The 225,094-nt window shown below is 68.3% G+C and carries 214 protein-coding genes, 3 tRNA genes and 1 pseudogene (2 of these 218 only partly in view); 144 read left to right on the plus strand and 74 right to left on the minus strand.

Annotated elements, in window-relative coordinates:
- From AC04ME_RS04635 to AC04ME_RS04645, 3 genes are all read left to right on the plus strand, one after another.
- A protein-coding gene (locus AC04ME_RS04635; protein WP_475433778.1) for a family 78 glycoside hydrolase catalytic domain crosses the window boundary here: on the plus strand, positions 1 to 1,908 show its 3' portion. The gene continues 717 nt to the left of window position 1, outside the view; the window shows 1,908 of its 2,625 coding nt (coding positions 718–2,625); the start codon falls outside the window, past its left edge; the stop codon is at positions 1,906 to 1,908.
- A complete protein-coding gene (locus AC04ME_RS04640) occupies positions 1,905 to 2,951 on the plus strand; it encodes a family 43 glycosylhydrolase (protein ID WP_475433780.1) in 1,047 nt (348 codons plus the stop codon). The genes AC04ME_RS04635 and AC04ME_RS04640 overlap by 4 nt, the downstream gene beginning before the upstream one ends.
- An 81-nt stretch (positions 2,952 to 3,032) precedes the next feature.
- Complete coding sequence (locus AC04ME_RS04645) at positions 3,033 to 3,317, plus strand: hypothetical protein (protein ID WP_475433782.1); 285 nt, start codon at positions 3,033 to 3,035, stop codon at positions 3,315 to 3,317.
- Positions 3,318 to 3,323: 6 nt separating this feature from the next.
- Here the strand turns inward: AC04ME_RS04645 and AC04ME_RS04650 are convergent, their stop codons facing one another.
- Positions 3,324 to 4,256, minus strand: coding sequence for a LysR family transcriptional regulator (locus AC04ME_RS04650; protein ID WP_309686033.1), 933 nt, complete (start codon positions 4,254 to 4,256; stop codon positions 3,324 to 3,326).
- Positions 4,257 to 4,327: 71 nt separating this feature from the next.
- Between AC04ME_RS04650 and AC04ME_RS04655 the strand changes: the two genes are divergently transcribed.
- Positions 4,328 to 6,058: an L-aspartate oxidase gene (locus tag AC04ME_RS04655; protein ID WP_042537125.1), complete on the plus strand. Its 1,731-nt coding sequence runs from the start codon at positions 4,328 to 4,330 to the stop codon at positions 6,056 to 6,058.
- Between the two features lie 75 nt (positions 6,059 to 6,133).
- Here AC04ME_RS04655 and AC04ME_RS04660 read toward each other — a convergent pair whose 3' ends face one another.
- Positions 6,134 to 6,604 carry a prolipoprotein diacylglyceryl transferase gene (locus AC04ME_RS04660; protein WP_228385652.1) on the minus strand — a complete coding sequence of 157 codons (471 nt, stop codon included), beginning with the start codon at positions 6,602 to 6,604 and terminating at the stop codon, positions 6,134 to 6,136.
- Between AC04ME_RS04660 and AC04ME_RS04665 the strand changes: the two genes are divergently transcribed.
- The 5 genes from AC04ME_RS04665 (at position 6,567) to AC04ME_RS04685 (ending at position 11,098) form a co-directional block, all read left to right on the plus strand.
- Positions 6,567 to 8,060 (plus strand): L-serine ammonia-lyase, iron-sulfur-dependent, subunit alpha, encoded by a 1,494-nt coding sequence (locus AC04ME_RS04665; RefSeq protein ID WP_455904297.1) that lies wholly within the window; start codon positions 6,567 to 6,569, stop codon positions 8,058 to 8,060. The two genes, AC04ME_RS04660 and AC04ME_RS04665, sit on opposite strands and share 38 nt — an antisense overlap.
- 59 nt (positions 8,061 to 8,119) lie before the next feature.
- On the plus strand, positions 8,120 to 8,872 hold the full coding sequence (locus AC04ME_RS04670) for an AAA family ATPase (protein WP_475433785.1): 753 nt from the start codon (positions 8,120 to 8,122) through the stop codon (positions 8,870 to 8,872).
- Positions 8,873 to 8,915: 43 nt separating this feature from the next.
- On the plus strand, positions 8,916 to 9,512 hold the full coding sequence (locus AC04ME_RS04675; protein ID WP_079112267.1) for a TetR/AcrR family transcriptional regulator: 597 nt from the start codon (positions 8,916 to 8,918) through the stop codon (positions 9,510 to 9,512).
- Between the two features lie 78 nt (positions 9,513 to 9,590).
- A complete protein-coding gene (locus AC04ME_RS04680; RefSeq protein ID WP_475433787.1) occupies positions 9,591 to 10,367 on the plus strand; it encodes an ABC transporter ATP-binding protein in 777 nt (258 codons plus the stop codon).
- A complete protein-coding gene (locus AC04ME_RS04685; RefSeq protein ID WP_056375633.1) occupies positions 10,364 to 11,098 on the plus strand; it encodes an ABC transporter permease in 735 nt (244 codons plus the stop codon). Before AC04ME_RS04680 ends, AC04ME_RS04685 begins: the two co-directional genes overlap by 4 nt.
- Before the next feature lie 21 nt (positions 11,099 to 11,119).
- On the opposite strand, the gene hrpB is transcribed toward AC04ME_RS04685, so the two are convergent.
- From hrpB to AC04ME_RS04700, 3 genes are all read right to left on the minus strand, one after another.
- On the minus strand, positions 11,120 to 13,672 hold the full coding sequence (gene hrpB / locus AC04ME_RS04690) for an ATP-dependent helicase HrpB (protein WP_475433790.1): 2,553 nt from the start codon (positions 13,670 to 13,672) through the stop codon (positions 11,120 to 11,122).
- A 192-nt stretch (positions 13,673 to 13,864) separates the two neighbouring features.
- A complete protein-coding gene (locus AC04ME_RS04695) occupies positions 13,865 to 15,469 on the minus strand; it encodes an SPFH domain-containing protein (protein WP_042537139.1) in 1,605 nt (534 codons plus the stop codon).
- A gap of 314 nt (positions 15,470 to 15,783) precedes the next feature.
- Entirely contained in the window at positions 15,784 to 16,212 is a 429-nt protein-coding gene (locus AC04ME_RS04700) for a MarR family winged helix-turn-helix transcriptional regulator (protein WP_475433792.1), read from the minus strand.
- A gap of 185 nt (positions 16,213 to 16,397) precedes the next feature.
- On the opposite strand from AC04ME_RS04700, the gene AC04ME_RS04705 reads away from it, so the two are divergent.
- The 6 genes from AC04ME_RS04705 to AC04ME_RS04730 all read left to right on the plus strand — a co-directional run bounded on the left by AC04ME_RS04705 (position 16,398) and on the right by AC04ME_RS04730 (position 21,601).
- Positions 16,398 to 16,652 (plus strand): hypothetical protein, encoded by a 255-nt coding sequence (locus AC04ME_RS04705; RefSeq protein ID WP_475433794.1) that lies wholly within the window; start codon positions 16,398 to 16,400, stop codon positions 16,650 to 16,652.
- A gap of 165 nt (positions 16,653 to 16,817) precedes the next feature.
- Complete coding sequence (locus AC04ME_RS04710; protein WP_079112272.1) at positions 16,818 to 17,549, plus strand: ABC transporter ATP-binding protein; 732 nt, start codon at positions 16,818 to 16,820, stop codon at positions 17,547 to 17,549.
- Positions 17,549 to 18,373: a hypothetical protein gene (locus tag AC04ME_RS04715; protein ID WP_042537147.1), complete on the plus strand. Its 825-nt coding sequence runs from the start codon at positions 17,549 to 17,551 to the stop codon at positions 18,371 to 18,373. The genes AC04ME_RS04710 and AC04ME_RS04715 overlap by 1 nt, the downstream gene beginning before the upstream one ends.
- A gap of 41 nt (positions 18,374 to 18,414) precedes the next feature.
- The gene (locus tag AC04ME_RS04720) at positions 18,415 to 19,641 is read left to right on the plus strand and encodes a serine hydrolase domain-containing protein (RefSeq protein WP_475433797.1); all 1,227 of its coding nucleotides are present in this window, start codon (positions 18,415 to 18,417) and stop codon (positions 19,639 to 19,641) included.
- A 68-nt stretch (positions 19,642 to 19,709) separates the two neighbouring features.
- Entirely contained in the window at positions 19,710 to 20,945 is a 1,236-nt protein-coding gene (locus AC04ME_RS04725) for a sensor histidine kinase (protein WP_475433799.1), read from the plus strand.
- The gene (locus tag AC04ME_RS04730; RefSeq protein WP_042537151.1) at positions 20,942 to 21,601 is read left to right on the plus strand and encodes a response regulator; all 660 of its coding nucleotides are present in this window, start codon (positions 20,942 to 20,944) and stop codon (positions 21,599 to 21,601) included. Before AC04ME_RS04725 ends, AC04ME_RS04730 begins: the two co-directional genes overlap by 4 nt.
- A 70-nt stretch (positions 21,602 to 21,671) precedes the next feature.
- Here the strand turns inward: AC04ME_RS04730 and AC04ME_RS04735 are convergent, their stop codons facing one another.
- From AC04ME_RS04735 to AC04ME_RS04745, 3 genes are all read right to left on the minus strand, one after another.
- A complete protein-coding gene (locus AC04ME_RS04735; RefSeq protein ID WP_042537206.1) occupies positions 21,672 to 22,112 on the minus strand; it encodes a GNAT family N-acetyltransferase in 441 nt (146 codons plus the stop codon).
- Positions 22,113 to 22,306: 194 nt separating this feature from the next.
- On the minus strand, positions 22,307 to 22,984 hold the full coding sequence (locus AC04ME_RS04740) for a LuxR C-terminal-related transcriptional regulator (protein WP_197065942.1): 678 nt from the start codon (positions 22,982 to 22,984) through the stop codon (positions 22,307 to 22,309).
- Entirely contained in the window at positions 22,959 to 24,251 is a 1,293-nt protein-coding gene (locus tag AC04ME_RS04745; protein WP_082041009.1) for an ATP-binding protein, read from the minus strand. The genes AC04ME_RS04740 and AC04ME_RS04745 overlap by 26 nt, the downstream gene beginning before the upstream one ends.
- Positions 24,252 to 24,365: 114 nt before the next feature.
- Here AC04ME_RS04745 and AC04ME_RS04750 point away from each other — a divergent pair, with 114 nt between their 5' ends.
- Positions 24,366 to 25,910 carry a PspC domain-containing protein gene (locus tag AC04ME_RS04750; RefSeq protein WP_475123464.1) on the plus strand — a complete coding sequence of 515 codons (1,545 nt, stop codon included), beginning with the start codon at positions 24,366 to 24,368 and terminating at the stop codon, positions 25,908 to 25,910.
- On the plus strand, positions 25,907 to 26,272 hold the full coding sequence (locus AC04ME_RS04755) for a hypothetical protein (protein WP_475123465.1): 366 nt from the start codon (positions 25,907 to 25,909) through the stop codon (positions 26,270 to 26,272). The genes AC04ME_RS04750 and AC04ME_RS04755 overlap by 4 nt, the downstream gene beginning before the upstream one ends.
- Positions 26,273 to 26,388: 116 nt before the next feature.
- On the opposite strand, the gene AC04ME_RS04760 is transcribed toward AC04ME_RS04755, so the two are convergent.
- From AC04ME_RS04760 to AC04ME_RS04770, 3 genes are read right to left on the minus strand one after another with little or no spacing between them, the layout of a single operon-like run.
- Positions 26,389 to 27,609, minus strand: coding sequence for an acyl-CoA dehydrogenase family protein (locus tag AC04ME_RS04760; RefSeq protein WP_042537155.1), 1,221 nt, complete (start codon positions 27,607 to 27,609; stop codon positions 26,389 to 26,391).
- Positions 27,609 to 28,835 (minus strand): acyl-CoA dehydrogenase family protein, encoded by a 1,227-nt coding sequence (locus tag AC04ME_RS04765; protein WP_475433804.1) that lies wholly within the window; start codon positions 28,833 to 28,835, stop codon positions 27,609 to 27,611. Before AC04ME_RS04765 ends, AC04ME_RS04760 begins: the two co-directional genes overlap by 1 nt.
- On the minus strand, positions 28,832 to 30,322 hold the full coding sequence (locus AC04ME_RS04770) for an LLM class flavin-dependent oxidoreductase (protein ID WP_475433806.1): 1,491 nt from the start codon (positions 30,320 to 30,322) through the stop codon (positions 28,832 to 28,834). The genes AC04ME_RS04765 and AC04ME_RS04770 overlap by 4 nt, the downstream gene beginning before the upstream one ends.
- A gap of 181 nt (positions 30,323 to 30,503) precedes the next feature.
- Between AC04ME_RS04770 and AC04ME_RS04775 the strand changes: the two genes are divergently transcribed.
- The 4 genes from AC04ME_RS04775 to AC04ME_RS04790 all read left to right on the plus strand — a co-directional run bounded on the left by AC04ME_RS04775 (position 30,504) and on the right by AC04ME_RS04790 (position 35,346).
- Entirely contained in the window at positions 30,504 to 31,844 is a 1,341-nt protein-coding gene (locus AC04ME_RS04775; RefSeq protein ID WP_475433808.1) for an ABC transporter substrate-binding protein, read from the plus strand.
- Positions 31,837 to 32,763 carry a carbohydrate ABC transporter permease gene (locus AC04ME_RS04780; RefSeq protein ID WP_309686106.1) on the plus strand — a complete coding sequence of 309 codons (927 nt, stop codon included), beginning with the start codon at positions 31,837 to 31,839 and terminating at the stop codon, positions 32,761 to 32,763. The genes AC04ME_RS04775 and AC04ME_RS04780 overlap by 8 nt, the downstream gene beginning before the upstream one ends.
- A complete protein-coding gene (locus tag AC04ME_RS04785) occupies positions 32,756 to 33,574 on the plus strand; it encodes a carbohydrate ABC transporter permease (RefSeq protein WP_475433810.1) in 819 nt (272 codons plus the stop codon). The genes AC04ME_RS04780 and AC04ME_RS04785 overlap by 8 nt, the downstream gene beginning before the upstream one ends.
- Positions 33,575 to 33,711: 137 nt before the next feature.
- Positions 33,712 to 35,346, plus strand: a complete 1,635-nt coding sequence (locus tag AC04ME_RS04790) for an Ig-like domain-containing protein (RefSeq protein ID WP_475433811.1) — start codon at positions 33,712 to 33,714, stop codon at positions 35,344 to 35,346.
- A gap of 72 nt (positions 35,347 to 35,418) precedes the next feature.
- Here AC04ME_RS04790 and AC04ME_RS04795 read toward each other — a convergent pair whose 3' ends face one another.
- Positions 35,419 to 35,961 (minus strand): small multidrug efflux protein, encoded by a 543-nt coding sequence (locus tag AC04ME_RS04795; RefSeq protein WP_475433812.1) that lies wholly within the window; start codon positions 35,959 to 35,961, stop codon positions 35,419 to 35,421.
- Positions 35,962 to 36,116: 155 nt separating this feature from the next.
- Here AC04ME_RS04795 and AC04ME_RS04800 point away from each other — a divergent pair, with 155 nt between their 5' ends.
- A complete protein-coding gene (locus AC04ME_RS04800) occupies positions 36,117 to 37,340 on the plus strand; it encodes a sensor histidine kinase (protein ID WP_475433813.1) in 1,224 nt (407 codons plus the stop codon).
- Positions 37,337 to 37,939 carry a response regulator transcription factor gene (locus AC04ME_RS04805; RefSeq protein ID WP_042538906.1) on the plus strand — a complete coding sequence of 201 codons (603 nt, stop codon included), beginning with the start codon at positions 37,337 to 37,339 and terminating at the stop codon, positions 37,937 to 37,939. Before AC04ME_RS04800 ends, AC04ME_RS04805 begins: the two co-directional genes overlap by 4 nt.
- 207 nt (positions 37,940 to 38,146) lie before the next feature.
- On the opposite strand, the gene AC04ME_RS04810 is transcribed toward AC04ME_RS04805, so the two are convergent.
- Positions 38,147 to 38,830 carry a cation efflux transmembrane domain-containing protein gene (locus tag AC04ME_RS04810; RefSeq protein ID WP_079113910.1) on the minus strand — a complete coding sequence of 228 codons (684 nt, stop codon included), beginning with the start codon at positions 38,828 to 38,830 and terminating at the stop codon, positions 38,147 to 38,149.
- Positions 38,830 to 39,162 carry an ArsR/SmtB family transcription factor gene (locus AC04ME_RS04815; protein ID WP_153302134.1) on the minus strand — a complete coding sequence of 111 codons (333 nt, stop codon included), beginning with the start codon at positions 39,160 to 39,162 and terminating at the stop codon, positions 38,830 to 38,832. The genes AC04ME_RS04810 and AC04ME_RS04815 overlap by 1 nt, the downstream gene beginning before the upstream one ends.
- A gap of 119 nt (positions 39,163 to 39,281) precedes the next feature.
- Here AC04ME_RS04815 and AC04ME_RS04820 point away from each other — a divergent pair, with 119 nt between their 5' ends.
- Positions 39,282 to 39,758, plus strand: a complete 477-nt coding sequence (locus AC04ME_RS04820; RefSeq protein WP_079112286.1) for a GNAT family N-acetyltransferase — start codon at positions 39,282 to 39,284, stop codon at positions 39,756 to 39,758.
- A gap of 6 nt (positions 39,759 to 39,764) precedes the next feature.
- Here the strand turns inward: AC04ME_RS04820 and treZ are convergent, their stop codons facing one another.
- Genes treZ through AC04ME_RS04840 form a run of 4 tightly spaced genes read right to left on the minus strand, consistent with a single transcriptional unit; the run spans position 39,765 to position 46,355 of the window.
- Complete coding sequence (gene treZ, locus AC04ME_RS04825) at positions 39,765 to 41,522, minus strand: malto-oligosyltrehalose trehalohydrolase (protein WP_475433814.1); 1,758 nt, start codon at positions 41,520 to 41,522, stop codon at positions 39,765 to 39,767.
- On the minus strand, positions 41,519 to 43,867 hold the full coding sequence (gene treY, locus AC04ME_RS04830; protein WP_475433815.1) for a malto-oligosyltrehalose synthase: 2,349 nt from the start codon (positions 43,865 to 43,867) through the stop codon (positions 41,519 to 41,521). Before treY ends, treZ begins: the two co-directional genes overlap by 4 nt.
- A complete protein-coding gene (gene glgX / locus AC04ME_RS04835; protein WP_042538916.1) occupies positions 43,864 to 46,074 on the minus strand; it encodes a glycogen debranching protein GlgX in 2,211 nt (736 codons plus the stop codon). Before glgX ends, treY begins: the two co-directional genes overlap by 4 nt.
- Positions 46,071 to 46,355, minus strand: coding sequence for a hypothetical protein (locus AC04ME_RS04840; RefSeq protein ID WP_042538918.1), 285 nt, complete (start codon positions 46,353 to 46,355; stop codon positions 46,071 to 46,073). Before AC04ME_RS04840 ends, glgX begins: the two co-directional genes overlap by 4 nt.
- Before the next feature lie 177 nt (positions 46,356 to 46,532).
- Between AC04ME_RS04840 and thrC the strand changes: the two genes are divergently transcribed.
- Positions 46,533 to 47,936 carry a threonine synthase gene (thrC, locus tag AC04ME_RS04845; RefSeq protein ID WP_475433816.1) on the plus strand — a complete coding sequence of 468 codons (1,404 nt, stop codon included), beginning with the start codon at positions 46,533 to 46,535 and terminating at the stop codon, positions 47,934 to 47,936.
- A 112-nt stretch (positions 47,937 to 48,048) separates the two neighbouring features.
- Here the strand turns inward: thrC and AC04ME_RS04850 are convergent, their stop codons facing one another.
- The 4 genes from AC04ME_RS04850 to AC04ME_RS04865 form a co-directional block, all read right to left on the minus strand.
- Positions 48,049 to 48,459: a VOC family protein gene (locus tag AC04ME_RS04850; RefSeq protein ID WP_455904318.1), complete on the minus strand. Its 411-nt coding sequence runs from the start codon at positions 48,457 to 48,459 to the stop codon at positions 48,049 to 48,051.
- Between the two features lie 95 nt (positions 48,460 to 48,554).
- Positions 48,555 to 48,821 carry a thioredoxin domain-containing protein gene (locus AC04ME_RS04855; protein WP_042538922.1) on the minus strand — a complete coding sequence of 89 codons (267 nt, stop codon included), beginning with the start codon at positions 48,819 to 48,821 and terminating at the stop codon, positions 48,555 to 48,557.
- A gap of 62 nt (positions 48,822 to 48,883) precedes the next feature.
- Positions 48,884 to 49,282, minus strand: coding sequence for a DUF1801 domain-containing protein (locus tag AC04ME_RS04860; RefSeq protein WP_475433817.1), 399 nt, complete (start codon positions 49,280 to 49,282; stop codon positions 48,884 to 48,886).
- A gap of 38 nt (positions 49,283 to 49,320) precedes the next feature.
- Entirely contained in the window at positions 49,321 to 50,331 is a 1,011-nt protein-coding gene (locus AC04ME_RS04865; RefSeq protein WP_475433819.1) for an FUSC family protein, read from the minus strand.
- 98 nt (positions 50,332 to 50,429) lie between these two features.
- Between AC04ME_RS04865 and AC04ME_RS04870 the strand changes: the two genes are divergently transcribed.
- Positions 50,430 to 51,773, plus strand: coding sequence for a M20/M25/M40 family metallo-hydrolase (locus AC04ME_RS04870; RefSeq protein ID WP_309686151.1), 1,344 nt, complete (start codon positions 50,430 to 50,432; stop codon positions 51,771 to 51,773).
- 58 nt (positions 51,774 to 51,831) lie between these two features.
- A complete protein-coding gene (locus AC04ME_RS04875) occupies positions 51,832 to 53,286 on the plus strand; it encodes an MFS transporter (protein WP_042538930.1) in 1,455 nt (484 codons plus the stop codon).
- Between the two features lie 2 nt (positions 53,287 to 53,288).
- Here the strand turns inward: AC04ME_RS04875 and AC04ME_RS04880 are convergent, their stop codons facing one another.
- From AC04ME_RS04880 to AC04ME_RS04900, 5 genes are all read right to left on the minus strand, one after another.
- Positions 53,289 to 54,104, minus strand: coding sequence for an acyl-CoA thioester hydrolase/BAAT C-terminal domain-containing protein (locus AC04ME_RS04880; protein ID WP_455904321.1), 816 nt, complete (start codon positions 54,102 to 54,104; stop codon positions 53,289 to 53,291).
- A gap of 17 nt (positions 54,105 to 54,121) precedes the next feature.
- Positions 54,122 to 54,412: a hypothetical protein gene (locus tag AC04ME_RS04885; RefSeq protein WP_079113911.1), complete on the minus strand. Its 291-nt coding sequence runs from the start codon at positions 54,410 to 54,412 to the stop codon at positions 54,122 to 54,124.
- A gap of 157 nt (positions 54,413 to 54,569) precedes the next feature.
- Positions 54,570 to 55,739: an RtcB family protein gene (locus tag AC04ME_RS04890; RefSeq protein WP_079112295.1), complete on the minus strand. Its 1,170-nt coding sequence runs from the start codon at positions 55,737 to 55,739 to the stop codon at positions 54,570 to 54,572.
- Positions 55,740 to 56,015: 276 nt separating this feature from the next.
- Entirely contained in the window at positions 56,016 to 56,420 is a 405-nt protein-coding gene (locus tag AC04ME_RS04895; protein ID WP_042538932.1) for a VOC family protein, read from the minus strand.
- Positions 56,421 to 56,453: 33 nt separating this feature from the next.
- Positions 56,454 to 57,221, minus strand: a complete 768-nt coding sequence (locus AC04ME_RS04900) for a siderophore-interacting protein (RefSeq protein WP_079112296.1) — start codon at positions 57,219 to 57,221, stop codon at positions 56,454 to 56,456.
- Between the two features lie 102 nt (positions 57,222 to 57,323).
- Between AC04ME_RS04900 and AC04ME_RS04905 the strand changes: the two genes are divergently transcribed.
- From AC04ME_RS04905 to AC04ME_RS04920, 4 genes are read left to right on the plus strand one after another with little or no spacing between them, the layout of a single operon-like run.
- Positions 57,324 to 58,316 carry a siderophore ABC transporter substrate-binding protein gene (locus tag AC04ME_RS04905; protein ID WP_079112297.1) on the plus strand — a complete coding sequence of 331 codons (993 nt, stop codon included), beginning with the start codon at positions 57,324 to 57,326 and terminating at the stop codon, positions 58,314 to 58,316.
- Positions 58,317 to 58,368: 52 nt separating this feature from the next.
- Positions 58,369 to 59,358, plus strand: coding sequence for an iron chelate uptake ABC transporter family permease subunit (locus tag AC04ME_RS04910; protein ID WP_042538938.1), 990 nt, complete (start codon positions 58,369 to 58,371; stop codon positions 59,356 to 59,358).
- Complete coding sequence (locus AC04ME_RS04915; RefSeq protein ID WP_042538940.1) at positions 59,351 to 60,376, plus strand: iron chelate uptake ABC transporter family permease subunit; 1,026 nt, start codon at positions 59,351 to 59,353, stop codon at positions 60,374 to 60,376. The genes AC04ME_RS04910 and AC04ME_RS04915 overlap by 8 nt, the downstream gene beginning before the upstream one ends.
- Positions 60,373 to 61,128 carry an iron ABC transporter ATP-binding protein gene (locus tag AC04ME_RS04920; protein WP_042538942.1) on the plus strand — a complete coding sequence of 252 codons (756 nt, stop codon included), beginning with the start codon at positions 60,373 to 60,375 and terminating at the stop codon, positions 61,126 to 61,128. The genes AC04ME_RS04915 and AC04ME_RS04920 overlap by 4 nt, the downstream gene beginning before the upstream one ends.
- Before the next feature lie 3 nt (positions 61,129 to 61,131).
- On the opposite strand, the gene AC04ME_RS04925 is transcribed toward AC04ME_RS04920, so the two are convergent.
- The 3 genes from AC04ME_RS04925 to AC04ME_RS04935 are packed head-to-tail and all read right to left on the minus strand — an operon-like array spanning position 61,132 to position 63,063.
- On the minus strand, positions 61,132 to 61,329 hold the full coding sequence (locus tag AC04ME_RS04925) for a hypothetical protein (RefSeq protein WP_042538943.1): 198 nt from the start codon (positions 61,327 to 61,329) through the stop codon (positions 61,132 to 61,134).
- A gap of 37 nt (positions 61,330 to 61,366) precedes the next feature.
- Entirely contained in the window at positions 61,367 to 62,326 is a 960-nt protein-coding gene (locus AC04ME_RS04930; protein WP_042538944.1) for a DNA-3-methyladenine glycosylase family protein, read from the minus strand.
- Positions 62,327 to 62,361: 35 nt separating this feature from the next.
- Complete coding sequence (locus AC04ME_RS04935; RefSeq protein ID WP_475433826.1) at positions 62,362 to 63,063, minus strand: winged helix-turn-helix domain-containing protein; 702 nt, start codon at positions 63,061 to 63,063, stop codon at positions 62,362 to 62,364.
- A gap of 329 nt (positions 63,064 to 63,392) precedes the next feature.
- On the opposite strand from AC04ME_RS04935, the gene AC04ME_RS04940 reads away from it, so the two are divergent.
- From AC04ME_RS04940 to AC04ME_RS04960, 5 genes are all read left to right on the plus strand, one after another.
- On the plus strand, positions 63,393 to 63,701 hold the full coding sequence (locus AC04ME_RS04940) for a GNAT family N-acetyltransferase (protein ID WP_042538946.1): 309 nt from the start codon (positions 63,393 to 63,395) through the stop codon (positions 63,699 to 63,701).
- Positions 63,702 to 63,753: 52 nt separating this feature from the next.
- Positions 63,754 to 64,221: a DIP1984 family protein gene (locus AC04ME_RS04945; RefSeq protein ID WP_042538948.1), complete on the plus strand. Its 468-nt coding sequence runs from the start codon at positions 63,754 to 63,756 to the stop codon at positions 64,219 to 64,221.
- A 329-nt stretch (positions 64,222 to 64,550) separates the two neighbouring features.
- Positions 64,551 to 65,996, plus strand: coding sequence for an MFS transporter (locus AC04ME_RS04950; protein ID WP_475433828.1), 1,446 nt, complete (start codon positions 64,551 to 64,553; stop codon positions 65,994 to 65,996).
- Positions 65,997 to 66,105: 109 nt separating this feature from the next.
- Positions 66,106 to 67,260, plus strand: a complete 1,155-nt coding sequence (locus tag AC04ME_RS04955; protein WP_042538950.1) for an exonuclease SbcCD subunit D — start codon at positions 66,106 to 66,108, stop codon at positions 67,258 to 67,260.
- Positions 67,261 to 67,332: 72 nt separating this feature from the next.
- Positions 67,333 to 70,329: an AAA family ATPase gene (locus AC04ME_RS04960; protein ID WP_475433831.1), complete on the plus strand. Its 2,997-nt coding sequence runs from the start codon at positions 67,333 to 67,335 to the stop codon at positions 70,327 to 70,329.
- Between the two features lie 50 nt (positions 70,330 to 70,379).
- On the opposite strand, the gene AC04ME_RS04965 is transcribed toward AC04ME_RS04960, so the two are convergent.
- Positions 70,380 to 70,937, minus strand: coding sequence for a phosphorylase family protein (locus AC04ME_RS04965; RefSeq protein WP_042539416.1), 558 nt, complete (start codon positions 70,935 to 70,937; stop codon positions 70,380 to 70,382).
- A gap of 112 nt (positions 70,938 to 71,049) precedes the next feature.
- On the opposite strand from AC04ME_RS04965, the gene nadE reads away from it, so the two are divergent.
- The 3 genes from nadE to AC04ME_RS04980 all read left to right on the plus strand — a co-directional run bounded on the left by nadE (position 71,050) and on the right by AC04ME_RS04980 (position 76,212).
- Entirely contained in the window at positions 71,050 to 71,868 is an 819-nt protein-coding gene (gene nadE / locus AC04ME_RS04970; RefSeq protein ID WP_042538954.1) for an ammonia-dependent NAD(+) synthetase, read from the plus strand.
- 71 nt (positions 71,869 to 71,939) lie between these two features.
- Complete coding sequence (locus AC04ME_RS04975) at positions 71,940 to 75,410, plus strand: TM0106 family RecB-like putative nuclease (protein ID WP_475433834.1); 3,471 nt, start codon at positions 71,940 to 71,942, stop codon at positions 75,408 to 75,410.
- A gap of 34 nt (positions 75,411 to 75,444) precedes the next feature.
- Positions 75,445 to 76,212 (plus strand): hypothetical protein, encoded by a 768-nt coding sequence (locus tag AC04ME_RS04980; RefSeq protein ID WP_042538956.1) that lies wholly within the window; start codon positions 75,445 to 75,447, stop codon positions 76,210 to 76,212.
- 64 nt (positions 76,213 to 76,276) lie between these two features.
- Here AC04ME_RS04980 and AC04ME_RS04985 read toward each other — a convergent pair whose 3' ends face one another.
- Positions 76,277 to 77,305 carry a methionine synthase gene (locus tag AC04ME_RS04985; protein WP_042539420.1) on the minus strand — a complete coding sequence of 343 codons (1,029 nt, stop codon included), beginning with the start codon at positions 77,303 to 77,305 and terminating at the stop codon, positions 76,277 to 76,279.
- A gap of 20 nt (positions 77,306 to 77,325) precedes the next feature.
- Positions 77,326 to 78,330 carry a putative oxygenase MesX gene (locus AC04ME_RS04990; RefSeq protein WP_042538958.1) on the minus strand — a complete coding sequence of 335 codons (1,005 nt, stop codon included), beginning with the start codon at positions 78,328 to 78,330 and terminating at the stop codon, positions 77,326 to 77,328.
- A 119-nt stretch (positions 78,331 to 78,449) separates the two neighbouring features.
- Between AC04ME_RS04990 and AC04ME_RS04995 the strand changes: the two genes are divergently transcribed.
- Positions 78,450 to 79,391 (plus strand): LysR family transcriptional regulator, encoded by a 942-nt coding sequence (locus tag AC04ME_RS04995; RefSeq protein ID WP_042538960.1) that lies wholly within the window; start codon positions 78,450 to 78,452, stop codon positions 79,389 to 79,391.
- A 17-nt stretch (positions 79,392 to 79,408) separates the two neighbouring features.
- Here the strand turns inward: AC04ME_RS04995 and upp are convergent, their stop codons facing one another.
- Positions 79,409 to 80,041: a uracil phosphoribosyltransferase gene (upp, locus tag AC04ME_RS05000; protein WP_042538962.1), complete on the minus strand. Its 633-nt coding sequence runs from the start codon at positions 80,039 to 80,041 to the stop codon at positions 79,409 to 79,411.
- Positions 80,042 to 80,123: 82 nt separating this feature from the next.
- Here upp and AC04ME_RS05005 point away from each other — a divergent pair, with 82 nt between their 5' ends.
- Positions 80,124 to 80,579, plus strand: coding sequence for a nucleoside deaminase (locus AC04ME_RS05005; protein WP_042538964.1), 456 nt, complete (start codon positions 80,124 to 80,126; stop codon positions 80,577 to 80,579).
- A 21-nt stretch (positions 80,580 to 80,600) separates the two neighbouring features.
- Here the strand turns inward: AC04ME_RS05005 and AC04ME_RS05010 are convergent, their stop codons facing one another.
- Positions 80,601 to 81,572 carry a cation diffusion facilitator family transporter gene (locus AC04ME_RS05010; RefSeq protein WP_042538967.1) on the minus strand — a complete coding sequence of 324 codons (972 nt, stop codon included), beginning with the start codon at positions 81,570 to 81,572 and terminating at the stop codon, positions 80,601 to 80,603.
- A 60-nt stretch (positions 81,573 to 81,632) separates the two neighbouring features.
- On the opposite strand from AC04ME_RS05010, the gene proC reads away from it, so the two are divergent.
- Positions 81,633 to 82,472: a pyrroline-5-carboxylate reductase gene (proC, locus tag AC04ME_RS05015; RefSeq protein WP_079112304.1), complete on the plus strand. Its 840-nt coding sequence runs from the start codon at positions 81,633 to 81,635 to the stop codon at positions 82,470 to 82,472.
- Position 82,473: 1 nt separating this feature from the next.
- Complete coding sequence (locus AC04ME_RS05020) at positions 82,474 to 82,761, plus strand: DUF1905 domain-containing protein (RefSeq protein WP_079112305.1); 288 nt, start codon at positions 82,474 to 82,476, stop codon at positions 82,759 to 82,761.
- 17 nt (positions 82,762 to 82,778) lie between these two features.
- On the opposite strand, the gene AC04ME_RS05025 is transcribed toward AC04ME_RS05020, so the two are convergent.
- Entirely contained in the window at positions 82,779 to 83,450 is a 672-nt protein-coding gene (locus tag AC04ME_RS05025; RefSeq protein WP_042538973.1) for a potassium channel family protein, read from the minus strand.
- A complete protein-coding gene (locus tag AC04ME_RS05030; protein ID WP_042539422.1) occupies positions 83,443 to 84,873 on the minus strand; it encodes a TrkH family potassium uptake protein in 1,431 nt (476 codons plus the stop codon). The genes AC04ME_RS05025 and AC04ME_RS05030 overlap by 8 nt, the downstream gene beginning before the upstream one ends.
- Before the next feature lie 103 nt (positions 84,874 to 84,976).
- Here AC04ME_RS05030 and AC04ME_RS05035 point away from each other — a divergent pair, with 103 nt between their 5' ends.
- The 8 genes from AC04ME_RS05035 (at position 84,977) to AC04ME_RS05070 (ending at position 88,727) form a co-directional block, all read left to right on the plus strand.
- On the plus strand, positions 84,977 to 85,393 hold the full coding sequence (locus tag AC04ME_RS05035) for an ArsR/SmtB family transcription factor (RefSeq protein WP_042539424.1): 417 nt from the start codon (positions 84,977 to 84,979) through the stop codon (positions 85,391 to 85,393).
- Between the two features lie 267 nt (positions 85,394 to 85,660).
- Positions 85,661 to 86,587 carry a cyclase family protein gene (locus AC04ME_RS05040; RefSeq protein WP_475433839.1) on the plus strand — a complete coding sequence of 309 codons (927 nt, stop codon included), beginning with the start codon at positions 85,661 to 85,663 and terminating at the stop codon, positions 86,585 to 86,587.
- A gap of 77 nt (positions 86,588 to 86,664) precedes the next feature.
- Complete coding sequence (locus AC04ME_RS05045) at positions 86,665 to 86,856, plus strand: helix-turn-helix domain-containing protein (RefSeq protein WP_042538977.1); 192 nt, start codon at positions 86,665 to 86,667, stop codon at positions 86,854 to 86,856.
- A 136-nt stretch (positions 86,857 to 86,992) separates the two neighbouring features.
- On the plus strand, positions 86,993 to 87,091 hold the full coding sequence (locus AC04ME_RS05050) for a 30S ribosomal protein bS22 (protein WP_003792170.1): 99 nt from the start codon (positions 86,993 to 86,995) through the stop codon (positions 87,089 to 87,091).
- Between the two features lie 82 nt (positions 87,092 to 87,173).
- Positions 87,174 to 87,476 (plus strand): rhodanese-like domain-containing protein, encoded by a 303-nt coding sequence (locus tag AC04ME_RS05055; RefSeq protein ID WP_042538979.1) that lies wholly within the window; start codon positions 87,174 to 87,176, stop codon positions 87,474 to 87,476.
- Positions 87,473 to 87,763, plus strand: a complete 291-nt coding sequence (locus AC04ME_RS05060; RefSeq protein ID WP_042538981.1) for a glutaredoxin family protein — start codon at positions 87,473 to 87,475, stop codon at positions 87,761 to 87,763. Before AC04ME_RS05055 ends, AC04ME_RS05060 begins: the two co-directional genes overlap by 4 nt.
- On the plus strand, positions 87,760 to 88,059 hold the full coding sequence (locus tag AC04ME_RS05065) for a Dabb family protein (RefSeq protein WP_042538983.1): 300 nt from the start codon (positions 87,760 to 87,762) through the stop codon (positions 88,057 to 88,059). The genes AC04ME_RS05060 and AC04ME_RS05065 overlap by 4 nt, the downstream gene beginning before the upstream one ends.
- Positions 88,060 to 88,103: 44 nt before the next feature.
- Positions 88,104 to 88,727: a 4'-phosphopantetheinyl transferase family protein gene (locus tag AC04ME_RS05070; protein ID WP_475433843.1), complete on the plus strand. Its 624-nt coding sequence runs from the start codon at positions 88,104 to 88,106 to the stop codon at positions 88,725 to 88,727.
- Between the two features lie 44 nt (positions 88,728 to 88,771).
- On the opposite strand, the gene AC04ME_RS05075 is transcribed toward AC04ME_RS05070, so the two are convergent.
- From AC04ME_RS05075 to AC04ME_RS05085, 3 genes are read right to left on the minus strand one after another with little or no spacing between them, the layout of a single operon-like run.
- Entirely contained in the window at positions 88,772 to 90,079 is a 1,308-nt protein-coding gene (locus tag AC04ME_RS05075) for a M1 family metallopeptidase (protein ID WP_079112309.1), read from the minus strand.
- Entirely contained in the window at positions 90,076 to 94,005 is a 3,930-nt protein-coding gene (locus AC04ME_RS05080; protein WP_475433846.1) for a Pls/PosA family non-ribosomal peptide synthetase, read from the minus strand. The genes AC04ME_RS05075 and AC04ME_RS05080 overlap by 4 nt, the downstream gene beginning before the upstream one ends.
- Entirely contained in the window at positions 93,995 to 94,795 is an 801-nt protein-coding gene (locus AC04ME_RS05085) for a hypothetical protein (protein ID WP_475433848.1), read from the minus strand. Before AC04ME_RS05085 ends, AC04ME_RS05080 begins: the two co-directional genes overlap by 11 nt.
- Positions 94,796 to 95,031: 236 nt before the next feature.
- Between AC04ME_RS05085 and AC04ME_RS05090 the strand changes: the two genes are divergently transcribed.
- From AC04ME_RS05090 to AC04ME_RS05100, 3 genes are read left to right on the plus strand one after another with little or no spacing between them, the layout of a single operon-like run.
- Positions 95,032 to 95,847 carry a basic amino acid ABC transporter substrate-binding protein gene (locus tag AC04ME_RS05090; RefSeq protein WP_042538989.1) on the plus strand — a complete coding sequence of 272 codons (816 nt, stop codon included), beginning with the start codon at positions 95,032 to 95,034 and terminating at the stop codon, positions 95,845 to 95,847.
- Positions 95,848 to 95,881: 34 nt separating this feature from the next.
- On the plus strand, positions 95,882 to 96,679 hold the full coding sequence (locus AC04ME_RS05095; RefSeq protein ID WP_079112312.1) for an amino acid ABC transporter permease: 798 nt from the start codon (positions 95,882 to 95,884) through the stop codon (positions 96,677 to 96,679).
- Positions 96,676 to 97,431, plus strand: coding sequence for an amino acid ABC transporter ATP-binding protein (locus tag AC04ME_RS05100; protein ID WP_042538994.1), 756 nt, complete (start codon positions 96,676 to 96,678; stop codon positions 97,429 to 97,431). The genes AC04ME_RS05095 and AC04ME_RS05100 overlap by 4 nt, the downstream gene beginning before the upstream one ends.
- A gap of 83 nt (positions 97,432 to 97,514) precedes the next feature.
- On the opposite strand, the gene AC04ME_RS05105 is transcribed toward AC04ME_RS05100, so the two are convergent.
- The 5 genes from AC04ME_RS05105 to AC04ME_RS05125 all read right to left on the minus strand — a co-directional run bounded on the left by AC04ME_RS05105 (position 97,515) and on the right by AC04ME_RS05125 (position 101,732).
- Complete coding sequence (locus AC04ME_RS05105; protein WP_475433851.1) at positions 97,515 to 97,694, minus strand: YegP family protein; 180 nt, start codon at positions 97,692 to 97,694, stop codon at positions 97,515 to 97,517.
- 87 nt (positions 97,695 to 97,781) lie between these two features.
- Positions 97,782 to 98,861, minus strand: a complete 1,080-nt coding sequence (locus AC04ME_RS05110) for an ABC transporter ATP-binding protein (RefSeq protein ID WP_475433853.1) — start codon at positions 98,859 to 98,861, stop codon at positions 97,782 to 97,784.
- Entirely contained in the window at positions 98,858 to 99,652 is a 795-nt protein-coding gene (locus tag AC04ME_RS05115) for an ABC transporter permease (protein WP_042539000.1), read from the minus strand. Before AC04ME_RS05115 ends, AC04ME_RS05110 begins: the two co-directional genes overlap by 4 nt.
- Positions 99,649 to 100,596: an ABC transporter permease gene (locus AC04ME_RS05120; RefSeq protein ID WP_311879753.1), complete on the minus strand. Its 948-nt coding sequence runs from the start codon at positions 100,594 to 100,596 to the stop codon at positions 99,649 to 99,651. Before AC04ME_RS05120 ends, AC04ME_RS05115 begins: the two co-directional genes overlap by 4 nt.
- Complete coding sequence (locus AC04ME_RS05125) at positions 100,593 to 101,732, minus strand: ABC transporter substrate-binding protein (protein WP_079112313.1); 1,140 nt, start codon at positions 101,730 to 101,732, stop codon at positions 100,593 to 100,595. Before AC04ME_RS05125 ends, AC04ME_RS05120 begins: the two co-directional genes overlap by 4 nt.
- A 169-nt stretch (positions 101,733 to 101,901) precedes the next feature.
- Between AC04ME_RS05125 and AC04ME_RS05130 the strand changes: the two genes are divergently transcribed.
- Positions 101,902 to 102,732, plus strand: coding sequence for a sulfite exporter TauE/SafE family protein (locus AC04ME_RS05130; RefSeq protein WP_042539007.1), 831 nt, complete (start codon positions 101,902 to 101,904; stop codon positions 102,730 to 102,732).
- 232 nt (positions 102,733 to 102,964) lie between these two features.
- On the opposite strand, the gene aspS is transcribed toward AC04ME_RS05130, so the two are convergent.
- On the minus strand, positions 102,965 to 104,746 hold the full coding sequence (gene aspS / locus AC04ME_RS05135; protein WP_475433856.1) for an aspartate--tRNA ligase: 1,782 nt from the start codon (positions 104,744 to 104,746) through the stop codon (positions 102,965 to 102,967).
- 129 nt (positions 104,747 to 104,875) lie between these two features.
- Here aspS and AC04ME_RS05140 point away from each other — a divergent pair, with 129 nt between their 5' ends.
- Both AC04ME_RS05140 and AC04ME_RS05145 read left to right on the plus strand, forming a co-directional pair.
- A complete protein-coding gene (locus AC04ME_RS05140) occupies positions 104,876 to 105,250 on the plus strand; it encodes a DUF5684 domain-containing protein (RefSeq protein ID WP_042539011.1) in 375 nt (124 codons plus the stop codon).
- Position 105,251: 1 nt separating this feature from the next.
- The gene (locus AC04ME_RS05145) at positions 105,252 to 105,881 is read left to right on the plus strand and encodes a histidine phosphatase family protein (RefSeq protein WP_042539013.1); all 630 of its coding nucleotides are present in this window, start codon (positions 105,252 to 105,254) and stop codon (positions 105,879 to 105,881) included.
- Positions 105,882 to 105,969: 88 nt separating this feature from the next.
- On the opposite strand, the gene AC04ME_RS05150 is transcribed toward AC04ME_RS05145, so the two are convergent.
- A complete protein-coding gene (locus AC04ME_RS05150) occupies positions 105,970 to 106,923 on the minus strand; it encodes an NAD(P)/FAD-dependent oxidoreductase (RefSeq protein ID WP_475433858.1) in 954 nt (317 codons plus the stop codon).
- A 6-nt stretch (positions 106,924 to 106,929) separates the two neighbouring features.
- On the opposite strand from AC04ME_RS05150, the gene AC04ME_RS05155 reads away from it, so the two are divergent.
- The 5 genes from AC04ME_RS05155 (at position 106,930) to ccsB (ending at position 111,640) form a co-directional block, all read left to right on the plus strand.
- Positions 106,930 to 107,334 carry a MerR family transcriptional regulator gene (locus AC04ME_RS05155; protein WP_079112316.1) on the plus strand — a complete coding sequence of 135 codons (405 nt, stop codon included), beginning with the start codon at positions 106,930 to 106,932 and terminating at the stop codon, positions 107,332 to 107,334.
- Positions 107,335 to 107,398: 64 nt separating this feature from the next.
- The gene (locus tag AC04ME_RS05160) at positions 107,399 to 108,052 is read left to right on the plus strand and encodes a TlpA family protein disulfide reductase (RefSeq protein ID WP_079112317.1); all 654 of its coding nucleotides are present in this window, start codon (positions 107,399 to 107,401) and stop codon (positions 108,050 to 108,052) included.
- 16 nt (positions 108,053 to 108,068) lie between these two features.
- The gene (locus AC04ME_RS05165) at positions 108,069 to 108,845 is read left to right on the plus strand and encodes a cytochrome c biogenesis CcdA family protein (RefSeq protein ID WP_079112318.1); all 777 of its coding nucleotides are present in this window, start codon (positions 108,069 to 108,071) and stop codon (positions 108,843 to 108,845) included.
- Between the two features lie 28 nt (positions 108,846 to 108,873).
- Positions 108,874 to 110,658 carry a cytochrome c biogenesis protein ResB gene (gene resB, locus AC04ME_RS05170; protein WP_153302135.1) on the plus strand — a complete coding sequence of 595 codons (1,785 nt, stop codon included), beginning with the start codon at positions 108,874 to 108,876 and terminating at the stop codon, positions 110,656 to 110,658.
- Positions 110,659 to 110,662: 4 nt separating this feature from the next.
- The gene (gene ccsB / locus AC04ME_RS05175) at positions 110,663 to 111,640 is read left to right on the plus strand and encodes a c-type cytochrome biogenesis protein CcsB (protein WP_475433862.1); all 978 of its coding nucleotides are present in this window, start codon (positions 110,663 to 110,665) and stop codon (positions 111,638 to 111,640) included.
- Between the two features lie 15 nt (positions 111,641 to 111,655).
- Here ccsB and AC04ME_RS05180 read toward each other — a convergent pair whose 3' ends face one another.
- From AC04ME_RS05180 to AC04ME_RS05190, 3 genes are all read right to left on the minus strand, one after another.
- The gene (locus tag AC04ME_RS05180; RefSeq protein WP_228385655.1) at positions 111,656 to 112,252 is read right to left on the minus strand and encodes a 2'-5' RNA ligase family protein; all 597 of its coding nucleotides are present in this window, start codon (positions 112,250 to 112,252) and stop codon (positions 111,656 to 111,658) included.
- A gap of 163 nt (positions 112,253 to 112,415) precedes the next feature.
- Positions 112,416 to 114,380, minus strand: coding sequence for a YhgE/Pip domain-containing protein (locus AC04ME_RS05185; RefSeq protein WP_475433864.1), 1,965 nt, complete (start codon positions 114,378 to 114,380; stop codon positions 112,416 to 112,418).
- Entirely contained in the window at positions 114,377 to 117,178 is a 2,802-nt protein-coding gene (locus AC04ME_RS05190) for an MMPL family transporter (RefSeq protein ID WP_475123466.1), read from the minus strand. Before AC04ME_RS05190 ends, AC04ME_RS05185 begins: the two co-directional genes overlap by 4 nt.
- 121 nt (positions 117,179 to 117,299) lie before the next feature.
- On the opposite strand from AC04ME_RS05190, the gene AC04ME_RS05195 reads away from it, so the two are divergent.
- Entirely contained in the window at positions 117,300 to 117,923 is a 624-nt protein-coding gene (locus AC04ME_RS05195) for a TetR/AcrR family transcriptional regulator (RefSeq protein WP_042539029.1), read from the plus strand.
- 9 nt (positions 117,924 to 117,932) lie between these two features.
- On the opposite strand, the gene AC04ME_RS05200 is transcribed toward AC04ME_RS05195, so the two are convergent.
- Both AC04ME_RS05200 and AC04ME_RS05205 read right to left on the minus strand, forming a co-directional pair.
- Positions 117,933 to 118,910, minus strand: coding sequence for an o-succinylbenzoate synthase (locus AC04ME_RS05200; RefSeq protein ID WP_079112323.1), 978 nt, complete (start codon positions 118,908 to 118,910; stop codon positions 117,933 to 117,935).
- Positions 118,911 to 118,968: 58 nt separating this feature from the next.
- Positions 118,969 to 119,988: a GNAT family N-acetyltransferase gene (locus tag AC04ME_RS05205; protein WP_475433867.1), complete on the minus strand. Its 1,020-nt coding sequence runs from the start codon at positions 119,986 to 119,988 to the stop codon at positions 118,969 to 118,971.
- A gap of 113 nt (positions 119,989 to 120,101) precedes the next feature.
- Here AC04ME_RS05205 and AC04ME_RS05210 point away from each other — a divergent pair, with 113 nt between their 5' ends.
- The 11 genes from AC04ME_RS05210 (at position 120,102) to AC04ME_RS05260 (ending at position 129,925) form a co-directional block, all read left to right on the plus strand.
- A complete protein-coding gene (locus AC04ME_RS05210; protein WP_042539035.1) occupies positions 120,102 to 120,434 on the plus strand; it encodes a PadR family transcriptional regulator in 333 nt (110 codons plus the stop codon).
- 110 nt (positions 120,435 to 120,544) lie between these two features.
- The gene (locus tag AC04ME_RS05215) at positions 120,545 to 121,315 is read left to right on the plus strand and encodes a permease prefix domain 1-containing protein (protein WP_475433869.1); all 771 of its coding nucleotides are present in this window, start codon (positions 120,545 to 120,547) and stop codon (positions 121,313 to 121,315) included.
- A gap of 79 nt (positions 121,316 to 121,394) precedes the next feature.
- Positions 121,395 to 122,306 (plus strand): 1,4-dihydroxy-2-naphthoyl-CoA synthase, encoded by a 912-nt coding sequence (locus tag AC04ME_RS05220; protein WP_367822814.1) that lies wholly within the window; start codon positions 121,395 to 121,397, stop codon positions 122,304 to 122,306.
- A 16-nt stretch (positions 122,307 to 122,322) separates the two neighbouring features.
- Positions 122,323 to 123,480, plus strand: coding sequence for an AMP-binding protein (locus AC04ME_RS05225; RefSeq protein WP_475433872.1), 1,158 nt, complete (start codon positions 122,323 to 122,325; stop codon positions 123,478 to 123,480).
- A gap of 42 nt (positions 123,481 to 123,522) precedes the next feature.
- Entirely contained in the window at positions 123,523 to 124,314 is a 792-nt protein-coding gene (locus tag AC04ME_RS05230) for a class I SAM-dependent methyltransferase (protein WP_475433874.1), read from the plus strand.
- Positions 124,315 to 124,394: 80 nt separating this feature from the next.
- Positions 124,395 to 125,570, plus strand: coding sequence for a sensor histidine kinase (locus AC04ME_RS05235; protein WP_042539045.1), 1,176 nt, complete (start codon positions 124,395 to 124,397; stop codon positions 125,568 to 125,570).
- On the plus strand, positions 125,567 to 126,202 hold the full coding sequence (locus AC04ME_RS05240) for a response regulator (RefSeq protein ID WP_042539046.1): 636 nt from the start codon (positions 125,567 to 125,569) through the stop codon (positions 126,200 to 126,202). The genes AC04ME_RS05235 and AC04ME_RS05240 overlap by 4 nt, the downstream gene beginning before the upstream one ends.
- Before the next feature lie 94 nt (positions 126,203 to 126,296).
- On the plus strand, positions 126,297 to 127,058 hold the full coding sequence (locus AC04ME_RS05245; protein WP_042539048.1) for an ABC transporter ATP-binding protein: 762 nt from the start codon (positions 126,297 to 126,299) through the stop codon (positions 127,056 to 127,058).
- The gene (locus tag AC04ME_RS05250) at positions 127,055 to 128,527 is read left to right on the plus strand and encodes an ABC transporter permease (RefSeq protein ID WP_475433877.1); all 1,473 of its coding nucleotides are present in this window, start codon (positions 127,055 to 127,057) and stop codon (positions 128,525 to 128,527) included. The genes AC04ME_RS05245 and AC04ME_RS05250 overlap by 4 nt, the downstream gene beginning before the upstream one ends.
- Positions 128,528 to 128,609: 82 nt before the next feature.
- Positions 128,610 to 129,266, plus strand: a complete 657-nt coding sequence (locus tag AC04ME_RS05255) for a 2-phosphosulfolactate phosphatase (RefSeq protein WP_475433879.1) — start codon at positions 128,610 to 128,612, stop codon at positions 129,264 to 129,266.
- Positions 129,267 to 129,403: 137 nt separating this feature from the next.
- Positions 129,404 to 129,925 carry a DUF3054 domain-containing protein gene (locus AC04ME_RS05260; RefSeq protein ID WP_475433881.1) on the plus strand — a complete coding sequence of 174 codons (522 nt, stop codon included), beginning with the start codon at positions 129,404 to 129,406 and terminating at the stop codon, positions 129,923 to 129,925.
- 95 nt (positions 129,926 to 130,020) lie between these two features.
- On the opposite strand, the gene AC04ME_RS05265 is transcribed toward AC04ME_RS05260, so the two are convergent.
- From AC04ME_RS05265 to AC04ME_RS05280, 4 genes are all read right to left on the minus strand, one after another.
- Positions 130,021 to 130,509 (minus strand): SprT-like domain-containing protein, encoded by a 489-nt coding sequence (locus tag AC04ME_RS05265; protein WP_042539053.1) that lies wholly within the window; start codon positions 130,507 to 130,509, stop codon positions 130,021 to 130,023.
- A 116-nt stretch (positions 130,510 to 130,625) separates the two neighbouring features.
- Complete coding sequence (locus tag AC04ME_RS05270) at positions 130,626 to 131,153, minus strand: hypothetical protein (RefSeq protein WP_042539055.1); 528 nt, start codon at positions 131,151 to 131,153, stop codon at positions 130,626 to 130,628.
- Positions 131,154 to 131,254: 101 nt separating this feature from the next.
- Positions 131,255 to 132,115 carry a spermidine synthase gene (locus AC04ME_RS05275; protein WP_309686331.1) on the minus strand — a complete coding sequence of 287 codons (861 nt, stop codon included), beginning with the start codon at positions 132,113 to 132,115 and terminating at the stop codon, positions 131,255 to 131,257.
- 17 nt (positions 132,116 to 132,132) lie between these two features.
- Positions 132,133 to 133,383, minus strand: coding sequence for an LCP family protein (locus tag AC04ME_RS05280; protein WP_475433884.1), 1,251 nt, complete (start codon positions 133,381 to 133,383; stop codon positions 132,133 to 132,135).
- Between the two features lie 143 nt (positions 133,384 to 133,526).
- On the opposite strand from AC04ME_RS05280, the gene AC04ME_RS05285 reads away from it, so the two are divergent.
- From AC04ME_RS05285 to AC04ME_RS05305, 5 genes are read left to right on the plus strand one after another with little or no spacing between them, the layout of a single operon-like run.
- Complete coding sequence (locus AC04ME_RS05285) at positions 133,527 to 134,819, plus strand: sugar ABC transporter substrate-binding protein (RefSeq protein WP_475433886.1); 1,293 nt, start codon at positions 133,527 to 133,529, stop codon at positions 134,817 to 134,819.
- Positions 134,820 to 134,833: 14 nt separating this feature from the next.
- Positions 134,834 to 135,811: a carbohydrate ABC transporter permease gene (locus AC04ME_RS05290; RefSeq protein WP_367822833.1), complete on the plus strand. Its 978-nt coding sequence runs from the start codon at positions 134,834 to 134,836 to the stop codon at positions 135,809 to 135,811.
- Positions 135,808 to 136,641, plus strand: a complete 834-nt coding sequence (locus tag AC04ME_RS05295) for a carbohydrate ABC transporter permease (protein WP_042539066.1) — start codon at positions 135,808 to 135,810, stop codon at positions 136,639 to 136,641. Before AC04ME_RS05290 ends, AC04ME_RS05295 begins: the two co-directional genes overlap by 4 nt.
- Complete coding sequence (locus AC04ME_RS05300) at positions 136,638 to 138,149, plus strand: glycoside hydrolase family 3 protein (RefSeq protein WP_475433888.1); 1,512 nt, start codon at positions 136,638 to 136,640, stop codon at positions 138,147 to 138,149. Before AC04ME_RS05295 ends, AC04ME_RS05300 begins: the two co-directional genes overlap by 4 nt.
- Before the next feature lie 14 nt (positions 138,150 to 138,163).
- On the plus strand, positions 138,164 to 139,030 hold the full coding sequence (locus AC04ME_RS05305; RefSeq protein WP_042539070.1) for a MurR/RpiR family transcriptional regulator: 867 nt from the start codon (positions 138,164 to 138,166) through the stop codon (positions 139,028 to 139,030).
- 7 nt (positions 139,031 to 139,037) lie between these two features.
- Here the strand turns inward: AC04ME_RS05305 and AC04ME_RS05310 are convergent, their stop codons facing one another.
- Complete coding sequence (locus tag AC04ME_RS05310) at positions 139,038 to 139,958, minus strand: sugar kinase (protein ID WP_042539072.1); 921 nt, start codon at positions 139,956 to 139,958, stop codon at positions 139,038 to 139,040.
- A 167-nt stretch (positions 139,959 to 140,125) separates the two neighbouring features.
- Here AC04ME_RS05310 and AC04ME_RS05315 point away from each other — a divergent pair, with 167 nt between their 5' ends.
- The 7 genes from AC04ME_RS05315 to rpoC all read left to right on the plus strand — a co-directional run bounded on the left by AC04ME_RS05315 (position 140,126) and on the right by rpoC (position 153,938).
- On the plus strand, positions 140,126 to 141,799 hold the full coding sequence (locus AC04ME_RS05315; protein ID WP_042539074.1) for an ABC transporter substrate-binding protein: 1,674 nt from the start codon (positions 140,126 to 140,128) through the stop codon (positions 141,797 to 141,799).
- An 86-nt stretch (positions 141,800 to 141,885) separates the two neighbouring features.
- Entirely contained in the window at positions 141,886 to 142,890 is a 1,005-nt protein-coding gene (locus tag AC04ME_RS05320; protein ID WP_309686350.1) for an ABC transporter permease, read from the plus strand.
- A gap of 34 nt (positions 142,891 to 142,924) precedes the next feature.
- Complete coding sequence (locus tag AC04ME_RS05325) at positions 142,925 to 143,890, plus strand: ABC transporter permease (protein ID WP_056375728.1); 966 nt, start codon at positions 142,925 to 142,927, stop codon at positions 143,888 to 143,890.
- Positions 143,887 to 145,593 carry an ABC transporter ATP-binding protein gene (locus AC04ME_RS05330; RefSeq protein WP_079112338.1) on the plus strand — a complete coding sequence of 569 codons (1,707 nt, stop codon included), beginning with the start codon at positions 143,887 to 143,889 and terminating at the stop codon, positions 145,591 to 145,593. The genes AC04ME_RS05325 and AC04ME_RS05330 overlap by 4 nt, the downstream gene beginning before the upstream one ends.
- A gap of 44 nt (positions 145,594 to 145,637) precedes the next feature.
- Positions 145,638 to 146,252, plus strand: coding sequence for a hypothetical protein (locus AC04ME_RS05335; protein ID WP_475433892.1), 615 nt, complete (start codon positions 145,638 to 145,640; stop codon positions 146,250 to 146,252).
- A gap of 221 nt (positions 146,253 to 146,473) precedes the next feature.
- Complete coding sequence (gene rpoB / locus AC04ME_RS05340; RefSeq protein ID WP_042539084.1) at positions 146,474 to 149,977, plus strand: DNA-directed RNA polymerase subunit beta; 3,504 nt, start codon at positions 146,474 to 146,476, stop codon at positions 149,975 to 149,977.
- Between the two features lie 85 nt (positions 149,978 to 150,062).
- Positions 150,063 to 153,938, plus strand: a complete 3,876-nt coding sequence (gene rpoC, locus AC04ME_RS05345) for a DNA-directed RNA polymerase subunit beta' (RefSeq protein ID WP_042539086.1) — start codon at positions 150,063 to 150,065, stop codon at positions 153,936 to 153,938.
- A 124-nt stretch (positions 153,939 to 154,062) separates the two neighbouring features.
- Here rpoC and AC04ME_RS05350 read toward each other — a convergent pair whose 3' ends face one another.
- Positions 154,063 to 154,653: a hypothetical protein gene (locus tag AC04ME_RS05350; RefSeq protein ID WP_367822844.1), complete on the minus strand. Its 591-nt coding sequence runs from the start codon at positions 154,651 to 154,653 to the stop codon at positions 154,063 to 154,065.
- A gap of 85 nt (positions 154,654 to 154,738) precedes the next feature.
- Between AC04ME_RS05350 and AC04ME_RS05355 the strand changes: the two genes are divergently transcribed.
- Both AC04ME_RS05355 and AC04ME_RS05360 read left to right on the plus strand, forming a co-directional pair.
- Entirely contained in the window at positions 154,739 to 155,668 is a 930-nt protein-coding gene (locus AC04ME_RS05355) for a PfkB family carbohydrate kinase (protein WP_475433895.1), read from the plus strand.
- 86 nt (positions 155,669 to 155,754) lie between these two features.
- Positions 155,755 to 155,839, plus strand: a tRNA-Tyr gene (locus tag AC04ME_RS05360).
- A 141-nt stretch (positions 155,840 to 155,980) separates the two neighbouring features.
- On the opposite strand, the gene AC04ME_RS05365 is transcribed toward AC04ME_RS05360, so the two are convergent.
- On the minus strand, positions 155,981 to 158,098 hold the full coding sequence (locus tag AC04ME_RS05365) for an MMPL family transporter (RefSeq protein WP_475433898.1): 2,118 nt from the start codon (positions 158,096 to 158,098) through the stop codon (positions 155,981 to 155,983).
- 79 nt (positions 158,099 to 158,177) lie between these two features.
- On the opposite strand from AC04ME_RS05365, the gene AC04ME_RS05370 reads away from it, so the two are divergent.
- The 4 genes from AC04ME_RS05370 (at position 158,178) to AC04ME_RS05385 (ending at position 160,515) form a co-directional block, all read left to right on the plus strand.
- Positions 158,178 to 158,675, plus strand: coding sequence for a MarR family winged helix-turn-helix transcriptional regulator (locus tag AC04ME_RS05370; protein WP_311879723.1), 498 nt, complete (start codon positions 158,178 to 158,180; stop codon positions 158,673 to 158,675).
- 94 nt (positions 158,676 to 158,769) lie between these two features.
- A complete protein-coding gene (locus AC04ME_RS05375) occupies positions 158,770 to 159,036 on the plus strand; it encodes a hypothetical protein (protein ID WP_042539097.1) in 267 nt (88 codons plus the stop codon).
- A gap of 15 nt (positions 159,037 to 159,051) precedes the next feature.
- Complete coding sequence (locus AC04ME_RS05380) at positions 159,052 to 159,915, plus strand: FHA domain-containing protein (RefSeq protein ID WP_311879721.1); 864 nt, start codon at positions 159,052 to 159,054, stop codon at positions 159,913 to 159,915.
- A 126-nt stretch (positions 159,916 to 160,041) separates the two neighbouring features.
- The gene (locus AC04ME_RS05385) at positions 160,042 to 160,515 is read left to right on the plus strand and encodes a heme-binding protein (protein ID WP_475433900.1); all 474 of its coding nucleotides are present in this window, start codon (positions 160,042 to 160,044) and stop codon (positions 160,513 to 160,515) included.
- A gap of 102 nt (positions 160,516 to 160,617) precedes the next feature.
- Here AC04ME_RS05385 and AC04ME_RS05390 read toward each other — a convergent pair whose 3' ends face one another.
- The 3 genes from AC04ME_RS05390 to AC04ME_RS05400 form a co-directional block, all read right to left on the minus strand.
- Positions 160,618 to 160,914 (minus strand): hypothetical protein, encoded by a 297-nt coding sequence (locus tag AC04ME_RS05390; protein ID WP_455904354.1) that lies wholly within the window; start codon positions 160,912 to 160,914, stop codon positions 160,618 to 160,620.
- 223 nt (positions 160,915 to 161,137) lie between these two features.
- The gene (locus tag AC04ME_RS05395) at positions 161,138 to 161,656 is read right to left on the minus strand and encodes a gluconokinase (protein ID WP_311879718.1); all 519 of its coding nucleotides are present in this window, start codon (positions 161,654 to 161,656) and stop codon (positions 161,138 to 161,140) included.
- Between the two features lie 7 nt (positions 161,657 to 161,663).
- The gene (locus AC04ME_RS05400; protein ID WP_475433903.1) at positions 161,664 to 163,073 is read right to left on the minus strand and encodes a GntP family permease; all 1,410 of its coding nucleotides are present in this window, start codon (positions 163,071 to 163,073) and stop codon (positions 161,664 to 161,666) included.
- Positions 163,074 to 163,210: 137 nt separating this feature from the next.
- On the opposite strand from AC04ME_RS05400, the gene AC04ME_RS05405 reads away from it, so the two are divergent.
- The 8 genes from AC04ME_RS05405 to AC04ME_RS05440 all read left to right on the plus strand — a co-directional run bounded on the left by AC04ME_RS05405 (position 163,211) and on the right by AC04ME_RS05440 (position 168,941).
- A complete protein-coding gene (locus AC04ME_RS05405) occupies positions 163,211 to 163,918 on the plus strand; it encodes a FadR/GntR family transcriptional regulator (RefSeq protein WP_042539105.1) in 708 nt (235 codons plus the stop codon).
- Positions 163,919 to 164,095: 177 nt separating this feature from the next.
- Positions 164,096 to 164,587 (plus strand): FBP domain-containing protein, encoded by a 492-nt coding sequence (locus AC04ME_RS05410; RefSeq protein ID WP_079112358.1) that lies wholly within the window; start codon positions 164,096 to 164,098, stop codon positions 164,585 to 164,587.
- A 46-nt stretch (positions 164,588 to 164,633) separates the two neighbouring features.
- Complete coding sequence (locus AC04ME_RS05415) at positions 164,634 to 165,428, plus strand: enoyl-CoA hydratase/isomerase family protein (protein WP_475433906.1); 795 nt, start codon at positions 164,634 to 164,636, stop codon at positions 165,426 to 165,428.
- A 167-nt stretch (positions 165,429 to 165,595) separates the two neighbouring features.
- A complete protein-coding gene (locus tag AC04ME_RS05420) occupies positions 165,596 to 166,495 on the plus strand; it encodes a hypothetical protein (protein ID WP_475433908.1) in 900 nt (299 codons plus the stop codon).
- Entirely contained in the window at positions 166,492 to 167,286 is a 795-nt protein-coding gene (locus tag AC04ME_RS05425) for an inositol monophosphatase family protein (protein ID WP_079112360.1), read from the plus strand. The genes AC04ME_RS05420 and AC04ME_RS05425 overlap by 4 nt, the downstream gene beginning before the upstream one ends.
- 124 nt (positions 167,287 to 167,410) lie before the next feature.
- Entirely contained in the window at positions 167,411 to 168,694 is a 1,284-nt protein-coding gene (locus AC04ME_RS05430) for a M23 family metallopeptidase (RefSeq protein WP_475433910.1), read from the plus strand.
- A gap of 67 nt (positions 168,695 to 168,761) precedes the next feature.
- Positions 168,762 to 168,833: transfer RNA gene (locus tag AC04ME_RS05435), tRNA-Thr, on the plus strand.
- 34 nt (positions 168,834 to 168,867) lie between these two features.
- Positions 168,868 to 168,941: transfer RNA gene (locus AC04ME_RS05440), tRNA-Met, on the plus strand.
- 45 nt (positions 168,942 to 168,986) lie between these two features.
- Here the strand turns inward: AC04ME_RS05440 and AC04ME_RS05445 are convergent.
- Positions 168,987 to 169,550, minus strand: coding sequence for a GNAT family N-acetyltransferase (locus AC04ME_RS05445; RefSeq protein ID WP_475433913.1), 564 nt, complete (start codon positions 169,548 to 169,550; stop codon positions 168,987 to 168,989).
- A 125-nt stretch (positions 169,551 to 169,675) separates the two neighbouring features.
- On the opposite strand from AC04ME_RS05445, the gene AC04ME_RS05450 reads away from it, so the two are divergent.
- Positions 169,676 to 169,858 (plus strand): hypothetical protein, encoded by a 183-nt coding sequence (locus AC04ME_RS05450; RefSeq protein WP_056375780.1) that lies wholly within the window; start codon positions 169,676 to 169,678, stop codon positions 169,856 to 169,858.
- Positions 169,859 to 169,926: 68 nt separating this feature from the next.
- Here the strand turns inward: AC04ME_RS05450 and AC04ME_RS05455 are convergent, their stop codons facing one another.
- The gene (locus AC04ME_RS05455) at positions 169,927 to 171,603 is read right to left on the minus strand and encodes an MDR family MFS transporter (RefSeq protein ID WP_475433915.1); all 1,677 of its coding nucleotides are present in this window, start codon (positions 171,601 to 171,603) and stop codon (positions 169,927 to 169,929) included.
- Positions 171,604 to 172,218, minus strand: a complete 615-nt coding sequence (locus AC04ME_RS05460) for a TetR/AcrR family transcriptional regulator (RefSeq protein WP_455904359.1) — start codon at positions 172,216 to 172,218, stop codon at positions 171,604 to 171,606.
- Between the two features lie 105 nt (positions 172,219 to 172,323).
- Between AC04ME_RS05460 and AC04ME_RS05465 the strand changes: the two genes are divergently transcribed.
- The 7 genes from AC04ME_RS05465 to AC04ME_RS05495 all read left to right on the plus strand — a co-directional run bounded on the left by AC04ME_RS05465 (position 172,324) and on the right by AC04ME_RS05495 (position 177,849).
- On the plus strand, positions 172,324 to 172,932 hold the full coding sequence (locus AC04ME_RS05465; protein WP_475433918.1) for a TetR/AcrR family transcriptional regulator: 609 nt from the start codon (positions 172,324 to 172,326) through the stop codon (positions 172,930 to 172,932).
- Positions 172,929 to 174,365: an MFS transporter gene (locus tag AC04ME_RS05470; RefSeq protein ID WP_042539129.1), complete on the plus strand. Its 1,437-nt coding sequence runs from the start codon at positions 172,929 to 172,931 to the stop codon at positions 174,363 to 174,365. Before AC04ME_RS05465 ends, AC04ME_RS05470 begins: the two co-directional genes overlap by 4 nt.
- 3 nt (positions 174,366 to 174,368) lie before the next feature.
- Positions 174,369 to 175,562, plus strand: coding sequence for a M20 metallopeptidase family protein (locus AC04ME_RS05475; protein WP_475433921.1), 1,194 nt, complete (start codon positions 174,369 to 174,371; stop codon positions 175,560 to 175,562).
- Positions 175,563 to 175,721: 159 nt separating this feature from the next.
- Positions 175,722 to 176,189 carry an Asp23/Gls24 family envelope stress response protein gene (locus tag AC04ME_RS05480; RefSeq protein WP_079113914.1) on the plus strand — a complete coding sequence of 156 codons (468 nt, stop codon included), beginning with the start codon at positions 175,722 to 175,724 and terminating at the stop codon, positions 176,187 to 176,189.
- A gap of 123 nt (positions 176,190 to 176,312) precedes the next feature.
- Positions 176,313 to 176,879 carry an RNA polymerase sigma factor gene (locus AC04ME_RS05485; RefSeq protein WP_042539135.1) on the plus strand — a complete coding sequence of 189 codons (567 nt, stop codon included), beginning with the start codon at positions 176,313 to 176,315 and terminating at the stop codon, positions 176,877 to 176,879.
- On the plus strand, positions 176,876 to 177,499 hold the full coding sequence (locus AC04ME_RS05490; protein WP_042539137.1) for an Asp23/Gls24 family envelope stress response protein: 624 nt from the start codon (positions 176,876 to 176,878) through the stop codon (positions 177,497 to 177,499). Before AC04ME_RS05485 ends, AC04ME_RS05490 begins: the two co-directional genes overlap by 4 nt.
- Positions 177,496 to 177,849: a hypothetical protein gene (locus AC04ME_RS05495; protein ID WP_056375788.1), complete on the plus strand. Its 354-nt coding sequence runs from the start codon at positions 177,496 to 177,498 to the stop codon at positions 177,847 to 177,849. Before AC04ME_RS05490 ends, AC04ME_RS05495 begins: the two co-directional genes overlap by 4 nt.
- Before the next feature lie 103 nt (positions 177,850 to 177,952).
- On the opposite strand, the gene AC04ME_RS05500 is transcribed toward AC04ME_RS05495, so the two are convergent.
- Positions 177,953 to 178,798, minus strand: a complete 846-nt coding sequence (locus AC04ME_RS05500) for an SDR family oxidoreductase (RefSeq protein ID WP_475433924.1) — start codon at positions 178,796 to 178,798, stop codon at positions 177,953 to 177,955.
- 94 nt (positions 178,799 to 178,892) lie between these two features.
- On the opposite strand from AC04ME_RS05500, the gene AC04ME_RS05505 reads away from it, so the two are divergent.
- The 9 genes from AC04ME_RS05505 to glmM all read left to right on the plus strand — a co-directional run bounded on the left by AC04ME_RS05505 (position 178,893) and on the right by glmM (position 187,405).
- Positions 178,893 to 179,258, plus strand: a complete 366-nt coding sequence (locus AC04ME_RS05505) for a winged helix-turn-helix transcriptional regulator (protein ID WP_042539143.1) — start codon at positions 178,893 to 178,895, stop codon at positions 179,256 to 179,258.
- Positions 179,259 to 179,357: 99 nt separating this feature from the next.
- On the plus strand, positions 179,358 to 180,899 hold the full coding sequence (locus tag AC04ME_RS05510) for an APC family permease (protein ID WP_042539145.1): 1,542 nt from the start codon (positions 179,358 to 179,360) through the stop codon (positions 180,897 to 180,899).
- A 41-nt stretch (positions 180,900 to 180,940) separates the two neighbouring features.
- Positions 180,941 to 181,789: a tRNA pseudouridine(38-40) synthase TruA gene (truA, locus tag AC04ME_RS05515; protein ID WP_042539147.1), complete on the plus strand. Its 849-nt coding sequence runs from the start codon at positions 180,941 to 180,943 to the stop codon at positions 181,787 to 181,789.
- Positions 181,786 to 183,081, plus strand: a complete 1,296-nt coding sequence (locus AC04ME_RS05520; RefSeq protein WP_475433927.1) for a hypothetical protein — start codon at positions 181,786 to 181,788, stop codon at positions 183,079 to 183,081. The genes truA and AC04ME_RS05520 overlap by 4 nt, the downstream gene beginning before the upstream one ends.
- A gap of 173 nt (positions 183,082 to 183,254) precedes the next feature.
- Complete coding sequence (locus AC04ME_RS05525; RefSeq protein WP_475433929.1) at positions 183,255 to 184,148, plus strand: hypothetical protein; 894 nt, start codon at positions 183,255 to 183,257, stop codon at positions 184,146 to 184,148.
- A 77-nt stretch (positions 184,149 to 184,225) separates the two neighbouring features.
- Entirely contained in the window at positions 184,226 to 184,894 is a 669-nt protein-coding gene (locus AC04ME_RS05530; protein ID WP_042539154.1) for an endonuclease/exonuclease/phosphatase family protein, read from the plus strand.
- 178 nt (positions 184,895 to 185,072) lie between these two features.
- The gene (rplM, locus tag AC04ME_RS05535; RefSeq protein ID WP_042539156.1) at positions 185,073 to 185,519 is read left to right on the plus strand and encodes a 50S ribosomal protein L13; all 447 of its coding nucleotides are present in this window, start codon (positions 185,073 to 185,075) and stop codon (positions 185,517 to 185,519) included.
- A 27-nt stretch (positions 185,520 to 185,546) separates the two neighbouring features.
- On the plus strand, positions 185,547 to 186,032 hold the full coding sequence (gene rpsI, locus AC04ME_RS05540) for a 30S ribosomal protein S9 (RefSeq protein ID WP_042539158.1): 486 nt from the start codon (positions 185,547 to 185,549) through the stop codon (positions 186,030 to 186,032).
- Between the two features lie 14 nt (positions 186,033 to 186,046).
- A complete protein-coding gene (glmM, locus tag AC04ME_RS05545; protein WP_056375796.1) occupies positions 186,047 to 187,405 on the plus strand; it encodes a phosphoglucosamine mutase in 1,359 nt (452 codons plus the stop codon).
- A 34-nt stretch (positions 187,406 to 187,439) separates the two neighbouring features.
- Here glmM and AC04ME_RS05550 read toward each other — a convergent pair whose 3' ends face one another.
- Entirely contained in the window at positions 187,440 to 188,210 is a 771-nt protein-coding gene (locus AC04ME_RS05550) for a Ppx/GppA phosphatase family protein (protein WP_475433933.1), read from the minus strand.
- A 36-nt stretch (positions 188,211 to 188,246) separates the two neighbouring features.
- Between AC04ME_RS05550 and coaA the strand changes: the two genes are divergently transcribed.
- The 11 genes from coaA (at position 188,247) to AC04ME_RS05605 (ending at position 198,118) form a co-directional block, all read left to right on the plus strand.
- Entirely contained in the window at positions 188,247 to 189,191 is a 945-nt protein-coding gene (coaA, locus tag AC04ME_RS05555; protein WP_042539164.1) for a type I pantothenate kinase, read from the plus strand.
- A gap of 57 nt (positions 189,192 to 189,248) precedes the next feature.
- Positions 189,249 to 191,096: a glutamine--fructose-6-phosphate transaminase (isomerizing) gene (gene glmS / locus AC04ME_RS05560; protein ID WP_042539166.1), complete on the plus strand. Its 1,848-nt coding sequence runs from the start codon at positions 189,249 to 189,251 to the stop codon at positions 191,094 to 191,096.
- Positions 191,097 to 191,163: 67 nt separating this feature from the next.
- Positions 191,164 to 191,523, plus strand: coding sequence for a holo-ACP synthase (locus AC04ME_RS05565; RefSeq protein WP_042539168.1), 360 nt, complete (start codon positions 191,164 to 191,166; stop codon positions 191,521 to 191,523).
- A complete protein-coding gene (gene alr / locus AC04ME_RS05570; protein WP_042539170.1) occupies positions 191,520 to 192,626 on the plus strand; it encodes an alanine racemase in 1,107 nt (368 codons plus the stop codon). The genes AC04ME_RS05565 and alr overlap by 4 nt, the downstream gene beginning before the upstream one ends.
- Positions 192,623 to 193,120 (plus strand): tRNA (adenosine(37)-N6)-threonylcarbamoyltransferase complex ATPase subunit type 1 TsaE, encoded by a 498-nt coding sequence (gene tsaE / locus AC04ME_RS05575; protein WP_042539172.1) that lies wholly within the window; start codon positions 192,623 to 192,625, stop codon positions 193,118 to 193,120. The genes alr and tsaE overlap by 4 nt, the downstream gene beginning before the upstream one ends.
- Before the next feature lie 20 nt (positions 193,121 to 193,140).
- Positions 193,141 to 193,764 (plus strand): tRNA (adenosine(37)-N6)-threonylcarbamoyltransferase complex dimerization subunit type 1 TsaB, encoded by a 624-nt coding sequence (gene tsaB, locus AC04ME_RS05580; RefSeq protein WP_042539174.1) that lies wholly within the window; start codon positions 193,141 to 193,143, stop codon positions 193,762 to 193,764.
- Positions 193,761 to 194,267, plus strand: a complete 507-nt coding sequence (gene rimI, locus AC04ME_RS05585; protein ID WP_042539176.1) for a ribosomal protein S18-alanine N-acetyltransferase — start codon at positions 193,761 to 193,763, stop codon at positions 194,265 to 194,267. Before tsaB ends, rimI begins: the two co-directional genes overlap by 4 nt.
- Positions 194,264 to 195,334, plus strand: a complete 1,071-nt coding sequence (tsaD, locus tag AC04ME_RS05590; RefSeq protein ID WP_309686483.1) for a tRNA (adenosine(37)-N6)-threonylcarbamoyltransferase complex transferase subunit TsaD — start codon at positions 194,264 to 194,266, stop codon at positions 195,332 to 195,334. The genes rimI and tsaD overlap by 4 nt, the downstream gene beginning before the upstream one ends.
- The gene (locus AC04ME_RS05595) at positions 195,334 to 195,840 is read left to right on the plus strand and encodes a hypothetical protein (protein ID WP_052492897.1); all 507 of its coding nucleotides are present in this window, start codon (positions 195,334 to 195,336) and stop codon (positions 195,838 to 195,840) included. The genes tsaD and AC04ME_RS05595 overlap by 1 nt, the downstream gene beginning before the upstream one ends.
- Before the next feature lie 3 nt (positions 195,841 to 195,843).
- Positions 195,844 to 196,926 carry a hypothetical protein gene (locus tag AC04ME_RS05600; protein ID WP_475433938.1) on the plus strand — a complete coding sequence of 361 codons (1,083 nt, stop codon included), beginning with the start codon at positions 195,844 to 195,846 and terminating at the stop codon, positions 196,924 to 196,926.
- On the plus strand, positions 196,910 to 198,118 hold the full coding sequence (locus AC04ME_RS05605) for a hypothetical protein (protein WP_042539181.1): 1,209 nt from the start codon (positions 196,910 to 196,912) through the stop codon (positions 198,116 to 198,118). Before AC04ME_RS05600 ends, AC04ME_RS05605 begins: the two co-directional genes overlap by 17 nt.
- A gap of 17 nt (positions 198,119 to 198,135) precedes the next feature.
- Here the strand turns inward: AC04ME_RS05605 and AC04ME_RS05610 are convergent, their stop codons facing one another.
- Positions 198,136 to 199,344 carry a class I SAM-dependent methyltransferase gene (locus tag AC04ME_RS05610; RefSeq protein ID WP_475433941.1) on the minus strand — a complete coding sequence of 403 codons (1,209 nt, stop codon included), beginning with the start codon at positions 199,342 to 199,344 and terminating at the stop codon, positions 198,136 to 198,138.
- A gap of 143 nt (positions 199,345 to 199,487) precedes the next feature.
- On the opposite strand from AC04ME_RS05610, the gene groES reads away from it, so the two are divergent.
- Positions 199,488 to 199,784 carry a co-chaperone GroES gene (gene groES, locus AC04ME_RS05615; RefSeq protein ID WP_039394204.1) on the plus strand — a complete coding sequence of 99 codons (297 nt, stop codon included), beginning with the start codon at positions 199,488 to 199,490 and terminating at the stop codon, positions 199,782 to 199,784.
- Positions 199,785 to 199,868: 84 nt separating this feature from the next.
- On the opposite strand, the gene AC04ME_RS05620 is transcribed toward groES, so the two are convergent.
- Positions 199,869 to 200,744: a helix-turn-helix transcriptional regulator gene (locus AC04ME_RS05620; protein WP_475433943.1), complete on the minus strand. Its 876-nt coding sequence runs from the start codon at positions 200,742 to 200,744 to the stop codon at positions 199,869 to 199,871.
- Positions 200,745 to 200,846: 102 nt separating this feature from the next.
- Here AC04ME_RS05620 and AC04ME_RS05625 point away from each other — a divergent pair, with 102 nt between their 5' ends.
- The 3 genes from AC04ME_RS05625 to AC04ME_RS05635 all read left to right on the plus strand — a co-directional run bounded on the left by AC04ME_RS05625 (position 200,847) and on the right by AC04ME_RS05635 (position 204,719).
- Positions 200,847 to 202,262, plus strand: a complete 1,416-nt coding sequence (locus tag AC04ME_RS05625; RefSeq protein ID WP_475433945.1) for an MFS transporter — start codon at positions 200,847 to 200,849, stop codon at positions 202,260 to 202,262.
- 100 nt (positions 202,263 to 202,362) lie between these two features.
- Positions 202,363 to 203,301, plus strand: coding sequence for an EamA family transporter RarD (rarD, locus tag AC04ME_RS05630; RefSeq protein ID WP_475433947.1), 939 nt, complete (start codon positions 202,363 to 202,365; stop codon positions 203,299 to 203,301).
- Between the two features lie 143 nt (positions 203,302 to 203,444).
- Positions 203,445 to 204,719 carry an ABC transporter substrate-binding protein gene (locus tag AC04ME_RS05635; protein WP_042539188.1) on the plus strand — a complete coding sequence of 425 codons (1,275 nt, stop codon included), beginning with the start codon at positions 203,445 to 203,447 and terminating at the stop codon, positions 204,717 to 204,719.
- Between the two features lie 166 nt (positions 204,720 to 204,885).
- On the opposite strand, the pseudogene AC04ME_RS05640 reads toward AC04ME_RS05635, so the two are convergent.
- The 4 genes and pseudogenes from AC04ME_RS05640 to AC04ME_RS05655 form a co-directional block, all read right to left on the minus strand.
- Positions 204,886 to 205,611, minus strand: a pseudogene (locus AC04ME_RS05640) (ABC transporter ATP-binding protein); the annotation flags it as partial.
- Positions 205,608 to 206,573 (minus strand): ABC transporter ATP-binding protein, encoded by a 966-nt coding sequence (locus AC04ME_RS05645; protein WP_042539447.1) that lies wholly within the window; start codon positions 206,571 to 206,573, stop codon positions 205,608 to 205,610. The gene AC04ME_RS05645 and the pseudogene AC04ME_RS05640, both read right to left, overlap by 4 nt.
- A gap of 46 nt (positions 206,574 to 206,619) precedes the next feature.
- Entirely contained in the window at positions 206,620 to 207,597 is a 978-nt protein-coding gene (locus AC04ME_RS05650; RefSeq protein ID WP_042539192.1) for a branched-chain amino acid ABC transporter permease, read from the minus strand.
- A 5-nt stretch (positions 207,598 to 207,602) separates the two neighbouring features.
- Positions 207,603 to 208,919 carry a branched-chain amino acid ABC transporter permease gene (locus tag AC04ME_RS05655; RefSeq protein ID WP_042539449.1) on the minus strand — a complete coding sequence of 439 codons (1,317 nt, stop codon included), beginning with the start codon at positions 208,917 to 208,919 and terminating at the stop codon, positions 207,603 to 207,605.
- Positions 208,920 to 209,218: 299 nt separating this feature from the next.
- On the opposite strand from AC04ME_RS05655, the gene guaB reads away from it, so the two are divergent.
- The 9 genes from guaB (at position 209,219) to AC04ME_RS05700 (ending at position 219,167) form a co-directional block, all read left to right on the plus strand.
- Positions 209,219 to 210,721, plus strand: a complete 1,503-nt coding sequence (guaB, locus tag AC04ME_RS05660) for an IMP dehydrogenase (protein WP_056375811.1) — start codon at positions 209,219 to 209,221, stop codon at positions 210,719 to 210,721.
- A gap of 178 nt (positions 210,722 to 210,899) precedes the next feature.
- Positions 210,900 to 211,958: a response regulator gene (locus tag AC04ME_RS05665; protein ID WP_228385657.1), complete on the plus strand. Its 1,059-nt coding sequence runs from the start codon at positions 210,900 to 210,902 to the stop codon at positions 211,956 to 211,958.
- A complete protein-coding gene (locus AC04ME_RS05670) occupies positions 211,958 to 212,947 on the plus strand; it encodes an ATP-grasp domain-containing protein (RefSeq protein ID WP_475433950.1) in 990 nt (329 codons plus the stop codon). The genes AC04ME_RS05665 and AC04ME_RS05670 overlap by 1 nt, the downstream gene beginning before the upstream one ends.
- Complete coding sequence (locus AC04ME_RS05675; protein ID WP_042539200.1) at positions 212,944 to 213,657, plus strand: PHP domain-containing protein; 714 nt, start codon at positions 212,944 to 212,946, stop codon at positions 213,655 to 213,657. The genes AC04ME_RS05670 and AC04ME_RS05675 overlap by 4 nt, the downstream gene beginning before the upstream one ends.
- On the plus strand, positions 213,642 to 215,144 hold the full coding sequence (locus AC04ME_RS05680; RefSeq protein ID WP_228385658.1) for a glycosyltransferase family 2 protein: 1,503 nt from the start codon (positions 213,642 to 213,644) through the stop codon (positions 215,142 to 215,144). Before AC04ME_RS05675 ends, AC04ME_RS05680 begins: the two co-directional genes overlap by 16 nt.
- Complete coding sequence (locus tag AC04ME_RS05685) at positions 215,141 to 215,284, plus strand: hypothetical protein (protein WP_475433952.1); 144 nt, start codon at positions 215,141 to 215,143, stop codon at positions 215,282 to 215,284. The genes AC04ME_RS05680 and AC04ME_RS05685 overlap by 4 nt, the downstream gene beginning before the upstream one ends.
- Positions 215,281 to 215,628, plus strand: coding sequence for a response regulator (locus AC04ME_RS05690; RefSeq protein ID WP_042539202.1), 348 nt, complete (start codon positions 215,281 to 215,283; stop codon positions 215,626 to 215,628). The genes AC04ME_RS05685 and AC04ME_RS05690 overlap by 4 nt, the downstream gene beginning before the upstream one ends.
- Positions 215,625 to 217,409: a sensor histidine kinase gene (locus AC04ME_RS05695; RefSeq protein ID WP_475433954.1), complete on the plus strand. Its 1,785-nt coding sequence runs from the start codon at positions 215,625 to 215,627 to the stop codon at positions 217,407 to 217,409. Before AC04ME_RS05690 ends, AC04ME_RS05695 begins: the two co-directional genes overlap by 4 nt.
- Positions 217,410 to 217,478: 69 nt before the next feature.
- A complete protein-coding gene (locus AC04ME_RS05700) occupies positions 217,479 to 219,167 on the plus strand; it encodes an ABC-F family ATP-binding cassette domain-containing protein (protein WP_475433956.1) in 1,689 nt (562 codons plus the stop codon).
- Position 219,168: 1 nt separating this feature from the next.
- On the opposite strand, the gene AC04ME_RS05705 is transcribed toward AC04ME_RS05700, so the two are convergent.
- On the minus strand, positions 219,169 to 220,248 hold the full coding sequence (locus tag AC04ME_RS05705) for an FAD-dependent oxidoreductase (protein ID WP_475433958.1): 1,080 nt from the start codon (positions 220,246 to 220,248) through the stop codon (positions 219,169 to 219,171).
- A gap of 76 nt (positions 220,249 to 220,324) precedes the next feature.
- Between AC04ME_RS05705 and AC04ME_RS05710 the strand changes: the two genes are divergently transcribed.
- The 3 genes from AC04ME_RS05710 to AC04ME_RS05720 form a co-directional block, all read left to right on the plus strand.
- Positions 220,325 to 221,440 (plus strand): GuaB3 family IMP dehydrogenase-related protein, encoded by a 1,116-nt coding sequence (locus AC04ME_RS05710; protein WP_042539210.1) that lies wholly within the window; start codon positions 220,325 to 220,327, stop codon positions 221,438 to 221,440.
- Positions 221,441 to 221,497: 57 nt separating this feature from the next.
- Positions 221,498 to 222,256: an SURF1 family protein gene (locus AC04ME_RS05715; RefSeq protein ID WP_311879921.1), complete on the plus strand. Its 759-nt coding sequence runs from the start codon at positions 221,498 to 221,500 to the stop codon at positions 222,254 to 222,256.
- A 236-nt stretch (positions 222,257 to 222,492) separates the two neighbouring features.
- On the plus strand, positions 222,493 to 225,094 hold the 5' portion of the coding sequence (locus tag AC04ME_RS05720; protein ID WP_311879666.1) for an ExeM/NucH family extracellular endonuclease. Its footprint extends 2,027 nt past the window's final position; the window shows 2,602 of its 4,629 coding nt (coding positions 1–2,602); the start codon lies at positions 222,493 to 222,495; its stop codon lies beyond the right edge, outside the window.

Here is a 225,094-nt window from a genome sequence, read left to right on the forward strand (position 1 = left end):
AGCACGTCTGTGTCGCCGATCACCTCGGTCGGTCTCTATGAGGGCGAGACCTTCGATGCGCGGCTCACGGACGACGGATGGTCGACCCCCGGTCACGACGCCTCCGGCTGGTCTCCGGCGGCCGTGCTCGCCCGGTCCGACTTCCCCGCGGCGATAGAGCCGCCGACGGCCCTGCCGGTGCAGGAGACTGAGACGCTGCGACCCGTCTCGATCACGCGCCAGCAGAGCGGACGCATCCGACTCGACTTCGGACAGAACATCTCGGGTGTGCTGCGCATCAAGGTGCGGGCGGAGGCGGGTCACACCGTGCGGCTGCACCACGCAGAGGTCATCGAGAACGGTGAGCTCGGCACCCGTCCGCTGCGCGCAGCGACGTCGGTCGACACCTACATCACCTCGGGGCGCGGTGAGGAGACCTACACGCCGAGGTTCACGATCCACGGCTTCCAGTACGCCGAGCTCGAGAACTGGCCCGGCGAGTTCCATGAGGGCGACGTCGAGGCCGTCGTGATCCACACCGGCATGCGTCGCACCGGCTGGTTCGAGTCCTCGAACGACGGACTCGACAAGCTGCACTCGAACGTCGTGTGGAGCATGCGCGACAACTTCGTCGACCTGCCGACCGACTGCCCGCAACGTGACGAGCGGGTGGGGTGGACCGGTGACATCCAGGTCTTCGCCCCGACCGCGCTGCGGCTGTTCGCGGCCCACGGCACCCTCACCGGCTGGCTGCGCGACCTCGCGTTCGAACAGCACCATCAGGGACACGTGCCCAACTTCGTTCCGTGGGTCGAGTGCGGCTTCCCGAACTTCCCCACGGCTGCCTGGGGTGACGCGGCCGTGATCGTCCCATGGGAGTTGTACCGCAACGACGGCGACCTGCGCATCCTCGCCGACCAGTATGCGAGCATGCGCGCCTGGGTCGACCTCGTCGACGACCTCACCGGGCACTCGGGGCTGTGGAACACCGGCTTCCAGCTGGGCGACTGGCTCGACCCGACGGCGCCGCCCGAGGACCCCGGCAAGTCGCACACCGACAAGTACCTGGTGGCGACGGCCTATCACGTGCGCACGGCTCGGATCCTGGCCGATACGGCGACGCTGCTCGGCGAGGAATCGGATGCCGCGCACTACCGCACAGTCGCCGAGCGTGCCGCGCGCGCCTTTCAGAACGAGTTCCTCAGCGACACCGGTCGAGTGGTCAGTGACACCCCGACCTCGATCGCCGTCGCGCTCGTGTTCGAGCTCTTCGAGCACGAGGAACAGGTGCGGCGAGCCGGCGCTCGACTGCAGGAGCTGGTGGGAGCCGGCGGGTTCCACATCTCGACGGGTTTCGTCGGGACCCCGATCATCTGCGATGCACTGGTGCGCGCCGGCAGCATGGACTACGCGTACCACCTGCTGCTGCAGGACGAGCTTCCGTCGTGGCTGTATCCGGTCAGCATGGGTGCGACGACGATCTGGGAGCGGTGGGACAGCATGCTGCCCGACGGATCGATCAACCCCGGCGACATGACATCGTTCAATCACTACGCGCTGGGAGCCGTCGCAGACTTCCTGCATCGCGCGGTCGCCGGTCTCGCCGCTGACGCACCCGGGTGGGAGCGCATCCGCTTCGAGCCGCGGCCGGGCGGTGGGCTCGAGCATGCGGGTGCGCGGTACGACAGTGTGCGAGGCACGGCGGCGATCTCCTGGCGACGAGACGGCGAGAGCCTGTCGATCGAGGTCGAGGTGCCCGCGGCATCCGCAGGCGTTCTGGTGCTGCCCGGATCCGCGGAGGAGATCCCCGTCGGACCGGGTCGTCATTCGTTCACCACGACCTTCCGAGCGGTGGCCGACGACCCCGAGCGTCCGTTCTTCGGGTGGCGCAGGCCGGAGCCCGTTCTCGAGACCGAGGGAGCATCATGACGCAGCAGCACATCCGGCCTGGGCAGGTGTGGCTCGACACGAAGGGCGAGCGGATCCACGCCCACGGCGGCTCTGTCCTCACGGTCGACGGCGTGCATTACTGGTACGGAGAGAACAAGGAGTTCTCGACTCCCGGCAGCGGGATCTGGCACTGGGGCGTGCGCTGCTACTCGTCGACTGATCTCGTCAACTGGGATGACCGTGGCGTGATCATCCCACCCGACGAGGACGACGAGTCCTCGCCGCTGCATCCGTCGCAGGGCCTCGATCGTCCGCACATCATCTTCAATGCGCAGACGGGCAAATTCGTGTGCTGGGTCAAGGTGATGACCAAGGGATCGGTGCAGCGCTCGACGGTGCTCACCGCCGACAGCATCCTGGGCCCGTACGAGATCCAGCGCACCTGGCTGCGCCCGCTCGACATGAGCGCAGGGGACTTCGATCTGGTCGTCGACCCGCACGACGGCAAGGGCTATTACTACTTCGAGCGCGTGCACTCCGAGATGATCTGCGCCGATCTGACCAGTGACTACACCGACGTCACGGGGTACTACTCGACGCATTTCCCGCAGCCGCAGCCCCCGTTCGTGCGGGAGGCGCCGGCGCACTTCCAACGCGGCGGGCTGCACTATCTGCTGACCTCCGGGACGACCGGGTACTACCCCAACCCCTCGGAGTCAGCCGTGGCGCGCAGCTATCACGGCCCGTTCGAAGTGCTCGGCGACCTGCATCCGAGCGATGAGTCCCGCACATCGTTCCATTCGCAGATCTCGTCGGTGTTCCGGCACCCGGGCAAGAAGGATCTCTACATCGCGATCGCCGATCGCTGGCTTCCGCGTTACCTCGACCATGGCGACCGAGCTCGTCAGGCCTTCATCGAGCATTTCGCACCGGGCAGAGACGGCGACGAGCCGATGGAGGAGTTCGCCTACGTCGACACCTCGATCGCCGACTACGTCTGGCTGCCGATCCGATTCGACGGCGACCGACCGGTCATCGAGTGGCGCGAGGAGTGGTCGCCCGACGAGTACGAGGACGCCTGACCGGATCCTTCGCGCAGGCCTGTGATCGCCGAGTTCCGACGGGTGCCTCCGCGGCCGACCCCACTCGATAGGCTCGTGCCCATGACGCTTCCCGAGCAGGCCCAGAACAACCGCGTGTGGCATGTCGCGGGCCTTGTATGCGGCGTGCTGGCGATCTTGTCGTCGTTCGTGGTGCCGAGCGGCGTCGTGGGCTACCTCGTCGCGATCGCGATCGCCGCGACCGCTGTGCTGATCGGACACGCATCGGTTCGGCGGCGCGGTGCGTTCCGCGCTGCGGCCATCACGGGTCTCGTGCTCGCCTACCTGGGGCTGATCGTGTCGGTCGGTCTGCTGGTGGTCCGGCTCACCCGCCTGTTCACCGCCTGAGCGACCTCAGTCGAGCAGGCTCGTGATGGCCGGGTCGCGGCGGGCGACCTCTGCCGCTGTGCCGACGATGACGTGGCGCATCGCGGCGACCGCGACGGCCGGTGTGACGTCGGCGCGGTGGGCCAGGCTCACGGTGCGCCTCATCATCGGATGCGAGATCCTGACCGAGCGCAGCGCCGGCTGATCGAGCAGCACCATCGCCGGAACCACGGCCACGCCGACGCCGCGTTCGACGAAGCGGAGCAGCGCGTCCATCTCTGCGCCCTCGAGGACGACCGTCGGAGTCAGTCCCGCCGAGCGGAAGGCCGCGTCGGTGGTCGCCCGCAGCTCATAGGTCTCGTCGAGGGCGATCAGCGGCAGCGTGGCGAGATGGTGGAGGCTCATGATCGACGACGTCGACACCGGAGGCTCGGACGCCGCAGACACGACGACGAGCTCCTCGGTCAGCAGCGGCATGCGAGTCAGACTGAATCCCGAGGGCGGGGGCCCCTCCGACTCCGTGATGAGCGCGATGTCGACGGCCCCGACGGCCAGCTGGTCGACGAGCAGCCTCGACCCGCTCTCGGTCAGGTGCAGGTCGACGCCGGGGTGCGCGGCATGGAAGGTGCTGATCGCCTCGGCGACGAGGCTGATGCAGAGAGTGGGTGGTGCTCCGAGACGCACGCGTCCGCGGCGGAGCCCGGCGAGCTCGGCCATCTCCTCGCGAATCGCGTCTGACTCTGCGAGCATCCGCTGAGCGCGGGGGAGCAGAGCCTCTCCGGCCGCGGTGAGGCCGATGTGGCCGCGTGCGCGGTGGAACAGCTCGGCGCCGAGTTCGCGCTCGAGGGTCGAGATCTGTCGGCTCAGCGACGGCTGTGCGAGGTGCAGGTGCTCGGAGGCGCGGGTGAAGTGGCCGAGGCGGGCGACCTCGACGAACCCGCGGAGCTGCTCGAGGTTCATGTGTTCACTGTATCGATACCAGTAGAACAATGCATTGGAGTTATCAGGGCACCCTACCTAGCGTGGAAGGCATGAGTACTCGCGAACGTCAGATCTCCACCACGGTCCTCGTCATCGGCACCGGCGGATCCGGGCTGCGGGCGGCGATCGAGGTCGCCGAGCACGGCATCGACGTCCTCGCCGTCGGCAAGCGCCCCCGACAGGATGCCCACACCTCCCTCGCCGCCGGCGGCATCAACGCCGCGCTCGGCACCATGGACGAGGGAGACAGCTGGCAGCAGCACGCGGCCGACACCATCAAGGAGAGCTATCTGCTCGCCAATCCCCACACGGTGGAGATTGTGACGCAGGGCGCCGAGCGCGGCATCCGCGACCTCGAGCGCTGGGGCATGGATTTCGCCCGCGAAGACGACGGACGCATCTCGCAGCGGTTCTTCGGAGCTCACACGTTCCGTCGCACCGCATTCGCCGGCGACTACACCGGTCTCGAGATCCAGCGCACCCTGGTCGCGAAGGCCGAGCAGCTCGAGGTGCCGATCCTCGACCACGTGTACATCACGCGCCTGCTCGTGCGAGACAACGTCGTGTTCGGTGCCTACGGCTTCGACCAGTCAGACGGCACGCGCTATCTGATCCACGCGGATGCCGTGATCCTCGCCGCCGGCGGCCATAACCGCATCTGGCGCCGCACCTCCTCGCGTCGCGACGAGAACACCGGCGACTCGTTCCGGCTCGCGGTCGAGGCGGGCGCCCGGCTGCGCGACCCCGAGCTCGTGCAGTTCCACCCGTCCGGAATCATCGAGCCCGAGAACGCTGCAGGCACGCTGATCTCCGAGGCCGCACGTGGTGAAGGCGGCATCCTGCGCAACGCGCTCGGCGAGCGATTCATGTCGAAGTACGACCCCGAGCGCATGGAGCTCTCGACCCGGGATCGCGTCGCGCTCGCGGCGTACACCGAGATCGCCGAGGGCCGCGGAACGGAGAACGGCGGCGTCTGGCTCGACGTCTCGCACCTGCCTCGCGAGACGATCATGACCCGTCTGCCGCGCGTCTACCAGACGATGATGGAGCTGCAGATGCTCGACATCACCACCGACCCGATCGAGATCGCTCCCACGGCGCACTACTCGATGGGCGGCGTGTGGGTGCGCCCTGACGACCACCAGACCGACGTCGACGGACTCTATGCGATCGGCGAGGCGTCGAGCGGACTGCACGGGGCCAACCGCCTCGGCGGCAACTCGCTCATCGAGCTGCTGGTCTACGGCCGCATCGTCGGTCAGGCGGCCATGGCGCATGCGGCGGGGCTCGACGCCCAGCGTCGGTCGGCCGATGCCGTGGCGCAGGCCCGAGCAGAGATCGACGACCTTCTCGTCGCCGACGGCCGCGAGAACGTGCGGGCGCTGCAGCGCGCCATCCGCAACACCATGACCCAGCACGCGGGTGTCGTCCGCTCGGAGGAGGGACTGCGGGCAGGTCTCGCCGAACTCGACATGATCGAGGGACGCATGGAGGACATCGGCATCCACCCCGACATCGCCGGCTTCCAAGACCTCGCGCACGCGTTCGACCTGAAGGCGTCTGCTCTCGCCGCACGGGCCACGCTCGAGGCGGCGCTGGAGCGTCGGGAGACGCGTGGATGCCACAACCGCAGCGACTACCCCGACACCGACCCGACGCTACAGGTGAATCTCGTCTGGTCGCCGACCGGCGGCGTGACGCACGAGTCGATCCCCGAGATCCCCGCGGAGATCGCCGAGCTCATGCGCGAGGTCGACACCGAGGGCAAGCTCGTCGAGTAGCCCTCCCCGAACTCGCTCCCGTCGCAGGGTGCATCGCGACGGGAGCGGCCGGGTGGCGAGCGAGGTAGGAGTCGCTCAGTCGCCCTCTTCGGTCTCCGGACCGTCGATGACCCCGATCCCGACCGCTTCATGGTCGGGCTCGGGGTCGTTGCGCGTCGGGGCCTTGGGCTCTTCCGACGGCTCCTTCTCAGTGCTCGGCTCTTCGAGTTCGTCGTTGCTCGGAACCTCGGAGGGGTCCGCGTCTTCAGGAGAGTCGGCCTCGGCCGGCTTCTCGGCGGTGCTGCCCGTGTCCTTGAACTCGCCGGCATCGCCCGACGACGGTGTCGGGGTCGGCGTCTGGGCCTCGGGGTCGAGGCCGGAGGTCGGGTCCTGCTCAGGAGTGCTGTTCGTCATGGTCGTCCCTTTCGCATCGGATGCATGACCAGGATCGATCTCCGATTCCGCGGCGAGAAGGGCCTTGACGGCGATGCCCCGACCCGTCATCTCGGCCACGACGTAGGCTGAGGAGGTGACAGCGTACGTCTCGGCCTTCGATCTCTTCTCCATCGGAGTGGGCCCCTCGAGTTCCCACACGGTCGGGCCGATGCGGGCGGCGCTCGAGTTCGCGCACCGGCTCCGCGCGACAGGAGCGCTCGATCGCGTCGCGCGCATCGGATGCACCCTCTACGGCTCGCTCGGTGCCACCGGAATCGGACACGGCACACCCGATGCGGTCGTCGCCGGGCTGCGCGGTCTGGCGCCGGAGACCTGCGATCCGGCTGACGTGCGGTCAGCGTGGACCGACCTTCGCGACGGGGCGACGCTGCGAATCGACGGGTCTCACGAGATCCCGTTCTCGAAGACCGACATCGTGTTCGAGCCGCGCACCCGTCTGCCCGGTCATCCGAACGCCATGACGCTCACCGCGTGGGACGCCGCTGCGGGTGTCGTCTCCGAGGAGACCTACTACTCCGTCGGCGGCGGGTTCATCCGGCGGGATGGAGAAGCCGCGAAGCTCGCTTCGGCGCCGCTGCCCTATTCGTATGCCGACGCCGCGTCTCTGCTCGCGCTGTGCGACGATCACGGGCTGTCCATCGCCGAGGTCGCGCGACTCAACGAGACCGCCGAGCGCCCGGAAGAAGAGGTCGCAGCCGGACTCGACGCGATCTGGGATGCCATGGCCGCGTGCGTCGAGAACGGACTGCACTCCGACGGTGTGCTCCCCGGCATGCTCAAGGTCAAGAGACGCGCGAGCATGATCCGCGCCCAGCTCGAGGAGGCAGAGGCCGACGGTCATCGCGAGCTGCCGGGGGAGTGGCTCGGCGCCTTCGCGCTCGCGGTGAATGAGGAGAACGCCGCGGGCGGTCGGGTCGTCACCGCTCCGACGAACGGTGCCGCCGGCATCCTCCCCGCCGTCGCGATGTACTGGTGGCGGTTCCTCGCAGACTCGGGCCTCGGCGCCGGCAATGCCGTGACGCCGTACGGAGAGCTGGTGGGCAGCGCGCTGCTCGGCTTCGACGGCACACGGGCGATCGACGCCGGCGGGGCCGATGACGATGAGGCTGTCGCCGATGCGAACCGTCGCCGCGGCATCAGGCGATTCCTGCTCACCGCCACGGCACTGGGCTCGCTGTTCAAGGCGAACGCCTCGATCTCGGGTGCCGAGGGAGGATGCCAGGCCGAGGTCGGCTCCGCCTGCGCGATGGCCGCCGGAGGGCTGACGGCCGTCATGGGCGGCACCAACCGGCAGATCGAGAACGCCGCCGAGATCGCGATGGAGCACCACCTCGGGCTCACATGCGACCCCATCGGCGGCCTCGTGCAGATCCCCTGCATCGAGCGCAACGCCATCGCGGCGTCGACCGCGGTCACGGCCGCCCGTCTCGCGCTGCGCGGCGACGGCAGCCACTACGTCTCGCTCGATGCGGTCGTCGAGACGATGCGCCAGACCGGCATCGACATGTCGACGAAGTACAAGGAGACCAGCGAGGGCGGCCTCGCTGTCAACGTGATCGAGTGCTGATCCGACCTCCCGACGGTCGCGTCGGTGGCTGCGGCTAGCCTCCTTCGGAGGAGGAACGCATGGAATCGATCTGGACCCCCGGCAGCCGTCGTCGACGAGAGCAGCCGGTCGTCGCCGTGCGAGCGAGCGACGACGCGCCGGAAGTCGGGCGGGTCTGGCCGATGAGCATCCCCGCGGTGGCCCAGGTGCTGGAGGAGGGGATCGACCTCTCGCCCGGGGTGACGTTCCTCGTCGGCGAGAACGGCAGCGGCAAGTCCACGATCGTCGAGGGGATCGCGATCGCATACGGACTCTCGCCCGAGGGGGGGTCGAAGTTCGCCAGACACAGCACGCGACCGACGGAATCACCGCTGTCGGAATGGCTGCAGCTGCAGCGAGGTGTCGGAGCGAACCGCTGGGGATTCTTCCTGCGGGCCGAGACGATGCATTCCTTCTACACGTACCTCGAAGAGAACCCCTCGCCGCGGGGAGACCTGCCGTTCCACGAGATGAGTCACGGCGAGTCGTTCCTCGCCCTCCTCGAGAGCCGATTCGACGAGCCGGGCTTCTACTGTCTCGACGAGCCCGAAGCAGCGCTGTCGTTCCAGTCGACGCTCACCCTCATCGCCGTCCTGCAGCGCATCGTCGACGACGGCGGTCAGGTGCTGTGCGCCACGCATTCGCCGGTGCTCGCTGCGCTGCCGGGCGCAAGGATCCTCGAGGTGGGTGACTGGGGCATCCGTCCTGCCGAGTGGAACGACCTCGAGCTCGTGAACCACTGGCGCTCGTTCCTGCAGGACCCGCCGCGGTATCTGCGGCACCTGCTCGACTAGGGTCGCGTCCCGGCACCCCGGTCGCGGGTCGTAGGCTGACGCCATGACCGAGCAGCGTGCGCCGAGGAAGCGCGGTCGTCCGAGGGGTGGCTCGGACTCGCGCGAGCGCATCATCGGTGCCGCCGTCGACGAGTTCGGCGAGCAGGGGTATGACGGGTCGACGGTGCGCTCGATCGCCAGCAGGGCCGGCGTGGATTCCGCGCTCGTGCACCACTACTTCGGCACCAAGGCCGATCTGTTCGCGGAGGCGGTCGGCATCCCGCTCCGACCTGACATCGATGTGCCCGGAATCGTCGCCGGCCCCCGAGGGGAAGTCGGCGAACGGCTCGTCCGCTATGTTCTCGAGGCGTTCGAGCAGCCCGACATCCGCCGACGCGGGGTGATGCTCATGCGCACCGCGATCGGCAGCCGGCTCACGACGCCGCTGCTGGCCGGGTTCCTCGCGCGCGAGCTCATCGGCAAGATCGCGAAGACGCTCGGCGTCGCGGATGCGGAGTTGCGGGCGGCCCTCGTCGCGTCGCAGATCGCGGGGCTGCTGCTCACGCGGTATGTGCTGAAGCTCGCACCGATGGCCTCCGCATCCGTCGACGACATCGTCGCGCGCGTCGGTCCCACCGTGCAGCGGTATCTCTTCGAGTAGTTCGGGGCCGACCCGACTCCACACCCACCACCACGGAACCCGTTGACCTCGCCCGTCGGCGAGCGCATAATTCATCACATGATGAATAAAGCGGCGGTCGAGGTCGCAGGGCTGCACGTGCGCCGGGGGAAGACCGTCGTCTTCGACGGGACCGACCTGACGATCCCGCAGGGCGAGATCACCGGTCTGCTCGGGCCCTCCGGATGCGGCAAGACCACCCTGATGCGTGCGATCGTCGGCGTGCAGAGGGTCGCCGCAGGCACGGTGACGGTGCTCGGCGAACCGGCCGGATCGGCGCAGCTGCGCCATCGCGTGGCCTACGGCACTCAGGGCGCTGCCGTGTACGGCGACCTCACCGTGCGTCAGAACCTCTCGTACCTCGCGGCAGTGCTGAAGGCGCCGAAGGGCGATGTCGATCGGGTGATCGCGGAGGTCGGTCTCGGAGCGCAGGCGGGTCAGCTCGTCGAGTCGCTCAGCGGCGGCCAGACCACACGGATCTCGCTGGCCATGGCGCTCATCGGGTCTCCCGAGCTCATCGTCCTCGACGAGCCGACCGTCGGCCTCGACCCGGTGCTCCGCGTCGAGCTGTGGAATCTGTTCCGCGGGCTCGCTCAACGCGGAGTGACGATGATCGTCTCCAGCCACGTGATGGACGAGGCGCTGAGGTGCGACCGGCTCGTGCTGATGCGCAGCGGGCGGATCATCGCCGACACGACCCCGAAGGCCCTCCTCGCAGAGACCGGCACCGGCGACCCCGATGCGGCATTCCTCGCTCTGATCGAACGCGACAGTCGGATGCAGGACCGCCAGCCTCCCGGCACCACGAGGCGCGAGCGTCGGGAGGCGGCGGAATGAACGGCCGTCGGATCCTCGCCACAGCGGGCCGGGTGCTCGGTCAGCTGCGCCATGACCCGCGGTCGATCGCACTCATGCTCGTCGCGCCGAGCCTGCTGGTCGGTCTGTTCGCGTGGCTGTTCAGCGACCAGGACGGTGTGTTCGATCAGTTCGGCGGTGCGATCCTCGCGCTGTTCCCGTTCATCGTGATGTTCCTCATCACGTCGATCACGACCCTGCGCGAGCGCCGCTCCGGAACCCTCGAGCGTCTCATGACGACTCCGCTCGGCAAGGCGGACTTCATCCTCGGATACGCCCTGGCCTTCGGAGTCATGGCGCTGCTGCAGGCGGTCATCACCGTGTCGTTCGCGGTCGGTGTCTGCGGCCTCGATGTCGACGGCGAGCTGTGGCAGCTCGGACTCGTCGCCGTGGTCGACGCGCTGCTGGGAACAGCGCTCGGACTGCTCGCGAGCGCGTTCGCCCAGACCGAGTTCCAGGCGGTGCAGTTCATGCCGCTGCTCGTCTTCCCGCAGATCATCCTCGGCGGGCTGTTCATGCCGCGGGATCAGATGCCCGATGTGCTGTACGCGATCTCCGACTGGCTGCCGCTGAGCTATGCGATCGACACGATCAACGCCGTGACCGCCGGGGACGAGGGGTGGGACGTCTATGCCCCGTTGCTCGTGGTCGTCGCCTTCGGCATCGGAGCCCTCGTGCTCGCGTCGCTGACCCTGCGGCGCCGCACGCCCTGACGCATCAGCGCCGGCCGCTGCTCAGCGCGCCGAGCGGTTCTTGGTGTGCTTCGTGGGCACGGCGGCCCAGGGATCCTCAGGCCACGGATGCCGCGGGTAGCGCCCCCGCATCTCGGCGCGCACCTGGCCATATGGACCGGACCAGAACGAGGCGAGATCATCGGTGACCGCGAGGGGACGACCCGCGGGCGACAGCAGATGGAACAGCACAGGCACTCGCCCGTCGACCAGCCGAGGGGTCTCCGCCCAGCCGAAGCACTCCTGCAGCTTCACGGCCACGACAGGGCGCGCCGTGGCGTCGGCGGGGTCGGGGTAGTCGATGCGGATGCGCGAGCCGGTGGGCACCTCGAGGCGTTCCGGAGCCAGCTCGTCGAGTCGCGCGGCGTCGGGCCACGGCAGCAGGCGCCGCAGCGCTGACGTCAGAGAGATCCGCCCCGCAGGCGTGCCGCCGGCCAGCACGTCGAGCTCGGGAGCCAGCCATTCGTCGAGAGCGTCGAGCAGCCCGGCATCCGACACATCGGGCCAGGGGGCGCCCAGCTCTCGTCGCAGCAGCCCCAGTCGGCAGCGCAGCGCGGCGGCCGAGTCAGACCAGGTGAACATGTCGAGCCCCTCACGCCTGATCGCGCGGCGCACGGCGTCGCGCCCCTCCTGGGCCGATGCCCGGACAGGCGAAGACGAACGCAGGATCGCGCCGACGCGCCGCTCCCGCCGCGCCTGGACACGGCCGGCCGTGAACTCCGCCTCGACGCGGTCGGTCATCAGGTGATTCGCGGCGCGCTCCATCTGCGCTTCGGTGAGCACGGCCGCCGATCGGATGATCGCGCCTGAGCCGGCAGTCGCCCGTGCCGAAGCGCGCGCGACGTCAGCGACCGCGAGCCACTCGACGGCACCGAGCGGGCCGCGCACCCCGGCCCGGGTTCCGGATGCCAGCAGAAACGTCGCCCCTTCGGCGGTGCGCTCGACGCGATGGGCGATCCGCTCGGGGAACGCCAGGGCGATGACGAAGCCTACGCCGTCGAGGCCCGAGCGTGCGTCCGGTGTCGGACGGACCATGCGCTCGAGGCGATTCGCATCGTCGCGCCATCGTCGCGCGTCCGGTGTGCGTCCGCCTCGCAGGGTGATGAGTGCGTGAGCGACGTCGGCCTCGGCGATACGCAGGTCGCCGCCGAGCACCGCGACGACCTCGGCCGCGAGGCGGCTGCCGACCACGGGGCTCCCGTCGCGGAGCGCGCGGGCAAGGCGGGGGTCAGCAGGAACTCGTGCGAGGGCACGGCCTTCGGCGGTCGCGCGACCCTCGTGGTCGATCGCGCCGAGACTGCGAAGCACCGAGACGGCATCAGCCAGGTTGTCTGCGGGCAGCGGATCGATCATGCGCAGACCTGCGCCACCCGGAGCGCCCCAGCAGGCGAGCAGCAGAGCGGCATCCGCGAGGTCGGTCACCGCGATCTCCGGAGCCGGGCGTGCAGGGGCTGCCGCGGAGGAGCGCTCGTCGACGCAGCGGATGACGACGCCGGGGCCCTGGCGTGTGGCTCGGCCGGCGCGCTGCACGCACGATGAGCGTGACGCGGCGGTCGTGACCAGACCCGTCATGCCGCGGGTCGCGTCGCGCTGAGGATGCCGCGAGAGACAGCTGTCGACCACCAGACGCACACCGGGCACCGTGAGCGAGGACTCGGCCAGCGATGTCGTGACGATGATGCGCGGGCGGTCGTTCGAGGAGCGGCCGCGGATCACGGCATCCTGTTCCGCCGCGGGGATCTGGCCGTGCAGCTCCCGCACGTCGAACGCATCGCTCGTGTCGCGGATGCGACGGGCGATCTCCGACACCTCGCGTGCGCCCGGTGCGAAGACCAGCACGTCGGCGTCGGGGTTCTCGCGTCGCAGATCGAGGGCCGCTGACGTGGTGGTGCGGGCGACGTGGTCGAGGAACCCTCTGGTGACTCCGCGCTCGTCGAGGCGCGGTGTCGCGCTCGGCGCCCAGCGCTCGATGAGCGGGAAAGCGGGGACGTCGTGGTCGACGACCGGAGCCGGATGGTCATCCGCGCCGAGGACTGCGGCGATGCGCGCGGCGTCGAGCGTGGCCGACATCGCGACGACGACGAGGTCGTCCCGCAGCTCGCGCACCTCCGAGAGCAGGCCGATCAGCAGATCGGTCTCGAGTGCGCGCTCGTGCACCTCGTCGATGATGACGGCATCCACGCCGTCGAGGCCCGGGTCGTCGATCATGCGCCGCAGCAGCACTCCTGCGGTGACGAATTCGACCCGGGTCTGCGGTCCCGCCGAGCGCTCACCGCGCACCGTGAAGCCGACGCGGGTGCCCAGCGGCGAGCCGTCGAGCTGCGCGAGGCGCCGCGCAGCTGCCCGGGCGGCGACGCGACGAGGCTGGGTGACGATCACTCGTCCGGTCGATCGCGATGCGAGGAGCGGCGGCACGAGGGTGGTCTTGCCCGTGCCGGGCGGTGCGCTCACGACCACCGACCCGCTTTCGTCCAGGGCAGTCGAGAGCTCGTCGAGAGCGGCCGCGAACGAGAGGCCCGCGCCGATGGCGGCGAGGTCGAAGGCGGCGGGCGTCATCACTCCAGTCTGCCCCGCCGGAGAACGGCGTTCACAATTCAGCATGAAGATGCTCGACCTGTCCCAGAAAGCGATCCCCGGCCCCCGACGCCCCGATTCATGCTGAACAGTAAACGGTGCTCTCCCCGAGACGACGGATGCCGCGACCGATCCGGCCGCGGCATCCGCTGTGTGCTGTGTGCTGTGTGCTGACTACTCCGCTGCCGGAGCCGGCGGTGCGGGCGGCGGCGGGGTGGTCGGGGTCGACGTGCGCGTCGCGGGAGCAGACGGCGCGGATGCCGCAGCCACCCCCTCGCCGATTCCGCGGCCGACGGCCTGACCCTGGATGATCGACGCGAGGTCGAGTCCGGTGGCCGAGCTGACGCTGTCGAACACGGACTTCAGCGCCTTCGCGCTGTCGGCGCCGACGAGGTTCGACGCGCCGTCCTCGCCCGAGCTGCCGATGATCGACACGTTGCCGATCGCGGCGTAGCCCTTCGAGAACTCCGCCATGATCGACGGCAGCACGTCGAGCACGCGCTGCGACAGGAACGCGTCCTGGTTCGACGCGATGGCCTTCGCCTCGGCCTCGACGGCGGCGGCTCGCGCCTCACCCTCGGCACGGATGGCGTCTGCCTCGGCGTTCGCACGCAGGCGGCGGGCCTCGGACTCGGCCTCGGCCTGCGCGCGAAGGGCGTCTGCCTCACCGGTCGCACGCGCGATCGCGGCTGCGGCCTCACCGTCGGCCTTGGCCTTGTCGGCCTGTGCCTGCTGCTCGGCGATGCGGGTGCGGGCCTCGGCCTGCTTGACCTGCTCGATCGCGCCGGCCTCGGCTGCACGCTCACGCGTGTAGAGCTCGGCCTGTGCGCGGGTCTCGGCCTCGTATCGCTGAGCGTCGGCGACGCGCTTGACATCGGCGTCGAGCTGAGCCTGACGGTTCTCGGCCTGCTGCTGCAGAACGGCCTGCTGAGCCTGCTCGCGGGCGAGGTTCTCGGCCTGCTCGGCCTCGGCGCGCGCACGGCCGATGCCGGCGTTGGCGTTGGCGGTGTTCGTGTCGAGGGCGGTCTGCTCGACCAGGTTGGCTTCCTGGTTGGCGATGTTCTTCTGGTTGATCGCACGGTCGGCGTTGGTCTGCGAGATCTCCGCCGACTGACGCTTCGCCTGGATCTCGGGAGCACCGAGCGACTGGATGTAGCCGACCTTGTCGGTGATGCCCTTGATCTGGAACGAGTCCAGGATCAGACCCTGCTCGGCGAGCTCCTGCGAGACGTCGGCGGCGATCTGGTCGGAGAACTTCTTGCGCTCGCGCATGAGCTCGACGACCGACAGGGTCGCGACGATGCCACGGAGCGCACCTTCGAGCTGCTCGGTGGTGAACTGCTCGATGGCCTTGTCCTGCGAGGCGAAGCGCTCGGCGGCGCGACGCACGAGGATGGGGTCGGAGCCGATCTTCACGATCGCGACACCGTCGACGTTGAGCGTGACGCTGTCGAGCGACTGGGCCTCGGCATTGAGCGAGACCTGACGCGAGCGCAGCGAGATGATCTCGTGGCGCTGCGTGATGGGGTTCACCAGCGACTTGCCGTTCACGATGACCGTGACGGGCGACTCCGACATCTCGTCTCTGGTCGAGCCGTCTGCGCCGATGACGGCGCGCGCCACCTTCTGTTTGCGTCCCGAGATGACGAGCGCCTCATCGGCGCGCGCCACCTTGATCCAGCTGCGTGCGAACAGCAGCAGGATGAGCAGGACGACGATAGCGATGGCTATGCCGATGCCGACGATGATGAGGATGCCTACGACTCCGGCGATCTCCATGGATGACCTCCCTGGTTCCCCCCGAGGGGGCGGTCTCGGATGCCGGCGCGGCCGCGCGGGCGTTCACGCTCCACCCTGCCAGAGATCGGGGTATGCCGTCGAAGGAGTCGACGACTCGGGATGCGCCTCGGGAGGAGAAATGCGCTTGGGGAGGAGGTCTCAGCCCGAGATCTCCTCCCGTGACGCAGATCTCCTCCCGTGGGGCAGGCTTCTCCCGTGACGCAGATCTCCTCCCGTGGGGCAGGCTTCTCCCGTGACGCAGATATCCTCCCGTGCGGCAGGCTTCTACCGTCAGGCCGAGGCCCGCGCGCCGCTCAGTGGCTGCGGAGCTTCTCCGCCAGGTCGCGCAGCGTCCTCAGCTCGGCGTCGTCGAGTCGCGACATCCGCTCGGCGATCGAACGGCCATGCACCGTGGCGACGCTGCGGAACTCTCGGACACCGGCATCCGTGGCCCTGATCAGCGCGCCGCGCCCGTCATCGGGGTCGGGGCACTTCGCGACGAGTCCGCGGGCGACCATGCGGTCGACGAGACGAGAGACGCTCGGCTGGCTGATCAGCATGTTCGCGGTGACATCGCGCAGGCGAGCTGACATGCCGGGGGAGCGGGTCACGGTGAGCAGGACGTCGTACTCGGCCTGCCCGAGATCGGTGTGATCGAAGTCGGTGTTCATCTCGGTGAACAGCTCGTGCTGTGCGCGGAACAGGCTCTCCCAGGCCTCGAGGGCGAGCTTGCGATCGGTCATGGAGAACAGCGTACTGGCAACAGTAAAGGGCCGGTCGGAGAGGCTCCCGACCGGCCCTTGTCCCTTGCACCAAGAGTGTCCTGCAATCACATGCGGTGTATGCCACAGCAAACATTCACCGTGCGATCACTCTATAACGGCGAGATAACGAATGCAACGGTTTGGTCACGGAATCTTCGGCATTCGTGCCCTTCGTCGACTTCGGGCTCGAGGACGCGCTCATCCACGCCGCGGTGTTCGTCCCGCTCGGTGTGCTCGTCCCCCTGCTCACCGCTCGGCGGCGCCGGTGGAAGGCAGTGGCGATCGTCCTCGCGACGCGCTCGAAGGCCGTCGCGGGATTCGTCGAGCGATTCCGGTGGCCGGCGCGCGAGCGTCCCCGCAGCCAGCCAGCCGGGATCCCGAAGCCGGGTCGCGGGCATGTCAACCAGGGCGAGGCCTGATGCGTCGCTGATGCAGGGGGAGGTCCGGAGCGGGACGACGGCCCTCGCGAGGCCTCCGCTGTTCCGTTCCCGGGATCCGGATCCGACCACGACTGTCCTTTCGGACAGGGCGATCCCGTGCGGCCGGCGGGGGTGCTCGAGAGCCGCGCTGGCGAGGCTGGAGACATGAACATCTCCACATCTCCGCCGCTCCAGGCGCGCGGACTGCACAAGTCCTTCCATGGACGCTCTCGCGTCGACGGAGTCGGTTTCACGATCGCGTCAGGGAGAGTCGTCGGCCTGCTCGGGCCCAACGGCGCCGGCAAGACCACCACGATCCGCCTGCTGCTCGGACTCATCGCCGCGGACCAGGGCGAGGCCCTGGTCTTCGGGCGCCCCTACCGCGACCTCGAGCGGCCGGCCACGATGGTCGGCGCCGTTCTCGACGCCGGCGGTCTGCACCCCGCCCGCACCGGACGTGAGCACCTGCGCATCGCCGCGGCCCGCGCCGACGTCGCCCCCCAGCGCGTCGATGGGGTCCTCGCCGAGGTGGGCATGACCGCCGACGCCGACCGCAGATCCGGCGGATACTCGCTCGGCATGAAGCAGCGCATCGCGGTCGCGGCAGCGCTGCTCGGAGAGCCGAAGCTGCTCGTGCTCGATGAGCCCTCCAACGGCCTCGACCCCGCCGGCATGCGCTGGCTGCGTGATCGCCTGCGGGCCTTCGCAGATGCCGGAGGGACGGTGCTGCTCTCCTCACACCTGCTCTCCGACGTGCAGGACATCGCCGACGACATCGTCGTGATCGCCGAGGGGCGGGTCGTCGCCGACGTGACGTTGGCGGATGCCGTCGCCACAGCGAGCGGAGACCTCGAGGGCTACTACCTCCAGGTCACCGGAATCGCGGGGGTGCGCTGATGTTCCGCGCAGAACTCCTCGGACTGACCACGACCACAGCGACGAAGGTCAGTGCGCTCGTCGCCGTGATCGGACTCATCCTGACGCAGCTGATGTTCGTGACCGTGCTCCCGGCGCTGGCTCGCGGCGACATCGGTCCCGGCGCAGAGGCGCTCGGTGCCGACCTCCCCGTGCTCGACCTGACATCTCCGGCGGCGCAGCTCGACGCGATCAATCCGCTCGGCGCGTCGATGGGAGGCGGGTCGATCGGCATCGCGCTCCTCGCCATCGTCCTGCTCGGCACCCTCGCCGGCACCAGTGACGACCGGTACGGCGGCATGGTCGGCGCAGCCCTCGCGTCGCCCCGTCGTGGTCGCATCGTCGCGGGCAAGGCCATGGCCGTCGCAGTCGTCGGTGTCGTCATCGGCGCCCTCATGGCGGTTGTCAGTCTCGCCGCCCTGCTCGTCGCGCTCGCGACGACCGCAACGCCTTTCACCGCGGGCGTCGGTGACGTCGTCGCCACCCTGGGGCGGGGCGTCGTCGCAGTCGCGGGCCTCGCACTGATCGGCCTCGCGGTCGGCATCCTCGTGCGGACGCAGCTCGCCGGCATCCTCACCATGCTCGCGGTGCTCTTCGCCGAACCGCTCGTCACCGCCATGACCTCGCTGATCGGCGGCGGCTCCGCGCCCGTCTGGACGCAGTTCCTGCCGGTCGCGCTCGCGCAGAACGTCATTCACGGCGGGTCGGCCGGGGTGCCTGTCGGAGTGGCGCTGGCGGCCCTCGCCGCCCTCTCCGCGGCGGCGCTCGCCGCGGCATCCGTCGCTCTGTCCCGGCGCGACCTCTGATGCCCGACGCATCCGACACGACTCACGGGAAAGGACACGACATGAACGACATCCCCACACCCCAGAACCATCCCGCCCCCAGACGCAGGATGCGGACGGTGATCGCGATCGCGGCCGCCGCCGTGCTCGTCGCGGGAGCGATCACAGCGGGCGCGCTCTTCCGGGCGTCCGATCGACCGGCCTCGTCCGCGGATGCGGAGGCGACCAGCGCGCTCGAGACGAGATTGCAGTCTCTCGTCGACGCCGGCTACCCGGCGGCCCTCGCATCGGTGACCTCGCCGGATGGTGAGGTCGAGAACGCGGTCGCCGGCGAGGGCGACATCGAGACCGGCCAGGCGCCTCCACCCGACGCAGAAGTGCGGATCGCCAGCAACACCAAGATGTTCGTCGCGACGATCGTGCTTCAGCTGGTCGACGAGGGCCTCGTCGACCTGGACGCTCCGATCGACACGTATCTTCCCGGGCTGATCAGGGGAGCGGGGATCGACGGCGCCGGCATCACCGTGCACCAGCTGCTGCAGCAGACGAGCGGTCTGCCGGAATACGCCGACCGGATCGCGGCCGATGCCTTCGGCGCGCAGGAGAAGTACATCTCTCCGCGGGACATGCTCGACATCGCCCTCACTCGCCCTGCGAGCTTCGCGCCGGGGGAGAGATGGGAGTACAGCAACACGAACTACCTGGTGCTCGGGCTGCTCATCGAGGCGGTGACCGACCGCGCGATCGCCCAGCAGATCGATGAGCGCATCGTGACGCCGCTGGGACTCGAACACACGTACTTCCCCGCCCCCGGTGAGCTCCCGCTCCGCGGTGAGCACCCCACCGGTTACCACGCCGACGTTCCGGGGGAGCTGCGTGACATCTCCGCCATGGACACGTCATTCGCCTGGTCGGCCGGAGCCATGGTGTCCACTCCGGCAGAGCTCAACACCTTCATGCGCGCTCTACTGAACGGCGAGCTGCTGAGCGGTGCCGGGCTCGAGACGATGAAGACCACCGTGCCGGCGGGCGATGAGCTCTGGCCCGAGGCGGAGTACGGACTCGGTCTGCAGCGGTACCCGCTCAGCTGCGGAGGATTCGCCTGGGGGCACGGAGGCGACATCCCCGGTACCCAGACGCGCAACGCCGTCGCACCGGACGGCACCGCCGTCACGATCGCAGTGACCGCGCTTCCCTGGGCGGTGGTCTCCCCGGATGACGACGAGGTGCTGCTCGAGCAGTATCGGATCGTCGTCGAGGCGCTCGATGAGACACTGTGCGATCGGTGATCACACCTCGCTCCACTCCGGGTCCTGCCTCCCGACGGGGGTGGGGCCCGGCGTGGTTGACTGAGTCCATGTCCCCTGCGGAGCCGCCCTCCCGGCGCGCCGAACGCGTGCGCCGCGCGATCCCGCCGATTCTCGTGCTCGCTGCGGCCGTCGGCTACCTCGGCGCCGATCTGTGGCTCGACGAGCTCCCCGCGACAGTGCCGGGCGATGTGTCGCCGATCGTGCACGCCGCTCTGGTCGCCCTGCAGGCCGTCCTACTCGTCTTCCGCCAGCGCGCACCGATCATCGTCTTCGCCGGCGCCGTGCTCCTCGACGCCGTGATCCTGGCGACCTCGGCGGGGGAGCTGGGGGTCGGCTCGCTGGGCGTGATCCTCGCCGCCTATGCGATGGCTCGGCGCAGCCCGCGCAACCCGGCGCTGACGGCGCTCGCCCTCGGCGCGCTCGTGACCACCGGCGTCGGCGCGAGTGCGCTGCTCCTGGGGTCACGCGAATCGGCGCTCGTCCTGATCCTCACCGTGATCGCACGCATCGCCCTGCAGTACGCGGCACCGGCGGCCGTCGCCGAGTACGTGCGCGGGCGCGAGCGTCTCGCGGATGCGCTGCAGGAGCAGGCGAGGATGGCCGAGCGGGAGCGGCACGAGCGCGCCGAGCGCGAGGTGCGTGCCGAGCGCGAGGCCCTCGCGCGGGAACTGCACGACATCGCCGGGCATCACCTCTCGGGGATCATCGTGAGCGCCCAGGCCGCCAACGCTCTCACCCGCAGCGATCTCGACCGGGCGCGGGAGATGATGCAGACGGTCCAGGACGATGCCCGCATCGCGCTCGCCGACCTCCGACGGACGGTCGGGCTCCTGCGCAGCGATGACGACGCACCCTCAGGTGCCCCGAGCCCGGTGCCGACCATCGCCGGCATCCCTGCGCTCGTGGATATCGCGCGCGAACGGGGCCAGCGCGTCGCACTCGCCTCCGTCGGGGATGCGCGTCCGGTGGGTGCGCTCGCCGAGACCACCGCGTACCGGATGGTGCAGGAGTCGCTGGCGAACGTCGCGAGACATGCGCCCGGCGCGGCGGGAGCCGTGACCGTGCGGTTCGGAGCGGATGCCGTGGAGATCACGGTCGCCAACGAGCCCTCCGCCGAAGTCCGGACGCGGGAGACGACCGACAGCTCGGGCGCCGGCTACGGGCTCTCCGGCATGGCGGAGCGGGCCGAACTCATCAGGGCGCACCTGTCAACAGGGCCCGACGACGACGGCGGATGGACCAATCGCCTGAGCATCCCCTACGACGGACGGAGCACCCCATGATCCGTGTTCTCATCGCCGACGACCAGGCCGTCGTGCGCGCCGGGCTCGCCGTCATCCTCGGAGCCGAGGCCGACATCGAGGTGATCGGCGAAGCGGTCGACGGCGCCGACGCCGTGAGTCTCGCCCGCAGCCTCCGCCCCGACGTCGTCTGCATGGACATCCGGATGCCGGGAACAGACGGCATCGCAGCCACACGCGAGATCGTCGGAGACGCAGCCCTGGCGACCGACGTGCTCATCCTCACCACCTTCGATGTCGACGCCGATGTCTTCGCCGCTCTCGAGGCAGGCGCCGCCGGGTTCCTCCTCAAGGGCGCCGACGAGCACACGCTGCTCGCCGCGGTCCGCTCGGTGGCCGCCGGCGACGGAACACTCGACCAACGCCTGACCCGCCGCATCCTGCACGAGTTCGCCGACCGCCGTCGAGCGAGCAGCGCGCAGGTTCCGGCCGAGGGGCCTCCGCTCACCGAGAGGGAACTGGATGTGCTCCGACTCCTCGCCGAGGGGCTGTCGAATGCCGAGATCGCCGACCGTCTCTTCGTGGAACTGACGACCGTCAAGTACCACCTCGCCGGCATCCTCCAGAAGACCGGAGCCCGCGACCGCCTGCAGGCCGTGCTCTGGGGGATCAGGGCCGGGGTCGTCGAGGCGGGATGACTGGGGCCGCACCGTGGCCCTCAGATGAACGTGCTCAGCGCGTGCCGGTCGCTGTCCTGTCGTCCCGCGTCTATCCGTTCTGCCCATCGTCCCGCGGCGCTGGCTCGATGAGCCTGAACAGCCCGGTCATGTCGCCGGGGCCGAAACCGCGAGAGGTGTAGAGGTCGGTGCCCGCGGCGGTCGAGAACAGTCCGACGAAGGCCGTTGCCGGGGAGACCATGGCGATTCGCTCCGTCAGGCGATCCAGCATGCGCGCCCCCAGGCCGGTCCCCTGAAAGGCCGGGAGGACGGCCAGGTCCTGCACGTAGAAGTACTTCACGCCGTCTCCGACGACGCGCCCCATGCCTACAGCCGCGTCTCCGGCATACGCGACCACGCCGAACGTCGAGCCGGCCAGGGAATCTGCGATCGTCGCCCAGTCGAAGGCGTCGTGCCAGCCCACCGATTCCGCGATCGATCGATGCTCGGCAGCCGTCGCCACCCGGTCGAGGATTGTTGTCGCTTCAGCCATCTCGGTCCGTTCGCGTGTCTGGGGGCGTGACGATGTCGCACTCGGATCGCCGTGATCGAGCATCGCCGAGCATTCTGCCACGGCCAGCGCTGCACGACCTCAGCGAGCTCGAGCGTCTGCTCGGAAAGCTCACGGCCGACCCCGGCATACGCTGAGTCGCACGCTGCCCGAGGCATCCCGAGGAACAGCCCCCGCTAGAGCAGTCGACGCTGCGAGGCCCACACCGTGAGTTCGTGGCGCGACGACAGCTGCAGCTTCCTCAGCACCGATGAGACGTGCGTCTCGACCGTCTTGATCGAGATGAACAGCGCTGCGGCCACCTCCTTGTAGGCGTATCCGCGGGCTATCAGCCGCATCACCTCCTGCTCGCGTGCCGACAGTCGATCGAGTTCGTCGGTCGTCGTGGCGATCTCGCCGGCGACCGCGCCGAAAGCGTCGAGCACGAACCCGGCGAGCCGCGGCGAGAACACCGCATCCCCGTCGGCGACGGCGTGCACGGCGCGGCTGACCTCCCCGCCGGATGAGCCCTTGGTGATGTAGCCGCGCGCACCGGCGCGGATCACCCGCACGACGTCGGCTGCGGCATCCGACACGCTCAGCGCCAGGAACCGGGCCGTCGTGGGCAGCGAGCCGCGGATCACCGACTCGCCGCCGGTGGAGTCGTCGCCGCTGCCACCCGGAAGGTGCACGTCGAGCAGCACCACATCGGGCACGGTCTCGCGGATCATCGCAATGGCGGACGGCACGTCGGCTGCCTCCCCGATCACCTCGACGCTCGCATCGAGATCGGCGCGGAGTCCCGAGCGGAAGATCGAATGGTCGTCGACGATCACGATGCGGATGCTGTCAGCCACGAGCGTCCTCGCCTTCATCCGTGTTCGCCGGCGCGTTCGGCGCCTGCGCGTTCGTCGCGCCCCGCGGCACGGTCGACAGTCGCAGATGCACCTCGGTGCCGCTCTCATCGCTGCGCACGGTGCCCGAGCCCCCGGCTCGACGCATCCGACCGATGATCGACTCCCGCACGCCCAGGCGGTCGCCCGGCACGTCGTCCAGTCGGAAGCCCGGACCCCGATCACGCACGAAGACGTCGACGTCGGTCGCATTGCCCTCGATGTAGACAGAGACCTCCCCCGTCGCGTGCCGTGCGGCATTCAGCATCGCCTCTCGCGCCGCCGCGGCGAGTTCCCCGCTCGCACGCTCGGTGGAGAGGCCCGCCGAGACCACCTCGATCCGCACCGGGTAGTCGAGTTCCAGGCCCCCGGCATAGTCGCGCAGGTCGGTCGCCAGATCGCTGTCGGCCGGGGCATCGCCGTCGTACAGCCAGGCTCGCAGCTCGCGCTCCTGCGCCCGTGCGAGCCGAGCCGCCTCGCTCGATGCGCCCGCCCTGTTCTGGATCAGCGCGAGGGTCTGCAGCACGGAGTCGTGCAGGTGCGCGGCCATCTCGCTGCGCTGCTCCTCACGGATGCGCCGCACGCGTTCGCCCGCCAGGTCGCGCCACCGCGGAATCAGGGTCGACAGCAGCACGGCGAGGATGCCGGCGAGCGGGACCAGCACGAGTGCGACACCGGTGCTGCCGACAGGCCGGGTCAGGAGCAGGCCGAACAGCATCGCGAGGAGCGCGATCGAGAGGATCCTGACCAGCATCGTGTGTCGAGGTCCCCGGGCGGTGTCGGTGCGATCGATCAGGGTCGCCCACAGCCCGGCCCCGGTCGCCGCCCCCACGGTGCCGAACACGACCACGGCCGCCGCATCAGGCGGAATCGTTCCCGAGAGCCAGTCGCTGCCGCCGCGCCAGAAGAGCACGATGAGCATGCCGACGCTCGCAGGGACGAGCAGCATCCAGGCCACGGGCACCCGTCGCGACGGGGTGCCGTCGCCGTCGGCCCAGGGCGTGAACGCCCAGCACCAGGCGTAGAGCAGGATGCCGGCCCCGCCGCACATCGTGAGAGCGATGAAGAGCGCACGGACCATCCACACCCGCACGCCCAGGTGACGGGCGAGACCCGCGCTGACGCCTGCGACCAGGCAGTCGCGGTCGCGTGTCAGGGCCTGACGCGGCTCGGGCTGGAGGTCTCCTCCCGCTCGCGACGACACGGCGGAGCGAGAGGGTCGCGCAGACGCGGTCGCGGAAGAGGACATGTCGACATCCAATCATCCGGCGCGCGGATCCGTGACCTCCCCTGGAGAGAATCAGGGGTCGCTCAGGGGTTCACCCCATGGCAGGGATCCGACCGGGGGAGACAGGATTGACACATGACGATTCCGACCGCGCCACCGCCTCCCGCCGACCAGGCCAGCCCGCCGAGGACGGCCGTTCCGCACGGCGCCGAGCGATTCCTCCTGTGGGTCGCCGGTCTCGGAGTGGTCCGCTCCGACGGATGGCTCGGTGGGGTCGCCGCCGGCATCGCCGCCCGGTTGCGGATCGACCCGCTGATCGTGCGCGGCGTCCTCGTGGTCGCAGCGCTCTTCGGCCTGCCGGTGATCTTCCTCTACGCCCTCGCCTGGGCGCTGCTGCCGGATCTCGACGGCCGGGTCCACGTCCGCGACCTGCTGCGGCGGGACTACCAGCCCGTCCAGCTCGGTCTTCTGGGCATGGCCGTCGTCGGGCTGATCCCGACGGCTCCGCTCACCGGACGCCTGTTCGGGTTCGGATACGAGAGCTGGTCGGCGCTGGCGGTCTTCAGCTGGATCGTCGGGCTGGTCATCGTTGGAGGCCTGCTCTTCCTGATCGTGCGTGCTGCAAGCCGCACCCCGGGTGCTTCCGCGCCTGATCTGCCGGTGGCTTCCGCAGATCCGGCGGCCCCGGAGGCATCCGTCCCCCTCGGCGGTTCGGGTACCGCCGAGGGGGCGGATGCCACATCCGCCGCCTCGTCCGAGGTGTACGCCGCACCGGCCGCGTTCATCGACGACGCACCGCCCGCACCACCCGCGCCGCTTCCCTCCGGGGTGCAGGACCCGGCCGAGGTCGCCGCGTGGCGGATCCAGCACCGGGCGTGGAAGGAGCAGGACCAGGCGTGGCGCCGGCGGCAGCAGGATGCCGAACGCATGGCGCGCGATCAGGTCAGACGCGAGCGTCAGGCGGAGGCCGCCGTGTTCGCCGCCGAGGCCGCGGAGCGCCGCCGCATTCGTCGCGCCTCCCGCCCACGCGCGGGTCTCGCGATCGTCGCCTCGGTCATCGGCCTCGCCATCGTCGTCGGCGCTCTGGTCGGGCTCGGCACCGGCGACGCCGCAGTCGGCGGTGCCCTCGGCCTGCTGTCGGCCGCACTGGTGCTCGCGATCGGGATGATCGTCGCCGGTGCCCTCCGACGGCGCAGCGGCTTCCTCGCCTTCGCGACCGTGCTGACGCTCGTCGCCGGATTGGTGGCCGGCGGGTCCTCCGCCTTCCAGGGCGTGAGCATCGGCTGGGCATCGATCTCGAACAATGAGGCCGCGCACGTGCGCCAGCCGTTCGGTGACCTCTCCATCTCGCTCAACCGGCATGACGACGCTCCGCGGCCGATCGTCGTGGAGAAGGGTGCCGGCAGCACCTGGATCTCCGTCGACCCCGGTGTGCAGCTGCAGCTGCGGGCGACCGTCGGAACCGCCGACGTGAGCTGGACGCGGGTCGAGGCAGGCACCGGCGCGATCATCGACAGCGGCACATGGACGGCGACGGAACGCGACGGCGAATCGGTCGTGGCCGAGACGATCTCGGCCGAGAACGCACCGACGACGACCGTGCAGCGTGTGACCATCGCGCAGACCAGCGGCGAGATAGACATCACCCTCATCGAGGCTGAGGAAGAGGACGAGCGATGAGCACTCAGACGACCACCGAGGCGGGCGCAGCAGGGGCGACCGCTGCATCCGCACCCCACGCCGAAGCGGTCACCCCGCCTCGCACCCGCTGGGCGGCCATCGTCTGGGGCGTCCTGTTCGCCGCCGTGGCGGCGACCTCGCTCTGGCTCATCGCCGACGATGACCGCCGCTCGGGCGTCGCCGACTGGGCGCTCACCCTCACACCCGTCACGATCAGCACTCTCATGATCCTGACCATCGGTGTGCTCCTGCTCGTCACCGGCGCGACGGCGTTGCTCCGCACGGTGCAACGCCGGACGGTGCAGCGCCGAACGAGCGCCAGCATCTCGCCGCATTCCGTCGACGATCTTCCCATCGAGTAGCTCGAGGGGCGTGGTTCACGAGGCACCCGGCTCATGCGGCTTCGGCCAGAGAACCGGGTGCATGCGTCGTTCCGTCCGCCTCGAGAGGGGCGAGGTGGGCAGCCTCGGTGAACGTCTCAGCGCTCGGCCGTGCTCGCCTCCAGAACCTTCGCCTGCCCGACCGACCAGACGAACTCGGGCGTCCGGCCGTTCACGGCGTGGTCGCCGAGCTGTCGGGCCTTGAAGATCCACGGGTTGTGCGATGACACGGTGCGAGCGTTCCGCCAGTGGCGGTCGAGAGCGGTGCCCGACCTCACGGCAGATGCGCCGAGCGTGTCGAACAGCCGAGAGGCGGCGCGGGGCACCAGGTCGGTGAGCACGATCTGCGCCTGCGCCGAGCGGAGTTCGGCCGCGATCACGGCAGCCTCCGTCTCCGGTGTGCCCAGCACGTCTGCTGCGTGCTGGACCGCTCGAGCGACGTCGAGCACGAGCGCCCTGGCCGTCGCACTCGTCGCCGTCAGCTCGCCGACGATCTGCAGGATCTGAGGGTCGTCGGCCACTCGCTCGGCGCTGCCGTGGCTGTAGGTGCGAGTGCGTGCCCGCACCTGAGCGACGGTGTCGCGCTCGATCGCGGCGGCGATCCCGGCCAGCACCGACAGCAGCGTCAGCTGATAGACCGCCGTCTGGAATGGGAACCGCGACGTGAACGGCTCGACGTCGTCTTCATCGACCGAGGCGTCCGTGAACACGGCAGTGCCGGTGCCCGTCAGCGGCTGTCCGAAGCCGTCCCAGTCGTCGGAGATCTCCACTCCGTCCTGATGCCTGCGGATGAGGGCGGTCACGGTCGTGCCGTCGAGGTCGACGGTCGCGTCGATCCACTCCGCGAAGATGCTGCCCGTCGTGTAGAACTTGCGTCCGTCGACGCGCCAGCTTCCATCAGGGCGTCGGGTCACGCGCGTCGCATTCGTCCCCACTGCGGCGGCACCGTTCTCCGACCACGCGTTGCCGACCAGCTCTCCGTCGGCGATGCGCTCGAGCCAGCGGGAGCGCCGCTCACTCGGCGTCGCAGCCAGGATGTGCTCGACGTAAGCGATGTGGCCACGGAAGATCTGCGGGAGGTTCGAGTCGGCCGCGGCGAGCTCGATCAGCACCTCGGCGAAGGATTCCCAGTCCAGCCCGAAACCGCCGTGCTCGATCGGCAGCCGGAGCCGACCGAAGCCCGCTGCGCGGAGGGCGGTGACCTGGGCGAACGGCAGCTCGTGATCCTTCTCCCGCGCGACCGTGCCCGCCGCGATCTCTGCGATGACCGGGCGCAGTCGCTCCCGCACGGCATCGAGCCGCCGCGTCTGCTCGCCCATCAGGTGTACAGCGAGATCGGCTGGAGCTCGCCGTTCAGCGTCCAGGCGCCGACCTCGAGCTTCTTGTAATCGATCGGATCGTGCAGCGAGTGCGTGCGGATGTTCCTCCAGAACAGGTCCAGCCCGACATCCGCACGCGCGGAACTCGAGCCGGTGATCTCGAAGATCCTGTTCGCGACCTCGATGCCGACCTCGGTCGAGACGACCTTGACCTTGGCGATCTCGATGGCCAGTTCCCCTCGGCGCGCCGCCGTGACCCCGTCTCCCTCATCCACGACCTCGTCGAAGAGACGCCCGGCGCGGTCCGCCAGCGCCTCGACCGCCGCGATCCGCGAAGAGAACTCGCCCACGACGCGCTGCACGAACGGGTCGTCGCGGTACGAGTCGGCCTGGCTGAGGAACCAGGCGCGCGGGCGTGCACGGACGATGTCGAGTCCCCGGGCGAGTGCTCCCTCGGCGACACCGAGGTAGAGGTTGCCGAAGGCGAGCTGGATGCCTGGCGTGATCAGCGTCGAGAAAGGCTCGTCCCCGAGTTCGCCGAGCAGGTCGTCGGCAGAGACGCGCACGTCTTCGAAGCGGACGGACCCGCTCGCCGACAGCCGCTGTCCCAGTGCATCCCAGTCGCCGAGATATCGGATGCCGTCGCGGTCGTGGTCCAGCACGACGAACAGCACCTGACCGTCGCGCTCGCCGCCGCGCACGAGTGCGGCCGCCAGCACGACGTCGCCGGCCGAGGCACCGGTCGAGAAGCGCTTGAGACCGTTGAGTCGATACCCCTCGCCGTCGACGGTCAGTTCGAGGTCGGGGTCGGTCGGGTTCACGGAGTCGCCCCACACCCATCGGCCCTCTGTGGTCTTGCGGTGCCATCTCTCCTGCACCGACGGGTCGGCTGCGAAGCCGATGTTGCCCGAGTTGATGTAGTGGTACGCGAGAACCTGGGCGACCGACGCATCGGCGCGCGACAGGACGCGGATGACGAGGAAGGCCGTCTCCCAGTGCGCACCGCCACCCCCGAACTCGGCCGGCTGCAGAAGCGTCACCAGCCCCGCCTCGCGGAGCAGGTCGAGCTCGACCGTCGGGTCCTGATTCGCTCGGTCGCGCTGCAGCGCATCGCTCTCGAGCTCGGCGGCGACGCGCTCGGCGATGCCGCGCCAGTGCGCGCGTTCTTCGGCATCCGCCGTTCCCGTCCATCGGCTGCGGTGGGTGGTCTCTGCGATGACGCTCATCGGGCGCCCTCCTTCTCGGTGAGTTCTGTCAGGTCGTCGAGTTCCGCCGGAGCGGAAGCGGCCGCTGCATCCACCAGCGGCCCGCCGAGCGTGCCGTCGAGAGCCGACGCGCCGCCCTCGTAGGCGCCGCGGTAGGCGTGCGCGGGATGCCACTCGGGCACCACGGGGGAGCCGTCGCCGCTGAGTCGTCCGCGCAGCGTGCCCTCGGGGTAGTCGTCCCAGGTGCGCCCGCGGCGGCGGAGCTCGGGCACGAGGTGGTCCACGATGTCCTCGAACGACCCGGGTGTCACGACGTAGGCGATGTTGAAGCCGTCGACACCGCCGACCTCGACCCATCGTTCGAGCTCGTCCGCCACGGTCTGCGGGCTGCCCACGATGACGGGACCGATGCCGCCGATCCCGACGTAGTGGGCGATGTCGCGAGGCGTCCACTTGCGCTCCGGATCGGCCTTGGTGAAGACCGAGAGGGCGGATCGCCCGGCATCCGTGTCGACGTATTCGAGGGGGACGTCGGGGTCGTACTGCGACAGGTCGAGTCCCGTCCATCCGGCATAGAGTGCCAGCGCGCCCTCGACCGAGACACAGCGGCGATAGTCATCGAGCTTCGCCTGAGCCTCCTCGTCCGTCGCCGCGACGACGACCGTGACCAGGGTGAGGATCTTGACCGAATCCCGTGGGCGCCCGAGAGCCTCGGCGCGATCGCGGATGTCGTCGGTGACCGGACGCGTCGCCTCCGGACGCAGCCCGTTGATGAAGATCGCCTCGCCGTGCTTCGCGGCGAACTGGCGTCCGCGAGGGGAGGCACCAGCCTGGAACATCACCGGCGTGCGCTGCGGGCTGGGTTCGGCGAGATGGATGCCGGGAACCCGGTAATGCCGCCCCTCGTGGCCGATCGGGTGCACGCGCGACGCATCCGCGAAGACGCCGGCCTCCCGATCGCGCAGCACGGCGGTGTCCTCCCACGACCCTTCCCACAGCTTGTACGTGACGTCGAGGAACTCCTCGGCGATCTCGTACCGGTCGTCGTGCGCGATCTGCGTGTCGAGTCCGAGGTTTCGGGCGGCGGAGTCGAGGTAGCTCGTCACGACGTTCCATCCCACGCGGCCGCGTGTGAAGTGGTCGAGAGTCGAGAACCTGCGCGCCAGCGCGTACGGCTGCTCATAGGTCGTGGCGACGGTCACACCGAATCCGAGATGCTCGGTCGCGTGCGCCATGGCGGAGATCTGCACGACGGGGTCGCCGAGGGGAACCTGCGTCGCATCACCGAGCGCCGTGGCGGCGGAGTCGCGATAGACGTCGTACGTCCCGAGCACGTCAGCGATGAAGATCGCATCGAACCTGCCCCGCTCGAGGGTCTTCGCGAGATCCACCCAATAGTCGAGATCGTGGTACCGATCGGCCTGGTTCTCAGGGTGCCGCCAGAGTCCTGGAGCCTGGTGAGTCACGCAGGTCATGTCGAAGGCGTTCAGGATGATGCGGCGAGACATGGTGCTCCTCAGGAGATCGGGGACGTCGCGACCATAGCCACTCGAGCAGTGCGGCGACCCGCCGGATGACTCTTCGCGTCGCTCCACGACGAACTGTTACGTCCGCGATGCGGTGGTCGTCCCTCGGCTCCTAGCGTGAGCGCCGATCTGCTTCCCCGACCCGACGCCTTGAGGAGCCCCCATGTCATTCCTTCCGAGCCGCCGTCGCCGCCGCGTCCTCCTCGGTGCCGCCGCTCTGACGGCCGCGACCATCGCGGTCGCCGGCTGCGCGACCCAGAGCCCCGAGTCCGGTGGTGAGGGCGCAGACGGCGACTTCTCGGGCCAGACCCTCAATGCGCTGCTCATCACGTCGCACGAGGGCGCAGGAAACTGGCTCAAGGAGCACTTCGAAGAGGAGACCGGCGCTGAGGTGAACCTCACGATCGTGCCCTACGACGAGATCGGCTCGACCCTCGCCCTCGACCAGCAGTCGGGAGCGAACACGTTCGACGTGGCGGCCCCCTGGTACGTGTCGATCGGGGACCTCGCCGAGGGCGGCTCCATCCAGGACCTCACCGACTGGATCGACGAGACCCCGTCGCTCGAGGAGGACGACTTCATCCCCTCGATCAACGATCCCTACACGCTGGTCGGCGACCGCCGCTACGGCCTGCCCTTCGACGGCGACACGCACGTGCTCTTCTACAACAAGGAGATCCTCGAGCGGAACGGCATCACCGAGCCCCCCGCGACCTGGGACGAGTACCTCGCAGACGTGAAGACCATCACCGAGAACGAGGGTGATGACGGCGTCTACGGATCCGCGATCTTCGGTCAGAAGTCGCCGCTGATCCTCGGCGCCGCCTACGCGAACCGCCTGGCGGGCTTCGGCGGCGAGTTCGTCGACGAGGACGGCAAGCCCACGATCAACTCCCCGGAAGCGGTGGCCGCTGCCGAGGCGCTGGTGGATGCGGTGCCCTACGCCTTCCCGACGGCTGCCGAGACCGACTTCGGCGTCGGCAACGGCGCGTGGTACGACGGCAAGGTCGCGTTCATCGAGAACTGGACCGACCTGGGCGTGGGCTCGGAGACCAACCCCGATTCGAAGGTCGCGGGCAAGTGGGGCGTGACCACGTTGCCCGTCGGCGGCGAGAACACCGAGGCGCGCGCCTCGCTGGTGGCCGGCTTCACGTGGGTCGTCGCCGCGAACACCGAGAAGACGGACCTCGCCAAGGCCTTCATCGAGTACGCCTCGTCCAGCGAGGTCAACTCCGAGCTCATCGTCGCCGACCCGCAGACGGGCATCGACCCGAACCGCGAGTCCTCGCTCGAGAGCGAGGCGTATGGCGAGACCTACCCCGACCTGCAGCGGGTCAACCGCACGACGCTGAGTGGCTCGCTGGCCTGGCCCACCGGTGAGAACGCCTCGCAGGCCGCGCAGATCCTCACCGACGAGCTGGCCAAGCTCATCGCGGGTGAGGGCGGCACCGCCCAGGACACGCTCGACCGAGTGCAGGCCGAGTGGGAAGAGATCCTTGGCTGACGCCTCGTCGATCCGCGTGCGCATCGCCCGCGCGTCCGGCCCCGTGCCGCGACGGGCGGGCGGTCCGTCGCGGTCCCGCACCGCACGACTGCTGACCGCGCCGACCATCCTGTCGATCGTCGTGCTCGGTGCGTATCCGCTCGTCTTCATCCTCGCCGCGGCCTTCACCGATTCGACACTCGGGAGACCGTTCCAGGAGTGGGTGGGAACCGCGAATCTCGAGACGATACTCGCGGATGCCGACGTCGTCGCGTCGTTCGCTCGGACGGTCGCGTATGCCGTCGTGGTGGCCGTCGTCAGCGTGGTGCTGGGGGTCGCGATCGCCGTCGCGCTGGAGCGTGCGACCCGCGCAGGCGCCGTCGTGCGCACGCTGCTCCTGCTTCCTCTCATCACACCTCCGGTGGTGGTCGGAACCCTGTGGAAGCTCGTGTTCAATCCCGGCGGCGGACTCCTCGCCACCGTGCTTCCCGGCGTCTCGCTCGCGCCGCTGTCGACCACGGCATGGGCGCTCCCGGCGATCGGCCTCGCCGACGTCTGGCAGTGGACGCCGCTGATCGTGATCCTCGTCTACGCCGCGCTGCTCACGCAGGACCCCTCCGTGCGAGAGGCGGCGTCCCTCGACGGAGCACATGGAGCCGGTCTGTTCCGGCACATCACCTGGCCGGCCATCGCGGGCACGGTGATCGCCGCGCTCTTCATCCGGCTCGTCATCGCGCTGAAGGTCTTCGACCTCGTGTTCGTGATGACGTCGGGCGGACCCGGTCAGGCCTCGACCGTGACGACCTATCTCATCCAGCAGGTCGCCCTCAAGGAGTTCGACATCGGTCGGGCGTCCGCGATCACCCTCGTGTTCGCGGTCATCGTGACCGTGGTGACCCTCGTGGTGGCGGTCTTCGCACGAAAGGCCCGGCATGACTGAGTCGCGCACCCGTCTGCGGCCGGTCGCGAGCAGTGTGCTGTTCGCGGCGCTCGCCGTCACCCTCGTCCCCCTCGCGTATCTGTTCTCGGTGTCGCTGATGGGGCGTGACGAGACGGTCTCGGGAGTCCTGTGGAGCGCCGCCCCGCACTGGGAGAACTGGGGCGACGTGCTGTCGACCGACATCCCGCGTTCGATCCTGAACTCCCTGGCCGCGGCTCTCGGCGGCGCTGCCGTCTCACTCGTCATCGCAGTCCCCGGCGCGTGGGCCATCGTGCGCCACAACGCAGGTGGCCGCACGCTCGCGGCGACACTGATGAGCCCGTGGCTGCTTCCGCCGATCGTCGCCGTGGTGCCGCTGCTGACGCTTCTGCGATCCGTGGGGCTGAACAACACGCTTCTCGGACTCACGCTCGTCTACGCACTCGTCAACGTCCCCGTCGCCGTCTGGCTGCTGGAGGGCTTCATCCGCCGGCTCCCGGTCGAGATCGAGGAGGCGGCGCGCATCGACGGAGCGGGCACTCTGCGGATGCTGTGGTCGGTCGTCGTGCCGCTGCTGCTGCCGAGCCTCGTCGCGATCGGCATCATCGTCGCGATCCTCAACTACAACGAGTTCCTTCTCGCGACCTTCCTCACCCAGAGCGTGGACTCGCAGACCTTCCCGGTCGCGCTGTCGCTCTTCTACGGAGACCGCACACCGCACTTCGGCAAGATCGCGGCCGCGTCGTTCATCGGGGTGATCCCGGTCTTCGCCGCCGCGGTGTTCTTCCAGCGCTGGCTCGTGGGGGGACTGAGTGCCGGGGCTGTGCGCTGAGGCGGGAACCACGCACTGCCAGTAACCCATTCCGGTATATCGAGGTTGTATACCGGTTGCCGCGTAATCCCCGGGCATTTTCCTGATCTCTTAGATGGGTCGCGACTGGGAGCGACTCGAATCGGATGGGGAAGACGATGACTGGGGAGCGTGGTTTCGTGCGTGCGCGCAGAAGGACGACAGGCGAGGCGAAGACGACCGGGGGAGCGAAGACGCGAGGTCGGGGCATCGCGGCGATCATCGTGGGGATGGTCATGGCGGTGACCGGACTTCTGGGGTCTGCTGTTCCGGCCACCGCGGCTCCGACGGTGACGTATCCCGGCGCGATCAGCGGTGTGTCCCTCGAGAATCAGCACGGTGGCGGGCCGCTCGTGCAGTGGCAGAACGTGAGGATCTCCGGCAAGTGGACAGTGCCGGCCGGAGCACAGGCGGGGGAGACCTTCGGGATGACGCTCCCCGCTGAGTTCAGTCGGCAGTCCGCCGGGGAGTTCACCATCGCCGATCCCGTGACGGGTCTGGTCATGGCGAACTGCGCCGTGGCGGCGGGTGGCGGGCCCGACATGGTCTGCACTCTCACCGAAGCGGTCGAGGGTCTCGAGAAGGTCGGAGGCACGTTCTGGATGGAGGCACGGGCCTCGCAGACGACGACCAGCGAGACGGTCGAGTTCGACCTGGGCGACACGGTCGAGATCGTCGATCTCCCCGGCGACGGCGGAGTGGTGCCCGAAGACCCGGCCGAACAGGAAGAGCCCTACAAGTACGGCGGGGAGACCGCGACCGATGGACTGTTGAAGTGGGTCATCGGGATTCCGAGCGGCTATGTCGATGAGGGGTCGTTCACGATCACCGACACGCTCGACGCGGGACTCACGGGGCATCACTACACCGGCGACGTGAAGCTGGTTCAGCGTGCGGTCGTGAACGGCGCGCTGGTCGGGGACGCGAGCGAGGTCGACCCTTCGGCCTACGTGATCGACCTGGCAGACGACGGGCGCTCGTTCGAGTTCGTGGCGTCCGGTCTGCCGGCCGGAGGGTTCGCATACGAGCTGGTCTACTTCACGCAGGCAGACGCACCCGTGGCCGAGGGTGACATCTTCGGCAACCACGCGATCGTCGACACGTTCGAGACGTCGGCGACCCACACGGTCGTCGAGTCCGGTGGGGGCGACGGCAGCGGTGTCGCCTACACGACGTTCTCGATCACGAAGCAGATCACCGGTGCACAGGCGGACGCCGTGCGCGACGCGACCTACACGGTGCGGTACTCGGTCAAGGGATCGGATGCCCCGCCCGCCACGATGTCGGTTCCCGTGGGGCAGCCGGTGGTCAGCGCGCGTGCGCCCCTCGGATCGACCTTCGTGATCGAGGAGATCGATCTGCCGGAGATCCAGGGCGTGACGTGGGGTGAATGGACGATCGCCGGCGAGGGCGTCGTCGACGGCGGCGACGGCACCTACGAGGTGACACCGCAGACCACTGCCGGTGTCGAGCTGACCCTGACCAACACCGCCAACCCGGTGCCGGTCGTGACGCCGACTCCGACGCCGTCACCGGTCGTGACGCCGACACCGGTCGTGACCCCGACTCCGACGCCGTCACCGGTCGTGACGCCGACTCCGACGCCGAGCCCGATCGCGGCCCCCGGCGGGCTGGCGCTGACGGGAGGCGAATCGGGTGCAGCGTTCCTGTCCCTCGCATTCGCGCTGATCGTCGGTGGCGGACTGGCCACAGGCATCGCCGCGAGGCGACGGTCGAGCACCGGACGTCGTTGACGTGAGACACGCACAGCAGAAGCCCACTCGCTCTCCGCGGGTGGGCTTCTTCTGTGCGTCCGGCGCCTGGGCTCAGCGGATCGCGTACACGGCGCCGCCGACGATCACAGCCACGATCGTGGTCCAGCCGATGATCGCGACAGCCTGCCAGACGAGGATGCGGACCTTGCCGACGCCCGACGCGGCGAGCATGGTGGCCGTGAAATGGGTGGGCAGGAGCAGCGGGCCGAGCAGGCTGACGCCCGGCACTCCGTAGCGCTCGAAGGCCCGCTGGAACTTCTCGCGGCGGGCACTGCCGCGGTCGGAATCCGCGGAGTCGGCGGGAACCGTCTCGACGGCTCCGCCTCCGGCGACCACAGCCTGCCGGCTGCGCGACCGGTTCACGATCGCTGTGCGCGCCCCCGAGCTGGCGACGACGAGCACAGCGACGCAGAGGAAGTTGCCGATGATCGCCGCGATCGCCGCGACCACGGGGTGGATGCCGCCGATGATGCCGATCGACACGGCACCCTCACCCTCGATGAAGGGGATCGCCCCGGCGAGGGCGACGATGAGCGGCTGGACGAGTTCGGGCACCTGGGCGACGAAGCCCTGGAAGGTCTCGATGAGATTCATGGGGTGGCTCCTGCCGGTCTGAGCGACGGTGTCTCCGTCGCGATGCATCCAGTCCACCGCCTTTCGCCCGACCGCGGCAGTGTCGCAGCGTCACTGCTTTCCGGGTGGTTCGCCTGCGGCATCCGTGACATGTGTCACGCCCGTACTCTGGGGGCATGAGCAGCACTTCTCCGGTCGCCGACCACTCCGGCGACCCGCCGCCCGGCGCGCGCCAACTCGCCCGGGGCATCACCGCGACCTGGTGGTACACATTCTCGGCCGTCGTCTTCCTCGAGCTGTTCCTGGTGCTGATCTGGACGCTGCAGGCCCTCGCCGTACCGGGCGACGTGGCGGCTCCGTTCATCGTGGGGCTGGGAGGGCTCGTCTGGTGGGCTTCGACGATGGTGCTGCTCGCCGGGTACCGCCACCGGCTCGATGCGGAGCCCGGAATCGCGTGGACGCGCATCGCGCTGCCTCTGCTGACAGCGGTCGGCTACGGAGCCGTCGCCGGACTGGTGATCGACAGCTGGCTGCTCGCCCTCATGCCTGTCGCTCAGTCGGTGGTGCTGCTCAACTGGCCCAAGGGCATCCGCCTGCGGATCGTCGCGCTCGCCACCCTGCTGCTCGTTCTCGTCGCCTTCGTCGACGCGGCGAGGGGCGCTGCAGACATCGGCGTCGCCGGCTGGATCCCCGCGCTGTATGCGATCATCATCCCGGCGATGTCGGTCAGCTCCCTCTGGTGGTGGGATGTGCTCGTCACCGTCGACCGCGCCAGGGCATCCGAGTCGAGACTCGCTGCGACGCAGGAGCGGCTGCGCGTCGCCACGGATGTGCACGACCTGCAGGGGCACCACCTGCAGGTGATCGCCTTGCAGCTCGAATTGGCCGAGCGCCTCATGGGGATCGACCCCGATGCGGCTCTGGAGCAGCTGCAGGCAGCCAGAGTGAGTGTCGACGAAGCGCGGCAGGGCACCCGCGACCTTGCGACGCGCTTCCGTTCGGTGCCGTTGGGCGACGAGGTCGCGAATGCGCGAGATCTTCTCGCCGCGGCCGGACTCGACGTCGAGGCCGATATCGCACCGGACGCCGACGACGCGCCATCGTCGGCTCTCGGACCCGTGATCAGGGAGACCACGACCAATGTCCTGCGGCACGGCGCCGGGCGCCGCGCGCGTCTCGCCCTCCGCCGGGTCGCCGACGGCTGGCGTTACGAGGTTGCGAACGATGTGGCGGCCGGCGCCGGGGGAGAGCCGGTGGGGTCGGGGCTCGACGGGGTCAGACGACGCATCTCGGAAGCGGGCGGAACCCTGGAGATCCGCGAGGACGCCGGTGAGTTCATCGTCTCGGTGACGGTGCCGGCATCTGAGATGCAGCCTGCTGACGAGGAGGGCACGCGATGATCCGGGTGCTCCTCGCGGACGATGAGGGCATGATCCGTTCGGCTCTCGCCGCGCTGCTGCGCCTCGAGGGAGACATCGAGGTGGTGGCCGAGTGCGCCGACGGAGAGCAGGCGCTCGCTGCCGCGCTCAGGTTGACCCCCGATGTCTGCCTGCTGGACCTCGAGATGCCGGGGCTCGACGGCGTCGAGGTCGCCGAGCGGCTGAACCGGGCGATCGTCACGCGCTGCGTCGTGGTCACCCGTCACGCCCGCCCAGGGGTGCTGCGGCGCGCGCTCGCATCGGGCGTCGCAGGTTTCCTCCCGAAGTCCCGAGGCGCCGATCAGGTCGCCGATGTGATCCGCAGGGTCGCGGCGGGAGCTCGCTATGTCGATCCCGAGATCGCGGCCGACGCGCTGAGCGATGAGCGTTCGCCCCTCACCGATCGTGAGCTGGACGTGCTGCGTGCGGGGCGTCGTGGTGAGACCACGACCCAGATCGCGAGGGCGTTGTCCCTCGCCCCGGGCACGGTGCGCAACCACATCTCCGCGGTGCTCGCGAAACTGTCGGTGGGCACACGGCAGCAGGCGGTGCTGATGGCCGAGGAGCGCGGCTGGATCTGACGCAAGCGCGCCGACCCCGTGACGAGCAGGAGGGCGGGTGGGGCTGTGGGAGGTGCCCCACCCGCGAGCCGCTCAACAGGGGAGAGTGCGGCTCAGACCGGAAGCGGGCTCATGTTCCCCCAGGCCGACTTCGGGTCTCATGTGCAAGACCCCGAAGTCGACCGAAAGTGACGCTGAGGTCAGGATCTCGCTGAACTTCTTCCGGAGTCAGTGCTCATGACGTGCGTCGTCGTGCGTGTGACGAGCGTGCTCGTCTTCCAGGATCATGCCGACCGAGGTCGCGCAGGCGTCGCCCTTCCATGCCTCGAGGCCCTCTCGAACGGCGAAGATCGCGATGACGAGTCCGGCGACGGCATCCGCCCACCACCAGCCGAACAGGCTGTTGAGGGCCAGTCCGATGAGCACCGCGGCCGACAGGTAGGTGCAGATCAGCGTCTGCTTCGAGTCGGCGACCGCCGTGGCGGATCCGATCTCGACACCCGCCCGTCGCTCGGCGAACGACACGAGCGGCATGATCACCACACTGAGCGCGGTCAGCACGAGACCGACAGCGCTGTGCTCGGGCCGGTCTCCGCCGAGCAGAGACAGCGCAGACGACGCAGCGACATAGACCGCGAGCGCGAAGAAAGCCACGGCGATCACCCGCAAGGTGGGCTTCTCCCAGCGCTCGGGATCGCGGCGGGTGAACTGCCAGGCGACGGCGGCGGCCGACAGCACCTCGATGCTCGAGTCGAGTCCGAACCCGATCAGCGCGGCAGACGAGGCGGCCGACCCCGCGGCGATCGCGACGACGGCCTCGATCACGTTGTAGACGATCGTGAAGGCCACGATGAGCCGGATGCGGCGATGCAGCGTCGCGCGCCGCTCGGGGGTGAGGGCGGTCACCGACATCAGCAGCTGCACCCGTCTCCGTCGCAGCAGCCGGGGTCGACGATCAGCATGACGCGCATCAGCTCGTCGAGGGCTGTGGCGAGGTGCGGGTCTGCGAGCGCATAGCGGCTGCGGCGTCCGTCGGGGGCGCTCTCGACGAGACCGCATCCCCGCAGACAGGCGAGGTGATTCGACAGGAGCTGACGGCTGACCCCGAGCTCGTCCGCGAGGTCGGAGGGATAGGCGGGGGCGTCTCGGAGGGCGAGCAGGATGCCTGCCCGAGTCGCGTCCGACAGTGCATGCCCGAGGCGGGCGACCGCGGCGGTATGGGTGAGCGAGGCGGTGAGGGTCACGCAGCAACAGTACACAGAAATCTGAATTCAGAGAACCCTGAATCAGTGCGGATCGGCAACATCTGCGAAATCTCCCCTCGATATCGTGAACGGCGCTGGCACCGAATCGAAGGGACGACATGGACGTGACGGTCGAGCGAGTGGCGTGGTCGCATCCGGACGCAGAGCGGCTCAGAGCCGCTCAACGCAGAGAGCTGGACGCGCGGTACGGCAGCGATGACCACGAGCCGGGCGTCATCCCCTCGGCCGACGATGTGCCGATCTTCCTCGTGGCGAGGGACGGTGGCGGTCACGCCGTCGTGTGCGGCGGTCTCAGACCCCTGCATCCGGAGGTCCTCGGATCGGATGTCGCAGAGATCAAGCGGATGTATGCGGCGCCGTCCGCGCGCGGAACAGGGGCGGCCGTCGCCCTGCTCCGCGCCCTCGAGACCGAGGCGCGACAGCTCGGCATCCGGTCTCTGGTGCTCGAGACCGGCACCGCTCAGCCGGATGCCGTGCGCTTCTACCAGCGCGAAGGGTACGTGCCGATTCCGCTGTTCGGGCACTACGTCGGCAGCGATCTCTCACTGTGCTTCGAGAAGGTGCTCGGCGCCTGAGACGGTTCAGCGCGGCGGCGCGACGATCGCCGCTGACTCGGGCGGCAGCGCGATGGTCCGTGCCACCATCCGGCCGGGTGCCGTCTCCAGCAGGATCCGCGAGTCGGGGCCGAGGTCGAACTCCACCTCCTCCGTGGTGAGGTTCACGAGCACCGCGAGCTCACCCCGCTCGATGCGGTAGGCCCGGTGCTCTGGTGCGCCCTCGAGATGAGAGACCGAGACGACGTTGTGCGACATCTCGGGGTCGGTCAGTTCGGGCACCTCACGTCGCAGCGCGATCAGACGTCGATACAGATCGAGCATCCGAGCATGGTGCGGTGATTCGAGCTCACTCCAGTCCAGCCGCGACCGCTCGAAGGTCGCAGGGTCCTGGGGGTCGGGCACAGCGGCCGGGTCCCATCCCATCTGCGCGAACTCGGCGATCCGCCCCTCCGCCGTGGCCCGGGCGAGCTCGGGTTCCTTGTGAGACGTGAAGAACTGCCAGGGAGTCGATGCTCCCCATTCCTCGCCCATGAACAGCATCGGGGTTCCCGGCGCTGTCAACGTCAGCACCGCGGCGACGGCGAGCCGGTCGGATGACAGCGATGCCGTCAGCCGGTCTCCGGCCGCGCGGTTGCCGATCTGGTCATGATCCTGCGCGAACGTGACCAGACGCCAGGCGGGAACGCTCGGCGGCAGCGGGGTGCCGTGCGCTCGCCCGCGGAACGACGAATACGTGCCGTCGTGGAAGAACCCGTCCTGCGTGACCTTCGCGACAGCATCCGGTGCCGCGAAATCGGCGTAGTACCCGTCGGTCTCGCCGGTGAGCGCGACGTGCACTGCGTGATGCCAGTCATCCGACCACTGAGCGGTGAGACCGTGTCCGCCGGCCTCGCGGGGGAGGACCATGACGGGGTCGTTGAGATCGGACTCGGCGATCAGGCTCAGGGGGCGATCGACCTCGCGCGACAGTGCATCCACGCGCTCGGACAGCTCATGCAGGAGATGCGGTGTGCTGTCGTCGTGGAGGGCGTGCACGGCGTCGAGACGCAGACCGTCGACGTGGAAGTCACGCAGCCACATCAGGGCGTTCTCGATGATGTACTCGCGCACGGCCGGTTCATCGAGGTTCACCGAGTCGCCCCACGCGGTGTGCTCGCCTTCGCGCAGGTAGGGGCCGAACTCGGGCAGGTAGTTGCCGCTCGGGCCGAGGTGGTTGTAGACCACGTCCTGGATCACCGCGATGCCGCGCGCATGAGCGGAATCGACGAACCGCTGATACGCGGCCGGGCCGCCGTACCCCTCGTGCACGGCGTACCAGAGCACGCCGTCGTATCCCCAGTTCCACTCACCGCTGAACGCGTTGACCGGAAGAAGCTCGACATGGGTGATGCCGAGCTCGACGAGGTGATCGAGGTGCCCGGCGAGCGAGTCGAGTGTCCCCTCGGGCGTGAACGTGCCGACGTGCAGCTCGTAGATCACACCGCCGTCGAGCGGCCGTCCGCTCCAGCCGGTGTCGGTCCACTCGAAGCGGGCGGGGTCGAACAGGGCCGAGGGCCCGTGCACGCCTCGAGGCTGTCGGCGCGACCGAGGGTCGGGGCGCAGCTCGGTGCTGTCGCCGAGCAGGAAGCCGTAGCGCTCGCCCTCGGCCATCGCCACATCCGTGCGCCACCACCCGGACCCGTCATCCGCCGGGTCGAGATCGTGCTCCGAGATCGTCGTGCAGGCGGGGGTGAGACGCCGCAGCTGCACCCTGTCGACGCGCGGAGCCCAGACCGAGATCATCGCTCATCCACCAGGAGCGCCACCGGATAGGTGTCGAGAAGGTCGGCGAGACGGATCGGCCCACGGTCGAACCGACGCCCCGTGATCGCGTCGGTCGCGGGCAGCTCCCGGCGCAGCAGCACCGTGTCGCCCCAGCCGCCTCGACGGACGAGTCCTGCGGGCAGACGCGTCGCGACGGCGAGCACGCCGCCCCGGTCCATGGCGACCGCATGATCCGATGCCTCCCCCGCGACGCCACCGGGGCGATACCGGTAGAACAGCTCGCGGTTGTCCCTGCGCAGACGCAGCGCGCGAGAGGTGACGAGCATCTTCGCGAGACCCGAGTCGTCGACAGGGGGGAGGACGCCGCGGGCGACGTCCTCATCGAGTCGCCGGAGCATCGCCGATCGTTCGGCGAAGTCCACGGGCCGCCGGTTGTCGGGGTCGACGAGGGAGTGATCCCACAGTTCGGTGCCCTGATAGACGTCCGGCACACCGGGGGCTGCGAGCTGCAGAAGCTTGGCGGACAGCGAGTTCACCCGGCCGTGATCGACGATCTCGGCCACGAACCCCTCGAGGATCGCGCGGGCGTCTCCGTTCGTCGCGTTCGCGATCGATTCGATGCCCTTCTCGAACTCGAGGTCGGGATGCTGCCATCCGGTCGACTCCGCGGCTTCGCGCGCCGCCTTCAGGCCGTACGCGAGCAGTCGCTCCGATGAGATCGGCCAGGCTCCCACCGCCGCCTGCCAGAGCAGCGAATCGAGGGGGCCGTGTCCGGTCGACGCGACGGCCCGAAGATCGGTCAGGACCTCGGCCCATCGATCCGGAACCTCTGCGAGCACCGAGAGGCGTGCGCGGACGTCTTCGGATCGCTTCGTGTCGTGGGTCGACAGTGCGGTGAGAGAGTGCGGCCACGACGCCAGTCGCGCTCGCTGCGCGTCATGGAACCCGCCGACCGAGACGGAGGTGATCGACGGGTCGCCGCCGACCTCCGTCAGGGTCCCGAGACGGGTGTGGCGGTAGAACGCGGTGTCCTCGACGCCCTTCGCCATGACGGCGCCCGTCACCTGCGGGAAGCGCTCCGACACCTCGAGAGTCGTGTCGAGCAGCAGGGGCGTCAGCTCGGCGATCGATGCCGCGAGGTCGGGGCGTCGTCGGGAGGCGTCGTCGATCGCGTGCTGCAGGTGCTCGCGCCCCGCCGGCAGATACGCCCTGTAGACGGGGAAGCCGGCGACGATCTCGGCCAGCGCATCCTCGGCGCCGACCACACCGAACGGCAGCGCCCGCACCAGGCGGCGCACCTCGGACTGCAGCAGCTCGTCGGCGATCATCCGCTTGGTCGTATGGATCAGGTCGTGCCAGGGCTCCGCTGCGGGCAGACCGGTCTCCGTGCGCAGCCGCGCGTCGAGTCGGTCGAGCGCTGCGACTCCGTCGCCGTCGATCAGGACGCGGTCGATCTCGCCCATCGCGTCGTATCCGGTCGTGCCGTCGGTGCGCCACCACGAGGGCAGCTGCTCGCCGGGCTCGAGGATCTTCTCGACGACCGTGTATGCGCCGCCGGTGATGTCCGCGAGTCGCTCGAGGTAGCCGCCGGGGTCTGTCAGTCCGTCGGGGTGGTCGACCCGCAGGCCGTCGGCCAGACCGTCGGTGATCCACCGTGCGATCTCGACATGCGACTCGTCGAAGACATCGGGGATCTCGACGCGGATGCCGGCGAGCTCCGACACGGCGAAGAAGCGGCGGTAGTCGAGGTCGGTGTTCTGGTCTTCCCAGAACCGCAACTCGTAGTGCTGGGCCTCCAGGAGCCTCGGCAGGTCTTCCGCGAACTCACCGGAGCCCGGCGCCAACGGCAGCACATGGTCGAAGTACGACAGCGTGCCGTCGGGGGCGTCGTCGGCGGGAGTGGTGTCGACCACGATGTCACCGGACTCGAGGACCTCTGAGAGCGACGAACCCAGGATCGGCAGACGCACCCGCCCCTCCGACAGTCGTCGGTCGATGTCGAACGCCACCGCGTGACGTGACGTGCGTCCGAGTCTCAGCAGATCCCACCACCAGACGTTGGCGCGGGGGATCGCCACGCCGACGTGGTTCGGCACGATGTCGACGAGGATGCCGAGTCCGGCTGCTCGCGCGGCGGCGGCGAACCGCTTCAGGCCGTCGGGGCCGCCGCGGTCGTCATCCACTCGCGAGTGATCGACGACGTCGTAGCCGTGGTCCGACCCGGGCACGGCGGCCAGGAGCGGTGACAGGTAGGCCCACGACGCCCCGAGATCGGCCAGATACGTCGTGACCGATGCCGCGTCGTCGAGGGTGAAGCCTGAGCGGATCTGCAGACGGTAGGTCGAGAGCGGGCGATACGTCATCGAGGCAGCTCCGGGGTGGGGGCCGGCGCCGGGGCCTCGGCCTGCTCCGTCTGAATGCGCAGCGACGCTTCGACCGAATTGTCCGTCGACACCACCGTCCGGTCGACGTCGCGCAGCACGAGGAGCGAGTGGGCCTCGAGCGGGACTGACGCACCCGGATCCAGTGATCCGCCGTCGGCTCGCTCGCCCGCGGTGTCGATCATGACCTCCCACGCATGGCCGTGCCGCTCATCGGGCAGCGCGAGCTCGACGGCATCCGTGCCGCTGTTGAAGTAGACGAGGAAGTTCTGATCGGTGACGGGGCGACCACGTCGGTCCTTCTCGCGGATGCCCTGACCGTTGAGGAAGACTCCGATCGCGAGACCGAATCCGGAATCCCAGTCCTCCGGTTCCATGCGGCGGCCATCCGGACGCAGCCAGACGACGTCGGGCACGCGCTCGCCGTCGTCCGACCGCACCGGACGCCCGTCGAAGAAGCGGCTGCGTCGGAACGTCGGGTGGTCGCGGCGAAGCCTGGCCACCGCTGCGGTGAACTCCACGAGCGGCAGGTCGGCCGATTCCCAGTCGACCCAGGTGAGCTCGTTGTCCTGTGCGTAGCCGTTGTTGTTGCCGTCCTGGGTGCGGCCGAGCTCGTCGCCGTGCGCGATCATCGGCACTCCCTGCGACAGCAGCAGCGTCGCCAGGAAGTTGCGCTGCTGACGAGCACGTATGCGGTTGATCCCCTCGTCCTCGGTAGGACCCTCCGCGCCGTGGTTGTCGGAGCGGTTGTGGGACTCTCCGTCGTTGTTGTCCTCGCCGTTCGCGTCGTTGTGCTTCTCGTTGTACGACACGAGGTCGCGCAGCGTGAAGCCGTCGTGCGCGGTCACGAAGTTGATCGACGCCACAGGGCGGCGACCGGAGTGCTCGTAGAGGTCGGCCGACCCGGTGAGGCGGGAGGCGAACTCGCCGAGCGCCTGAGGCTCGCCACGCCAGAAGTCGCGCACCGTGTCGCGGTACTTGCCGTTCCACTCCGTCCACTGCGGGGGGAAGTTGCCGACCTGATATCCGCCCGGACCGACGTCCCACGGCTCGGCGATGAGCTTCACCTGCGAGACGATCGGATCCTGCTGCACGAGCTCGAAGAAGGCCGCGAGTCGATCGACGTCGTAGAACTCGCGCGCGAGGGTCGAGGCGAGGTCGAAGCGGAAGCCGTCGACGTGCATCTCGGTCACCCAGTACCGCAGCGAGTCCATGATCAGCTGCAGCGCATGCGGGTTGCCCGCGTTGAGGCTGTTCCCTGTGCCGGTGTAGTCGGTGTAATAGCGGCGGTCCTCTTCGAGGCGGTAGTACGCCTCGTTGTCGATGCCCCGCATCGAGAGCATCGGCCCCATGTGGTTTCCCTCGGCGGTGTGGTTGTAGACCACGTCGAGGATGACCTCGATGCCTGCTGCATGGAGCGCGCGCACCATGGCCTTGAACTCCTGCACCTGCTGACCGTGCTGCCCGCTGGAGGAGTAGTCGTTGTGCGGCGCGAAGAACGCGAGGGTGTTGTAGCCCCAGTAGTTCGTGAGGCCCTTCTCTTCGAGCGTCGAGTCGTAGATGAACTGGTGCACCGGCATCAGCTCGATCGCGGTGACTCCGAGGTGCACGAGATGCGCGATGACCGACGGGTGACCGATCGCCGCATATGTGCCGCGCAGCTCCTCGGGGACATCGGGGTGCAGCTGGGTGAGTCCCTTGACGTGCGCCTCGTAGATCACTGTCTGCGCGTAGGGGATCTTCGGGAGGCGGTCGCCAGCCCATTCGAAGAACGGGTTCACGACCACGCCCTTCACCATCGTCGCGCCGGAGTCCTCGTCGTTGCGGGAGTCGGGGTCGCCGAAGTCGTAGCCGAACAGCGGCTGTCCCCACTCCACACGACCTGCGACCGACTTCGCGTAGGGGTCGAGGAGGAGCTTGTTCGGGTTGAATCGCTTTCCCTGGGCGGGGTCGTAGGTGCCGTGCACGCGGTATCCGTACAGCTGCCCCGGCTGAACCGAGGGCAGATACCCGTGCCACACGTACGCGTCGACCTCTTCGAGCGCTATCCGCTCTTCGTTGCCGTCGTCATCGAACAGGCACAGCTCGACCTTCTCGGCGCCTTCGCTGAACAGGGCGAAGTTCGCGCCCTGGCCATCGAAGGTCGCACCGAGCGGGTAGGGGGAACCGGGCCAGATCTCGCGGCTCACTGAGCGCGCCGCTTCGAGACGGCGCGGTGCAGAACAGTCCGCACAGCGTCGTGGAAGTCATACACCTGAGCGATCTCGTCGGCGTGATGATAGGGGTGGCCCACGTAGCAGACGAAGACCGGATGCACGTGCTCGACGTATCCGACGGGACCTTCGTGGAGCACGACGTACCGATCGAGGTCGACACGTTCGTAGAGGGGCTCTGCCGGCGTGGTGGCTGTCGTGGGAGCCTGGCCGTCGGCGGGCTTGTGGTCATGCGCGGTATGGGTCTTCGCAGTCATGAGGGCTCCTGTTCTGTTGATGGGGTCCACGTTAAGAGATCCGAGCTCACAGGGAAATACCATTGCCTCCGCGCGACGAACGCGCTATGTCGTGAGTACGCGTGGTGGCCGTGCAACCACCCCGCGGCCACCTGCGAGAATGGAAGCCCCGTGCCGATCCCGAACCGAGGAGCTCCCGTGCAGTACATCTCCACCCGAGGCGGCATGCAGCCGCTGCCGTACTGCGAGACCCTGCTCGAAGGGCTCGCGACAGACGGCGGGCTCGCCGTGCCCGAGACCATGCCGACGGTCGACGGTGAGACCCTCGAGCGCTGGCGGGCGCTGACCTACCCGCAGCTCGCGGCCGAGGTGCTCGCGTTGTTCGCGACGGACATCCCCCGTGCCGATCTCGCGCGCATGACCGCGGCGGCATACGACCAGTTCCCCGAAGAGGTCGTGCCGCTGCGCTCGATCGATGACGACCTCACGCTCGTGGGTCTCTCCGAGGGCCCGACGCTGGCGTTCAAGGACATGGCCATGCAGTTCCTCGGCCAGGTCGTCGAGTACGCGCTGGAGCGCAAGGGCTCAGTCCTGAACATCCTCGGCGCGACCTCCGGAGACACGGGATCGGCTGCCGAGCACGCGCTGCGCGGCAAGGACCGCATCTCGGTCTTCATGCTGTCTCCGAAGGGACGCATGAGCGCATTCCAGCGTGCGCAGATGTTCTCGCTCGCCGACGAGAACATCCACAACATCGTGGTCGACGGCGTGTTCGACGACTGCCAGAACCTCGTCAAGTCGCTCGCCGGCGATCTCGACTTCAAGCGGGCCCAGCACCTCGGTGCCGTCAACTCGATCAACCTCGCCCGCATCACCGCTCAGGTCGTCTACTACTTCTGGGCATGGCTGCGCGCGACGGATGCCGGCGGCTGGACCGAGGTCTCGTTCACCGTGCCGTCGGGGAACTTCGGCAACATCCTCTCGGGGTTCTTCGCGAAGCAGATGGGCCTCCCGATCCGTCGGCTCGTGCTCGCCGCCAATGAGAACAACGTGCTCGACGAGTTCTTCCGCACCGGTGTCTACCGGCCCCGCAGCGCGGCGCAGACGCTCGCCACCTCGAGCCCGTCGATGGACATCTCGAAGGCCTCGAATCTCGAGCGCTTCATCTTCGAGCTCGTCGGGCGCGATGCCGCACGCGTGGTCAAGGCCTGGCAGGATCTCGACACCCAGGGCTTCTTCGATTTCACCGCCGACCTGGCTCGTTTCGTCGACGAGTTCGGCATCGTCAGCGGCACCTCGACCCACGCCGACCGACTCGCGACCATCAAGGCGGTCTACGAGGCGACGGGCGACATCATCGACCCTCACACCGCAGACGGGGTCAAGGTCGCCCGCGAGAATCTCGAATCGGGTGTGCCGATGCTCGTGCTCGAGACCGCGAAGCCGCAGAAGTTCGCCGAGACGATCCGCGAGGCGATCGGCGTCGAGCTCGAGTGCTCCTCGGAGCTGCGCGCCATGCTCGATGCTCCGCAGCACCGGACCGAGATGGCAGACGACGAGCAGGAGCTCCGTGCGTTCATCGAAGCGAAGGCCCTGAGCTGAGCTGAGTCGAGCCGCCCCGTGGCGACCTGGGCGACCTGACATCACGGAGACCCCCTCCTGCGGACGCCCGCAGGAGGGGGTCTTCGCAGTCAGCGGATCGGCAGTGTGCGACTCACTCGGGGTCGCCGTGCAGCATCCAGGGGATCGCGAATCGATCGACGAGCATCCCGAAACTGCCGCCCCACGGCGCGGCGTCGAGCGGCATCGTGACCGCCGCGCCGTCCGACAGCGCATCCCAGACCTGCTGCGTCTTCTCCTGCGTATTGCCGCTCAGGGAGACCGAGAATCCCTGAGGCGGCTCGAAGGGGATGCCGTCGGGGGTGTCCGACGCCATCAGCACGAGGCCGTCGGGCGTCGTGAGCTGCGCGTGCATCACGAGGTCGTTCTGATCGGGGTTCTGCACCATGTCGGGGAACTCGCCGAACACGGTGATCTCGAGGTCCCCGCCGAGGATGCCCTGATAGAACTCCATCGCCTGTCTCGCTTCGGTGCGGAACGAGAGATACGGATTGAGTGTCGCCATGACTGCCCCCAGCTCTGTCAGGCAGGGCCCTCGTCGGCCCCGCTGCGGCTCATTCTGCGCCGGGGGTCGGACATCCGCAAGAGCGGCGTCGTCGCTCAGTCGGGGAGCGCCTTCACCGCCGCGGTCAGCACCTGAGGCACGGTCGGCACGCCTTCTGCCCGGAAGACCTCCGCACCCGCGGCATCGCGGATGATGACCGTGGGGGTGAACCGGATGTCGAGCGCCTCCGCCGCATCCGGCTCCGATGCGACGTCGATCTCGGTGACGGTCGCATCGGGAAGGTAGCGCACCGCATCAGCCACGACCGCACGGGTTCGAGAGCAGGCGCCGCAGAACGCGGATGTGACCAGCGTGAGTTCCATCGCTCTCCTCTCGGCTCTCGATGTGCAACCCGGCGCCGGCCCGTCGTGTTCCCGGATCGAGGTCAGAACTCGGTGCGCTTGACGAGGCCCCGATTCGTGCGGATGTGCTCGTGGTCCCACTGCACGACCCGTGACTCCGACAGCCAGACGGCGAGACGGTCGGTGTCGATCTCCGAGACGTCGACGAACCTCGCCTCGGCCGCCTCGAACGATCCGGCCGCGACGAGTCCGGGCTCGGCGAACGACTGGCCACTCCAGAACATCAGTCGCACGGCATCCTTCAACCGGTCGTATCCCACGATCGGATTGCCGTCGAGGAACCAGACGGGGTGCGCGTGCCACACCTTGGCGGACGCCTCGGGAAGCCCCCGGTCGATCTCGTCGGCGAGGCGCTCGCAGATCTCGCGATCTTCGGGGCGGAGTCTCCCGTGGTAGTCGTCGATCTCTGGCGCGCGGATCATGGTGCGAGTATGCCCCGTGCGGCGGCCGCCGTCGAGGATCAGGTGCGAGGCGTCGTGGACCGAGGATGCAGCAGACCGGAGAGCGCACCGAGCGCAGCCCCGACGAGGGTGTCGACGATACGTTCCCACGCGACGTCCATCGAACCGATCTCGCCGGTCGCCGCACCTGTCAGCAGCAGCACGAGCGGCGTGATGAAGACGAGCGCGAGAGCGTAGTGGCGCACCACGACGAGCTCGATCGTGAACTGCAGGGCGCCGAGAAGCAGCGCCAGCCAGAGACCCGACGGATGCAGCAGGGAGAGAAGCGCGTAGACCCCTGCGCCGACGACGGTCCCGAGCATGCGGTGCAGTCCGCGCTGCACGGCGGCGCGGCGGGCGGCTGCCACGCCGATCACGGCGACGGCCGATCCGACGATCCAGTACGTGCGCGTCGGGTCGATCACCAGCCCGAGCAGCACGCCGATGATCGCGACGATCGCGACCCGGATCAGCAGCATGCGTGAATCGGCCGTGAACGCGGGCCCCGGCAGCAGCTCACGCAGCGGCCTGGCCGAGACCGAACGCGCACGGGGGAGCAGAAGCGGCGCCATCGCGACCAGATAGGAGAACACGCATCCCGCCGCGAGCGCGGCGATGTAGACCATCGGTGCGATCGGTGAACTGACGATCACATGAGCCGAGAGGCCGAAGACCAGCACGAAGAAGAGGGGCCCCGGAGGACCGAGCCGGAAGCCGAACGCCAGAGCCGCGCTGACGACCGCGACCACCACGACGCCGATGCTCACGAGCCAGGCGCTCGCGGAGGCAGCGACTCCGAGTGCGGCGCTGGCGATCAGGCCCGCGGCGACGAAGGGCAGGATCCTCGCCCGTTCGACCACAGGAGCGGTGCCGGCGAAGAGGACCGTGAATGCGCCCGATGCCGCGATGTAGCCGAGCGAGGGCTGACCAATCATGGTCATGACGGCGATCGGCACCGCGATGCCCAGCGCTGCCTGGGTGGCGAGGTGCCAGCGCGGACCGCGCTTGGGTGCCAGGGCGAACAGGCTCATCCTTCTATTGTCTCGCGGTGCCGAGGACCCGCGGGACGCGGCTGAGCCCTTCCGGTGCGTCCGGAGTGCCGGTGGGAGGCAACGAGCCCGGCGCTACGATGGCCGACGTGACAGAACCTCGCCCCGGAATCGCCGAACGCCTCTCGCAGATGATCCGGCTGCCGACCGTGTCGGCGGAGCTGGAGGAACGCGGATCCGAGCCGTTCGAGGCGTTCGTCGCGTTGATCGCCGACCTCTACCCGCTCGTTCACGAGCACCTCGCACTCGAGCGGCATACCGATTTCGGGCTGCTCTTCCGCTGGTCGGGCAGAGAGGCTGAGGCCGACGGGCCGGTCGTGCTGATGGCGCATTACGACGTCGTCCCGGTGGATGAGAGCGATGCATGGACGCACCCCCCGTTCGAGGGCGTGATCGCCGACGGGGTGGTCTACGGGCGCGGGGCTCTCGACGACAAGGGTCCGCTGATCGTCGTGCTCGAGGCGGTCGAGAATCTGCTCGCCGACGGGTTCGTCCCCGCGCGAGACGTCTACCTCTCATTCGGAGGCAATGAAGAGACCTTCGGTCGAGCGGCCGAGGAGATCGCGCGGGTGCTGCGCGAGCGCGGCATCATCCCGTGGCTCGTGGTCGACGAAGGCGGCGCGGTCGTCGACGCCCCGCTGCCTTTCGTACCGGGACGAGCGGCGATGATCGGCGTCGGGGAGAAGGGTGTGATGACCCTGACCCTCTCGGCGCGCGGCGAGGGCGGCCACGCGTCGGCGCCTCCCTCTCTCACCGCCGTCCGGAGGGTGGCGAGAGCCGTCGATCGGCTCGGGCCGCGGACGTTCCGACCACGGCCCTCGAAGGCGATCGGGCGGATGCTGTCGCAGCTCGGCGCTCAGACGCCCGGTCCGGCGCGACATCTGCTGCGTCTGCTCGGATCCGCGCCGCTGCTGACCGGTCAGCTGTTCGCCGCGCTCGGCGGTGAGCCCGCCGCTCTCGTGCGCACGACCGTGGCCCCGACGATGCAGTCGGGTGGCACGGCGGCGAACGTCCTCCCCTCGCAGGCGTCGGCGACCGTGAATCTGCGCATCGCTCTGGGTGAGACGACGCAGCAGACCGTGCTGCGGGTGCGTCGGCGCATCCGGGATCCGCTGGTCACGGTCCGCGTCGAGGAGGCGAGCGAACCATCGCCCGAATCTGCGACCGACAACGCCCAGTTCGCGGTGCTCGCCGACGCGCTCGCGGTCTCGCACCCCGGGGTCCCCGCCGTGCCGTACGTGATGATGGCGGCGACGGACTCCCGTCACTTCCACCGTTTCGCGCCGGCCGTCTACCGCTTCGCACCGCTCGACATGTCGAACGCGCAGCGGGCGTCGATCCATGGCGTCGATGAGAACGTCGAGATCGCTGCGCTCGAGCGGGGGGAGCGGTTCCATCGGGCTCTCCTCGAGCGGCTAGGGTGATCTCACCCCTTCGAGGGCGTCTCGGCGCCCGAGTCAGCCCTTTCACCGAGGAGCCGCGATGACGCGCACCCGCACTCTGGGAACCCTCGCCACCGTCGTCGGCTTCCTCGCCTTCGTCGAGTTCACCAGCGGCGTGCTGCAGGGCTATTACACGCCCATGCTCACCGACATCGCGCGGCATCTGGGAATCCACGACGCCGACGTGAACTGGCTCGAGGGCACGCAGCTCATGCTCTCGGCTCTCGTCGTGCCGGCGTTCGCGAAGCTCGGCGACATGGTCGGGCACAAGCGGATGCTGTTGATCTCGACGGCGCTGACCGCCGTCGCGGCACTCGTGCTGCCGTTCACGGACTCGTTCCCCGTGTTCCTGATCGGCTGGACGCTGATGGGCTTCTACGTCGTCTGGCTGCCGCTCGAGATCGCGCTCATCTGGTCGCGCTCACGCCGGATGGAGGGACGCTCCTCGATCACGGCGAAAGCGGCAGGGCTGCTGGTGGCGGCGCTCGAAGGCGGCGCGATCATCGGTGCTCTCGTCGGCGGCGCGCTGATCGATGTCCTCCCGCTGACGGTCGTGCTCCTCATTCCCGCGGTGCTGATCGTCGTCTGCTTCTTCGTGATCCTGTTCGGGGTGAAGGAGTCGCCCGATCCGACCGGCGGCGTGTTCGACACGGTCGGCGTCGTGCTGATCTCGCTCGCCCTGATCTGCTTCACCGGCGGGCTGAGCCTGCTCCGTTTCGAGGGCGGACTCGTCAACCCCTGGTCATGGGCGGTGGTCGTGCTCGGCCTCCTGCTCGTCATCCCGTTCGTGCTCTGGGAGCTGCGCTGCGATGACCCTCTCATCGACGTGCGCATGTTCCGCTCACCGGCCCTCGGGCCTGTGTTCCTCACCGCAGGCCTGTTCGGAGTGAGCGTGCTCGGGGCCCAGGCACCGCTGTCGACGTTCGCGCGCACCGATCCGGGTGTCTACGGCTATGGACTCGGAACGACGGGTTTCGCGACGTCGCTCATCATCGGGCTGTATCTGATCGCGATGATCGCAGGCGCACTGCTGTTCCCGCTCGTCGCTCGGCTGGTGAGCCCGCGGATCACTCTCATGGGCGCGTCTCTGCTCGTCGGCATCGGGTTCCTGCTGTTCCTGCCTTTCCATGACTCCTATGTGCAGGTGGTGACCAACATGGTCATCGTCGGACTCGGCTCCGGGGCTCTCGTTGCGGCTCTCCCCGCGGCGGCTGCGTCGGCGGCGCCCGCGACGCAGACCGGTGTCGCGACGGGGCTCACCAACTCGGTCAAGACGGTCGGCGGAGCGATCGCCTCGTGCATCTTCGGGATCGCACTGCTCAACGGCGTGAGCGGAGCGGTCGAGGGCACCGCAGGGTCATTCGCCGGCTACGTCACGGTCTGGGTGGTCTGCGGCGTGACGGCGCTCGTCGCCGCCGCGATCCTCGTCTTCGTTCCCAAAGAGGCTTTCACCGACCGGACGGATGCCGAGGCCGTCGCCACTCCGATCGCCTGACGTCAGCCCGGATCGAGGCCGAGGATCCGCGAGATCTGAGGCCAGGCCTGCGCGCCGAGCGCTGCATCGGCGCGCGGTGTGCCGCCCCGAGCCATGTGCATGCCGCCGGCCGCGGGGGCCTCGCCGGGCAGGAGCAGACGATGCCCTGCGTCCGGATGCTGGACGATCGTCGTGCTTCTGCCATGGGCATGTCGGCGCCGTGAGATCGCCGTCGTGAACGCGGCGCTCGGCCAGACGCGGTCGTCACCTCCGGCGATCAGCAGCAGATCGCCGGAGATCCGCTCGACAGGAATCGTCGCCGCCGCAGTGAGTGTCGGGTCGAGGGTCAGGCTCGTCGAGTACAGCGAGAGGTACTCCGGCGGATCGCTCATCGGCGTCCACGCCGGGTCGAACACGACCGCCGGCAGCGGAGAACCGCCCAGAGTCCAGTGCGAGGACCAGCGGCCCTCCGCCAGCCCGGACCAGACGACGGACGACGGAGAGACGGCGATGGTCGCGTCGATCTCGACGGTGGAGGCGGTGACGAGGGCCGCCTCGGCGCCGAACGACGTTCCGAGGATCGCCACGCGATCGTGATCTCGTCGCAGCAGCTCGATCTGATCGATGAACATCTCGATCGGCACCTCATGGGGCGCCGGTCGCTGGCCGATGCCGCCGAACCAGCGGATCGCTCGCACCCGAGTGCCCCGATGGCCGAGCAGATCGGCGCGAGCGGACTCGAGGCGCCCACTCGAACCCGCGAGCAGCAGCACGGCTGTGCCGCAGGGTCGCTCGGGGAATGCGTCGTAGACGTCATCCGAGGCGATGGACGAAGGCATGAGGTGGTGGGCCGATGTCAGTCGCGGTCGAGCCCGAACGAGCGCTTGACCACGGCCTGCATGTCGCGGTCGAGTCCGTCGATGCGCGTGTTCACGGTGTCGAAGCGGGCGTTCATCTCGCCGCGGAGTCCGCCGATCTGGGCGTTCATCTCGCCGCGGAGACCCCCGATCTGGGCGTTCATCTCGTTGCGGAGGCCACCGATCTCGGTGCGGACGACCCGGATGAACAGTGTGGAGACGACGGTCAGCATGCCGAACATGAGCGCGGTGAAACACCCGATCATGGTCCAGATCTGAGCGTCGGTCATGAGGTGCACCATGTCATCCTCGCATCGTTCCACGCCGAGCAGCGGAATCGAGGTCGCTGTATACCGTCATCCCGAGCAGTGGGAGGAACTGCGAGTCGCAGGGTGGTCGTGCAGGAGGGGTGGGCGGGGTTTTCTCATCACTCGCCCACCCCCGTGCTCAGTCGCCCTTGACGTTGACGAGCTGACGCAGCGTGTGCCTGATCTCGACCAGGCTCGCGGCATCCGTCATCACCTGATCGATCGGCTTGTACGCCTGCGGGATCTCATCGATGAAGGCGCTCGTGTCGCGGAACTCGATCCCCTCCATCGCCTCACGCAGCTGCTCGTGAGAGAAGGTGCGCCGAGCCGCCGACCGCGAGTACTCCCGGCCGGCGCCGTGCGGTGACGAGTTCAGCGACTGCGGGTCACCGAGCCCTTCGACCACGTACGACGCCGTTCCCATCGAGCCCGGGATGAGTCCCGGACGACCGGCATCCGCCTGGATCGCACCCTTTCTCGACACCCACACCCTCTTGCCGTAGTGCTTCTCCGACTCGGTGAAGTTGTGGTGGCAGTTGATGCGCTCCTGCTCCTCGACGGGGGTTCCGAGGAACTCCGACACCTGCCGTGCGACCCGATCCATCATCTCCTCGCGGTTGAGCAGCGCGAAGTGCTGGGCCCACCGCAGCTCGCGGATGTACCGGGTGAACTCGGGAGTGCCTTCGACGAGGTACGCGAGGTCGGGGTCGGGCAGCTCGATCCACCACTGCTTCGCCAGCCGCTGCGCGACGGCGATGTGGTGACCGGCGATCCGGTTGCCGACGCCTCGAGAACCCGAGTGCAGGAAGAGCCACACGCGGTCGAGCTCGTCCACCGACACCTCGATGAAGTGGTTGCCGGAGCCGAGCGTTCCGAGCTGCAGTCGCCAGTTCCTGGCGTACTTCTCAGGGTCGAACTCGCTCTGCTCAGCGAGCGTCTCGAGCTCTGCGATGCGCGGTTCGGCACTCGCGACGATCTTGTTGTTGTAGCGCCCCGCCGACAGCGGGATCGCGCGCTCGATCTGCTCGCGCAGCTCGGCGAGATCGCGACCGGCGAGGTCACCCTTCGTGAACTGGGTGCGAACCGCGATCATGCCGCAGCCGATGTCGACACCGACTGCGGCGGGGATGATCGCGCCGAGCGTCGGGATGACCGAGCCGACCGTCGCTCCCTTGCCGAGGTGCGCATCGGGCATCAGAGCCAGGTGCGGGTGGATGAACGGCATGCGCGCGGTGGTGTGCGCCTGATCGAGTGTCTTCTCATCGATCATCGACGCCCACGAGAGCAGCCGTGTGGAGAGCCTCTCCATGATTCCTTTCCTTGTGTGATGTTCAGCCACAGGTCGGGAGTCTCGTGAGAAACAGAAATGCCCCGAACCTGACGGTGCGGGGCATGGGAGCAGCGGATGCTGTCACACGGCGCGCGCCGGAGGGTACGACTCGTAGCGGTCATTGCGCTTCGGCTGAAGCGGCAAGACCGCGGCGAAGGGGAAGGTCCGCAGGGCGGTCATCCGTCGTCTCCTCGGCGTGAATGCTGTGCGCGATCGGCACAGCTTTGCCACACTAGGGCGCGACACGCCCGGGAGTCAAGCGGAATCGCGCGGGGGGTTGTGCATGAACTCGACGCGGATGCCGTCGGCATCCTCGACGAAGGAGGCGTAGTAGCGGTCGGTGTACCGCGGGTACTCCTTCGGGTCTCGGACGGCCGTCCATCCGGCATCGAGCGCCACTGCATGCAGGCGATCCACCTCATCGCGCGAGGGCATGGCGAACGCGATGTGCTGCCAGCCGACCCGGCCGTGGCGGTGAGGGCCGGAGTCCTCATCCCATGCGTACAGGATGATCTCTGTCTCGTCGCCGTTGTTCCATGAGATGGAATGGTCGTCTTCGCCGCCGCTCACGTAGCCGAGCGCCATGAGCACGGGGTGGAACTGGGCTCTGCCCCGTTCGAGGTCGTCGACGGTGATGCCCAGATGATCCAGAAGTGCCATGCGTCCAGTCTTCCAGTCGAGGCACGCGCGGCACTAGTGCGGCGCGTGGTACTCGGCTTCGCCGCGCTTCCAGTAGCCCTTGACCACGGCGTTCGCGGAGTCGATGCCCCAGCGGTCCAGCAACGCGCGTCCCGGTTTGACGATCGACTGTTCGGCCGCGATGAACACGAACGGGTCGTCGCCGATCGCATCTTCCACCGCCAGGTCGTCGAGGAACGAGACGAGCGCGGAGCCAGAGGGAGCATCGCCGCGATGCAGCCATTCGATGTCGACAGGGGCTTCGATGTCGATCTCACGCCCGGCCGAGACCGTCTCGACCACGATTCGAGCGGCGACGCCGGCGGGGATGAGCGCCGCGAAGCGTCGGATGGCGGGGATGGCCGTCTCATCTCCGGCGAGCAGCCAGGAGCCGGGGGTGCCGTTCAGCACCGCCGACCCGCGGGGCCCGCCGACGCCGATCGATGACCCGAGAGCAGCAGTCGCCGCCCAGGGGGCTGCGACACCCGAATCGCCGTGCACGGCGAACTCGACGTCCAACCAGTCCGCGCCCCAGGCCAGAGGTGTGTACTCACGACTCGGTGCAGCCCGCATCTCCTCGACCGATCCCACCGGGCCGGAGGGGAAGAACAGACGCATGTGGTCGTCGGAGCCCGGGGAGTCGAAGCCCTCGAGGTCGCCGCCCGTGAGGCGCACACGCACGAAGTCGGGTGCCAGCCATTCCCGGGCGCTCAGCGTGACGGTGCGGAAGCGCAGATCGAGGCCTCGGCGCTCGATGGAGAAGCCGGATTTCGTATCGCTCATAAAGTAAGGCTAACCTATCTTGGAGGCGGAGTTAGGGGAGCCTAACTCCGCCTGTCCCGCGCCGCCCGCGCGCACTCACCACCGCAGAACAGGAGTCTCTCCATGTCCATGCCCAGAATCCTCAGCGCCACGAGCGTCGGTCTCGTCGGCCTTCTCGCCCTCGCGGGCTGCGCCTCCGGAGCCGAAGCCGAGCCGGCCGAGACCGCCCCGGCCGCCGACTCGGTCACGATCGAGGACAACACCGGATCGCACGAGATCGCCACGCCTCCCGCATCCGTGGTCGCACTGGACAACCGCACGTTCCAGACGCTCTCCGACTGGGGAGTCGAGCTCTCGGCCGGTGCGGTCGCGCTCATGCCCGACACGGTGTCGTACCTCGACGACGACTCGATCGTCGACATCGGCCTGCACAGCGAGCCCGACCTCGAGGCGATCGTCGCCGTCGAACCCGACCTCATCATCAGCGGACAGCGCTTCACGCAGCACAACGAGGCCATCGCCGAACTCGTGCCTGAGGCGACGATCATCGATCTCGAGCCTCGCGAGGGCGAGCCCTTCGACGACGAGCTCAAGCGACAGGTGACCGTGCTCGGCGAGATCTTCGGCAAGCAGGACGAGGCGCAGTCACTGGTCGACGATTTCGACGCGGCGGTGGAGCGGGCGAAGGCCGCCTACGACGACGCCGACACCGTCATGGCCGTGAACACCTCGGGCGGCGAGATCGGGTATCTGGCACCGACCGTGGGCCGCTCGCTCGGACCGATCTACGACATCCTCGGCCTGACCCCGGCGCTCGAGGTCGCCGATGCCTCGGACGACCATCAGGGCGACGACATCTCGGTCGAGGCGATCGCCGCCTCGAACCCCGACTGGCTTCTCGTGCTCGACCGCGACGCCGTGTTCGCCGCAGAGACCCCCGACTACGTGCAGGCATCCGAGATCCTCGAGAGCTCCGAGGCGCTCGCCGGCGTCACGGCAGTCGCTGACGAGCAGATCGTCTACATGCCCACCGACACCTACCTCAACGAGGGCATCCAGACGTACACGACGTTCCTGAACGACCTCGCCGACGCCCTCGAGGCCGCCCAGAAGTAGTCCGCTCGGCGGCATCCGCTCGAGGGCGGATGCCGCCGGCCGGCGACTCACGATGTCTCGCACCGCGTTCTCCACCGAGCCGCCCCGGTCTGCCGGGCGGCTCTTCGACGTCAAGCTCCTCGTCGGCATCCTCGTCGTCCTCGCACTTCTCGTCGTGTCCCTGTTCACAGGCGTCTACGACATCGCGGGAGCCGCCGACGGTGCCGAGATGTTCCAGATCACCCGGGTCCCGCGCACGGTAGCCCTCGTCCTCGCGGGCGCCGCCATGGCGATGGCGGGGCTGGTGATGCAGCTCCTCACTCAGAACCGCTTCGTCGAGCCGACCACCACCGGCACCACCGAATGGGCGGGCCTCGGTCTGCTGACGGTCATGGTGCTCGTGCCGAACCCCTCGATCCCGCTGAGGATGGCAGGCGCCATCATCGCGGCCTTCATCGGCACCATGGTGTTCTTCGCCTTCCTGCGCCGCGTCTCGCTGAAGTCGTCTCTCATCGTCCCGATCGTCGGCATCATGCTGGGTGCCGTCGTCGGATCGGTGTCGACCTACTTCGCACTCGTGACCGACTCGCTGCAGGCCATCGGCGTCTGGTTCGCGGGCAGCTTCACATCGGTGCTCCGAGGGCAGTACGAGATGCTCTGGATCGTGGCGATCGTCGGAGTCGTCGTGTTCGTCGTCGCCGACCGTCTCACGATCGCCGGGCTGGGGGAGGAGATCGCGACGAACGTCGGGGTCGACTACAACCGGGTGATCCTGCTCGGAACAGTGCTCATCGCCGTCACCACGGGCGTGGTCACGGTCATCGTCGGCAACCTTCCCTTCCTCGGGCTGATCGTGCCGAACATCGTCTCGATGGTCCGCGGCGACGATCTGCGCAGCAACCTGCCGTGGGTCTGCCTGCTCGGCATCGCGATCGTCACCGTCTGCGACATCATCGGACGGACGATCATCATGCCGTTCGAGGTGCCGGTGTCGCTGATCCTCGGCATCGTCGGCGCGATCGTCTTCATCCTGCTCCTGCTGAGGCAGCGTCGTCGTGGCTGAGGCGATCGCGGCCGGCACCCGCACCTCCGGATCCTTCACGACTCCGCGCGCACGACGGCGATATGTCATCGTGCTCGGCATCCTCGTCGCCCTCTCCGTGGCCTTCGCCTTCGCTCTGCTCGCGTGGGAGAACCCGATGCCGATCGGATCACCCGGATTCTGGCGCATCGCGAAGCTGCGCGTGACGAACGTGACCGTGATGGCCGTGGTCGCGGTGGCGCAGGCGATCGCCACCGTGAGCTTCCAGACGGTCACCAACAACCGCATCATCACGCCGTCGATCATGGGATTCGAATCGCTGTATCGCGTCGTGCAGACCACCACGGTGTATCTGTTCGGCGTCGCCGGTCTCGTGGCGATCCAGGGCGTCTGGCAGTTCGGCCTGCAGGTCGTCATCATGGTGGGGCTTGCGATGGCGCTCTACGGATGGCTGCTGTCCGGGCGCTACGGCAACCTGCAGATCATGCTGCTCATCGGGATCATCATCGGCGGCGGTCTCGGAGCGATCTCGACCTTCATGCAGCGGCTGCTCACGCCCAGTGAGTTCGATGTGCTCGCGGCGCGATTGTTCGGCAACGTCTCGAACGCCGACGCGTCGTACCTGCCGCTCGCCATTCCGCTGTGCATCGCGGCCTCGGCGCTGCTCTGGATGAGGTCCCGGAGGCTGAACCTGCTCGCGCTCGGACCCGACGTGTCGCGTTCGCTCGGCCTCGACCACAAGCGCGAGCTCTTCATGGTGCTCTTCCTGGTCGCCGTGCTGATGGCGACATCGACCGCGCTGGTCGGTCCGATGACGTTCCTCGGATTCCTCGTCGCGACCCTCGCGTACCAGTTCGCCGACACGTACGATCATCGACTCATCTTCCCGGTGGCCGTGCTCACGGCCTTCACGATCCTCGCCGGGGCCTATTTCGTCATGAAGAACGTCTTCTACGCGCAGGGGATGGTCTCTATCCTCATCGAGCTCGTCGGCGGAACCGTCTTCCTCATCGTCATCCTCAGAAAGGGCAGGCTGTGATCACACTCGAGGGCGTCCGCCGCGACTACAGCGACCAGGTCGCGATCGGCCCCGTTGATCTCCGGATCCCCGCCGGGGGCATCACGGCGCTGATCGGTCCCAACGGAGCGGGCAAGTCGACGCTGCTGACGATGATCGGTCGGCTCGGCGGCATGGACGCCGGGGCGATCGAGATCGCCGGATACGACGTCGCGACCACGAAGTCGAAGGACCTCGCCAAGATCGTCTCGGTGCTCCGCCAGGAGAACCACTTCGTCACGCGGCTCACCGTGCGCCAGCTCGTCGGTTTCGGGCGCTTCCCGCACTCGCAGGGCCGCTTGACCCGCGCTGACGAGGAGATCATCAGCAGGGCGATCGACTTCCTCGACCTCGGCGACCTGGAAGGGCGCTACCTCGACGAGCTCTCCGGAGGCCAGCGGCAGCGAGCCTACGTCGCGATGGTGCTGGCGCAGGACACCGAGTTCGTGCTGCTCGACGAGCCGCTCAACAACCTCGACATGAAGCATGCCGTGCAGATGATGAAGCACCTGCGTCGTGCGGCCGAAGAGCTCGGGCGCACGATCGTCATCGTCCTGCACGACATCAACTTCGCAGGTCATTACGCCGACCATATCTGTGCCATGAAAGACGGTGAGGTGGTGGAGTTCGGCCCTCCCTCCGCGATCATGACCGGTGAGGTGCTCACCCGCGTGTTCGACACGTCCGTGCAGGTGGTCGAGGGGCCCTCCGGTCCTCTCGCCGTCTACTACTGACGCTCAGAGCTCGACGCCGTGGTCCTCGTCGTTGACGCCGGCATTGCGGCCCCGGCGGGATTCGTAGCCGATGAACCAGCCCAGCCAGACGATCGCGGCGAGCAGGATGCCGAGCCAGACGTTCTGGAAGATCAGGCCGATCACGACACCGACGATGAGAAGACCTGCGGTGACGGAGAAGCGGAGTGCGTTGCGCGACATGGGCTCAGCCTAAAGGCGATCCGCCCGCCACGGGAGGTCAGCGAGTGCGGTGATCTTCGGGAGAGAGCCGTGGCCCTCGTCGGGGCTCGCTCACCCTGCTCGCGAAGATGAGACGGATCACGCGCTGCCGGTGCCCCGCCCAGGGGGCGAGCAGGTCGAGCATCCCTTCGTCATCGGTGCGGTGGCCGGTGAGGGCGTATCCCACCTGATGTGCGAGGTGGTAGTCGCCGACGCTCACCGCATCCGGATCGCCCAGCGCCCGGATGCGCGTCTCGGCCGAGGTCCACACACCCACGCCGGGGAAGCTCGTCAGGACGCGGTCACGCTCGTCGCCGCCGGGTGCGGCCAGAAGCGCGCGCGAGATGCTTTCCGCCCGCTCGGCGACGCGCACGACGGTCTTCGACTGCGGCGGCTGCACCGCGACCCGATGCCAGTCCCACGAGGGGATGCGACGCCATTGCTCTGCGGTCGGGGCGGCGTGCATCGGCCGCGGGGTCGGACCGGGTGCGCGCTCGCCGAACTTCGTGACGAGCAGCCTCCAGGCGCGGAACGCCTCGAGACCCGTCACCTTCTGCTCGATGATGGCGCAGGCGAGAGCGTCGAACACGACGCCGGTGCGAGCCAGGCGGATGCCGGGCGCACGGCGGGCCACCTCGGAGATCAGGGGATGGAGCGAGGGATCGAAACCCGACGGGTCGTCTCGGGCGCCGCACAGGTCGGGCACGGTATCGAGTGCGTGCTCGGCTCCGCGGCCCCACGCGGTGGCCTTGATCTCTCCGCTCTGCGCGCGCAGCGCCAGCGTCGCAGGGCCGAGCGGAGTTCGGAGAGTGCGCCAGATCACCGGACCGTCGCAGACCATGGTGGGGTCCCCGGGGCCTCGCCGCAGCATGCCGACCGTCGCGCGGAGATCGACGGGTGCGGTCGGCCGATACACGGTCTCCCGCGGTGCGCTCTGAGAAGCCGCGTCGGCGGCTCCGGCATCCGCGGTCAGGGTCATGCGCCCCACGATACGTGGCGGGGCTGACACTCGGATCAGAAGCGGTCGGGCGAGGGTGTGCCGTGGCCGTAGCGGATGACGACGTCGGCGTGACGGTCGAAGCGGTAGCCGATGCCGCGCACGGTGCGGACGATGTCCTCGTAGCGGCCGAGCTTCGCGCGCAGACGACGCACGTGCACGTCGATGGTGCGCTCGCCGGGGGTCTCGTCGTCCTGCGCCTGCCACAGTGCGGAGACGAGTTCGCTGCGCTCGATCGTGCGTCCTTCGCGGAGCACGAGGTACTGCAGCAGCTCGAACTCCTTGTAGGTGAAGGCTGCGGATTCTCCGTCGATCAGGACGCGCTTGCGCGAGATGTCGACGACGACGCCGCCCTCCTCGTCGGTGGTCTCCTCCTCTGCGGCGGCCTTGGTGCGGGCGATCGCACCGGGCTCGTGCAGTGCGAGACGCACGACGTCGAGGTCGCGACCACCCGAGCCGTGCGGGGCGAGCGCGACGGTGGCGTGCGTCTCGGCGCCGGGAGCGAGCTCGGCGAGAGTGCGACGCAGCGCGTCGACGAGGAGCGGGAGGCTGACTCCGGCTTCTGCGGCCTTGATCTCGTCGAGGCCGACATAGAGGGCGAAGCCGCGGGGCGAGCGGACAGCGGGAAGATCTGCATCGAGCGGGGCTGCGGCGGGCGCCGGAGCGGCGGTGCGGACGGCGGCGGTGGCGGGACGCTCGAGAAGTGCGGTGTTCGACATGATGATGAAGTCCTCAGGACGTGAGCCGGGAAGAGGCTCTGATGCGTTGCATGAATGACCGGGCGAGCCGGAAGAGCGAGCAAAGGGTGGATGCTCGATGACCCATACCTCGCAGATCGCGAGAAGTCAGGTCAGACGGAGTGGCTGTTCGTTCAGCGACACATTCGGCAACACATGCCAACGCGACCGGGCATCATCATCCCGGCAGTCCTGTTCGCCTCCTGGGCGGACAAAGGGCTTGCGTTGGTAGTCATGGGGGGATTATGTCGGAAGAAGTCCGGGCGTGTCAAAACGGCCGACCGTGCCGGAGGCGGGCGTAACGTGGACAGATGACCACTTCGACCCTCGCCGCAGGCTTCCTCCTCACCGATGAGAAGGACGCATCGCGGTACACGTTGATGAGAGACGGGCAGCTCGTGAGCGTGCTCGACTACCGCGACGACGGACACACGATCGCCCTGACGAGAGCCTTCACGATCCCCACTTTCCGCGGCCACGGCTATGCGGGTGTCCTCGTCGAGGGCGCTGTCGCCGACATCGAGGAACGCGGAGATCGCAAGGTCGATGCGGTGTGCTGGTACGTCTCCGACTGGTTCCAGGCGCACCCCGAGCACTCGGCTCTCCTGCGCTCTCGATGACGCAGCTCGTGTGACGCTGTGTTACACGGTGGCGGCCTGACAGGATGAAGTCATGAAACTCGCAGAGGCACTCACCGCCCGCGCAGACCTGCAGCGCCGCATAGAGCAGCTGCGTGCGCGCATCACCGCGAACGCCAGGTACCAGGAGGGCGAGGAGCCCGCCGAGGATGCCGCCGCGCTTCTCGTTCAGGCGGACGCCGATCTGCTGCTGCTCCGAGACCTCATCAGGCGGATCAACGCGACGAACTCGCGTCTGGATCTGGGTACCGACGGAACCATGACCGATGCCCTCGCCGCCCGCGACGTGCTCCGGCTGCAGCACTCGCTGCTCGCAGACGCCGCCGCGGCGGCATCCGGGGCGAACGACCAGTTCCTGCGTCAGATGCGGTCGGAGCTGCGTCAGATCTCTGCGCTTCCCGTCGCCGAGCTGCGCTCGCGCGCGGATGCGGTCGCGCAGGAGCTGCGCGAACTCGACAATCGGATCCAGCAGGCGAACTGGCTCCACGATCTGGAGGAGTAGAGCGGAAGTCGGTAGTCACGACGAGGCGGGCACACCCCCAGCCGGAGGGGCAATTCCGGCTCATGTCGGGCGGAGGGCAGCCCGGATCCGCATCGCGCAGCCCCGCACGCCGCACATGTGATCGCGCATCGCGCATCTCGCATCACCACGTGTCGATCATCGTGACGAGGGTGGGTCAGGGGACCTTCCGCTCGCGATCCCACAGCCTCATCTCGGGTAATATGGTTTCTCTGCTCAGCCCCGTCGGCTGAGGTGGTCAGGCGCTCATGAAGCGCGCTGGTCCGAGGCTCGAAACCTCCGGCATCGTCCCCGACACCGGAGGTTCTTCCATGTCATCGTCCTTGCGCGCCCGCCCCCAGACCCGGTGGTGGGCGCTCGTCGTCATCTCCCTCACGCAGCTGATCGTCGTCCTCGACGGCACGATCGTGAGCATCGCCCTGCCTCAGGCCCAAGCGTCCCTCGGCTTGACCGACGGCCAGCGTCAGTGGGTCGTCACGGCCTACGCCCTGGCCTTCGGCGCACTGCTCCTGCTCGGTGGTCGCATCGCCGACTACGTCGGGCGCAAGCGTGTCTTCATGATCGGGATGGTGGGCTTCGGCGCTGCATCCCTCTACGGCGGCCTCGCACAGTCGGGCTGGGAGCTCATCCTCGCCCGCGGCCTGCAGGGCGTCTTCGCCGCACTTCTCGCACCGGCGGCTCTCGCGCTGCTCACCGTGACTTTCCCCTCGGGCCGCGAGCGCAACACGGCGTTCGCCGTGTTCGGGACCGTCGCGGGAACCGGCGCAGCGGTCGGCCTGCTGCTGGGCGGATTCCTCACCGAGTTCACCGATTGGCGCTGGTGCCTGCTGGTCAATCTGTTCTTCGTCGCGATCGGCCTCGTCGGCGGAGCGCTCTTCCTCACCGAGAGCAAGGCCGAGGGCGACAACCGGTACGACGTCTGGGGCGCGATCACCGTGACTCTCGGTCTCGGATCGCTCGTCTACGGTTTCAGCCTCGCCGAGAACGGCTGGGGCGATCCGCTGACGATCACGTTCCTCGCTCTGGGGGTCGTGCTGCTCGGCGTGTTCGTGTGGGTCGAGAGTCGTGTGTCGCAGCCGCTCCTCCCGCTGCGGGTGGTGGCCGATCGAGTGCGAGGCGGAGCGTTCCTCATCCAGGGCGTGGCCGGGGCGATCATGATCGGCGCGACGCTCTACCTGACCTTCCACCTCCAGTTCGTGCTCGGCATGGGCGCGCTCCCGGCGGGAGCGGCGACCCTGCCGCTGCCGATCGCGACGATGATCATCGCCCCGATCGCGACGAAGCTCCTCACGGTGATCGGGCCGCGGCCGATGCTGATCGTGGGGCCGCTCGTCGCGGCGGCCGGTCTGTTCCTCCTCTCCGGGATCACCCCCGATGGGGCGTACATCGTGCAGATCGCGCCGGCGCTTCTGCTCCTCGGCATCGGCATGGGCTTCGTGTTCATCCCGCTGCAGAACCTGGCACTCACCGGAGTCGCACCGCATGACGCGGGCATCGCATCGGCCGTCGCCAACTCGGCCATGCAGATCGGCGGATCGATCGGGCTGTCCGTGTTCACGGCCGTGTACGCGGCGTCGGTGGGCGGGCATGCGCAGACGGAGGTCTCCCCGACGCAGCTGACCGACGCCTACGGCTGGGTGTTCATCGTCGCGTCGATCCTCATGGTCGGCGCTGCCGTGATCGCCGCCGTCATGGTGCGCGGTTCGAAGGACGAGCTGATGCCGTCGCAGCCGGGGCTCGCGGTCGGCGCGCACTGAGACGCTCGCGGCATCCGTTCCGCCCGGAATCCCACGGATTCCGGGCCCAGGAACGGATGCCGCGGCACGCCTGAGGCCGAATGTCGGTGGGGGTTCGTAGCGTGTGAGTATGCGAATCCTGCACACCTCCGACTGGCACATCGGCCGCACCTTCCATGGCAACTCGACCATGGACGCGCTGGCCGAGGTCCTCGGAGCGCTCACGGTGCAGGTTCGTGAGAACGCGGTCGACGTCGTCATCGTCGCCGGTGACGTCTTCGATTCGGCGACGCCGGCCGGCCCCGCGTACACGCTTCTCGGCGACGTGCTCGTCGCGCTGCATGAGACGGGTGCCCGTGTGATCGTCACGAGCGGCAACCACGACTCCGCTGCGCGTCTCGGGTTCCAGGCGCGGCTGCTCCGTGACGGCATCCACGTGCTGACCGATCCGCTCGCGATCGGCACGCCGGTGACGCTGGCAGACGCCGATGGTCCGGTGCATTTCTACGGCATCCCGTACCTCGAGCCCGCCATCGTGCGTCAGCACTGGATCGGCGCCGATCTGCGCACGCAGGCGCAGACGCTGTCTCATGCGATGGGTCTCGTCCGGGTGGGGATGCAGGCCCACCCGGGGCGATCCGTCGCGATCGCGCACTGCTTCTCCGCCGGAGTCGACGCCACGGTCGGTCTCGAGCGCGAGGTGCGGCAGGGGGGTCTCGACGTCGTGCCGCTGTCGGTCTTCGACGGTCCTGACTACGTCGCTCTCGGGCACATCCACGGGCGCCAGAAGATCAGCGAACGAGTGCGCTATTCGGGCGCTCCGCTGCACTACAGCTTCGGCGAGCAGAGCAAGCCCCGCGGTTCGTGGCTGGTCGACCTCGATGCCACCGGCCTCGCATCGGTCGAGTGGCTCGATCTTCCCGTCCCTCGTCGCCTGGTCACCCTCACGGGCACCCTCGATGAGATCCTGTCTCCCGAGAACATCGCGGCGCACGCCGACGACTGGGTCTGTGCGGTGTACACCGACGCACTCGCCCAGACCGAGCCCATGCGTCGACTCCGAGAGCGCTATCCGCACTGCGCGATGGTGCAGCATCAGCCCTCCGACACATCCGCGGCAGTCGAGCGCTCCTATGTCGATCGGCTGAGCGGTGCCGTCAGCGACCCCGAGCGCATCGAGGCCTTCCTCGAGCACGTCCGCGCGGGCCACGGGGCGACCGAGCGCGAGCGCGAGCTGATCCGCGAGGTCCTCGATGACCGCGTCCGCGCCGAAGCCCTCATCTGATCCGGTGACGACTCGATCCAGCCCGGCGATGCGTCACCGCGATCATTCTCCGACAGTGAAGAAGACTCTCTGATGCAGTTGCACCGACTGGAGGTCGAAGGGTTCGGTCCGTTCCGCGAGCGGCAGACCGTCGACTTCGATGCTTTCGCCGACGACGGCATCTTCCTGATCGCCGGTCGCACGGGCGCCGGCAAGTCCAGCATCCTCGATGCCGTCTGCTTCGGTCTCTACGGCGGAGTCCCGCGCTACGAGGGTGGCGAGAAGCGGCTGCGCAGCGATCACTGCGAGCCCGACGACGTGACCGAGGTCGTGGTGGAGTTCAGCACTCCGGCGGGCCGATTCCGCGTCAGGCGTTCACCGGAATACGAGCGCCCCAAGAAGCGCGGCGGCGGCATGACGGTGCAGCCGGCGGCCGTGCAGCTCGACACCTCGGTCGGCGGCGAATGGATCGGTCTCGCCGCGAAAGAGCGCGAGGCGGCCTTCGAGCTCGACGAGATCCTGCAGCTCAGTCGCGAGCAGTTCCTGCAGGTGATCCTGCTCGCGCAGAATCGGTTCTCGGAGTTCCTGCTGGCGGGGAGCAAAGAGAGACAGTCGCTGCTGCGGCGGCTGTTCGGCACCGAGCGTTTCGAAGACGTGCAGGCGCGTTTCGATGAACGACGCAAGGCGGCCGAGCAGAGTCTCGGGGCACGCCTCGCAACGGTGTCTGCCCGCCTCGACGAGGGCGAGAGGCTCGTCGGCAGCGCCGGCCTCGGGCACGACGGCGAGGTGCAGGGAGAAGACGCGGGCGCGGCCGACTCAGAGCCTGTCGCGGTGACGACAGAGGAGCGCCTCGACGGTCTGCGTCGCGCGAAGGCTCGTGCGGATTACCGCGCAGAACGTCGAGCGGCTGAACGGATCGAGGCGGAGAAGCAGTCGGACGCAGCAGACGCGGCCCTCGCGATCGCGCGTGAGGAGCAGCGGGCGCAGCTCGAGCGGGATCGGGCCAGAGCCGCGCTCGCACGTCTCGAGGCTGATGAGCCGCACATCGCCGCCGCGCGCAGTGAACTGCAGAAAGCCAGGGCCGCGGAGCTGCTGCGGGGCCCGATCTCCGCCGCGACGACGGCGACATCGGCGCTCGACGCCGCGATCGAGGCCGAGACACGCGCACGGGCGGCCTGGGAGGCTCACGGCATCGTCGCGGACGATCTCACGGAGTGGGCGGCCGAGCGCACGGCGCAGACCGGTCTGTGGCAGCGTGCGGCAGAGCTGGAACGCTCCGCGTCGGCGCTCGATGCCGAGCTTGCGGCGACGTCCGATGCCGTGGCGGCGGCGACCGCTCGCATCGACGCGGCCGAGGCCGATCGTGTCGCGCTTCCCGCAGAGCTCGAACAGCTCACACTCGCGCGCGACGCGGCGAGGCAGCTCGCTGATCGCGCCGGAGATCTGGCCGCAGCACGGGATGCTGCCGCAGCGCGGCATGCGGCGGCGGTCGAGACAGTCCGTCTCAGAGCCGCTCATGACGACGCCGAACGGCAACTCGCTGACGCCAGCGCCGCGCTCGCTGCAGCTCAGACCGCGCTCGCTCAGCTCAGACAGCGCCGACTCGACGGGTTCGCGGGGGAGTTGGCGACCTCGCTGCACGAGGGCGAGGCGTGCCCGGTATGCGGATCTCATGAGCATCCGGCTCCCGCCGTGCATGCCGATCCCGTCTCGGCAGAAGACGTCGACGAGGCTGAAGCCGCACGTGATGTCCTCGCGCAGCGCGAGCGGGATGCGGCAGAACGGACATCCTCACTGCGCGCCGACCTCGCCGCGGCGATCAGCCGCGCAGACGGTCGAGAGGTCGACGAGGCTGTCGCAGAACTCGACACCGCGACAGCGGCGCATGCACAGAGCACAGACGCGGCCGACCAGCTGGTCACACTCGATCAGCAGCGCGAAGCCCTCCTCGCGCGCATCCGCCGTCTCGACAGCGACCGCGACCGTGATTCCACGGCGCTGGCCGCGGCACGCGAAGCGCACTCGCTCGTGGCGCAGCGGGTCGCCGATACGCGAGAGACGATCGCAGAAGCGAAAGGGCACTACGAGTCCGTGGCCGAGAGGCTCACGGCGACGCGTGTCGAAGTCCAGGCTGCTCTCGCGCTCGTCGAGGCGGCGGCAGAGCGGGCACGCAAGGCTGAGGCCGCGACAGCTGCGAAGGCCGAACTGGATGCGGCGCTGGAAGCATCCGAGTTCGACGGCGTCGCGGCGGTCGAGCTGTCGCTCCGCACGGCCGCAGCGCAGGCGGCTCTCGAGAATCGAGTCACCCAGCACGCCGTCCAACGCGAGAAGGAGCGCGCGATCCTCCTCGACCTCGAGCTCCGCACGCTGCCGGAGGAGACGATCGATCTCGGTCCTGCCGAGCAGTCTTCCCTCGCCGCGCGGCAGCGCTGGTCCGTCGCGGTCGATGAGGCGGGGCGGGCGGCAGGGGTGTCCGAGCAGCTCGTCGCGGTCATCGAGGCCGCGACATCAGAGCACGCCCGCATCGCAGACGACGCCGCCGACTACGAGGTTCTGCGAGGCCTCGCCGACGCGATCGCCGGTCGCGGGGCGAACGCCCGCAAGATGACGCTCGAGACGTTCGTCCTCGCCGCCGAACTCGAAGAGATCGTCGACGCCGCGAACCGCCGGCTCAGCGACATGTCGACGGGGCGCTATCAGCTCCGCCACTCAGACGCGCTCGCCGCCCGCGGGGCCGCGTCAGGGCTCGGCATCGTCGTGTTCGACGCATTCACGGGCCAGGCCCGGCCGGCGCAGTCGCTCTCGGGAGGGGAGACCTTCCTGAGCTCCCTCGCCCTTGCGCTCGGACTCGCCGAGGTGGTCACGGCGCGAGCCGGCGGCATCCGTCTCGACACCCTGTTCATCGACGAGGGCTTCGGCTCGCTCGACGGCGACACCCTCGACGTCGCCATGCGCACGCTCGACGAGCTGCGCCAGGGCGGTCGCACCGTCGGCGTCATCAGCCACGTCGAGGCGATGCAGGAGCAGATCCCTGCGCAGCTGCGGGTGCGTGCGACGTCGAGCGGTCCGAGCGTGATCGAGGCGCGCTGAGACGCGGCGCGCCCCCTCGCCAGCGCAGCGGGCTCAGCCGATGCCCGTCCTCAGACGCCGTACTCCCGGCGGATCACTTCACGCAGCTGCACGCTGCACCGTGCGATCGCCTCGCGGAAGTCGACGAGCGCGCCATCCTCCGCCCGGTCGGAGATCGCGCGGAACGCGCGGATCGGCACTCCGAACTGCTCGGCGACCCAGATGTACGCATAGGTCTCCATGTCGACCAGGCCGGCACCCGAGGGGCGGATGACGGCGGTGATCCCGGCATCGCCGACGAAGCTGTCGCCGGTCGCGATCAGCACGCCCTCGCGGCCGGTGGACACGCGCGCGGGCAGCGACACGTGCTGCCCTGCGACGCCGTCGAGGTCGAACACGTCGTGCTGCAGTGCGCTCCCGATCTCGTGCACGGTCGCATCGAGCTCAGGGTCGATGCCGCCGGCGGTCCCGACGACCACCACCTCGGAGTACTCCTTGGCGTCGAGCGCACGGGTGAGGGCGTACACGGCCTGCATCTTGCCCTCGCCGGTGACGAGCTGGTCGAATCCCTCGAGCTCGTCCGGGAACGCTGCGAGTTCGGATGCCATGGCTGCGACGAGAAGTTTCACTCCGCCATCCTGCCAGGTGGATCCATCGCCGCGAAGCCGAGCGCGTGCGACCGACGTCATCTCGATGTAACACTGGGGGAGGATACTTGCGTCGGGCAGACCGGAGGAACAAATGACCCTGCAGCAGCAGATCTCTGAAGCGCTCGGCGTGAAGGCCGAGATCGACCCCGAGGTCGAGGTGGAGCGCCGAGTGGCGTTCCTGGTCGACTACCTGCGGGTGACCGGAGCGAAGGGCTTCGTGCTCGGGATCTCCGGCGGCCAGGACTCGACACTCGCGGGGCGACTCGCACAGCTCGCGGTCGAACGCGTACGCGCCGAGGGCGGAGAGGCGAAGTTCCTCGCCGTGCGGCTGCCGTACCGGGTGCAGAAGGACGCCGCTGATGCCGAGGCCGCGCTCGAGTTCATCGCACCGGACTCCTCGGTCGAGGTGAACATCCAGAACGGCGTCGACGGCGTCGAGGAGGACATCGAGTTCGCGGTCACGAGCGACATCAGCGACTTCAACCGCGGCAACATCAAGGCGCGAGTGCGCATGGTGACGCAGTACGCGCTGGCCGGACACGACGGTCTCATCGTCATCGGCACCGACCATGCAGCTGAGGCGGTCACGGGCTTCTACACGAAGTTCGGCGACGGCGCGGCCGACATCCTTCCCCTCTCGGGTCTCAGTAAGCGGCAGGGCCGGTCACTGCTGCTGCTGCTCGGGGCGCCGGATCGTCTCGCCTACAAGGTGCCGACGGCCGACCTCCTGGACGGCCAGCCCGGCCGAGCCGACGAAGACGAGCTGGGCCTCACCTACGAGCAGATCGACGACTTCCTCGAAGGTCGCGAGGTCGACCCGGACGTCGCCGGGCGGATCGAGTCCCGATACCTCGCCACGCAGCACAAGCGTCACCTCCCGGTCACCCCCGACGACACGTGGTGGCGCTGACACGCCTCTCGGCGTGATCCCGTGTCGGATGCCGCGGCTAGTGTCGAAGCATCCGAGGGAACGGGAGAATCGTGCGGATCGACACTCAGGCGCAGCGCGTCATCTGGAGCGCGAGCGACCTCAAGGCGGCCGCCGAATGCGAGTTCGCCTGGTGCCGCGCGATCGATGCGAAGCTGGGCCGCGTCCCGGCCGTGGAGGAGCCTGAAGACGCGACTCTCGCCAGGGCCGCGCTGCTCGGAGACGTCCACGAGCAGAACGTCCTCGCCCGCTACATCGACGATCTCGGGAGCGATCGGGTGCACCGGGTCGAGAAGGTGTCGTCGATCGACGCCGAGGCGCTCGCGGCTGCCGTCGACGAGACGGTGCATGCGCTCGGATCCGATGCGCTGGTCGTCTTCCAGGCGGCGTTCGCGACACCCGAGTTCGTCGGGTTCGCCGATTTCCTCAAGCGCGACGACGACGGGCGATGGCGGGTGCAGGATTCCAAGCTCGCCCGCAAGGCGCGCGTCACCGCCCTCATGCAGCTCGCGGCATATGTCGATCAGCTCGACCGGCTGGGCATTCCGCGGTCCGATGAGGTCGACCTCATCCTCGGCGACGGAACGCTGAGCACCCACGCGGTGGATGACCTCCTTCCGCTGTTCCAGGTGCGTCGAGCGCGCCTGCGCGCCCTCATCGCGGATCGCCGAGTCGACGACGGCTCCAGCGGCGCCCCGCTGGCGTGGGGCGACGACCGCGGAGACCTCGAGATCGTGGCCTGCGGACGATGCGCGACCTGCGAGGAGCAGGTGATCGCACACCGCGACCTGCTGATGGTCGCGCGCATGCGGCCCGTGCAGCGCGCCCGGCTGCGGGCGGCCGGGATCGAGACCATCGACGCGCTGGCCGACGCCGATACGCCTCCTGACGGCATGAACACCGACACGTTCGAGACGCTGCGGGCGCAGGCGAGGCTGCAGATCCGCGCGGATGCCGAGGGTGCGCCGACATACGACGTGCACTACGCCGCGGCGATCCACACCCTCCCCGTGCCCAGTCACGGCGACATCTTCTTCGACTTCGAGGGCGACCCGCTCTACACCGAGCCGGCGCCTGACGGCGAGGCTCATTGGGGCATCGACTACCTCTTCGGATGGGTCGACAACGCCGACCAGTACACGGCGCTGTGGGCCCACGACTTCGCTGCGGAGCGAGAGGCGTTCGAGCGATTCCTCGACTTCGTGAAGGTGCGCAGAGCAGCGCACCCCGGCATGCACATCTATCACTACGCGCCGTACGAGACCTCGCACCTGGTGGCGATGGCGGCACGCCACGGCGTGCGCGAGGGCGAGATCGACCGCCTGCTGCGCGAGGGCGTGTTCGTCGACCTGTATCCGCTGGTGCTGCGCACCGTGCGCGTGGGGTCGCGGTCGTACTCGATCAAGAAGCTCGAGCCGCTCTACATGGGTGAGGACGTGCGCACCAGCGACGTGCAGAAGGGCGACGACTCGATCGTGCAGTACGTGGCGGCCCGCGAGTTCGCGGCGGCAGGGGAGCAGGACGAGGCCGATGCGGTCTTCGCCGATCTCGCCGACTACAACCGCTACGACTGCGTGTCGACGAGGCGCCTTCGCAACTGGCTGATCGACATCGCCCGGAAGGAGGGGGTGAACCCCGCCCCGCCCGACGAGGCCGACGAGGTGATCTACGAGCCGTCGCCGCGATCGGTGGCACTCCTCGCCGACGCGGAGCGGGCCGCGGCGGCGGGCGGCGACGGTCAGGTGCATCGCCTCGCTGCGGCCGCCATCGACTACTTCCCTCGCGAGGCGAAGAGCTTCTGGGTGTCGCACTTCCAGCGACTGCGCGAGCCCGTCACTATGTGGGACGGCACTCGCGATGTCGTGCGCGTCGACCGCATGTCCTCGACCGTGCAGCGCGACTGGAGCGTCGGCGAGGGGCGCCGGGTGATGTCGCGCGACATCGAGATCCGGGGAGAGGTGTCACCCGGCACCACTCTCGGAGCGGGGTCGCAACCGTTCGCGCTCTATCCCGTGCCGGCTCCGTTCGACACCGAGGCTCCGTCACGCGCGGTGCACGTGCCGCATACGGTCACTGTCACCGAGGTGCTCGACGACGGCTATCTGATCACCGAGACGGCGATCCAGGGACAGACGTGGGACGAACTGCCTCTCGCTCTCACCCCCGCGGCTCCGCCGCGCGTCGTCTCGCTGCAGGGCGCGATCGACGAATGGGCCGACACGGTCCACGCGGCAGCACCCGGGTTCCCGTCCGACGCGGCCACCGACATCCTGCGCAGGATCCCTCCGCGGACGCTCTCGGGCGGCCCCCTGCCTGACCAGGGGGACGAGACGATCGATGCGATCGTGCGAGCGGTCCTCGACCTCGATCGCAGCTATCTCGCGGTGCAGGGTCCTCCTGGCACCGGCAAGACCTACACGGGCTCCCAGGTGATCGCGCGGCTGGTCAAGGAGCACGGCTTCCGGGTCGGCGTCGTCGCGCAGTCCCACGCGATCATCGAGAATCTGCTCGAGCGGGTCGTGGCCGACGGCGTTCCCGCGGCGCAGGTCGGGAAGGCGCCGAAGGATCCGTCATCCGATCCCTCGTACACGGCGATTCCCAAGAACGGCATGGCCGCATTCCTCGGCGAGCATGCCGAGCACGGAGCGGTCGTCGGCGGAACGGCCTGGGACTTCAGCAACACCGCACGCGTGGAGCGCGGGGGCCTCGACCTGCTCGTGGTCGATGAAGCGGGGCAGTTCTCCCTCGCCTCGACGATCGCCGTCGCCGCGGGCGCGCAGCGTCTGCTGCTGCTCGGCGATCCGCAGCAGCTTCCCCAGGTCAGCCAGGGGGCGCACTCCGAGCCCGTCGACACGTCGGCTCTCGGATGGGTCATGGACGGCGACGCGGTGGTCCGACCCGACTACGGTTACTTTCTGGCACGTTCGTGGCGCATGCATCCTCGCCTCGCCGCGCCGGTGTCGAAGCTCGCATACGCCGGGCAGCTCGCGTCGGCTCCCGGCACCGAACGGCGTGCGCTCGACGGCATCGATCCCGGTCTGCACATCGTCCCGCTCCGACACCGCGGCAACGCCACGCAGTCGCCGGAGGAGGCGCGCGAGGTGGTGGCACTCGTGCGAGACCTCGTCGGACGCGCGTTCACCGACAACGATGCCGATGTCACGGTCCGGCCGCTCGCGCAGCGCGACATCATCGTGGTCGCGCCCTACAACGCGCAGCGTCAGGCCGTGCACGACGCACTCGCCGAGGCAGGCTTCCCCGACGTCCCGGTCGGCACGGTCGACAACTTCCAGGGCAAGGAGGCGGTGGTCTCGATCACGTCCCTCGCGGCCTCCAGCGGTCGGGATGCCCCACGGGGTCCCGAGTTCCTGCTGCTGCAGAACCGATTGAACGTGGCGATCTCGAGAGCGCAGGTCGCGGCCTACCTGATCCACTCCCCGGCACTGCTCGACGACCTCCCGCGCACACCGGAGGGGGTCGCGCGGATGAGCGCCTTCGCCCGTCTCGTCGGCGCGGCGAGCTGAGCGACGACCGACCCCACGGCGAGGAACAGCCACCATGCACACGACAGACGACATCCTTCGCGCCTCGGCGGCCTGGGTGTGGTTCCCCCGTGACAGCGAGCGAGAGAAGACGGAGCTGCAGCTGGTGCGGTATCCCGAACGGTTCGGTGGCGGGGTGCGCGGATCGCAGGTCGACTCGGACGCTGATGCCGCGACTGTTCTCGACCACGCGATCGACCGCACCAGATCGTGGGGGGAGCGCGAGCTGCGCTTCTGGACCAACGCGTCCGATCGCCCCGACCTCGAAGCCGAGCTGCGCAGACGCGGAGCCGAGCACATCGACACGGTCGCGGTGTTCGCCTGTCCGATCGACCGCGCGTCGATCGACGTCCCGCCGGAGCCCACCGCAGAGGTCGTTCGCACACTCGAGCAGGTCCGCGAGGTCGACGCCATCAACGTGCCGGTGTGGCAGCAGCAGCCCCTCGACGAAGAAGGGCTTCGGATCGAACTCGAAGAGATCGCGTCGACGCTCGACGCGGGTACGCACTCCCGTGTTCTCGCGCGGCTCGACGGCCGGGCCGTCAGCACCGGCGGGTGCACGATCGTCGACGGATTCGCCCGCTTGTGGGGTGCCGCCACGCTCGAGCACGCGCGGGGCAGAGGCGCTTACCGGGCGGTCCTCGCCGAGCGGCTGCGGGTGAGCGCATCCCTCGGGGCGGAGACGGCACTCGTCAAGGGGCGCACAGCGACGTCCGCACCGATCCTCGAACGGGCAGGTTTCACCCACTACGGAGACGAGCGCGGCTACCGCCTGGGCGTGTGAGTCGCCCCGACGGGGCGTCACAGCCGGGGGCCACGCGCGGCGATGTTCAGGGGCGTGGCGCCGGTCAGGCGCCGAGCTCCTCGCGGACCAGTCGCGCTCCCGCAGACAGAGCGCTCAGCTTGTCGAGCGCGACATGCCTCGGCAGGGGTGCCATGCCGCAGTTCGAGCTGGCGATGAGAAGCTCTGCGTCGACGAACTCGAGCGCGCGGCGCAGGGTGTCGGCGACTTCCTCCGGAGTCTCGACCTGCTCGCTCGCCACATCGATCGCCCCGAGCATGACCTTCTTGCCGCGGATGAGCTCGATGAGGTCCATAGGAACATGAGAGTGGTGGCTCTCCAGCGAGATGATGTCGACGGAGGACCGCTGCAGAAGGGGGAACGACTCCTCGTACTGCCTCCACTCCGCGCCGAGAGTCGCCTTCCACTCGTTGTTCGCCTTGATCCCGTAGCCGTAGCAGATGTGCACAGCCGTCTCGGCGCTCAGCCCTTCGACTGCGCGCTCGAGGGCCGCGATTCCCCAGTCCTTCATCTCGTCGAAGAAGACGTTGAACGCGGGCTCGTCGAACTGGATGATGTCCACTCCCGCAGCCTCGAGCTCCCTCGCCTCCTGGTTGAGGATGGTCGCGAACTCCCACGCCAGCTTCTCGCGGCTGCGGTAGTGACGGTCGGCCAGGGTGTCGATCATCGTCATCGGGCCAGGGAGCGCCCACTTGATCGGCTGATCGGTCTGCTGACGCAGGAACGTCGCGTCGTCCACGAACACGGGCTTCGGACGGCTCACCGCACCCACCACTGTGGGCACGCTCGCGTCGTAGCGGTCGCGGATGCGCACCGTCTCGCGATTCTCGAAGTCCACGCCGTCGAGATGCTCGATGAAGGTGGTGACGAAATGCTGGCGGGTCTGCTCCCCGTCGCTGACGATGTCGATGCCGCGCCGCCGCTGTTCGTGCACCGCGGCGCGCAACGCATCATGCTTGCCCTCGACGAGCGCATCCCCCTGCAACTCCCACGGCGACCAGAGCACCTCAGGCCTCGCGAGCCATGCCGGCTTGGGCAGGCTCCCGACGATCGAGGTTGGGAGGAGGGTTTCCAAGGTCGTCGAGCCGGCGCCGGTCATCGGACCGGAGCCGGGTAGGCGGCGGCCCACTGATCCAGCACGCGCCGGTGGGGCGTCACGAAGTGCTCATCCGCGTAGCGTCCCTGGACGACCGCGAGCTGGCTGCGCTCCTCGCGGTCGTAGGTGATCTCGGTCTGCTGGAAGTCTTCGTGGGCCAGGCTCGGACGGTAGACGCTCTCGGCGGGTGTGTTCGCGTTGTAGATCTCGGGGCGGTAGATCTTCTGGAACGTCTCCATAGTGCTGATCGTGCCGATGAGCTGCAGATCGGAGTAGTCGCTCAGAAGGTCGCCGCGGAAGTAGAAGGCGAGCGGGGCAGAGCTGCCGCGCGGCATGAAGTACCGCACCTGCAGGCCCATCTTCCCGAAGTACTCGTCGGTGAGCGAGAAGGAGTCCTGGACGTACTCGATGCCGAGCACGGGGTGGACGTTGCCGTTGCGGCGATACGTCCTGCTGGTCGAGACGCTGATGCAGATCACCGGCAGGGTCGAGAACCGCTCCTGATACGCGTCGGACTCGAGGAAGTGCTGGAAGAGCTTGCCGTGCAGCTCGCCGAAGTCGTCGGGTGTCGCGAACCCGCCGGCGGCTGCGCTCGCCGCGGGCAGGACGACGCTGAAATCGTAGTCGCGCAGGTAGGAGGAGAAGTTGTTCCCCACGATGCCCTGGTGGCGTTCGCCGGTCAGCCGGTCAACGATGTGGATGTCCAGCACCTCGAGGACGGGGAACTCCCGGTCCTCGCCGTCGGCGAATCGCAGCTGCACCGAGACGATGTCGAGTTCCACCGAGTAGCGGCCGCCGTCTGGGCCGTCGCCGTCGAGTCCGTCGCCGCGTGCGAGATCGTTGAACCGTCGGTCGATCATCGTGAGGGCATTGCGGAGGTTCTGCTGGCGACGCTCGCCGCGGGCGAGGTTGGCGAAGTTCGTGGTGATCCGCGAACTGTCCGACGGGGCGTAGTCCTCGTCGAAGCGCGTGGTGGTGATGCTGAACGTGATCTCGTTCGCCATGAGGGGCCAATCCGGGAGAGAGGCCGACAGGGCCTCGCGAATGCTGTGCTCTCATGGTGCTGCCGAACGAGGGTCATCGGGTAATTCAGCTCCACTATGCGGTGCTATAGCCTTCTCCTATGCCCAGGCGATCGAGCGGCATCACGCTGCAACAGCTCCAGTACTTCATCGAGGTCGCCGCGGAAGGATCCATCACCGCCGCGGCCGACATGCTCTACGTGGCTCAGCCCACGATGTCCGCGGCGATGAAAGACCTCGAGAGTCGGGTGGGTCGTGCCCTTCTGGCCCGCTCGGCCCGGGGCGTCACGCTCACCAGTGACGGTTCGGAGTTCCTCGGGTACGCCAGACAGATCGTCGAGCAGGCCGAGCTGCTCGAGCAGCGCTACCTGGGGCGGCCGCCGTCGCGCCGACTCCTCGGGGTGTCGACGCAGCACTACTCGTTCGCTGTCGATGCCTTCGTGCGGATGGTCAAGGGCTCGAGCGCGGCCGAGTACGAGTTCTCACTGCGGGAGACCCGCACGTGGGACATCATCGAAGACGTGCGGACGCTGCGCAGCGAACTCGGCATCCTCTTCCGCAACGACTTCAACCGGAACGTCATCGACAAGCTGCTGCGCGACTCGGGGCTCGCGTTCCATCCGCTCTTCGTCGCCGAGCCGCACATCTTCGTCTCGCGACGGAACGCGCTCGCCTCCCGCGAGCGGGCGACCCTCGACGATCTCGTCGGCCTGCCGCGGCTCACCTTCGATCAGGGGGCGAACAACTCGTTCTACTTCGCCGAGGAGATCCTCTCGACCCTCTCGAGCGCTCGCGAGATCAGGGTTTCCGACCGAGCGACGATCTTCAATCTCATGATCGGACTCGACGGGTACACGATCTCGACGGGCATCATCAGCGACGACCTCGATCCTGAGATCGTCGCGGTGCCTCTCGACGTCGACGACCACATCGAGATCGGATGGGTCGGACGCACCGCCATCCCCCTGACCGAGCAGGCGCAGCGATATCTCGCCGAGGTCCGCGACGTCGTCGCGGGGTTCGGCGTGGCGCTGCTCGGCTAGCGCGAGCAGCCGATGCGTCAGACGGTGCCGTAGAGCCGATCGCCGGCGTCGCCGAGTCCGGGGACGATGTAGCCCTTCTCGTTGAGACGCTCGTCGAGCGCGCCGAGCACGATGGTCACATCGCGGTCTCCGACGAGCGCCTCGATCGCGGCGAGACCCTCCGGCGTGCCGAGCAGGCAGATCGCCGTGACGTCCTTGGCCCCGCGGTCGAAGAGGAACTGGATGGCCGCAGCCAGCGAGCCACCGGTTGCGAGCATCGGGTCGATGGCGAAGCACTGGCGATCGCTCAGGTCATCGGGGAGGCGCTCGGCGTAGGTCGTCGGCTCGAAGGTCTCTTCGTCGCGGACCATCCCGAGGAATCCGACCTCGGCGGTCGGCAGAAGCTTGACGAGTCCCTCGAGCATGCCGAGTCCTGCGCGCAGGATCGGTACGACGATCGGGCGAGGCTCCGAGATCTTCACGCCCATCGTGGTGGTCACGGGAGTGGTGATCTCGACCGGGCTGACCTTCACGTTGCGGGTCGCCTCGTACGCGAGCAGCGTCACGAGTTCTTCGGTCAGCTGGCGGAAGACCGGCGACGGTGTGCGATGGTCGCGCAGCACCGAGAGCTTGTGAGTGACGAGAGGGTGGTCGGCGACGTGAACACGCATGCCTACAGGCTAATGCGCCGGACGCTCGCGTACGACATCGGCTGCACGGGAGTGGCCTCTGCGGCTGTCGTAGGCTCGACCCATGACCGCCCCCGACCTCATCGCGATGCGCCGCGCTCTCGAGCTCGCGGCCGAGGCGGCAGCGGTGTCGGAGATCCCCGTCGGTGCGGTGGTGCTCGACGCCGAGGGGCGGATCGTCGCGGACGGTCGCAACAATCGTGAGGCGACCGGGGATCCGACCGGTCACGCCGAGGTCGAGGCACTGCGTGCCGCCGCGGCATCCGTCGGCTCGTGGAATCTCGAGGGCCACACCCTCGTCGTCACGCTCGAGCCCTGCCTCATGTGTGCCGGGGCGATCCTGCAGGCGCGGATCACTCGGGTCGTCTTCGGAGCCTGGGACGACAAGGCGGGGGCCGCCGGATCCATGTACGACGTGCTGCGTGATCGTCGGCTGCCGTATCGCGCCGAGGTCATCGGCGGGGTCGAGGCAGACGCCGCCAAGGCCCTGCTGCGGGACTTCTTCGAGCAGCGCCGCTGACGGTCGCGGACCTCGGGGGAGTCAGTCCGAGGACTTGAGCACGAACACGTCGGTCGACGGCTCCGGGTCGAGCGACGGCCGGTACACGTCGGGCTCGATGTAGATGACCCTGGCCGTCGGCACGGCCTCGCGGATGCGGGCCTCGATCGCGTCGATGTCGACCGCGGCCTCGCGCAGCGGCTTGTCGGCATTGAGTGCGATCTTCGCCGCCACCATCAACTCGTCCGGTCCGAGGTAGAGCGTCTTCATGTGGATGATCTTCTCGATCTCGTCGCCGGCGTTGATCGCGTCGACGATGCGATCGTGATCGGCCGGGGTGGCTCCCTCGCCCACCAGGAGGCTCTTGGTCTCGACTCCGAGCACGATCGCGATGAGCACGAGCAGGATGCCGATCATCAGCGTTCCGAGTGCGTCGAACACGGGGTTGCCGGTGATGATGGTCAATCCCACACCGAGCAGTGCGAAGGTGAGACCGGTCAGCGCCCCGACATCCTCGAGCAGCACGACGGGCAGCTCCGGCGCCTTGGCGCGACGCACGAACGACACCCACGACTGGCCCTCATCGCGCACGAGGTTGCTCTCCTTGACGGCCGTGCGCAGCGAGAACGACTCGAGGCCGATCGCGACCACGAGCACGACGAGCGGCAGCCACCACCAGGTCTTGTCGAGTTCGTGCGGGTGGGTGAGCTTGTCGATCGCCTCGTAGATCGCGAACAGGCCACCGACGGAGAACAGGATGATCGACACGACGAACGCGTAGACGTAACGCTCTCGGCCATAGCCGAACGGGTGCGCTCGGTCGGCCTCGCGCTTCGCCTTGCGGCCGCCCAGCATGAGCAGCAGCTGGTTGCCGGAATCGGCGACCGAGTGGATCGCCTCGGCGAGCATCGACGCGGATCCTGAGAGCGCCCAGGCGATGAACTTCGCCAGGGCGATGCCCAGATTCGCCAGGAACGCCGCGAGAATGGCCTTGCCGCCGCCGGATGCACTCATGCGACGAGTCTAGATCGGCTCGCCCGTGGTCGCCCGGTGCGCCCGCCGTAGGATGACGACATGGCTGAATCTCTTCCTGCTCTCGCGTTCCTCGGTGCCGGTTCCATGGGCGGCGCGATCCTGCGAGGGGTCGTCGCATCCGGCATCCCCGTCGACGGAGGCATCACCGCGACGAACCGCACGCCCGAGAAGGCGGCGGCCTTCGCCGACCTCGACGGCGTCACGAGCATCGCGCTCTCCGAGACGCCGGACGGCAACGCGCGGGCGGTTCAGTCGGCGCGTGTCGTCCTGGTCGGGGTGAAGCCGGCGATGGTCCCCGATCTGCTGCGCGAGATCGCTCCCTCTCTGCCCGAAGACGCGATCGTGGTGAGTCTCGCGGCCGGGGTCACCCTGCAGACCTTCGCCGACAACCTCGGCGCCGATGTCCGTGTCATCCGCTCGATGCCGAACACGCCGTCGACCGTCGGCAAGGGCGTCACCGGCCTCGCCGCGGGGGCGGCCGCATCCGCCGACGACCTCGCCCTCGTGCACCGCCTCTTCGCGACCGTGGGCGCTGTCGTCGAGGTTCCCGAGTCGCAGATCGACGCGCTGTCGACGATCTCGGGTTCGGGCCCCGCCTACGTCTACCTGCTCATCGAGGAGCTCACGAAGGCCGCCGTCGGCATGGGGTTCAGCGAGAGCGACGCGCGAGTCATGGTGGAGCAGACCTTCATCGGTGCGACCGCGCTGCTCGACGCGTCCGGGGAGGAGCCGTCTGAGCTCCGTCGCAGGGTCACGAGTCCGAAGGGCACCACCGAGCGGGCCGTCGCCGTGCTGCAGGACGCGCACCTCGACCGGACGTTCGCGCAGGCCGCCGACGCGGCGCTGGCGCGGGCGAAGGAACTCGCCGCAGGAGGATGACATGCAGCTGCGGTTCTCGGGAGAGATCTGGTTCTGGCGCGGACCGGCGCCGTTCCACTTCGTCACCGTGCCGCCGGCCGAGAGCGAGATGATCGGCGAGATCGCCGGCGTCGTCACCTACGGGTGGGGGATGATCCCCGCATCCGTGACGATCGGACGCACGACCGTGACCACGGCGCTGTGGCCGAAGGACGGCGGGTACATCGTGCCGATCAAGAAGGCGCTGCAGGATCGGGAGGGCATCGGCATCGACGACGTCGTCGAGATCACGCTCGACATCGACGCCTGAACCCGCGGGGCTGCCGCTCAGCGGTCGAGCGCGGCGAAGCGCTCGATGTCGCTGTTGGTGCCCGAGACGATGATGAGGTCGTGGTTGGTGACGATCGTGTTCGCCTCGGCGTAGCGGAACGGCTTGCCCGGACTCTTCACGCCGACGACGGTGACCTTGTACTTGCTGCGCACGCCGGATTCGTTCAGACCCACGCCGCGGATGAACTTCGGCGGGTACATCTTCGCCAGCACGAAGTCGTCGTCGAAGCGGATGAAGTCGAGCATCCGGCCGGAGACGAGGTGAGCGACGCGCTCGCCGGCTTCGCGCTCGGGGTAGATGACGTGGTTGGCACCCACGCGGGCAAGGATCTTGCCGTGGGACTGCGAAACGGCCTTCGCCCAGATCTGCGGCACCTTGAGGTCGACGAGGTTCGCGGTGATCAACACGGATGCTTCGATCGACGAGCCGACGGCGACGACGGCGACCTGGAAGTCCTGCGCGCCGATCTGACGCAGGGCGTCGATGTTCTTGGCGTCGGCCTGCACGGTGTGCGTGACGCGGTCGGACCACTTCTGCACGAGCTCCAGATTGCCGTCGATCGCGAGCACCTCGCGGTCGAGTCGGTCGAGCTCGCCGGCGCACGCGGCGCCGAAGCGGCCCAGGCCGATGACGAGTACGGGAGCGTCGCCCCGGAGCACTTCAACCAACGATCGGCCTTTCCACGGGCAGCGAGTAATACTGCGATCGCGACGTCGCGGCGACTGCCGCGGCGAGAGTCACTGTACCAACGCGCCCCATGAAGATGGTGGTCGCGAGCACGTACGAGGCGGAATCGGGGAGCTCGGCGGTGAGACCTGTCGAGAGGCCGACGGTGCCGAACGCCGAGATCACGTCGAACAGCACATGACTGATGTCGGCCTTGGTGATCTGGGCGATGATGATCGTCGACAGCGCGACGATCGTGGCTCCCCAGGCGACGACGCTGAGCGCCACACGCTGCACGTCGCTGGGGATGCGGCGGCCGAAGACCTCGACCGACTGGCGCCCCTTCGCCTCCGACCACACGGCGATGGCGAGCACGGCGAGAGTGGTGACCTTGATTCCTCCGGCGGTGGATGCCGAACCGCCGCCGACGAACATCAGCATGCTCGCGGCCAGCAGCGACGACCCGTTCAGGTCGTCCATCTCGATCACGTTGAAGCCGCCCGAACGGGTCATCGCCGAGAGGAAGAAGGCTTGGAACGTCGTGTCTGCCGCATCCATCGAGCCGAACGTCTTCGGGTTCGCGTACTCGAGGATCAGGAAAACCGCGGCACCCAACACGAACAGGAGCACGGTGGTGACGAGCGTGAGTTTGGTGTGCAGCGACCACTTCTTCACGTGCCACACGTGCTTGGCCAGGGTGTAGATCACGGGGAAGCCGATGCTCCCGAGGAAGACGCCCACCATCAGCAGCGACAGCACGAGGTAGTCGTCGGCGAAGACGGCCACGCCGCCGTCGTTGGGAGCGAACCCGGTGTTCGTGAATGCCATGGCGGCGAAGTACGGCGCTTCCCACAGGGCGGCGATCGGGTCGACCTCCGCCAGGACCAGCGCGGGGTAGAGGAGGATCGCGAGGACGCCCTCGATGATGAGCGACGACACCGCGACGGTGCGCAGGAGCTGACCGACCTCGCCCAGCCGCACGGTCTGGCTCTCGTTCACGACGCCGCCGTGGGCTCGCAGCGGGTTCGTGTCTCCGGCGGCCATGAGCTTGGCCCGCAGCCCGAGGCGCTTCGAGATGACCAGGCCCATCAGCGACGCCAGGGTGAGCACGCCGAGTCCGCCGATGTTCACGCCGATGAAGATCAGCACGTGCCCGAACGGAGACCAGTGGTTCGCCATGTCGACGGTGGCGAGGCCCGTGACGCAGATGGTCGACACAGCCGTGAACAGCGCATCCGCCAGCGGCGTGACCGTGCGCGATGCCGACGCGATCGGCAGCGACAGCAGCACCGTGAAGACGAGGATGAGCATCGCGAAGATGACGATCGCGAAGCGCGAGGGCGACGAGGTGACGATGTGCTTGCCCCAGGAGGCGGCGTTCTCAAGACGCTGTCGAGGTGACGACGCCGAAGCGATGCCCGACATCGAGTCCCCCTTCGCTTCCCCTCGCCGCGCACCGCGGCTGCACGACGCCGATCGCCGAGCCTTCGTCATGGTACTCCGTGCCGGGGACGACTACCCTGATCACATGACGGACATCTTCGACGTGATCGCAGACGGTACGAGGCGCGACATCCTCCAGCTTCTCCTGCGACGCACCACCGAAGGGGACGCCGGCACGAGCGTGAGCCATATCGTCGCCGAGCTCGGCATCAGCCAGCCCACCGTCTCGAAGCACCTCAAGGTGCTCCGCGAGGCTGAACTGGTCAGCGTGCGCGAAGACGGCCAGCGCCGCTTCTACAGCCTCGCCGTCGAGCCGCTGGAGGTCGTCGACGACTGGCTCGTCCCGTTCCTCATGGACGCATACGGCGACGATGCGCCGGACATCGACTACCCCGGACTGCCGCTTCCCGACGGAGCCGCGCACGCGGCCGAGGTCGTCGGTCGTGCCGCCGCGTCGGCGAGGCACGTCGTCACCACCGCGCTCAAGCGCCTCGGCGGCTGACGCCCCCGGACGCACTTCGCCCCCGTTGACAGCGGGGGGTCTGTCTTCGGGGGCGTGGCCGCGGGCCCCAGCCCGCGCGACTCGGACGGTGCCATCGTGAGTCGTGCATTCAGCATCCCAGTGCAGTCTGAACGGTTGCGGCACACGTCCTATGTCTCCGCTGTGACCCGCATGCTCCGCTCGTGAGGGGCGCCGAGTCAGGAGTGCGCGAACGGCGAGAACCAACAGGTCTCGCCGACCGTGTCTCGCGCTTGCCATGATGTGAGCATGACGACAGCTTCGCCCTCGTACCGAGCGCACTTCGACTTCACGATCTCGTTCGCCAATGGCGGGGGGATGACGGGAGAAGGCTTCCGTCTCGACCTTCCCGGTCCCGACATCGACTCCGATGCGATCGGAGCGCTGCTGGTGCGGCATCTCGGGCTCACTCTCGTGAGCGCCGTCGAGCTGCAGCGGCTCCGCATCGTGGAAGAGGCGCACCGTGGCAGCCGAGGCGTGGAGGGGAGCGCTCCGTCACCACGGGTCATCGACCTCAGCCACACGATCGAAGCGGGGCTCGTGACCTACCCCGGCCTCCCTGCCCCCACGATCACTCCGCACCTCACGCGCGAGGACTCCCGCTCGAAGTACGCGCAGGGCACGGAGTTCGCGATGGACATCATCACGATGATCGGCAACACGGGCACCTACCTCGACTCGCCCTTCCACCGGTATGAGGACGGCGGGGACCTGGCCTCGCTCGAGCTCTGCTCCCTCGTCGGGCTACGCGCCGAGGTCTTCCATCTGCACGACGCGTGGAGCGCCGAGCGCCGGGGGATCGACGCTGTGACGCTCGCGGACCGTGAGCTCCGAGGCGCCGCGGTGCTGCTCGACACCGGGTGGAGTGAGCACTTCGGCACTCCGGAGTACGGCCGCGGGGCACCGTTCCTCACCGAAGAAGGAGCGCGGTTCCTGGCCGATGCCGGGGTCGCACTCGTCGGCATCGATTCGCTCAACATCGACGACACGGAGAGCGGCGGCGAGCGGCCGGCTCACAGCATCCTGCTGGCCGCCGGCATCCATGTGGTCGAGCACCTGACCCGCCTGTCCGAGGTGCCCGCCCGTGGTGCGCGGTTCACGGCGGCTCCTCCGGCCGTGCGTGGATTCGGGACGTTCCCGGTGCGTGCCTTCGCCACCGTCGGCGATGCTCACTGATCACACAGGCCACATGGGTTTACACGCGTCCCAGATTCCCCCTAGAGTGTGCACAAATCGAGAAAGGGGTACGTGGGATGCCCGAGGTTCCAGATGTCCGGTTCCTTACGGTGGCTGAGGTCGCCGAACTGATGCGCGTGTCGAAGATGACCGTCTATCGAATGGTGCACGCTGGGGAGCTGCCAGCCATTCGCTTCGGTCGCAGTTTCCGGGTTCCGGAATCCGCGGTGGCCGATGCTCTGCAGCGACCGATAGCCGACGTCGGCTGACGCTCTCCGCTCGGTCCCGTGGGCGCGTGCAGCGAGAGCTTCACTGTTTGCTAGACTGATCCGAGGCATTTTTTCCGTGCCCGTACCCGGGTGTCCGTCACCGACGACACCCAGCCACTGACTTAGTGAGGTTTCCGTGGGTTCTGTCATCAAGAAGCGCCGCAAGCGCATGGCGAAGAAGAAGCACCGCAAGCTGCTTCGTAAGACTCGCCACCAGCGTCGCAACAAGAAGTAAGCGACCAGACACGAGCGCCTGTCTCCGGACGGGCGCTTTGTGTCTCTACCCCCCGGTTTCCCACTCGTCGCAGGAGCATGCCATGAAGTCGATCACCGTCACCGAACTCGCCGAGCGTTCGAACACTCCGCTCATCGATGTCCGCGAGGTCGATGAGTACGCCGCCGGACACGTCCCCGGGGCGGTCAACATCCCGATGTCCGAGATCGGCAACCGACTCGAAGAGCTCCCGGCGGAGTCGTTCGACGTCATCTGCCAGGCCGGCGGACGGTCGGCGCGCGTCGTCGAGGCGCTCGAATCCCGCGGGTACGACGCGACCAACGTCGAGGGCGGAACGGGCGAGTGGATCGCCCAGGGCCGCGAGGTCGAGGTGCCGTCGGCGTGACCACGCTGACCCTCATCGGCAAGCCCGACTGCCACCTGTGCGACGTCGCGTCCGAGATCATCGACTCCGTCGTCGCCGAACTCCCCGACGCGGCTGCCGAGCGGATCGAGATCGTCGAGGCGTCGATCAAGGACGACCCTGCGCTCTACGAGCTGTGGTGGGAGAAGATCCCGGTCGTCCTCATCGACGGAGAGCTGCACGCGCACTGGCGCCTGTCGGCAGACCGACTGCGCGATGCTCTCGAAGCCGCTGTGCAGCATGACGCACTGAAGAAGGAAGCGCGATGATCCGTCACGTCGTCACCTGGAAGCTCGCCGCAGAGGACCCCGCGACGCGCTCCGAACAGGCCTCCGAGGTCGCCCGCAGGCTGAACGCACTCGACGGTGTCGTGCCGCAGCTTCGCTCGATCTCCGCGGGCGCGAACATCGCATATCCGGACGCGAACTGGGACGTCACGCTCGTCGCGGACGTCGATTCCATCGAGGCCCTGGAGGAGTACCAGGTGCACCCCGCTCATGAAGAGGTCGTGGCATACGTGCGCTCGGTGGTCGCGTCGCGCGTGGCTGTCGACTTCGAGGTCTGAGCCGCCGGACCGCAGCTGCCGATCCGACGGGAGCAGGCGGAGTCATGGGCGAGATCATCTGGCACGACGTGATCGTCGTGTGGGCGCGGCCCTCGGACCTGCGGGGGTTCACCGAGATCGATGCCGCCGCGATGGGGCAGGGGCAGGTCGACCGCCTCCGCCAGCTGAGTGGCAGCCGCGCTCAGGGCTTCCTGGCGGGGAGGGCGCTGATCCGCGCGCTCGTGCGCAGGATCCGAGGCTCCGACGAGGTCCTGCTCTCCAGTCGCTGCGACAGATGCGGAGCCGACCACGGCCGACCGCGCTCGGCCAGCGTGTCGCTCAGCGTGAGCCACGCGGAGGATCTTGTCGTGGTCGCGGCGACAGCGGGGTCCATCCTGCTGGGCGTGGATGTCGAGGATGAGGCGGCGGCCGGACGCCTCCACGGAATGGGGTCGATGTTCCCCGACGGCGCCGCCCCCGATCTCGCGGCGTGGACGCGCATCGAAGCAGCCGTGAAGGCGGATGGTCGAGGCTTTGAGATCGACCCGTCGGAGGTGCTCCTGCATCCGAGCGCCGATGACGCGGACCCGTGCGCGTGGTCAGCAGTGCTTCCCGGGCGTGCGAGTCCTTTGGAGATCGCGACGCTCGTCGGGCCCCCCGGATTCGTGCTGAGCGTCGCCGTCGGCTGATCCTCCACCGTCAGCTCGGCGTCACCGTCAGCGCGGCGTCAGCGTCAGCGCCGGGGCCGCGCAGCAGGAAGGGCGGGCAGCGGGAGCTCGTCGATCCAGGTCCGCACAAGCGCGCGCGCCTGGCCGTCGGCGATCTCGTCGACCAGCCCGAGGAAGTCGTCACTCGTCACCGCGAGCCCGGCGAAGCGCGACGTCCACTCCCGCGTCAGAGTGAAGAACCGCTCATCGCCGATCGTCAGACGCAGAGCATGCAGGGTGAGTGCGCCGCGCTTGTACACGCGGTCGTCGAACATGTCGGTGGGGCCGGGATCCGAGAGCACGAGATCCTGGGGGAGGATGCGGAGGCTGGCGTGATGCGACCGGGCCTTCGCATGGGCGGTGGGGCCTCCCGCGGCCTCCGACCACAGCCACTCCGAGTAGCACGCGTATCCCTCATTCAGCCAGATGTCCTGCCAGCGGGCGACGCCGACGCTGTTGCCGAACCACTGGTGTGCGAGCTCGTGCGCGATCAGCCGCTCGCTGCCACCCGACCCGTCGACGTGGTTCGCGCCGAAGATCGCCATGCCCTGCGCCTCGAGCGGGATCTCGAGGACGTCCGGGGTGACGACGATCTTGTAGGACTCGTAGGGGTACGGGCCGAAGGCCTCGACGAACGTCTCCATCATCTGCGGCAGCGCGGCGAAGTCGGAGCGCACCCGGGGCGCGAGCGCCCGGGGGTGGAACAGGCGCCCCGGCGTCGCGCCGAGCTCGACCCTGTCGTCGTCGTACTGACCGAGCTGCACGGTCATCAGATACGTCGCCGTCGGCACCGGCTGGTCGAAGGTCCAGCGCGTGCGACCCCGCTGCGTCGACCGGGTGGCTGCGCCGCCGCTCACGACGGTGTACTCGGGGTCGGCCGTGAACTCCAGACGATAGGTCGCCTTGTCCGACGGGATGTCGTTGCAGGGGAACCAGGTCGGGGCGCCCGTGGGCTGCGACGCGACCAGCACGCCGTCTTCCAGCTCTTCCCAGCCGAGGAGTCCCCACCGGGTGCGTCGGGGCGAGGGGGCCCCCGAGTACTCGATCGTGACGGTGAGTTCCTGCCCGCTTTCGCGCTCGCCGCCGAAGGCCACCTTGAGTCGCCGGTCGTCCTGACGGAACGAGGCGGCTCGGTCGCCGCTCACCCGCACCTTCGTGGCCTTGAGCCCGACGAGATCGAAGGACACGTGCTTGGCCGTCTCCTGCATCCGCAGCCGGATCGTGGCGATGCCCGCGAGCCGATTCGTGGTCACCCGATAGTCGATGGCGAGGTCGTAGTGCAGCACCCCGTAGCGTCGATCGCCGCTGTGCGGGGTGTAGGGGTCGACGTTCATGCGTCCGACGCCTGGTAGGAGCGCACCTTGACCGCGCGCCAGGGGCCGATGGGATTTCCGCTCCATCGGCTGCCCACGGGCACGAACTCCCCGCGCATCACGAGCGACGCAGGGCCGACCGTCGCATCCGCCCCGATCGTCGCCGCGGGGAGTATCACGCTGTGCGGCCCGAGGGTCGCACCGTTCTCCAGGGTCACTGCGTCGATGCTCATCACTCGATCATGGAACAGATGCGTCTGAACCACACATCCGCGGTTCACCGTGGCGCCGTCGCCGAGCGTCACGAGATCCGGTTCGGGCAGCCAGTAGCTGTCGGTCCACACCCCTCGACCGATCTTGGCTCCGAGCGTGCGCAGCCAGATGGCGAGGGCGGGGGTGCCGGATGCCGCGTTCGCGAACCAGGGGGCGGCGACCATCTCGGTGAAGGTGTCAGACACCTCGGTGCGCCAGACGAAGCTCGACCAGAGCGGATGCTCTCCCGCGCGAATCGGCCCGACGATGATCCATTTCGCCGCTGTCGTGACGAGGGCGGCGATCGCGCCGGCGGCGAGCATGACGGCGCTCGAGAGCACGACTGCCCATCCGAGCCCCCACGCCTCGACCACGGCGGCGAGCGTGAGCATCACGGCCAGTCCGATCGTGCACGTCACCAACACCGGGATGATGCGGCCCAGCTCCCAGAGCGCTCGCGCCACCCGCAGACCGGTGCGGGGGCGGTAGGTGCGCTCGAGGTCGGAGTCGTTGACGACACGACGCAGTCGAGCGGCGGGCGAGCCCAACCACGACGATCCGGCCTTCGCCTTGGGCGGCGCGACGGACAGCACGGCCACCAGGCCGTCTCGGGGCACATTGTGCCCACCGGCCGCCATGCCGGAGTTGCCGAGGAAGGCGCGCTTGCCGATCCGCGCCGTGCCCAGGCGCATCCACCCGCCCTGCAGCTCGTAGGTCGCGACCATGGTGTCGTCGGCGAGGAACGCGCCGTCGGCGATCGTCGTGAGCTTCGGGATGAGCAGCACGGTCGACGCCTCGACATCGCGACCGACGTCGGCGCCGAGGGCACGCAGCCAGAACGGGGTGAAGCTGCTGGAGTACAGCGGGAAGAGGAAGGTGCGAGCAGAATCGAGAAGGCGTTCGGTCGTCCACGCCTGCCACGCGACGCGAGAGCGCACCGGGTACACGCCTTCGCCGAGACCCACCCCGAGCACGCGCACGAGAACCAGCACGAGGGCGGCGAAGACCACGCCCGAGAGAAGCACAGCAGGAACGAGCAGCGCCAGGATGCCGGGAACGGTGGCAGTGAGGGAGTCTGCTCCTCGGATGCCGAGCGCCACCACCCACGCCCCGGTCGCCAGAGAGATGACCGGCAGGATGCCGAGGAACGCCGAGGACGCGGCGTAGGCCCACAGCCAACGGGTGCGGCTCGGCGGGCGACCGGCTGCGAACGGCTTCGAGACGCCGCCGACGCGGGCCGCCGGGGATCCGGCCCAGCGCTGCCCCGACCGCACGCGGCCGAACACGGCTGAACCGGGTGCGATCTCGGCGCCGCGGCCGATCTTCGTGCCGGGGGCGAGGGTGCTTCGTGCGCCGATCGTCGAGTCGGCGCCGATGCGGATGCCGCCGATGCGCACGGTGTCGCCGTCGATCCAGTACCCGGTGAGGTCGACCTCGGGCTCGATCGAGGCGCCGGACCCGATGTCGAGCATGCCCGTGATCGGGGGCACCGTGTGCAGATCGACGTCCTTGTGGATGCGCGCGCCGAGCGCCCTGGCGTAGTACACGACCCAGGGCGCGCCTGCGAGTCCCACCGGGTCGACCTGCTGCGCGATCTGCTCGGCGAGCCACAGGCGCAGGTGCACGCCGCCGCCCCGCGGGTAGTCGCCGGGCCGGAGTCCCGCGAGCAGCAGGCGGGCGGCGACCGCGGCGATCGTCATCTTGCCCAGCGGGGTCACGAAGACCACCAGGCCGACGATGATCGTCCACACCGGGACGGCGGGAAGGAACTCGAATCCGGGTGACAGGCGCAGGATCCAGCTCGCGGTGAGCAGGAAGAGCAGCCAGCGGATGCCGGTGAACACGAACAGCGGCAACCCGGCGATGGTCTGCACCCACTGCATCCGCCGCGGTGTGGGTGTCTGCTGGCTGAAGACCCGTTCCGCGGTGTCCTCATCGTCGGCCTCTTCGTCGACGGCATCGGCCATCTGACGCAGTCTCGGCAGGTCGTAGACGTCGGTCATCGTGAACTCGGGTGCGCGGGTGCGCAGGCGCGAGACCAGCTGGGCGGCGGCGAGCGAGCCTCCGCCCAGCTGGAAGAAGTCGGCGTCCTCATCGCTCGGGCGGATGCCGAGCACGGCGAACCACTGCTCGGCGAGCCACGCGGCGGTTCCGGAGAGCGAGGATTCGCCAGCGTCGCCGGAATCGAGGGGCCACGGAAGAGCCGCCTTGTCGACCTTGCCCGACGTGCGTACGGGCAGATCATCGACGATCGCGAGCAGCGGGATCAGGGGAGCCGGCAGCATCTCGGCGAGCTCGCCGCGCGCCACCTGCCGGTCGAATCCGTCGTCGGGAACCACATAGCCGACGAGGATCGGCATGCCGGCATCGCTCTTCTGCACGACCACGGTCGCCGCCGAGACCGAGCTCAGCCCCTGCAGCGCCGCCTCGACCTCGCCGAGCTCGATGCGGCGACCGCCGATCTTGACCTGGTCGTCGGCACGGCCCTGGAAGATCAGGCCCTCGGGCTCGACGCGCACGACGTCGCCGGAGCGATAGGCGCGGTCCCAGCCGAGCGTCGGCATCGGGGCGTACTTCTCGGCGTCCTTGACCGGGTCGAGGTAGCGGGCGAGGCCGACGCCGCCGATGATCAGCTCGCCCGCTTCGCCGTCGGCGACGCGCTGACCTTCTGCGTCGACCACGGCCAGCGACCAGCCGTCCAGAGGCAGGCCGATGCGCACGGGGCCGGTGCCGTCCATGAGAGAGGCGCAGGCGACGACGGTGGCCTCGGTCGGGCCGTACGTGTTCCAGATCTCGCGTCCATCGGATGCCAGTCGGGCGACCAGTTCTGGTGGGCAGGCCTCGCCTCCGAAGATCAGCAGGCGCACGTTCTCGATCGCATCCTGGGGCCACAGGGCTGCGAGCGTGGGAACCGTCGAGACGACGGTGATCCCGTGCCCGAGCAGCCAGGGGCCCAGATCCTCGCCCGACCTGACCAGCGCCCTCGGCGCCGGAACGAGGCATGCGCCGTGGCCCCAGGCGAGCCACATCTCTTCGCAGGATGCGTCGAACGCGACCGAGAGGCCCGCGAGCACGCGGTCGCCGGGGCCCAGTGGGGCATCCTGCAGGAACAGGCGTGCCTCGGCGTCGACGAAGGCCGCTGCGGAACGGTGTGAGACGGCGACGCCCTTGGGGACCCCCGTCGAGCCGGAGGTGAAGATGATCCAGGCGTCGTCGTCGACGGTGGGCGGGGTGACGACGGGCACCGCCGACGTGCTCGGGTGGGGTGCCGCGCTGGAGAACAGCTGCCTCGCATCAGAGGTGTCCGCGGGGAGGTATCCCGCATCGGTGATCATGCCGACGATGCGCGCCTCACGGAAGACGAGATCGGCCCGCTCCTGGGGGTCGTCCGCGTCGACCGGGACGTATGCCGCGCCGGCCGCCATCGCGCCGAGGATCGCGATGTAGAGGTCACGGCGACCCGACGTCATCCTGATGCCGACGCGATCGCCCTGACTCACGCCCTGCTCTCGCAGCATGGCAGCCGTGCGCCACACCTGCGCCAGCAGTTCCGCGTAGCTCACCGCGCCGTCGGCGTCCTCGACCGCTGACGCGTCGGGATACTGCTCGGTGGTGTCCCGGAGGATGTCGATCAGCGTGCGGGGGAGTGGCGCCTCGGCAGCGCGGTCGAGCGCCTCCTGCACGTCAGTTCGCAAGGAGGTCGAGCAGCGCGGCCTTCGACAGTCGCGAGTATCCGGTGCGGCCCTCGGCGCGAGCACGGGCCCGGAGCTCGACGACAGTGAGATCGCTCAGCTCGGACTCCGGGGCTGACGACGGTGCGGCGGACTTCGGCGTCGCGGTCCTCGCGGTGGCCGTCCTCTTCGCCGGACGAGCGGCAGCCGTCGCCGTGGTCGTGGAGGGGACCGCGGGAGCAGGGGCGACCTTCGTCGTCGATGGCGTCACTGCGGTCGCCGGCTTCGCTGCCTTCTGTGCGACCGGGGCTGTCTTCGCCTCGGTGGTCGTCACTGCGGGCGACGAGGGAGCGTCGGACGTCGTGGCGTCGGCCTTCTTCGAGGGCGAGGTGTTCTTCGTCTCGGACTTCTTCGCGTCGCCCTTCTTCGCGCCGGGCTTCTTCCCCTCGGGCTTCTTCGTCTCGGCTTTCTCAGCGACCGACTTCTTCGCCTCGGACTTCTTCTCGTCCTTCTTGTCGGACTTCTTCTTGTCGCCCTTCTTCGTGTCGGCCTTCTTCGGCGCCTGCAGGCGCGCGGCGGCCTCCTGAAGTCGCTCGGTGGCGGCGGTGGCCGACTTCGCGACCTTCTTGGGCCGGTCGGCGATCTTCTTCTTCGAGGCGTTCGCCGCGTCCTTCGCGTCCTCGACGAGAGGCTTGAGCTTCTTGGCCGCCTTCTTCGGAAGGGTCTTGATCAGCTTCTTCGCATCCTTCGCGGCATCCTTGGCGGCATCGAGTGCTGCCTCGGCATTCCGGTGGGCTGGGCTCTTCTTGGCCATGGTCGATCCTCCTGTGCGACCCGAGCGCGTCCGCCCGGGAGTTGGCACAGAGGATACTCAGGCAAGGTGAACAATCGGTGCCGCGCCGGTCCCGGGCCATGTCATATCCCGTCACACTTGCAACACAAATGTGATCCGCGGAAGGCGGCTGGCGACCGGTCGGGCCCGGTGGTGCATGTTTAGATGTTCTCCTACCCGTCCGTGGGCACTCACACCCTCGTCGTTCAGGAGCTGACATGCGCCGTCGCAACATCATCGCCGGGATCGCGCTCGCCGCGACCGCCACTCTCGCCCTCGCCGGCTGTGCGACGGGCAGCGGAGACGCAGGCTCGGGAGAGCCGGCGGCCGGCGACGAGTACGGCCTCATCGAGGCGGGCACGCTGACGGTCTGCTCCGACATCCCCTACGCTCCGTTCGAGTTCGAGGGCGGCGACAACGGCACCGGGTACACCGGCTTCGACATCGACCTGCTCGATGCGATCGCCAAGGAGCTCGACCTCGAGCTCGCGGTGCAGGACGTCGGATTCGACGCTCTGCAGTCGGGCACGACCCTCGCCGCAGGCCAGTGCGACGTCGGCGCCTCGGCGATGACCATCACCGACGAGCGCAAGGCGAACATCGACTTCTCCGAGCCGTACTACGAGTCGCTGCAGTCGCTGCTCGTGCGCACCGACTCGGGCATCGAGTCGATCGACGACCTCTCGGGCAAGAACGTCGGTGTGCAGCAGGGCACGACCGGTGAGGCGTACGCGACCGAGAACGCCGAGGGCGCGCAGCTCGTGCAGTACCCGTCCGACGGCGAGCTGTGGCCCGCCATGCAGGCCGGTCAGATCGACGCGATCCTGCAGGACCAGCCGGTGAACCTCGAGCACGAGAAGGCCGACAGCGCCTACAAGATCGTCGAGGAGTACGAGACCGGCGAGTCCTACGGCTTCGCGTTCGCCAAAGACGAGAAGGACGCGCTGCGCGAGGCGATCGACGGAGCGCTGCAGGATCTGCGCGACAGCGGCGACTACCAGACGATCTACGACACCTACTTCACCGCGAAGTAATCGGCGAGCGACGTAGGACAGGGAGACCTTGACAATGGCGTTGAGGCGCACCACGAAGAGCAAGCTCTACCGGTACACCGTCTATGCGGTGCTGATCGCGGTCGCCGTCTGGCTGATCGTCAGCACCGACTGGGCGCGGATCGCGCAGCTCTACTTCAATCCGGAGATCGCGGCGAAGATGCTCCCGGGCATCATCACGACGGCGCTCGTGAACACGCTGTGGTTCACGGCCGTAGCGTTCGCCGGTGGCCTGCTGCTCGGCGTCGTGCTGGCGCTGCTGAAGCTGTCGAGCATCGGGCCCTTCCGATGGATCGCGACGGCGTGGATCGAGCTGTTCCGCGGGCTTCCCGCGATCCTCACGATCTTCGCCATCGCCTTCATCCTGCCGATCGGACTCGGCGTGCCGGGAACGAAGCTGGGTGGACCGGTGGTGCTCGGGTTGATCGGTCTGATCCTCGTGGCGTCCGCCTACATGGCCGAGACCATCCGGGCGGGTATCCAGGCGGTGCCGAAGGGGCAGACCGAGGCCGCCCGCTCGCTCGGCATGTCGCCCATGAAGACGACGTTCTGGATCGTGGTGCCGCAGGGGTTCCGCATCATCATCCCGCCGCTGACCAACGAGTTCGTGCTGCTGCTGAAGGACACCTCGCTGCTCTTCGTCGCCGGCTCCTTCATCTGGTCGAAGGAACTCACGAACTTCGCGCGTGACGCGAGCACGCAGAACGCCAACGGAACGCCGTTGATCATGGCGGCGGCGCTCTACCTGATCGTGACGATCCCCCTCACGCGCTTCAGCGCGTACCTGGAACGAAGGATGTCGAGGCAGCGATGATCACCGATCTGATTGACGTCCACGCGCCGGCGATCGACCTGCAGGGGCTCGTGAAGAGCTTCGGCGACAACGAGGTGCTCAAGGGCATCGACCTCACCGTCACCGCTGGCGAGGTCGTCTGCATCATCGGCCCGTCGGGTTCCGGAAAGTCGACGCTGCTGCGCTCGGTGAACCTGCTCGAGGAGCCGACCGGGGGCAAGGTGCTCATCGAGGGCATCGACATCACCGACCCCGACGTCGACATCGACCGCGTGCGCACGCGCATCGGCATGGTGTTCCAGAGCTTCAACCTCTTCCCCCACCTCGACGTGATGGGCAACCTCATGATCGCGCAGCAGCGCGTGAAGAAGCGGTCGAAGGCCGAGGCTGAGCGGGTCGCGAAGGAGATGCTCGGACGCGTCGGCCTCTCCGAGAAGGCTGACGCCTTTCCCGGACACCTCTCGGGCGGTCAGCAGCAGCGCGTCGCCATCGCGCGCGCGCTGTGCATGAACCCCGACATGATGCTGTTCGACGAGCCGACGTCGGCGCTCGACCCGGAGCTCGTCGGCGAGGTGCTGCAGGTGATGCGCTCACTCGCGGATGAGGGAATGACGATGCTCGTCGTCACGCACGAGATGGGCTTCGCCCGCGAGGTCGGGTCGCGACTGATCTTCATGGACGGCGGACACATCGTCGAAGAGGGCGACCCGCGCGAGGTGCTCGCCAACCCGCAGCATCCGCGCACGCAGGACTTCCTGGCCCGCGTGCTCTGATCGTCTGACGCTTCACACACAGAGACCCCCTCCTGAGGAAACAGCAGGAGGGGGTCTCTGTGTGTGACGCGTGAACTCGGAAGTCAGTCGACGTCGACGACTTCTGCGCCCGGGGCGTTGGTCTTCACCGACTCGATCCCTTTCTTGGCGGCGGCCTTCGTGGTGTAGCTTTCGCTGGTCGCGATGACTTCACCGTTTCCGGCTTTGAGGCGGAACCTGTACCCACCTGAGCGGTCGGCGTACAGCTCGAACTTGCCTGCCATGAGGCGTCCTTTCTCTGTCGTGTCGAAGGGGCGGCGCCCCTCGGGATCACGGTATCCCGGAGTACTGGCCCACGGATAGAGCGCGATTCAGCCGCGCGGATGCACGGCCACGGGCTCGGGCGCGACGGCGATCCGCACACGATCTCCGAACGCCGGATGAATGCCGGGGGCGTGCTGCAGACGCACCAGCTCGCCCGATTCGGTGCGGACGAGCGTGCGGCGCATGCTGCCCAGGAACGTGCTCTCCTGCACGAGCGCATCGGTCGCGGCATCCGCCTCGGACGCGAAGTGCACGTTCTCCGGGCGCAGGTAGACGTCGACCGGTCCGTCGGCCGGAGCCCGCAGCGGCAGCTTCTGTCCCCACACCACGACGTGGTCGCCCTCGGCGACGCCCGAGACGACACTCGAGAGACCGACGAAGGCGGCGACACCTGCGGTCGACGGCGTCGTGTACAGCTGCTCGGGGGTGCCGATCTGCTCGATGGTCCCTGCGTTCATCACGGCGATCCGGTCGGAGACCGCCAGCGCCTCCTCCTGGTCGTGCGTCACGAAGACGGTGGTGATGCCGAGCCGCAGCTGGATGCGGCGGATCTCGTCACGCAGCTGCACGCGCACCTTCGCGTCGAGGGCCGACAGCGGCTCGTCGAGCAGCAGCACCTTCGGCTCGGTCACGAGTGCACGGGCCAGCGCCACGCGCTGCTGCTGGCCACCGGAGAGCTGGTGCGGAAAGCGGTCGGCGAAGTCGGCGAGCCCCACCAGGGCCAGGGCGTCGAGAGCACGCTTCGAGGCCTCTGCCTTGCCGAGTCCACGGCGGCGCAACCCGAACGCGGTGTTCTCCGCGACGCGCAGATGCGGGAACAGCGAATAGGACTGGAAGACCATGCCGATGTCGCGCTTGTTCGTCGGGACGCGGGAGACGTCGCTCCCGCCGAGAAGCACCGCGCCGCTGTCGAGACCTTCGAGCCCCGCGAGCACCCGCAGCAGCGTGGTCTTGCCGCAACCCGACGGACCGAGCAGCGAGACGAACTCGCCGGGAGCGATGTCGAGGTCGACTCCGTGCAGCACCGTGTTGCCCGAGTAGCTCTTCACGATGCTCTGCAGCTGCACACGCGTGCCCTCGCCGGCCTCGGCGAGGAGCATGTTGTCGGCGGTCTGGGGGAGGGTCATGAGCGGGCCTTTCCGTTGCCGCGCGCGACGCGGCCGATGAGGAGGAGCAGGAGGAAGACGAACAGCAGCGCCAGCAGGGTGAAGATGGCCGGTGCGTACGGGTCCTGCTTCTGGACGACGACCATCGCCGTCTGGAACACCTGGCGGTTGAGGAGCGACGCGATCGTGAACTCGCCGAGCACGACGGCGATCGAGATGAGCGACGCCGCGAGCAGCCCCTGGCGCAGGTTCGGCGCGAGCACGGTGAGAACGACGGTCGGCCAGCTCGCACCGAGTGATCGGGCGGCCTCGGCGAGGGTGCGCAGGTCGGCGGCGTCGATGGAGGCCTGGATCGAGCGATACGCGAACGGCAGCACGGTGATGCCGTAGGCGAAGGCCAGCGTCCAGGTGCCCGTGCCGAGAGCGCGTCCGATCTGCAGGTAGATCGGCGCGAGCCCGACGACCAGCACGATCGCGGGAATCGAGATCGGCAGCAGCACCGCGAACTCGAACACCGGCTTGAGCTTCGCGAAGCGCAGGTTGACCAGGATCATCGTCGGCGCGAGCAGGAGGAGCACGATCGCGACCGTCACCACGGCCAGGATCAGCGAGTTGCCGAGCCCCATCCAGATCGGCTTGATGGCCGCAGACTTCGCAGGGTCGAACAGCGCGAACCAGCGCTCGAGGCCGAGGGTGCCGTCGGTCTGACGCAGCGTGTAGAGGAACGTGGAGATCAGCGGGATGGCGAAGAAGGCGCCGACGGCGATGCCGATGATCCAGCGGGTCGCGAGAGAGGGGCCGAGACGGTTCATGACTGCCACCTCGCGGCTCGTCGCTGGATGATCGAGTACAGGCCCATGACGACTCCGACGATCACGATCATGCCGAGCGCGAGTGCGCCGGCCAGGTTCTCGCGGCCGAGCACGGTCTCGCTGGTGAGCGCGGCCCGGATCTGAAGCGGGACGATCTGCGCGCCCTGGCTGGCGAGTGCTGCGGCCGTGGCGTAGGAAGAGAAGGCGTTCGCGAACAGCAGCAGAAGGCTCGCGAGAAACGAGGGCGCCAGCACCGGGATGCCGATGCGCAGCCAGAAGCTCGAGCGTGTGCCGCCGAGCGTGAGGTTCGCCTCGGCCCACTGCGGCTTGAGCGCGGCGAGGGCGGGCATGAACGTGATCACCATGAGGGGGATCTGGAAGTAGATGTACGGCAGGATCAGGCCGGGGAGCTCGTAGAGCCAGGTGCCGTTCGCGAAGATGTCGACGCCGAGGTCGTCCTTGAGGAAGAGCGTGACGACGCCCTGGATGCCGATCGTCGCGATGAAGGCGAACGCGAGCATCACACCACCGAACTGGGCCAGCACGCCGGCCGCGGCATCCACGGTCGAGCGCACGGCGCCGTCGGGGTTCATGCCGAGCAGGGCGTAGCAGACGAGGGCTCCGAGGATCGCGCCGACCAGGGCTGTCAGCAGCGAGAGCCCGCCCGAGTTCGCGAACGTCGTGAGGACCACGGGATCGCCGAGGGCCGAGACGTTCGACCAGGTGAACGAGCCGTCCTCCGTGAAGAAGCCCGAGCCGATCGCGAGGATCGTCGGAACGGCGAGGAAGAGCAGCACATAGGCGGTGAAGGGCACGAGACCGAGCCAGGCCGCGGACGGCGCCGAGCGCCGGGCCCCCGAGACGACGGGCCCGGCGCCGGCCGGAGCGAGGGGGACGGGGGCGGATGCCGTGGCATCCGCCCCCGTCGTGGTGGCAGTGGTCACTGGACCGCCGCTGCCCACTTCTCGCCGAGCAGCGTGCCGGCGTTCGTCGACTGCTCCTCGGTCGGGACGACCGTCTCGCTCGGGACCTCAGGAAGAGCCGCGGCCAGGTCGGCGTCGATCGTGCCGGCCTCGGTCATGGCCTCCATACGAGCCGGACGTGCACCGCCCTTGAGCCACAGGTTCTGCACCTCGTCGCTGTAGAGGAACTCCTGCCAGAGGCGTGCGGCTGCCGGGTTCGGGGCATCCTTGTTGATCGCCTGGTTGTAGTAGCCGGCGTAACCGGTGCCGTCGAGCACGACGACCTTCCAGTCCTCGTTGTCGGCGGTGTGCGAGGCGTTCAGGTAGTCCCAGTCGAAGACGACGGGAGTCTCGCCGCTCGCGACGGTCGCCGTGGTGACGTCGACCTTGAGCAGGTTTCCGGCCTTCTGGAGCTCTGAGAAGAAGTCGATACCCGGCTGGAAGTCGTCGAGCGTGCCGTCGGACTGCACCGTGGCGAGGCCCACAGCGGCGAACGCCGCACCGGCCTGCGTCGGGTCGCCGTTGATGGCGACGGCACCCTTGTAGGCGGCGTCCTTCAGGTCGTCGAGCGACTCGGGGGCGTCGAACTTCGACGAGTCGTAGCCGATCGACATGTATCCGCCGTAGTCGCCGACGAAGAGCCCGGTCGGCTCCTTGAGCGCGTCGGGGATCTCGTCCCACGTCTGCACCTGGTACGGCGCGAACGTGTCGGTGTTCTGCAGCGCGACCGTGAGGCCGAGGTCGAACACGTCGGGTGCGGTGTCGAGCCCCTCGTTGGTCTTCGCTGCCTGGATCTCTTCGGCGCTCGACACGTCGGGCGATGCCTCGTTGATCGTGATCTCGGGGTACTTCTCGGCGAAGAGGTCGAGGATCTCGCCGTAGTTGGCCCAGTCGCGCGGAAGGGCGATGACGTTGAGCTGGCCTTCGGCCTTCGCCGCCTCTTCGAGATCCGCGAACGATCCGAAGTCCTCGACAGAGGTCGCGGCTGCGGCGTCGACGTCGTCGCTGCCGGCAGCGGGGGTCTCAGCACCGGTGGCGCAGGCGGTCAGGCCGAGCGCGGCGGTGGTGAACAGGGCGATGCCGGCGCCGATGCGCGCGCGGCGGTGGAAGTTGGTCATCAGGGTCCTCTCGGTGTCCGGCGTTGTGAGCCGGATTCGGGTTGCGAGAGGACACTATGAGCCGAGGGTTGCCGATCATCGCGGTCCCGGTGAACGTGAGGTGTCCGCAGTGTGGCGGGTCGGGCCGCGATGGTGCTCGGGGCGTCACGCCGTCTGACATCCTGGACGGATGGACATCGGCAGTGTGCTCGGGCTCGAGCAGCTCACCTGGGGCACGCTGATCCTCATCGTCATCGCGGCCTTCGCCGCCGGCTGGATCGACGCCGTCGTAGGCGGTGGAGGGCTGCTGCAGCTTCCCGCCCTGCTGTTGATCCCCGGCATCTCACCGATCCAGGCACTCGCCACCAACAAGCTCGCCTCGGTCTTCGGCACGGCCACGAGCAGCGTCACCTACTACCGCCGAGCGAAACCCGACATCCGCACGGCGCTGCCGATGGCGGTGATCGCGCTCGTCGGCTCATTCGGCGGAGCCGCCGTCGCCACGGTGCTGCCGGCCGCGGCATTCAAGCCGATCATCGTGATCGCACTGCTCGTCGTGGCCCTCTTCACGGCGTTCCGCCCGCAGATGGGCGCCGCGACGCGGCTGCGCTTCAGGGGCCACAAGCACCACATCATGGCGGGGCTCGCCGGTCTCGTGATCGGGTTCTATGACGGGCTCATCGGGCCGGGCACCGGGACGTTCCTTGTGATCTCGCTCGTCGCACTGCTGGGGTATGACTTCCTGCAGGCGAGTGCGAAGGCGAAGATCGTGAACCTCGCCACGAACACCGGCGCGCTGCTGCTCTTCATCCCACACGGTGCCGTGCTGTGGCTGCTGGGCGGAATCCTCGCGGTGGCGAATGTCGCCGGCAGTTATCTCGGCTCGCGCATGGCGATCTCACGCGGCACGACCTTCATCCGCGTCGTGTTCCTCGTCGTGGTGGTCGCCCTGATCGCCAAGCTCGGCGTCGACGTGTGGAACGAGAACATCGCTCCCGCGCTCGCGCAGATCGGTCGTTGAGCGAGGCCGGGTCGCGACGCTTCGTCTCAGTCGACTTCGTCGTCTTCGCTCAGCGAACGGGAGATGAGCGGGGCGGCCGCTCGCGCAGATCGGTCGTTGAGCGAGGCCGGCGGAGCCGCCCGAGACGAAACGTGGTGAGGTCGAGTCGCGTCGCATCGTTCCGGCCGAACGACCGGGGTACGCGAAGAGGCCCCCTCCTGCCTGAGCGGGAGAGGGCCTCTGCGTGAGAGGGTCAGGCCTCGTCGTCCTCGGGCTCGAAGTCGACGCCGGCCTCGGCGCGCTGCTCGGCCGTGATGGGCGCCGGAGCCGCCGTCAGCGGGTCGAAGCCGTTGCCCGACTTCGGGAAGGCGATGACGTCGCGGATCGACTCGGTCTTCGCCAGGTGCTGCAGCACGCGGTCCATGCCGAGCGCGATTCCACCGTGCGGCGGTGCGCCGAACTTGAACGCGTCGAGCAGGAATCCGAACTGCTCCTGCGCGACCTCGTCGCTGATGCCCATGACCTCGAACACGCGCTTCTGCACGTCTTCGCGGTGGATGCGGATCGATCCGCCGCCGAGCTCCGAGCCGTTGCACACGATGTCGTAGGCGTAGGCGAGAGCCGAACCGGGGTCGGTGTCGAACGTGTCCTGGAACTCGGGCTTGGGCCCCGTGAACGCGTGGTGCACGGCGGTCCACGCTCCGGCGCCGACGGCGACGTCACCGGATGCCACGGCATCCGCGGCCGGCTCGAACATCGGGGCGTCGACGACCCACGTGAACGCGAACTCGTCGGGATTCAGATAGCCGAGGCGGCGGCCGATCTCGACGCGGGCGGCGCCGAGAAGAGCGCGACTCTCCTTGGTCGATCCGGCGGCGAAGAACACGCAGTCACCGGCAGAGGCGCCGACGAACTCGGCGAGGCCGGCCTGCTCGGCCTCGGACAGGTTCTTGGCTGCGGGGCCGCCCAGCGAGCCGTCCTCGTTGAAGAGGACGTAGGCGAGACCGCGGGCGCCGCGCTGCTTGGCCCAGTCCTGCCACGCGTCGAGCTGCTTGCGCGGCTGGCCCGCGCCACCGGGCATGACGACGGCACCCACGTACTCGGCCTGGAAGACGCGGAACGGGGTGTCCTTGAAGTACTCGGTCGCCTCGACGAGCTCGAGCCCGAAGCGCAGGTCGGGCTTGTCGGAGCCATACTTCGCCATGGCGTCGGCATAGGTCAGGCGCGGCAGCGGGGTCTGGACCTCGACGCCGATGGTCTTCCACATCGCCTGGATGAGCGACTCCATCAGCGTGATGAGGTCTTCCTGGTCGACGAAGCTCATCTCGATGTCGAGCTGCGTGAACTCCGGCTGACGGTCGGCGCGGAAGTCCTCGTCGCGGTAGCAGCGGGCGATCTGGTAGTACTTCTCGACGCCGCCGACCATGAGCAGCTGCTTGAACAGCTGCGGCGACTGCGGCAGGGCATACCAGCTACCGGGGTGCAGACGTGCGGGCACCACGAAGTCGCGGGCGCCCTCGGGCGTCGAGCGCGTGAGGGTCGGGGTCTCGACCTCGGTGAAGTCCTCGCCGTGCAGCACGTCGCGGACGGCCTTGTAGACGTTCGAGCGCAGGCGCAGAGCGGATGCCGCGGCAGGGCGACGCAGGTCGAGATACCGGTACTTGAGGCGGGCCTCTTCGCCGACGGTCTCGGTGTCGGCGACAGCGGTCGACACCTGGAACGGCAGGGGAGCGGACTCGTTCAGCACCTCGACGTCGGTCGCGATGAGCTCGATCTCGCCGGTCGGCAGGTTCGGGTTCGCGTTGCCGTCGGGGCGACGCGAGACCTCGCCGGTGACCTTGAGGACGAACTCGTTGCGCAGCGGGTGCGCCACCTCTTCGTCGCGGATGACGACCTGGGCGATGCCCGATGCGTCCCGAAGATCGATGAACGCGACTCCTCCGTGATCACGACGGCGATCGACCCAACCCGAGAGGGTGACGGTCTGACCGATTTGCTCGGCTCGCAGTGAGCCTGCCGAGTGGGTGCGAAGCACGGAGGATTCCTCCTGATCTGGGAAATGATGAACCCGCCCATTCTACGGGGGCGGTGTCGCCTCCTCCGCCGGTGGCATATCGGTCAGTAGGATCGCCACGACAGCCGCTCGACCAGCGAAAGGGTCATCATGGACTCCAACGGCATCTCGGATCTCTACGCATCGATCTTCTCCGGCACGACGGGCCTGATCGCCCTCGTCTTCTACGTCCTCGTCGTCATCGGCCTGTGGAAGGTGTTCACGAAGGCCGGCTACCCCGGCATCCTCGCGATCATCCCCATCGTGAACGTCGTCTTCCTCGTCAAGATCGCCGGGATGTCCGGCTGGCTCGCGCTGCTCTACCTCATCCCGATCGTCGGTTTCATCTTCGGGATCATCGTCGCGATCAAGCTGGGTGAGCGCTTCGGCAAGGGCGGGCTCTTCTCGTTCTTCCTGCTCTTCGTCTTCCCCTACATCGGGTATCTGATCATCGGCTTCGGCGAGTCCCGCTACCGCGCGGTCTGACGTGGTGGCGTCGCGACTGCACCTCGTCCGTCACGGCGAGGTGCACAATCCCCAGCGCGTGCTCTACGGGCGGCTGCCCGACTATCACCTCAGCAAGGCGGGGAGGGAGATGGCGCGAGCCGCGTCCGATCACATCGCCGGTCTCGATCGCCCGGTCGCAGCTCTCTACTCCTCGCCGCTCGAGCGGGCACAGGAGTCGGCGGAGCCGTTCTCCGAGCGCTTCGGACTCACACCCGAGATCGACATCCGCCTGATCGAGCCGACCAATGTGTTCGAGGGCACGCAGATGCGCCGCTCGCTGATGAACCCGCTCAAGTGGTGGCACCTGCGTCAGCCGTCGCTGCCGAGCTGGGGCGAGCCGTACGCATCGATCGCCGAGAGGATGCTGGGCATGATGGCCGAGGCATGGCGATCCGTCGACGACGGCGACCTCGTGATGGTCTCGCACCAGGCGCCGATCTGGATCACCCACCTCCGCGTCGCGGGCCTGCCGCTGCAGCACGACCCGCGCACTCGGCGCTGCGCGCTGTCGAGCGTCACGTCTTTCGAGCTCGTCGGCGATGTGTGGCGCGAGGTCGCGTACGCCGAACCCGCGGCGACGGGTGGGGCAGTCGATGTCGGGGCGGTCTGAAGTCTGAGCTAGCGGCTCTGGTCGCAGTGATGGTCGCTCCCCGAGTCGGGAAGCGACCATCACTGCGCTGCGGCGAAGATGCTCGCGATCACGGAGCCATCAGCGACTGGATGACCCCGACCGCCGCGAGCTGACCGGCCGCGGCGGCCAGCAGCACCGAGGCCATCGGCCCCGGAAGCGACGCACGGTGTGCGAGGTCGCCCGCGGCGAAGACGCCGGCGAGTGAGGTGCGACCGAAGTCGTCGATCTCGATCGACCCGGACGGCAGCATGTGCAGCCCGAGCTGGTCGGCGAACGGCGCACGGTGGCGGAGCGAGCCCGATGCCACGAAGACGCCGGCCACAGTCCGATCGCCGGAATCGGTGGTGACCCGCACATCGTCGCCGTCCGGCGCTACCGCCGTCACGAGGTCCACGCTCACCCGCGCTCCCAGCCCTTCGAGAGTCTGCACGTCTTCTGCGGAGAACGCCTGATCGACGGGGAAGACCGTGATGTCTCCTGCGATGCGACCCAGAAGCCCGATCAGGTGCTCGGCCCGAGGCGCGGGGCCGAGAATGGCGATGGAGCGCCCCGCATGCTCGTGGCCGTCGCAGAACGGGCAGCTGAAGGCCTTCACTCCCCACAGCTCCCGCAGGCCGGGCACGGATGGCAGATCGTCGGCGACGCCGGTCGCGAGGATGACGCTCTTCGCCTCGGCGGAGACTCCGTCCGCGAGCATCACGGAGAACGCGCCCTCCGCGCCCGAGACCGACTGCGCTCCGACGTCACGGATCTCGACGTCGGCATACTCGGCGAGCTGAGTGCGCGCGGTCGCGCGGAACTCCGCCGGGGGAGTTCCGTCGTTCGCGACGACGTTGTGCATGTGCAGCACCGTGCCGTTGCGGTACTCACCGGAATCCAGCAGCAGCGTCGAGCGGTGCATCCGTCCCAGGGTCAGTGCCGCCTGCAGGCCGGCGGGGCCTGCTCCGATCACGATCGCGTCGTACATGTGGTGTCCTTCCGAGGGGCGGCGGTTGCTTTCGTCCTCAGTCTGTGACTTCATGTCAACATGAAGTCAAGTGTCGAGAGTCCCTGGTCCGTCGGCGAGGTGGCTGCCCGTTTCGCGCTGCCCACGAACGTGCTGAGGCACTGGGAGACGGTCGGGCTGCTGCGACCCGCACGCGACTCCGCCGGGAGGCGCCGATACGGGCAGGACGACGTGGTGCGCATAGCGGTGATCCAGCGCAGCAAGGCGGCCGGAATGACCCTCGACCAGATCGCCGTGCTCCTCGACGACGGAAGCGCCGGTCGGCACGAGGTGCTGCAGCAGCACCTCGACGATCTCGATCGGCGGATGGAGGACATGCGCCGATCACGCGAGATGACCGAGCATGCGATGGGATGCCGTTCGCACGACATCGCCACGTGTCCTCGCTTCCGCGCGAGTGTGGCCGACGTGCTCGCCCGGCTCTGACAGCGGGCTTCCACGGCCGGGGCGTCCGGCCCATGCATAGGAACCCCCGCGTAAACTGGGAATCGTGCCACTCGCCTCGACGGTTCTTCCGATCCGCAGCGGCCGCCCCTCCCGCATCCGGCCTTCTCGCCGTGCGGTCGGTGCCGCGCTCGCCGCGGTACTAGCCATCGGTCTGAGCGCCTGCGCTCCCGATCCCGTGAACGACTCGTTCCTGAGCGGAGACAATCCCGGCTACGTCGCGGCCGACGGGGCGATCGTCGAGATCCCGGTCGCCGAGCGCGGCGAACCCGTCGTCGAATTCGGCGGCGTGACCGAGAACGGCGACGACTTCAGCAGCTCCGAGCTCGCGGGCAAGGTGACGGTCGTGAACTTCTGGTATGCGGGCTGCGCACCGTGTCGGGTCGAGGCAGAAGACCTCGAGAGCGTGTGGCAGGAGCACGGCGGAGACGACGTGGCCTTCCTGGGCATCAACACCCGCGATCAGGCCGACACCGCCAAGGCGTTCTCGGCGGAGTTCGGCGTGACCTACCCGAGCCTCATCGATGTCGACACCGCCGAGGCGAAGCTCGCCTTCGCGTCGTCGGTGCCGATCCAGGCGACGCCGACCACTCTGGTGCTCGACAAGCAGGGCCGGGTCGCCGCCCGCATCATCGGGCCGATCGACGGCACCTCGATCCTCTCGACGCTCGTCAAGGACGCGCTCGCGGAGGACTCATGAGTCTTGCGGAAGCGGCATGAACCCCGGGACGATCATCGACTCAGGAGCGCTGTGGCTCGCGATCCCGGTAGCGATGCTCGCTGGGCTCATCTCCTTCCTCTCACCGTGCGTGCTTCCGCTGGTGCCGGGCTACCTCGGGTTTCTCGGGGGAGCGGTCACCCCTCGACGAGAGCGGTCGGAGAACGGCAGCGGCGTCGCGACGGTCGAAGCTCCCGCTCGCGGACGACTCGTGTTCGGTGTGCTGCTGTTCATCCTGGGCTTCAGTCTCGTGTTCGTCTCGCTGACAGCGCTCGGCGGGCTCGCCAACGTCTTCCTGCTGCAGTGGGGTGAGCTGATCACCCGCATCCTCGGCGGCGTGATCATCCTGATGGGACTCGTGTTCCTCGGTCTCTTCGGCTTCGCCCAGCGCGAGCTGCGCTTCCAGGTCGACTCCAAGGCCGGCCTGATCGGCGCACCGCTGCTGGGAATCGCGCTCGGAATCGGCTGGGCTCCGTGCATGGGGCCGACGCTCGCCGCGATCTTCGCCCTCTCGTTCAACCAGGGCGACCCGGTGCGTGCCGGCATGCTCGGCCTGGCGTACTCGCTCGGCCTGGGCCTGCCGTTCCTGCTGGTCGCTCTCGGGTTCGGGTGGGCCACCAAGACGATCGGGTTCCTCCGTCGCCACATCCGCGTCGTGAACGTCATCGGCGGCGTGCTGCTGATCGTGCTCGGCCTGCTGATGCTGACCGGCCTCTGGACCGACATCATGTCTCGACTGACGGTGGTGATCGGCAGTGTCCCCCTCCCGTTCTGATGAGAACACGACGCATCGGAAGGATGACGTGAGCAGCACAACCGAGAGGTCCAGCGATCCGCTGCGCCCGTCAGACCACGTCGACGGCGAGGAGTCGATCACCCAGCCACGCCTCGGGTTCGTGGGCTGGCTGCGCTGGGGCTGGCGTCAGCTGACCTCGATGCGCACCGCGCTGATCCTGCTGCTCGTCCTCGCGATCGCGGCGATCCCCGGCTCGATCTTCCCCCAGCGGATGGCCGACCCCAATGGCGTCACCCAGTGGGAGCGCGACAATCCCGATCTCTTCCCCGTGCTCGACGGGCTGAAGATGTTCGACGTCTACCTGTCGCCGTGGTTCTCGGCCATCTACCTGCTGCTGTTCGCCTCCCTCGTCGGCTGCGTCATCCCGCGCATCCGTCACCACGCCAAGGCGCTGCAGGCGCGGCCCCCTCGCACGCCCGCACGTCTGAAGCGACTCGCCGACTTCCGTGCCGTCGAGCGCACGTCGCCAGACGCGCCAGCCGACGCTGCGGCGACGATCGACATCGCGACGAAGCAGCTCAAAGCGCTCGGATACCGCGTCGAGCGCTACGACTCGGGCCGCACCGCGTCGGTCTCGGCCGAGCGCGGCTACTGGCGCGAGTCGGGCAACCTGCTCTTCCACCTCGCCCTCGTCGGCGTGCTGATCACCGTGGGGGTCGGGGGAGGGTTCGCCTACACCGGCCAGCGCGTGCTGGTCGAGGGCGAGACGTTCGCGAACACGCTGCTCGACTACGACTCGATGAACCGCGGCCGCTTCGTCGGCGACGGGGCGCTCGCGCCGTACTCGATGCGCCTCGACAGCTTCGACGTCACCTACCAGCCCTTCGGCGAGCCCGGCTCGGGTCAGGCCGGCGACTTCTCGGCCAACGTCACGGTGCAGGAGAACGGCGAGGAGCGCACCGGCTCGGTCAAGGTCAACGAGCCTCTCGGCGTCGCCGACGACAACGTCTTCCTGCTCGGCAACGGCTACGCGCCGACGATCACCGTGCGCGACCCCGACGGGGAGGTCGTGTTCACGAACAGCACGCCCTTCCTGCCCCAGGACAACAACATGACGTCGCTCGGCGTCATCAAGATCCCCGACGGTCTCAGCGAGCAGGTCGGCCTCGTCGGCTTCTTCTACCCGACCACGGGTGTGCTCGACACGGGCGCGTTCTTCTCCGGCTTCGGGGACCTCACCAACCCGACGCTCACCCTCGACGTCTACACCGGCGACCTGGGCATCAACGAGGGCATCCCCCGCTCGGTCTACGTGCTCGACACCACCGGCATGACCAAGGTCACCGGACGGACGACAGACCTCGAATCGATCGAGCTCACGCCCGGACAGACGGCCGACCTGCCGAACGGCATGGGGACCGTGACCTTCGAGGACGAATCGCCGGCGGGGGCCACCGACGCCTCGCAGTCGGTCAAGCGCTTCGCCTCGCTGCAGATCCACCGCGACGCGTCGGGTCCGTGGGTGCTCGGCTTCGCACTTCTCGCGCTGGGCGGACTCATGCTCGCCCTGTTCATCCCTCGGCGCCGAGTGTGGGTCAAGGCGACGGGGCAGGACGGCATCGTCTCTCTCGAGTACGCCGGTCTCGCGCGCGGCGAGGATCCGACTCTCGCCACGGCTGTCGACGACCTCGTGGCCGGTCACGCGCGTCTGATGGACGCCGCGGGAGTGACGACTGCGGTCGAGGCGCCGGTCGCGACCGGCGACGAGTCCGACAACGCCGCGACGGCGTCCGAGGCCGTCCGCGACGGTGACCCCGAGCACCCTGCATCCGACACCCCGAAAGTAGACTGACACCATGTTCGATCTCGAAGTGATCTCGCCGATCCTGCTCTGGACGGCGATCGCGGTCTATGCGGCGGCCTTCGTGGCCTTCGCCTTCGACCTCGCCCGCCGGTCGCAGCTGTCGGCCGATGCGGCGAGCGTGCGGGAGTTCGAACTGGTCGGTGCCGGCGCGGGTTCGCGCGGCGCCAAGAGTGCTTCGGCATCCGGCTCGGATGTCGCCCCTCAGCGCTTCGTGATGGCGCGCATCGGCACCTCGCTCACCGTGCTCGCGTTCATCTTCCACCTCGGAGCCACGGTGACGCGTGGTCTCGCGGCCGGGCGAGTGCCGTGGGCCAACCTCTACGAGTTCGCGATGATGGGCACGCTGCTGATCGTCGCGGTGTTCCTCGTGGTGCTGACGCGCATCGATCTGCGCTTCCTCGGCACGTTCATCACCGGTCTCGTCGTCGTGCTGCTGGGTCTCTCGGCCACGAACTTCTACGTCGATGTCTCGCCTCTGATGGACCCGCTCAAGAGCGTGTGGCTGGTGATTCACGTCTTCGTGGCCTCCCTCGGCACCGCGTTCTTCGCCCTGGCCTTCGCTCTGTCGGTGATCCAGCTGATGCAGTCCCGCCGGGAGCGTCTCATCTCCGAGGGCGCCGAGAAGACCGGCCCCGGGTTCCTGCGCACCTTCCCCGGGTCGGAGCGCCTCGAGAGCATGGCCTACCGCTTCACGATCATCGGCTTCATCCTCTGGACGTTCACGCTCATCGCCGGTTCGATCTGGGCCTACTACGCCTGGAGCCGCTTCTGGGGCTTCGACGTCAAGGAGACGTGGACCTTCGTGATCTGGGTGCTCTATGCGGGGTACATCCACGCGCGCGCGACGCGCGGCTGGCGTGGCAACCCCTCGGCCTGGCTGGCGATCGTCGGCTTCTCGGCCGTGCTCTTCAACTTCACGATCGTCAACGTGTTCTTCAAGGGTCTGCACGCCTACTCGGGCCTCAGCTGAGCGCCCGAGCGGTTCTCATCTGAACGAACGCAGTCCGAACGGGATGACTTCGGAGTGTTCGGCGCCGTCTTCGTACCAGACGAGCTCGGCCTCGCTGATGGTCTCGGCGGGGCGTGAGCTGAGCGAGCGACGGGACTTGTGCGACAGCTCCGTCCATGCCGCGGGGGCGAGCGTCTTCGCGTAGATCACCGACAGGTGGAACGTCCAGTCCTCCGTGCTGCGCTCGTCGAGTCGACGCAAGTCGGTGCCCTCGAGAGCTTCGCTGAGGTTCGCGTAGGCCGACACGAGCGAGGGGGTTCGTCTCAGGCGAAGGATGACGACCTGCCACGGAGCCGGGAACACGTCGACGGCCTCGGCGACGACCTCGATCGGGCGCTGCGCCACTGCCCATTCGCGGATCAGGGCGAGCAGCTCCTCCCGGCGCTCGGGCTCGTGGAATGCGCGAAGCGTGACGTGCTCGGTGTGCGGGTGCGGAGCATCCATTCGGCCGAGTGCCGACCTCTGCTCGGCCCGGTAGACGTCCGACACCGCTCTCGTCGGGCGCAGCACGAGATACTGCTGCCCCTCGAGTGACTCGAGCTGGGCGGGAGAGGTCATGAACGGGCGACGCATCTTCTGATCGTACGTGCGTCGGGGAGTATGCGAATACCGCCTCTGCCCGGGCGAGCGCGGCTTCGGAGCTGTATGACGATGCGCCGTGCATCGAGTGCCATGCACGGCGCATCGTCGGATGTGATCCGAAGGTGTGCCAGGGCTGCGTGCCCGGAGAGGACGCTCAGGCGGTCGCCATGGCCGCCTTCACTGACGTCGTGCGACGCAGGGCGACCGCGATGGTGGTCACGACGAGCGACAGCACACCCCACACGATGAGGCCGGCGGCTGCGCCTCCGTTCGCGGTGATCAGCCCGGCGAACGCGGGGGAGGTCGGCAGAGACGCACCGAGATCCGCCAGCCAGCCGGGCACCGTCGAGATCAGTCCCGTCGCGATCGCGAGCACCCCGACGAGAGCGCTGATCCAGCGACCGATGCCGCCGAAGACTGCGACGAGCGCCTGGTTGACCGCGGCGAAGACGATTCCCGCCAGCACCGCGATTCCGGCGAACGCCCACCAGGTGGCGGCGTCGTAGCTCGCGACGATCTGCACGATCAGTGAGACCAGCAGGCCCTGCGCGGCGCCGATGGCGGCCGCCGGGGCGAAAGCGCGCAGCGCGAGCCCGGCAGAGGAGCGCCGCGACGTGAGCGTGCGTGCGGTGTGGGCCCGCATCACGAGGAACGAGGCGAGAGCGCCGAACCACAGCACCACGGCCGCGAGCAGCGGGATCGCCGTCGGCCCGAAGATCGTTGCACCGTCGGCTCCCTTCGACGCCACAGGGTCGGCGATCACCGAGGCCAGGGAGGTCGACTCCGAGTCGCTGAACGACGGGAGGGAGTCGGATGCGGTGCGCAGGCCTCCGGCGAGATCGTCCGTTCCGGTGGCGAGGGTGTCGAGGCCGGTCGCGAGGTCGGCGGCTCCGGTCGCGAGCTCGGTCGTCCCGTCGGACAGCTGAACGGCTCCCGTGGACAGTGCACGTGCGCCGGCGGCGGACTCGTCGAGGCCCTGGGACGCCAGCTGGTTCAAGCCGTCCGCGAGAGTCGTCGCGCCGGCGCCGGCCTCACCGAGCTGGGTCGCGAGGGTGGTGAACGCGCCGGGCAGGGTCGCGATCTGCGGTTCGACCGCCGTGAGATATCCCGACGCGGTTCCCGCGGACTTCGCCGCTGCTCCCGCGTTCGCCGCTTCGGTCGCGAGCTGCGCGCACAGCTCTCCCGAGACATCGGGGTCGCATCTCGCAGCCATCGTGCCGAGTGTCTGCGCGAGGGCCGCTGTCTTCGTCGCCGCGTCCGTCGCCGCATCGGTTCCGGTCGTGATCGCCCCCACGAGCGCGGGCATCTGCCCTGCCTGGTTCTGAAGCTCTGCGGCCCCTGCGGTCAGCCCCGTGCCGATCTGGCTCGCTCCCCCCGCAGCCTCGCGGGTCTTCGCAGCGAGCGTGTCGAGCCCTGACGCGAGCGAGGACGCACCGCTTCCGAGCTCGGCGGCACCCGAGGCGAGCTGCGTCGCGCCGTCGGGGATCGCGGCCGCGCCCGTCGCCGCATCCCGTGCGCCGGTGGCGAGCTCGGCCGCGCCGTCGGCGGCTTCTCCGATCTGATCGCCGATCGTGGTGAAGCCGACGAGGATGTTCTCGGTCGTCGCCTCCGACAGCAGCGTGCCCATGCTCGAGGCGGCCGCATCCGCGATCTGACCGGTGATGAGATCGTCGGCCACGAGCCCGTCGTCCGGTGTGGTGACCCGGATGGTGGCCTGCTCGGCATCGCCTCCGCCGTCCGAGATCGCCTGCCCTGCAGAGGTGGCGGCAGCTGAGAACTCCTCGGGGATCGTGATCACGGCCTGATACGACCCGTCGGCGAGCCCGTCGGCCGCGTCATCCTCGTTCGAGATCACCCAGGTGAGGTTGGAGTCGAGCTCGTCCGATCCTTCGACGAGCCCTGATGCGAGCTGCCGACCCAGCGGCGTCAGCTGTCCGTCGATCTCCACAGGCTCGTCGAGGTTGACGATCGCGGCGGTCATCGAGTCGAGGCGCTCGGTCGGGTTCTGGAGTGCCGCGACCAGGATGCCGCCGACGGCTGCGGGCAGCAGCAGGATGCCGAGGATCGTCAGCCACGTGATGGGCTTGCGCGAGCGGGCGCGTTCGATGGGGAGGGTCATGCGTTCACCTCGGTCGATTCGGTGGTGCCGTCGGCGGTGCGGGGCACCGAGGACTCGGGTCGTGTCTGTGCTGAGGGCGCGTCGACGTCGATCACGTCGGCGGGAGAGCGGCCGGCGTCTGCGAGGATCTCGAGGCCGATCTTCGGGTCGAGCGCGGTGAGCAGGATCGCTGTCGTACTGCGAGAGTCGCGCAGTCGCGCCGCCAGCTGATCGCGTTCGGGGCGCGAGAGTCGGTCTGCTCCGTCGATCACCACGAGTGCAGGGCGTCCGCGCAGCGCCTCGGAGAGGTCGGCCGACAGGCGGGCGGCATCGGCGGTCATGACCGCTCCGACATGTGCGCGCACCCACGCCGCTCGACCCGGCAGCAGATGGCCGGCGACCCGGAGGCGTCCGTCATCGGGCGTCGCGCGGCCGGCGATCGTCAGAGCCAGCGCGCGCAGCGCACCGGCGGAGGAGCCCGTGAGCACCGCTGATCCGCCGGGAGCGAGGCGCAGGTGGAGGCGGTCGATGCCGGCATCCGTCACCGAGAGATCGTCGGCGGCCACGACCGAGTCGTCTCCCGGCCAACCGGCAAGGTGGCGCTCGCGTTCGACCGCTTCCCCCTCGATGTCGACGCGGGGGAGGACCTTCTCCAGCCACGCCGGGATCTCCCACGCCCGCTCGCCGAGGATGGCCATGAGAGCGGGGATCAGCGTCATCCGCACCAGGAACGCGTCGATCGCGATGCCGGCTGCGAGGCCCAGCGCGATGGGCTTGAGCGACGAGTCACCCTCGGGGACGAACGCGACGAACACCGCGAACATGATGAGTCCTGCCGCGGTGACGACCTTCGCAGACCCCGTGAACCCGCTGCGCACGGCGCGCAGCGCGGCGGCGCGACGGACGGCTCGGTCAGGACTCTTCGCGTCGGGGTCGTGCACGAAGTCCTCGCGCATGCGCGACACCAGGAAGACCTGATAGTCCATGGCGAGTCCGAACAGCACGCCCATCAGGATGATCGGCATGAAGCTGATGATCGGGCCCACCTTCGCGACGTGCAGGGCGTCGGCGAACCAGCCCCATTCGAACACCGCGCCGACGATGCCGAACGCGGCCACGATCGACAGCAGGTATCCGGCTGCGGCGGTGATCGGCACCCAGAGCGAGCGGAACACGATCGTGAGCAGGATCAGCGAGAGGCCGATCACGAAGATGCCGAAGGGCAGCAGCGCGTTGCCGAGCTGGTCGGAGATGTCGATGCCGACCGCGGTGAATCCGGTCACCTTGAGGTCGATGCCGAACTCGTCGAGCCACTCGTCGTGGTGCGACCGCAGCTCGCGCACGAGGTCGGCCGTGGCAGGGTCGTCGGGCGCCGTCTCGGGGATGATCTGCACGATGCCGGTGTCGGCCGTCTCGTTCGGCGTCGAGAGGGCGACCTCCTTGACGCCGTCGATCTTCGCGACCTCGTCGCCGAGATCCTCCATCAGCGTGAGCGGATCCGTCGATGTGACGATCGTGCCCGTGAGGATCATCGGCCCGTTGAAGCCGGGGCCGAACTCCTCGGCCACGAGGTCGTAGCTCTGCCGCGCCTCGGAGTCCTTCGGCAGCACGCCGGCGTTGGGCAGTGCGAGGTTCAGGCTCAGGGCCGGCACCGCGATGATGCCGAGGCCGATCACGACCGCGAGTGAGACGAGTATCGGGCGTGTGGTGACGCCGGTCACCCAGCGCTCGCTGAATCGCACCCGCGGAACCGGAGCGGGCTTGCCCTTCTTCGCCTTCGGAGCCTTGCGCGGCCGACCCGCCACCCTGCCCTTCATGAAGCCCAGCAGCGCAGGGGTGAGCGTCACCGCGATCGCGACGGCGACCGCGACGGCGGCGGACGCCGCGATGCCCATGGTCGTCAGGAACGGGATGCCGGCGAAGCCGAGTCCGATCAGGGCGATCAGCACGGTCACGCCCGCGAACACCACGGCGGAGCCGGCCGTGCCGACGGCGCGGGCGGTGGATTCCTCGGGGTCGACCCCCTCGCGCACCTGATCCTGGTGCCTGGCCATGATGAACAGCGCGTAGTCGATGCCGACCGCGAGCCCGAGCATGAGGGCGAGGAGAGGAGTGGTCGACGAGACCGTGGCGAATGCGGTCGCCGCGAAGATGCCGGCCATCGAGATGCCCACGCCGAGCACAGCCGTGAGCAGCGGGAGCCCTGCGACGACGAACGAACGGAAGGTCACGATCAGCACGAGCAACGCGATGAGCAGTCCCACGGCCTCGGTCAGTGTGACACCGGGGATGGAGGTGGCGAACAGTTCGCCACCGAGAGAGGTCTGCGATCCGTCCGGAAGCTCGTCGGCGAGCTCGGCCACGACGGCTCGCAGGTCGTCCTGTGTCTCGTCCGATACATCGCTCGCCTGGCCGTCGAACTGCAGGCGGATGATGCCGGCGGTCTCGTCGTCGTTGACCATGCCGCTGACCATCTCGTCGAACGGGGAGGTGGCCGAGAGCACGGAATCGTCGAGATCGGCGAGCTGGTCGACGGCATTGTCGATGTCGTTCCGATACGTGTCATCCGTGATCGAGTCGCCGTCCGCGGCGACCACGATGATCTGCGCGCTGGTTCCGCTGACTGCGGGGAAAGAGCGGTTGAGCTGCTCGAGACCCGCCTGCGACTCGGTTCCGGGAATCGAGAAGGAGTTGTCCGTGCCGGCCCCGAGAACGAGGGCGCCGGCGCCGGCGATGCCGAGTGCGAGGAGCCAGGAGACGAGGACGCGCCACGGGTGCCGGTAAGACCAGCGGCCGAGCGAGGACAGGAGTGTGGACACGAGGCTCCTCAGGGAATGCGGGCCGGATACACAGGTGTATCCAATACATAGATGTATCGTAAGGTGATCCGAGCCCCGGAGTCTGTGTGCGGGGTGTGAGAATGAGAGGCAGGAGGATTCGATGACGACACCCGCCACGCGAAGCCGAGAGAACACGCGCGCCAGGCTTCTGGATGCCGCCGCGCAGGTCTTCGCCGAGGTCGGACTCGACGGCGCCTCCGTCGAAGCGGTCTGCGATCGCGCCGGTTTCACGCGTGGAGCGTTCTACTCGAACTTCGAGTCGAAGGACGAGCTGTTCCTGATGCTCGCCGGCAGCGTCGGCGAGCAGCGCGTCAACGGGGTGCGTGCCCGCGTCGAGGAGATCGCTGCTGAGGGCGGCCTCTCAGAGGGGTGCGACCCGGTCGAGCTCGTCCAGCGCATCATGGATGCGGGAGGCGACGACCGGCTCGGTGTGATGCTGATGAGTGAGATCCGCATCCGCGCGCTGCGCGATCATCAGTTCGGCTCGGCCTACCTCGTGCAGGAGCGCGAGATGGTCTCGAGCATCGCGGTGATCATCACGGACATCGTCTCGGTGAGCTCACTCGAGCTGAAGGTTCCGGCCGAGGAGGCCGCGCGCATGCTGATGATCCTCTGGGAGGGCATGACCGTTCGCGGTGCGATGGCGGGCCAGGACTCCGATCAGCTGCGGCACTCTGGCAGCGAGGAGCTGGGCAGGCTCGTGCAGCTGCTGCTCGCGGAGTGACGTCGCTGCTCAGCGCGCGGCGAGCACCTCGTAGCAGCGGCTGAGGCGATCGAGCCACCAGTCGCGACGATCGTCGTCTGCGGCGAGTCGAGCAACTGCCGCGGCGTCCGGCGTCACGCGTCCAGCGGGGATCGAGCCGTCGACCGGGCGCAGGTCGGCGACGTCGTCGAGGAACAGGGATGCGGTGCCGAGCCCGCAGTCGTAGTCGAGCGTCGGCAGCGCGGCGGCGAGCGCCGCACCCTGCGAGAGTCCGATCGCGGTGTCGAGTGCACTCGAGACGACCACGGGGAGGCCGGCGGCGGTGACGATCTGCAGCGCGTGAGTGATGCCTCCGAGGGGTTGCGCCTTGATCACGAGCAGGTCGGCGGCCTTCTCCCGAGCGACCGCGAGCGGGTCGGACGACTTGCGGATGCTCTCGTCTGCCGCGACCGGGATGCCCATGTACTTCACGCGGGTGCGCAGCTCGGCGAGTTCGGGCACCGTGGCACAGGGCTGCTCGACGTACTCGAGGTCGAACTCGTTGAGCGCGTGCACCGCATGCTCGGCCTCGTCGACGTTCCAGGCTCCGTTGGCATCCACACGGATGCGTCCCTCCGGCCCCATCGCCTCGCGCACGGCTCGCACGCGAGCGACGTCGTCCGCCAGTGTCTGGCCGGGCTCTGCGACCTTGACCTTCGCCGTGCGGCACCCGGCGAACCTGGCCAGCACGTCGGCGACCCGTGACGCCTCGATGGCGGGGATCGTGGCGTTCACGCCGATGCGCTCGCGCAGGGGTGCCGGTTGCGGCCGCCACGCGAAGTCGATCGCGGCCGCGAGCCAGGTCGCCGCTTCGGCATCGTCGTACTCGAGGAACGGAGAGAACTCGGCCCATCCCTCCGGGCCCTCGAACAGCAGCGCCTCGCGAGTGTCGACCCCGCGGAAGCGGGTGTGCATCGGAAGAGAGACGACCCTGGCCGAGCCGAGCAGATCTGCGAGCGGTGGGAGCATGTGCTCATTCTGCTCTGTCGGAGCTGCCTCCGGGATCCGCCGTGCCGACGGATGCTCCTCAGATCAGGCGCTTCTGCAGTTCGCCCAGTCGTTCGCTCGGGCGGAAGCCGAGCAGCGTGTTCACGGCGAGCATGTGCGCGTTCGATTCCGCGTTGTAGGTGTAGACGGCGCGTGCCTGAGGGGCCTCGCGGTGCAGCATCCGCAGGTTGGCGACCTTGACCGCGATGCCGAGCCGGTGGCCTCGGTCGGCGGCGCGCACGAGGGTTCCCCACTGATACGCGTTGCCGTCGTCGGTCGACACGACGAGCTGCGAATAGGCGGCGGCGTCGCCGTCCGGGGAGAGGGCGATCGTGCCGAACGAGATGCGGCCCTGAAGATCGAGCAGCTCCTCGCTCTCGCGGATGCTGTCGACGTCGGGCTTCTGCGGTTCGATGTCGAGCTCGCCGGTCGGCGCCTCGGTCTCGAGCGTGGCGTCGAGGATTGTCCAGCGCTCCACGACGTCGTCGGGGATGCGGCCGACCCAGCTGCGGATCTCGTACTGCGAGATGGCCGAGGCGATGTCGTTCTCGATCCGGTCGAGCAGCGAGGGGTCGACCGGAAGGGGCAGTCTGCTCTGCACGTCGCCGAGAGCGAGGGTGTAGCCGTGGCGCCTCGCGAACTCGCGGCCGGGGGAGCCGGCCCCCTCCGATCCGAGCTCGTAGGGCCACGACGCCGAACCCTGCGTGGTCGTGCGTTCGGATGTCACGGCTTCGCGCTCGAGGTGGGCCAGCGCCTCCGCGCCGATGCCGCGTCGTCGGTGGCGGGGCGGCACGCTGATCGCGAGGTGCGCGACGTGCGTGTTGTCTTTGAGCGGCAGCCCGAGGCTCGCGGATCCGACGATGTCTGCGCCGTCGTGGAGCAGATACGCGCGCCGATCGACGACCGCCGATTGCTGCTGCAGCTCGCTGCGGCACTCTGCCCGAGACCAGACGACGGCGTCCGCGCCACGGTCGGCTCGTTCGGCTGCGGCGTAGCAACCCCACCATGCATCCACCGCGCCGTCGTCGAAGGGATCGACGCGGGAGATCCCGATCGTCATGCACCCACGGTAGTTGCTCGATCGGGAAGGCTGACGGCTCGGATGGAAGCTCGTGGCGCGTCACACCTATGTGTGATTGACATTGGTGTGTGACGCACAGTAATGTGACGGACATGAACGAGACCCTCGACACGCATCTGCAGGAACTGCGCCGCGGCACCGTGGTGCTGGCCTGCCTGCAGCTGCTGCGCACTGCGGGGTACGGCTACGGACTGCTCGAAGACCTGGAGCGCCGCGGCTTCGCCACCGATGCGAACACGCTGTACCCGCTGCTTCGCAGGCTCGAGAAGCAGGAGTACCTCACGAGCGAGTGGAACACCGACGAGGCGCGACCTCGCAAGTTCTACCGCACATCGGACGCCGGCATCCGGCTCGCCGACACCCTGACCGAAGAATGGCGATCGCTCACCGCGGCGATCGCGACCCTCACAGTCGAGGAGCACTGACATGACCACGACAGCCACGCTCACCGAGCGCTACATCAGCGCCACGATCCGCAGCCTCACGCCCGAGGTGCAGGACGACGTCCGGGCAGAGCTCGAAGCGGCGAAACCCCGTGATCCTCGCGGCGGGCTACGCCGACCGTCCACTGCATCTGATCGGGCCGAAGTACTACCTCGTCTGGGGGCGGCTGCTCAAGCTGCTGCTGTGGATCGTCCCGGCGTGCGTCTTCGGAGGAGTGGTCCTCGGGCAGCTGCTCGACGGTGCTCCGACCGGCGAGATCATCGGCACCGCAGTCGTCGCGACACTCGGCTCGGTCGTGCACATCGGATTCTGGGTGACGCTGGTCTTCGTGATCCTGGAGCGCGCCGGCACGGACACCGGCGTGAAGTGGAGCGTCGACCAGCTCCCCGAGCCGACGCAGAACGGCGCGGGGCGGGCCGATGCGATCGCATCGATCATCTTCCTGCTGCTCGGCGTGGGCGCGGTGTTCTGGGACGCACTCCTCGGCTTCTTCCCGACCGGCGGTGATCCGATCGCGATCCTCGACCCGGGGCTCTGGCCGTGGGGCATCACGTTCTTCTTCGTGCTGTTCGCCGCAGAGGCGCTGCTGGCGGTCGTGGTCTACGCGAAGCGACGGTGGACGGTCGGTGCTGCGGTGGTCAACACACTGCTCGCCGCGGTCTTCGCCGCCTGGTCGATCACGCTGCTGCTGCAGGGAGCACTGATCAACCCCGAGTTCCTGAGCTTCGTCTTCACCGACAACGGGGTGACCGACGAGACCATGCGGATCCTCACAGTGATCACGGGCTTCTGCCTGATTGCCTTCCCGATCTGGGACATCGTGGACGGATGGATCAAGACGGCTCGCGCCCGCCGACCCTGACTGCAGATCCCAGACGGCGTCGCCTCTTCGGGGCGACGCCGTCTGCGTCTGCAACCCCGGCGGGAATAGGCTGGATGCTGTGACCAGCACATTCGTCTCAGACCTGTTCGACCCGGACGAATGGGTGCTCGCGCCCGGTGCCGAGGACTACACCGACATCACCGCCCACGTCAGCACGGACGGCGGAGTCGCCCGTATCGCGTTCGACCGCCCAGAGGTGCGCAACGCCTTCCGCCCGCACACCGTCGACGAGCTCTACCGCGCGCTCGATGACGCACGGCAGAACCCCCGCATCGGCGCGGTGCTGCTGACGGGCAACGGTCCGAGTCCGAAGGACGGCGGCTGGGCGTTCTGCTCCGGCGGCGATCAGCGCATCCGAGGCCGCGACGGCTACAAGTACTCCGACGACGAGACGACCGTGCACGACCCCGCGCGTGCCGGTCGCCTGCACATCCTCGAGGTCCAGCGCCTCATCCGCTTCATGCCCAAGGTCGTCATCGCGGTGGTCCCCGGGTGGGCGGCGGGCGGCGGGCACTCGCTGCACGTGGTCTGCGACCTCACGATCGCCTCGGCGGAGGAGGCGCGGTTCAAACAGACCGATGCCGACGTCGGAAGCTTCGATGCGGGCTACGGCTCGGCGTACATGGCTCGGCAGACCGGGCAGAAGTTCGCCCGAGAGGTGTTCTTCCTCGCCGAGGAGTACTCGGCGCAGCGGGCGTACGAGGCAGGAGCCGTCAACCGGGTCGTTCCGCACGCCGAGCTCGAGCGCGAGGCGCTGAAGATGGCGCGCACCGTGCTCACCAAGTCGCCCACGGCGATCCGCATGCTGAAGTTCGCATTCAACGCGGTGGACGACGGGCTCGTCGGTCAGCAGGTGTTCGCGGGCGAGGCCACGCGTCTCGCCTACGGCACCGACGAAGCGGTCGAGGGCCGCGACTCGTTCCTCGAGAAGCGCGACGCCGACTGGTCGTCGTTCCCCTGGCATTACTGAGCGGATCGAGACGCACATGGTCGCGCTGACGCCGACGGACGCCGAGGACCCGGCCGAGCTGCGCGACGCCCTGGCGCGGGCGCTCGACGGCGGGCCGGCGCTCGGCTTCGGGATGCTCGGTGACGCGCCGAGATCGGTGCCGGACGGCACGGCCGTGGTGATCGCGACCTCCGGCTCCAGCGGCGTCCCCAAGCGTGTGGCATTGAGCGGCGAGGCGCTGCGGGCGAGCGTCGAGGCCACCACCGCGAGGGTCGGCGGCGGACGCTGGCTGCTCGCGCTTCCGGCCGGATATGTGGCGGGGCTGCAGGTTCTGGTGAGGTCGCTGATCGCCGGTACGCACCCGGTCGCGCTCGGCGGTCGGTTCTCACCCGAGTCCTTCGCCGATGCGACGCTGTCGATGCTCCGTCCGTCGGGAGGCTCCGCAGCGATCCCCGAGCTGTACACGTCTCTCGTGCCCGCGCAGCTGTCGACACTGCTCGACGCCGCCGACGACCGACCGGTGCGGGCCGCGCTGCAGGCCTACCGCGCGATCCTCGTCGGGGGGCAGTCCCTGCCCGAGCCGCTGCGGGAGCGGGCCGCCGATCTCGGCGTCCGGCTCGTCCGCACGTACGGTTCCACCGAGACCTGCGGCGGATGCGTGTACGACGGCGTTCCCCTCGATACGGTCGCGGTGCGCACGGTGGACGGGGAGCTGCGCATCGCCGGTCCGATGCTCGCCGACGGGTACCTCGGCGACGGGGAGCTGACCGCGAAGAACTTCTCGCGCGACGAGCACGGCATCAGGTGGTACCACACGGGCGATCTCGGGCTCTTCGACGACGGAGTGGTGCGGGTGCACGGTCGCGCGGACAACGTGATCGTGTCCGGCGGGATCAACATCTCCCTCGACCGCGTCGAACGGCTGGTCCGCAGCGTTCCAGGACTCGCGGGCGCCGTGGTCGTCGGCGTGCCGGATGAACGATGGGGCGAGGCCTCGGTGATCGTCGCGCCGCGCGGCGAGGTGCTGCGGCGCAGCGAGGCCGAGCAGCTCTCGCACGCGCGGGATCTCGTCGCGGAGGAGCTCGGCAAGCATGCGCGTCCCGTGCGGCTGATCATGGTCGACGAGCTTGCCGTGCTGGCCTCCGGCAAGCCGGATCGCGAGTCGATCAGACGGGCCGTCCTCGAACTGCACTGACGATCGATTCGGTCGGACGAGGGGTTCTTGCCAGACTGAGGCATGGCCACCTACACGCACGGGCATCACGAGACCGTCCTCCGGTCCCACAGCAGCCGCGACATCTCCAACTCCGCGGAGTACCTCCGTCCGTACCTGACCGAGACCACCGCGCTTCTCGACGTCGGAGCGGGGCCCGGCAGCATCACGGTCGACTTCGCCGGCGTCGTCGCCCACGTGACGGCGACCGAGATCGATGAGAGCGCGCTCTCACTCTCACGCGATCTCGCGTCGAGCAGAGGTCTGCACAACCTCGACTTCGCGGTCGAAGACGTGCATGCGCTGAGCTTCGCCGACGACGCCTTCGACGTCGTGCACGCGCACCAGGTGCTCCAGCACGTCGGCGATCCCGTGCAGGCGCTGCGCGAGATGCGCCGGGTCGCGGCACCCGGCGGTGTCGTGGCGGTACGCGACGCCGACTATGCGGGCTTCATCTGGTTCCCCATGCTCCCGGAGCTCGACCACTGGCTCGACCTGTATCGCCGCGCCGCACGAGCAAACGGCGGCGAGCCCGATGCAGGGCGTCGCCTCCTCGCCTGGGCGCGGGCGGCCGGCTTCGACGACATCACGGTGACGACCTCCAACTGGACGTACGCGAACCCGGAGGATCGAGCCTGGTGGGGCGGAATGTGGGCAGACCGCATCCTCGGGTCGGCGCTCGCGCGGCAGCTGGTCGACAGTGAGATGGCGACGTCGAGCGACCTGCAGGCGATCAGCGACGCGTGGAAGCGCTGGGCCGCCGACGGCGACGGGTGGTACCTCGTGCCGCACGGCGAGATCATCGCCCGCGCCTGACGCGCTCCGCGGATGCATCTGCGAGCGGATACATCTGCAGGCGGATGCGAGGCGGACGCCGTGCCGCGTAGCGTGGGGGAGTGATCCGCCCGCTCTCCCGTACGGCGCTCGTGCTCGACATCGTCGGGGCGACGCTGCTCTTCAGCATCCTCACTCCTTTCTCTGTCGTGTTCTACGGTCCGGGGACGATCGGCCAGGGAATCGACGGTGCCGCGGTCGCGGCGATCGTGATCGCGGGCATCCTGATGTTCGGCGGCGTCGCGATCGGCAGGCTCGCTCCCGGGCTCGCTCTCGCCGCGGCCTGGGCAGGGGCGATCGTGCAGATGCTCTCCGGATTCGGGCCGCTGCCGATCGACGTCGCCATCCTCCTCGTGCTCTATGCGACCGCCGCGTGGGGATCGCGGGTCGTGCTGTGGTGGGGGTTCGGCTCGGCGCTGTTCGGCGCCTTCGTGTCAGCGGTCTACCTGGTGGTCGTCACCGGCGTGACCTCCGGAACCAGCGGCTGGGATCAGCTGACCACCGGCACGCTGCTCCTCGTCGTCTCGGTGCTCGCTCTCGGCTTCGCGTGGGTCTGCGGCCTGCTGTGGCGTGTCATCCTCCGCGCCCGACGCACACGGTCCGCCCAGCTGGAGGCGGAGTCGCTCGCGGCTGAGGAGCAGGAGCGAGTGCGAATCGCCCGAGACATGCACGACATCGTCGCGCACTCGCTTGCCGTGGTGATCGCCCAGGCAGACGGGGCAAGGTACGCGGCGGTCACGAAGCCCGAGATGGCCACCGAGGCGTTGGGAACGATCGCGCAGACCGCTCGCAGCGCCCTGAGTGATGTGCGTCTGCTGCTCACCCAGCTGCGCCACCGACAGGGCGACGGCCCGCAGCCGACGCTCGCAGATCTCGAAGCGCTGTTCGCGCAGGTGCGACAGGCAGGCGTCGAGCCTCGCATCACCGTCGACCCGATGCCTCCCGGCGAGCCGCCGGGGGCGATCCAGCTCGCGGTGTACCGGATCCTGCAAGAGGCGCTCACCAATGCCATCCGACACGGCGACGGGGCGGTCGATGTGCATCTCGCCTGGCTTCCTGATCGCGTCGACATCGAGGTGCGCAACATCGTGGGCAGCGAGCAGCCGCAGATCGGCGTCGGCCACGGAGTGATCGGCATGCGCGAACGGGCTCAGCTCGTCGGCGGTAGCCTTCAGGCGGAGCGTCAGGGCGCACAGTTCGTCGTCGCCGCCTCGCTCCCGATCGGAGAAGTCGCATGATCAAGGTCGTCCTCGTCGATGATCAGGCGCTGTTCCGCGCCGGAGTCCGCATGCTGCTCGCCTCGCAGCCCGACCTCGACGTCGTCGGAGAAGCGGGAGACGGCCGCGAGGGAGTCGCTCTCGTGCGCGCGACTCGACCCGACGTGGTGCTGATGGACATCAGGATGCCTGTCATGGACGGTCTCGCCGCGACCGCCGAGATCCTCGCTCAGCCCGACCCGCCGCGCATCGTCATGCTGACCACCTTCGACCTCGATGAGGCGGCCGCGCGCGCCATCCGTCAGGGGGCGAGCGGATTCCTGCTCAAGGACGCCGATCCCGAGTTCCTCCTCGCCGCGATCCGCACCGTGCACTCGGGATCGAGTGTCATCGCCGCGTCCGCGACCCGTGAGCTGTTCGAGCACTTCGCCGAGGAGCCGAAGCCGGTGCCCGCGCAGTTCTCCGCGCTCACCGACCGCGAGCGGGAGATCTTCGCGCTCGCGGCCAGGGGTCTGTCGAACTCTGAGATCGCCGCTCGCGAGTACCTCAGCGAGGCGACCGTGAAGACCCATATCAGCCGCATCCTGACGAAGCTCACCCTGCGGGACCGCGTGCAGCTCGTGGTCTTCGCCTTCGAGCACGGGCTCGCCTGACCGGACGAGCGCCCGCGGGATCATCCTTGCGATGTAGACGGATGCGTCGTCAGGGCGACGCGGCGGGGCACCCGCCGTCCGTAGCGTCGAAGGCATGGAGATCACGACCACCGACCTCGGGCTCGCAGCCCGCGTCCAGCACCTCACGAAGACCTACGGATCCGGCGAGGGCACCGTCCACGCGCTCGACGACGTCAGCGTCGGCATCCGCCGCGGGCAGTTCACCGCCATCATGGGTCCGTCCGGTTCGGGAAAGTCCACGCTGATGCACATCATGGCCGGCCTCGACACCCCGACGCAGGGCAGGAGCTGGATCGGCGACACCGAGATCACCGAGCTCGGAGACCTCGACCTGACGATCCTTCGCCGGCGCCGAGTGGGGTTCATCTTCCAGGCGTTCAACCTCGTGCCGACGCTCACCGCCCTCGGCAACATCATGCTGCCTTTCGAGCTCGACGGACGCCGACCGAGTGCGATCGAGAAGGCGCGCATCGACGGTCTGATCGAGACGCTCGGGCTCGGATCGCGGCTGCAGCACCGACCGCATCAGCTGTCGGGCGGTCAGCAGCAGCGGGTCGCGATCGCCCGCGCTCTCGCCACCGCGCCCGACCTCGTCTTCGCGGATGAGCCGACCGGCAACCTCGACTCGAAGACCGGACGCGAGGTCCTGCAGCTGCTCGCGACCGCGAGCCGCGAGCACGGGCAGTCGATCGCGATGGTCACGCACGACGCGATCGCGGCGAGCTACGCCGACCGCGTGCTGTTCCTCGGCGACGGACGGATCGTCGCCGATCACCCGCGTCAGAGCGCTGAGCAGATCTCGGCCTACATGCTCGCCGCCGAGGTCGCGGCATGAGCGCCGTCATCGACTCTCCGGTTCGCACGGTCGTCGCTCAGACGTCTGCGACGGGTCCGCGCCTGGCATGGCTGCGCGACCGTGGCATGGGAGCCAGCATCCTGGTCGCGACGCTCTCGGCCGCCTTCGGTGTGGTGCTGGTCGAGACCACGGCCTATCTCGGAGCGGTGCTGCAGGCCGACCCGTTCATCGGCGACAGCGAGACGCTCGCGTTCGTGGTCGGGCTGCTCTCGGTGCTCCTCACGGGTGTCGCGATGTACGTCGCGGCGATCGTCACGGCGAACACCTTCTCGACGATCATCGCGGGGCGCACTCGTCAGATCGCGCTGATGCGCCTCATCGGCGCGACTGCGCGCTCGCAGCGGGCGCAGGTCGGCAGGCAGGGCTTCGTGGTCGGCGTCATCGGCGCGGCACTGGGCCTGCTCTCGGGCCTCGCGATCGCAGCTGTCGGGGTGCAGATCGGCTCCGGACTGATCGAGAACGTGCCGACGGAGTTCTCCCTCGCACAGCCGTTCATCGCCCTGCCCGTGATCGGCGTCGCCCTGACCACCTGGGCTGCGGCCTGGGCAGGATCCAGACGCGTGCTCGCCGTCACACCGCTGCAGGCGATCGGCGGATCGGTCGAGCGCAGCCACGAAGAGATGTCCCGCCCCGGGCGTCACATCGGTGCGTGGGTGCTGCTGGGCGCCGGCAGCGTCCTGCTGGCGGCGGGGGTCGTCGTGGGACTCGCGCATCCCCTCGGAGTGGTCGTCGCCTTCTTCGGTGGACTGCTTTCCTTCACGGGGCTCGCGCTCGGATCGGTGCTGTTCATGCCGCCCGTGCTGCGTCTGGTGGGGCGGATGTTCGGCTCGAGTGCCACCGCACGGCTCGCGGCTGAGAACGCCCTGCGCTATCCGGAGCGCTCCTCACGCATGGCGATCGGCGTGGTGATGGGGGTCACGCTCGTCACGATGTTCGCCGTCGCTCTCGAATCGGTCAAGCAGATGCTGATCGGTCAGGTCGAAGGCGAGACGCCCGCCGAGTTCTTCACCCCGTTCGACGCCTTCGCGTCGGTGATGATGGTGCTCGTCGCCGTGTCGGCGGTGATCGCCGCGGTCGGCCTGGTCAATCTCCTGACGATCGGCGTGGTGCAGCGTCGCCGCGAACTCGGTCTCCTTCGTTCGATCGGACTGTCCAACGGTCAGGTGCGCCGCATGGTGCTGCTGGAGGCCGCGCACATCACGGTGGCCGCCACGGTGACCGGGTTGATCCTCGGCATCGCCTACGGATGGATCGCGGCGCAGTCGCTGCTCGGATCGGTGCCGACCCTGCCCGACTTCGAACCCGCCGGGCTCGTCGCACCTCACGTGCCGTGGCTGCCCGTCGTCATCATCGTCGCGGCGACCGCTGTGCTGACCCTGGTCGCTGCTGCGACGCCGACCCGTCTCGCCACGCGGGTGGCGCCGGTCGACGCGCTCGCTGCAGACTGACGGCGGCCGGGCGCCAGCACGCTCTGTGACCGAATCGGTCATCGGAGCGTTCTGGCGTATCCGGTCGCTCTAGGCTGGACGGATGCCGTCTCCGTTCGACCAGTCCACGTATCAGGTGCGCCTCGACTGGGGCGTCGAAGGGCTCGATCGCCTCGCTCCGGCCGACGTCGTCGTGGTCGTCGACGTGCTCCGCTTCTCCTCCACGGTGGCGGATGCGGTCGCCGCCGGGTCCACGGTCTCGCTCGACGACGCACGTGGGTGGTCTCGTAATGGCGCCGCGGTCGCCACCCGTGGCGGCGATGCCGTGGTGCTGATCGGAAGCCTCCGCAACGCCTCGGCGGTGGCGCGAGCGATCGCCACGCTGCAGGATCGCAATCAGGCGCGCACATCGGTGAGCGTGATCGCGGCGGGCGAGGCCGACGCCGACGGTGCAGTGCGGTTCGCAGTCGAAGACCACCTGGGTGCCGGCGCGATCATCGCTGCACTGACCGATCTGGGCATCGACCACACCGCGCCCGATGCGGCCGTGGCAGCCGAGGGGTTCCGAGCGTTGAAGAGGGCGCTGCGTCATATGGTCAGCGCCAGCGGATCGGCACGCGAACTCGCAGAAGGGGTCGCCGCGACCGATCGGATGCGGGCTTCCGGCGCGGTCCCGACGACGACGTCGAGCGCTGCCGAGCTCGATGCGATCGATGCCGTGCCCGTGCTGCGCGATGGGGTCTTCGTCGCCTTCGACTGACCGGTTCGTTCCGGCTCGCGACGACGAGATCGCCGGAAGCCCGCGAATGTGTGCTCGCCGGCGTCGCTTCGCAGTGCGGTCGGCAACAGGCCGCGCACTCGGCACGGGTTTCGCCTCGTGCGACGTAGGGTCGTGGCATGAGGTTCGTCCCCGCATTCATCGTCGATGCCGTCCTGGTGCTCGTCTTCGCCGTGATCGGCCGTGCCTCGCACGGCGAGAGCCCCGGAGGGTTCCTGATCACCGCCTGGCCCTTCATCGTCGCTCTGCTGGTGGGGCACGTCGTGGCGGCTCTGCTGCCGGCCCGGCCGCGTCGTCCGTGGTCGCTCGGATGGGGCGCCGTCGTCTGGCTCGTCACGGTCGCGGGGGGACTCCTGCTGCGGGTCGCAACGGGAGACACCGCTCAGATCGCGTTCATCATCGTCGCGACACTCGTGCTCGGAGTCTTCCTCCTCGGCTGGCGCGCCGCGGCGGCGCTCCTCCGCCGGCGCGCCGGGCGCACGAGCGACAGCGGTGCGTCACCCGAACACTCCGACGACGCGGATCCGGTCGATGGAGTCGTGCACGACGAGATCGCCGAACACGAGGTTCAGGTCGAGGACGGGCCACAGGCAGAGTCAGCGCGCGGGGCCGATCCCGAGACGGGAACTCAACCGCGCTGACGGCGGTCTTGCGCGATGTGAGGGATGCGGCGTCGATCTCGCGCCCGCATCGGTCTTGCCCGACGTGATTCCGACCTCGCAGCGTGTCGACGCTGTCAGCGTGACATCTGGGCGGCGAGCTTCGTGTCAGCCGAGATCTCGCGACGTGTCCAGTCGAAGAGATAACGGGCGTCGTACGAGCGCGAGCACCGCGCGCACGACGTGGCGCGTGACGGGCGCCGGTGCCGGTACGTGACATGACCTGCGGGGCATCTGCCCACCCACGGCGCGAGCTCGACCGCGGTCTCGCCGTGATGGGTCGTTCCGCCGACATAACCCAGGTCGCGGGCCACGCGCTTCCAGGTCGCGCCGTGCGCCGCCTCATGACCGGCGAGCGCATGCGCCACCTCGTGCAGCAGCACCTGATGGATCTCGTCGTCTTCGAACCGGGCTGCCAGATATCGCGACACGGTGATGCGTTTCTTCGTGTAGTCGCACTGCCCCGCCCGGCGCTTGGCGTGGTCGAAACCGAACGACCAGCTGTCGTCGAGGTGCATCGTGATCAGTGCTTCGCCCCAGACGCGCACCCGGTCAAGTTCCGCCATGCGATCAGGCTAAGCCATACCGCCGACATCGCCGCGTCGGACCGCTCGGCGCAGCGTCGGACCGCTCAGCGCAGCGTCAGCCGGCTCGATGCACCGTCAGCCGGCTCGATGTGCCGTCAGCCCGCGACGAGCTGGGTCGTACGCCGCCGCTCGGCGGCTTCGATCGCGAGCAGCACCGTCTCGAGCTCTCCGTCCTGGGCTCCCGCTTCACGACGCAGGAAGAGGGACTGCTTGAAGCTCTCGCGGGCCGTCTCGTAGTCGCCGGCTTCGTACGCGTTCTTGCCGTGGTGGTGATGGGCGAAAGCCGCGATCGAGACCCAGCGCTGCCCTTCCGCCTCGGCTGCGCACGTGGCGAGCTCCTGTGCGGCGGCGGTGTGTGCGCCGCGGTACTGCAGGATCGTGGCGTGCAGCACCCGGGCACGCAGAACGTCCTTGCGGGTTCCGGCCATGCGAGCCTGTCGCACGGCTTCGTCAGCGAGGGGGAGGGCTTCGTCCAGGCGGTCGAGCACCTTCAGCAGCCAGACGCGCTCGAGCAGGGCCGGAAGGCTGCGCTGACCGTCGATCTCCTCCAGCCGTGCCGCACACTCATCGAGATCGACGCGCTCGCGAAGGCTCTCGTGGTCATAGCCTCTGATGAAACTCATTGCTCTCCTTCCGCAGCGTCCCCCGTCAAGTGTGCCTCGCGACGGCGCCGTCGTCGGGGCGGCACGCCCCGCGCCCTCGCATCCGATCTCGATCGAGGTGCTCAGCGGAGGAACAGCGAGGCATCCGGGCGAGGCGAGGCCACGGCATCCGCATCCGTGACCACGCGTGCACCCTGCACGAACGCGGTCACCTCGGAGCCCTGGGCGATCTTCGCCGGATGCGGTCCGGCGGCCAGCATCCTCGGCAGCCATTCGGTCGGGAGGGGAGCGGCAGACGCTGCGATCACCAGGTTGCCGAACCTGCGGCCCTTGAGCACCTGGGTGTCGGCGAGGACGCCGATCTCGGGAAGCACCTCCGCGATCGTCGCGACCTGACGTCGAGCGAAGGCGAGGCCTGGGCCGTCGGCGACGTTCACGAGCAGCACGCCTCCCGGTGCGAGCAGCTCGGCGAGTTCGCGGTAGAACTCGATGCTGGTGAGGTGGGCAGGCGTCTGGGCGCCCGAGTAGACGTCGGACACGACCAGATCGCAGCTGCCGACGATGGCCGGCGGAAGACGGCGGACGCCTTCGCGGGCGTCACCGATCCGCAGTCTGATCGACGCGCCTCTCGGCAGCGGAAGATGCTCGCGCACGAGTGCGGCCAACGGAGCCTCGAGCTCGATCACCTGCTGCCGCGAACCGGGCCGTGTGGCCTCGATGTAGCGGGGGATCGTCAGCGCTCCCGCTCCGAGGTGCACCGCGGTGAGGGGGCCGCCCGCGAGCTGGTCGATGACTGCGCCCATGCGCACGATGTACTCGAAGTGCAGGTGCGTGGGGTCATCGAGGTCGACGTGCGACTGCGGGGTGTCGTCGACGATGAGCTCGAACCCGGTGGTGAACTCCGACGGCACGATACGGGCGATGCCTCCGTGGTCGAGGCGGGCCTGCGGGTGTTCGGTGTCCTTCGCGCGCGTCCTGCCCATCCTCCGAGACTACGCGCTCACTCCGCCTGGACGCCGACCGAGCAGGTCTCCTGGTCGAGGGTCTGCCCCGAGATCTCCGGGGGGAGGGTCGCCCGCGCCTCCGGCGCCTCGGTCGCCGTCTCGACCGGCTCGTCGACGGGCGGCGGCGTCGCGAGCTCCACGCTCCGATGCGTCGCGACGTCACCGGCGAGCGTGATGGGCTCTCCTGCGATGAGCGCCGCCCAGAGCGGGGCCGCGGCGTCGTAATCGGGTACGACCCTGTCGCTGTCCTCCGGGTCCGTCAGGTTCGGGTACTGCACGAACACGAAGTCCGAGAACTCGACATCCTTCAGGGCGAGCGCCAGCTGTGTGAGGGTCAGGGCGTTGCTCAGCGACTCGCTCGGCACGATGTTGTCGGCGACCGTGTCCATCAGCCGAAGCACCTTCGACGGGTCGGTCAGCGTCTCGGCGCTCAGGATCTTCTTGGCCAGTCGCGACATGTACTGCTGCTGATTCGAGATGCGGGCGAGGTCGCTCCCGTCGCCGACTCCGTGCCGTGTGCGGATGAATGCGAGGGCGCTTGCGCCCGACACCGTGTGCGTGCCGACCGACAGGTCGACACCGGCGAGGGTGTCGTGGATGCCTTCACCCGCGACGCACACGTCGACTCCGCCGATCGCATCGGTGATCGCGATCACGCCGTCGAAGCTGATCTTGGCGGCGAACTCGACCGGCAGTCCGCTGAGATCGGTCACGGTCTTCGCGACGCACGAGACACCGGCGTGCTCGAAGACCTCGTTGATCCGCCCCTTCGACATCGCCGACGCGGTCGAACCGTCTTCCCTCTCGCACTCGGGCACCTCCAGCCCGAGGTCGCGGGGGAACGACACGACGGTGACTGCGCGAGGCGCCGCCGAGACGTGGACCAGGAGGGTCACGTCGTTCAGGGCTCCCTGCTCGCTCTGGGCGCATCGATCGCCGAGGATCTTCGTCGAGACCTCTCCGCACTCGTCCGTCCCGACGATGAGAAGATTGAAGGCCCTGTCGCTCGGGTACGCGCCCAGCGACGGAGGAGCCACGTCCACGTCGTCCTCGAGGGTGACCGCACCTTCGCCGACCCGGTTCAGCACGTCCGCGGCGACGAAGCCCGCCACCGCGACGGACGAGACGAGGATCACCGCCAGGGCGACTCCGAGGAGTCTGAAGAGAGTCGAGAACGCACTGGGCGTAGGAAGATCCGCGTGGCGCGCGACCGTCGAGCGCTTCGCGTCGTCGAGGGCCCCTGACATGCCGTGAGCCTACCCGCGGAGGCCGATGTTACGGCCGCATGACGTTTCCGAGAATAACTTGCAGGGAATTAGTTAGTGATGAATACTTTTTCCTACGTGGTAGGCACCCGATGCCGCCAGGACGTTCAAAGAGGAGATCCCTGATGCACAAGCGCATTCTTCCGGTCATGGCGCTGGGCGCCGTGGCCACACTGGGCCTGGCGGCCTGTGCCGGTGGCGGAGCAGACACCGGCGGAGCCGTCGACGGAGAGGGCCAGGAGCTCACCGTCTGGATCATGAAGGGCACGAACCCCGACGCGACGGCGTTCTACGACGAGGTATCGAGCGCCTTCGAAGACGAGACCGGGGCCACGGTCAAGATCGAGGAGATCCAGTGGGCTGACGCTCACGACCGCTTCGTCACGTCGATCGCCGGCGGCACCACGCCCGACATCGCCGAGACGGGCACCACCTGGACGGCGGAGTTCGCGGACGCAGGTGCCCTGGAGCCGCTCGACGAGTACGTCGACGCTGAGAAGGGCCTGCGCGACGACCTCGTCGAGGGTCTCGCGGTCGCCGGCACCTACGACGAAGAGCTGTACGGCATGCCGTGGTACGCCGGTGTCCGCTCGATCGTCTACCGCACCGACGTGTTCGAGGAGCTCGGTCTCGAGGCTCCGAAGACGTGGGACGACATCGTCGCCGCCGGTGAGGCGATCAAGGCAGCCAAGCCCGACATGCTGCCGTTCCCCGTCGCGGGCGACGCCGAGTTCCAGGTGTACCCCTGGGTCTGGGGCGCGGGCGGCGAGGTCGCGACCCTCGACGGCAAGACCTGGACGAGCGAGCTCGACAGCGAGGAGTCGCAGGCCGGCATCGAGTTCTACACCGGACTCGCGACCCAGCACGGCTTCTCGTCGGCCGGCGCCACCACGTGGAAGGAGACGGACCTCCGTGACTCGTTCACGCAGGGGAACGTCGCCATGATGCTCTCGGGCTCGTGGACCCCGAAGGCGCTGATCGAGGCGAACCCCGAACTCGACGGCAAGATCGGCGCGGCAGTGATCCCGGGCGAGGACGGCGGAATCGCTCCGTCCGTGCTCGGAGGCTCGCACCTGTCGGTCTTCAACACGACGAAGAACGCAGACCTCGCGTGGGAGTTCGTCAAGCTGATGACCACGGGCGAGTTCGCCGAGCAGTGGGCTGACGAGACCGGCTACTTCCCGGGCGTCCAGTCGGCGATGGAAGAGGCCCTCGCCTCGACCGACCCGCTCGTCGCTCCGTTCGCACAGCAGATGGTCGAGGGCGGCGCATCCGTGCCCGTCACCCCGAACTTCGGAGCCGTCCAGGCGAAGAAGACCACCAACTCGATGATCCAGGCGATCCTCGGCGGGCAGAAGGACGTCGCCACGGCGACGAAGGATGCCGCAGCCGAGATGACCGAGCTGCTCAACAAGTAAGGCTGTATCCCTTCATGTCGATGGTGCAAGCGCCACTGCCGGCCACGAAGGCGGAGTCCACCTCCGCCTCCGTGGCCGGCGGCCAGCCCCGGCGGCGAGGATTCTCGCTGCTCACGGCCCGCCCCTGGCTTCTTCTCGCTCCCGGGCTGGTCATCCTCGCGGTGCTCATGCTCTGGCCGCTCATCCAAGTCTTCATCTTCTCGCTGCAGGACTACGGTCTGCGCGAGATCAACACGGGCGAGAACAACTGGATCGGCGTCGACAACTACGTCGAGGCGCTCACCAACCCGACGCTGTGGACCGTCGTCCTGCCGAACACCGTCGGCTTCGCCGCTGTCGCCGTGTTCGTCACGGTGGCGGTCGGCACGCTGGTCGCGCTCCTGCTCGCCAAGCTGGGCACGGTCTGGCGCACCATCGTCTCGAGCTGCATCATGGTCGCGTGGGCCATGCCGGCCGTCACCGGCACCTACGTCTGGACGTTCATCTTCGACGCCGACCGGGGCATCTTCAACACCACCCTGCAGAACCTCGGTCTGATGGACGAACCGGTCAACTGGTTCACCAACCAGTGGTCGTTCTACGCGATCGTGCTGCTGAACGTCGTGCACCACGGCTTCCCGTTCGTGGCGATCACGGTCCTTGCCGGTCTCCTCGGAGTCTCGAAGGAGATGCTCGAGGCGGCGGCCCTCGACGGCGCGAACGCCTGGATGCGCTTCTGGAAGATCATCTTCCCGACGCTCAAGCCCGTCTTCTCCGTCGTCATCATCCTGTCGACGATCTGGGACTTCAAGGTCTTCGCGCAGGTCTACCTCATGCCGGGCGGCGGGGGAGGCAACCGGTCGGTGCTCAACCTCGGCGTCTGGTCGTACGTCGAATCCTTCGGCCAGAACCGCTACGGGTTCGGCGCCGCCCTCGCCGTGCTGCTCACCCTCGTGCTGATCGGAATCACGATCGTGTACATCCGCTCCCTGATGAAGGAGGACGAGCTGTGAACCCCCGCCCGTCCGCCATGTCGCGCCTCGGCACCGGCATCGCGATCGCCGCCGTCCTGATCTTCACGCTGTTCCCCGTGTACTGGATGGTCTCCAGCGCGTTCGATGCCAAGGCATCCAGCGGCGGTCAGTCGCTGCTGCCCCAGGAATTCACGTTCGACAACTTCGCCTTCGTCCTCACCGACGGCGGCTTCGGCACCTACCTGCGCAACTCGGCCATCGTGGCCCTGGTGACGGTTCTGGTGAGTGCTCTGGTCTGTCTGCTCGCGGCAGTGGCGGTCGCCCGGTTCAAGTTCAAGTTCCGCACGACCATCCTGATGATGATCCTCGTCGTGCAGATGGTCCCGCTCGAGGCTCTCGTCATCCCGCTCTTCCTTCAGGTCAAGAGCCTCGGACTGCTCAACAGCATCCTCGGTCTGATGGTCGTCTACGTCGCGCTCTCGCTCGCGTTCGGGATCTGGATGCTGCGCGGGTTCGTCGCCGCGGTGCCGGTCGAGCTCGAAGAGGCCGCGTACATCGACGGGGCCAGCTGGTGGCGGATGTTCCGCTCGATCCTGCTGCCTCTCGTGATGCCCGGCCTCGTGGCCACCAGCATCTTCAGCTTCATCACGGCCTGGAACGAGTTCATCTTCGCGATGACGATCCTCGGCAGCGAGACCGACCAGTACACGGTCTCGATCGGCCTGAAGTCCTTCTTCGGTCTGCACTCCAACGACTGGGGCAGCATCATGGCCGCGTCGACGATCATCACGATCCCCGTCATGGTCTTCTTCGTGATCGTGCAGCGTCGCCTCTCGGCAGGCATGGTCGCGGGAGCGGTGAAGGGATGACCGACGAACTCGTCCGCCTCGCCAACGCGGTGCTCTGGCCGGGTTTCCTCGGCACCGAGGCGCCGGACTGGCTCCTCGCCGAGCTGCGCGACGGCCTGGCTGGAGCGGTGTACTTCAGCCAGAACGTCGGTGATGGGCTGCCTGCCCTGAGCGACGAGATCCTTCGCGCGAACCCGGACGCGCTGATCGGGATCGACGAGGAGGGCGGCAACGTCACGCGCCTCGAGTCGGCGACCGGTTCCACCCTCCCGGGGGCCGCCCAGCTCGGCATCGTCGACGATGTCGATGCGACGAGGGACTCCGGTGCGGAGCTCGCCCGACGGGTCGCCTCGGTCGGCGTCAACGTGGTGCTCGGGCCCGTCGCCGATGTGAACACGGATCCACGGAACCCCGTGATCGGGGTCCGTTCCTTCGGCAGCGACGAAGAACTCGTCGCCCGTCACGTGCAGGCGGCGGTCGACGGACTGCAGAGCAATGCCGTCGCCGCATGCGTCAAGCACTTTCCCGGACACGGCGACACGCATCTGGATTCGCACCACGCGCTGCCCGAGATCTCGCTCGACATCGCCGAGTACGAGCGCGTGCACCTCGAGCCGTTCCGTGCCGCGATCGCCGCGGGGGTCGACGCCATCATGACCGCGCACATCGTCGTTCCGGCGTGGGGGGAGGAACCGGCGACGCTGAATCCCCGGGTGCTCGGGATGCTGCGGGACTGGGGTTTCGACGGCGTCATCATCTCGGACGCACTCGACATGGCGGCGATCCGCGAGACCGTCGGCATCGGCCAGGGCGCCGCGCGCGCCCTGGCGGCCGGCGTCGATCTGCTGTGCATCGGCAACCCGACGAACCGGGGTGAAGCCACGCTCCCCGATCAGGACAGACGAGACTTCCTCGCCGCTCGCGACGGGATCCTCGCGGCGGTGAGCGACGGCTCGCTGCCGCGCGAGAGACTCGCCGCTGCGGCCCAGCGGGTCGCCCGTCTGGCCGAGACCCTCCGCACTCGTGCCACGACCGCGCCTCCCGTCGGCTACGACGGATCGGAGATCGTCCGACGAGCCATCACCGGCGCGACCGCGGATGCCGAGGCGCTCGCGGTGGTCGACGCCCGCCGTCGTTCGACTCTCGCTGTCGACAGCGCGTCCGCGTATGTGGCTCAGACGCTCGCAGCCGACGGCCACCGTGTTCGTGTCGACGTCGCGCGTTCGTCGATCGACGAGCAGGACTCCGCTCTCGAGCGAGCCGTCCTCGCCGAGGGGCTGACGGTCATCCTCCTGGATCGGCCTGACGCCGATGACGCGCAGCGCTCGCTGGTCGAACGCGCCGCTCTGCGCGACCCCGAAGCCGTCGTGGTCAACGTCGGACTCGCGGCCAGGCGGCCACTGCCGCTCCCCGTCGTGGAGGTCGGATCCGCGAGCAGGATCGGTGCTCAGGCCGCCAGAGATCGACTCACCGGCGGGGCTTCGCACCGCGCCGTTCGGTCGCCCGCGAGCGCAGGACCGCCTGACTGAGGCAGGATGACACCGTGGACGACGATGTTCTCGCGCTGGTGCGCCGATCCGTTCCTCGACTGAGTGCTGCAGAAGCACGGGTCGCGGAGACGATCCTCGGCGACCCCACGCTCGTCGTCGATCTCGCCATCAACGATCTCGCGCAGCTCTGTCACACGTCTCTGTCGACCGTGGCCCGGTTCGCGCAGTCGCTCGGCTTCAGCGGGTACCGGGAGCTGCGGGTGGCGGTCGCTCGCACGGTCACGCTCGCCCAGGCGCAGCGGGCGCGTTTCGGCCTCGACACCACGGCGATCGACCCGGACGACGAGCCGTCGGCGATCGCCGCGAAGCTCGCAGCTCAGGAGATCGACGCGATCGAGAAGACGGCGCGCGGGCTCGACGCGGACGCACTCGACCGGGTCGCGAGGGCCGTCGTGGCAGCCCGCCACGTCGATCTGTTCGGGCAGGCGGCCTCGTCGTTGACCGCCCAGGACCTTCAGCAGAAGCTCGCGCGCATCGGCTGTTCGGTCGCGCACTCCGCTGATCCGCATCTGGCCCTCACGACGGCATCGCTGCGGACCTCGGACGACGTCGTCATCGCCTTCTCGCACGGCGGCGAGACCCAGGAGGTCGTCCGCGCCGTCGAGATCGCCCGGGACGCGGGTGCGCTGTCCGTGGCGATCACGAGCGCGCCCGACTCGACGCTCGCGCTCGCCGCCGACATCGTGCTGATCACCTACGCGCAGGAGTCGCCGTTCCGGATGGCCGCGATGTCGAGCCGCATCGCACAGCTGGCGCTGGTCGACATCCTCTTCGTGCGCGTCGTGCAGCACCGGGGCGAACCCGTGGTCATCCCGCTGCAGCTCACGCACGACGCCGCGGCGTCTCGGCGCCGCCGGTAGGGGCCGATCAGTCGATGTGATCGCGGGTGCTGACCAGCGCTCTGGTCGCGATCCTGTGCGCGCGGGCGAGGCTGCCGGTGAGGGAGAGTCCGGTCAGCACGCCGGCGAGGAACCCGGCGGCGAACGCGTCGCCGGCTCCGATGGATTCCACGACGGGGACGTCGAGCGACCTGCTGTCGGTGCGTTCCGCTCCGTCGAACGCCACGGCGCCGTCGGGGCTCGTGGCGAGCAGATACCTCGGCTCGGGGAACAGCTCGCGCAGCCGATCCGGCTCGGCGGTGCCGAACACCGACTGTGCGTCGGGTCGAGTGCAGAACGCGATGTCGGCGCGGCGCACGTAGTCCGAGATCACGGCGCGCCCTTCGTCCTGGCGTCCGCGCCAGAGCGCGGGGCGCCAGTTCACGTCGAAGCTGAGCAGCCGACCGTCGCGGGGTGCATCGAACAGCGCATCCTGTGCAGCCCGCGCGGAAGCCGAGAGAGCAGGCGTGATCCCGGAGGTGTGCACCAGCGCCGCCTGACCCAGAAGGACGGATGCGGCGGGGGATTCGAGGGTCGCGGGCGACAGCGCCGCGGCTGCTGAGCCCGAGCGGTAGTAGTGCATCGTCCCGTCGACCGAGCCGTCTGGGCGAGGCGACAGCTCTTTCACGTAGAGACCGGTCGGGGCTTCGGCGTCGACGTCGACGGCCGAATCGTCGACCTCGTGTCTGCGCAGCTCGGCCGTGAGGAACCGACCGAAACCGTCGTCGCCCACGCGGGACACGACAGCGGTGCGGATTCCTGCCGACGCCAGTGCGATCGCGGTGTTCCACTCCGCCCCGGCGAGCGATCGGTGAAAGGTGCGCACGTCCTCGAGAGGAGCGGCAGTGGCGGGGACGAAAGAGACGAGGCCCTCGCCGACGCAGACGGCGAGGGGAGATGTGTCGGGCACGTTGTGGACATTACCGGATGGGCACGACCACGTAACTTCCGTAACAGGAATGCAACCTGGAGGTGTTTGCATCGGAATGCGCACTGGGTAGCGTCGAGGCATCACCGTTCCGAAGTCGACGATGTCTTCGGGACGCGCACTGTAGCGCTCGACAGGAAGGTCACACAATGCACCACTCAGTCACGCGTCGGCGAGGACTCCTCGCCGTCACCGGAGCCGCACTGGCGGCGCTGGTCCTCTCGGGATGCGTCGCCAGCGAGCGCAGCGACGACGGCGGAGAGGCTGCGGGCGATGTCGACGGCACGTTCGTGTTCGCCGCATCCTCCGACCCGGCCAGCCTCGACCCGGCATTCGCACAGGACGGCGAGAGCTTCCGCGTCTCGCGGCAGATGTTCGAGGGCCTCGTGGGCACCGAACCCGGCACGGCCGACCCGGCACCGCTGCTCGCCGAGTCGTGGGAGTCGTCGGAAGACGGCATGAGCCACACATTCACTCTGAAGGAGGACGTCACCTTCCACGACGGCACCCCGTTCAACGCCGAGGCCGTGTGCGCGAACTTCGACCGCTGGTACAACTGGACCGGCCTCGCGGCATCAGAGGCGTTCGGCTACTACTACAACAAGCTCTTCAAGGGCTACGCCGACAGCCCGGCGGACGCCGTCTACAAGTCCTGCACCCCTGACGGCGACTACTCCGTCACGATCGACCTGAACAAGCCGTTCGCCGGATTCGTCGCGTCGCTGTCGCTGCCGTCGTTCTCGATGCAGAGCCCGTCGGCACTCCAGGAGTTCGGCGCCGACGACGTGAGCGGCTCCGCCGAGGCTCCCGTGCTCTCCGAGTACGCGATGGGGCACCCGGTCGGCACCGGCCCGTACCAGTTCGACGAGTGGGCGCCGGGCGAGCAGGTCACGCTCAAGGCCTACGACGACTACTGGGGCGAGGCGGGCCAGATCGACGAGATCATCTTCCGCACGATCGACGACCCGACCGCGCGTCGCCAGGCTCTCGAGTCCGGATCGATCGACGGCTACGACCTCGTGGGTCCTGCCGACACCAAGGCGCTCGAGGACGACGGCTTCACCATGGTGTCGCGCCCTCCCTTCACGATCCTCTACCTCGCCTTCAACCAGGCCATCCCCGAGCTGCAGGACCCCAAGGTCCGTGAGGCGCTCTCGTACGCGGTCGACAAGGATGCGCTGATCAGCCAGGTCCTCCCCGAGGGCACCGAGAAGGCGATCGAGTTCGTTCCCGACACCGTCAACGGCTACAACCCCGACGTCACGACCTACGACTACGACCCCGAGAAGGCCAAGTCCCTGCTCGCAGAGGCAGGCTATGACGAGGCCAACCCGCTGAAGCTGACCTTCAACTACCCGGTCAACGTCTCGCGTCCGTACATGCCGGACCCCGAGCAGATCTTCACGGTGCTCTCGTCGCAGCTGGCCGAGGTCGGCGTCGAGACCACCCCGGTCTCGGAGGAGTGGGTCGAGTACCTCGACCGCACCACGGGAACGGCCGACCACGGCATCCACCTGCTGGGCTGGACCGGTGACTACAACGACACCGACAACTTCGTCGGCGTCTTCTTCGGTCAGCAGAGCTCGGAGTGGGGCTTCGACAACCCCGAGCTGTTCCAGAAGCTGAACGAGGCTCGCGGTGTCTCCAACCTCGAGGACCAGACGGCCCTCTACGAGGAGATCAACGAGATGGTCGCGCAGTTCATCCCGGGTGTGCCGATCGCGCACCCGGCGCCGACACTGGCATTCGACCCTCGCGTCGAGAGCTATCCCGCCAGCCCGGTGAACGACGAGGTCTTCACGGACATCGTCCTCACCGAGTAGGTCTGACCGACTGAGATGCCCACCCGGGTCTCCGCGCTCGCCGCGGAGGCCCGGGACCGGCGTACCTTCTGATCAACGGAGACCTCTTGCTGCGCACCATCGGCAGGCGACTGCTTTTCCTCATTCCCACTCTGATCGGCCTCAGCATCCTGCTGTTCGCCTGGGTCAGGGCCCTGCCAGGCGGCCCGGCCGTCGCTCTTCTCGGCGAGAAGGCGACTCCGGAGGCCGTCGCCAGGGTCAACGAACTCTACGGCTTCAACAAACCGATCCTGGAGCAGTACTTCATCTGGGTCGGCCGCCTCCTCCAGGGCGACTTCGGAACATCGATCCAGACGAACCGGCCCGTGACGGAGGAGTTCTTCCGTCGCTTCCCCGCGACGCTCGAGTTGAGTGTTCTCGCGCTCATCTTCGCGGTCGGCGTCGGCATCCCGCTCGGCTACTGGGCGGCTCGCCGCCACGGCAAGTTCACCGACCACGCGTCGGTGGTGCTGAGCCTCGTGGGCATCACCATCCCGGTGTTCTTCCTGGCCTTCATCCTGAAATACGTGTTCGCGGTGCAGCTCGGGTGGCTTCCCTCGGACGGCCGTCAGAACCCCCGAATAGATGCCACGCACCCGACGGGGTTCTACGTCTGGGACGGCATCATCACCGGCGAGTTCGACGCGTCCTGGGACGCGCTCATGCACCTCGTCCTCCCGGCGCTGGCGCTCGGCACGATCCCGCTCGCGATCATCGTCCGCATCACCAGGGCGAGTGTCCTGGAGGTGCAGAACGCCGACTACGTGCGCACGGGCCGCGCGAAGGGCGTCGGTTCGTCGACTCTGCGCAGTCGCTTCATCCTGCGCAACGCGATGCTGCCCGTGATCACGACGATCGGTCTGCAGACCGGACTCCTCATCTCGGGCGCGGTGCTCACCGAGACCGTCTTCGCGTTCCCCGGCATCGGATCCTTCCTCGCGAGGGCGATCTTCACGCGGGACTTCCCGGTGCTCCAGGGGTTCATCATCTTCATCGCGATCGCCTACGCGCTGATCAACCTGGCGGTCGACGTGTCGTACAGCTTCATCGATCCGAGAGTGCGGGTGCAGTGATGTCCCGTCTCGTTCTCCGAAAGGGGGTGGCGTCATGACCATCTCGCTCCCACCCGCGCAAGGACCATCCGCAGCGAGCGGCGAGGTCGTCGACACCGTCGCCGTCGGCCGAGCAGGGCTCAGAGAGGGCCCCGGCGGATTCTGGCACGATGTGTTCCGCCGCCTCCGCCGCAACCCCACCGCCTGGATCGGCGCCGGCATCGTCCTGGTGTTCATCCTGGTGTCGGTGCTCGCTCCCGTGCTCGCTCCGTACCCCGAGACCGCATTGCCCGGCGCGAAGTTCATCACGCCGACGCACATCCCGGGACCGGGGGAGCTCCCCGAGTTCCCGCTCGGCCTCGACCGCTTCGGCGGCGACGTGCTCTCCAAGCTCATCTGGGGTGCGCAGGCGTCGCTGCTGATCGGTGTCATCTCGACCGCCCTGGGTCTGGTCGGCGGAATGATCCTCGGTCTTCTCGCCGGCACGTTCGGCGGATGGGTCGACACGCTCATCATGCGCATCGTCGACATCATCCTGTCGGTGCCGAACCTGCTGCTGGCCGTCTCGATCGCCGCGATCCTGGGTCAGACGCCCTTCGCGGTGATGATCGCGATCGGTGCGTCGCAGGTTCCGATCTTCGCGCGCCTGCTGCGCGCGTCGATGCTGCAGCAGCGATCGAGCGACTACGTGCTCTCGGCCCAGACGCTGGGCCTCGGACGCGGTCAGATCACCATGTCGCACGTCCTGCCCAACGCGATCGGCCCGGTCATCGTGCAGGGGACGCTCACGCTGGCGACGGCTGTGATCGATGCGGCGGCGCTGTCGTTCCTCGGTCTCGGCGGCGGTCGCCCCGAGACGGCCGAGTGGGGGCGCATGCTCACCTACGCGCAGGCCGAGCTCGCCATCGCGCCGTGGCTGGCATTCCTGCCCGGCATCTGCATCGCGGTCACCGCGCTCGGCTTCACCCTGTTCGGTGAGGCGCTGCGCGAGGCCATGGACCCGAGGACGAGAGCACGATGAACGCTGCGAACGAGAACCGGGCGCCGAACGCGCCCCTGCTGTCTGTCGAGGGCCTGGCCGTCGACTTCGCCACCATGGACGGCGTCGTGCACGCGGTCGAGGGCGTCGACCTCGAGATCGCTCCGGGTGAGACCGTCGCGATCGTGGGGGAGTCGGGGTCGGGCAAGTCGACGACCGCGATGGCCATCATCGGGCTGCTCGCCGGGGGCGGCCGCGTCGCCGCCGGCAGCATCCGCCTCGACGGCCGCGACATCACGCGCGCCTCCGAGAACGAGCTGCGCACGATCAGGGGGCGTGATATCGGCCTCGTGCCACAGGACCCGATGTCCAACCTGAATCCGGTCGCCAAGATCGGCACCCAGGTCGCCGAGACCCTCCTCGCGCACGGTCTCGCCACCAGGCAGAACGTGAAGGAGAAGGTCGTCGAGGCGCTCAGCGCCGCGGGCCTGCCCGACCCCGAACGCCGTGCGAAGCAGTATCCGCACGAGTTCTCGGGCGGCATGCGCCAGCGCGCGCTGATCGCGATCGGTCTGGCGTGCAAACCTCGTCTGCTGATCGCGGACGAGCCGACGAGTGCGCTCGACGTCACCGTGCAGCACACGATCCTCGATCAGATCGGTCAGATGACGCGCGAGCTGGGCACGGCCGTGCTGCTCATCACGCATGACCTCGGTCTCGCGGCCGAGCGCGCCGAGCGCGTCGTCGTGATGCACCGGGGCAAGGTCGTCGAGCAGGGGCCGGCCAAGCAGATCCTCGAGGCGCCGCAGCATCCGTACACGCAGTCGCTCGTGGCGGCGGCACCGTCGGTCGCGGCAGCGCGCCTGCGGCCGGAGGCGTTCCGTGTCGAGGACCGGCCCGCTCAGGGGGCGGATGCTCCGGCCCTGGCGGACGAGGTGACGCCCGGGGTTCCGGCCGCCGACCACATCGTCGAGTTCGAGCACCTCACCAAGGTGTATCCGGTCCGAGGGCAGAAGGAGGACTTCGTCGCCGTGAACGACGTCTCTCTCGCGATCCCTCGGGGTGAGACGGTCGCCATCGTGGGCGAGTCCGGGTCCGGCAAGACCACCACGGCGCGGATGCTGCTCAAGATCATCGAGCCGACGAGCGGCCTCATCCGGTACGGGGGCAAGGACATCGCGTCCCTCGACCGCGCGGAGACGAAGGACTTCCGTCAGCGGGTGCAGCCGATCTTCCAGGACCCGTACTCGAGCCTGAACCCGATGTTCACGATCGAGCGCCTGATCTCCGAGCCGCTCGACTTCTACAAGCGGGGGAGCAGCGCCGACAGGCGCAAGCGCGTCCGCCAGCTGCTCGACGATGTGGCCCTGCCGCAGTCCATGCTGCGGCGGTATCCGTCGGAGCTGTCCGGCGGGCAGCGGCAGCGTGTCGCGATCGCCAGGGCGCTCGCCCTCTCGCCCGATCTGATCGTGTGCGACGAGCCGGTGTCGGCGCTGGACGTGCTCGTGCAGGACCAGATCCTCACACTGCTCGGCGACCTGCAGACCGAGTACGGGCTCAGCTATCTGTTCATCTCGCACGACCTCGCGGTCGTGCGACTGATCAGCGACTACGTGTGCGTGATGAAGGACGGATCTCTCGTCGAGGCGGCTTCGTCGGAGGAGATCTTCACGAACCCGCGCGACCCGTATACGCGCCGCCTGCTGGCGTCGATCCCGGGGAACGAACTCAACATCGCCTCCTGAGGCTCCGAGAGCGCATGGTCACAGCCGCTATATAGGCTGTGGCCATGCGCTCTCCCCTTCCGTCCGCGGCAGTCATCCTCCTCGCTGCATCGCTCGTCCTGACCGGATGCTCCTTCTCGACCACGGAGTCGTCGACCTCGACGGGCGAGGAGCCGGCGGAGTCGAGTGCTCCGAGCACGCAGGAATCGACGAGTCTCGACGCGGCACCCGCCACGGGAGAGACGATCGCCGGAGACGGGTACACCTACGTCGTCCCCGAGGGGTGGGCCGTGCCCGATCAGGAGATCGCCGGCTTCAGCCCGGACACGCTCGCCGCGAACCGACAGGACACGGACGGGTTCGCCGACAACGTCAACGTCCTCGAGTCGCCCGCCGGCCTCGTCACTCCTGACCTCGTCGAGAGCGCCGGAGTGACCGAGCTCGAGGGAGCCGGCGCGACCGACATCGTCGTGAACGACCGGGTGACGATCGCAGACTCCGAGTCCGCTCACCTGTCGGCGTCGATGACGAGCGAGGGCACGACCTACAGCGTCGAGCAGTACTACGTCAGCACCGACGACCAGACCTACGTCGTCACGTTCTCGTTCAGCGACACGGTGACTCCCGACGAGCGGCAGGCGGTCGCCGAGTCGATCCTCGTCACCTGGACCTGGGTCTGACCGACGTCCGACGAGGCGTCCTGAGGGCACCAATACCGCAGCATCCGAAGAACGTCAAGGATTGAGCTTGCCATGTCGCAAGTTCGCGCGTATAGTTGGTAGTTGCGCTCGCTTCTCCCTGCCCTCATATGGTGGTCGGCATTTCGTTGAGCATCCGGGCGCACACTCACCTGACGACAAAGGAATCGAGAAGCCCTGCGGGGCTCACGGAGGTTATTCCCTTGGCTGCTGCTCGCAACGCATCCACCACCACCACCACTAAGAACGGACGCGGAGCATCCCGTCTTTCGTTCGCCAAGATCTCCGACACGCTGACGGTCCCTGACCTTCTCGCTCTGCAGACCGAATCCTTCGGCTGGCTCGTCGGCAACGACGCCTGGAAGGCTCGTGTCGCAGAGGCCAAGAAGGCCGGCCGCACAGACGTGAACGAGAACAGCGGCCTCGGCGAGATCTTCGAGGAGATCTCCCCGATCGAGGACCTCGGCGAAACGATGCAGCTGTCGTTCACGAACCCGTACCTCGAGCCGGAGAAGTACTCGATCGAGGAGTGCAAGGAGCGTGGCAAGACCTACGCCGCTCCGCTGTACGTCGAGGCCGAGTTCATGAACCACCTCACGGGCGAGATCAAGACCCAGACGGTCTTCATGGGCGACTTCCCGCTCCAGACCGACAAGGGCACGTTCATCATCAACGGCTCCGAGCGCGTCGTCGTCTCGCAGCTCGTGCGCTCCCCGGGTGTCTACTTCGACAAGACCCCCGACAAGACGTCCGACAAGGACATCGTGTCGGCGCGCGTCATCCCGAGCCGTGGTGCATGGCTCGAGTTCGAGATCGACAAGCGCGACCAGGTCGGCGTCCGCGTCGACCGCAAGCGCAAGCAGTCGGTCACCGTGTTCCTCAAGGCGCTGGGCATGACCAGCGAGGAGATCCTCACGGAGTTCGCCGGCTACACCTCGATCGAGGAGACGCTCGCGAAGGACACCATCGTCACGAAGGAAGATGCGCTCCGCGACATCTACCGCAAGCTGCGTCCGGGCGAGCAGGTCGCTGCCGAGGCCGCGCGTGCGCTTCTCGACAACTTCTACTTCAACCCGAAGCGCTACGACCTGGCGAAGGTGGGTCGTTACAAGATCAACCACAAGCTCGGTCTCGACGCACCGCTGACCGACTCGGTCCTCACGGTTCAGGACATCGTCGCGACTATCAAGTACCTCGTGCGTCTGCACGCAGGCACGGAAGAGACCTTCCCCGGCATCCGCTCGGGCAAGAAGGCCGACATCCGCATCGCGACCGACGACATCGACAACTTCGGCAACCGTCGCATCCGCGCGGTCGGCGAGCTGATCCAGAACCAGGTCCGCACCGGTCTCTCCCGCATGGAGCGCGTCGTCCGCGAGCGCATGACCACGCAGGACATCGAGGCGATCACGCCGCAGACCCTGATCAACGTGCGCCCCGTCGTCGCAGCGATCAAGGAGTTCTTCGGAACCTCGCAGCTCTCGCAGTTCATGGACCAGAACAACCCGCTCGCGGGTCTGACCAACAAGCGCCGCCTCTCGGCTCTCGGCCCCGGTGGTCTGAGCCGTGACCGCGCAGGTGTCGAGGTCCGTGACGTCCACCCGTCGCACTACGGCCGCATGTGCCCCATCGAGACCCCTGAAGGCCCGAACATCGGTCTGATCGGTGCTCTCGCGACCTTCGCGCGCATCAACTCGTTCGGCTTCATCGAGACCCCGTACCGCAAGGTCACCGGGGGCGTCGTCACCGAGGAGATCGACTACCTGACGGCTTCCGAAGAGGTCGACTTCAACATCGCGCAGGCCAATGCCCCGCTCGACAAGAACGGTCGCTTCATCGAGAGCCACGTCCTGGCCCGCCCCAAGGGCGGCAGCGGCGAGGTCGACATGTTCCTCCCGGAGGACATCGGCTACATCGATGTCTCGCCTCGCCAGATGGTGTCGGTCGCGACCTCGCTCGTGCCGTTCCTCGAGCACGACGATGCGCAGCGCGCGCTCATGGGCGCCAACATGCAGCGTCAGGCTGTGCCGCTGCTGCGCAGCGACTCGCCGCTCGTCGGAACCGGTATGGAGGGCTACACCGCCATCGACGCCGGCGACGTGCTCACGGCTGAGAAGCCGGGTGTCGTCACCGAGGTCTCCGCAGACCGCGTCACCGTCATGCTCGACGAGGGTGGAACGCAGGATTACCACCTGCGCAAGTTCGACCGCTCCAACCAGGGCACGTCGTACAACCAGAAGGTCGTCGTCAACGAGGGCGACCGCGTCGAGGTCGGAGAGGTCATCGCTGATGGCCCCGCCACCGAGAACGGCGAGCTGGCCCTCGGAAAGAACCTCCTCGTCGCGTTCATGACGTGGGAAGGCTACAACTTCGAGGACGCGATCATCCTCAGCCAGGACCTCGTGAAGGACGACACCCTCTCCTCGATCCACATCGAGGAATACGAGGTCGACGCCCGCGACACGAAGCTCGGCAAGGAGGAGATCACCCGTGATCTCCCCAACGTCAGCCCTGAGCTGCTGAAGGATCTCGACGAGCGCGGCATCATCCGCATCGGCGCCGAGGTCCGCCCCGGCGACATCCTCGTCGGCAAGGTCACGCCGAAGGGCGAGACCGAGCTGTCGGCGGAAGAGCGTCTGCTCCGCGCGATCTTCAACGAGAAGAGCCGCGAGGTCCGTGACACCTCTCTGAAGGTGCCCCACGGTGAGCAGGGCACGATCATCGCCGTCAAGGAGTTCAACGCCGAGGACGGCGACGACGAGCTCGGCTCCGGTGTCAACCGCCGAGTCGTGGTCTACATCGCCCAGAAGCGCAAGATCACCGAGGGTGACAAGCTCGCCGGTCGTCACGGCAACAAGGGTGTCATCGCGAAGATCCTCCCGATCGAGGACATGCCGTTCCTCGCGGACGGAACCCCCGTCGACATCGTGCTGAACCCGCTGGGTATCCCGGGTCGAATGAACTTCGGTCAGGTGCTCGAGACCCACCTCGGGTGGATCGCGAAGCAGGGCTGGAAGGTCGAAGGAAACCCGGAGTGGGCTACGAAGCTCCCGAAGGACGCCTTCGAGGCCGCGCCCGGCACCAAGGTCGCCACCCCGGTGTTCGACGGTGCGAGCGAGGAGGAGATCGCAGGTCTCCTCGACTCGACCATCCCGACCCGTGACGGTGTGCGCCTGATCGACTCCACCGGAAAGGCCCAGATGTTCGACGGCCGCTCCGGCGAGCCGTTCCCGGCGCCGATCTCGGTGGGCTACATGTACATCCTGAAGCTCCACCACCTGGTCGACGACAAGATCCACGCGCGTTCGACTGGTCCGTACTCGATGATCACCCAGCAGCCGCTCGGTGGTAAGGCGCAGTTCGGTGGCCAGCGATTCGGTGAGATGGAGGTGTGGGCCCTCGAGGCCTACGGTGCCGCATACGCGCTCCAGGAGCTCCTCACGATCAAGTCCGACGACATCCTCGGCCGCGTCAAGGTGTACGAGGCCATCGTCAAGGGCGAGAACATCCAGGAGCCCGGCATCCCCGAGTCCTTCAAGGTGCTCATGAAGGAGATGCAGTCGCTCTGCCTGAACGTCGAGGTCCTCTCGGCAGACGGCACGCTCGTCAACCTGCGTGACACCGACGACGAGGCCTTCCGCGCTGCGGAGGAGCTCGGCATCAACATCTCCAGCCGCTTCGAGGCCGCCTCGATCGACGAGATCTAAGGTTCAGGCCGCCGACTGAGCAGCATGCCCGGTCGGCGGCCCACCTCCCCGATTTCTTCAGAAGAATTCCTACACAGGAGAATTTGTGCTCGAGTCAAACACTTTCGATGAGCTTCGCATCGGCCTGGCCACCGCGGACCACATCCGCGCCTGGTCCTACGGCGAGGTCAAGAAGCCTGAAACCATCAACTACCGCACCCTGAAGCCGGAGAAGGACGGTCTCTTCGGAGAGCAGATCTTCGGCCCGTCCCGCGACTGGGAGTGCGCCTGCGGAAAGTACAAGCGTGTCCGCTTCAAGGGCATCGTCTGCGAGCGCTGCGGCGTCGAGGTCACCAAGTCCTCGGTCCGTCGTGAGCGCATGGGTCACATCGAGCTCGCCGCTCCCGTCACCCACATCTGGTACTTCAAGGGTGTTCCCTCGCGTCTGGGCTACCTGCTCGACATGGCGCCGAAGGACCTCGAGAAGGTCATCTACTTCGCCGCCTACATGGTCATCTCGGTCGACGAGGATGCTCGTCACCGCGACCTGGGCACGCAGGAGAACAACATCCGTCTCGAGCTGAAGACGCTCGGAGACCGTCGCGACGCGAAGATCGCCGAGCGTCTGGCACGCCTGGAGGAGGAGCTCGCTTCCCTCGAGGCGGAGGGCGCCAAGGCCGACGCGAAGAAGAAGGTCAAGGACGCCGCCGAGAAGGAGATGTCGCTCATCCGCAAGGGTGCCGACGAGGCGATCGCCAAGCTCGAGCGCGTGTGGGAAGACTTCCGGACCCTCGAGGTCGGCGCACTGCGTCCCGAGGACGACGTCTTCCACGAGCTGCAGGACCGTTTCGGTCAGTACTTCGAGGCCTACATGGGCGCCGAGTCGATCCAGCGTCGCCTCGCGGCGTTCGACCTGGCAGCCGAGGCGGAGAGCCTGCACCTGCAGATCTCCGAGGGCAAGGGCCAGCGCAAGATCCGCGCGATCAAGCGTCTGAAGGTCGTCAACTCGTTCCTGGAGACCGGCATGAGCCCGGCCGCCATGGTGCTGGATGTCGTTCCGGTGATCCCGCCGGAGCTGCGCCCGATGGTGCAGCTCGACGGTGGCCGCTTCGCGACCTCCGACCTCAACGACCTCTACCGTCGTGTGATCAACCGCAACAACCGTCTTCGTCGTCTGATCGACCTCGGTGCCCCCGAGATCATCGTCAACAACGAGAAGCGGATGCTGCAGGAGGCCGTCGACGCACTGTTCGACAACGGTCGCCGTGGTCGTCCCGTCACCGGAACCGGCAACCGCGCCCTGAAGTCCCTCAGCGACATGCTGAAGGGCAAGCAGGGTCGCTTCCGTCAGAACCTGCTCGGAAAGCGTGTCGACTACTCCGGCCGTTCGGTCATCATCGTCGGACCGCAGCTCAAGCTGCACCAGTGCGGTCTGCCCAAGCAGATGGCTCTGGAGCTCTTCAAGCCGTTCGTGATCAAGCGCCTGATCGACCTCGGTCACTCGCAGAACATCAAGGCAGCCAAGCGCGCTGTCGAGCGCACCCGTCCCGAGGTCTGGGACGTGCTCGAGGAGATCATCCGCGAGCGTCCGGTGCTGCTCAACCGTGCACCCACCCTGCACCGTCTGGGCATCCAGGCCTTCGAGCCTCAGCTCGTCGAGGGCAAGGCCATCCAGCTGCACCCGCTCGTCTGCGCGGCGTTCAACGCCGACTTCGACGGTGACCAGATGGCTGTCCACCTGCCGCTGTCGGTCGAGGCTCAGGCCGAGGCCCGCGTGCTGATGCTCGCGTCGAACAACATCCTGAAGCCGTCCGACGGCCGCCCGGTCACCCTGCCTTCGCAGGACATGATCATCGGTCTGCACCACCTGACCACGGTCAAGGCGGGCGCAGCCGGTGAGGGCCGTGCATTCGGTTCGGTGGGCGAGGCGATCCTGGCCAAGGACGAGGGAACCCTCGACCTGCAGGCCAAGGTCCGCATCCGCATCCCGGGTCTGACGTTCCTCGAGGGCGAAGCTCCCGAGGGCTACGAGCGTCACGGTCTCGTCGACGCATCGCTCGGTCAGGCGATCTTCAACGACACGCTTCCCAAGGGATACCCGTTCGTCCGCGAGCAGGCTGACAAGAACAAGCTGTCGCAGATCGTCAACAAGCTGGCCGAGGAGTACCCCAAGGTCGAGACGGCTGCGTCGCTGGACCGCATCAAGGACGCCGGTTTCTACTGGGCGACTCGCTCCGGTGTGACCGTCGCTCTGAGCGACATCCTGACGCCTCCGAACAAGGCGGAGATCGTCGCCGGCTACGAGAAGCAGGCCGCGAAGGTCCAGTCCCAGTACGAGAAGGGCCTGACGACCGACACCGAGCGTCGCCAGGAGCTCATCAAGATCTGGACCGAGGCGACGGACGAGGTTCAGGCCGCGATGCGGGCGAACTTCCCCGAGGACAACACCATCAACCGCATGGTGTCGTCCGGTGCTCGTGGTAACTGGCTGCAGATCCGGAACATCGCCGGTATGCGTGGTCTGGTGAACAACCCCAAGGGTGAGATCATCCCGCGTCCGATCATCTCCTCGTACCGCGAGGGTCTGTCGGTTGCGGAGTACTTCATCGCGACGCACGGTACCCGTAAGGGTCTGGCCGACACCGCTCTGCGTACCGCCGACTCGGGTTACCTGACCCGTCGTCTGGTGGATGTCTCGCAGGACGTCATCATCCGCGAAGAGGACTGCGGCACGTCGAAGGGCCTCGAGCTCCCGATCGCCGCTCCGAACTCGCAGGGCGAGCTGGTGCGCGACGCGAACGTCGAGAACTCGGTGTTCGCTCGTACGCTGGCCTCCGATGTGGTCGACAGCAAGGGCGAGGTTCTCGCTTCTGCCGGTGACGACGTGGGTGACGTGCTCATCGACAAGCTGGTCGCGCTGGGTGTCGAGAGCATCAAGGTGCGCTCGGTTCTCACGTGTGACTCCGCTGTCGGTGTCTGCGCGCAGTGCTACGGCCGTTCGCTCGCGACGGGTAAGACCGTCGACATCGGAGAGGCCGTCGGCATCATCGCGGCCCAGTCGATCGGTGAGCCCGGTACCCAGCTGACGATGCGTACCTTCCACACCGGTGGTTCGGCTTCGGCCGATGACATCACGCAGGGTCTGCCCCGCGTGCAGGAGCTCTTCGAGGCGCGTACCCCCAAGGCTGCGTCGCCGATCGCAGAGGCCGACGGTCGCATCACTATCGACGAGACGGACAAGGCCAAGAGGCTCATCCTGACGCCCGACAACGGTGACGAGGAAGTGATCTACCCGGTTCTGAAGCGTGCGACGCTTCTGGTCGAGGACGGTCAGCACGTCAGCGTCGGTCAGCCGCTCCTGGTCGGAACGCTCGACCCCAAGGAGGTCATGCGTGTCATGGGTGCCCGCGAGGTGCAGCGTTACCTCGTCGGTGGCGTCCAGGGCGTGTACCGCTCGCAGGGTGTGCCGATCCACGACAAGCACATCGAGGTCATCGTCCGTCAGATGCTCCGCAAGGTCACCGTCGTCGATCACGCCGACACGACCCTGCTTCCGGGTGAGATGGTCGACCTCAAGCGCTACCAGGCGATCAACCGCGAGGCTGTGGCAGAGGGCAAGCGCCCGGCGTCCGGCCGTTCGGAGCTGATGGGTATCACGAAGGCGTCGCTCGCGACGGAGTCGTGGCTGTCGGCCGCCTCCTTCCAGGAGACGACCCGCGTGCTCACCGAGGCTGCGATGCAGGGCAAGCGCGACCCGCTGGTCGGCCTCAAGGAGAACGTCATCATCGGTAAGCTCATCCCCGCCGGAACCGGTCTCTCGAAGTACCGCGACGTCACGGTCGAGGCCACCGAGGAAGCCAAGAGCGAGCGCTACCCGAACCGGATCTTCGCATCCGACGGCGCGTACGCTGACGGCGACTTCGGCTACGTCGACTTCGACGCGTTCTCGACGGACGACATCACGCCGGGTACGTACAATTGACCCGCTTGCGGGTCAAGATTGAGCGAGAACGCGCGTAGCGCGAGCGAGTCGAAAAACTGACGTACTGAGTGAGTGAGAAGGCCCCGGGCGATTCGCCCGGGGCCTTCTTCGTGTCCGGATGCCGTCAGTCGAAGAGGTGCGCCACGATGCTCGAGGTATAGCCCTCGGGGGCCAGGTTGGAGTATTCGGAGTCGATCAGCACGTCGTCACGCCAGAACAGGGTGCGCCCGTCGGTGACCGGGTACTGCGTGTTCGGCCAGGTCTTCTCGCAGCGGGTGCCGCCGTCCGGCGTGAAGCACGTGAAGCCCTCGTCGGCGACGAGAGCGTTCAGCATGTCGAGGGCCGGGCCGCGGTTCATCAGAGAGATCGTCGTGACGAGACGGGTGGTGTCGGCCTTCGGGTCCGCCCAGATGCAGGTCAGCGTGCCGTCGTCGCCCACTCCGGAGGGTCCGAAGGCCGCATCGTTGAGCGGGATGCCGTCGAGCTGGGCGAGCACGTCGTCCGACAGGATGGCGCGACAATCGGAGGGCAGAGCGATCGGCGTCTCGGTCGGAGTGGGGGAGGGCGACGGACTTGCCGATCCATCGGGCGAAGAACTCGACGACGGCTCCCCGGATTCGCTCGGGCCGGCGGATCCTGAGCCGGTGGAACCGCAGCCGGTGAGCAGCGTCACGAGCAGGAGAGCCGCAGCTCCGGCGGCGATTCGAGGGTTCATGCGCTCACCGTAGCGCTGATGGGATGCAGTGCAGGGAAGCCGCGCAAGCGGGCCCAGAAGCCGCTCTCGCGGTAGTGTCGGCAGAATGAGTGATGAATCCTCCCGAGCACCCGGTGCAGTCGTCGTCGGAGACGCACTGATCGACGAGATCCACGACGGCGGTGGAGTGCGAGAGCTGGTCGGCGGCGCAGCGCTGAACGTCGCCGTCGGCCTTCGCCGGCTGGGCGTGCCGACGACGCTGATCGCGATGGTCGGAGAGGACGAAGCGGGTGCGCACATCCGCGAGTACCTCGACGATCACGACGTGCGACTGATCGCGAGCGAGGCGCCGCTGGGCTCGTCTCGTGCGATCGTGCAGCGTGCGTCGGACGGCGAGCCCGTCTACGTCTTCAACGAGGCGGCGCAGAGGCGCAGCATCCGGTACTCGGGCGAAGCCGTCCAGGCGATCGCCGACTCGGGTCTCGTGGCTGTCAGCTGCTTCCCCTTCGATGTGCCTGCTGAGGTCGATACGCTGCTCGAGGCCGTCGGTGATGCTCGACTCGCTGTCGACCCGAACCCGCGTTCGGGCATGCTGAGTGATCGCGCCGAGTTCGTCCGCGGCTTCGAGCGTGCGGCTGCCGGGGCATCGATAGTCAAGGTCGGCGCCGATGATGCGTCGCTTCTCTACGACGGCGATCTCGACGCCCTCCGGGCACGGCTGCGCGCCCTCGGTGTCAGCGCGGTCCTCGCGACCGCTGGTGCTGATGGCGCCGCACTCGAGTCGGATGCCGGCATCGTGACGGCGCCCATCTCGACGCTGCCAGGACGCGTCGTCGACACCGTCGGAGCGGGCGATGCGACCCTCGCCGCTGTGGCGGCGGGATTGGCGAACGGCACCCCGTCCGACGCTGACGGGTGGCGGCAGCTGCTCGTTCGAGCGATGGATGTGGCCGCCGCGACGTGCCGCGCCGAGGGCGGCCTGCTGCGGACTCCGGAGTCCCTGGCCGACCCCGTCCAGGGCGTCTTCGGGAGCTGAGCGCTCGATTTCTCACGCCTGCCCTCGGCAGGTATGATTATCTATCGTGCCCCCGGTTGGCTGTCGAAGTCGGACGGGTGCGCTCTGGCGAGTTACCCAAGCGGCCAAAGGGATCTGACTGTAAATCAGACTGCTCAGCATTCGGGGGTTCGAATCCCTCACTCGCCACCAGAGAAGTTCCTCGGCCATGCGAGGTCGACGCTGAACAGTTCCGCACACGATGAGAAACGCCCCCGCACCGCGGGGGCGTTTCTCGTTTCTGTTCTGGCGGAGTCTTCTTCCGCTGCCCGGTCGCGGCGAGGATCTGCCGTCCTAGCCGACGCTCACGACGTCAGGCCTCTGCTCGGCGGAGAGCGCGTCGGCACCGTTCCGGGTGGCCTCGGCATCGGAAAGCGGCGGACGGCGCGGCCACCAGAAGCTGTCTTTGGTGATGAAGGCGAGCGCCGGGACGATGACGGTTCGCACGAGAAGAGTATCGATCAGCACGCCGATGCAGACGATGATGCCGATCTGCGTCAGCGTGATGAGTGGCAGGACTCCGAGCACGGCGAACACCGCGGCCAGCAGGATGCCGGCGCTGGTGATCACGGCGCCCGTCGCGGCGAGAGCGCGGATCATTCCCTGCGTGGTCCCGAGGTGCGCGGCCTCCTCCTTCGCTCGAGTGACGAGGAAGATGCTGTAGTCGACGCCGAGCGCGACGAGGAACAGGAAGCTGAACAGCAGCACGTTCGTGTCGATGGCGGGGAACTCGAAGAGCGGGGATTGGAAGAGCCACCAGCTCAGCCCGATGGCCGAGAAGAAGCTGGCCACGACGGCGATCAGAAGCAGCAACGGAGCGACGAACGCCCGAAGGAGAAGGACGAGGACGACGAAGACCAGCGCAAGGATGAGCGGGATGAGGAGCGCCTGGTCGCGAGCCTGCGCATCGGCGACATCGAGCGCCTGAGAGTCGAGGCCACCGACGAGGCCCTCGCCGGATCCGACGTCGTCGAGGGCGTCGCGCATGCGCTCGACTGTCGCGAACGCCGCCTCGGTCTCGGCGCTGGCATCGAGGGTGACATCGATCCGCGCCAGCTCATCCGTCGTCTCTCCCATGGTCGCCGAATCGACGCCGTCGAGATCTCCGAGGGCAGCGGCGGCTGCGTCCGCATCATCGAGAGGAACGACGACGATAGCGGGGGAGGTGGTTCCCGCCGAGAACGCGTCAGCGAGAACCTCCTGACCCTGCACCGCCTCAGGCTTCTGCAGGAAACGGTCATTCTGCGACAGCCCGGTCTGGACGAACAGCAGGCCGCTGGCCATTGCTCCGAGCGCCACGAAGCCGACGGATGCCACCAGGACCGGTCGCTTGGACACTCCGCGACCGAGCTTGCCCCAGACGCTGCGCGAGATGGCATCGGGCGAGTTGAACCGGGGGATGTAGGGCCAGAAGAGACCGCGACCGAACAGCACCAGGGCGGCGGGGAGCACGAAGAGAGCGAAGAACATGGCGACGAGAATTCCCACGGCGCACGCCAGCCCCAGCGCGCGGTTGCCGGCGATCTCGGCGAGGAGCAGCGTGAGAAGAGCGAGAGCGACGGTCGATCCGCTGGCGATGATTGCGGGACCCGCTCCGCGAAGAGCCCGTTGCATGGCTTCCCTGCGATCCTCGTGCAACCGCAGTTCATCCCGGTATCGGGCGATGAGCAGGAGTGCGTAGTTCGTTCCCGCGCCGAAGACGAGCACCGACAGGATGCCGGTGATCGACGCGTCGAGCTGGATGCCTACGGCGCCGGCCACCTGTCGCGCGACGATCCCGGCGAGGGCGTCTGCCAGCCCGATGACGACCAGTGGGACGATCCACAGCCAGGGGCTCCGGTAGGTGATCAGAAGAAGCACCGCGACGACGATGACGGTGGTGAGCAGCAGGGTGAAGTCCGCTCCGTCGAAGACAGCGGCGATGTCGACTTCGAAACCCTCTGCGCCGGTCAGATAGACGCGTACCCCATCGATGTCTGCGGCGGAGATGTCGCGGATCTCCTGTGCGCGGTCGGACTGTGCGGCGACGTCGGGCTCCGGCTCGAGGGGCACGATCACCAGTGCGACCGTTCCGTCGTCTGAGATCTGCGCGGGTGGGACGGCACCGTCGCGTGAGAGATCCGCCAGATCACCGAAGGCTTTCTCATTGATCAGAGCGAGGGTGTCAGCGTCCAGCTCGCCATATTCGGCGGCGAACACGACGAGCGCAGAGGTCGCCTCCGCACTCGTGAACTCCTCCAGAAGCTCATCGACCTTGACCGATTCCGCCGACGAGGGGAGCCCCACGGAAGGGGCGGTTTCGGACTCCTCGCTCCCCGCGAGCGCGAAGAGCGCGGCGGCTGCGACGGCGGTCACGACGAGGATGATCCACGATGTCTTGGCGGACGTCAGGAAACGGGTCAGAGCACTCACGAGAATTCCCCACCTTGGATAGTAGTTCGATAGTCGAATTATATGACTATCGAAAGAGAATAGCGATATCGTGGAGGTCATGCAAGCGAGCGAGGGTCCATCACCGGAGGCCGAGAGAGCGGCGTTCGCGCCTGCCCGACCGGCGACGGCGCTGCTGCGGGACTTCCTCGAACTCAGTGAGCTGTTCGAGTCCTCCCTCGCCGACGAGCTGGGCGTCAATCCCACCGACCTCCAGGTCATGGAGCACCTGATCATGAGCGGGCCGCTCGCTCCGACCGAGCTCGCTCGGAGAGTGGGGCTCTCTGCGGGAGCGACCACCACGTCCGTCGATCGACTCGTCGCGCTCGGGCATGTGTCTCGAGAGCCTCGGCCGAACGATCGTCGCGGCATCCTCGTCGCTCCCCGCCCCGAGTCGCGCGACAAAGCGATGGGTCGCCTGATCCCCATGATCATGGGTGTCGATGCGGAGCTGGACTCCTTTACGCCACAGGAACAGGATGTGATCACCAGGTATCTCCGACGGGTCACTGAGTCACTGCGCGCACACGCCGGCGCCGATCCACCGGCTCCACGCTGAGATTTCTAGACAGTGTTCAGAAATCCCTGGACACCTCGGAACGGCAGGCGCATAATCTGATCCACAGGACATGGTTTTAGCAAAGGAGCACGCCATGAGCGATCCGAATGAACCGACAGAGCTGTTCGACTCGGCGTCGGGGCCGACCGGTGCCTCGATCACCGATTGGACAGACCTCGGGCGGGAGATGTGGGCCTACCTCACCGGTCGAGGAGCCGCCGTCAACTACACGTTCGACGACATGACCGTCGAAGTGCCTCGGGATATCGGGCCTGATGCGCCGCGGGCGACCTGGAAGTTCAACGGCACGCTCCGGGTGACGACCAGCGACAGCGCGTCCGGTGGCGCGGGCTCGGTCTGAGCACGAGCTCCTCCGATGATTCGCCTCGATATCGACCTGCAGGTCGAGCAGACCAGCCCCGACGGCGGCCCTCCGACACGGTTCAGCGTCAGGGCTGAGGGTCAGGAGGTCGTCGTCTCCCTTGAATCCACCCCTGGACTCGGAAGCATGAGCCGTCGAGACCTGACTCAGCTCGTGCCGCTCGCCGATGGGCTCGCGCGACGCGGAATCCGTGTGCGTGTGGAGGGGCCGCGGGGGACTCTCGTTCAGTTCGGGGATGTGAGATCGGGGCCCATGGGCCGGGCGATCGCCGGATCCTCGCACATCAAACTGGGGCATCTCTCGACGCTCCTGTCCGAGGCGCAGCATCGGGAACGCGGGAGCGGCTTCCGGCTTCCCGTCCCTCCGTCGACGCCGTTTCCCCTCGTCCCCACAGTCGCCCGGAGAGTTCGGCGGCGAGTCACGACGACCCATTACATTCCCGGCTCCGGTCGTCCGCGGTTGATCTTCGCGGTCGGATCAGGCGACTGGAACTCCAGCAGGCCGCGTGAGTTCGACCTGCTCCCGGGGCGCACCGTCATCGGTTCCGGACCGGACGCCGACCTCCGGTTGGAGGGACTCGAAGCCCGCCACGCCGAAGTCCGTCACAATGAGGACGACGAGTACGTCCTCTACTCGTATGCGGCGACCGGCGGCGGCCGACCGAATCTGCCGCACAGCACGGAGAACGCCAGGATCCTGCGCACCGGATCTCGCATCGAGATAGGGCCATGGCGCCTGGCGTACTACCGCGAGGAGTTCGCCGACCATGGGCGTCCCTTCGGCGGACGCCAGGGAGGCGAGTACGAGTTCCAGAAGCAGCAACCGGTGCGTCCGTACGGATCGGGCGAGCTCGGCTGACCGATTCCGTCCATCGGAGGGGAGCCGCATCGTGCTGGGGTGCTGAGGATGCGGCGCGCGCGTCGTGAGCAGCGTTGTGCGGCGGCTACAGTCTCAGGCGAACCATCTACGAAAGAGGCGCTGCTGATGACTGACCAGACGAGGCTCGCGCAGCTGGAGAAGGAGCACGTCGAACTGGTCGTGCGGCGATTCGACCGAGCGGACGCGTGGCGACTCGGGCGCTCCATAGCCGAGCGCGCGCTGGCTCAGGGAGCTCCCGTCGCGGTCGATGTGCGCACTGCGTCGGCCGTCCTGTTCCACGCGTCGCTGCCTGGCGCGACGGCTGACAACGACGCCTGGGTGCAGAAGAAGGCAGCGACTGCCCTGAGGTTCGAGACCAGCACTGCGCTGCTCGAAGCACGTGTCGCCGGCGGCGGGCGCGACATGTTCGAGCCGGGATGGCTCGACCCCGTCACGTATGCCGTCGCCGGCGGCTCTGTGCCTGTTCGTGTCGAAGGGGTGGGCGTCGTCGCCGTCGCGACGGTGTCGGGGCTTCCCTCAGCGGATGATCACGACCTCGTCGTCGAGGGGATCACGGCGCTGGGACTGCTCGTCGGGTGACGGGTGGGTCGGCTGACGGGCGAGTCGGGTGACGCAGTGAGGGCTGCCCAACGTCGTCGATGCGCGAACGCCCGATGACGACTGGGTCCATTCCGCCCGTGGTCAGGGCCCGATCTGGACCTCGACGTACGGATAGTGGCAGTCGCCGGGCGCACCTGCCTGCTCGCAGTCCTGATCGGGCTCGAGCATCAGCAGCGCTGGCCCCGTGAGATCGGGTGGCAGGTCTACCGACACGGAGGCCGCTCCGATCTCGAGGCGTGAGCCGGTCGTCGTGTCACCACCGGAAGTGCGGACGATCAGTTCTCCCGCCCACTGCTCGTCGATGCTGCACCCGGCAGGATCGACGGACACGGTGACGGTCTGTCCCGCCCGCGGCGACGGGGAGTCGACCGTCAGCATGATCACCGACTCCTCGCACGCTCGCGAGGAAGCTGAGGGAGCGTTCGCCCCGGTCTCGGCGCCTGGTGCGTCACTCGTCGTACCGTGCTGACTCGGACCTCCGGCGGTCTGCGGTGAACATCCTGCGAGTCCGGTACTGAGCAGGAGCGCCACGAGCAGTGCTCCTACCGGGTGCCGCATCGAGTTCCCCATGACTCTGAGTGTCGCGACCCGAGGGATCGTCTCAGTAGTCGGGGTGCAGGCGCAGCCGCGAGGCGATCTGTGCGGCCTGCTCGGCGGGCGTCAGAGCGATGTCGATCTCGATCGCCCTCTCGTCGTCTTCCAGCGGCTCCAGGGTGGCGAACTGCGAGTCGAGAAGGGTCGTCGGCATGAAGTGGCCTTCCCTGCGCAGCATCCGATCGAGGATCAGGTCGCGCTCGCCCGCGAAGTGCACGAACGTGACCGCATCTCGGCGCAGGACGTCGCGGTAGCTGCGCTTCAGGGCCGAGCAGGTGACGATGCCGGGCTCGCCGGCCTCGATGCGCTCGTCGATCCATTCGGCGATGAGGTCGAGCCACGGCCAGCGGTCGTCGTCGTCGAGCGCATGGCCAGCGGCCATCTTGGCGACGTTCGCCTCGGGGTGCAGATCGTCGCCTTCTTCGAAGGCCCAGCCGAGGCGTCCGGCGAGCATGGCGGCGACGGTCGATTTGCCGGTGCTGGCGACGCCCATGAAGACGAGGACGGGTGCGTTGACGGACATCATGGCGCGCTCAGACGAAGAGGCTCAGGACGAGGACCCCGGCCAGACCGGTGACCGAGATGAGGCATTCGAGCACCGTCCACGACTTCAGAGTCTGCGGGATGCTGAGGCCGAAGTACTCCTTGATGAGCCAGAAGCCCGCGTCGTTGACGTGCGACAGGAACACCGATCCCGAGCCGATCGCGAGCACGAGCAGCGCGACCATGGGCGAGTCGAGGGTCTCGGTGAGCGGCTGCAGGATGCCGGCGGCGGTGATCGTCGCGACGGTCGCCGACCCGGTGGCGATGCGAATGACCACGGCCACCAGCCAGGCGAGGATCAGCACCGAGACCGAAGACCCGGAGACGAACTCGGCGATCACGTTGCCGATACCGGTGTCGACCAGCACCTGCTTGAACCCGCCACCAGCGCCGACGATCAGCAGGATGCCGGCGATCGGGCCGAGCGACGACCCCACGATGTCGTTGATCTTCGTGCGGTCGAAGCCGGCGCCGCGTCCGAGGATGAAGAAGCCGGCGAGCACGGCGATGAGCAGTGCGATGACCGGCGTGCCGAGGAAGTCGAGAGCGAGCTTCCAGGGGGCATCCGACCCCGCGGCCGAGATGTCGGCGACAGCCTTGGCGAGCATGAGGAACACGGGCAGCAGGATGCTGAAGAGCGTGGCTCCGAACGACGGGCGCCGACGCTGCTCTTGTCCTTCGTCCTCTTCGGTGACGAACAGCTCGGGCACCGGCACATCGACCCAGCGCTCCGCGAAGCGTGCGAACAGGGGACCCGAGATGATCACGGCCGGGATCGCCACGATCACACCGAAGGCGAGGGTGAGGCCGAGGTTGGCACCGAGCGCGTCGATCGCCGCGAGAGGACCGGGGTGCGGCGGCACGAGGCCGTGCATGGCGGAGAGGCCCGCAAGCGTCGGGATCGCGATGCGCATGAGCGGCGCACCGGAGCGGCGTGCGACGAGGATGATGACCGGCACGAGGAGCACGAGGCCGACCTCGAAGAACATCGGAAGGCCGATGACGGCGCCGATGAGTCCCATCACCCAGGGCAGCGAACGCGCGCTGGCGCGGCTGACGAGCGTGTCGACGATGCGGTCGGCGCCGCCGGAGTCGGCGAGGAGCTTTCCGTAGATCGCGCCGAGTGCGATCAGGATGCCGACTCCGCCCATGGTGGTGCCGAAGCCCGTCGAGAAGCTGGTGACGGACGCGGCGATGTCCATGCCGGCGATCGCACCTGTGGCGAGCGCGCCGATGGTGAGCGACAGGAAGGGATGCAGCTTCACCCAGGTGATGAGGACGATGATGATCGCGATCCCCAGCACGGCGGCGATGATCAGCTGACCGGCGGGGCGGTCGGGGGCTGCGGTGTCGGCGGCTGCCATCATGAGCGCGTCGGCGGCGGGGGTGAAGAGTGCCATGAGCTTCCTTGATCCGGGCGTGGTTTACGACCTTATGCCGTACATAATAAGCACGCATACCACGTCATGCGCAACATAAACGAAACAATCGTGTGAGACGTCCCACGTCACGCAGTCGCGACCGGCATACTCGACATATGACCGTCGCCGGCCCCGCAAGCCCCGTCCACGACTCGCTCGTCGCCGAGCTCGGTCGCGCGATCGTCGATGGCGAGCACCCCCCGGGCTCGCGCATGCTCACAGTCGAGCTCGCCAGCGAAAGAGGTGTCTCACGCTCCGCGGCGCGGGAAGCAGTGCGAGTCCTCGAGTCCTTCGGCTTGGTCTGGGTGCGTCGCAAGTCGGGAGTCGAGGTGCGGCCTCGCGCCGATTGGAACGTCTATGCCCCTGAGGTGATCGCGTGGCGCCTCGCGGGACCGGGCCGCGACGAACAGCTGCGCGAGCTCAGCCAACTGCGCTCCGTCATCGAGCCACTCGCTGCCGGGCTCGCTGCAGGCACGGCCACCTCCGAGCAGAAGGTCGACCTCGTGTCGCTCGTCGTCGCGATGGGGCAAGAAGACCACGAGGCCGATCGCGAGCGCTATCTGACAGCCGACATCCGATTCCACAGGCTCCTCCTCGAGGCCTCGGGCAACGGGATGCTCGCCGCGCTCGGCGGCACGGTGGAGGCGGTCCTCCGCGGGCGCACCGCTCATTCCCTCATGCCTCACGTGGCCGACCAGAACGCGGTGCAGTGGCATCGCGATGTCGCGTTCGCAGTGGCGAGCGGCGACGCGGATGCGGCGGCTGTCGCCATGCGCAACATCGTCTCGGAAGCTGACGAGGCCATGCAGCGCGCCGCTGAGTAGTCCGACCGGCTGCGTCGGTGTCTCGGGAGGCGGGGAGTTGAAGACCGCCTGAGAGTCAGGATCATAAGGGGGGCGCACGCAGCGCGCGCCTGCCCGAGCACTCACCCCGGCCGCTGCAGGGGTCTCGTGATGGCGATGTGCGGACGCAGGCGGCTGAGGGGTTCATAGACTGGTCGGATGCGAGCGCTCACCGAGGCAGACATCCGTGCGTCCTTCGTCAACGCGGATGCGGACGAGCTGAGGGTCATGGAGATGCCCCTCGATCTGGTGCTGATCGACTGGGACTACCTCGACTTCTTCGCATGGCGCGATCCGAGCGCTGGGCGCCGCGGCTACGTCCTCACCCAGCACGACGGGGAGATCTTCGGAGTCGTCCTCCGAGTCTCCGACCCCGGCCGCGGGCGTTCGGGCATGTGCAACATCTGCCACACGATGCAGCCCGGAAACCAGGTCGCGCTCTTCTCGGCCCGGCGAGCCGGCGAGGCCGGGATGCGCGGAGATTCAGTGGGAACCTACATCTGCGCTGATCTCTCGTGCCACGAGAACGTGAGGCTCGCACACCCCCTCGCCCCCAGCGAGGTGCTGGCACCCGGACAGGTGGACATGCGCCTCGACGGCACTCGACGGCGTATGGAGGCTTTCACCAAGCGGGTGCGGGACGAGCGCTGATCGCGGTTAGCCTGGTGGCCAACGTCCTGTGCTCGAAGGAGAAGCCATGAACGATGCCATCCTGTTCGCCGTCGATGAGGGGCTGGCCAGGCTCACGCTGAACCGCCCCGCGAGGCTCAACGCGTTCAACGCAGATCTCGCGCACGCCTGGCGGGATGCGACGGCAGAGGCCACGTCACGGTCGGATGTCACGGCGATCCTGATCGACGCGGCAGGTCCCGCGTTCTGCGCGGGTGGCGACGTGATCGACATGGCGACGACGATGGGGTCGGCCGACGACATCACCGCGCTCGCTGAAGTCATCAACACCGGCATCCGCTCCCTGACGGAGTCCGCAGTGCCCGTGGTCGCCGCGGCGCATGGCACGACGGCGGGCGGTGGACTCGGCATCCTTCTCAGCAGTGACTACGCCGTCGTCGGATCGCGGTCTCGCCTCGGCAGTCTGTATGCGAACATCGGGCTGACCCCCGACCTCTCGGTCTCGGCCCAGCTCGCTCGAGCCGTCGGACAGCGTCGAGCGCTGCAGCTGGTGCTGCAGGACCGCCTGCTGTCGGCCGCCGAGGCGGTGGAGTGGGGCCTCGTCGCAGAGGCCGTCGAGGGGTCCGACTCCGCGGACGAAGCCGATCTCGTCCGAGCCCGTGCCGAGGAGGTCGCACGCTTCTGGCTTGCCGGGGCGGCGGAGGCCTACGGACACGCGAAGCGACTCGTCCGCTCGCAGCCCGAGCGGACGTTCGCAGAGCAGCTGAGCGAGGAGGCGCGGTCGATCGGGGCCGCCATGGCGACGCCGGATGCCCAGGCCCGGATCGCCGCCTTCGCCGCCTCCTCCGCACGCAAGAGCTGATCACTGCACACGAGCCGGTTCGCCCCGATGTATCCACGGATCGCGCCGCCACTGCTGCCCTCGCGCCGGCGCATGCAAGGATGAACGCAACGCCGCCCAACGAGAGGAACGCGATGACGCAGCCGGAGATATCCCCGCAGCCCCCTGTGCCGATCGAGAAGAAGAACATGTCCCTCCTCATCAGAGGGGCGATCTGGATCGCCATCGGCGCGCTCATCGCCGCCGCACTCGTCTGCGTCGTGTGGGTGCTGGTCGGTGATCAGGACGGATTGATCGGCCGGGCCTTCCTCACGATCCTCCTGCTCGCCGCCTTCGCAGGCATCGCGATCCTCGAGGCAGGACTCGCACCGAACCGTCCCGACTGGCTCGCTCTGTCGAGCATGGTCAGCTGGATCGTCGCTCTGCTGGTCGGAGCCGTCAAGATCTGGCTGCCGGAGGACGATCAGTTCTTCACCGGCGCCGAGCGCTTCTTCCAACTGCTCCTGGTCGTGGGAATCCTCCAACTCGCTCTGCTGCATGTGCGGCTGTTCACTCCGGCCGCCCAGCGACACGTGACGACGTTCACCCGGATCATCTACATCGCGACGATCGTGTTCCTCGGTGGTCTCGTGGGCATGCTGATCTTCTTCCTCACGTTCCCGAACACGTTCGACTACGGCGAGCTCTACTGGCGCATCGTCGTGGCGCTCACGATCCTCGCGGCGGTGGGGACCACGTTGATCCCCCTGCTGAACGCTCTGTTCGCTCCTCGCAAGCCTGCGGGCCCCCGGGCTGCCGATCACGGCGTCGCCGCCGCCCCCGCATGGCCGACGTATGCCGACGGTCGCACCCCGCTGCCCGTGCTGCCTGACGGCTCGCCGGACTGGAACGCCTACTACACCGGTCACCCGTCGGCTCAGCCTCCGCAGGCCCCCCAGCAGGCGCTGCCCGCACCTCCCGCCCCGCAGCCGTTCCCGGTCGCACCCTTCCCGACTGCCCCTGAGCCGTACTCGCAGACGCAGCCCGCGCCTCCGGTGCCGCGGGCGCCCGCTGCCTATCCGCCGGCTCCGCCGTTCCCGCCGCAGTGAGCCTCGAACTCGAGCTCGTCGACCTCGCCTCTCGGATCGCACGCGAGGCCGGCGACCTGGCGCGCTTGCGTCGCGCCGAGGGCGTGCACCTCGCCGCGACGAAGTCGACGCTCGCAGACATCGTGACCGACGCCGACCGCGAGGTCGAGATGCTCATCCGTGAACGGCTGCGGGCGGCTCGGCCGGGCGACGGCTTCCTCGGTGAGGAATCCGAGGCCGAACGGGGCGAGAGCGGAATCACCTGGGTCGTCGATCCGATCGACGGCACGGTGAACTACGCCTACGGGATTCCCTCCTACGCGGTGAGCATCGCGGCGGTGCGCGGCAGCGCTGTCGCGGGGGAGTGGGAGGCGCTCGCCGCGGCCGTCTACTCCCCGGCATCCGCAGAGATGTTCACCGCAGCGACGGGCCACGGCGCGTTTCTGGAAGAGGCGAGGCTTTCGGTCACGACCGAGACGCCGGCCGGTGCGCTGTTGGCGACCGGCTTCGGCTATGACCCGGCGACGCACGACGGCGACCTCGCGACAGTCCGCAGGATCATGCCGATCGCCAGAGATCTCCGACGCGCCGGTTCCGCCGCGCTGGACCTCGCGTTCGTGGCCGCCGGACGCCTGGACGGCTACTTCGAGCGCGGTCTGAAGCCCTGGGATCACGCGGCGGGCGCGCTGCTCGTCGTCGAGGCCGGAGGCAGCGTCTCGCTGATCGACCGAGACTCGACGAGACCCATGCTCATCGCGGGTGGAACCGAGGTCCACCGACGCGTGATCGATATTCTTCGCGATGAAACGTGAACGATTCATGGCATTCACAGGTGGATCAGGCTAGGGTTTATCCGATCGTTACTTTCATCGGCCCGAATCGGTGAAGGTCGTAAGCGCCCCCGAGCTTGACGTTTTAAACCCGAGAGAATCTGACTTGCCCTTCGAGAATCCCCAGGCTGCCTCTGCGCCCACGCGCCGGTCCAGCCGTCCCCGCACTGCGGCCTTCGAGGCCTCTGCGGCAGGAGTGACGGAAGCCGTCTCCGAAGCTGCACCCGTATCCGAATCCGCGTCCGTCGCATCCGAGACTCCGACGTCGCGCCGCGCCGCCCGCCAACGGCTGAACACCGCAGAGGTGCTCATCGCGGCGACCGCCGTCGCCGCAGCGTCAGCAGCATCCGATTCCGCAGACGTCGTCGCGGTGAAGCCGACTGAGGTTCCCGAGGTCGTCGTCGAGCCGCTCGTCGAACCTGTCGTCGAGCCTGCGGCGATGCCCGCGATGGTCGAAGACGCTGATTCAGAGCCTCTGCGCGCCGAGCGCGACGACGCCGGTGACCGCCGTCCGAGCACCGATGACGCGTTCGAGACCGCGGCCCGCGCATTCCGTCGCGTCGCCTCGGAGAGCGCGTCCGAGCCGACAGTCGAGCCTGACGCCCCTGCGGCCGAAGAGACGCCTGTCGAGCACGTCGCCCGTCGTCGTCCATCGGCGCGCAAGTTCCTCACGGTCGGTGCGACCGTCGGTGTGATGAGCCTGGCCGGGCTCCTCGCGGTCGGAATGACCCTTCCGGCTGAGGCCGTCGCCGCAGTGCAGGGCTCGCCGTCGCTCGCGGCCACGTCTCTCGTCGCCGCATCGGGCTCCAAGTCGGCGGACAGCGCCGACGATGAGATCCAGGCCTTCGTCACGTCCTCCGACGTGCAGAACGAGTCGCTCGCGCGCTCCGACAGCTTCTCGACCGTCTCCTTGATCCAGGTGGCGTCCGAAGAGGGCATCAACTACTCCAACGAGGTCTTCACCAACGACGCAGAGGCTGCCATCCAGTGGCCCTTCAAGGTCGGCGTGGGGATGAGCTCGGGATACGGCATGCGCTGGGGTCGCCTGCACGAGGGCATCGACTTCGTCCCCGGCGAAGGTGCGCCCATCCAGGCGATCGCCGACGGCGTCGTGCGCACTGCCACCGAGCAGGGTGGCGCCTACGGCGTGACCGTCTACATCGACCACGTGATCGACGGACAGATCGTCACGAGCCACTACTCGCACATGCAGTACGGGTCGCTGCAGGTCACGGCCGGGCAGACCGTGAAGGTCGGCGACATCGTCGGGCACACCGGAAACACCGGCCGCTCGTACGGCGCGCACCTGCATTTCGAGATCATCATCAACGGCGGCACCATCGACCCGCTGCCGTGGCTGCGTGAGAACGCGGGTCGCACCTCGTATTGACACCTCGATTTCATGAGGACGCCACAGTGATGGTATTCTCGTGTGGTTGCCCCGCGAGGGGCAGCACGCCCCGATAGCTCAGTGGCAGAGCACTTCCATGGTAAGGAAGGGGTCGTCAGTTCAATCCTGACTCGGGGCTCACAGCGTTCGTATCTGCGATGCGGATGCGGTGTGGCAGGGTAGCTCAGCTGGTCAGAGCGCACGACTCATAATCGTGAGGTCGCGGGTTCAAGCCCCGCTCCTGCTACAGATCAAGACCCCCGGTTTTCCGGGGGTTTTGTCGTATCCGGGCTCAGGAGCGACCGGCTCCGACCCGCGCGCGCTCGGTGAGCTGCGCATACATGTACATGTCCCGTGGCCGCCCGTCGATCCTCTGCCAGGCCTTCAGAAGGCCCTCGCGTTCATAGCCTGCGCTCTCCGCCACGCGCCAGGATCCTTCGTCGGCCGGCTCCACATAGAGCTCGAGACGGTCGAGGCGTTCGAGAGTCGATGCCCACGACGTCAGGGTGGCGAGAGCGTCGGCCGCAAAGCCGCGCCGGCGCTGTGACGCAGCGACCCAGTATCCGAGGCTCGCGCGCGTGCGACCGACCGGAAAGAGACCGATGTGACCGACCGCGCGATCATCGAGGTCCGCGATCGCGAACGCATAACCCGCGCCCGACTCGAGCCTCTGATGCTGACGACGGATGAACGCCACGGCCGCGGTCTCGTCGGGGGTCCGCGGGACCGTGGTCACGAGCGGGATGAGCGTGTCGCGCGACGCCTCCTGCACGAGGGCGACGTCCGTGTCGCGCCATGCGCGGAGCCGCACCTGTCTGCCGGAGAGAGTCGGAAGGACGAGAGGGGCATCGCTCATGATCCGATGGTCGCACGACGGCCATCGGAACGGTTGCTGCACGGCACGACGATGTCAAGGGGATGCCGGCTCGGGGCCCGACCCGGTCACACTGATCGTCCGATACCCCGACGATAGGAGCGATCATGTCAGACCCTCAGGCAGGCCCGGACGAAGGTGCCGAGATCGACGCGACCGGCGTGGACGCCGACTTCGTGACGAACGACCCGGATCCCGAGATCGACCCCGCGACCCCGGGTGAGGATCAGAAGGCTGACGGCGACAACGCAGATCACCCTGACGAGCTCGAGGTGGGCGACCTTCCCTGACTTCGCAGACGACACGGGCCCGCTCCTCGAGGTGAGGAGCGGGCCCGTGCGTGATCTGTGGAGAGGCGTCAGCGAGCGGTCGGAGGGGCGTCGCTCTCGGCCGCGACATGCGCCTTGCCATCCGAACCGGCGGCGGTCCGGACGGGCGTTCCTCGTTGCTCGGCTTCGAGGCGCTCGGCCTCCTCGCCGCTGATGGCCTCGCCTCGGGCGACGAGCCCGGCCTGATCAGACAGCGGGATCTGCTTTAGGAACAGCGACAGCACGAGGGCGAGCACGATGAACGGGACGAGGAACCAGAACACCGGAGCGAGAGCATCCGCGTAGGCCGTGACGATTCCGTCTCGCACCTCATCGGGAAGCGCGTTGAGCGTCGCCGGGTCGATGGTCGACGCCGCCTGCGATGCGTCCTCCGGCGATGCCCCGGCATCGGCGAAGACACCGAGCAGGTTCTCGGTCAGACGGGTGGTGAAGATGGTGCCGAACACCGCGGTGCCGAGCGAGGCACCCACCTCGCGGAAGTAGTTGTTCGTGCTGGTCGCGGTGCCGATCTCGCCGGCGGGCACCGCGTTCTGCACGACCAGGACGACCACCTGCATGATCAGGCCGAGCCCGGCGCCGAACACGAACAGGAACGCGCAGATCAGCCAGATCGGCGTCTCGGCCGAGAGTGTGGTCATCGACACCATCGCGATGCCGGTGAGGATCGTGCCGACGATCGGGTAGACCTTGTACTTGCCGGTCTTCGAGATCGCGATGCCCGAGAAGATCGAGGTTCCGATCAGTCCGACCATCATCGGGATCATCAGCAGACCGGATGCCGCGGCCGACGTGCCGGACGACATCTGCAGGAACGTGGGCACGAAGCCGATCGCCGCGAACATGCCGATGCCGAGCACGAGTCCGATCGCGGTCGCGTTGACGAAGATCGGGTTGCGGAAGAGGCTCAGCTGGATGATCGGGTCCTGCACCTTCGCCTCCGTGATCACGAAGGCTGTCGCGGCCACGACGAGACCCGCGCCCCAGGCCCAGGTCGCGAGGGAATCCCAGCCGAACTCCTTGTCGCCGCCGAAGTCGGTGAAGAAGATCAGGCAGGTGGTCGCGATCGACAGGAAGATCACGCCGAAGATGTCGATCGGCTTCTGAGCCTTCTTGCTCGGCAGCTTCAACGCGACGAGCGCGATGATGAACGCCGCGATGCCGACGGGGATGTTGATGTAGAACGCCCACTGCCACGTCAGGTGGTCGACGAAGAAGCCTCCGAGCAGCGGACCGGCCACCGCAGAGAGACCGAACACGGCGCCGAGCGGACCCATGTACTTGCCGCGTTCGTTCGCGGGGACGATGTCGGCGATGATCGCCTGCGACAGGATCATCAGTCCGCCGCCGCCGAGGCCCTGCAGCGCGCGGAAGGTGACGAACATCCAGAAGTCGGTGGCGAAGGCGCAGCCGACCGACGCGAGCGTGAACAGCGCGATCGCGACGAGGAACAGGTTGCGTCGGCCGAGTACGTCACCGAACTTGCCGTAGATCGGCATGACGATCGTGGTCGCCAGCAGGTAGGCGGTGGTGATCCAGACCTGATGGTCGACGCCGCCGAGCTGTCCGACGATCGTCGGCATGGCGGTCGAGACGATCGTCTGGTCGAGGCTCGAGAGCAGCATCCCGGCGATCAGGGCGCTGAAGATGATCCAGATGCGCCGCTTGGTGAGCAGGAACGGCGCGTCCTTGGTGGCTGTGGCGGACATTCAGTCGGCTTTCTGTGACGGTGCGAACACGGCGCGAGCGATCTCGAGGCGACGCCTGACGAGATCGCTGAAGGAATCGGTCGAGTGATGGTGCAGCAGTTGGTCCATGCACAGGCGCACCAGCGCGCCGACGGTGTGGACCATGACCTCGGCGTGCAACTCGGCATCGGCAGCGCCCTCGCCGCTTCGCCGCACGACGAGCTCCATGTCGCGACGCTCGTTCTTCGCCAGCTGCTCGAACGCGGCCTTGAGCAGCCGAGGCTCCTGCTCGATCACCGCGAACATGGCGGGCGCGTCGTCGAGCGGGTTGAAGAGCTCGAATCGGGCGATCGTCAGCCGGAGGAAATCATCGAGGAGGTCGCCGCTCTGGGCGACGAACTCCGCTTCGAGCCCTTCCTGTCGGGAGTCGATCGCGGCGAACCCGAAGACGGCGTTCTCCTTGCTCTCGAAGTAGTTGAAGAACGTGCGCCGCGAGACGCCCACCTCGGCGCAGAGCTCCTCGACCGTGAAACCGGCGAAGCCGCGCTCCGTCGTCAGTCGGCGTGCCGCATCGGTGAGCGCGCGCGTCGTCTCGCGCCTGCGCTGCTCTCGCAGTGAATCTGCACTCTCACTCATAGAGTGCAATATTGCACTCCGAACCTAAGAGTGCACTGTGAGCGCGAGTGACATCGTTTCATATCCGTAATACTTACGAAACACTCCGTATCGTATCGTTGGGCCGTGACCTCCGATCCGATCGAGAAGCCCGGCCGTCCCACCGACGAGGACCTCACTCGACGCATCCTCGCGACGGCAGGCGAGATGCTCGGCCGAAACGGCTATCAGGCACTCAGCGTGGAGCAGGTGTCGAAGGCGGTCGGCTGCGGCAAGACCGCGATCTATCGCCGTTATGCCGACAAGGGCGCGCTCGTCGCCGCGGTGCTCCGATCGCAGGTCGAGATCGGAGCAATGCCCGATCGCGGAGACATCCGTGCCGACCTGCTCGAACACGTGCTGCAGAACCAGCGCAACCAGGAGCTGTCTCCCGAACAGAGCCACGGCCTGCGCGCGATGTTCGAGCCGGATGTCTTTCCCAGTCTGTGGGATTCCTTCTTCCAGCACCGCCGTAGGCAGGGCGTCGAGATCATCGATCGAGCCATCGCCCGCGGCGAGCTCCCGGAGGACGTCCACCACGACATCCTCCTCGACACGATCGCCGGGCTCACCCTGTACCGGCAGTCCGTCAAGCGCATCCACATCGATGAGCGCCACTACGTCGACATCATCGACGCTCTCGTCAGCACCCCGCCGCGTCGCCTTGCAGACGCTGATGAACAGGCTTCCCCTTGACCACTGACACTCCACCCCTCACCCGATCCCTGCCGAACGTGAGCGCTCGCGCGGTCGTCGGCTTCCTCGTCTTCTGCGAACTCGCGAGCGGATTCGTCCAGGGGTTCTACGCCCCTCTGCTCGGCGAGATCGCCGGCCATCTCCAGGTCTCCGACGCCGACATCACCTGGTTCCTCACGGTCCAGACCCTGGCCGCAGCAGTCTGCGTGCCGCTGCTCTCCAAGCTCGGAGACATCTTCGGGCATCGCCGGATGCTCCGGATCGCCGTGGTCGCGGTGCTGATCGGCACTCTCGTCACCGCGTTCCTGCCGAGCTACCCGCTGGTGCTCGCCGCTCGCATCCTCGTGGGGCCACTCGCGGTGTGGCTGCCGCTCGAGATCGCTCTCGTGCACAACCGCATCAAGGGCGAGACGGCTCGCACCTCGATCGGCCTGCTCGTGTCGTGCCTGACGGGCGGCGCCATTCTCGGGACGATCTCGGCCGGCATCTTCTCCGCGATCCTGCCCACACTCACGCTGACACTGCTGGTGCCCGTGCTGTTCGTCGCAGTCAGCGTCTACGCGGTCTTCTTCAAGGTGCCCGAATCCACCTCGCGCACCGGGGCGAAGATCGACGTCGTCGGATTCATCGGCATCGGACTCGCGATGGTCGTGCTGCTGTTCGGTCTGCGCTTGGCGTCGACTGACGGGTTCGCCTCGGCCGCGACGATCGCCACCCTCGCTGCGGCAGTCGTCATCTTCGTGCTCTGGGTGCTGTGGGAGCTGCGCGTCACGTCACCCGCGATCGATGTGCGGCTGATCGTCTCGCCGCGCCTCGGGCCCGTCTACCTCACGGCATTCCTGTTCGGCATGGTGATGTTCGGTGCGCAGGCTCCCTCGACGACGTTCCTGACGGCCGATCCCGATACCGCCGGCTACGGCTTCGCGGCGTCCGCGGGAACAGCGTCGGCGGTCACGGCGGTCGTGACGATCCTCGCGACCGTGGGGGCGGCGACCTTCGCGCCGATCGCGCGCCGGATCGGCATCCGTGCGGTGCTGGTGACGGGTGCGGTTCTCGCCGCATCGGGATCTCTCATCCAGATCGCGTTCCACGATGAGCTCTGGCAGATCTTCGTGATCTCGGCGATCAACGGCATCGGCATGGGGTTCCTCCTCGGTGCACTTCCCGCGCTCGTCGCCGAACTGGCTCCGAGCGACTCGACCGGCATCGCGACCGGCGTGTACAACTCGTTGCGCACCCTCGGAGGTTCTGCTGCCGGTGCGGTGTTCGCCGTGCTGCTCGCGGGCTTCACGGCATCCGGATCCCTCAGCTCGTCGATCGGCGGCTACATCACGATCTGGAGCGTCTGCGCCGGGGCATTCATCGTCGCCGCGCTCGCCCTGGCGTTCATGCGGATGCCGCACGAGACCGACACCTCCCTCACGAAAGGCTGACCCTTGACCACCCCAGGCTTCGCGGCGGATGCCGTCGCGATCCTGCCCGACCTCGTCGCGCTGCGGCGCGCCCTGCACGCCGACCCCGAGCTCGGACTCGACCTCCCTCGCACGCAGCAGAAGGTGCTCGATGCCCTCGCAGGGCTGCCGCTGGAGATCTCCACCGGCACCCGCACGACTTCGGTGGTCGCGGTGCTGCGCGGCGGGCTGCCGGGGCCTGCGGTGCTGCTGCGCGGCGACATGGACGCCCTGCCGATCGAGGAGACGACCGGCCTCGACTTCGCCTCCGTCAACGGCACCATGCACGCGTGCGGTCACGACCTGCACACCGCAGGGCTGGTCGGTGCGGCGAAGCTGCTCGCCGCACGGCGCGATGAGCTCCACGGCTCGGTGATCTTCATGTTCCAGCCGGGGGAGGAGGGGCATGGCGGCGCGAAGATCATGATCGAGGAGGGGCTGCTCGACGCTGCGGGAGAGCGGCCGGTCGCCGCCTACGCGATCCACGTGGCCCCGGGGCCCCGGGGCATCTTCGCGACGAGAGGCGGAGCGGTGGCTGCCGGATCCAATCAGCTCTTCGTCACGGTGAGGGGGCGAGGAGGGCACGGATCGCAGCCGCACCAGACGCTCGACCCGGTGCCCGCGGCGGCCGAGATCGTGCTCGCGCTGCAGAGTTTCGTGACACGGCGGTTCGATGCGTTCGACCCCGTCGTGCTGTCGGTGACCCTACTCTCGACGGGAGACGGGGCGGTCAACGTCATTCCCGAGCAGGTCGAGCTGGCGGCGACGGTCCGCAACATGTCGCCGGCATCGCTCGCGACGCTGCAGGAGGGGCTCCCTCGAGTGATCGAGGGAGTGGCGGCCGCCCATGGGCTGACGGCGGAGGTCCGGTTCGACACGATGTATCCGGTGACGGTGAACGACCCGGAGGAGACGTCCGAGACGGTCGACGTCCTGCGGGGTGCGTTCGGGGAGCAGCGGGTCGTGATGATGCCGACGCCGATGATGGGGTCGGAGGACTTCGCGTTCGTGCTGAACGAGGTTCCCGGCACGTTCATCGCGTTGATGACCTCGCCGCCCGATGCGGATCCGAGCACGATCGAGTGGAACCACTCGCCGCGGGTCGTGTTCGACGACGCGGTGCTCGGCGACCAGGCCGCGGCGCTGGCATCCGTGGCATTCGCCCGCACGGCGCGCTGAGATCGACTCTGATCTGAGGCCGCTCCCCACTCGGGGAGCGGCCTCCGTCATGATTCACGTCCAATTTGTGACGAATCGTTCGTAGCATCCGTCTTAGTGGTGTCGCTGCACTGCGGCCCTCCCCGCCGGGGATCCCACACACTGATGAAGGAGCACATGATGGCGAACGTCTCGAACGCACAGCAGCCCAAGGTCCAGGTCGCCCCGGCAGGTTCGACCGTCGCCTCGACCGGCCAGACGATCATCGAGAACGGCGTCGTCGCCAAGATCGCCGGCATCGCGGCTCGTGAGGTTCCCGGCGTCTACGCCCTCGGCGGCGGAGCAGCGCGCGCGGTCGGTGCCATCCGCGACGCGCTCAACTCCACCGACCTCACCCAGGGCATCAGCGTCGAGGTCGGCGAGACCCAGGTCGCCGTCGATGTGACCATCGTCGCCGAGTACCCGGTGTCGCTGCAGAAGGTCGCCGACGACGTGCGAGCTGCGATCTCCGTCGCGATGAGCGAGTACGTCGGCAAGCAGGCTGTCGAGGTCAACGTCACCATCAACGACGTGCACATCCCCTCCGACGACGACACGACCGCCGACACGGTCGCCACAGACGACGGCACGGAGACACGTGTCCTGTAGCCCCTCGAGATGCGTACGAGTGACCGGATCAGCATCTCGTGACCGCTCCGTCGGATCGTCGATCCGATCCGACGGTGCGTCTGCTCCGAACTTCTCACGGGGCATGGAAGAGGGAGTCGACGTATGGCTGGGGAACGATTTCGCTCTGCTCTCGAGCAGGCGGATGACCGGATCGTCGCCGGTCGGGCGATGGACGGCGACGTGGCCGCCTTCGCCGTGCTGGTGCGGCGGTACACGCCGATGATGCGTGCGTACACGCAGCGGATGCTGAACGCGTCGGCCGATGTCGATGACATCGTCCAGGAGACGTTCGTCACCGCATGGCAGCGGTTCTCCGAGCTCGAGGACCCGGCGAAGGTCAAGAGCTGGCTGATGCGCATCGTGAGCCGCAAGGCGGTCGACCGCATCCGCGCGCTGCGACCGATGCTCGACGTCGACGATATGGAGCAGGCGGCTCCGTCGCACAGCGCGCCCGCGCGCGTGGTGGAGGCGCGCGCGGGGATCGAGGCGCTCGGCGCGGCGTTGCAGGAGCTGCCCGCTGCTCAGCGTGAATGCTGGGTGCTGAGGGAGATGGGCGGCTACTCGTACGACGAGATCGCGTCGGAGCTCGACATCTCGGTGTCGACGGCACGTGGCCTTCTCGCTCGAGCCAGAAAGTTCATGATCGTGCGAATGGAGGCCTGGCGATGACTGAAGAGCAGAAGGCTCCCGACGTGCGTCAGCTCGGACTCGAGCCGAGCGATCTCGACGGGCACACCCTCGAAGAGCTGAGCGACTATCTCGAGGCCGGCAGGCTTCCCGTCGACCCGTCGATCGAGGGCTCGCCGGGGTGCCAGCTCGCACTGGACGCGCTCGAGCGGCTGCAGGGTCTGGGGGGACAGCTGATCGAAGCGGATGCCGCGGCGAGGCCGGAGGTCGACGACAGCTGGGTCGACCGGATCCTCTCGGGGATCGCGCTGGATGCCCGTGCAGGACGCCGCATCCCGTTCGACGAATCCGACCCCTCCGTGGACTTCGGCATTACGGAAGGCGCGGTTCGGGGACTCATCCGCTCGGCGGAGAACGCCGTGCCCGGCATCATGGTCGGTCGGTCGACTCTCGACGGAGACGTCACCGTCGTGGGCGAGCCGATCCGGATCGCGATCGAGGTCAACGCCATCTACGGGGAGTCCATCCCGACCGCGGTCGAGCGGCTTCGCGCCGAGATCGCGGAGCGTCTGCACCGGCAGACGGACCTCACCGTGACCTCGATCGACGTCACGGTGCGAGACATCCAACGGATCAGCAGTGCAGCGGAGGAGACCTCATGAGCACCACAGCCCTACCGGGACTCGCCGAGCGGATCGAGGCGGCGGTGCTGGCGACGCCCGGCGTGCGCAACGTCTACCGAGCGGGCTCGCTGGTGTCGAACATCGTCGGAGAAGGGGCCGTGGCGATCGGCATCAGCCGGAGCGATGAGGCTCTCGTGGCCGTCCGAACGGATGACGACGGGGTCGAGGTCGAGGCATCGCTCGGTGTCGAGTACTCGGCGAATGCCCTCGAGCTGCTCCGAGATGTCCGCGCGGCGATCGACAAGGTCCTCGCGGACGACGGGCTGGGGCCCGTCGAGATCGCGCTCACGATCGCGTACGTCCATCCGCGGGAGGCATCGTCGGACTGAGTGCGCGTGAGCGCGCGGAGGCGCCGATCCTGGGTGAGGATCGGCGCCTCTCGCTGTGTGAACGGGTGATCAGGGCGAACGGGTGATCAGGGTGAACGGCTGATCAGGCGATCGCGCGGATGCCGTCGACGAGGGGCGTGGTCGGTCGGCCGATCAGCCGGGCGAGGGTGCCGTCCGTGTCTGCGAGCGCGCCTGCGGCGATGCCGGCGTCGAGAGCGACGACGAATCCTGCGGTGCCCACGTCGAGACCGGCTGCCTGGAGGCCGGCGAGCTGCTCGTCGGCGGTGAGCGGCTGGTACTCCACCTCGCGGCCCGTGACCTCGGCGATCGCACCGGCGAGTTCGGTGTAGTTCCACGCGAGGTCGCCGCCGAGCTCGTAGACCTGGCCGATGTGACCGTCCTCGAGCAGCACGACGGCTGCCGCTTCGGCGAAGTCCTTGCGGCTCGCGGAGGCGACTCGTCCGTCACCGGCTCCGGAGGCGAGCACGCCGGTCTCGGCAGCACGGGCGACGTCGGCGGCGTAGTTCTCGGTGTACCAGTTGTTGCGCAGGATCACCGAGGGGAGGTCCGAGGCCGCGATGAGCTCTTCGGTCGCCTTGTGCTCGGGGGCGAGCACGAGATCGCTCGTCGTCGCCTTCGGAGCGCTGGTGTAGACGAACTTCGTCACTCCGGCGGCCTTGGCGGCATCGATGACGGACTGGTGCTGGGCGACGCGCTGGCCGACCTCCGAACCCGAGATGAGCAGGACGCTGTCGACGCCCTCGACGGCTGCAGCGACGGAGGAGGGGTCGGTGTAGTCCAGTCGCGCGACCCGCACGCCGAGATCCTCGGCCTTCGCGACGTCGCGCGCGCCGGCGACGATCGACTGCGGGTCGGCGCCGCGCTCGAGGAGGCTGGCGATGACGAGGCGTCCGAGGTTGCCGGTCGCGCCGGTGACGAGGATGGTCATGGGGTGTCCTTTCGTAGGTGACATGAGCGACAACCGCCCCACCCGCGACGAACATTCCAACTGATGGGTACCCACTTTGAAGTAAGGTACGTACATGACTGTTAGTTATGCGCAGATCCGGGAAGCGACCCCGCAGATCTTCGAGCCTGGATGCAGCACACGAGTGATCCTCGACCACGTGATGAGCAAGTGGGGAGTGCTGGTGCTCTCGTCGCTCTCCGACGGGACCCGTCGCTGGGGCGAGTTGCGCCGCGAGGTCGGCGGCATCAGCGAGAAGATGCTCGCCTCCACCCTGCGCACCCTGGCGGACGACGGGCTCGTGCGCCGAGAATCCTTCCCGACGGTGCCCCCGCACGTCGAGTACAGCCTGACTCCGCTCGGCCGTGACCTCATGCGGCGGATGCTGCCGCTCGTCGAGTGGGTCGCCGAGCACGCCGATGACATGATCGATCGGGGCTAGTTCGACGGATTCCGTCGCCTCTCGGCGCAGATGAGCACGAAATCCGTCGGTGAAAGAAAAGGATTGACGCGATATACGTGGTAGCCGTATGTTCTGAGCATGTCAGCTACGACGCCGATCCATCTTGAACGCCCCGACGGCAAGGGGCTCGCATCCGGTTCGCTCGGGCTGTGGGGGTCCACCGTCATCGGGCTCGCATCCACCGCACCGGTCTACTCGCTGGTGGCCACGCTCGGATTCGTGGTGCTCGCGGTCGGAGCACAGGCGCCGATCGCCTTCATCATCGCCTTCGTGCCCATGCTGCTGATCGCCTTCGCCTACCGCGAGCTGAACAACGCCGTCCCCGACTGCGGCACCACGTTCACGTGGGGCACCAAGGCCTTCGGGCCCTGGGTCGGCTGGATGGGCGGCTGGGGAGTCGCGGTCGCCGGAATGGTCGTGCTCGCGAACCTCGCCCAGATCGCCTCGGTCTACTTCTGGTCGCTGATCGGCTTCGACCTCGAGAACAACGACTGGCGCATCATCCTGGTGGCCGTGCTCTTCATCGCCGCCATGACGTGGGTGAGCTGGCGCGGTGTCGAGATCGGCGAGCGCATCCAGAACGTCCTGCTCGGCATCCAGTACCTCGCACTGGCGATCTTCGTGGTGGCCGCCCTGTGGCAGTTCTTCGCAGGAACGGCGCCCGATCCCACCCCGTTCGACATGGAATGGCTCAATCCGTTCGGCTTCACCTCGTGGTCGGGCTTCACCGAGTCGATCCTGCTCGCCCTCTTCATCTACTGGGGCTGGGACACCTGCCTCGCGCTCAACGAGGAGACGAAGGACCCCAAGCGCATCCCGGGTCGTGCCGCGCTGCTGACCACCGTCATCCTGCTGTTCACCTACGTGGGCGTCACGATCGCGGCCATGATGTACGCCGGCCTCGGCGACACCGGCACCGGGCTCGGCAACGAGGCCAACGCCGACGACTTCTTCCTCGCGATCAAGGACGGACTTCTCGGACCCTTCGGCTGGGTGCTGGTGGTCGCCGTGATCATCTCGGCGATCTCCTCGACGCAGACGACGATCCTGCCCACCGCACGCGGAACACTCGCGATGGGCGTCTACCGCGCTCTGCCCGCGAAGTTCAAGGACGTGCACCCGACCTACAAGACGCCGTCGTTCTCGACGATCGTCATGGGCGTCGTCGCCTCGGTGTACTACGTCGGCATGACCCTGATCAGCGACAACATCCTGCAGGACTCGATCCTGTCGCTCGGCCTCGCCATCGCGTTCTACTACGCGATCACCGGCTTCGCCTGCGTCTGGTACTTCCGCAAGGACCTCACGACCTCGGCGCGTGACTTCTTCTTCAAGGGCCTCTTCCCGTTGCTGGGAGGCCTCATGCTGACGGGGGCGTTCGTGCAGTCGGCGATCGACATGTGGGATGTGGACTACGGCTACACCGTGCTCTTCGGCATCGGTGGAACGTTCGTGATCGGCATCGGCTCGCTCGCCTTCGGTCTCGTGCTCATGTTCGCCTGGTACCTGTTCCCGCGTTCGAAGCGGTTCTTCCGCGGCGAGAGCCTGAACCGCGACACCCAGGTCATGGTGCCGGACGAGCCGGGCGAGGTCATCCGCTCGATCGACGGCGGGATCTGAGCGGAGCCGGATCGCGCGCGGGTACGCCCTAGGCTTTATCCGTGCGCATCCGGCTCGACATCGCCTACGACGGCACCCACTTCCGCGGGTGGGCGAAGCAGCCGACCCTGCGCACCGTGCAGGGGACTCTCGAAGCCGCGCTCGCTCGCATCGTCGGCTCCGACGTGCAGTTCGTCGTCGCAGGGCGGACGGATGCCGGAGTGCACGCCGTGGGGCAGGTGGCGCACGTCGACCTCGACGAGGCGCAGTGGTCGCGCATCGAGTCGCGTCAGGGCCGCGCCCCGCAAGACCCCGCGGCGTCGATCGCGAGGCGCATGCGCGGTGTGCTCGGCGCCTACCCCGATGCGACCGTCACCCGTTCCTCCGTCGCTCCCGACGGATTCGACGCCCGCTTCTCGGCGGTCTGGCGTCGCTACCGATATCGGCTCGCCGACTCGACCGCCGGCTATGACCCCCTTCGACGCCACGACACGACCGCGCACCGGGGTGTTCTGGACGATCAGGCGATGGATACCGCGGCGCGGACGCTCATCGGGCTCCACGACTTCGCGGCATACTGCAAGCCCCGCGAGGAGGCCACGACCATCCGGACCCTCCTCGACTACCGATGGTCGCGGGACTCCGAGGGCGTGCTCGTCGCCGAGGTGAAGGCCGACGCGTTCTGCCACAGCATGGTGCGGGCGCTGGTGGGCGCATGCGTCGCCGTGGGTGAGGGGCGTCTCGACGTCGACGATCTGGTCGTGCTGCGCGACGCGCTCACCCGCACGAGCGAGTTCAAGGTGCTGGCCGCCAGGGGGCTGACGCTCACCGAGGTCGGATACCCGGCTGACGAGCTCCTGTCGACCAGGGCGGAGCAGACGCGCGCTCGCCGCGACGGCACGAGCGCATGACCCGGCCCACGGCCGTGTTCGTCGAGGTCTCGTCGCCAGGATGGGCGTTCTGGCGGGCGGCGCTCGACACCTGTGTCGGCCTGAGCATCGGCACGCTCTACACGTTCCTCGGCATCGTCGTGGTCGGCATCGTGGGGGAGGAGGCACTGTCCTCCCTGTACTGGCAGATCGACCTCGATCCGCTGTTCCGCGCGAGCATGGGGGTGATCCTGCTCATCGCCGCGGTGCTCGCGATCGTCGTGCCCTTCGTGCTGGTCGCCGAGCGGTTCGCCGCCCTCCGTGCGGTCGAGGCGAGCGCACGGGAGAACCCGGATGCCGTGCCGCAGCGATCACTGAGGACGGAGCTCGCGAAGACCCCCGCCGCATACCTCCAGACCACGGGAACCGTGCTGTTCTGGTGCCTGGTCGGGCTCGGAGCCCTCTTCGCGCTCGCCGTCGTCTTCACAGAGGACCTGCGCGAAGACGGCGTGGTCTGGGCGGTGCTGCTCGTCTTCGCGGTGCTGGCGCTCGCCGCAGCGATGCTGCGGAGGCTGGGGCGACGACTCGTCGGACGCGACGATGCGCGGATGCGCGACCACTGGTCGCGGTGGAAGCAGCTCGTCCCTCGAGCGGAGGCGTCCGACTCGGATCGTCGCGAGGCGGCGATCCGAGCGGTCGTTCCGCAGTGGCTCTCGACTCCGAGCAGGCGGACTCTCGGTCGCGTGGCCCGGGCGCTGCTCACCGCCACACTCGTCTCCCTGGGCGCTTTCATGATCTCGGTCTTCATGCGTCAGCAGTGTCGCAACTGCGATCCGGTCTACTGGAACGAGCCGATCGAGAACGGCATCGACGTGCTGAGCCTGAGCAGCGGAGCGGCGCTCGCCGTGTGCGCAGCCCTCGGCATCCTCGCCTGGGTCGGAGGAGTGGTCCTGCAGTTCGCCCGCGAGCGTGCTCTGGCGAGCTGGGTCTCGGATGGAGCATCACGCAGTGTCGACGTGAGCCTGGTCGAGCCGCTGCTCTCCGGCAACCGATCGATGGTGCGCCTTCAGCTGGGTCTGACGGCCGTCGGCGCGGGTGCCGTCGTCGTGGGCATGGGGGCGCTCTGGGCGGAGTGGGCCGCCATGGACACGCGCGCCGTGCTTCTCACCGCCGTGGTGCTGATCGCGCTCGGGCTCGCGGTCGGGTGGGCGGATGCACGACGCAGCCGCAGAGAGCGACAGCTCGCGCGTGACACCCTGTTCCCGGGCGACGTCGGACGCGTGGACGAAGACAAGCCCGCCGCGAACACGCGGGAGCGCCGACGCCGCAGGTGACCCGTTCGTGGCCGCCCTTCCCGGAGGCGGCCACGATGCGGCAGCACCGCCGCGGACGGCGGGCCCCCAGGCCGGGCGCGGCGGTGACGACTCGTGCAGGCCGGAGGGGTGTGACACTGCTGAACCGTATGCTGATCGTACGAAGGGCAATCTTCACACTGCGGCGGGGGACTGTGACGGATCGGCTGGAGGATCAGGGCGGCGCATTCGCCGCTGCGCTCCGTGCGGCGATCTCCGACCGGGGAATCACCCTCGCGCGGCTGCGGAGCCAGCTGATCGACGACGGCAACCCGGTATCCATGGCGACCCTGAGCTACTGGCGCTCCGGTGATCGGCAGCCCGAAGGCCCGCAATCGCTGAGCGTCGTCGACGGCATAGAGGATCGCCTCGGTCTGCATCGAGGACACCTCGGGAGCCTGCTGATCCCGACCACTCGTCTGGGGCCGATCGCATCTCCGCGTCTGCCGTTCGACGAGGAGCGCGAGCAGCGCGAGACCGAGGAGACGTTGCGAGAGCTGCGTGCCGCTCCGCAGGACGCCCTGCGCGACCTCTCGACCCACATGACGGTGTTCGTCGGTGCCGACGGCGCGGTCGAGAAGACGATCATGCGCTCGCTCGTGCAGGCGACGAGAGGCACGATCACCGAGGTGCCCCTCATCGACGTGGCGCCGATCGAGACCGATGTCATGTCGGCGATCTCCGACGTCGTCGGTGGGAGGATCGATCGGGAATACCTGCATCGGGGCCGGCTCGTGTCTGGCGTGGTCATCGCGCTCGACGAGCCGATCACCACCGGCGGAACGACGCTGTTCGAGTTCACCGAGACCTTCCCGCCCGGATATCCGCCGCGGCAGTCGGCCTGGCATGCGACGTCGAGATCGGCTCGCGAGAGCCTCATCTGGGTGCGCTTCCATCCCGACGCCCTCCCCAGCTGGTGCGAGGAGTACATCGAGACCGAGGGGGAGTACATCTCGGTGATGCGCTCGACGAACGGGGGCTCGGTCCATCTCGCTCGGCACGGGTTCGGCCCAGGGATCCTGGGACTCCGATGGGGATACGACGAGTGATGCCGAACGGGTGAACTCCACCGATCGAACGGCGATTTCCACCGGAATCCAAGACTGAGCCACTAGCGTGAGGTGCGATGAAGGTCATCTCATACAACCTGCAGAAGCACCGCGCCGCAGGAGAACTGGCGGCGCTGGTCTCGGCGCACGATCCTGACATCCTGTGCCTCCAGGAGTGCGATGTCGCGGATCTGCCCGAGGCGATCGGCGACCTCACCATCGCCGACGCGACGCAGGGGAATCGCCTGGGACTCGCGATGTTCTATCGGGCCAGCGAGTTCCATCTCCAGGAGGTCAAGACGATCGAGCTGAAGAAGTCGCTGCACGACCGGATCGCGAAGCCCGCGCATGAGCGGGTTCTGGGTGCGCGCCTGAGAGACATCGACGCGGGGCGCGAGTTCATCGCCGCGTCGTTCCACGCGGCGCCGCTGACAGCGCTGAACTCCCTGCGTCGGCACCAGATCCGGGCGGCCCTCACCGAGCTTGCGACTCTCGGCGAAGAGCTGCCGCAGCTGATGGTCGGGGACTACAACTATCCGGTGTTCAAGGAGAACCTCGGTCAGACGATCCGCGAGCACGGGTACGCGCTGACGCTGAGCGACGACCACACCTACACCCGGTACCGCGTGTTCCGCGGACACTACGACTTCGCGACGTCCGTCGGCTTCGAGATCCAGCGGGTCACCACGCTTCCGCAGGGGATGAGCGACCATCGTCCGATCCTGGTGACGACCCGGTTCGACTGATCGCAGACCGGCTCGGTTTGGGAGAACGCCCGGAATGACGTAAGCTGTCACTTTGGTACTCGACTGCCGAGCACTAACGAACGTGAGCCCTCCACTGGCGTGTTCATCCCTGTAGGGAAGAACCACCCCGGAGTGGGATTCACGAACTTCTCCGTTCGAACAAGAAAGCAGCACTATCGTGACGCGCACTTACTCCCCGAAGGCCGGCGAGGTCCAGCGTGACTGGGTCGTCATCGACGCCACTGACGTCGTTCTCGGCCGCCTGGCCTCGCACGCCGCTACGCTCCTGCGTGGCAAGCACAAGCCCACCTTCGCCAACCACATCGACTCGGGTGACTTCGTCATCATCGTGAACGCCGACAAGGTCGCGCTCACCGGTCAGAAGCTCCAGAAGAAGCTGGCCTACCGCCACTCGGGTTACCCGGGCGGACTGAAGTCGGTCACCTACGCCGAGCTCCTCGAGAAGAACCCGATCCGCGCTGTCGAGAAGGCCATCCGTGGCATGCTCCCCAAGAACAGCCTGGGCCGTCAGCAGCTGTCGAAGCTCAAGGTGTACGTCGGTGCCGAGCACCCGCACGCCGCGCAGCAGCCGCAGACGTACACCCTCGACCAGGTCGCCCAGTAAGCGCCGTAAAGACTTAAGGACATACTCGTGGCTGACATCCAGGACACCACCGAAAACCCCCAGAACTTCTCGACCTCGACTCCCGAGACCGACGCAGTCGAGGCGGCTCCCCGCCCCGTGCTCAGCGTCCCGGGTGCCGCTGTCGGCCGTCGCAAGCAGGCCATCGCCCGCGTGCGTCTCGTCCCCGGCTCGGGAACGATCACGGTCAACGGCCGCACGCTCGAGGACTACTTCCCGAACAAGCTGCACCAGCAGCTGATCAACGACCCGTTCACGATCCTCAACCTCGCCGGCGGCTACGACGTCATCGCGCGCATCTCCGGTGGTGGCCCCTCGGGTCAGGCCGGCGCGCTGCGTCTCGGCATCGCCCGTTCGCTCAACGGCATCGACGAGGAGAACAACCGTCCGACGCTGAAGAAGGCCGGCTTCCTGTCGCGCGACGCTCGCGTCAAGGAGCGCAAGAAGGCTGGACTCAAGAAGGCCCGTAAGGCGCCTCAGTACTCGAAGCGTTAAGGTCAACCGCTCCGATGCCGATCTTTGGCACGGACGGTGTGCGAGGACTCGCCAATGGCATCCTCACCGCCGACCTCGCGCTCACCCTGGCCCAGGCGACTGCTGTCGTCCTGGGCCAGGGCCGTACTGCGGAGGCCCGCAAAGCCGAAGGCAAGCGACTCACCGCAGTGGTGGCCCGTGACCCTCGTGTCTCCGGTCACTTCCTCACGGCGGCGGTCGCCGCAGGGCTCGCCTCCTCCGGCGTCGACGTGCTCGAGGCCGGTGTCATTCCGACTCCTGCGCTCGCGTTCCTCGTCGCCGACCGTGACGCCGATTTCGGTGTGATGATCTCCGCCTCGCACAACGCGGCACCCGACAACGGGATCAAGATCTTCGCCCGCGGCGGTGTGAAGCTGCCCGACGTCGTCGAGCAGCGCATCGAAGAGGCGATGGCGGGCGAGAAGCTGCGCCCCACCGGTGCGGGCGTGGGCAGGATCGATCGATTCTCCGACGCCGAAGACCGCTACGTCGTGCACCTGCTCGGCTCGCTGCCGAACCGGCTGAACGGCATCAAGGTCGTGCTCGACTGCGCCCACGGCGCCGCATCAGGGGTGTCTCCCGAGACCTTCCGCGATGCGGGTGCCGATGTCACCGTGATCGGTGCTGACCCCGACGGCTTGAACATCAACGACGGCGTCGGGTCGACCCACCTCGACCAGCTCGCCGAGGCCGTCGTGCGGCTCGGGGCCGACATCGGGATCGCCCACGACGGCGATGCCGATCGGTGCCTGGCTGTCGATGCGCAGGGCAACGTCATCGACGGCGACCAGATCATGGCCATCCTCGCGGTGTCGATGAAGCAGCGCGGTCACCTGACCGATGACACGCTCGTCGCCACGGTGATGAGCAACCTCGGCCTGCACGTCGCCATGCGCGAGCACGGCATCACCGTGCGCCAGACCGCGGTCGGCGACCGCTATGTCCTCGAGGACATGGACCGTGGCGGCTACGCCCTCGGAGGCGAGCAGTCGGGCCACGTCATCATGAGCGAGTTCGCCACGACGGGCGACGGCCTGCTCACCGGGCTGCACCTGGTTGCCGAGATGGCACGTCAGAACAAGACGATCGCCGAACTCGCGAGCGTGATGACCGTGTACCCGCAGGTGCTCATCAACGTGCGCGATGTCGACAAGGACGCGCTCGAGTCCGACGCCGTCGTGCAGGCGGCCGTGCGCGAGGTCGCAGCCGAACTCGGCGAGACCGGTCGCGTGCTGCTCCGCAAGTCCGGAACCGAGGCCCTCGTCAGGGTCATGGTCGAGGCGGCGGATGCCGAATCCGCTCAGGCGTACGCCGACCGGCTGGTCGCCGTCGTGCGGGAGCGACTCTCCCTCTGAACCGTCGAGCGCGCCGCGCGGCATCGACCACAGGTCAGCCGCGTGCGGACGCGGGCAGACGGGCCAGCCGCGGGATCCATGATCCCAGCGACGCCCGCGGGAGCACCATGCGCTGGATTCCCGACCACCCCGGCACCGGGTAGCCCGCGAGTCTGGCGAGCGATCGGATCGCCTTCGACGAGCCGACGACGTGATCGGGGCGAGGCAGCGCGGCGAACTGGGGGAGCACTTCGGCGAGCGTCGCGGTCGCGTGCTCCCGAAGACGCTCGACGTCGTCTTCACCCGGCGGATCATGCGGGAGGAACTGCACTGTCATCCGGCCGGCTCCGAGGGGGACGGATGCCGCGGCATCCGGCAGCTCATCCCCGCCCGCCGCGACCTCGAGCGATCCGCCGCCGATGTCGAGGAGCAGCAGCTGTCCGGCCGACCAGCCGAACCAGCGCCGCACGGCGAGGAAGGTGAGCTGGGCCTCGGTCTCTCCGTCGAGCACCTGCAACGGCTGGCCGAGGGCAGCCTCGATGCGGGCGATCACGTCGGCCCCGTTCCGGGCGTCGCGCACCGCGCTCGTCGCGGTGGCGAGCAGCTCGTCGACCCGCTCGGCCTCCGCGACCTCTCGCGCCCGAACCACAGCCGCCTCGAGTGCTCGTACGCCCTCCTCGGAGATCGCACCGTCGTCTGTGAGGTACCGCATCAGCCGCAGGACGGTGCGATCGCTGGTCGTCGCCAGAGGCCGACCCCCGGGGCGAACATCGGCGGCGAGCATGTGGACGGTGTTGGAACCGATGTCGAGGACTCCGAGGCGCACGGATAGAGACTACTCGTGCGCCGTTACGATGTATCCGTGACCACCGCCGACCCCACGCTGCCTCTGTCTCCGTATCGCGAGATCGGACGCGACGAATGGGCGCGATTGGCGGCGGGTCTCGATCAGCCGCTCACCGAGACCGAGGTCGTCGAGCTCCGCGGCATCGGAGACCGCCTGGACCTCGCCGAGGTGCGCGAGGTCTATCTACCCCTGAGTCGGCTGCTCAGCCTCTACGCGACGGCCACGAAGCGCCTGGGAGCCGCGACGAGCTCGTTCCTGCAGGAGGACGATTCGACGACCCCGTTCGTGGTGGGAGTCGCGGGCTCCGTCGCGGTCGGCAAGTCGACCATCGCTCGTCTGCTGCGTGAGCTGATGAGTCGGTGGCCGGGCACCCCGCGCGTCGAGCTCGTCACGACGGACGGGTTCCTGCACTCGAACGCCGAGCTCGAGCGCCGAGGTCTGATGGACCGCAAGGGGTTCCCCGAGTCCTACGACCGGCGAGCGCTGCTCGAATTCCTCACCGAGGTGAAGAGCGGGGCCGCAGAGGTGCGGGCGCCGTTCTACTCGCACATGCGCTACGACATCGTCCCCGATGCGCACGTGGTGGTCCGGCGTCCTGACGTCGTGATCGTCGAAGGGTTGAACGTCCTGCAGCCGCCGCCCGCACCGAACGATGTGGCCGTCAGCGATCTCTTCGACTTCTCGATCTTCGTCGACGCCGACACCTCGCACATCGAGAAGTGGTACGTCGATCGCTTCCTCGCCCTGCGCCAGGGAGCCTTCTCGAATCCTTCGTCGTACTTCAACGTCTTCGCGCACCTCACCGACGAGGAGGCGATCACGACCGCACTCGGCTACTGGAACGAGATCAACATGCCGAACCTGGTCGAGAACGTGATGCCGACCAAGCACCGAGCGCGTCTCGTGCTCAACAAGGGCGTCGATCACAGCGTCGAGAGCGTGCTTCTCCGCAAGCTCTGAGCAGGCTCGAGGTTTCGTTCGGAACCTTCGCAAAAGTCCCGCCTTACTCTTGACCACATGTGTGGAATCGTCGGATACGTGGGCCCGCGCCCCAGCCAGGACATCCTGCTCGCAGGGCTCGCCCGTCTCGAGTACCGGGGCTATGACTCCGCAGGCGTCGCGGTCATCGACGGCGAGGGCTCGCTCGGCATGCGCAAGAAGGCGGGAAAGCTCGCGATGCTGCGCGACTCGCTGAAGGATGCCGCCCTCGCAGACGGCAACACGGGCATCGGGCACACCCGCTGGGCCACCCACGGCGGCCCCACCGACGAGAACGCGCACCCGCACCTCGCCGATGACGACAAGCTCGCCGTGATCCACAACGGCATCATCGAGAACTTCGCCTCGCTGCGTGACGAGCTGCTCGCCGACGGCGTGGCGTTCCGCAGCGAGACCGACACCGAGGTCGCAGCAGCGCTGCTCGGTCGTGAGTACCGCACCAACGGCGGCGACCTGCAGGGTGCGTTCCGCGCCGTGGTCAACCGCCTCGAGGGTGCGTTCACCCTGCTCGCGATGCACCAGGACCACCCCGGACTCGTCGTCGGCGCGCGACGCAACTCGCCGCTCGTGATCGGCCTCGGCGAGGGCGAGAACTTCCTCGGCTCCGACGTCGCCGCATTCATCGAGCACACGCGCAAGGCGCTCGCCATCGGGCAGGATCAGATCGTCTCGATCACGCCGGATGCCGTCACGGTCACCGACTTCGCCGGCACGCCGGTCCAGGCCGAGCCGTTCGACGTCTCCTGGGACGCCGCCGCCGCGGAGAAGGGCGGATGGTCCAGCTTCATGGCCAAGGAGGTCGCCGAGCAGCCCGAGGCGGTCGCCAACACGATCCGCGGTCGCATCCGGGGAGATCAGGTCGTCATCCCCGAGCTCGACGGCCTCGACGAGCTGTTCATCGGCATCAACCGCATCATCATCACCGCGTGCGGCACGGCCGCGTACTCGGCGCTCGTCGGCAAGTACGCGATCGAGCAGTGGGCGCGGATCCCCGTCGATGTCGAGCTGGCGCACGAGTTCCGCTACCGCGACCCGGTGATCGGCGATGACACGCTCGTCATCTCGATCAGCCAGTCCGGCGAGACCATGGACACGCTGATGGCCGTCAAGTACGCGCGAGAGCGAGGAGCGCGCACCCTGTCGATCTGCAACACCCAGGGAGCGACCATCCCGCGAGAGTCCGATGCCGTGGTCTACACGCATGCGGGTCCAGAGGTCGCGGTCGCGTCGACCAAGGCGTTCTCGGCGCAGATCACCGCTCTGCTGCTGCTCGGTCTGCACATGGGGCGCGTGCGCGGATCGGTGCAGGACGCATCCGTCGACGTCGCGGAGCTCACAGCCCTCCCCGAGAAGATCGCCAAGGTCCTCGAGAGCGAGCAGGAGCACGTCACGCAGCTCGCCGGCTGGATGGCCGACACCCGCTCCGTCCTGTTCCTCGGTCGCCACGTCGGCTTCCCGATCGCGCTCGAGGGTGCGCTCAAGCTCAAGGAGATCTCGTACATCCATGCCGAGGGCTTCGCCGCCGGAGAGCTCAAGCACGGTCCGATCGCCCTGATCGAACCAGGGCAGCCGGTCTTCGTCCTGGTGCCGTCTCCGCGCCACTCGGCCGTGGTCCACTCCAAGGTCGTCTCGAACATCCAGGAGATCCGTGCTCGCGGAGCGCGCGTGATCGTGGTCGCCGAAGAAGGCGATGCGGCGGTCCTGCCGTTCGCCGACGAGGTCATCCGGATTCCGCTCGCCGGAGCGATGTTCGAGCCGCTGCTCGCTGTCGTCCCGCTGCAGATCTTCGCCATGGCCCTCGCCACGGCCAAGGGCCTCGACGTCGACCAGCCGCGCAACCTCGCCAAGTCCGTCACCGTCGAGTAGACCCCGTCTCGGGGGTCGGGGCGGGGCAGGAGCCGAACGAAGCGGATGCCGCGACTAGGCTGAACGGGTGATCATCGGGACCGGCATCGACCTCGTGGACATCCCGCGGTTCGAGCGCACGATGGAGCGCACGCCGCGGCTGCTGGAGCGGCTGTTCGCGCCGGGGGAGCGGGCGCTGCGCCTTCCGTCCCTGGCAGCGAGGTATGCCGCCAAGGAGGCCCTGATCAAGACCCTGGGCGGCTCTGACGGGGTGCACTGGATCGAGATCGAGATTGCCTCCGAGGCATCGGGCCGCCCGCACTTCGTGCTGTCGGGCTCGACCGCCGACGTCGTCGCCGAGCGTGGGATCACCCGACTCCATCTGACCCTCACCCATGACGCAGGACTCGCCGCCGCGTTCGTCGTCGCCGAAGGAGAGCCCCTGTGACCGTTCCGTTCCGCGAGGCACGCATCGAGCTCGATGCCATCAGCGACAACGTCCGCCACTTCCGCCGTCTCACCGGCGTGCAGGTCATCGCGGTCGTCAAGGCGAACGCCTACGGTCACGGCGCCGCGGCCGTAGCCGTCGCGGCCCTCGCCGGCGGCGCGACCCGTCTCGGTGTCGCCGAGATCCCCGAGGCTCTCGAGCTCCGCCGCCAGGGCATCACGGCCCCGATCGTCGCGTGGCTGCACGCTCCGGGCGAGCGGTTCGATCAGGCGGCAGCTCATGACGTCGAGGTGGGCATCTCGTCGTTCGACCAGCTCGAGGCTGCCGGTGCCGTCGCGTCGGTCGATCGTCCGGTCGGCGTGCACCTGAAGTTCGAGACGGGGCTCTCGCGCAACGGCATCGCACCGGCCGACTGGCGGCGCGTGCTCGCCGAGGCCGCGCGTCTCGAGCGCATCGGACGGCTGCGCATCATCGGGCTCTTCAGTCACCTCTCGAACACCTCGCCTCAGGACGACCGCGAGGCCCTGGCGAAGTTCGAGGAGGCGGTCGCCGCGGCGGCCTCGTTCGGCATCCACCCCGAGATCCGGCACATCGCGGCGACCGCGGCCGCGATCGACCTGCCGGAGATGCGACTGGATGCGGTGCGCATCGGCATCGGCATCTACGGCCTCTCGCCCTTCGAGGACCGCTCGTCGGCCGAGCTGGGGCTTCGTCCTGCGATGACCCTGCGAGGCGCGATCGCCGCTGTGCGCCGCGTGCCCGCCGGCGCAGGGGTGTCGTACGGATACGACCACCGCGCCCCGCACGACACGACGTTGGTGCTCGTGCCGCTCGGCTACGCCGACGGGGTGCCTCGCCACGCCTCCGGACGTCTGCCGGTGTCGATCGGCGGTCGTCGGTTCACCAACGTCGGCCGGGTCGCCATGGACCAGTTCGTCGTCGACGTCGGCGATTCCCCGGTGTCGATCGGAGACGAGGTCGTGCTGTTCGGCGACCCGACCCTCGGGGTTCCCTCCGCAGCCGAGTGGGCCAACGCCGCGTCGACCATCGACTACGAGATCGTCACGCGCATCGGCCCGCGCGTGCCCCGGCGGTCGGCATGAGCGTCGACCCGGCCCTCCTCGGGCACATCGAGATCGAGACATCCGATGCCATGGAGCAGCTCGGCTTCCGCATCGGCGAGCAGCTCGAAGCCGGAGATCTGCTGATCCTCACCGGTCCCCTCGGGGCCGGGAAGACGACGTTCACTCGAGGGCTTGCGGAAGGACTCGGAGTGCGAGGGCCGGTGCAGAGCCCCACGTTCGTGATCGCACGCACGCATCCCTCGCTCGTCGGACGGGCCCCCCTGGTGCATGTGGATGCCTACCGCCTCGGCTCAGGCGCCGAGCTCGACGACCTCGACCTCGACCTCGCACGATCGGTGGTCGTGGTCGAGTGGGGACGCGGTATGGCTGAGGACCTGGCCGAGACCTGGTGGGACATCGAGTTCGAGCGCCCGGTCGGCGGCGACGACGATCTCGACCCCTCCGAGCTCGACGCGGATGCCCCGCGGCACGTGACGATCACGCGCGCAGGGCGCTCAGCGATCACCGGCTGAACGGCGACTACCCTGGAGAGGTGATCCTCGCCGTCGACACCTCCCTGGGCACCGCCGTCGCCCTCATCGACGACGACGGCACCCGTCTGTCCGACGCCTCGGCCGCCGACCCTCTCGGTCACGCGGAGGTCATCGGCGAGCTGCTCGTGCGAGCTCTCGGCGAGACCGGGAGCGGATCGATCGACCACGTGGTGGCGGGCATGGGCCCTGGCCCCTTCACCGGACTCCGCATCGGCATCGCGACCGCGCGCACGTTCGCGATGGGCCGCGGCATCCCGGTCGTTCCCGTGCCGAGCCACTTCGCCGCGGCGCTCACCGCGATCGATCGAGACGCCGTGACCGGCCCGTTCGCCATCGTCACGGACGCCCGCCGGCGAGAGGTGGCCGTCACCGTGTTCGAGGGGACGGATGCCGACGGCATCCCGAACATGGTCGCCGACACGGTGCTGGTCGCGCGGGTCGATGCGGACGAGCATCTCGGTGGCATCCGTCGCATCGATGTCGAGACGCTGTCGGCTGTCGACCTCGCCCGCGTGGGCGCCCGCGCGGTGGCGGCGGGGCGCACGCTCGCGGGGGCCGAGCCGCTGTATCTGCGACAGCCCGATGTCACCGTGCCCGGAGCGCCGAAGAAGGTGGGGCGATGACTCTGCGTGCAGCGACGCCCGACGACCTCGACGCCATCATGGCGATAGAGCATCGCTCGTTCCCGACCGACGCGTGGAGCTCCCAGGCCATGGCGCTGGAGCTCGCCAGCCCGCACGGCCTCTATCTGGTCGACGAGCACGACGGCGTCATCATCGGCTACGGCGGAGTCCGCGCGCTGCACGGGTCGAGTGATGCCGACATCCAGACCATCGCCTTCGACGCCGAGCACCGTGGCGCCGGTCGCGGGCGCGCGCTGCTGCGCTCGCTTCTCGACGCCGCAGCCGAACGCGGAGCCCGAGAGGTCTTTCTCGAGGTGCGCGCCGACAATCCGGGCGCCGAGGGCCTCTACCTCTCCGAGGGGTTCGAGGAGATCGGCCGCCGCCCTCGCTATTACCAGCCCGATGACGTCGACGCGATCGTGATGCGCCTCGTGCTGCAGCATCCGCGTTCGGCGCATCGTGACGAGCCTGCCGAGGATGCCGCGAAGGAGGCCACCGCATGACCGAGCCGCTGGTGCTGGGTATCGAGACGAGCTGCGACGAGACGGGCATCGGCATCGTCCGCGGACGCACGCTGCTGTCGAACACGATCGCGTCGAGCATGGACGAGCACGCCCGCTACGGCGGCGTCGTGCCCGAGGTCGCCGCCCGAGCCCACCTCGAAGCCCTGCAGCCGTCGATCGACGCCGCGTTGGCGGAGGCCGGGGTGCGACTCGACGACCTCGATGCGGTCGCCGTGACCAGCGGGCCGGGCCTCGCAGGGGCGCTCATGGTCGGCGTCGGCGCCGCGAAGGGCCTCGCCGTCTCGCTCGACAAGCCGCTGTATGCGGTCAATCACCTGGTGGGCCACATCGCCGCCGACATCCTCACGCCCGACTCCGAGCCTCTCGAGTACCCGACGATCGCGCTGCTCGTGTCGGGTGGGCACACGTCGCTGCTGCACGTGCGCGACCTCACGACCGACGTCGAGATGCTGGGCGAGACCATGGACGACGCTGCGGGGGAGGCGTTCGACAAGGTCGCCCGACTTCTGTCGCTGCCGTACCCCGGTGGCCCCGAGATCGACCGAGCGGCACTCGACGGAGACCCCGAAGCGATCCGGTTCCCGCGGGGTCTGTCTCGCGCATCCGACCTGGCGAAGCACCGCTACGACTTCTCGTTCTCCGGGCTCAAGACGGCCGTCGCACGCTGGGTCGAACGCTGCGAGGCCGACGGTGTGCCTGTGCCGGTCGCCGACGTCGCCGCGAGCTTCCGCGAGGCGGTCGTCGACGTGCTCGTGACGAAGGCGCTCGCCGCGTGCGCAGACCTCGGCGTGCCGCGCCTGCTTCTGGGCGGCGGGGTCATCGCCAACCGACGACTCCGCGAGGTCGCGCTCGCGAGGGCCGAGAAGGCGGGCGTGACCGTGCGCATCCCGCCGCTGTCGCTCTGCACCGACAACGGGGCGATGATCGCGGCTCTCGCTGCGGAGCTGATCTCGTCGGGCCGACGCCCGTCGACGCTCGCGTTCGGAGCCGACTCCACTCTTCCGGTCACCGAGATCCAGGTCGACGAGCGCGTCGCGGTGATGTGATGAGCGACGCGCCACGCACGCCCGATCCCGTGGGCGCAGAACCAGGGTCCGATGCCGTGCTGCCTCCGACCAGGATCGAGCGCCCCAGCGGCGAGGTCGAGCATCCGTCCGGTTCGGCGCGGATACCGGGGTCCCGCCGCGAGGGATACACGAAGCTGCCGACAGGACCGGTCGGAGTCGAACCGGTGGTCGTCAGCGGGCCCGTGGCAGACGACATCGGGCGCGGCACCGACTGGGCGCCGTCGACCGACGCGTCCGTCGTCGACGACACCCGCCTCGCGCCCTGGGCTCTGATGGCCGCCATCGTGGCCCTGGTCTCGTCCTTCTTCGTCGGCTGGGGCATACCGATAGCCATCGTCGCCGTGATCGCGTCGATCATGTCGCTGCGCCGACCGGTCGAGAGCCGCGCCATCGCACGCTGGGCGCTCGTGCTCGGTCTGTGCGCGACCGTCTACAGCCTCGGCTGGCTCGTCTGGGCCGGGATGCAGTTCGAGAGACTCGGATAGCGGATGCTCGACGCGGATGAATCCGTCGAGCTGAGGGCTCTCCAGGCGCGGGCCTACGGTCGAGCCGGTGCGCTGAATGAGGTCGAGGCCGCGCGGCTGCGCGAACTCGAGGCCGGCAAGCTCCGCCGGACGGAGCCGCCCGCACCGAGAGAACCGGAGCCGGCTGCGCCTGCACCCCCACACATCGAGCCCGCACACATCGAGCCCGCCGCGTCGACCGTCGTCGAGGGAGCCGGGGCCGCGGTGTCTGAGGACCGCACCACCGGGGCGCCCCACGGCGACTCCGCCCTCGCCGCGCTGCGACGGCACTGGCGTCTTGCCGTCGCGATCACCGCAGCCTTCATCGTGGTGGGCCTCGTGCTCGGCTGGCTGATCTTCGCCGATCGTGGTCCTGCCCCGATGCAGCTCAGTGCGCAGCAGGGGGAGTGGCAGAGCGCGATCGTCGCGTCGGGCGACTTCGACCCGGGTTCCGTGCGAGCCGTCGCCCAGGAGGAGGGCGTCGTGATCTGGTTCGCGACGAAGAACGAGAGCGCGGACGTGTGCCTCGTGCTCGGCCACGAGGACGCGACGGCTCCCGCGTGCACGACGCGGGAGCAGGCGACGATCCAGGGTGTGGACGCGACGCTCGCGAAGCCCGTGAGCGAGGCCCAGACCTACGACATCCAGGCGCAGATGTACCTCACGCAGGATGGCGAGCCCGCGGTCATCACCCGCAGCTACATCACGTCGTCGCAGTCGACGTCGATGTTCGCCAGCGAGGCGGAGGCGGAAGCCGCGACGACGCTCGCCGCGCAGACCGGATTGGATCGCCGCACGATCCTCGTCGTCGGCTATGACGACGAGGTGCCGATCTGGACCGGGATCGACACCTCCACCCAGCGATACTGTCTCGTCTATGACGGGTCCATGCCTGACCCTCCGATGGTGTGCGACGACAGCCTGATGCTCGCGGATGCGGACCGGACGCTCGTGCTCGACGTCGCAGACGACGGCGAGACGACCCGCTATGAGTACCAGTTCGGCTACGGTCAGCAGTACCTCACCGTGACGAGGGGCTGGGAGAGCGACGATGCTGCAGGAGAGTGAGTCTGCCGAGCTGCGCGCCCTGCAGGGCAAGGCCTATGGTCGCGACGGCGGCCTGACCGAGGTCGAAGCGGCCAGGCTGCGCGAACTCGAGTCCATGCGCGTCGAACCGGACGCGACGGTCCTCGCCGCAGCTGCGGCCGGCCCGGGCGCCGACGCGGTCGACGCCCCGCGTCGAGCAGAGGATGCTCCGCTCCCGCATGCCGAGCCGCCCGTCTCCGGCCCACCGAGCGGGAGCCCCGCCGATGAGGAAGCCGGCCGGCAGCAGCCTCGCGAGGCCGGCGGACTTCGCACAGCGATCCGACAGCACTGGAAGGCCGCTGTCGCCGCATCCGCCGCGATGCTCGTGATCGGTCTCGGCGTCGGATGGGCGGTCTTCGGGCACACCGGTGACGCCGTGGCGCTGACCTCCGAGCAGCAGCAGCGTCGCGCCGAGCTGCAGGCGGAGGGCGGGTTCGATCCCGGCAGCCTGCGCGCGATCGGACGGGACGAGGACGCCCTCGTCTGGTACGCCACCAAGGAAGACGGCGAGACGATCTGCATCACGCTCGACGCGGCAGGCAAGTCGGCGGATCAGTGTCAGCCGGCTGCGGATCTCGACAACGGGAACGGCATCGGCATCAGTGCGAGTGTCACCGCACCCGGCGAGGGCGAGGAGAGTCCGGAGGAGATCTGGGCATCCGCCGCGCGGGCGATGAACGGCGAGGTCGTCGGGATCATCCAGCGCTGGCGCTCGGACCAGAACTCCTGGCTGTCGCAGTTCCAAGGGGACGAGCGGGAACGGGCCGAGCAGCTGATCGAGGAGGGCTTCGAGGAGTACTCGTTCTCGGTCGTCGGCTACTTCCGCGATGCCCCTGTCTGGCGTGCACAGCGCCTCGAGAGCGACGACATCCAGGACTGTCTGATAATCGACGCCGTCGAGAGCGTCGAATGCCGCGTGTCGGGCGACCAGCAGTTCTCCGGCGACGGCATCGAGACCCGAGGGGTCACCGTCGACGAGACGGGGACCGTCGCCGCGGAGTGGAGCGTGCGCCTCGCCTACACGCCGAGCGGTACGCCATACCTCGTCGTCTCCGGCGACAACGCAGCAGTAGCCGCCGAGCAGACGGTGGAGCCGGGGGAGACGCTCGAGCTCGGCGGCGAGAAGCAGGATCCGATCCAGGTCGAGATCCCGTCCGACGACTCCGAGGGCTAGGGCGGCCTCGCCTGGCGCTATTCGGCGGCAGGCACCCGATCGGCGAGGATCGCGCGGCGCTGATCGCCGATGCGGGTGAGGATCAGCGTCGCCGCCTGATCGCCCCGCAGCGTCAGCTTCTTGCGGAAGGCGGCGGGGTCGATGTCCATACCGCGCTTCTTGATCTCGAGAGACCCGACATCGTTCGCCTTGAGGACGGCGCTGATCGCCTTGGGATTGGCAGGCATCGTCTCACGCACCCGGAACGACTGCACGAACGGACTCGTGAGCGCCGTGTCGGAGGTGAGGTACGCGATGCGCTCATCGAGCATCCCCGCGTCGAGACTGCGCGCGACGTCGCCGATCAGGCGCGCACGGATCACCGCGCCGTCCGGCTCGTGGAGGAAGGCGCCGAGCTCACGCACGGGCTCATCCTCCGCATCTGCTCCTGCGGTGAGCTCGTGCGAGCGCTCGCCGCGGATCACGAGAGCGGACCGGCGGATGCCGTCGCGAGCGAGCGCTCTCGTCCACAGCACCAGCTCGACGACGCTGCCCTCTGCGCTCACCCACTGCGCCTCGGCGTCGACGGGGAGCGAGTCCCGGTCGTGGCCGGGCCCGAGCTTGATGCCGGTCGAGGTGCGGGAGGCCACGTCGAATGCCCAGTCGAGCGGGGGAGAGTAGTCATCGGACGACACCCGCCGCGTCTCGCTGTGACCCCCGGTGCGGCGGGCCGGGTCCATCCAGATCGCCTGAGTCTCGTCGCCGTCGGCGGGCACGTGGGCCTCGGCGGTGCCGTGCGTCACGACCGCGCTGTCTCCGAAGGGCGCCAGGTTGTAGGCGGCGATCGCTGCGGTCACCTCGTCGGCATCCACGGCGATCACGTCGAGTCCGGCGCCCGCGAACGCGAGGGCGTCTCCGCCGATGCCGCAGCCCAGATCGGCGACACGGGTGATGCCGAGCCGCCGCAGCCGCTGCGCGTGCCGTGCGGCGACGTTCAGCCGGGTGGCCTGCTCGAGCCCGGCGCGGGTGAACAGCATCCGCGCCGCGAAGTCGCCGAACTTGCCCCTCGCCTTGGCGCGGAGACGTGCCTGCCCCACCACGGCGGAGACCAGCTCGGGGGAGTGCCCTGCGGCGCGCAGCCGAGACACGATCCGAGCGACGTCGGCGATCTCATCGACGGGGCCGAGCTCGTCCAGCGCCTTCAGGCCTTCGGGGGTGAGCAGGGCGCGCAGCTCGGAGATCTCCACGCCTCCAGCTTAGGCGGCGGCCAGTTCGTCCGATTGGCACTCGCATTGCGTGAGTGCCAGCGGAGCGCCTAGACTGAATTAGCACTCTCGGGTTGAGAGTGCGAAAAGTCTTCCTGTCAGCGTCAAGAAAGAAGAGGTAGACCGTGTCGGTTTCCATCAAGCCGCTCGAGGATCGCATCGTCATCAAGCAGGTCGAGGCAGAGCAGACCACCGCGAGTGGCCTGGTCATCCCCGACACCGCCAAGGAGAAGCCCCAGGAGGGCGAGGTCGTGGCCGTGGGCCCCGGCCGCATCGATGACAACGGCAACCGCGTTCCGCTCGACGTCGCCGTGGGCGACCGTGTTCTCTACAGCAAGTACGGCGGCACCGAGGTGAAGTTCGGCGCAGACGAGTACCTCGTCCTGTCGGCTCGCGACGTGCTCGCAGTCGTCGTCCGCTGAGACAACGTCTTCGGAAGGCCCGGATGCATCACGCATCCGGGCCTTCCTGCGTGTCCGGACCGTGTCAGACGACCGCGGCCGGATTCAGCGCGACTGGAGCAGATCGACGGCCGCCGCGGCAGCGCTGCCCGGAGCCGCACTGTATGCGAGGATCCGCTGGCCATCTCCCTCGGGTAAGTGAAGGACCTCGTAGCCGAGCGTGAGTTCGCCGACGACAGGATGGCGGAAGCGCTTGCTGCCGCTCGTGCAGAGCTTGACCATGTGTCCGGCCCAGAGCTTCGCGAAGTCGGGACTGCTCAGGCTGAGCTCGCCGATGAGTTCGGCGAGCTGTCGGTCGTCGACGAATCGTGCGGCGACGTAGCGCAGCGATGCCACGGCCACCGCGGCCTCTTCGTTCCAGTCGGCGTACAGGTCTCGTGTGTGCGGATCGAGGAACAGCATCCGGAGGTGATTGGGGCGCCCGGCCGGCCGAGACGGCGCATCGACCTCGATGTGGCCCGCCATCAGAAGGTGGCCGGCGCTGTTCCAGTCGAGGATGTCGTTGAAACGGCCCAGCAGCACAGCAGGAACTCCCATGGCGTGCAGCAGTTGCGAGGCGCCTCGATGCGGCTGCTCGGTCTTTCGGGGACGGCGGGGAGCGGCTGATCGCGGGCGTGCGAGCGCTCGGAGATGCGTATGCTCGTCGGCATCGAGCTGGAGCGCGCGGGCGAGACTGTCGATGACCGCGTCGGATGCGTTCTGCGACTGGCCCTGCTCCAAGCGGGTCAGGTAGGTGACCGAGACCCCGGCGAGTCGTGCGAGCTCTTCGCGACGGAGGCCCGGAACCCTGCGCCGGCCGAAGCTGGCAACCCCGACGTCGTCGGGGGTGACGCGATCCCGTCGGGAGCGCAGGAACTCGCCGAGCTCGGTCACCGGCCGTTCTGAGGCGGTCGGCCTGGTGAACGCGGGGTGCGGATCCATGGAGCCATTCTCCACGACCGCCGCACGCGCCGCCTGTCCCTGGCGGTGCTAGTCACGAGAGGGGACTGGTTGCCCCGCGCCGCGGGGCGGAGTCTGAGCAGCGTGACTCATACCGACTCGACTCTCCCCGCCACGGCGCCGCCGGCGACCGATCGCTTCACCCCGTCGCAGGCGCTCGCCATGGGCGTCCTTCTGACGGCGAACTTCACTCTCGCCGTCGACTTCTCGATCCTCAACGTCGCGCTGCCTCCGATCGGGCGGGAACTGGGGTTCGACACCGCGTCGCTCCAGTGGATCGTCACCGCGTTCGCGGTGTGCGCCGCGTCGTTCACCCTGTTCTTCGGGCGGGTGGCCGATCTGCTCGGGCGCAAACGACTGTTCATCGCCGGGCTCGCGCTGCTCGGTGCGGCGTCGGTCGTCGGCGGACTCGCGATCACACCGGGTGTTCTCCTGGCCGCCCGCGTCGGCCAGGGCGTCGCGACGGCGATGGTCACTCCTGCGGCTCTCGCGCTGATGACCACGATGTTCCCCGAGGGGCGGGCGCGTTCGCGGGCGCTCGGGCTCAACGGTGCGCTCATGGCGGCGGGCTTCACGGCGGGAGCGGTGCTCGGCGGGCTGCTCACCGGAGGCGTCTCGTGGCGCTGGGCGTTCTTCATCAACGTCGCGGTGGCCGCTGCAGCCCTGCTCGTAGGGGCGTTCGTCCTTCACGAGCCGCGTCGCGTCGCACGGGCTCGGCTCGATGTCGTCGGCGCGATCACCGTGACAGCCGCTCTGGTGGCACTCGTCTTCGGCATCGACTCCGCGGGGCGCGTCGGCTGGGGCGAACCGGGCACGTGGATGCCGCTCGGGGTCTCCGCGGTGTTCTTCGTGTTGTTCGCGCTCGCCGAGAAGAGAGCGATCGAACCGCTCGTCGCACCTTCGCTGCTGAGGAGAACCGAGATCGCCTGGGGCAACCTCGCCGGTCTCCTCGCCTTCGCCACTGAGACGTCACTCGTCTTCCTGCTGACCATCTATCTGCAGGAGATCCTCGGGTACACCCCGATCGCTGCCGGACTGATGCTCGGAGTGCTCGGTGTCGGCACCGTGCTCGGTGGCCTTCTCGCGCCCCGCGTCATCGGAAGGGTCGGATCGTCGCGCGCGATCGTCGTCGGGCTGATCGTGCAGGCCGGCGCCACGTTGCCGCTCACCTTCGCATCGGACGGGCATGCCTGGGCGATTCCGCTCCTCGTTCTGACGTTCCTCGGTGGCGTGGCGAATCTCGTCGCCATCGTCGGCTATGTCGTGACCGCGACGGGGTCGGTTCCCTCTGAACAGCAGGGCCTGGCGACCGGTCTCGTCACGATGAGCCAGCAGGTGGGCATCGCGCTGGGCACGCCGGTGATGGCGGCTGTGGTCGCGGCGTTCGCCGGCGCGGGTCTTCTCGCCGGGCTGCAGATGGCGATCGGACTCAATGCGGCGATGGCGCTCTCGACCGCCCTCCTCGTCGCGGTCGTGCTCAGGGGTCGGCGAGGCCGCTGAACGGCGGGGGAGGCGCCACCGTTGCATCGATTCCTGCCAATGTCCGGTCGGCGACGGCTTCGGGTGCGATGCCGCTCACCGACGGGCATAGGGTTGTGCGGTGACCCCGACGAACGCCGCCTCCCGAGCCACTCAGACGGCGGGAGTCGCGTACGCAGGGGGTGCGTATCTGCTCTGGGGCGTGCTGCCCCTCTACTTCCTTCTGCTCGCACCCACGGGGCCGTGGGAGGTCGTCGCGTGGCGGGTGCTGCTGTCGCTCGTCTTCTGTCTTCTGCTTCTCACCGTGATGCGCGGCTGGGCGGCGTTCGGCGCGATCATCCGGCAGCGGAGGCTGCTGGCATGGACTGCTCTCGCCGGCGTCCTGATCTACGTCAACTGGCAGGTGTTCCTCATCGGCACGCTCTCGGAGAACATCGTCGAGACGAGCCTCGGGTATTTCATCAACCCGATCACGACGGTGCTCCTCGGGGTGTTCGTGCTCAAGGAGCGCATCCGCAGGCTGCAGTGGGCCGCGATCGGCATCGCCGCCGTCGCGGTGATCGTGATCGTCCTCTTCTACGGCGAGTTCCCGTGGATCGCCCTCTCGCTGACGGCCTCGTTCGGGGTCTACGGACTCATCAAGAAGAAGATCGGCCCCGCAGTCGACGCGGTCAGCGGACTCACCCTCGAGTCGTTCTGGCTGATCCCGATCGCCGTCGTGCAGCTGATCCTCGTCGCCGCCACCCCCGACGGGATCACGATGGGCTCCCACGGCGTCTGGCACGCGGTGCTCCTCGCCTTCGCGGGAGTGGCGACGGCGGTGCCGCTGCTGCTGTTCGCCGCCGGCACCCGACGCATCAACCTGACCGTCATCGGGATGATCCAGTTCATCACGCCGATCATGCAGTTCATCATCGGCGCGGTCGTGCTCGGCGAACCGATGCCTCCCGAGCGGTGGGCGGGGTTCATCATCGTCTGGGTCGCCATCCTGGTGTTCGTGATCGACCTGCTGCTCGCCGCGCGGCGAGGGCGTCGGATCGCTCAGCCGGCACTGGTCTGAACTCCCGGTTCACGCCTGCGGAACTCGGTGTCGGATCGTTAACGCACCGAAACATCGGCGACCCCTACGCGAAGCCTTTCAGTCCTAGTGTTAGAGCACCCGACCGTGGTCACAATCCACGGCCAGTCACGCAAGGGAGCATCATGACCGCATTCACGCGCTCGCGCAGCGCCAAGATTCTCGCAGGAGTCGCGCTGCTGAGCGCCTCGGCGATCGTCGTCGCAGGCTGCAGCAGCACGCCCTCCGAGGAGCCGTCCGACGGCGGAGGCGGCGGATCGACGGCCGACCTCACGCTCGAGCTCGGCTCGCTGCTGCCGCAGACCGGTTCGCTGTCGTTCCTCGGCCCGCCCATGGAATCCGGCGTCGGCCTCGCCGTCAAGGAGGTCAACGACGCTGCTGCAGGTATCACGATCAACCTGACGGCTGAAGACGAGGGCGACACCGACACCAAGGCCTACGAGACGTCGATCAGCAAGCTGCAGAGCGCAGGCGTCACGGCCATCGTCGGTGCCGCGGCGTCCGGCGTCTCGCGTCTGATCCTCGACGGCAACGTCAGCGCAGGCATCCTCCAGATCTCGGCCTCGAACACCGGCCCCGACTTCACGGACTGGGACGACAACGGACTCTACTTCCGCACCGCTCCCAGCGACCTGCTGCAGGGCGAGGTGCTCGGCAACCTGATCGCCGAAGACGGGCACAAGACCCTCGGCGTGATCTACCAGAACGACGCCTACGGCACCGGTCTCTTCGAGAACATCAAGTCGACGTTCGAGAACGCGGGTGGCGAGGTCGTGGCCGACGCGTCGTACAACGTCGGTGACGGTCAGTTCGACGCACAGGTCGAGACCATCAAGGCGCAGAACCCCGACGCCGTCGCGATCGTGTCGTTCGACCAGTTCAAGACGATCGCTCCGCTGCTCGTGAACGCGGGCATCTCGCCGGACAAGTTCTACCTCGTCGACGGAAACCTGTCGGACTACGGCTCTTCGCCCGACACGAACTTCCCGTTCTCGCTCGAGGGCGCACAGGGCACCAAGCCCGGCCCGGCACTCGAGGATGACTTCACCGACCGTCTGCAGGCGTACTGGACCGGCGAGGGCAACCCCGAGGTCAACGACTTCACCTACGCGGCTGAGGCGTACGACGCCGTCGTGCTCGTCTCGCTCGCGTCGCTCGCGGCCGGCTCGACCGAGGGCGCGGACATCGCAGCGAAGATGGCTGAGGTCTCGGGTGGCACCGGCGACGGAGAGAAGTGCACCAGCTTCGCCGACTGCGCCGAGATCATCAACGGAGGCGGCACGGCCGACTACGACGGATACTCGGGCGAGATCACGTTCGACGAGAACGGCGACCCGCAGGGCGCCTCGATCGGCACGTACGTGTACGACGCCGAGAACCTGATCTCCCGCACCAACTGATCACGAGCGAAGGCCCCGGACTCAGCATCCGGGGCCTTCGTCGTGTCCCGAGCACCTGCGAAGGGCACGGGGGCCACCGAGCGTGGCCGACCCCCCCGTCCCGCAGGCCCGGACTGAGACCCGGACAGAGCCGCAGACAGAGAGAAGGGGCGGATGCTGCGGCATCGACCTTCGGATCGTTCAGCAGGTCGCGCCCTGTGCCCTCGTACGCGTCCTTGCCCTGGTCGAGCACGTAGCCGCGGTCGCAGATCTGCAGGCAGCGACGTGCGTTCTGCTCGACCATGATCGTGGTCACTCCCGCCTTGTTGATGTCGGAGACGCGGATGAACGCGTCGTCCTGGCGCACGGGGGAGAGGCCGGCGGAGGGCTCGTCGAGCAGCAGCACCGACGGGTCCATCATGAGCGCCCGCGACATCGCCACCATCTGGCGCTCACCGCCCGAGAGCGAGCCCGCGCGCTGCTTGAGGCGCTTGCCGAGCTCGGCGAAGATGCCGGTGACGAACTCGAGGCGCTCTGCGTAGATCTTGGGGTTCTGGTAGAGCCCCATCTGCAGGTTCTCCTCGATCGAGAGCGAGGGGAAGACGTTGTTCGTCTGCGGCACGAAGGCGACGCCGCGTTTGACGAGCTTGTCTGCTTTCAACCCGACGATGCTGTCCCCGTTCAGGGTGACGTCGCCGCCGCGGATGTTGACCATGCCGAAGATCGCCTTCAGCAGGGTCGACTTGCCCGCGCCGTTGGGGCCGATGATGCCGATCAGCTCTCCTTGACGTGCGACCAGGTTCGCGCCGTTGAGGATGTTCACTCCGGGGAGGTATCCGGCGTGCACGTCCTTGAGCTCGACGACGATGTCGTCGGGTGACGGCGACGACGCTGCGGGGGTGGCGGCGCTCATGCGGTGCCCTTCTGGTCGGAATCGCGGGTGCTCGTCGCTTCGAGCTCCGCCTCGGCTTCTGCTTCGATCTGCTCGCGGAGCTTGGCGGCTGCGGCATTCTCGATCACGGGGATGCGACCGGTGACGGCACCGAGATCGAGATCCTGGTGCGCGCCGAGGTAGGCGTCGACCACCGCGGGGTCTTCCATGACCTCGTCCGGGGGTCCCTCGGCGACGATGCGACCCTCCGCCATGACCACGACCCAGTCCGCGATGTGGCGGACCATGTGCATGTCGTGCTCGACGAACAGCACGGTCATCCCGAGGCCCTTGAGATCGAGGATGTGGTCGAGCAGCGACTGCGTGAGGGCCGGGTTGACACCGGCCATCGGCTCGTCGAGCATCACCAGGGTCGGGTCGCTCATCAGAGCGCGGGCCATCTCGAGGAGCTTGCGCTGCCCGCCCGAGAGCGATGCGGCGAAGTCCTTCTCCTTGGCATCGAGCTTGAAGCGGGCGAGCAGCTCGCGCGCCTTGCCCTCGATCTCCTGGTCCTGCTTGCGCCACAGGAACGGGAAGAGGCTCGACCAGAAGCCCTCGCCGCGCTGGCCCGGAGCCCCGAGCTTCATGTTCTCGAGCACCGTGAGGAGCGACAGCGACTTGGTCAGCTGGAACGTGCGCACCTGTCCCATGCGCGCCACCTTGAACGAGGGGACGCCCGAGAGGCTCACCCCGTCGAACGACCAGGTGCCGGCGTTGGGTTTGTCGAACCCGCACAGCAGGTTGAACAGCGTCGTCTTGCCCGCGCCGTTCGGACCGATCAGCGCGGTGATCGCGCCGCGCGGGATCTCGACGTGATCGACGTCGACGGCGGTCAGGCCGCCGAAGCGTCGCTGCACGGCGTCTGCCACGAGGATCGGATCGACCTTCGGCACGCCGGGGGCGGCGGGGCCCTTCGCGAGACCGGTGGTCTTGGGGCGTCGGATGCTCCCGGTTGCGGGCGCCGTCTCGGCGCTCTCGTCGGGGGTCAGTTCATTTGACAAAGGTCATCTCCCTCTTGTCTCCGAGGATGCCCTGAGGTCGGAAGATCACGAGCAGCATCAGGGCGATGCCGACGAAGATGAACACCAGGGTCGAGGCCTGGCTGTCGGACATCGGCAGGATTCCCGCCTTCGCCATGGACGGCAGCAGGTTGGCCATGAACGCGAACACGACCCAGAAGAGGATCGCGCCCAGCGTCGGGCCGAACACCGTGGCTGCTCCACCGAGCAGCAGGGCGGTCCACAGGAAGAACGTGAGCGAGGTCGTGTAGCTGCCGGGGACCACAGCCGACGGGAGGACGAACACGATCCCTCCGGCCGCGCCGATCACACCACCGACCACGAGCGCCTGCATCTTGTAGGCGAAGACGTTCTTGCCGAGCGAGCGCACGGCGTCCTCGTCCTCACGGATGCCCTTGAGCACGCGCCCCCACGGGCTGCGCATGAGCGACCAGACCAGCAGGATCGCGACGAGCAGCACGAGGAGTCCGAACACGCGGTTCCACAGGTCGTTCGCGCTGTAGGTCCACGGCCCGAACCCGTAGGTGCCCGGTGGGAAGGGGTTGGCATCGCGGAACCCGCCGTTGAACTGCGCGAGACCGTCGGCCGAGTTGGTGTACTCGTCGAAGATCTGGGTGGTGAAGAGCAGCCGCACGATCTCACCGGCCGCGATCGTCGCGATGGCGAGGTAGTCGGCTCGCAGCCGCAGCGTCGGGATGCCGAGGAGGACGGCGAACAGCGCGCCGCCGAGCAGGCCGATCAGCATGCCGATCCACCAGGGGAGACCGAAGGTCAGCACCGAGATGGCGTAGCCGTAACCGCCGATGGCCATGAAGGCGGCCATACCGAAGTTGAGGAGTCCCGCGTATCCGAAGTGCACGGCCAGACCGGTCGCCGCCAGAGCGTACGCCAGGGTGACGGGGCTGAACAGATAAGCGGCTGTGTTCGAGAAGATGCTTCCGAAGTCCATGGCGATCAGCCCAACCTTTCCCTGCGTCCCAGCAGGCCCTGCGGTCTGACGAGGAGGATCACGATGAGCACGACCAGGGCGCTCGCATACTTCAGATCCGAGGGGATCCAGAGGGTGGAGACCTCGACCGCGATGCCGACGATGAGGGAGCCGACGAGCGCGCCGAACGCGGTGCCGAGGCCGCCGAGGGTGATGGCGGCGAAGATGAGCAGCAGCATCTGCATGCCCATGTCCCACTTCACACCGGGGCGGAAGTACGCCCAGAGGATGCCGGAGATCGCCGCGAGGGTGCCGGAGAGGATCCAGACGTAGCGAACGACCTTGTCGACGTCGATGCCCGACGCGGCCGCGAGCTGCGGGTTGTCGGAGATCGCCCTGGTGGCCTTGCCGATGCGGGTGCGTGTGAGGAAGAACGCGACCCCGACGATCACGACGATGCTGACGACGATTCCGATCAGGTCGATGTACGACAGCGAGATCGGACCGAACCGGAAGGGCTCGGGGCTGGCACCGGGAAGCTGGCGGGTGCCGCCGCCGATCATGTACTGGAAGGCGTAGCGCAGGGCGAGGGACAGGCCGATGCTGACGATCATCAGCTGCACGACCCCGAGCCCTCGTCTTCGCAGCGGACGCCAGATGCCGGCGTCCAGTGCCCAGCCGAAGAGGCCGCCGCCGATGACAGCCGCGATGATCCCGAGCCACAGCGGCAGATGCCAGAAGCTCGTCGTCACGAGGGCGACCAGGCCGCCCCAGGTGACCATCTCGGCGTGCGCGAAGTTCGACAGCCGGGTGGTGCCGTAGATGAGCGCGGCGCCCATCGAGGCGAGTGCGAGCAGCAGACCGAAGTTCAGACCGCCCACGAGACGCGAGAGGAGCTGATCGATGAAGGACGTCGTCATCCTCTCGCCCTCGCCGAGGAAGAGGTTGAGGATCTTGGTGCCGGTCAGACCGAACTCGACCTCGAACGACGCCGTCGTGCCGGCGATGGGCTGAGTGCCCTCCGGCAGCTGCGCCGCGTCGACGATCACACCGTCGGGGAGCGTCTCCTCGTCGACGGTGAGCGTGTAGGTGTCCTTCTCGGGCACGTACAGGCGCCACTTGCCCTCTGCGTCGGTCTCGGTCTCGCCCTCGAAGCCGCCGCCCTCGATCGTCATGACGACGCCTTCGACCGGGTCGTCGTCGAAGGTGATGACGCCGGCGAAGTAGAAGTCGGTGATCTCCTGCCCGTCGTCCGTCTCTTCGGCGGAGGCCGCTGCAGGAGGCTGCAACCACAGGAAAGCGATGGCGAGGAGCGACGCGAGCAGGATGATGACCCACCGCATTCCGCTTCGATTCGCCGAGATCGTCGGACGCACAGAACCTCCAGCCCAGTACACAGGCCATGACGGAGTTGTGCATCGGCCCTGATGTACGACGGTATGAGCGTAATGTGTCGGCTCTGTTTCAACCAAGGCACGATCTGCTCACGGTGAGAACGATCCCATCACGAAGTTGCGAATCCGGAGCGTCTCCGCGTGTCGTGCTGCGCGGGAGCGCGCGACGGCCGGGAATTTCCTCAGGGTCCCGACGCTTAGAATTGGTACACCCTCGCCCCCAGATCGCGCCCGCAGGAGGACAATCCATGGACCAGCACGACCCCTTCGGCTTCGTCGGACTCACGTACGACGACGTGCTGCTCCTCCCGGGGCACACCGACGTCATCCCCAGCGAGGCCGACACCTCGTCGCGGATCACCCGCCGGATCTCGGTCGCGACACCGCTGCTGTCCAGCGCGATGGACACCGTCACCGAGTCTCGGATGGCCATCGCGATGGCACGAGAGGGCGGCATCGGCATCCTGCACCGCAACCTCTCGATCGCCGATCAGGCCGCGCACGTGGACCGCGTCAAGCGCAGCGAGTCGGGCATGATCACCGACCCGATCACGACGTCGCCGGATGCGACCGTCGAAGAGGTCGACGCGCTCTGCGCCAAGTACCGCATCTCGGGCCTTCCTGTCGTCGACCCCGACGGCCGTCTCGTCGGCATCATCACCAACCGCGACATGCGGTTCGTGTCGGGTTTCGAGCGTCAGACCACCTTCGTGAAGGACGTCATGACGTCGGAGGGACTCGTCACCGCACCGGTGGGCGTGGCCGCGGGCGAGGTCATCGCGCTCTTCGCGCACCACCGCGTCGAGAAGCTGCCGCTCATCGACGACGACGGCAGGCTCGCCGGCCTCATCACCATCAAGGACTTCGACAAGAGCGAGAAGTACCCGCTGGCGACGAAGGACGACCAGGGTCGCCTGCGCGTCGGCGCGGCCATCGGGTTCTTCGGAGACGCCTGGGAGCGCGCGGAGGCGCTGCGCGATGCCGGCGTCGACGTTCTCGTGGTCGACACGGCCAACGGCCAGTCTCAGGGCGTGATCGACCTCGTCAAGCGGCTCAAGGCCGACGAGAGCTTCGCGCACATCGATGTGATCGGCGGAAACGTCGCGACCCGCGAGGGCGCTCAGGCGCTCGTCGACGCGGGCGTCGACGCCGTCAAGGTCGGCGTCGGACCCGGCTCCATCTGCACCACGCGTGTCGTCGCGGGCGTCGGCGTGCCCCAGGTCACCGCCGTGTACGAGGCATCGCTCGCGGCACGCCCCGCCGGTGTGCCCGTGATCGCCGACGGCGGACTGCAGTACTCGGGCGACATCGCCAAGGCCCTCGTCGCCGGTGCTGACGCCGTGATGCTCGGCTCGCTGCTCGCCGGCACCGACGAGTCGCCGGGCGAGATCGTGTTCCAGTCGGGCAAGCAGTTCAAGCAGTACCGCGGAATGGGCTCGCTCGGAGCGATGCAGACACGCGGCAAGCAGACCTCGTATTCCAAGGACCGCTACTTCCAGGCCGACGTGCCGAGCGACGACAAGCTCATCCCCGAGGGCATCGAGGGTCAGGTGCCGTATCGCGGTCCTGTCGGGGCCGTCGCCTACCAGCTCGTCGGCGGACTGCGCCAGTCGATGTTCTACGTCGGTGCGCGCACCATCGAAGAGCTCAAGCAGCGCGGCAAGTTCGTGCGCATCACCGCGGCAGGGCTCAAGGAGTCGCACCCGCACGACGTGCAGATCGTGGTCGAGGCGCCGAACTACAAGCGCTGAGACAGAAGAGACAGAGGGCCGGATGCGACAGCATCCGGCCCTCTGTCGTGCTGCGCGGTCGTTGCGGTCTATTGATATGCCAGTATTTAGAGACACCCGCTCGACTTCCCCTCGAGCTCTCGGCGCGAAGGGCGCAGGGAGTGACATGCCGGACGCTGATCGGCAGGGGACTTCCCCAATGAGAGCCGCAGATATGCCCCAGGATGCTCCCCGCGTCCTCGTCGTCGATGACGACCCTGACGTCGCCCTGCTCGTGAAGACCGTGCTCGAGAGGCGGGCCGGCTGTGAGGTCGCGGTCGCGCACGACGGGCAGTCTGCCGTCGAGCGACTCGAGACCTTCACCCCTGACGTCGTCGTCACCGACATCGAGATGCCCGGTCTCGACGGGCTCGAGCTGCTGGCAGAGCTGCGTCGCAATGATCCCCTGCTGCCTGTGATCGTGATGACCGCGCACGTCTCGGTCGAGTACGCGGTGTCGGCCCTGCGCGCGCAGGCCGACGAGTTCCTCACGAAGCCGCTCGACAATCTGAAGCTCGTCGAGGCCGTGCAGCGGCTGGCGACCGAGGGCCGCGCGCGACGTGAAGCCGGCCGCACCAAAGAGGTCGTGCTCGCCATCGGCGCGCACCCCGACGATGTCGAGATCGGCGTGGGCGGGATCCTCGCGGCGCACGCCCAGGCCGGCGACTCGATCACCATCCTCACCCTCTCGCGCGGTGCGCGCGGTGGAGACGCCGACAGTCGGCAGCACGAGTCGCTCGCCTCGGCCGAGATCCTCGACGCGCGCCTGTTCGTGAAAGACCTCGTGGACACCGAGATCTCCGGCGGCGGTGCCACCGTGCGGTTGATCGAGGAGGTCGTTCAGGAGGTGCAGCCGACGATCGTCTACACCCACTCGTCCAACGACCGTCACCAGGATCACCGCGCCGTGAGCGAGGCGACGATCGCCGCGACCCGCAGGGTCGGCACCGTCGCCTGCTACCAGAGCCCCTCGGCCACCATCGACTTCCGTCCGACGCGCTTCGTGCGGATCGATCAGTACATCGCTCAGAAGCTGCGCCTGCTCGAGTGCTTCGGCTCGCAGACGGCGACGCGCGACTACCTGGACCCCGACTTCGTGACGGCCACCGCTCGATACTGGTCGCGTTTCGGCGGCGGAGCGGCCGTGGAGCCGCTCGAGGTCGTGCGCGAGACCGCCGAGTTCATCGGCGCCCACGAGCTCACTCGAAGGGAGAGCTGATGACCGCGCGCGTGCTGGTGACCGGTGCAGGAGGCCCTGCCGGCGTGGCCGTGATCCGCTCGCTCCTGCGCCGATCCGACCTCGAGGTCTTCGCGGCCGACATGGACGGCTGGGCCAGCGGGATCTACCTCGTCCCGCCGACGCACCGGCGTCTCGTGCCACCGGGGCGCGACGAGGAATTCGTCTCGACGATCGCCCGCATGGTCGAGGAGGACCGACTCGACCTCGTGATCTCCACGGTGGATGTCGAGCTCGCGGCACTCGCCGGCCGACGCGACGAGCTGGCCCCGGCCGTGCTCGCCGCGCCCTCGCAGGACACGCTCTCGGTGGCGCTCGACAAGCTGCTGCTCGCCGAGCGCTGCGAGGCGACGGGGCTCACCCCGCGCACCGTGCTCGCGGGTCCCGACGCCCGGGCGGTCGACTGGGAGTTCCCGGCCTTCGCCAAGCCTCGCCAGGGTGCGGGCAGCCGTGGCGTGCGAGTCGTCCCCGACCGCGCGGCGCTCGACGCGCTGCCCGAGGATGAGGGACTCATCGTGCAGGACTTCCTCCCCGGCGAGGAGTACTCGGTGGATGTGATCGCAGACGCCTCGGGTGCGGTGGTGGCGGCTGTGCCGCGCACCCGCGCCAGGGTCGACTCGGGTGTCGCGATCGCCGGACGCACGGTGCACGACGAAGATCTCGAGAGCGCCGCGGCGTCGATCGCGCGTGCCATCGGACTCGTGGGCGTCGCCAACGTGCAGCTCCGGCGGGACCGCGCAGGCCGTGCCGTGCTGCTCGAGGTCAATCCGCGGTTCCCGGGGGCTCTTCCGCTCACGATCGCCGCAGGCGTCGACATCCCCTCGCTCGTCGCCGATCTGTTCCTGGGGCGTGAGATCCCGTCGACGATCCCTTTCCGCGAGGTCGCCTCGGTGCGGTTCCTCGAGGACGTGATCCTCGACGTCGACGAGGTCCTCGTCTCCGCGCACGCGGGGCATCAGGAGGAGCTGTGACTCACGCGCTGCTCCGAGGCGATCATCACGTGCATTCGACGTTCTCGGACGACGCGGTCTCGACTCTCGCCGAGAACGTCGCGGCGGCATCCGCGGCGGGGCTCGCCACCGTGCGCCTGGTCGACCATGTGCGCCGATCCACACCCTGGGTGCCCGACTATCTCGCGGCCGTGCGGTCGCTGCAGGTGCCCGACGGTCTCACCGTGCTGACCGGGGTGGAGGCGAAGATCCTCGATGCCTCGGGTGACCTCGACATCCCCGAGCTGCCCACCGGGATCGACCGCATCCTGATCGCCGATCATCAGTTCCCCGGCGTCGACGGACCGCTCGGTCCGAGCGTCGTCCGAGAGCGGATCGAGGGCGGCTGGGCTCCGGAGGACGCGCTCGATCAGCTGGTCTCCGCGCTGATCTCGGCCATGCGCCGCCACCCGGGGAACCAGCTGGCGCACTGCTTCTCGATCCTGCCCAAGATCGGTCTCTCCGAGAACGACCTCGGTGCCGATCGCATCGCGGCCTGGGCGAAGACGGCGGCCGAGACCGACACGATCGTCGAGGTGAACGAAAAGTGGGGGTGCCCCGGCATCCCGCTTCTCGACGCACTGCACGGCGCCGGCGCCGAGATCGTCGCGTCGACCGACAGCCATGTGGCCTCCGATGTCGGACGCTATTCGCGCGTGGTGGAGATCCTCGACGGATGGAGGGCTCGCTGATGCCCGAGCTGAACTGGGTCGAGACCGTCGTCGTCGTGTTCCTGCTCCTCTGCGTGCTGGTCGGAACGCTGCCTGTCATCAACACGGGCCTGCAGTTCCTCGTGCTCCCGATCCATGCCTTCCGCAACCACTACGGCAAGGCAGCTCCGCACCACCCCCGCATCGCCGTGCTGATCCCCGCCTGGAACGAGGGGCTCGTGCTCGGGCAGGCGATCGAACGCCTCACGCAACTCGAGTACCCGGCCGACCGGCTGCGGATCTTCGTCATCGACGATGCGTCGACGGATGACACCCCGGAGGTGGTCGCGGCGAAGGCTGCGGCATACCCCGGACGCGTCGTGCACCTCCGCCGCGACAAGGGCGGCGAGGGCAAGGCGCACACGCTGAATCACGGGCTCGACATCGTGCTCGCGGACGAGTGGACCGAAGCGGTCCTGATCATGGACGCCGACGTGATCTTCGCGCGGGACTCGCTGCGGAAGATGAGCCGGCACCTGGCCGATGAGAAGGTCGGGGCCGTCACGGCCTACATCGCCGAGGGCAGCCGCGACCGCAACTACCTCACCCGGTTCATCGCGATCGAGTATGTCATCGGACAGCTCTCGGCCCGGCGCACCCAGAACGTCGGGGGAGCGATCGCGTGCCTGGCCGGCGGCGCGCAGCTGCATTCGCGGGCGAACCTCGAAGCCATCGGCGGTCGGATCCCGACCGGCACGCTCGCCGAAGACACGATGACGACGTTCGAGGGTCAGCTGGCGGGGCGCCGTATGGTCTTCGAGCCCCACGCGGTCGTGCTCGCCGAGGAGCCCCGCACCATCGACAGTCTCTGGAAGCAGCGCCTGCGGTGGGCGAGAGGCAACGTGCAGCTGACCTCGATCTACCGCCATCTCTGGTTCCGACCCAGCCGCGTGCACAACCTGGGCAGCTTCGCATTCGGTCTCGCGTGGTTCACCATCCTGCTGCTGCCGGCGTTCATGATCCTCGCCGCCACGGCGCTGCTCGTGCTGCTCGTCCTGCACAGCGACATCGCCGAGTTCGTCTTCCGGTTCATGTGGATCTCCGCAGCCTGCATCTATCTGTACTCGATGCTCTACGCGGTGCAGCTCGACGGGCGGATCGGCCGTCAATCCTGGCGCGAGGCGCTGATGTTCCCCGGACTCGGGGCTCTCATCCTGATGGCTATCGCGCTGTTCCCCTGGCTGTTCGAGGCGGGGCTGAGCGACCTCGGAATCGCCGTCACGGATGAGACCCGGTTCACCTGGGCGGTCATCTTCTATCTCTGGGGGCCGATCTCGATGCTCGGCATCTGGCTCGCACGCGCGGTGGAGCGACTGCCGGGCGGCCGCTTCTTCGCCGGCCTCCTGCTCTACGTCTGCGGGTATGGGTCGCTTCTGTGCGCCATCACCGTGGATTCGTACATCAAAGAGTGGCGCCACGCCGACGCCGCATGGATCAAGACCGAGAAGATCGGACGGGTCGACTCATGACCGAAGCACCTTCGAGAAGCGCCGAGGAGGAGGAGATCGCCGCCGACGCCCGTCGCGAGAAGCTCCTGATCCCGCAGGCGCTCCTCGCCATGGGCATCGTCGTCGTCATCGTGATCGCGCGAGAGCTGTTCCTGCGATGACCGCGCGGCCGCTGGCCCTCGTGGTCGAGGACAGCGCAGACCAGACGGCGCTGCTGAAGCGCTACCTCGACCGCGAGGGGTTCGACGTGTTCGCAGCGGCGGATGCCGAGACGGCGATCGCTGCGTTCGCGACGATCTCTCCGGCCGTCACGGTGCTCGACCTGCTGCTCCCCGGCATCAGCGGGACGGAGCTGGCGCGTCTCATCAAGACCCGCTTCCCCGACTGCTTCCTCATCGTGAGCTCGGTGCTCGACGTCGCGGACTACCCCGACGCCGATGCCGCGCTTCCCAAGCCGATCATCGGTGCGGATCTGCGAGCGCTCCTGCGAGAAGCGACACGATGACTCCGACCAGCACCGTGCAGCAGTCGATGGAGCGCAGCTGGCGCCGCTACTTCGACAACCCGACGCCGCTGATGAAGCAGGGGCCGACGGCGATCGCGGTCGCCATCGCGGCCGTGCTCATGTGGACCGTCCCGGGGATCCCGGTGACGGACACGGCTGTCGCGGTCTTCGGGCTCGTCACCATCGCCGCCGTCACAGCGCTTGCGGCCGTGCTCTCGGTGCGGGGTGTGTACGAGGGCTGGATCGTGATGCTCATCCCGATGATCGACATCGTCGCACTGGGAGCCATCCGGACCGGCACCGGAGGGCCGGCATCGCTCTTCTCCTCCTTCGTCCTCCTCCCCGTGGTCTGGATCGCCGCCGCTCCCGGTCGCAGGCAGGTCGTCATCGTGGGGGTCCTCTCGTCGATCGCCCTGGTCATGCCGAACCTCATCGACCCGCCGGAGGCCCCGGCCGATTGGCTGCGCGGTGTGATCGGTCCGCTGGTCTTCGCGACGGTGGGGGCCATCGTCAACGAGCTGTCGCGCCAGCAGCGTCTTCGCACCACCCAGGCCGAGGCCCACGTCGTCGAGCGCACGTCGGCCCTGGCGGCCAACGAGGAGATCCTCGAGCAGCTGAAGTCGAGCGAGCAGCAGTACCGCGCGCTCTCCGAGTCCTTCACGAGCCTGTGGAACTCGATCACCGGACAGGCCGTCATCGCCACCGACAACCACGGAACCATCACGGCCTGGAATCCGGGCGCTGTGCGGCTGCTCGGCATGGAGGTGCCCGACGCGCTCGCCGCGGTGCAGATCGACCGGTTCTTCCCCTCGCACGCGCTCGCCCCGTTCGTCCCCGAGCATGGGCCGACGCCGGGCGATGAGCTCCACCCCGGGCTGCGCGCACTCTTCGACGACGCTGACGCCGGGCTGCCGGTGGATTCGCACATCGACGTGGCGAGGGAGGGCGGGTCGACGGTCCCCGCCCGCGTCACCGTCACCCCCTACCAGGACTCCGACGGTTCGCGACATGGCTACCTGCTGGTGATCACGGACGAGACCCGGGCGGTCGAGGTCGCACGCATGAAGGACGAGTTCGTCGGGATGATCTCGCACGAGCTGCGCACACCGCTGAGCGCGATCATCGGATTCCTCGACCTCCTGCAGAACGATCCGGCCCAGCCGCTCACGTCGGATCAGCAGGAGTTCGTCGACATCATCGAGCGCAACGCGCAGCGGCTGTTGAATCTCGTCGGCGACCTGCTCTTCACCGCCCAGGTCGAGTCCGGTCGCTTCCCGCTCGAACGCCGAGAAGCCGACGTCGCCGAGCTGGTGCGCAGCGCCGTCGCGTCTTCGGGGCCGCACGCGCAGCGGCAGGGCATCGAGATCCTCGCCGAGGTCCCGACGAGTCCGGTGCTGATGACCGTGGATTCGGGACGTATCGGGCAGGCCCTCGACAATCTGCTGTCGAACGCGATCAAGTTCACCGCTGCGGGAGGGCGGGTGACCGCGAGCCTGCGCGAGGTCGACGGAGCCGTCGAGCTCGCGGTGCGCGACACCGGCGTGGGGATCCCCGAAGACGAGCAGGGCATGCTGTTCACCCGGTTCTTCCGCGCGTCGACCGCGACCCGGAACGCGGTGCCCGGCGTCGGGCTGGGGCTCACGATCACTCGGGCGATCGTGCTCGCCCACGGCGGCTCGATGGATGTGACGAGCAGGGAGGGCGTCGGCACCGAGTTCCGGATGCTTCTCCCGGTGGCGCCCCGCACCGAGGCGATCCAGGTGGTCGGCCGTCGCTCCTGACCCGCCGTCGGCTCCGGCAGCTGATAGCCTGGTCGGCTCGCCATGCGGGCGGAAGGACGGCCACGCACGGTGAGATACATAGATGTTGCAGGGGTCTCGCTGACCCTTCCTGACGGCAGACCGCTGTTGGACGAGACGACGTTCCGCGTCGGAGCCGGTTCGACGAGCGCGCTCATCGGACCCAACGGGGCAGGCAAGACGACGCTGCTCCGCATCATCCGAGGCGATCAGGCCGCAGACGCCGGAGTCGTGACGATCGACGGCGGGCTCGGTGTGATGGATCAGTTCGTCGGCCACGGCGAGGCCGGCCAGACCGTTCACGAGCTGCTCGTGAGAGTGGCGCCTCGGCGCATCCGTCAGGCGGCGGTGGCTCTCGAGGCGGCGGAGGACGCGGTGATCGAACGGGATGAGCACGACACCCAGATGGCCTACGCGACGGCGATCGCGGAGTATGCGGACGCCGGCGGGTACGAGCACGAGACCGTGTGGGATCAGTGCACGGTCGCCGCTCTCGGCGTGCCCTACGAGCGTGCGCGGTTCCGCGACCTCACGACGCTGTCGGGCGGCGAGCAGAAGCGGCTCGCTCTGGAAGCGCTGCTGCGCGGACCGGACGAGGTGCTGCTGCTCGACGAGCCCGACAACTACCTCGACGTGCCCACGAAGCGCTGGCTCGAGGAGCAGCTGAGACAGACGCCGAAGACCGTGCTGCTCGTCTCGCACGATCGGGAGCTGCTGGCGCGGGCGGTCGACCGCCTGATCACTCTCGAACCCGGCGGTGCCGGTGCTTCGGCATGGGTGCACGGTGGCGGGTTCGCAACCTACCACCAGGCGCGCAGCGACCGCATGGACAGGCTCGACGAGCTCCGCCGTCGGTGGGACGAGCAGCATGAGAAGCTGCGCACCCTCGTCGCGAACCTCAAGGTCAAGGCATCGGCGAACGACGGGTTCGCGTCGCGGTATCAGGCGGCACAGACCCGTCTGCGCAAGTTCGAGGAGGCGGGCCCGCCGGAGGAGCGGCCGCCGGCTCAGGACTTCGACATGCGACTGCGCGGAGCACGCACCGGCAAACGCGCGGTGGTCGCGCAGCGGCTCGAGCTCAGCGGCCTGATGCGGCCGTTCGATGCCGAGGTCTGGTACGGCGATCGGGTGGCGGTGCTCGGGTCGAACGGCTCGGGCAAGTCGCACTTCCTCCGCCTGCTCGCGCGCGGAGGCAGCGACCCGGATCCGTCGCTGGGCCACGTGACATCCACGGGGGAGCAGCTGGCTCCCGTCGATCACAGCGGGCGGGCCACGCTCGGCGCGCGCGTCGTGCCGGGGCTGTTCGCCCAGACGCATGCGCATCCGGAATTCGTCGGCCGCACTCTGCTCGAGATCCTGCACAGAGGCGACGAGCGGCGGGCGGGGATGCCGAGGGACGCAGCCAGCTCGGCGCTCGACCGGTACGGGCTCGTCCGCCAGGCGCAGCAGGCCTTTGAATCGCTCTCCGGCGGGCAGCAGGCGCGGTTCCAGGTGCTGCTGCTCGAGCTGTCCGGCGCGACGCTGCTGCTGCTCGACGAGCCGACGGACAACCTCGACATCGAGTCGGCGGAGGCCCTTGAAGACGCCCTGCAGCGCTTCGAGGGAACCGTGCTCGCGGTCACCCACGATCGCTGGTTCGCGCGCTCGTTCGACCGGTTCCTCGTGTTCGGGTCAGACGGCGAGGTGTACGAGTCCGACGCTCCGGTGTGGGATGAGCGTCGGGTGGCGCGGGCGCGCTGAGTCAGGACAGGCGGAAGGGCGCAGCCGCGAGGGCCGTCGGGTCCAGCGCAAGGTCTGCGAGCGTCGCGCCGACCCCCGGTGCGAACTTGAACCCGTGACCCGAGAAGCCTGCACCCACCACGATCCGTCCGCGCCGATCGAGCACGAAGGCGCTGTCATCCGTCGAGGTGTAGGTGCAGCTGACGGGAACGGCGGATGCCGGGTCGAGACCCGGCATCCACTCGCGCACGTAGTCCGCGAGAGCCCCCGCGTGCGTGACCGCGTGCGGACGGGCATCGGGGTCGACGACGTCGCCCACGCGGTGGAAGCCGACCTTGACGCCCTCGCCGGGGGTCGGCATGCCGTAGACCGTCGCCGGGTGGAGGTCGGGGTCGACGTAGTGATTGAACGACGGCCACACGTCGTCCCCTCTGGGGCGGAAGTGCGCGGGGAACTCCTCGGTGACCTCCAGCCGAGGCAGGCGGATGCCGGGCAGCATCCGCTCGGTCCAGGCGCCGACCGTGACGACGACGACGTCTGCCCGCATCCGCTCTTCGGACAGCATGATGTCGACGCCCTCGTCGGTCTCCTCGATGCGCGCCACCGGGGTCTCCCAGCGCACCTCGCCTCCCGCGGCCACGATGCGTCGTTCGAGCTCACCCAGCGCGGCGGATGCACGGGCGACACCGGCATCGCGGGAGAACAGCACATCATCGCCGAAGCGCATGCCCGACCAGCGAGACGATGCCTCGCCGGCCGTCAGCGTCTCGGCGTGGATGCCGCGATCGATCAGACGCCGCTCGATCACGGCGACGTCGACATCGCCGTGGGTCACGAGGCCATGGAGGCGCAGCAGCGGCTCGCCGTCGACCTGCCCCAGGGCATTCCACCCCTCACGCGCGCGCACGAGCAGGTCGAGGTAGTGCTCTTCGTCGTAGGCGTTGTTGAAGTTGCGTGTCGCGCCGTGCGAGGCCCCCTGGTGGTGTCCGCGGGCGAAACGGTCGAACACGACAGGCTTCAGCCCTCGCCGGGCGAGCTCCCACGCGGTCGCGAGGCCCATCACGCCGCCGCCGATGACGGCGACCTCCATCGAATCCGACATATTGCCTCCCGAGCTCCTTCTCAGTCTCCCAGCCGTCGGTGTCATCGCGTGCGCCCGGTAGTCTGGAGTGGTGACCATGGAGATCGAGCTCGGCCGAGGCAAGCGTGCGCGTCGCGCGTACACGTTCGACGACATCGCGGTGGTGCCCTCGAGGCGCACCCGCAACCCGGAGGACGTGTCGACGGCCTGGACCATCGACGCCTTCGGATTCGGCATCCCGGTGCTCGGCGCCCCGATGGACTCCGTCGTGAGCCCGCAGACGGCGATCATGCTCGGGCAGCTCGGCGGACTCGGCGTCCTCGACCTCGAGGGCCTGTGGACCCGCTACGAGAACCCCGAGCCGCTTCTCGCCGAGATCGCCGCCCTCGACGAGGGCGAGGCGACCGCGCGCATGCAGCAGCTCTACTCCGAGCCGATCAAGCCGGCGCTCATCACGCAGCGCCTCGCCGAGATCCGCGAGGCCGGCGTGACCGTCGCCGGATCCCTGACCCCGCAGCGCACGCAGGAGTTCTACGACACCGTCGCTGCGGCCGGCGTCGACCTGTTCGTCATCCGCGGCACCACGGTGTCGGCCGAGCACGTCTCGAGCGTCGACGAACCGCTGAACCTCAAGAAGTTCATCTACGACCTCGACGTGCCCGTCATCGTCGGCGGAGCCGCCACCTACACCGCGGCACTGCACCTCATGCGCACGGGCGCGGCCGGCGTCCTCGTCGGATTCGGCGGGGGAGCGGCATCGACCACCCGGGCCACGCTCGGCATCCATGCCCCGATGGCCACGGCCGTCTCGGACGTCGCCGCCGCCCGTCGTGACTACCTCGACGAGTCCGGCGGACGCTACGTGCACGTGATCGCAGACGGCGGCGTCGGCACCTCCGGCGACATCGTCAAGGCGCTCGCGATGGGCGCCGACGCGGTCATGCTCGGCGTCGCGCTCGCCCGCGCCACGGACGCACCGGGTCGCGGCTTCCACTGGGGTCCCGAAGCGCACCACCCCAAGCTCCCGCGCGGCCGCCGCGTCGAGGTCGGCGGCATCGGCACGCTCGAGGAGATCCTCTACGGTCCTGCCCCCGTCGCCGACGGCACGTCGAACCTGATCGGGGCGCTGCGCAAGTCGATGGCCACCACCGGATACTCCGACCTCAAGGAGTTCCAGCGGGTCGAGGTCGTCCTCGCGCCCTACGAGGCCTGAGCCACGCACGACGCTGTGACTTCTGCTGCTCTGTTCCCGCCGACCCTCCGAGAGGTCATGCTCCGGGGACGCTGGATCGGGATGCTCGTGCTGTGCCTGGTCGTCGCCGGCGTGTTCGCGTGGCTCGGCCAATGGCAGCTCGAACGTGCCATCGAGACCGATCCGCCGCCCGCCGGAGCGACCGAGCAGGTGCGGCCGCTGACCGATGTCGTCGAGCCGGGGCAGTATCTGCCGGAGCCGCTCGTCGGGCAGAAGGTCGAGACGACCGGAACGTGGATCCCCGATGACTTCCTCATCGTGTCGAGCCGATTCAACGACGATGTCGAAGGCTATTGGGTGACCGGTCAGCTGCGAGTCGCGGAGCGCACGTCGATAGCGGTCGCGATCGGCTGGACCGCCGACCGCGCGGTCGCCGATGCGGCCGTGGCGGAGCTGAACGAGGGCGACGCAGAAGCATCGATCGTCGGACGCGTCATCTCGGACGAGGGCCCCTCCCTGCCACCGAAGGACGATCCGCAGCGCATGGACCGGATGTCGACCGCGGCGCTCCTCAGCCACTGGCACGACGTCGACGACCTGGATGTCTATCGGCCGTACTTGGCCTCCGTCACGGCGACGGCGGGTCTCACCGACATCTCGTCACCGGCGCCCGACGAGCAGTCGCCGGTGAACTGGCTGAACATCTTCTACGCGGCGGAATGGGCGATCTTCGCCGGGTTCGCGTTCTACCTCTGGTACCGACTCGCGAAGGACCAGTGGGAGCGCGAGGTCGAGGAGTTCGAGGACGCAACCGCCGGCACCGGCGGGACGGCCTGAGTCACCGCGCATTCGCGCGATCGGCCGCGCGCATCTGAGCGCTTCTCCACGCGATATTCCACCTTCGTCAGGGGCCCTTTGGGACGTTCGGTGAGGGCTTGGTTACCAATCGGAAAACTCCGTTGAGGATGTCCGAAGGCGTCCGTATGCTCGCTCACATGTGCGTCGGCTGAGAGCTCGCACAGACGCGGTTTCACGAGAGCCGTCGCCAGACCATACCCGAGGAGACAACACAGATGATGTCCGCTCCCGACGCCGCGAACCAGCAGGTTCCCGGGTCAGATCGCAGAAGTCGGGGGCGTCTCGGCGTCCTCGCCGCCACCTGCGTCGCAGCTCTCGGCGCCAGCGCCCTGATCGCCGCGCCAGCCTCCGCAGACGTCTCAGGGACGGGGGTGGTGATCAACGAGGCGTACCTCTCCGGAGGCAGCGCCGGTGCGGCGTTCACGAACAAGTTCATCGAGCTCTACAACCCCACGGCCGCGCCCGTCACCCTCGACGGGCTCTCGCTGCAGTACCGATCGGCGACGGGAACGGGAGGCTCCAACGGAGTCGCACCGCTGACCGGCGTCATCCCCGCCGGGGGCCACTATCTCGTGCAGGCAGGCAGCAACGGAGCCAACGGCGCCGCCCTCCCCACGGCCGATGCCGTGAGCACCCTCAACCCGAGCGGCACGAACGGCACGCTCGCACTGGTCGAGGGCACGGCGGCGGTCACGCTGACCCCCGGCTCGGTCACCGGGGTCGACGGCGTCATCGACGTGCTCGGCTACGGCACCTCGAACACCTTCGAGACCGCAGCGGCGACGCCGCCCACGGGCAACACCGACGTGAAGTCGCTCAACCGCACCGGAGGCAAGGACACCGACGACAACAAGGCCGACTTCAGCCTGTCGCCGACCATCACGCCGCAGAACGCCGGCGCGGTTCCCGATCCCGACCCCGAGCCCGAACCCGAGCCCACCGAGGTGTCCATCGCCGACGTGCAGGGCACGACCGACGTCTCGCCGCTGAACGGCCAGACCGTCACGGTCGAGGGTGTCGTCACGGCCGACTACCGGACGGGCGGCTACAAGGGCATCGTCATCCAGACCGAGGGATCCGGCGGAGCGACCGACGCCACACCGGGAGCATCGGACGGCGTCTTCGTCTTCCTCAACGCGCTCGCGCCCACGCTCGCGATCGGCGACCTCGTCTCGATCACCGGCTCGGTCAGCGAGTACTTCGGCCAGACCCAGATCAACCCGACTGCGCTGTCAGGCATCTCGGTGGTGCAGGCAGCGGCCGGTGTTCCCGAGGCCACACCTCTGCCAGACGTCACCGTCGGCACCGATCGCGAGCAGTACGAGAACATGTACGTGGCGCCCGCGGGCACCTACCGCCTCGCGTCCAGCCACCAGCTCTACAACTTCGGCACGCTCTGGCTGAACGCCGGAGCCGACCTGAACGTCAAGAGCACCGAGACCGTGCGTCCCGGCGCCGAGGCCTCCGCGATCGCGGCGGCGAATCGGGCCAACCGCATCCTGCTCGACGACGGATGGTCGATCCAGGTCTCGAACAGCGGGCACCCGAACGACCAGCCGTACTTCACGAAGGACGTCGTCGTCCGCAACGGCGACACCGTCGACTTCAGCGACAGCGGATATGTGCTCCAGTACGGTTTCGACGACTGGCGTCTGCAGCCGGTCGTGCCGATCGACAGCACGTCGTCGGCCGACCTGAAGGCGGGCTTCGAGGCGACGAACCCCCGCCCCGACACGGCACCGACCGTGGGCGGCGACGTGCAGGTCGCGTCGTTCAACGTGTTCAACTACTTCACGACGCTCAAGAGCGAGAACTCGAACGCTCGGGGCGCGGCGAACGCGGCCCAGTTCGACATCCAGAAGTCCAAGATCGTCGCGGCCATCAACGGGCTGGACGCAGAGATCGTCTCTCTCATGGAGATCGAGAACTCGATCAAGCTCGGCGGCTCGCTCGACGAGGCGCTCGCCGATCTGGTCGACGGACTCAACGATGCTCTGGGCAGCGAGGAGTGGGACTACGTCCGCACCCCCGACGAGCTGAACGACTCGGCGACCACGGACTTCATCACGAGCGCGATCATCTACAAGAAGGACGACGTCAGCACCGTGGGCGAGAGCCTCACTGTCACGGACGAGACGGTGTGGGGCAACGCCCGCGAGCCGATCGCGCAGGCCTTCGACATCGACGGCCGTGTGGTCACCGTGGTCGCGAACCACTTCAAGTCGAAGTCGGCGCCCGAGGGCGGGGGCGCAGAGCCCGCAGACGGACAGGGCTTCTTCAACGCCGACCGCGTGAAGCAGGCGAACTCGCTCAAGGGGTTCACCACGGAGATCGAGGAGACCACAGGAAGCAGCGACATCCTGCTCATCGGCGACTTCAACGCCTACGCGAAGGAAGACCCGATCGAGGTCTTCACGAGCGAGGGCTGGAGCGATGTCGCGCGCGAGAAGGCACCCGACGAGCACACCTACTCGTTCGACGGCGAGCTCGGCTCGCTCGACCACGTGCTCGCATCGCCGTCGCTGGCCGCGTCGATCACGGGCGCGGGGGTGTGGAGCATCAACTCTCCGGAGTGGAGCGATCGCGGCTACGCGTTCGGTGCCACCGAGGCGGGGACGCCGTTCCGCTCCAGCGACCACGACCCGATCATCGTCGGCGTCTCCTCGGAGATCCCGCCGGTGAGCATCGACGTCGTCACGATCAACGACTTCCACGGTCGGATCGAAGCCGACGGCGCTGCCGCCGGTGCCGCAGTGGTCGCGGGCGCCGTCAAGCAGTTCCGTGAGGAGAACCCGAACACGATCTTCGCCGGAGCCG

The organism is Microbacterium sp. LjRoot205 (assembly GCF_056175745.1).

What these genes read in the sequence shown, in the direction of transcription:
- AC04ME_RS04640 (WP_475433780.1), top strand. Translation starts at nt 1,905, where the DNA reads ATGACGCAGCAGCACATCCGGCCTGGGCAGGTGTGGCTCGACACGAAG.
- AC04ME_RS04645 (WP_475433782.1), top strand. Translation starts at nt 3,033, where the DNA reads ATGACGCTTCCCGAGCAGGCCCAGAACAACCGCGTGTGGCATGTCGCG.
- AC04ME_RS04650 (WP_309686033.1), bottom strand. Translation starts at nt 4,256, where the DNA reads ATGAACCTCGAGCAGCTCCGCGGGTTCGTCGAGGTCGCCCGCCTCGGC.
- AC04ME_RS04655 (WP_042537125.1), top strand. Translation starts at nt 4,328, where the DNA reads ATGAGTACTCGCGAACGTCAGATCTCCACCACGGTCCTCGTCATCGGC.
- AC04ME_RS04660 (WP_228385652.1), bottom strand. Translation starts at nt 6,604, where the DNA reads ATGGAGAAGAGATCGAAGGCCGAGACGTACGCTGTCACCTCCTCAGCC.
- AC04ME_RS04670 (WP_475433785.1), top strand. Translation starts at nt 8,120, where the DNA reads ATGGAATCGATCTGGACCCCCGGCAGCCGTCGTCGACGAGAGCAGCCG.
- AC04ME_RS04675 (WP_079112267.1), top strand. Translation starts at nt 8,916, where the DNA reads ATGACCGAGCAGCGTGCGCCGAGGAAGCGCGGTCGTCCGAGGGGTGGC.
- AC04ME_RS04680 (WP_475433787.1), top strand. Translation starts at nt 9,591, where the DNA reads ATGATGAATAAAGCGGCGGTCGAGGTCGCAGGGCTGCACGTGCGCCGG.
- AC04ME_RS04685 (WP_056375633.1), top strand. Translation starts at nt 10,364, where the DNA reads ATGAACGGCCGTCGGATCCTCGCCACAGCGGGCCGGGTGCTCGGTCAG.
- hrpB (WP_475433790.1), bottom strand. Translation starts at nt 13,672, where the DNA reads ATGACGCCCGCCGCCTTCGACCTCGCCGCCATCGGCGCGGGCCTCTCG.
- AC04ME_RS04695 (WP_042537139.1), bottom strand. Translation starts at nt 15,469, where the DNA reads ATGGAGATCGCCGGAGTCGTAGGCATCCTCATCATCGTCGGCATCGGC.
- AC04ME_RS04700 (WP_475433792.1), bottom strand. Translation starts at nt 16,212, where the DNA reads ATGACCGATCGCAAGCTCGCCCTCGAGGCCTGGGAGAGCCTGTTCCGC.
- AC04ME_RS04710 (WP_079112272.1), top strand. Translation starts at nt 16,818, where the DNA reads ATGAACATCTCCACATCTCCGCCGCTCCAGGCGCGCGGACTGCACAAG.
- AC04ME_RS04715 (WP_042537147.1), top strand. Translation starts at nt 17,549, where the DNA reads ATGTTCCGCGCAGAACTCCTCGGACTGACCACGACCACAGCGACGAAG.
- AC04ME_RS04720 (WP_475433797.1), top strand. Translation starts at nt 18,415, where the DNA reads ATGAACGACATCCCCACACCCCAGAACCATCCCGCCCCCAGACGCAGG.
- AC04ME_RS04725 (WP_475433799.1), top strand. Translation starts at nt 19,710, where the DNA reads ATGTCCCCTGCGGAGCCGCCCTCCCGGCGCGCCGAACGCGTGCGCCGC.
- AC04ME_RS04730 (WP_042537151.1), top strand. Translation starts at nt 20,942, where the DNA reads ATGATCCGTGTTCTCATCGCCGACGACCAGGCCGTCGTGCGCGCCGGG.
- AC04ME_RS04735 (WP_042537206.1), bottom strand. Translation starts at nt 22,112, where the DNA reads ATGGCTGAAGCGACAACAATCCTCGACCGGGTGGCGACGGCTGCCGAG.
- AC04ME_RS04740 (WP_197065942.1), bottom strand. Translation starts at nt 22,984, where the DNA reads ATGAAGGCGAGGACGCTCGTGGCTGACAGCATCCGCATCGTGATCGTC.
- AC04ME_RS04745 (WP_082041009.1), bottom strand. Translation starts at nt 24,251, where the DNA reads ATGTCCTCTTCCGCGACCGCGTCTGCGCGACCCTCTCGCTCCGCCGTG.
- AC04ME_RS04750 (WP_475123464.1), top strand. Translation starts at nt 24,366, where the DNA reads ATGACGATTCCGACCGCGCCACCGCCTCCCGCCGACCAGGCCAGCCCG.
- AC04ME_RS04755 (WP_475123465.1), top strand. Translation starts at nt 25,907, where the DNA reads ATGAGCACTCAGACGACCACCGAGGCGGGCGCAGCAGGGGCGACCGCT.
- AC04ME_RS04760 (WP_042537155.1), bottom strand. Translation starts at nt 27,609, where the DNA reads ATGGGCGAGCAGACGCGGCGGCTCGATGCCGTGCGGGAGCGACTGCGC.
- AC04ME_RS04765 (WP_475433804.1), bottom strand. Translation starts at nt 28,835, where the DNA reads ATGAGCGTCATCGCAGAGACCACCCACCGCAGCCGATGGACGGGAACG.
- AC04ME_RS04770 (WP_475433806.1), bottom strand. Translation starts at nt 30,322, where the DNA reads ATGTCTCGCCGCATCATCCTGAACGCCTTCGACATGACCTGCGTGACT.
- AC04ME_RS04775 (WP_475433808.1), top strand. Translation starts at nt 30,504, where the DNA reads ATGTCATTCCTTCCGAGCCGCCGTCGCCGCCGCGTCCTCCTCGGTGCC.
- AC04ME_RS04785 (WP_475433810.1), top strand. Translation starts at nt 32,756, where the DNA reads ATGACTGAGTCGCGCACCCGTCTGCGGCCGGTCGCGAGCAGTGTGCTG.
- AC04ME_RS04790 (WP_475433811.1), top strand. Translation starts at nt 33,712, where the DNA reads ATGACTGGGGAGCGTGGTTTCGTGCGTGCGCGCAGAAGGACGACAGGC.
- AC04ME_RS04795 (WP_475433812.1), bottom strand. Translation starts at nt 35,961, where the DNA reads ATGAATCTCATCGAGACCTTCCAGGGCTTCGTCGCCCAGGTGCCCGAA.
- AC04ME_RS04800 (WP_475433813.1), top strand. Translation starts at nt 36,117, where the DNA reads ATGAGCAGCACTTCTCCGGTCGCCGACCACTCCGGCGACCCGCCGCCC.
- AC04ME_RS04805 (WP_042538906.1), top strand. Translation starts at nt 37,337, where the DNA reads ATGATCCGGGTGCTCCTCGCGGACGATGAGGGCATGATCCGTTCGGCT.
- AC04ME_RS04810 (WP_079113910.1), bottom strand. Translation starts at nt 38,830, where the DNA reads ATGTCGGTGACCGCCCTCACCCCCGAGCGGCGCGCGACGCTGCATCGC.
- AC04ME_RS04820 (WP_079112286.1), top strand. Translation starts at nt 39,282, where the DNA reads ATGGACGTGACGGTCGAGCGAGTGGCGTGGTCGCATCCGGACGCAGAG.
- treZ (WP_475433814.1), bottom strand. Translation starts at nt 41,522, where the DNA reads ATGATCTCGGTCTGGGCTCCGCGCGTCGACAGGGTGCAGCTGCGGCGT.
- treY (WP_475433815.1), bottom strand. Translation starts at nt 43,867, where the DNA reads ATGACGTATCGCCCGCTCTCGACCTACCGTCTGCAGATCCGCTCAGGC.
- AC04ME_RS04840 (WP_042538918.1), bottom strand. Translation starts at nt 46,355, where the DNA reads ATGACTGCGAAGACCCATACCGCGCATGACCACAAGCCCGCCGACGGC.
- AC04ME_RS04850 (WP_455904318.1), bottom strand. Translation starts at nt 48,459, where the DNA reads ATGGCGACACTCAATCCGTATCTCTCGTTCCGCACCGAAGCGAGACAG.
- AC04ME_RS04855 (WP_042538922.1), bottom strand. Translation starts at nt 48,821, where the DNA reads ATGGAACTCACGCTGGTCACATCCGCGTTCTGCGGCGCCTGCTCTCGA.
- AC04ME_RS04860 (WP_475433817.1), bottom strand. Translation starts at nt 49,282, where the DNA reads ATGATCCGCGCGCCAGAGATCGACGACTACCACGGGAGACTCCGCCCC.
- AC04ME_RS04865 (WP_475433819.1), bottom strand. Translation starts at nt 50,331, where the DNA reads ATGAGCCTGTTCGCCCTGGCACCCAAGCGCGGTCCGCGCTGGCACCTC.
- AC04ME_RS04870 (WP_309686151.1), top strand. Translation starts at nt 50,430, where the DNA reads ATGGCCGACGTGACAGAACCTCGCCCCGGAATCGCCGAACGCCTCTCG.
- AC04ME_RS04875 (WP_042538930.1), top strand. Translation starts at nt 51,832, where the DNA reads ATGACGCGCACCCGCACTCTGGGAACCCTCGCCACCGTCGTCGGCTTC.
- AC04ME_RS04880 (WP_455904321.1), bottom strand. Translation starts at nt 54,104, where the DNA reads ATGCCTTCGTCCATCGCCTCGGATGACGTCTACGACGCATTCCCCGAG.
- AC04ME_RS04885 (WP_079113911.1), bottom strand. Translation starts at nt 54,412, where the DNA reads ATGACCGACGCTCAGATCTGGACCATGATCGGGTGTTTCACCGCGCTC.
- AC04ME_RS04890 (WP_079112295.1), bottom strand. Translation starts at nt 55,739, where the DNA reads ATGGAGAGGCTCTCCACACGGCTGCTCTCGTGGGCGTCGATGATCGAT.
- AC04ME_RS04895 (WP_042538932.1), bottom strand. Translation starts at nt 56,420, where the DNA reads ATGGCACTTCTGGATCATCTGGGCATCACCGTCGACGACCTCGAACGG.
- AC04ME_RS04900 (WP_079112296.1), bottom strand. Translation starts at nt 57,221, where the DNA reads ATGAGCGATACGAAATCCGGCTTCTCCATCGAGCGCCGAGGCCTCGAT.
- AC04ME_RS04905 (WP_079112297.1), top strand. Translation starts at nt 57,324, where the DNA reads ATGTCCATGCCCAGAATCCTCAGCGCCACGAGCGTCGGTCTCGTCGGC.
- AC04ME_RS04910 (WP_042538938.1), top strand. Translation starts at nt 58,369, where the DNA reads ATGTCTCGCACCGCGTTCTCCACCGAGCCGCCCCGGTCTGCCGGGCGG.
- AC04ME_RS04925 (WP_042538943.1), bottom strand. Translation starts at nt 61,329, where the DNA reads ATGTCGCGCAACGCACTCCGCTTCTCCGTCACCGCAGGTCTTCTCATC.
- AC04ME_RS04930 (WP_042538944.1), bottom strand. Translation starts at nt 62,326, where the DNA reads ATGACCCTGACCGCGGATGCCGGAGCCGCCGACGCGGCTTCTCAGAGC.
- AC04ME_RS04935 (WP_475433826.1), bottom strand. Translation starts at nt 63,063, where the DNA reads ATGTCGAACACCGCACTTCTCGAGCGTCCCGCCACCGCCGCCGTCCGC.
- AC04ME_RS04940 (WP_042538946.1), top strand. Translation starts at nt 63,393, where the DNA reads ATGACCACTTCGACCCTCGCCGCAGGCTTCCTCCTCACCGATGAGAAG.
- AC04ME_RS04945 (WP_042538948.1), top strand. Translation starts at nt 63,754, where the DNA reads ATGAAACTCGCAGAGGCACTCACCGCCCGCGCAGACCTGCAGCGCCGC.
- AC04ME_RS04950 (WP_475433828.1), top strand. Translation starts at nt 64,551, where the DNA reads ATGTCATCGTCCTTGCGCGCCCGCCCCCAGACCCGGTGGTGGGCGCTC.
- AC04ME_RS04955 (WP_042538950.1), top strand. Translation starts at nt 66,106, where the DNA reads ATGCGAATCCTGCACACCTCCGACTGGCACATCGGCCGCACCTTCCAT.
- AC04ME_RS04960 (WP_475433831.1), top strand. Translation starts at nt 67,333, where the DNA reads ATGCAGTTGCACCGACTGGAGGTCGAAGGGTTCGGTCCGTTCCGCGAG.
- nadE (WP_042538954.1), top strand. Translation starts at nt 71,050, where the DNA reads ATGACCCTGCAGCAGCAGATCTCTGAAGCGCTCGGCGTGAAGGCCGAG.
- AC04ME_RS04980 (WP_042538956.1), top strand. Translation starts at nt 75,445, where the DNA reads ATGCACACGACAGACGACATCCTTCGCGCCTCGGCGGCCTGGGTGTGG.
- AC04ME_RS04990 (WP_042538958.1), bottom strand. Translation starts at nt 78,330, where the DNA reads ATGGCGAACGAGATCACGTTCAGCATCACCACCACGCGCTTCGACGAG.
- AC04ME_RS04995 (WP_042538960.1), top strand. Translation starts at nt 78,450, where the DNA reads ATGCCCAGGCGATCGAGCGGCATCACGCTGCAACAGCTCCAGTACTTC.
- upp (WP_042538962.1), bottom strand. Translation starts at nt 80,041, where the DNA reads ATGCGTGTTCACGTCGCCGACCACCCTCTCGTCACTCACAAGCTCTCG.
- AC04ME_RS05005 (WP_042538964.1), top strand. Translation starts at nt 80,124, where the DNA reads ATGACCGCCCCCGACCTCATCGCGATGCGCCGCGCTCTCGAGCTCGCG.
- AC04ME_RS05010 (WP_042538967.1), bottom strand. Translation starts at nt 81,572, where the DNA reads ATGAGTGCATCCGGCGGCGGCAAGGCCATTCTCGCGGCGTTCCTGGCG.
- proC (WP_079112304.1), top strand. Translation starts at nt 81,633, where the DNA reads ATGGCTGAATCTCTTCCTGCTCTCGCGTTCCTCGGTGCCGGTTCCATG.
- AC04ME_RS05020 (WP_079112305.1), top strand. Translation starts at nt 82,474, where the DNA reads ATGCAGCTGCGGTTCTCGGGAGAGATCTGGTTCTGGCGCGGACCGGCG.
- AC04ME_RS05030 (WP_042539422.1), bottom strand. Translation starts at nt 84,873, where the DNA reads ATGTCGGGCATCGCTTCGGCGTCGTCACCTCGACAGCGTCTTGAGAAC.
- AC04ME_RS05035 (WP_042539424.1), top strand. Translation starts at nt 84,977, where the DNA reads ATGACGGACATCTTCGACGTGATCGCAGACGGTACGAGGCGCGACATC.
- AC04ME_RS05040 (WP_475433839.1), top strand. Translation starts at nt 85,661, where the DNA reads ATGACGACAGCTTCGCCCTCGTACCGAGCGCACTTCGACTTCACGATC.
- AC04ME_RS05045 (WP_042538977.1), top strand. Translation starts at nt 86,665, where the DNA reads ATGCCCGAGGTTCCAGATGTCCGGTTCCTTACGGTGGCTGAGGTCGCC.
- AC04ME_RS05055 (WP_042538979.1), top strand. Translation starts at nt 87,174, where the DNA reads ATGAAGTCGATCACCGTCACCGAACTCGCCGAGCGTTCGAACACTCCG.
- AC04ME_RS05065 (WP_042538983.1), top strand. Translation starts at nt 87,760, where the DNA reads ATGATCCGTCACGTCGTCACCTGGAAGCTCGCCGCAGAGGACCCCGCG.
- AC04ME_RS05070 (WP_475433843.1), top strand. Translation starts at nt 88,104, where the DNA reads ATGGGCGAGATCATCTGGCACGACGTGATCGTCGTGTGGGCGCGGCCC.
- AC04ME_RS05075 (WP_079112309.1), bottom strand. Translation starts at nt 90,079, where the DNA reads ATGAACGTCGACCCCTACACCCCGCACAGCGGCGATCGACGCTACGGG.
- AC04ME_RS05085 (WP_475433848.1), bottom strand. Translation starts at nt 94,795, where the DNA reads ATGGCCAAGAAGAGCCCAGCCCACCGGAATGCCGAGGCAGCACTCGAT.
- AC04ME_RS05090 (WP_042538989.1), top strand. Translation starts at nt 95,032, where the DNA reads ATGCGCCGTCGCAACATCATCGCCGGGATCGCGCTCGCCGCGACCGCC.
- AC04ME_RS05095 (WP_079112312.1), top strand. Translation starts at nt 95,882, where the DNA reads ATGGCGTTGAGGCGCACCACGAAGAGCAAGCTCTACCGGTACACCGTC.
- AC04ME_RS05100 (WP_042538994.1), top strand. Translation starts at nt 96,676, where the DNA reads ATGATCACCGATCTGATTGACGTCCACGCGCCGGCGATCGACCTGCAG.
- AC04ME_RS05105 (WP_475433851.1), bottom strand. Translation starts at nt 97,694, where the DNA reads ATGGCAGGCAAGTTCGAGCTGTACGCCGACCGCTCAGGTGGGTACAGG.
- AC04ME_RS05110 (WP_475433853.1), bottom strand. Translation starts at nt 98,861, where the DNA reads ATGACCCTCCCCCAGACCGCCGACAACATGCTCCTCGCCGAGGCCGGC.
- AC04ME_RS05115 (WP_042539000.1), bottom strand. Translation starts at nt 99,652, where the DNA reads ATGAACCGTCTCGGCCCCTCTCTCGCGACCCGCTGGATCATCGGCATC.
- AC04ME_RS05125 (WP_079112313.1), bottom strand. Translation starts at nt 101,732, where the DNA reads ATGACCAACTTCCACCGCCGCGCGCGCATCGGCGCCGGCATCGCCCTG.
- AC04ME_RS05130 (WP_042539007.1), top strand. Translation starts at nt 101,902, where the DNA reads ATGGACATCGGCAGTGTGCTCGGGCTCGAGCAGCTCACCTGGGGCACG.
- AC04ME_RS05140 (WP_042539011.1), top strand. Translation starts at nt 104,876, where the DNA reads ATGGACTCCAACGGCATCTCGGATCTCTACGCATCGATCTTCTCCGGC.
- AC04ME_RS05150 (WP_475433858.1), bottom strand. Translation starts at nt 106,923, where the DNA reads ATGAAGTCACAGACTGAGGACGAAAGCAACCGCCGCCCCTCGGAAGGA.
- AC04ME_RS05155 (WP_079112316.1), top strand. Translation starts at nt 106,930, where the DNA reads ATGAAGTCAAGTGTCGAGAGTCCCTGGTCCGTCGGCGAGGTGGCTGCC.
- AC04ME_RS05165 (WP_079112318.1), top strand. Translation starts at nt 108,069, where the DNA reads ATGAACCCCGGGACGATCATCGACTCAGGAGCGCTGTGGCTCGCGATC.
- ccsB (WP_475433862.1), top strand. Translation starts at nt 110,663, where the DNA reads ATGTTCGATCTCGAAGTGATCTCGCCGATCCTGCTCTGGACGGCGATC.
- AC04ME_RS05180 (WP_228385655.1), bottom strand. Translation starts at nt 112,252, where the DNA reads ATGCGTCGCCCGTTCATGACCTCTCCCGCCCAGCTCGAGTCACTCGAG.
- AC04ME_RS05185 (WP_475433864.1), bottom strand. Translation starts at nt 114,380, where the DNA reads ATGACCCTCCCCATCGAACGCGCCCGCTCGCGCAAGCCCATCACGTGG.
- AC04ME_RS05195 (WP_042539029.1), top strand. Translation starts at nt 117,300, where the DNA reads ATGACGACACCCGCCACGCGAAGCCGAGAGAACACGCGCGCCAGGCTT.
- AC04ME_RS05200 (WP_079112323.1), bottom strand. Translation starts at nt 118,910, where the DNA reads ATGCTCCCACCGCTCGCAGATCTGCTCGGCTCGGCCAGGGTCGTCTCT.
- AC04ME_RS05205 (WP_475433867.1), bottom strand. Translation starts at nt 119,988, where the DNA reads ATGACGATCGGGATCTCCCGCGTCGATCCCTTCGACGACGGCGCGGTG.
- AC04ME_RS05210 (WP_042539035.1), top strand. Translation starts at nt 120,102, where the DNA reads ATGAACGAGACCCTCGACACGCATCTGCAGGAACTGCGCCGCGGCACC.
- AC04ME_RS05225 (WP_475433872.1), top strand. Translation starts at nt 122,323, where the DNA reads ATGGTCGCGCTGACGCCGACGGACGCCGAGGACCCGGCCGAGCTGCGC.
- AC04ME_RS05230 (WP_475433874.1), top strand. Translation starts at nt 123,523, where the DNA reads ATGGCCACCTACACGCACGGGCATCACGAGACCGTCCTCCGGTCCCAC.
- AC04ME_RS05240 (WP_042539046.1), top strand. Translation starts at nt 125,567, where the DNA reads ATGATCAAGGTCGTCCTCGTCGATGATCAGGCGCTGTTCCGCGCCGGA.
- AC04ME_RS05245 (WP_042539048.1), top strand. Translation starts at nt 126,297, where the DNA reads ATGGAGATCACGACCACCGACCTCGGGCTCGCAGCCCGCGTCCAGCAC.
- AC04ME_RS05250 (WP_475433877.1), top strand. Translation starts at nt 127,055, where the DNA reads ATGAGCGCCGTCATCGACTCTCCGGTTCGCACGGTCGTCGCTCAGACG.
- AC04ME_RS05255 (WP_475433879.1), top strand. Translation starts at nt 128,610, where the DNA reads ATGCCGTCTCCGTTCGACCAGTCCACGTATCAGGTGCGCCTCGACTGG.
- AC04ME_RS05260 (WP_475433881.1), top strand. Translation starts at nt 129,404, where the DNA reads ATGAGGTTCGTCCCCGCATTCATCGTCGATGCCGTCCTGGTGCTCGTC.
- AC04ME_RS05265 (WP_042539053.1), bottom strand. Translation starts at nt 130,509, where the DNA reads ATGGCGGAACTTGACCGGGTGCGCGTCTGGGGCGAAGCACTGATCACG.
- AC04ME_RS05270 (WP_042539055.1), bottom strand. Translation starts at nt 131,153, where the DNA reads ATGAGTTTCATCAGAGGCTATGACCACGAGAGCCTTCGCGAGCGCGTC.
- AC04ME_RS05275 (WP_309686331.1), bottom strand. Translation starts at nt 132,115, where the DNA reads ATGGGCAGGACGCGCGCGAAGGACACCGAACACCCGCAGGCCCGCCTC.
- AC04ME_RS05280 (WP_475433884.1), bottom strand. Translation starts at nt 133,383, where the DNA reads ATGTCAGGGGCCCTCGACGACGCGAAGCGCTCGACGGTCGCGCGCCAC.
- AC04ME_RS05285 (WP_475433886.1), top strand. Translation starts at nt 133,527, where the DNA reads ATGCACAAGCGCATTCTTCCGGTCATGGCGCTGGGCGCCGTGGCCACA.
- AC04ME_RS05290 (WP_367822833.1), top strand. Translation starts at nt 134,834, where the DNA reads ATGTCGATGGTGCAAGCGCCACTGCCGGCCACGAAGGCGGAGTCCACC.
- AC04ME_RS05300 (WP_475433888.1), top strand. Translation starts at nt 136,638, where the DNA reads ATGACCGACGAACTCGTCCGCCTCGCCAACGCGGTGCTCTGGCCGGGT.
- AC04ME_RS05315 (WP_042539074.1), top strand. Translation starts at nt 140,126, where the DNA reads ATGCACCACTCAGTCACGCGTCGGCGAGGACTCCTCGCCGTCACCGGA.
- AC04ME_RS05325 (WP_056375728.1), top strand. Translation starts at nt 142,925, where the DNA reads ATGACCATCTCGCTCCCACCCGCGCAAGGACCATCCGCAGCGAGCGGC.
- AC04ME_RS05330 (WP_079112338.1), top strand. Translation starts at nt 143,887, where the DNA reads ATGAACGCTGCGAACGAGAACCGGGCGCCGAACGCGCCCCTGCTGTCT.
- AC04ME_RS05335 (WP_475433892.1), top strand. Translation starts at nt 145,638, where the DNA reads ATGCGCTCTCCCCTTCCGTCCGCGGCAGTCATCCTCCTCGCTGCATCG.
- AC04ME_RS05350 (WP_367822844.1), bottom strand. Translation starts at nt 154,653, where the DNA reads ATGAACCCTCGAATCGCCGCCGGAGCTGCGGCTCTCCTGCTCGTGACG.
- AC04ME_RS05355 (WP_475433895.1), top strand. Translation starts at nt 154,739, where the DNA reads ATGAGTGATGAATCCTCCCGAGCACCCGGTGCAGTCGTCGTCGGAGAC.
- AC04ME_RS05370 (WP_311879723.1), top strand. Translation starts at nt 158,178, where the DNA reads ATGCAAGCGAGCGAGGGTCCATCACCGGAGGCCGAGAGAGCGGCGTTC.
- AC04ME_RS05375 (WP_042539097.1), top strand. Translation starts at nt 158,770, where the DNA reads ATGAGCGATCCGAATGAACCGACAGAGCTGTTCGACTCGGCGTCGGGG.
- AC04ME_RS05380 (WP_311879721.1), top strand. Translation starts at nt 159,052, where the DNA reads ATGATTCGCCTCGATATCGACCTGCAGGTCGAGCAGACCAGCCCCGAC.
- AC04ME_RS05385 (WP_475433900.1), top strand. Translation starts at nt 160,042, where the DNA reads ATGACTGACCAGACGAGGCTCGCGCAGCTGGAGAAGGAGCACGTCGAA.
- AC04ME_RS05390 (WP_455904354.1), bottom strand. Translation starts at nt 160,914, where the DNA reads ATGCTGACGGTCGACTCCCCGTCGCCGCGGGCGGGACAGACCGTCACC.
- AC04ME_RS05395 (WP_311879718.1), bottom strand. Translation starts at nt 161,656, where the DNA reads ATGATGTCCGTCAACGCACCCGTCCTCGTCTTCATGGGCGTCGCCAGC.
- AC04ME_RS05400 (WP_475433903.1), bottom strand. Translation starts at nt 163,073, where the DNA reads ATGGCACTCTTCACCCCCGCCGCCGACGCGCTCATGATGGCAGCCGCC.
- AC04ME_RS05405 (WP_042539105.1), top strand. Translation starts at nt 163,211, where the DNA reads ATGACCGTCGCCGGCCCCGCAAGCCCCGTCCACGACTCGCTCGTCGCC.
- AC04ME_RS05410 (WP_079112358.1), top strand. Translation starts at nt 164,096, where the DNA reads ATGCGAGCGCTCACCGAGGCAGACATCCGTGCGTCCTTCGTCAACGCG.
- AC04ME_RS05415 (WP_475433906.1), top strand. Translation starts at nt 164,634, where the DNA reads ATGAACGATGCCATCCTGTTCGCCGTCGATGAGGGGCTGGCCAGGCTC.
- AC04ME_RS05420 (WP_475433908.1), top strand. Translation starts at nt 165,596, where the DNA reads ATGTCCCTCCTCATCAGAGGGGCGATCTGGATCGCCATCGGCGCGCTC.
- AC04ME_RS05445 (WP_475433913.1), bottom strand. Translation starts at nt 169,550, where the DNA reads ATGAGCGATGCCCCTCTCGTCCTTCCGACTCTCTCCGGCAGACAGGTG.
- AC04ME_RS05450 (WP_056375780.1), top strand. Translation starts at nt 169,676, where the DNA reads ATGTCAGACCCTCAGGCAGGCCCGGACGAAGGTGCCGAGATCGACGCG.
- AC04ME_RS05455 (WP_475433915.1), bottom strand. Translation starts at nt 171,603, where the DNA reads ATGTCCGCCACAGCCACCAAGGACGCGCCGTTCCTGCTCACCAAGCGG.
- AC04ME_RS05460 (WP_455904359.1), bottom strand. Translation starts at nt 172,218, where the DNA reads ATGAGTGAGAGTGCAGATTCACTGCGAGAGCAGCGCAGGCGCGAGACG.
- AC04ME_RS05480 (WP_079113914.1), top strand. Translation starts at nt 175,722, where the DNA reads ATGGCGAACGTCTCGAACGCACAGCAGCCCAAGGTCCAGGTCGCCCCG.
- AC04ME_RS05485 (WP_042539135.1), top strand. Translation starts at nt 176,313, where the DNA reads ATGGCTGGGGAACGATTTCGCTCTGCTCTCGAGCAGGCGGATGACCGG.
- AC04ME_RS05490 (WP_042539137.1), top strand. Translation starts at nt 176,876, where the DNA reads ATGACTGAAGAGCAGAAGGCTCCCGACGTGCGTCAGCTCGGACTCGAG.
- AC04ME_RS05495 (WP_056375788.1), top strand. Translation starts at nt 177,496, where the DNA reads ATGAGCACCACAGCCCTACCGGGACTCGCCGAGCGGATCGAGGCGGCG.
- AC04ME_RS05500 (WP_475433924.1), bottom strand. Translation starts at nt 178,798, where the DNA reads ATGACCATCCTCGTCACCGGCGCGACCGGCAACCTCGGACGCCTCGTC.
- AC04ME_RS05505 (WP_042539143.1), top strand. Translation starts at nt 178,893, where the DNA reads ATGACTGTTAGTTATGCGCAGATCCGGGAAGCGACCCCGCAGATCTTC.
- AC04ME_RS05510 (WP_042539145.1), top strand. Translation starts at nt 179,358, where the DNA reads ATGTCAGCTACGACGCCGATCCATCTTGAACGCCCCGACGGCAAGGGG.
- AC04ME_RS05520 (WP_475433927.1), top strand. Translation starts at nt 181,786, where the DNA reads ATGACCCGGCCCACGGCCGTGTTCGTCGAGGTCTCGTCGCCAGGATGG.
- AC04ME_RS05530 (WP_042539154.1), top strand. Translation starts at nt 184,226, where the DNA reads ATGAAGGTCATCTCATACAACCTGCAGAAGCACCGCGCCGCAGGAGAA.
- glmM (WP_056375796.1), top strand. Translation starts at nt 186,047, where the DNA reads ATGCCGATCTTTGGCACGGACGGTGTGCGAGGACTCGCCAATGGCATC.
- glmS (WP_042539166.1), top strand. Translation starts at nt 189,249, where the DNA reads ATGTGTGGAATCGTCGGATACGTGGGCCCGCGCCCCAGCCAGGACATC.
- tsaE (WP_042539172.1), top strand. Translation starts at nt 192,623, where the DNA reads ATGAGCGTCGACCCGGCCCTCCTCGGGCACATCGAGATCGAGACATCC.
- rimI (WP_042539176.1), top strand. Translation starts at nt 193,761, where the DNA reads ATGACTCTGCGTGCAGCGACGCCCGACGACCTCGACGCCATCATGGCG.
- tsaD (WP_309686483.1), top strand. Translation starts at nt 194,264, where the DNA reads ATGACCGAGCCGCTGGTGCTGGGTATCGAGACGAGCTGCGACGAGACG.
- AC04ME_RS05595 (WP_052492897.1), top strand. Translation starts at nt 195,334, where the DNA reads ATGAGCGACGCGCCACGCACGCCCGATCCCGTGGGCGCAGAACCAGGG.
- AC04ME_RS05600 (WP_475433938.1), top strand. Translation starts at nt 195,844, where the DNA reads ATGCTCGACGCGGATGAATCCGTCGAGCTGAGGGCTCTCCAGGCGCGG.
- AC04ME_RS05605 (WP_042539181.1), top strand. Translation starts at nt 196,910, where the DNA reads ATGCTGCAGGAGAGTGAGTCTGCCGAGCTGCGCGCCCTGCAGGGCAAG.
- AC04ME_RS05620 (WP_475433943.1), bottom strand. Translation starts at nt 200,744, where the DNA reads ATGGATCCGCACCCCGCGTTCACCAGGCCGACCGCCTCAGAACGGCCG.
- AC04ME_RS05635 (WP_042539188.1), top strand. Translation starts at nt 203,445, where the DNA reads ATGACCGCATTCACGCGCTCGCGCAGCGCCAAGATTCTCGCAGGAGTC.
- AC04ME_RS05650 (WP_042539192.1), bottom strand. Translation starts at nt 207,597, where the DNA reads ATGGACTTCGGAAGCATCTTCTCGAACACAGCCGCTTATCTGTTCAGC.
- AC04ME_RS05655 (WP_042539449.1), bottom strand. Translation starts at nt 208,919, where the DNA reads ATGCGGTGGGTCATCATCCTGCTCGCGTCGCTCCTCGCCATCGCTTTC.
- guaB (WP_056375811.1), top strand. Translation starts at nt 209,219, where the DNA reads ATGGACCAGCACGACCCCTTCGGCTTCGTCGGACTCACGTACGACGAC.
- AC04ME_RS05665 (WP_228385657.1), top strand. Translation starts at nt 210,900, where the DNA reads ATGAGAGCCGCAGATATGCCCCAGGATGCTCCCCGCGTCCTCGTCGTC.
- AC04ME_RS05670 (WP_475433950.1), top strand. Translation starts at nt 211,958, where the DNA reads ATGACCGCGCGCGTGCTGGTGACCGGTGCAGGAGGCCCTGCCGGCGTG.
- AC04ME_RS05680 (WP_228385658.1), top strand. Translation starts at nt 213,642, where the DNA reads ATGGAGGGCTCGCTGATGCCCGAGCTGAACTGGGTCGAGACCGTCGTC.
- AC04ME_RS05685 (WP_475433952.1), top strand. Translation starts at nt 215,141, where the DNA reads ATGACCGAAGCACCTTCGAGAAGCGCCGAGGAGGAGGAGATCGCCGCC.
- AC04ME_RS05690 (WP_042539202.1), top strand. Translation starts at nt 215,281, where the DNA reads ATGACCGCGCGGCCGCTGGCCCTCGTGGTCGAGGACAGCGCAGACCAG.
- AC04ME_RS05695 (WP_475433954.1), top strand. Translation starts at nt 215,625, where the DNA reads ATGACTCCGACCAGCACCGTGCAGCAGTCGATGGAGCGCAGCTGGCGC.
- AC04ME_RS05705 (WP_475433958.1), bottom strand. Translation starts at nt 220,248, where the DNA reads ATGTCGGATTCGATGGAGGTCGCCGTCATCGGCGGCGGCGTGATGGGC.
- AC04ME_RS05710 (WP_042539210.1), top strand. Translation starts at nt 220,325, where the DNA reads ATGGAGATCGAGCTCGGCCGAGGCAAGCGTGCGCGTCGCGCGTACACG.
- AC04ME_RS05715 (WP_311879921.1), top strand. Translation starts at nt 221,498, where the DNA reads ATGCTCCGGGGACGCTGGATCGGGATGCTCGTGCTGTGCCTGGTCGTC.